197 protein-coding genes, 4 tRNA genes and 1 pseudogene are annotated in these 227,754 nt (G+C 65.6%); 65 read left to right on the forward strand and 137 right to left on the reverse strand.

Annotation, left to right across the window (positions count from 1 at the left end; genetic code table 11):
• Both ACQR1I_RS30430 and ACQR1I_RS30435 read left to right on the forward strand, forming a co-directional pair.
• Positions 1-838: pseudogene (locus tag ACQR1I_RS30430) on the forward strand (IS3 family transposase); the annotation flags it as partial.
• Between the two features lie 47 nt (positions 839-885).
• Positions 886-1,503 carry a hypothetical protein gene (locus ACQR1I_RS30435; protein ID WP_434870147.1) on the forward strand — a complete coding sequence of 206 codons (618 nt, stop codon included), beginning with the start codon at positions 886-888 and terminating at the stop codon, positions 1,501-1,503.
• A 79-nt stretch (positions 1,504-1,582) separates the two neighbouring features.
• On the opposite strand, the gene ACQR1I_RS30440 is transcribed toward ACQR1I_RS30435, so the two are convergent.
• The 7 genes from ACQR1I_RS30440 to secG form a co-directional block, all read right to left on the reverse strand.
• Positions 1,583-2,245 carry a hypothetical protein gene (locus ACQR1I_RS30440; protein ID WP_434870146.1) on the reverse strand — a complete coding sequence of 221 codons (663 nt, stop codon included), beginning with the start codon at positions 2,243-2,245 and terminating at the stop codon, positions 1,583-1,585.
• Between the two features lie 96 nt (positions 2,246-2,341).
• On the reverse strand, positions 2,342-2,980 hold the full coding sequence (locus ACQR1I_RS30445) for a T6SS immunity protein Tdi1 domain-containing protein (RefSeq protein WP_434888858.1): 639 nt from the start codon (positions 2,978-2,980) through the stop codon (positions 2,342-2,344).
• Positions 2,981-3,985: 1,005 nt separating this feature from the next.
• Positions 3,986-5,197, reverse strand: coding sequence for an MFS transporter (locus tag ACQR1I_RS30450; protein ID WP_434870144.1), 1,212 nt, complete (start codon positions 5,195-5,197; stop codon positions 3,986-3,988).
• Positions 5,197-6,063 carry a 3-deoxy-8-phosphooctulonate synthase gene (gene kdsA / locus ACQR1I_RS30455; RefSeq protein WP_434870143.1) on the reverse strand — a complete coding sequence of 289 codons (867 nt, stop codon included), beginning with the start codon at positions 6,061-6,063 and terminating at the stop codon, positions 5,197-5,199. The genes ACQR1I_RS30450 and kdsA overlap by 1 nt, the downstream gene beginning before the upstream one ends.
• A gap of 117 nt (positions 6,064-6,180) precedes the next feature.
• Positions 6,181-6,507, reverse strand: coding sequence for an NIPSNAP family protein (locus ACQR1I_RS30460; protein WP_315756696.1), 327 nt, complete (start codon positions 6,505-6,507; stop codon positions 6,181-6,183).
• 195 nt (positions 6,508-6,702) lie between these two features.
• Positions 6,703-8,334 (reverse strand): CTP synthase, encoded by a 1,632-nt coding sequence (locus ACQR1I_RS30465; RefSeq protein WP_434870142.1) that lies wholly within the window; start codon positions 8,332-8,334, stop codon positions 6,703-6,705.
• A gap of 167 nt (positions 8,335-8,501) precedes the next feature.
• Complete coding sequence (gene secG, locus ACQR1I_RS30470) at positions 8,502-8,885, reverse strand: preprotein translocase subunit SecG (protein WP_434870141.1); 384 nt, start codon at positions 8,883-8,885, stop codon at positions 8,502-8,504.
• Positions 8,886-9,096: 211 nt separating this feature from the next.
• On the opposite strand from secG, the gene ACQR1I_RS30475 reads away from it, so the two are divergent.
• Both ACQR1I_RS30475 and ACQR1I_RS30480 read left to right on the forward strand, forming a co-directional pair.
• Positions 9,097-9,663 carry a helix-turn-helix domain-containing protein gene (locus tag ACQR1I_RS30475; RefSeq protein ID WP_434870140.1) on the forward strand — a complete coding sequence of 189 codons (567 nt, stop codon included), beginning with the start codon at positions 9,097-9,099 and terminating at the stop codon, positions 9,661-9,663.
• Between the two features lie 2 nt (positions 9,664-9,665).
• Positions 9,666-10,193: a GNAT family N-acetyltransferase gene (locus ACQR1I_RS30480; RefSeq protein ID WP_434870139.1), complete on the forward strand. Its 528-nt coding sequence runs from the start codon at positions 9,666-9,668 to the stop codon at positions 10,191-10,193.
• A gap of 31 nt (positions 10,194-10,224) precedes the next feature.
• On the opposite strand, the gene tpiA is transcribed toward ACQR1I_RS30480, so the two are convergent.
• On the reverse strand, positions 10,225-10,980 hold the full coding sequence (gene tpiA / locus ACQR1I_RS30485) for a triose-phosphate isomerase (protein ID WP_434870138.1): 756 nt from the start codon (positions 10,978-10,980) through the stop codon (positions 10,225-10,227).
• A 223-nt stretch (positions 10,981-11,203) separates the two neighbouring features.
• Here tpiA and ACQR1I_RS30490 point away from each other — a divergent pair, with 223 nt between their 5' ends.
• The 5 genes from ACQR1I_RS30490 (at position 11,204) to ACQR1I_RS30510 (ending at position 18,340) form a co-directional block, all read left to right on the forward strand.
• Positions 11,204-13,114: a peptidyl-prolyl cis-trans isomerase gene (locus ACQR1I_RS30490; RefSeq protein ID WP_434870137.1), complete on the forward strand. Its 1,911-nt coding sequence runs from the start codon at positions 11,204-11,206 to the stop codon at positions 13,112-13,114.
• A gap of 19 nt (positions 13,115-13,133) precedes the next feature.
• On the forward strand, positions 13,134-14,147 hold the full coding sequence (gene trpD, locus ACQR1I_RS30495) for an anthranilate phosphoribosyltransferase (RefSeq protein WP_434870136.1): 1,014 nt from the start codon (positions 13,134-13,136) through the stop codon (positions 14,145-14,147).
• 15 nt (positions 14,148-14,162) lie between these two features.
• Positions 14,163-14,981, forward strand: coding sequence for an indole-3-glycerol phosphate synthase TrpC (gene trpC / locus ACQR1I_RS30500; RefSeq protein WP_434870135.1), 819 nt, complete (start codon positions 14,163-14,165; stop codon positions 14,979-14,981).
• 2 nt (positions 14,982-14,983) lie between these two features.
• On the forward strand, positions 14,984-15,478 hold the full coding sequence (moaC, locus tag ACQR1I_RS30505) for a cyclic pyranopterin monophosphate synthase MoaC (protein WP_434870134.1): 495 nt from the start codon (positions 14,984-14,986) through the stop codon (positions 15,476-15,478).
• 153 nt (positions 15,479-15,631) lie between these two features.
• Entirely contained in the window at positions 15,632-18,340 is a 2,709-nt protein-coding gene (locus ACQR1I_RS30510; RefSeq protein WP_434870150.1) for a bifunctional diguanylate cyclase/phosphodiesterase, read from the forward strand.
• A 234-nt stretch (positions 18,341-18,574) separates the two neighbouring features.
• On the opposite strand, the gene ACQR1I_RS30515 is transcribed toward ACQR1I_RS30510, so the two are convergent.
• Positions 18,575-19,909, reverse strand: a complete 1,335-nt coding sequence (locus ACQR1I_RS30515; RefSeq protein WP_434870133.1) for a S41 family peptidase — start codon at positions 19,907-19,909, stop codon at positions 18,575-18,577.
• 393 nt (positions 19,910-20,302) lie between these two features.
• Here ACQR1I_RS30515 and ACQR1I_RS30520 point away from each other — a divergent pair, with 393 nt between their 5' ends.
• The 4 genes from ACQR1I_RS30520 to ACQR1I_RS30535 all read left to right on the forward strand — a co-directional run bounded on the left by ACQR1I_RS30520 (position 20,303) and on the right by ACQR1I_RS30535 (position 24,384).
• Positions 20,303-21,439 (forward strand): alpha-hydroxy acid oxidase, encoded by a 1,137-nt coding sequence (locus tag ACQR1I_RS30520; protein WP_434870132.1) that lies wholly within the window; start codon positions 20,303-20,305, stop codon positions 21,437-21,439.
• A 45-nt stretch (positions 21,440-21,484) separates the two neighbouring features.
• Positions 21,485-22,114, forward strand: a complete 630-nt coding sequence (locus ACQR1I_RS30525) for an HAD-IA family hydrolase (RefSeq protein WP_434870131.1) — start codon at positions 21,485-21,487, stop codon at positions 22,112-22,114.
• A 742-nt stretch (positions 22,115-22,856) separates the two neighbouring features.
• A complete protein-coding gene (locus ACQR1I_RS30530; RefSeq protein ID WP_434870130.1) occupies positions 22,857-23,954 on the forward strand; it encodes a rhomboid family intramembrane serine protease in 1,098 nt (365 codons plus the stop codon).
• Between the two features lie 64 nt (positions 23,955-24,018).
• Positions 24,019-24,384, forward strand: coding sequence for a TfoX/Sxy family protein (locus ACQR1I_RS30535; protein ID WP_434870129.1), 366 nt, complete (start codon positions 24,019-24,021; stop codon positions 24,382-24,384).
• A 90-nt stretch (positions 24,385-24,474) separates the two neighbouring features.
• Here the strand turns inward: ACQR1I_RS30535 and ACQR1I_RS30540 are convergent, their stop codons facing one another.
• A complete protein-coding gene (locus ACQR1I_RS30540; protein ID WP_434870128.1) occupies positions 24,475-27,081 on the reverse strand; it encodes an ATP-binding protein in 2,607 nt (868 codons plus the stop codon).
• A 291-nt stretch (positions 27,082-27,372) separates the two neighbouring features.
• Between ACQR1I_RS30540 and ACQR1I_RS30545 the strand changes: the two genes are divergently transcribed.
• The 4 genes from ACQR1I_RS30545 to ACQR1I_RS30560 all read left to right on the forward strand — a co-directional run bounded on the left by ACQR1I_RS30545 (position 27,373) and on the right by ACQR1I_RS30560 (position 30,558).
• On the forward strand, positions 27,373-28,584 hold the full coding sequence (locus ACQR1I_RS30545; RefSeq protein WP_434870127.1) for a molybdopterin molybdotransferase MoeA: 1,212 nt from the start codon (positions 27,373-27,375) through the stop codon (positions 28,582-28,584).
• A gap of 189 nt (positions 28,585-28,773) precedes the next feature.
• Positions 28,774-29,472, forward strand: coding sequence for a transcriptional repressor LexA (lexA, locus tag ACQR1I_RS30550; RefSeq protein WP_012044524.1), 699 nt, complete (start codon positions 28,774-28,776; stop codon positions 29,470-29,472).
• 309 nt (positions 29,473-29,781) lie between these two features.
• Positions 29,782-30,222: a hypothetical protein gene (locus ACQR1I_RS30555; protein WP_434870126.1), complete on the forward strand. Its 441-nt coding sequence runs from the start codon at positions 29,782-29,784 to the stop codon at positions 30,220-30,222.
• A 78-nt stretch (positions 30,223-30,300) separates the two neighbouring features.
• On the forward strand, positions 30,301-30,558 hold the full coding sequence (locus ACQR1I_RS30560) for a hypothetical protein (RefSeq protein ID WP_434870125.1): 258 nt from the start codon (positions 30,301-30,303) through the stop codon (positions 30,556-30,558).
• On the opposite strand, the gene ACQR1I_RS30565 is transcribed toward ACQR1I_RS30560, so the two are convergent.
• Positions 30,513-32,801: a ComEC/Rec2 family competence protein gene (locus ACQR1I_RS30565; RefSeq protein WP_434870124.1), complete on the reverse strand. Its 2,289-nt coding sequence runs from the start codon at positions 32,799-32,801 to the stop codon at positions 30,513-30,515. The genes ACQR1I_RS30560 and ACQR1I_RS30565 overlap by 46 nt on opposite strands.
• Positions 32,802-32,940: 139 nt before the next feature.
• Between ACQR1I_RS30565 and ACQR1I_RS30570 the strand changes: the two genes are divergently transcribed.
• The 3 genes from ACQR1I_RS30570 to ACQR1I_RS30580 all read left to right on the forward strand — a co-directional run bounded on the left by ACQR1I_RS30570 (position 32,941) and on the right by ACQR1I_RS30580 (position 34,676).
• Positions 32,941-33,153 (forward strand): hypothetical protein, encoded by a 213-nt coding sequence (locus ACQR1I_RS30570; protein ID WP_434870123.1) that lies wholly within the window; start codon positions 32,941-32,943, stop codon positions 33,151-33,153.
• A gap of 70 nt (positions 33,154-33,223) precedes the next feature.
• Positions 33,224-33,883 (forward strand): hypothetical protein, encoded by a 660-nt coding sequence (locus ACQR1I_RS30575; RefSeq protein WP_434870122.1) that lies wholly within the window; start codon positions 33,224-33,226, stop codon positions 33,881-33,883.
• A 103-nt stretch (positions 33,884-33,986) separates the two neighbouring features.
• The gene (locus ACQR1I_RS30580) at positions 33,987-34,676 is read left to right on the forward strand and encodes a hypothetical protein (RefSeq protein ID WP_434870121.1); all 690 of its coding nucleotides are present in this window, start codon (positions 33,987-33,989) and stop codon (positions 34,674-34,676) included.
• A gap of 52 nt (positions 34,677-34,728) precedes the next feature.
• On the opposite strand, the gene ACQR1I_RS30585 is transcribed toward ACQR1I_RS30580, so the two are convergent.
• Entirely contained in the window at positions 34,729-36,417 is a 1,689-nt protein-coding gene (locus ACQR1I_RS30585) for a glutamine--tRNA ligase/YqeY domain fusion protein (RefSeq protein WP_434870120.1), read from the reverse strand.
• Positions 36,418-36,553: 136 nt separating this feature from the next.
• Here ACQR1I_RS30585 and gltX point away from each other — a divergent pair, with 136 nt between their 5' ends.
• The 3 genes from gltX (at position 36,554) to ACQR1I_RS30600 (ending at position 40,718) form a co-directional block, all read left to right on the forward strand.
• The gene (gene gltX / locus ACQR1I_RS30590; RefSeq protein WP_434870119.1) at positions 36,554-37,978 is read left to right on the forward strand and encodes a glutamate--tRNA ligase; all 1,425 of its coding nucleotides are present in this window, start codon (positions 36,554-36,556) and stop codon (positions 37,976-37,978) included.
• Between the two features lie 314 nt (positions 37,979-38,292).
• Positions 38,293-39,597 (forward strand): citrate synthase, encoded by a 1,305-nt coding sequence (gene gltA / locus ACQR1I_RS30595; protein ID WP_434870118.1) that lies wholly within the window; start codon positions 38,293-38,295, stop codon positions 39,595-39,597.
• Positions 39,598-40,040: 443 nt separating this feature from the next.
• Positions 40,041-40,718, forward strand: coding sequence for a phosphatase PAP2 family protein (locus tag ACQR1I_RS30600; RefSeq protein ID WP_434870117.1), 678 nt, complete (start codon positions 40,041-40,043; stop codon positions 40,716-40,718).
• 95 nt (positions 40,719-40,813) lie between these two features.
• Here the strand turns inward: ACQR1I_RS30600 and lpxB are convergent, their stop codons facing one another.
• The 21 genes from lpxB to ACQR1I_RS30705 all read right to left on the reverse strand — a co-directional run bounded on the left by lpxB (position 40,814) and on the right by ACQR1I_RS30705 (position 68,521).
• Positions 40,814-42,010 (reverse strand): lipid-A-disaccharide synthase, encoded by a 1,197-nt coding sequence (gene lpxB / locus ACQR1I_RS30605; protein ID WP_434870116.1) that lies wholly within the window; start codon positions 42,008-42,010, stop codon positions 40,814-40,816.
• Positions 42,007-42,864, reverse strand: a complete 858-nt coding sequence (locus ACQR1I_RS30610) for an LpxI family protein (protein WP_434870115.1) — start codon at positions 42,862-42,864, stop codon at positions 42,007-42,009. The genes lpxB and ACQR1I_RS30610 overlap by 4 nt, the downstream gene beginning before the upstream one ends.
• 5 nt (positions 42,865-42,869) lie before the next feature.
• A complete protein-coding gene (gene lpxA, locus ACQR1I_RS30615; RefSeq protein WP_434870114.1) occupies positions 42,870-43,685 on the reverse strand; it encodes an acyl-ACP--UDP-N-acetylglucosamine O-acyltransferase in 816 nt (271 codons plus the stop codon).
• A 30-nt stretch (positions 43,686-43,715) separates the two neighbouring features.
• Positions 43,716-44,174, reverse strand: coding sequence for a 3-hydroxyacyl-ACP dehydratase FabZ (gene fabZ / locus ACQR1I_RS30620; protein WP_434870113.1), 459 nt, complete (start codon positions 44,172-44,174; stop codon positions 43,716-43,718).
• On the reverse strand, positions 44,174-45,241 hold the full coding sequence (gene lpxD / locus ACQR1I_RS30625; RefSeq protein ID WP_434870112.1) for a UDP-3-O-(3-hydroxymyristoyl)glucosamine N-acyltransferase: 1,068 nt from the start codon (positions 45,239-45,241) through the stop codon (positions 44,174-44,176). Before lpxD ends, fabZ begins: the two co-directional genes overlap by 1 nt.
• Before the next feature lie 135 nt (positions 45,242-45,376).
• Positions 45,377-47,935, reverse strand: coding sequence for an outer membrane protein assembly factor BamA (bamA, locus tag ACQR1I_RS30630; RefSeq protein WP_434870111.1), 2,559 nt, complete (start codon positions 47,933-47,935; stop codon positions 45,377-45,379).
• A 172-nt stretch (positions 47,936-48,107) separates the two neighbouring features.
• On the reverse strand, positions 48,108-49,259 hold the full coding sequence (gene rseP, locus ACQR1I_RS30635) for an RIP metalloprotease RseP (RefSeq protein WP_434870110.1): 1,152 nt from the start codon (positions 49,257-49,259) through the stop codon (positions 48,108-48,110).
• 39 nt (positions 49,260-49,298) lie between these two features.
• Positions 49,299-50,522 carry a 1-deoxy-D-xylulose-5-phosphate reductoisomerase gene (gene dxr / locus ACQR1I_RS30640; protein ID WP_434870109.1) on the reverse strand — a complete coding sequence of 408 codons (1,224 nt, stop codon included), beginning with the start codon at positions 50,520-50,522 and terminating at the stop codon, positions 49,299-49,301.
• Positions 50,523-50,561: 39 nt separating this feature from the next.
• Entirely contained in the window at positions 50,562-51,419 is an 858-nt protein-coding gene (locus ACQR1I_RS30645; protein WP_434870108.1) for a phosphatidate cytidylyltransferase, read from the reverse strand.
• A complete protein-coding gene (locus ACQR1I_RS30650) occupies positions 51,416-52,174 on the reverse strand; it encodes an isoprenyl transferase (RefSeq protein WP_434870107.1) in 759 nt (252 codons plus the stop codon). Before ACQR1I_RS30650 ends, ACQR1I_RS30645 begins: the two co-directional genes overlap by 4 nt.
• Positions 52,175-52,186: 12 nt before the next feature.
• Complete coding sequence (gene frr / locus ACQR1I_RS30655) at positions 52,187-52,750, reverse strand: ribosome recycling factor (protein WP_315799731.1); 564 nt, start codon at positions 52,748-52,750, stop codon at positions 52,187-52,189.
• 158 nt (positions 52,751-52,908) lie between these two features.
• Positions 52,909-53,625: a UMP kinase gene (pyrH, locus tag ACQR1I_RS30660; protein WP_434870106.1), complete on the reverse strand. Its 717-nt coding sequence runs from the start codon at positions 53,623-53,625 to the stop codon at positions 52,909-52,911.
• A 74-nt stretch (positions 53,626-53,699) separates the two neighbouring features.
• A complete protein-coding gene (tsf, locus tag ACQR1I_RS30665) occupies positions 53,700-54,623 on the reverse strand; it encodes a translation elongation factor Ts (RefSeq protein ID WP_434870105.1) in 924 nt (307 codons plus the stop codon).
• Between the two features lie 129 nt (positions 54,624-54,752).
• Positions 54,753-55,736, reverse strand: coding sequence for a 30S ribosomal protein S2 (locus ACQR1I_RS30670; RefSeq protein ID WP_434870104.1), 984 nt, complete (start codon positions 55,734-55,736; stop codon positions 54,753-54,755).
• A gap of 423 nt (positions 55,737-56,159) precedes the next feature.
• On the reverse strand, positions 56,160-57,122 hold the full coding sequence (locus ACQR1I_RS30675; RefSeq protein ID WP_434870103.1) for an FHA domain-containing protein: 963 nt from the start codon (positions 57,120-57,122) through the stop codon (positions 56,160-56,162).
• Entirely contained in the window at positions 57,119-58,384 is a 1,266-nt protein-coding gene (locus tag ACQR1I_RS30680; protein ID WP_434888859.1) for a S1C family serine protease, read from the reverse strand. Before ACQR1I_RS30680 ends, ACQR1I_RS30675 begins: the two co-directional genes overlap by 4 nt.
• A 253-nt stretch (positions 58,385-58,637) precedes the next feature.
• Positions 58,638-60,998, reverse strand: a complete 2,361-nt coding sequence (locus tag ACQR1I_RS30685) for a caspase family protein (RefSeq protein ID WP_434870102.1) — start codon at positions 60,996-60,998, stop codon at positions 58,638-58,640.
• Between the two features lie 173 nt (positions 60,999-61,171).
• On the reverse strand, positions 61,172-64,702 hold the full coding sequence (gene dnaE / locus ACQR1I_RS30690) for a DNA polymerase III subunit alpha (RefSeq protein WP_434870101.1): 3,531 nt from the start codon (positions 64,700-64,702) through the stop codon (positions 61,172-61,174).
• Positions 64,703-65,196: 494 nt separating this feature from the next.
• The gene (locus ACQR1I_RS30695) at positions 65,197-65,910 is read right to left on the reverse strand and encodes an outer membrane protein (RefSeq protein ID WP_434870100.1); all 714 of its coding nucleotides are present in this window, start codon (positions 65,908-65,910) and stop codon (positions 65,197-65,199) included.
• 586 nt (positions 65,911-66,496) lie between these two features.
• Entirely contained in the window at positions 66,497-67,267 is a 771-nt protein-coding gene (locus ACQR1I_RS30700) for an outer membrane protein (RefSeq protein WP_434870099.1), read from the reverse strand.
• 453 nt (positions 67,268-67,720) lie between these two features.
• Positions 67,721-68,521 (reverse strand): helix-turn-helix transcriptional regulator, encoded by an 801-nt coding sequence (locus ACQR1I_RS30705; protein WP_434870098.1) that lies wholly within the window; start codon positions 68,519-68,521, stop codon positions 67,721-67,723.
• Positions 68,522-68,635: 114 nt separating this feature from the next.
• Here ACQR1I_RS30705 and ACQR1I_RS30710 point away from each other — a divergent pair, with 114 nt between their 5' ends.
• Positions 68,636-69,715, forward strand: coding sequence for an alcohol dehydrogenase catalytic domain-containing protein (locus ACQR1I_RS30710; RefSeq protein WP_434870097.1), 1,080 nt, complete (start codon positions 68,636-68,638; stop codon positions 69,713-69,715).
• A 12-nt stretch (positions 69,716-69,727) separates the two neighbouring features.
• On the opposite strand, the gene ACQR1I_RS30715 is transcribed toward ACQR1I_RS30710, so the two are convergent.
• The 10 genes from ACQR1I_RS30715 to ACQR1I_RS30760 all read right to left on the reverse strand — a co-directional run bounded on the left by ACQR1I_RS30715 (position 69,728) and on the right by ACQR1I_RS30760 (position 80,228).
• A complete protein-coding gene (locus ACQR1I_RS30715) occupies positions 69,728-70,429 on the reverse strand; it encodes an ABC transporter ATP-binding protein (RefSeq protein WP_434870096.1) in 702 nt (233 codons plus the stop codon).
• 7 nt (positions 70,430-70,436) lie between these two features.
• Positions 70,437-71,705, reverse strand: coding sequence for a lipoprotein-releasing ABC transporter permease subunit (locus ACQR1I_RS30720; protein WP_434870095.1), 1,269 nt, complete (start codon positions 71,703-71,705; stop codon positions 70,437-70,439).
• A 106-nt stretch (positions 71,706-71,811) separates the two neighbouring features.
• The gene (gene proS, locus ACQR1I_RS30725) at positions 71,812-73,143 is read right to left on the reverse strand and encodes a proline--tRNA ligase (protein ID WP_434870094.1); all 1,332 of its coding nucleotides are present in this window, start codon (positions 73,141-73,143) and stop codon (positions 71,812-71,814) included.
• A 168-nt stretch (positions 73,144-73,311) separates the two neighbouring features.
• A complete protein-coding gene (locus ACQR1I_RS30730; protein ID WP_434870093.1) occupies positions 73,312-74,838 on the reverse strand; it encodes a copper resistance CopC/CopD family protein in 1,527 nt (508 codons plus the stop codon).
• 41 nt (positions 74,839-74,879) lie between these two features.
• Positions 74,880-75,416, reverse strand: coding sequence for a YcnI family copper-binding membrane protein (locus tag ACQR1I_RS30735; RefSeq protein WP_434870092.1), 537 nt, complete (start codon positions 75,414-75,416; stop codon positions 74,880-74,882).
• 7 nt (positions 75,417-75,423) lie between these two features.
• Positions 75,424-77,889, reverse strand: a complete 2,466-nt coding sequence (locus ACQR1I_RS30740; RefSeq protein WP_434870091.1) for a TonB-dependent receptor — start codon at positions 77,887-77,889, stop codon at positions 75,424-75,426.
• A 90-nt stretch (positions 77,890-77,979) separates the two neighbouring features.
• Positions 77,980-78,423, reverse strand: a complete 444-nt coding sequence (locus tag ACQR1I_RS30745; protein WP_434870090.1) for a DUF2946 family protein — start codon at positions 78,421-78,423, stop codon at positions 77,980-77,982.
• On the reverse strand, positions 78,420-79,205 hold the full coding sequence (locus ACQR1I_RS30750; protein ID WP_434870089.1) for a DJ-1/PfpI family protein: 786 nt from the start codon (positions 79,203-79,205) through the stop codon (positions 78,420-78,422). Before ACQR1I_RS30750 ends, ACQR1I_RS30745 begins: the two co-directional genes overlap by 4 nt.
• Positions 79,206-79,228: 23 nt before the next feature.
• Positions 79,229-79,735 carry a copper chaperone PCu(A)C gene (locus ACQR1I_RS30755; RefSeq protein WP_434870088.1) on the reverse strand — a complete coding sequence of 169 codons (507 nt, stop codon included), beginning with the start codon at positions 79,733-79,735 and terminating at the stop codon, positions 79,229-79,231.
• 139 nt (positions 79,736-79,874) lie between these two features.
• Positions 79,875-80,228, reverse strand: coding sequence for a DUF2946 family protein (locus ACQR1I_RS30760; protein WP_434888860.1), 354 nt, complete (start codon positions 80,226-80,228; stop codon positions 79,875-79,877).
• Here ACQR1I_RS30760 and ACQR1I_RS30765 point away from each other — a divergent pair.
• Complete coding sequence (locus ACQR1I_RS30765; RefSeq protein ID WP_434870086.1) at positions 80,179-80,748, forward strand: hypothetical protein; 570 nt, start codon at positions 80,179-80,181, stop codon at positions 80,746-80,748. The genes ACQR1I_RS30760 and ACQR1I_RS30765 overlap by 50 nt on opposite strands.
• 15 nt (positions 80,749-80,763) lie before the next feature.
• On the opposite strand, the gene ACQR1I_RS30770 is transcribed toward ACQR1I_RS30765, so the two are convergent.
• Positions 80,764-81,606 carry a metallophosphoesterase family protein gene (locus tag ACQR1I_RS30770; protein WP_434888861.1) on the reverse strand — a complete coding sequence of 281 codons (843 nt, stop codon included), beginning with the start codon at positions 81,604-81,606 and terminating at the stop codon, positions 80,764-80,766.
• Between the two features lie 212 nt (positions 81,607-81,818).
• Here ACQR1I_RS30770 and ACQR1I_RS30775 point away from each other — a divergent pair, with 212 nt between their 5' ends.
• From ACQR1I_RS30775 to ACQR1I_RS30785, 3 genes are read left to right on the forward strand one after another with little or no spacing between them, the layout of a single operon-like run.
• Positions 81,819-82,853 carry a sugar ABC transporter substrate-binding protein gene (locus ACQR1I_RS30775; RefSeq protein WP_434870085.1) on the forward strand — a complete coding sequence of 345 codons (1,035 nt, stop codon included), beginning with the start codon at positions 81,819-81,821 and terminating at the stop codon, positions 82,851-82,853.
• Between the two features lie 11 nt (positions 82,854-82,864).
• On the forward strand, positions 82,865-84,370 hold the full coding sequence (locus tag ACQR1I_RS30780) for a sugar ABC transporter ATP-binding protein (protein ID WP_434870084.1): 1,506 nt from the start codon (positions 82,865-82,867) through the stop codon (positions 84,368-84,370).
• 10 nt (positions 84,371-84,380) lie between these two features.
• Positions 84,381-85,418, forward strand: a complete 1,038-nt coding sequence (locus tag ACQR1I_RS30785; RefSeq protein WP_434870083.1) for an ABC transporter permease — start codon at positions 84,381-84,383, stop codon at positions 85,416-85,418.
• Between the two features lie 253 nt (positions 85,419-85,671).
• On the opposite strand, the gene mtnK is transcribed toward ACQR1I_RS30785, so the two are convergent.
• The 21 genes from mtnK to ACQR1I_RS30890 all read right to left on the reverse strand — a co-directional run bounded on the left by mtnK (position 85,672) and on the right by ACQR1I_RS30890 (position 106,031).
• Positions 85,672-86,973 (reverse strand): S-methyl-5-thioribose kinase, encoded by a 1,302-nt coding sequence (mtnK, locus tag ACQR1I_RS30790; protein WP_434870082.1) that lies wholly within the window; start codon positions 86,971-86,973, stop codon positions 85,672-85,674.
• A 100-nt stretch (positions 86,974-87,073) separates the two neighbouring features.
• Complete coding sequence (locus tag ACQR1I_RS30795) at positions 87,074-87,349, reverse strand: DUF1467 family protein (protein WP_434870081.1); 276 nt, start codon at positions 87,347-87,349, stop codon at positions 87,074-87,076.
• A 15-nt stretch (positions 87,350-87,364) separates the two neighbouring features.
• Complete coding sequence (mce, locus tag ACQR1I_RS30800) at positions 87,365-87,769, reverse strand: methylmalonyl-CoA epimerase (protein WP_434870080.1); 405 nt, start codon at positions 87,767-87,769, stop codon at positions 87,365-87,367.
• Positions 87,770-87,818: 49 nt separating this feature from the next.
• Positions 87,819-89,489, reverse strand: coding sequence for a ribonuclease J (locus tag ACQR1I_RS30805; protein ID WP_434870079.1), 1,671 nt, complete (start codon positions 89,487-89,489; stop codon positions 87,819-87,821).
• Positions 89,490-90,299, reverse strand: coding sequence for a biotin--[acetyl-CoA-carboxylase] ligase (locus ACQR1I_RS30810; RefSeq protein WP_434870078.1), 810 nt, complete (start codon positions 90,297-90,299; stop codon positions 89,490-89,492).
• Positions 90,300-91,727, reverse strand: coding sequence for an NADH-quinone oxidoreductase subunit NuoN (nuoN, locus tag ACQR1I_RS30815; protein WP_434870077.1), 1,428 nt, complete (start codon positions 91,725-91,727; stop codon positions 90,300-90,302).
• 28 nt (positions 91,728-91,755) lie between these two features.
• On the reverse strand, positions 91,756-93,264 hold the full coding sequence (locus ACQR1I_RS30820; protein WP_434870076.1) for an NADH-quinone oxidoreductase subunit M: 1,509 nt from the start codon (positions 93,262-93,264) through the stop codon (positions 91,756-91,758).
• Positions 93,261-95,354 carry an NADH-quinone oxidoreductase subunit L gene (gene nuoL / locus ACQR1I_RS30825; RefSeq protein WP_434870075.1) on the reverse strand — a complete coding sequence of 698 codons (2,094 nt, stop codon included), beginning with the start codon at positions 95,352-95,354 and terminating at the stop codon, positions 93,261-93,263. Before nuoL ends, ACQR1I_RS30820 begins: the two co-directional genes overlap by 4 nt.
• Positions 95,355-95,419: 65 nt before the next feature.
• Entirely contained in the window at positions 95,420-95,728 is a 309-nt protein-coding gene (gene nuoK / locus ACQR1I_RS30830) for an NADH-quinone oxidoreductase subunit NuoK (protein WP_006611001.1), read from the reverse strand.
• The gene (locus tag ACQR1I_RS30835; protein ID WP_015666525.1) at positions 95,725-96,363 is read right to left on the reverse strand and encodes an NADH-quinone oxidoreductase subunit J; all 639 of its coding nucleotides are present in this window, start codon (positions 96,361-96,363) and stop codon (positions 95,725-95,727) included. Before ACQR1I_RS30835 ends, nuoK begins: the two co-directional genes overlap by 4 nt.
• Before the next feature lie 9 nt (positions 96,364-96,372).
• On the reverse strand, positions 96,373-96,861 hold the full coding sequence (gene nuoI, locus ACQR1I_RS30840) for an NADH-quinone oxidoreductase subunit NuoI (RefSeq protein ID WP_006611003.1): 489 nt from the start codon (positions 96,859-96,861) through the stop codon (positions 96,373-96,375).
• A 7-nt stretch (positions 96,862-96,868) separates the two neighbouring features.
• Complete coding sequence (gene nuoH / locus ACQR1I_RS30845) at positions 96,869-97,939, reverse strand: NADH-quinone oxidoreductase subunit NuoH (protein WP_434870074.1); 1,071 nt, start codon at positions 97,937-97,939, stop codon at positions 96,869-96,871.
• Positions 97,940-97,949: 10 nt separating this feature from the next.
• On the reverse strand, positions 97,950-100,019 hold the full coding sequence (gene nuoG, locus ACQR1I_RS30850) for an NADH-quinone oxidoreductase subunit NuoG (protein WP_434870073.1): 2,070 nt from the start codon (positions 100,017-100,019) through the stop codon (positions 97,950-97,952).
• A 97-nt stretch (positions 100,020-100,116) separates the two neighbouring features.
• Positions 100,117-101,442: an NADH-quinone oxidoreductase subunit NuoF gene (nuoF, locus tag ACQR1I_RS30855; RefSeq protein ID WP_434870072.1), complete on the reverse strand. Its 1,326-nt coding sequence runs from the start codon at positions 101,440-101,442 to the stop codon at positions 100,117-100,119.
• Positions 101,443-101,461: 19 nt separating this feature from the next.
• Positions 101,462-101,677: a hypothetical protein gene (locus ACQR1I_RS30860; RefSeq protein ID WP_434870071.1), complete on the reverse strand. Its 216-nt coding sequence runs from the start codon at positions 101,675-101,677 to the stop codon at positions 101,462-101,464.
• Positions 101,674-102,285, reverse strand: a complete 612-nt coding sequence (nuoE, locus tag ACQR1I_RS30865; RefSeq protein ID WP_434870070.1) for an NADH-quinone oxidoreductase subunit NuoE — start codon at positions 102,283-102,285, stop codon at positions 101,674-101,676. The genes ACQR1I_RS30860 and nuoE overlap by 4 nt, the downstream gene beginning before the upstream one ends.
• Before the next feature lie 14 nt (positions 102,286-102,299).
• Complete coding sequence (locus ACQR1I_RS30870; protein ID WP_434870069.1) at positions 102,300-103,259, reverse strand: FkbM family methyltransferase; 960 nt, start codon at positions 103,257-103,259, stop codon at positions 102,300-102,302.
• Positions 103,259-104,455 carry an NADH-quinone oxidoreductase subunit D gene (locus ACQR1I_RS30875; protein WP_434870068.1) on the reverse strand — a complete coding sequence of 399 codons (1,197 nt, stop codon included), beginning with the start codon at positions 104,453-104,455 and terminating at the stop codon, positions 103,259-103,261. Before ACQR1I_RS30875 ends, ACQR1I_RS30870 begins: the two co-directional genes overlap by 1 nt.
• Before the next feature lie 14 nt (positions 104,456-104,469).
• Positions 104,470-105,075, reverse strand: coding sequence for an NADH-quinone oxidoreductase subunit C (locus ACQR1I_RS30880; RefSeq protein WP_434870067.1), 606 nt, complete (start codon positions 105,073-105,075; stop codon positions 104,470-104,472).
• 12 nt (positions 105,076-105,087) lie between these two features.
• Positions 105,088-105,669 (reverse strand): NuoB/complex I 20 kDa subunit family protein, encoded by a 582-nt coding sequence (locus ACQR1I_RS30885; RefSeq protein WP_172132828.1) that lies wholly within the window; start codon positions 105,667-105,669, stop codon positions 105,088-105,090.
• On the reverse strand, positions 105,666-106,031 hold the full coding sequence (locus tag ACQR1I_RS30890; RefSeq protein ID WP_008964559.1) for an NADH-quinone oxidoreductase subunit A: 366 nt from the start codon (positions 106,029-106,031) through the stop codon (positions 105,666-105,668). Before ACQR1I_RS30890 ends, ACQR1I_RS30885 begins: the two co-directional genes overlap by 4 nt.
• A gap of 608 nt (positions 106,032-106,639) precedes the next feature.
• Between ACQR1I_RS30890 and ACQR1I_RS30895 the strand changes: the two genes are divergently transcribed.
• Positions 106,640-106,840 carry a hypothetical protein gene (locus tag ACQR1I_RS30895; protein ID WP_434870066.1) on the forward strand — a complete coding sequence of 67 codons (201 nt, stop codon included), beginning with the start codon at positions 106,640-106,642 and terminating at the stop codon, positions 106,838-106,840.
• A gap of 166 nt (positions 106,841-107,006) precedes the next feature.
• Here the strand turns inward: ACQR1I_RS30895 and ACQR1I_RS30900 are convergent.
• Positions 107,007-107,083, reverse strand: a tRNA-Asp gene (locus tag ACQR1I_RS30900).
• Between the two features lie 346 nt (positions 107,084-107,429).
• Here ACQR1I_RS30900 and pepT point away from each other — a divergent pair.
• Entirely contained in the window at positions 107,430-108,686 is a 1,257-nt protein-coding gene (gene pepT, locus ACQR1I_RS30905) for a peptidase T (RefSeq protein WP_434870065.1), read from the forward strand.
• Between the two features lie 18 nt (positions 108,687-108,704).
• Here pepT and ACQR1I_RS30910 read toward each other — a convergent pair whose 3' ends face one another.
• Positions 108,705-109,562 (reverse strand): class I SAM-dependent methyltransferase, encoded by an 858-nt coding sequence (locus ACQR1I_RS30910; protein ID WP_434870064.1) that lies wholly within the window; start codon positions 109,560-109,562, stop codon positions 108,705-108,707.
• Positions 109,563-109,763: 201 nt separating this feature from the next.
• Between ACQR1I_RS30910 and ACQR1I_RS30915 the strand changes: the two genes are divergently transcribed.
• Positions 109,764-110,018 (forward strand): hypothetical protein, encoded by a 255-nt coding sequence (locus ACQR1I_RS30915; protein ID WP_434870063.1) that lies wholly within the window; start codon positions 109,764-109,766, stop codon positions 110,016-110,018.
• Positions 110,019-110,146: 128 nt separating this feature from the next.
• Here the strand turns inward: ACQR1I_RS30915 and ACQR1I_RS30920 are convergent, their stop codons facing one another.
• A complete protein-coding gene (locus tag ACQR1I_RS30920; RefSeq protein ID WP_434870062.1) occupies positions 110,147-110,503 on the reverse strand; it encodes a hypothetical protein in 357 nt (118 codons plus the stop codon).
• 113 nt (positions 110,504-110,616) lie between these two features.
• Here ACQR1I_RS30920 and ACQR1I_RS30925 point away from each other — a divergent pair, with 113 nt between their 5' ends.
• The gene (locus tag ACQR1I_RS30925; protein WP_434888862.1) at positions 110,617-111,195 is read left to right on the forward strand and encodes a DUF2569 family protein; all 579 of its coding nucleotides are present in this window, start codon (positions 110,617-110,619) and stop codon (positions 111,193-111,195) included.
• 142 nt (positions 111,196-111,337) lie between these two features.
• Here ACQR1I_RS30925 and ACQR1I_RS30930 read toward each other — a convergent pair.
• The 6 genes from ACQR1I_RS30930 to ACQR1I_RS30955 form a co-directional block, all read right to left on the reverse strand.
• Positions 111,338-111,414, reverse strand: a tRNA-Val gene (locus ACQR1I_RS30930).
• Between the two features lie 178 nt (positions 111,415-111,592).
• Positions 111,593-114,016: an endopeptidase La gene (gene lon / locus ACQR1I_RS30935; protein WP_434870060.1), complete on the reverse strand. Its 2,424-nt coding sequence runs from the start codon at positions 114,014-114,016 to the stop codon at positions 111,593-111,595.
• A gap of 327 nt (positions 114,017-114,343) precedes the next feature.
• Entirely contained in the window at positions 114,344-115,618 is a 1,275-nt protein-coding gene (gene clpX, locus ACQR1I_RS30940; RefSeq protein ID WP_015666504.1) for an ATP-dependent Clp protease ATP-binding subunit ClpX, read from the reverse strand.
• 399 nt (positions 115,619-116,017) lie between these two features.
• Positions 116,018-116,656, reverse strand: a complete 639-nt coding sequence (locus ACQR1I_RS30945; protein ID WP_434870059.1) for an ATP-dependent Clp protease proteolytic subunit — start codon at positions 116,654-116,656, stop codon at positions 116,018-116,020.
• A gap of 298 nt (positions 116,657-116,954) precedes the next feature.
• A complete protein-coding gene (gene tig, locus ACQR1I_RS30950) occupies positions 116,955-118,313 on the reverse strand; it encodes a trigger factor (protein ID WP_434870058.1) in 1,359 nt (452 codons plus the stop codon).
• A gap of 171 nt (positions 118,314-118,484) precedes the next feature.
• A tRNA-Leu gene (locus ACQR1I_RS30955) sits at positions 118,485-118,569 on the reverse strand.
• A 174-nt stretch (positions 118,570-118,743) separates the two neighbouring features.
• Here ACQR1I_RS30955 and ACQR1I_RS30960 point away from each other — a divergent pair.
• Positions 118,744-120,051 (forward strand): multicopper oxidase domain-containing protein, encoded by a 1,308-nt coding sequence (locus ACQR1I_RS30960; RefSeq protein ID WP_434870057.1) that lies wholly within the window; start codon positions 118,744-118,746, stop codon positions 120,049-120,051.
• Positions 120,052-120,075: 24 nt separating this feature from the next.
• On the forward strand, positions 120,076-121,158 hold the full coding sequence (locus ACQR1I_RS30965) for an enolase C-terminal domain-like protein (protein ID WP_434870056.1): 1,083 nt from the start codon (positions 120,076-120,078) through the stop codon (positions 121,156-121,158).
• Positions 121,159-121,335: 177 nt separating this feature from the next.
• Here the strand turns inward: ACQR1I_RS30965 and ACQR1I_RS30970 are convergent, their stop codons facing one another.
• The gene (locus ACQR1I_RS30970; protein WP_434870055.1) at positions 121,336-122,835 is read right to left on the reverse strand and encodes an NAD(P)H-hydrate dehydratase; all 1,500 of its coding nucleotides are present in this window, start codon (positions 122,833-122,835) and stop codon (positions 121,336-121,338) included.
• 525 nt (positions 122,836-123,360) lie between these two features.
• Between ACQR1I_RS30970 and ACQR1I_RS30975 the strand changes: the two genes are divergently transcribed.
• The 4 genes from ACQR1I_RS30975 to ACQR1I_RS30990 all read left to right on the forward strand — a co-directional run bounded on the left by ACQR1I_RS30975 (position 123,361) and on the right by ACQR1I_RS30990 (position 127,516).
• Complete coding sequence (locus ACQR1I_RS30975) at positions 123,361-123,699, forward strand: P-II family nitrogen regulator (RefSeq protein ID WP_009027873.1); 339 nt, start codon at positions 123,361-123,363, stop codon at positions 123,697-123,699.
• A gap of 224 nt (positions 123,700-123,923) precedes the next feature.
• Positions 123,924-125,333 carry a type I glutamate--ammonia ligase gene (gene glnA / locus ACQR1I_RS30980; protein ID WP_434870054.1) on the forward strand — a complete coding sequence of 470 codons (1,410 nt, stop codon included), beginning with the start codon at positions 123,924-123,926 and terminating at the stop codon, positions 125,331-125,333.
• A gap of 135 nt (positions 125,334-125,468) precedes the next feature.
• Positions 125,469-127,331, forward strand: coding sequence for a DMP19 family protein (locus tag ACQR1I_RS30985; protein ID WP_434870053.1), 1,863 nt, complete (start codon positions 125,469-125,471; stop codon positions 127,329-127,331).
• 44 nt (positions 127,332-127,375) lie between these two features.
• Entirely contained in the window at positions 127,376-127,516 is a 141-nt protein-coding gene (locus ACQR1I_RS30990) for a hypothetical protein (protein ID WP_434870151.1), read from the forward strand.
• Positions 127,517-127,641: 125 nt separating this feature from the next.
• Here the strand turns inward: ACQR1I_RS30990 and ACQR1I_RS30995 are convergent, their stop codons facing one another.
• The 9 genes from ACQR1I_RS30995 to ACQR1I_RS31035 form a co-directional block, all read right to left on the reverse strand.
• The gene (locus ACQR1I_RS30995) at positions 127,642-128,409 is read right to left on the reverse strand and encodes an SDR family NAD(P)-dependent oxidoreductase (RefSeq protein ID WP_434870052.1); all 768 of its coding nucleotides are present in this window, start codon (positions 128,407-128,409) and stop codon (positions 127,642-127,644) included.
• Positions 128,406-129,515 (reverse strand): ABC transporter ATP-binding protein, encoded by a 1,110-nt coding sequence (locus ACQR1I_RS31000; protein ID WP_434870051.1) that lies wholly within the window; start codon positions 129,513-129,515, stop codon positions 128,406-128,408. Before ACQR1I_RS31000 ends, ACQR1I_RS30995 begins: the two co-directional genes overlap by 4 nt.
• Before the next feature lie 8 nt (positions 129,516-129,523).
• Positions 129,524-130,381 carry a carbohydrate ABC transporter permease gene (locus ACQR1I_RS31005; protein ID WP_434870050.1) on the reverse strand — a complete coding sequence of 286 codons (858 nt, stop codon included), beginning with the start codon at positions 130,379-130,381 and terminating at the stop codon, positions 129,524-129,526.
• Positions 130,374-131,285 (reverse strand): carbohydrate ABC transporter permease, encoded by a 912-nt coding sequence (locus ACQR1I_RS31010; RefSeq protein WP_434870049.1) that lies wholly within the window; start codon positions 131,283-131,285, stop codon positions 130,374-130,376. Before ACQR1I_RS31010 ends, ACQR1I_RS31005 begins: the two co-directional genes overlap by 8 nt.
• Positions 131,286-131,299: 14 nt before the next feature.
• Positions 131,300-132,586 carry an ABC transporter substrate-binding protein gene (locus ACQR1I_RS31015; RefSeq protein ID WP_434870048.1) on the reverse strand — a complete coding sequence of 429 codons (1,287 nt, stop codon included), beginning with the start codon at positions 132,584-132,586 and terminating at the stop codon, positions 131,300-131,302.
• Positions 132,587-132,646: 60 nt separating this feature from the next.
• Positions 132,647-133,819, reverse strand: a complete 1,173-nt coding sequence (locus tag ACQR1I_RS31020) for an ROK family protein (RefSeq protein ID WP_434870047.1) — start codon at positions 133,817-133,819, stop codon at positions 132,647-132,649.
• Positions 133,820-134,130: 311 nt separating this feature from the next.
• On the reverse strand, positions 134,131-134,733 hold the full coding sequence (locus ACQR1I_RS31025) for a hypothetical protein (RefSeq protein WP_434888863.1): 603 nt from the start codon (positions 134,731-134,733) through the stop codon (positions 134,131-134,133).
• A gap of 54 nt (positions 134,734-134,787) precedes the next feature.
• Positions 134,788-135,402, reverse strand: a complete 615-nt coding sequence (locus ACQR1I_RS31030) for a hypothetical protein (protein WP_434870045.1) — start codon at positions 135,400-135,402, stop codon at positions 134,788-134,790.
• A gap of 55 nt (positions 135,403-135,457) precedes the next feature.
• Positions 135,458-136,000, reverse strand: a complete 543-nt coding sequence (locus ACQR1I_RS31035; protein ID WP_434870044.1) for an AAA family ATPase — start codon at positions 135,998-136,000, stop codon at positions 135,458-135,460.
• 215 nt (positions 136,001-136,215) lie between these two features.
• Here ACQR1I_RS31035 and ACQR1I_RS31040 point away from each other — a divergent pair, with 215 nt between their 5' ends.
• The 3 genes from ACQR1I_RS31040 to ACQR1I_RS31050 all read left to right on the forward strand — a co-directional run bounded on the left by ACQR1I_RS31040 (position 136,216) and on the right by ACQR1I_RS31050 (position 139,417).
• Positions 136,216-137,118, forward strand: coding sequence for a helix-turn-helix domain-containing protein (locus tag ACQR1I_RS31040; protein WP_434870043.1), 903 nt, complete (start codon positions 136,216-136,218; stop codon positions 137,116-137,118).
• Between the two features lie 123 nt (positions 137,119-137,241).
• Positions 137,242-138,528 (forward strand): MFS transporter, encoded by a 1,287-nt coding sequence (locus tag ACQR1I_RS31045; protein WP_434870042.1) that lies wholly within the window; start codon positions 137,242-137,244, stop codon positions 138,526-138,528.
• Positions 138,521-139,417, forward strand: coding sequence for an amidohydrolase family protein (locus ACQR1I_RS31050; protein ID WP_434870041.1), 897 nt, complete (start codon positions 138,521-138,523; stop codon positions 139,415-139,417). Before ACQR1I_RS31045 ends, ACQR1I_RS31050 begins: the two co-directional genes overlap by 8 nt.
• Positions 139,418-141,034: 1,617 nt before the next feature.
• Here ACQR1I_RS31050 and ACQR1I_RS31055 read toward each other — a convergent pair.
• A complete protein-coding gene (locus tag ACQR1I_RS31055) occupies positions 141,035-142,171 on the reverse strand; it encodes a lipase-like domain-containing protein (protein WP_434870040.1) in 1,137 nt (378 codons plus the stop codon).
• A gap of 53 nt (positions 142,172-142,224) precedes the next feature.
• Positions 142,225-142,836: a hypothetical protein gene (locus ACQR1I_RS31060; RefSeq protein ID WP_434870039.1), complete on the reverse strand. Its 612-nt coding sequence runs from the start codon at positions 142,834-142,836 to the stop codon at positions 142,225-142,227.
• Positions 142,837-142,982: 146 nt separating this feature from the next.
• Between ACQR1I_RS31060 and ACQR1I_RS31065 the strand changes: the two genes are divergently transcribed.
• Together ACQR1I_RS31065 and ACQR1I_RS31070 are read left to right on the forward strand one after the other, a co-directional pair.
• Positions 142,983-143,849 carry a S1C family serine protease gene (locus ACQR1I_RS31065; protein ID WP_434870038.1) on the forward strand — a complete coding sequence of 289 codons (867 nt, stop codon included), beginning with the start codon at positions 142,983-142,985 and terminating at the stop codon, positions 143,847-143,849.
• Positions 143,846-144,232, forward strand: a complete 387-nt coding sequence (locus tag ACQR1I_RS31070; RefSeq protein WP_434870037.1) for a response regulator transcription factor — start codon at positions 143,846-143,848, stop codon at positions 144,230-144,232. Before ACQR1I_RS31065 ends, ACQR1I_RS31070 begins: the two co-directional genes overlap by 4 nt.
• A 27-nt stretch (positions 144,233-144,259) precedes the next feature.
• On the opposite strand, the gene ACQR1I_RS31075 is transcribed toward ACQR1I_RS31070, so the two are convergent.
• The 15 genes from ACQR1I_RS31075 to ACQR1I_RS31145 all read right to left on the reverse strand — a co-directional run bounded on the left by ACQR1I_RS31075 (position 144,260) and on the right by ACQR1I_RS31145 (position 161,729).
• Complete coding sequence (locus ACQR1I_RS31075; RefSeq protein WP_434870036.1) at positions 144,260-144,787, reverse strand: GDSL-type esterase/lipase family protein; 528 nt, start codon at positions 144,785-144,787, stop codon at positions 144,260-144,262.
• Positions 144,788-144,867: 80 nt separating this feature from the next.
• Positions 144,868-146,487, reverse strand: coding sequence for a peptide chain release factor 3 (locus ACQR1I_RS31080; RefSeq protein ID WP_434870035.1), 1,620 nt, complete (start codon positions 146,485-146,487; stop codon positions 144,868-144,870).
• A gap of 140 nt (positions 146,488-146,627) precedes the next feature.
• Positions 146,628-147,635 carry an anion permease gene (locus ACQR1I_RS31085; RefSeq protein ID WP_434870034.1) on the reverse strand — a complete coding sequence of 336 codons (1,008 nt, stop codon included), beginning with the start codon at positions 147,633-147,635 and terminating at the stop codon, positions 146,628-146,630.
• 14 nt (positions 147,636-147,649) lie between these two features.
• Positions 147,650-148,294, reverse strand: a complete 645-nt coding sequence (locus tag ACQR1I_RS31090) for a DUF47 domain-containing protein (RefSeq protein ID WP_434870033.1) — start codon at positions 148,292-148,294, stop codon at positions 147,650-147,652.
• 143 nt (positions 148,295-148,437) lie between these two features.
• Entirely contained in the window at positions 148,438-149,406 is a 969-nt protein-coding gene (locus ACQR1I_RS31095) for a branched-chain amino acid ABC transporter permease (protein WP_434870032.1), read from the reverse strand.
• A 1-nt stretch (position 149,407) separates the two neighbouring features.
• The gene (locus ACQR1I_RS31100; RefSeq protein WP_434870031.1) at positions 149,408-150,271 is read right to left on the reverse strand and encodes a branched-chain amino acid ABC transporter permease; all 864 of its coding nucleotides are present in this window, start codon (positions 150,269-150,271) and stop codon (positions 149,408-149,410) included.
• Positions 150,272-150,345: 74 nt separating this feature from the next.
• Positions 150,346-151,569 (reverse strand): ABC transporter substrate-binding protein, encoded by a 1,224-nt coding sequence (locus ACQR1I_RS31105; protein WP_434870030.1) that lies wholly within the window; start codon positions 151,567-151,569, stop codon positions 150,346-150,348.
• Between the two features lie 43 nt (positions 151,570-151,612).
• On the reverse strand, positions 151,613-152,359 hold the full coding sequence (locus tag ACQR1I_RS31110; RefSeq protein ID WP_434870029.1) for an ABC transporter ATP-binding protein: 747 nt from the start codon (positions 152,357-152,359) through the stop codon (positions 151,613-151,615).
• Entirely contained in the window at positions 152,352-153,107 is a 756-nt protein-coding gene (locus tag ACQR1I_RS31115; protein WP_434870028.1) for an ABC transporter ATP-binding protein, read from the reverse strand. Before ACQR1I_RS31115 ends, ACQR1I_RS31110 begins: the two co-directional genes overlap by 8 nt.
• A 280-nt stretch (positions 153,108-153,387) precedes the next feature.
• Entirely contained in the window at positions 153,388-155,346 is a 1,959-nt protein-coding gene (locus tag ACQR1I_RS31120) for a prolyl oligopeptidase family serine peptidase (protein WP_434870027.1), read from the reverse strand.
• Positions 155,347-155,427: 81 nt separating this feature from the next.
• Complete coding sequence (locus ACQR1I_RS31125) at positions 155,428-156,681, reverse strand: DUF1501 domain-containing protein (protein WP_434870026.1); 1,254 nt, start codon at positions 156,679-156,681, stop codon at positions 155,428-155,430.
• A complete protein-coding gene (locus tag ACQR1I_RS31130) occupies positions 156,678-158,120 on the reverse strand; it encodes a DUF1800 domain-containing protein (RefSeq protein WP_434870025.1) in 1,443 nt (480 codons plus the stop codon). Before ACQR1I_RS31130 ends, ACQR1I_RS31125 begins: the two co-directional genes overlap by 4 nt.
• A 149-nt stretch (positions 158,121-158,269) precedes the next feature.
• A complete protein-coding gene (locus ACQR1I_RS31135; RefSeq protein WP_434870024.1) occupies positions 158,270-160,789 on the reverse strand; it encodes a M56 family metallopeptidase in 2,520 nt (839 codons plus the stop codon).
• The gene (locus ACQR1I_RS31140) at positions 160,789-161,208 is read right to left on the reverse strand and encodes a BlaI/MecI/CopY family transcriptional regulator (RefSeq protein WP_434870023.1); all 420 of its coding nucleotides are present in this window, start codon (positions 161,206-161,208) and stop codon (positions 160,789-160,791) included. The genes ACQR1I_RS31135 and ACQR1I_RS31140 overlap by 1 nt, the downstream gene beginning before the upstream one ends.
• Before the next feature lie 164 nt (positions 161,209-161,372).
• A complete protein-coding gene (locus tag ACQR1I_RS31145; RefSeq protein ID WP_434870022.1) occupies positions 161,373-161,729 on the reverse strand; it encodes an ArsC family reductase in 357 nt (118 codons plus the stop codon).
• Positions 161,730-161,947: 218 nt separating this feature from the next.
• Here ACQR1I_RS31145 and ACQR1I_RS31150 point away from each other — a divergent pair, with 218 nt between their 5' ends.
• The gene (locus ACQR1I_RS31150) at positions 161,948-162,148 is read left to right on the forward strand and encodes a hypothetical protein (protein ID WP_434870021.1); all 201 of its coding nucleotides are present in this window, start codon (positions 161,948-161,950) and stop codon (positions 162,146-162,148) included.
• A gap of 71 nt (positions 162,149-162,219) precedes the next feature.
• On the opposite strand, the gene ACQR1I_RS31155 is transcribed toward ACQR1I_RS31150, so the two are convergent.
• From ACQR1I_RS31155 to ACQR1I_RS31165, 3 genes are all read right to left on the reverse strand, one after another.
• Positions 162,220-162,810, reverse strand: coding sequence for a histidine phosphatase family protein (locus ACQR1I_RS31155; RefSeq protein ID WP_434870020.1), 591 nt, complete (start codon positions 162,808-162,810; stop codon positions 162,220-162,222).
• 76 nt (positions 162,811-162,886) lie between these two features.
• Positions 162,887-163,879, reverse strand: coding sequence for an oxygenase MpaB family protein (locus ACQR1I_RS31160; protein ID WP_434870019.1), 993 nt, complete (start codon positions 163,877-163,879; stop codon positions 162,887-162,889).
• Entirely contained in the window at positions 163,876-164,580 is a 705-nt protein-coding gene (locus ACQR1I_RS31165; RefSeq protein WP_434870018.1) for a glutathione S-transferase family protein, read from the reverse strand. The genes ACQR1I_RS31160 and ACQR1I_RS31165 overlap by 4 nt, the downstream gene beginning before the upstream one ends.
• Positions 164,581-164,707: 127 nt before the next feature.
• Between ACQR1I_RS31165 and ACQR1I_RS31170 the strand changes: the two genes are divergently transcribed.
• Positions 164,708-165,070: a hypothetical protein gene (locus ACQR1I_RS31170; protein WP_434870017.1), complete on the forward strand. Its 363-nt coding sequence runs from the start codon at positions 164,708-164,710 to the stop codon at positions 165,068-165,070.
• A 2-nt stretch (positions 165,071-165,072) separates the two neighbouring features.
• Here ACQR1I_RS31170 and ACQR1I_RS31175 read toward each other — a convergent pair whose 3' ends face one another.
• Positions 165,073-165,300: a hypothetical protein gene (locus ACQR1I_RS31175; protein WP_434870016.1), complete on the reverse strand. Its 228-nt coding sequence runs from the start codon at positions 165,298-165,300 to the stop codon at positions 165,073-165,075.
• A gap of 79 nt (positions 165,301-165,379) precedes the next feature.
• Positions 165,380-166,459 carry an Acg family FMN-binding oxidoreductase gene (locus ACQR1I_RS31180; RefSeq protein WP_434870015.1) on the reverse strand — a complete coding sequence of 360 codons (1,080 nt, stop codon included), beginning with the start codon at positions 166,457-166,459 and terminating at the stop codon, positions 165,380-165,382.
• A gap of 1,170 nt (positions 166,460-167,629) precedes the next feature.
• Between ACQR1I_RS31180 and ACQR1I_RS31185 the strand changes: the two genes are divergently transcribed.
• The 4 genes from ACQR1I_RS31185 (at position 167,630) to ACQR1I_RS31200 (ending at position 173,278) form a co-directional block, all read left to right on the forward strand.
• Positions 167,630-167,704, forward strand: a tRNA-OTHER gene (locus tag ACQR1I_RS31185).
• 178 nt (positions 167,705-167,882) lie between these two features.
• Positions 167,883-169,223 (forward strand): TROVE domain-containing protein, encoded by a 1,341-nt coding sequence (locus ACQR1I_RS31190; RefSeq protein WP_434870014.1) that lies wholly within the window; start codon positions 167,883-167,885, stop codon positions 169,221-169,223.
• A gap of 104 nt (positions 169,224-169,327) precedes the next feature.
• Entirely contained in the window at positions 169,328-170,707 is a 1,380-nt protein-coding gene (locus ACQR1I_RS31195) for a 3' terminal RNA ribose 2'-O-methyltransferase Hen1 (RefSeq protein ID WP_434870013.1), read from the forward strand.
• Positions 170,708-170,716: 9 nt separating this feature from the next.
• Positions 170,717-173,278 (forward strand): polynucleotide kinase-phosphatase, encoded by a 2,562-nt coding sequence (locus ACQR1I_RS31200; RefSeq protein WP_434870012.1) that lies wholly within the window; start codon positions 170,717-170,719, stop codon positions 173,276-173,278.
• 10 nt (positions 173,279-173,288) lie between these two features.
• Here the strand turns inward: ACQR1I_RS31200 and ACQR1I_RS31205 are convergent, their stop codons facing one another.
• Complete coding sequence (locus ACQR1I_RS31205; RefSeq protein ID WP_434870011.1) at positions 173,289-173,834, reverse strand: NADAR family protein; 546 nt, start codon at positions 173,832-173,834, stop codon at positions 173,289-173,291.
• Between the two features lie 271 nt (positions 173,835-174,105).
• On the opposite strand from ACQR1I_RS31205, the gene ACQR1I_RS31210 reads away from it, so the two are divergent.
• Positions 174,106-174,882 (forward strand): hypothetical protein, encoded by a 777-nt coding sequence (locus ACQR1I_RS31210; protein ID WP_434870010.1) that lies wholly within the window; start codon positions 174,106-174,108, stop codon positions 174,880-174,882.
• A gap of 52 nt (positions 174,883-174,934) precedes the next feature.
• On the opposite strand, the gene ACQR1I_RS31215 is transcribed toward ACQR1I_RS31210, so the two are convergent.
• Positions 174,935-175,240 carry a hypothetical protein gene (locus tag ACQR1I_RS31215; RefSeq protein ID WP_434870009.1) on the reverse strand — a complete coding sequence of 102 codons (306 nt, stop codon included), beginning with the start codon at positions 175,238-175,240 and terminating at the stop codon, positions 174,935-174,937.
• On the opposite strand from ACQR1I_RS31215, the gene ACQR1I_RS31220 reads away from it, so the two are divergent.
• Positions 175,217-175,477 carry a hypothetical protein gene (locus ACQR1I_RS31220; protein WP_434870008.1) on the forward strand — a complete coding sequence of 87 codons (261 nt, stop codon included), beginning with the start codon at positions 175,217-175,219 and terminating at the stop codon, positions 175,475-175,477. The two genes, ACQR1I_RS31215 and ACQR1I_RS31220, sit on opposite strands and share 24 nt — an antisense overlap.
• Positions 175,478-176,011: 534 nt before the next feature.
• On the opposite strand, the gene ACQR1I_RS31225 is transcribed toward ACQR1I_RS31220, so the two are convergent.
• From ACQR1I_RS31225 to ACQR1I_RS31245, 5 genes are all read right to left on the reverse strand, one after another.
• Complete coding sequence (locus tag ACQR1I_RS31225; protein ID WP_434870007.1) at positions 176,012-176,356, reverse strand: Lin0512 family protein; 345 nt, start codon at positions 176,354-176,356, stop codon at positions 176,012-176,014.
• 95 nt (positions 176,357-176,451) lie between these two features.
• Positions 176,452-177,252 carry a DeoR/GlpR family DNA-binding transcription regulator gene (locus ACQR1I_RS31230; RefSeq protein WP_434870006.1) on the reverse strand — a complete coding sequence of 267 codons (801 nt, stop codon included), beginning with the start codon at positions 177,250-177,252 and terminating at the stop codon, positions 176,452-176,454.
• On the reverse strand, positions 177,222-178,910 hold the full coding sequence (locus ACQR1I_RS31235) for an ABC transporter permease subunit (protein ID WP_434870005.1): 1,689 nt from the start codon (positions 178,908-178,910) through the stop codon (positions 177,222-177,224). Before ACQR1I_RS31235 ends, ACQR1I_RS31230 begins: the two co-directional genes overlap by 31 nt.
• Positions 178,907-179,914, reverse strand: a complete 1,008-nt coding sequence (locus tag ACQR1I_RS31240; protein ID WP_434870004.1) for an ABC transporter ATP-binding protein — start codon at positions 179,912-179,914, stop codon at positions 178,907-178,909. Before ACQR1I_RS31240 ends, ACQR1I_RS31235 begins: the two co-directional genes overlap by 4 nt.
• A gap of 12 nt (positions 179,915-179,926) precedes the next feature.
• Positions 179,927-180,934: an ABC transporter substrate-binding protein gene (locus ACQR1I_RS31245; RefSeq protein ID WP_434870003.1), complete on the reverse strand. Its 1,008-nt coding sequence runs from the start codon at positions 180,932-180,934 to the stop codon at positions 179,927-179,929.
• Between the two features lie 269 nt (positions 180,935-181,203).
• Between ACQR1I_RS31245 and ACQR1I_RS31250 the strand changes: the two genes are divergently transcribed.
• Both ACQR1I_RS31250 and eutC read left to right on the forward strand, forming a co-directional pair.
• Entirely contained in the window at positions 181,204-182,592 is a 1,389-nt protein-coding gene (locus tag ACQR1I_RS31250) for an ethanolamine ammonia-lyase subunit EutB (RefSeq protein ID WP_434870002.1), read from the forward strand.
• On the forward strand, positions 182,589-183,374 hold the full coding sequence (gene eutC / locus ACQR1I_RS31255) for an ethanolamine ammonia-lyase subunit EutC (RefSeq protein WP_434870001.1): 786 nt from the start codon (positions 182,589-182,591) through the stop codon (positions 183,372-183,374). The genes ACQR1I_RS31250 and eutC overlap by 4 nt, the downstream gene beginning before the upstream one ends.
• Before the next feature lie 14 nt (positions 183,375-183,388).
• Here the strand turns inward: eutC and ACQR1I_RS31260 are convergent, their stop codons facing one another.
• The 8 genes from ACQR1I_RS31260 to ACQR1I_RS31295 are packed head-to-tail and all read right to left on the reverse strand — an operon-like array spanning position 183,389 to position 191,788.
• Positions 183,389-184,108, reverse strand: a complete 720-nt coding sequence (locus ACQR1I_RS31260) for an ABC transporter ATP-binding protein (RefSeq protein WP_434870000.1) — start codon at positions 184,106-184,108, stop codon at positions 183,389-183,391.
• Complete coding sequence (locus ACQR1I_RS31265) at positions 184,101-184,856, reverse strand: ABC transporter ATP-binding protein (RefSeq protein WP_434869999.1); 756 nt, start codon at positions 184,854-184,856, stop codon at positions 184,101-184,103. Before ACQR1I_RS31265 ends, ACQR1I_RS31260 begins: the two co-directional genes overlap by 8 nt.
• The gene (locus tag ACQR1I_RS31270; protein WP_434869998.1) at positions 184,853-185,854 is read right to left on the reverse strand and encodes a branched-chain amino acid ABC transporter permease; all 1,002 of its coding nucleotides are present in this window, start codon (positions 185,852-185,854) and stop codon (positions 184,853-184,855) included. The genes ACQR1I_RS31265 and ACQR1I_RS31270 overlap by 4 nt, the downstream gene beginning before the upstream one ends.
• Positions 185,854-186,726, reverse strand: a complete 873-nt coding sequence (locus ACQR1I_RS31275; protein ID WP_172132790.1) for a branched-chain amino acid ABC transporter permease — start codon at positions 186,724-186,726, stop codon at positions 185,854-185,856. The genes ACQR1I_RS31270 and ACQR1I_RS31275 overlap by 1 nt, the downstream gene beginning before the upstream one ends.
• A gap of 9 nt (positions 186,727-186,735) precedes the next feature.
• On the reverse strand, positions 186,736-187,986 hold the full coding sequence (locus ACQR1I_RS31280; RefSeq protein WP_434869997.1) for an ABC transporter substrate-binding protein: 1,251 nt from the start codon (positions 187,984-187,986) through the stop codon (positions 186,736-186,738).
• Between the two features lie 24 nt (positions 187,987-188,010).
• Positions 188,011-190,386, reverse strand: coding sequence for a xanthine dehydrogenase family protein molybdopterin-binding subunit (locus ACQR1I_RS31285; RefSeq protein ID WP_434869996.1), 2,376 nt, complete (start codon positions 190,384-190,386; stop codon positions 188,011-188,013).
• Positions 190,383-190,931: a (2Fe-2S)-binding protein gene (locus ACQR1I_RS31290; RefSeq protein WP_434869995.1), complete on the reverse strand. Its 549-nt coding sequence runs from the start codon at positions 190,929-190,931 to the stop codon at positions 190,383-190,385. Before ACQR1I_RS31290 ends, ACQR1I_RS31285 begins: the two co-directional genes overlap by 4 nt.
• Positions 190,928-191,788 (reverse strand): FAD binding domain-containing protein, encoded by an 861-nt coding sequence (locus tag ACQR1I_RS31295; RefSeq protein ID WP_434869994.1) that lies wholly within the window; start codon positions 191,786-191,788, stop codon positions 190,928-190,930. The genes ACQR1I_RS31290 and ACQR1I_RS31295 overlap by 4 nt, the downstream gene beginning before the upstream one ends.
• 170 nt (positions 191,789-191,958) lie before the next feature.
• Between ACQR1I_RS31295 and ACQR1I_RS31300 the strand changes: the two genes are divergently transcribed.
• The 3 genes from ACQR1I_RS31300 to ACQR1I_RS31310 all read left to right on the forward strand — a co-directional run bounded on the left by ACQR1I_RS31300 (position 191,959) and on the right by ACQR1I_RS31310 (position 196,790).
• Positions 191,959-192,696 carry a TetR/AcrR family transcriptional regulator gene (locus tag ACQR1I_RS31300; protein WP_434869993.1) on the forward strand — a complete coding sequence of 246 codons (738 nt, stop codon included), beginning with the start codon at positions 191,959-191,961 and terminating at the stop codon, positions 192,694-192,696.
• A 565-nt stretch (positions 192,697-193,261) separates the two neighbouring features.
• Positions 193,262-193,477, forward strand: a complete 216-nt coding sequence (locus tag ACQR1I_RS31305; protein ID WP_434869992.1) for a hypothetical protein — start codon at positions 193,262-193,264, stop codon at positions 193,475-193,477.
• Between the two features lie 469 nt (positions 193,478-193,946).
• Positions 193,947-196,790 carry an AAA family ATPase gene (locus tag ACQR1I_RS31310; RefSeq protein ID WP_434869991.1) on the forward strand — a complete coding sequence of 948 codons (2,844 nt, stop codon included), beginning with the start codon at positions 193,947-193,949 and terminating at the stop codon, positions 196,788-196,790.
• A 502-nt stretch (positions 196,791-197,292) separates the two neighbouring features.
• Here ACQR1I_RS31310 and ACQR1I_RS31315 read toward each other — a convergent pair.
• The 7 genes from ACQR1I_RS31315 to ACQR1I_RS31345 form a co-directional block, all read right to left on the reverse strand.
• Complete coding sequence (locus ACQR1I_RS31315) at positions 197,293-197,727, reverse strand: transposase (protein WP_434869990.1); 435 nt, start codon at positions 197,725-197,727, stop codon at positions 197,293-197,295.
• Positions 197,681-198,265: an IS110 family transposase gene (locus ACQR1I_RS31320; RefSeq protein WP_434869989.1), complete on the reverse strand. Its 585-nt coding sequence runs from the start codon at positions 198,263-198,265 to the stop codon at positions 197,681-197,683. The genes ACQR1I_RS31315 and ACQR1I_RS31320 overlap by 47 nt, the downstream gene beginning before the upstream one ends.
• Before the next feature lie 466 nt (positions 198,266-198,731).
• On the reverse strand, positions 198,732-198,932 hold the full coding sequence (locus ACQR1I_RS31325) for a hypothetical protein (RefSeq protein WP_434869988.1): 201 nt from the start codon (positions 198,930-198,932) through the stop codon (positions 198,732-198,734).
• 193 nt (positions 198,933-199,125) lie between these two features.
• The gene (gene ccoG / locus ACQR1I_RS31330) at positions 199,126-200,571 is read right to left on the reverse strand and encodes a cytochrome c oxidase accessory protein CcoG (RefSeq protein WP_434869987.1); all 1,446 of its coding nucleotides are present in this window, start codon (positions 200,569-200,571) and stop codon (positions 199,126-199,128) included.
• A gap of 45 nt (positions 200,572-200,616) precedes the next feature.
• A complete protein-coding gene (locus ACQR1I_RS31335) occupies positions 200,617-200,820 on the reverse strand; it encodes a YgaP family membrane protein (protein ID WP_009027996.1) in 204 nt (67 codons plus the stop codon).
• A 52-nt stretch (positions 200,821-200,872) separates the two neighbouring features.
• Positions 200,873-201,313: a thioredoxin TrxC gene (trxC, locus tag ACQR1I_RS31340; RefSeq protein WP_434869986.1), complete on the reverse strand. Its 441-nt coding sequence runs from the start codon at positions 201,311-201,313 to the stop codon at positions 200,873-200,875.
• The gene (locus tag ACQR1I_RS31345; protein WP_434869985.1) at positions 201,310-202,596 is read right to left on the reverse strand and encodes an NAD(P)/FAD-dependent oxidoreductase; all 1,287 of its coding nucleotides are present in this window, start codon (positions 202,594-202,596) and stop codon (positions 201,310-201,312) included. The genes trxC and ACQR1I_RS31345 overlap by 4 nt, the downstream gene beginning before the upstream one ends.
• A gap of 119 nt (positions 202,597-202,715) precedes the next feature.
• Here ACQR1I_RS31345 and ACQR1I_RS31350 point away from each other — a divergent pair, with 119 nt between their 5' ends.
• The 4 genes from ACQR1I_RS31350 (at position 202,716) to ACQR1I_RS31365 (ending at position 207,749) form a co-directional block, all read left to right on the forward strand.
• Positions 202,716-203,024, forward strand: a complete 309-nt coding sequence (locus ACQR1I_RS31350) for an ArsR/SmtB family transcription factor (RefSeq protein ID WP_434869984.1) — start codon at positions 202,716-202,718, stop codon at positions 203,022-203,024.
• A gap of 124 nt (positions 203,025-203,148) precedes the next feature.
• Positions 203,149-204,150: an efflux RND transporter periplasmic adaptor subunit gene (locus ACQR1I_RS31355; RefSeq protein WP_434869983.1), complete on the forward strand. Its 1,002-nt coding sequence runs from the start codon at positions 203,149-203,151 to the stop codon at positions 204,148-204,150.
• Positions 204,147-207,383, forward strand: a complete 3,237-nt coding sequence (locus ACQR1I_RS31360; RefSeq protein WP_434869982.1) for an efflux RND transporter permease subunit — start codon at positions 204,147-204,149, stop codon at positions 207,381-207,383. Before ACQR1I_RS31355 ends, ACQR1I_RS31360 begins: the two co-directional genes overlap by 4 nt.
• Positions 207,384-207,392: 9 nt before the next feature.
• The gene (locus ACQR1I_RS31365) at positions 207,393-207,749 is read left to right on the forward strand and encodes a carboxymuconolactone decarboxylase family protein (protein WP_434869981.1); all 357 of its coding nucleotides are present in this window, start codon (positions 207,393-207,395) and stop codon (positions 207,747-207,749) included.
• Between the two features lie 27 nt (positions 207,750-207,776).
• On the opposite strand, the gene ACQR1I_RS31370 is transcribed toward ACQR1I_RS31365, so the two are convergent.
• A complete protein-coding gene (locus tag ACQR1I_RS31370; protein WP_434869980.1) occupies positions 207,777-208,430 on the reverse strand; it encodes a 4'-phosphopantetheinyl transferase family protein in 654 nt (217 codons plus the stop codon).
• Between the two features lie 254 nt (positions 208,431-208,684).
• Between ACQR1I_RS31370 and ACQR1I_RS31375 the strand changes: the two genes are divergently transcribed.
• Positions 208,685-209,890 carry a M20/M25/M40 family metallo-hydrolase gene (locus ACQR1I_RS31375; RefSeq protein WP_434869979.1) on the forward strand — a complete coding sequence of 402 codons (1,206 nt, stop codon included), beginning with the start codon at positions 208,685-208,687 and terminating at the stop codon, positions 209,888-209,890.
• Between the two features lie 34 nt (positions 209,891-209,924).
• Here the strand turns inward: ACQR1I_RS31375 and ACQR1I_RS31380 are convergent, their stop codons facing one another.
• Positions 209,925-210,935, reverse strand: a complete 1,011-nt coding sequence (locus ACQR1I_RS31380; RefSeq protein WP_434888864.1) for a helix-turn-helix transcriptional regulator — start codon at positions 210,933-210,935, stop codon at positions 209,925-209,927.
• Between the two features lie 435 nt (positions 210,936-211,370).
• Here ACQR1I_RS31380 and ACQR1I_RS31385 point away from each other — a divergent pair, with 435 nt between their 5' ends.
• Entirely contained in the window at positions 211,371-213,029 is a 1,659-nt protein-coding gene (locus tag ACQR1I_RS31385; protein WP_434869977.1) for an OFA family MFS transporter, read from the forward strand.
• Positions 213,030-213,743: 714 nt separating this feature from the next.
• On the opposite strand, the gene ACQR1I_RS31390 is transcribed toward ACQR1I_RS31385, so the two are convergent.
• From ACQR1I_RS31390 to ACQR1I_RS31400, 3 genes are all read right to left on the reverse strand, one after another.
• Entirely contained in the window at positions 213,744-214,175 is a 432-nt protein-coding gene (locus ACQR1I_RS31390; protein ID WP_434869976.1) for a hypothetical protein, read from the reverse strand.
• Between the two features lie 349 nt (positions 214,176-214,524).
• On the reverse strand, positions 214,525-214,980 hold the full coding sequence (locus tag ACQR1I_RS31395; RefSeq protein ID WP_434869975.1) for an RbsD/FucU family protein: 456 nt from the start codon (positions 214,978-214,980) through the stop codon (positions 214,525-214,527).
• Between the two features lie 93 nt (positions 214,981-215,073).
• Positions 215,074-215,430, reverse strand: a complete 357-nt coding sequence (locus tag ACQR1I_RS31400; RefSeq protein WP_434869974.1) for a hypothetical protein — start codon at positions 215,428-215,430, stop codon at positions 215,074-215,076.
• A 181-nt stretch (positions 215,431-215,611) separates the two neighbouring features.
• On the opposite strand from ACQR1I_RS31400, the gene ACQR1I_RS31405 reads away from it, so the two are divergent.
• From ACQR1I_RS31405 to ACQR1I_RS31415, 3 genes are all read left to right on the forward strand, one after another.
• Positions 215,612-216,034 carry a ferritin-like domain-containing protein gene (locus tag ACQR1I_RS31405; RefSeq protein WP_434869973.1) on the forward strand — a complete coding sequence of 141 codons (423 nt, stop codon included), beginning with the start codon at positions 215,612-215,614 and terminating at the stop codon, positions 216,032-216,034.
• A gap of 10 nt (positions 216,035-216,044) precedes the next feature.
• Positions 216,045-216,542 carry a nucleoside deaminase gene (locus ACQR1I_RS31410; protein ID WP_434869972.1) on the forward strand — a complete coding sequence of 166 codons (498 nt, stop codon included), beginning with the start codon at positions 216,045-216,047 and terminating at the stop codon, positions 216,540-216,542.
• Positions 216,543-216,639: 97 nt separating this feature from the next.
• On the forward strand, positions 216,640-217,047 hold the full coding sequence (locus ACQR1I_RS31415) for a DUF4174 domain-containing protein (protein WP_434869971.1): 408 nt from the start codon (positions 216,640-216,642) through the stop codon (positions 217,045-217,047).
• A gap of 103 nt (positions 217,048-217,150) precedes the next feature.
• Here the strand turns inward: ACQR1I_RS31415 and ACQR1I_RS31420 are convergent, their stop codons facing one another.
• From ACQR1I_RS31420 to ACQR1I_RS31435, 4 genes are all read right to left on the reverse strand, one after another.
• Positions 217,151-218,089: a TauD/TfdA dioxygenase family protein gene (locus ACQR1I_RS31420; RefSeq protein WP_434869970.1), complete on the reverse strand. Its 939-nt coding sequence runs from the start codon at positions 218,087-218,089 to the stop codon at positions 217,151-217,153.
• 29 nt (positions 218,090-218,118) lie between these two features.
• Positions 218,119-218,319 carry a hypothetical protein gene (locus ACQR1I_RS31425; RefSeq protein ID WP_434869969.1) on the reverse strand — a complete coding sequence of 67 codons (201 nt, stop codon included), beginning with the start codon at positions 218,317-218,319 and terminating at the stop codon, positions 218,119-218,121.
• A gap of 394 nt (positions 218,320-218,713) precedes the next feature.
• Positions 218,714-221,926: a hypothetical protein gene (locus ACQR1I_RS31430; protein WP_434869968.1), complete on the reverse strand. Its 3,213-nt coding sequence runs from the start codon at positions 221,924-221,926 to the stop codon at positions 218,714-218,716.
• 47 nt (positions 221,927-221,973) lie between these two features.
• Positions 221,974-227,739 carry a hypothetical protein gene (locus ACQR1I_RS31435; protein ID WP_434869967.1) on the reverse strand — a complete coding sequence of 1,922 codons (5,766 nt, stop codon included), beginning with the start codon at positions 227,737-227,739 and terminating at the stop codon, positions 221,974-221,976.
• Positions 227,740-227,754 lie beyond the last annotated feature (15 nt).

The raw sequence follows: 227,754 nt of genomic DNA on the forward strand, positions 1-227,754 counted from the left end.
TGCCGCATGACGGTCAGATATCAGACGAGCCGGGCCGATGATGCCGGGCTGCGGCAGCGCATGAGGGCGATCGCCCATGAGCGCCGCCGCTTCGGCTATCGTCGCCTGCACGTCCTGCTCAAGCGGGAGGGCTACCTGGTCAATCACAAGAAGCTGTTCCGTCTGTACCGGGAGGAACGGCTCACGGTGCGCCGCAGAGGTGGCCGTAAGCGGGCCCTCGGCACACGGGCGCCAATGACGGTGCCGCTGCTCCCGAATGATCGCTGGTCGCTCGACTTCGTGTCGGATCAGATGACCGATGGCCGGCGCTTCCGCATCCTGACCGTGGTCGACGACTGCACCCGCGAGTGCCTGGCGCTGGTGGCCGACACCTCACTCTCGGGCGCCCGGGTCGCTCGGGAACTGGACCGGCTGGTCGCCGAGCGCGGCAAGCCCAGGATGGTGGGTGAGCGACAACGGCAGCGAGTTCACGAGCAATGCCATCCTGACCTGGACCGATCAGAGCCGTGTCGCCTGGCACTACATCGCGCCGGGCAAACCCATGCAGAACGCCTTCATCGAGAGCTTCAACGGCCGCCTGCGGGATGAACTGCTGAACGAGACGCTGTTCACCTCGCTCGCCCAGGCCCGCGTCGCGCTCCGATGCTGGCGGGCCGACTACAATGATGAACGACCACACTCGCAGCTCGGGTGGAAAACGCCGTCCGAGTTCGCCGCAACCTGCAATCCGCGTCGGGATCTGGCACTGCGCCATGTCGAGAGCTCCGCGCCAGCCCCCGCCGCTACCACCGCCCGGATGGGCACATCCAACCGCCCGAACGAACTGAGACCTGGATAAAACTTGGGGGCAAGGTCAAACGCTTTGCAATATGCAACGATTTGGGAGTGCGGGCGTCAGATATTGTCCAATCAAATTATGTCGCTTGGGTTGAAGGTCCTTCCGACCGAATTTATCTGAAGCGATGGATCAGCCTTTTCAGGCCAGATTTAGTAGAAGGCATTCACTACTCGATAATATTCTATGGCGGTCGCTTGCTAAGCCACCTCTCAGCGGATGATGAAGAGGTCACCGAGTTCATCCGCTTACGCTCACTGAACCAGAATCTGTGTGTTCTAATGGACAGCGACAAGTCCAGCGAGAACGATGAAATAAACGATACCAAAAAAAGAATAGTCGGAGAGTTGTCGCGGGGAGGTAGCAAGGCATGGGTAACCGCGGGGCGCGAGGTCGAGAACTACATTGACTTCGGACTTCTCCATGAAGCCATAAAAAAGATATACCCCCGAAAGTATCATTCCTCAGGATCTGGCGGAATGTATCAACACGCGCTTCACTTTTATCCTCTCACGGAGAGCGGCAATCGTTCGTCAAAACTCTTTACCGAGAGCGACAAAGTGAAAGTTGCACGAGAACTGGTCAAAGATGTACTGGATACAAGGATTTTGGACTTGAATGAACAATTGGCCGACTTGGTCGATCGAATCGGTCGAGCAAACGATTGAAATGGCGTTACGGTTACGCTGCACTCAATAACCGACAGCGCGTGCAGCGCAATCAACCTCCTTCAAACGATGACCCCGCCTACAAATGAGTCACTCGCGGATCATAGACGAGATCGACCATACGATATGGATCATCGAACGCACCGCGGGTTTTCACGACGATGTCTCCGAGCGGACAGAGCGAGGCCGCCAGCGCGCGCCAATTGATCCAATCGTAGCGCTGTCCGTCGTCGTCGAACGCAGCAGCCCGATAGGCCGACGCAAGCGTCTCGTTGCTCGGGAATTGCGCGCGAGCGGAGAGAACTCCGATGGAAAGGGCATTCCTCGTCATGAACAGACATGCTTCGAAGAGGCGATCTTCCACGATCGAAAACAGTCCAACGCGCCGCTCGGACCCCAAAGCCGACAAGACGCTCTCCAGAGCCTCTGGGCCGAGCACATGCGCGTCGCGCAGCTGGTTCGCGAGAGCATAGTCGGGCCGCTGCCTCTTCATCTCCGGCGTCCGCTCAATATCAACTCTCAGGAACCAAAACTTGAATTCGTCGGCAAACAACCTGAGCATCAACGGTCTCGCCACCTCGCAGACGTCGGCCATCATCTTTTCGACGTCAACAAAGCTCGGGACCGGACTCGTCGAAAATTCGAGCATGGCCAGAGGAGGACCATCACGTGAGATGAGGCCAGGACTGCTCTCCGGCGCGCTTGTCAAATCCGGAAGGCGGTTTACTTTCACAACCAGCATACCTCGTTCTCGCTGTCATAGCGGACCATGTACGCCCTCTTGACCACTGCCGCCCGGACGGATTGCGCTCGAATGTGCCTAACTCTGGACTAATCTTCACCGACCACTGGGATCACTGATACGGATCTGCGTTCCGACAAGAAGCCCCTTTGCCTTGAGTATAAGCTGGCCAAAGATGTGCCAATACACGTCGATATCGGAAAGCTCCAAATTTTCGACATCATCTACTCCGCCAAGGAATAGTGGCTTCCTATAACCGGCACACTGATCGTATTCTAATTTTGTAGGAACAAGTTTCTGCCAGCGCCGGCAAAAATCGACTGCAAGGGCAGACTCGCCAAAATTGACGAGCTCGTCATCGTGGAAGGTTTCGATGTTGGCAGGAATTTTCAGAGCCTGCCCAGTGCCTGGCTCAAACATGACCACACCGGGCATTCCGCCTTCGAGGCGCCTCTCATCGATCGCGAACGCCCGGCCGAGCCAATCATAACCGAAGCACGTGATGCGTCCCTTGAATTCGGGAAACGCACCACCGACGCGCCCGGCCCATGTATCGAGGCTGCTCACCCGCACCACGCGATACAGCCCGCCGTTGAAGGAGCTTCCACCAAATTCGGCGAACAGTTTCGCGGCCTCAGGTCGCAAGTTCGCGCCACTTGATGAGTCGGTCAGGGGGCCGCTCGATGTTGGGCCTGCGTCTCGAAGAAAATATCTCTTGAATGTCTCGAACATCATGCAGGACCAATGGCAACCATGTAGAGGACCGTTTCCAACCGCACGCTTGAACTAAGACGGGTCGAAAGCCCCCTCAGGTTACAGCACGATCGGCACTGGCGAGTCGCCCGTCGGTCGCGCTTCGTCCAAACAGATGGCTTCGCCGTCTCAATTCGACCGTCAGGCAGCCTGCATCCAGAAAAGGATTTGGCCAGCGTGATCAAGCCGATCACCCCTGTCCAGTCCTTCCGCGAAAATATTCTTATTTCTTTTTATCAGAATCCATGATTGTCTATCGCCGTCCCGTCTCGATCAGAGGGGCGCTTCGCGGTCGTCACGGACGTTGAGGCGGGATGCGGTGGGTGTGTCGGGTTCGCAGCGTGTTCAGTCATGCGGACGAACGGGCCTGATGCGCCGGCGAAATCGTATGGTCCTGGCCTCCCGACGCTGAGGCCAAGCGGATGGTGATGATGATCCAGCCGTGACGGGGGCAAGACAGCCCGGTCCCCGGGGAGAGTACGTATAAGCCGCTCAACCATCGCGCGGGGAATGCCGGGATGTCTCGGCTGAACCTGTGGTTCCTGCCGCCTGCATTCTTTTCTGCAGGCGGGCCATGGGGGCGGCCAGCTCCCGGCATTCCCCGTGCCCTCTTTTCAAGGAGGGCATGTCCAAACGGCAAAGCTCGGACGCAGATGCGCCGCGAGATGGCGGCGACACGTCTCGCGACAAATGACGCGCCGAGCACAGATGTCTCAGCCGGGCATGTTCAGCATCGAGAGGAAGAAGGCGTGTCCTCGCTCTCAGCCAGGGCTAGCGCAGCTGACGATGGGCATTTTGCACTCACCTGTCTCCGCGTCGTCATGGCCGGGCCTGTCCCGGCCATCCACGTCGTTCGGCGCCCTGAGATGGACGTGGATGCCCGGGACAAGCCCGGGCATGACGGAGCAACAAATTAGCAGGCGTTCGTGCAGCGACGGCTCCATAACTTCAAATGCGGAAGCCCTGCGCTCAAGCCAGAGACGGTCGTCAGGTAGCCGCCGCATCGGCCGGCGGGCGCTGCCGCAGCAGTGCGGCGCAGGCGAAGCCGAGCACGGCCATCAGCACGGCGGCGACGAGCAGGGTCGGCTGCTTGCCCCCATGGACGAGGCCGAAGCCGTAGGCGATCGGGCCGACGGTCTGGCCCAGGAAGAAGAAGAACGAGTGCAGCGACATCGCGGTCGCGCGCGCCTCGATCGACAGCTCGCTGGCGAACACCTGCAGGCAGCCATGGATCATGTAGAAGCCCCAGCCCATCAGGAGCATGGCGCCGAACTGCAGCTTCCAGCCCGGACCGAGCGCGAGCGCAGCGAGCTGCAGCCCGACGAGGGCGGCACCCGTGATCATCATGCCCTTGACGCCGAGCCGCGGCAGGAAGCTCGACACCGTGAAGGTATAGAACAGCCCGCCGACCGCAAAGCCCGCGATCACGATGCCGGCGATCGACAGCGAGGTCTCGCCGAGATCGAACAGGAACGCGGCGATGAACGGAAACAGCCCGAACACGCAGCAGCCTTCGACGAACACGGCCGAGAAGCAGAACCGCGCATTCGGGTTGGTGAAGATGGTGCGGTAGCCCTTCCTCAGCGCGGCAAGATCGGTGGTCGGCGCGTGCGTGACCTTGGCGCCGCGGAAGCCGGCGGCGACCGCGAAGGAGGCGATCAGTCCGAGCGCGCCGAGGATCGCGAGCACGCCGCGCCAGCCGATCAGGTCGCCGATGATGCCGGACGCGGTCGCGCCGAGCAGATTGCCGGCCATCGAGCCCGCCAAGGTGCGGCCGATCGCGACCTGGCGCTTGTCGGGCGCGACGAGATCGGCGGTCAGCCCGAGCGCGACCGGAAACACGCCGCCGGAGGCGATGCCGGCGAAAATGCGCGTCGCGAACAGCAGCGGAAACGAGGTCGCGAACGCGCCGAGCACGCTGGCGACGCCGAGCAGCGCGAGGCACAAGGTCATCAGCCGCGCCTTGCCGAACAGGTCGGCGGCGGCGCCGATCGCCGGCTGGATCAGCGCGTAGATCAGCGCATAGCCTGCGGCGATGCTTGCCGCGGTGGTGATGCTGATCGCAAAATCCTCGGCGACGTGCGGCAGCACCGGGTCGAGCGCCCGCGTCGACAGCGCCGCCGAGAAGCCCGCCAGCGCGATGATGTTCACGGCTGGCGGAAACTTCTGCTCGGCAGGCCTGGCGACGGGCTGGTGCATCAGCGCGCGGCGCCTTCGGACACCTGCCCCTTCGCGAGATGGTCGAATGCCATCAGCGTCCGCAACAGCCCTTCGAACTCGGCGAGCGGCACCATGTTCGGTCCGTCGGAGGGCGCATGATCGGGATCGGGATGCGTCTCGATGAACACGCCGGCGACGCCGACCGCCACCGCCGCGCGGGCCAGCACCGGCACGAATTCGCGCTCGCCGCCCGTGGAGGTCCCCTTGCCGCCCGGCTGCTGCACCGAATGCGTCGCATCGAAGATCACGGGCGCGCCGGTGGTGCGCGCCATGATCGGCAGCGCGCGCATGTCCGAGACCAGCGTGTTGTAGCCGAACGAGACGCCGCGCTCGGTCGCCAGCACATTCGGATTGCCGGCGCCGGTGATCTTGGCGACGACGTTGGCCATGTCCCACGGCGCCAGGAACTGGCCCTTCTTGACGTTGATGACCTTGCCGGTCGCAGCCGCCGCGAGCAGCAGGTCGGTCTGGCGGCACAGGAAGGCCGGGATCTGCAGGATGTCGACCGCCTGCGCCACCTCGGCGCACTGGCTCGCATCGTGCACGTCGGTCAGCACGGGAAGACCGAGCGACGAACGAATCTCGGCGAAGATCGGCAGCGATTGCGTCAGGCCAAGGCCGCGCGCCGCCGTGCCGCTGCTGCGGTTGGCCTTGTCGAACGAGGTCTTGTAGACGAGCCCGATGCCGAGGCGCGTCGCGATCTCCTTCAGCGCCGAGGCGACCTCGAGCGCATGCGCGCGGCTCTCGAGCTGACAGGGACCGGCGATGACCGCCAGCGGCAGCTGATTGCCGAACTTGACGGAGCCGGCGCTGACGACCGGCGCGGCGGAGATCGGAGCGTTCACGACATCATCCTCTTTGAGCGCGCGACCATGGCCCGGCGCAGGCCGCCGGATCAACCCGGCACGGGCCCGCGAATAGCAGGGTTGCGGGGATCGGTCATCCCCGCCCCTTGCCCGGGCCTATTTCAGCGCCGAGAACGCCGTCGGCACCAGGAACTGGCTGGTGATGTTGGCGACGATCTGGCCGTCCTCCTCGCTCTTGGCGCGCGCCGCGATCCAATCGGGATTGGTCATGAACGCCGTCCACTTGGTCTCGCGCTCGGCGAGCGATTCCCAGGCGAGGAAATAGGTCAGGTCCTGGTTGGATTCACCGATCAGGGTGGTGAAGAAACCGACCGGGCGGATGCCATGCTTCTCCCACAGCTTCAGCGTCGTCGTCTCGAAGCGCTTCAGCAGCGCCGGCAGCCGGCCCGGAATGCAGCGATAGATGCGGCTCTCGTAGATCATGTGATCCTCCCTGATCTGTTCTTGCGTCGCGTGAACAGGGAGCGTTGTCGCAACAATCACTGCGGCCGTCAAAGGCCGCATTGCGCGCCCCGACCGTCATTGCGAGCGAAGCGAAGCAATCCAGAGTCGCGAGCGGGACTCTGGATTGCTTCGTCGCTGGCGCTCCTCGCAATGACGCTCGAGGCAGGCAGCCCGCTACACCAGCCGCGACTGCACCATCGCGGCCTGGATGAAGGACGCGAACAGCGGATGCGGTTCGAACGGCCGCGACTTCAGCTCGGGGTGGAACTGGACGCCGATGAACCACGGATGGTCCTCGTATTCCACGATCTCCGGCAGCACGCCGTCGGGCGACAGGCCGGAGAACTTCAGGCCGTGCTGCTCGAGCCGGTCCTTGTAGGCGGTGTTGACCTCGTAGCGGTGGCGATGCCGCTCGGAAATCTCAGTCGCGCCGCCGTAAACGTCCGACACGCGGCTGCCGCGCTTGAGCGCGGCGGGATAGGCGCCGAGCCGCATCGTGCCGCCGAGATCGCCGCTCTTGGAGCGCTTCTCCAGCTCGTTGCCGCGCAGCCACTCGGTCATCAGGCCGACCAGCGGCTCCTTGGTCGGACCAAACTCGGTCGAATTCGCCTCGGTGATCCCGACCAGATTGCGAGCGGCCTCGATGACCGCCATCTGCATGCCGAAGCAGATGCCGAAATACGGCACGTCGCGCTCCCTGGCGAACTGCGCCGCGCGGATCTTGCCCTCGGCGCCGCGCTGGCCGAAGCCGCCGGGCACGAGGATGCCGTTGACGTGCTCGAGGAAGGGCGCCGGGTCCTCGTTCTCGAACACCTCGCTCTCGATCCAGTCGAGCTTGACGCGGACCTTGTTGGCGATGCCGCCATGCGACAGCGCCTCGATCAGCGACTTGTAGGCGTCCTTCATGCCCGTGTACTTGCCGACGATCGCGATCGTCACGTCGCCTTCCGGATTGCGGACGCGCTCGTTGATGGTGTGCCAGCTCGCCAGCGCCGGCGGCATCCGCGGCTCGATGCCGAACGCGGCCAGCACCTCGTCGTCGAGGCCGGCGGCGTGATAGGCCTCGGGCACCGCGTAGATGTTGTCGACGTCGCGCGCCTCGATCACGGCGCTTTCGCGCACGTTGCAGAACAGACCGAGCTTGCGCCGCTCCTCCTTCGGGATCTCGCGATCGGTGCGGCACAGCAGGATGTCCGGCTGGATGCCGATCGAGCGCAGCTCTTTCACCGAATGCTGCGTCGGCTTGGTCTTCAGCTCGCCCGCGCTCGGAATGTACGGCAGCAACGTGAGATGGATGTAGATGGCGTGATCGCGCGGCAACTCGTTGCCGAGCTGCCGGATCGCCTCGAAGAACGGCAGGCCCTCGATGTCGCCGACGGTGCCGCCGATCTCGACCAGCACGAAATCGTACTCGTCATTGCCCGACAGCACGAAATCCTTGATCGCGTTGGTGACGTGCGGGACCACCTGGATGGTCGCGCCGAGATAGTCGCCGCGGCGTTCCTTGGTCAGGATGTCCTGGTAGATGCGCCCCGTGGTGATGTTGTCGGCCTTGGTCGCGGGCCGCCCGGTGAAGCGCTCGTAATGGCCGAGATCGAGATCGGTCTCGGCGCCGTCGTCGGTCACGAACACTTCGCCGTGCTGATACGGCGACATCGTGCCTGGATCGAGGTTGAGATAGGGGTCGAGCTTGCGAAGCCGGACCTTGTAGCCGCGGGCCTGCAACAGCGCGCCTAACGCGGCTGAAGCCAGACCCTTTCCGAGCGAGGAGACCACGCCGCCGGTGATGAAGATGTACCGCGCCATGGGAGCCTACCTTTAATGCCGCGCGCTCGATTCGCCAAAACGAATCGTGACCGGCCCGCAACGCTGTCGCGGGCCTGTGGGTGACTTCGAAATATGAATGATCTCAGAGAGTTGAGACCGTCTCATGATGCAGGAAGCCAATTGCGTTCCTGCATGGCTTCCCCGCGTTATTGCGACTGCGGGGCCTGCGGAGCGGACGGCGCCGCGGGCGCCTGCTGCTCGTCGGCCTTCTTGAGCTGGTCGAGCACGCCGCCGCCGGTCGGCGCGACCGGGGTGGCCCCGCCCGACTGCGTCTGTCCGGGCATGTTGCCGAGAATCGACGCCGGCTTGCGATCGTATCCGGCCAGCCAGGTCAGCAGCAGGCTGGTGACGAAGAAGCCGACCGCGAGGATCGCCGTCGTCCGCGTCAACAGGTTCGCGGTGCCCCGGCTCGACATGAAGCCGGCGCCGCCGCCCATCCCGAGGCCTCCGCCTTCGGACTTCTGCAACAGCACGGCGCCGATCAGCACGGCAACGATCATGAGGTGGATGACGATCAAGACAGTCTGCATGGTGACCTTCCGTCACAAGCCCTCGCAGGCCCCGGGCCGGAGGCCGGGATCGCGAGAGCTTCGCGGGCTATTCGGAAATTTGCGCGGTGTTACACGATCATGTCGGGCAACGCCACCCCGCAGATAATCGCAGCCGCGCTTCGCACAAGCGCGGCTTTGCCGCGTGCTTGCACCGCTTGCCCGTTTTGCCAATTTCCACTATTAGAGACAAATGGATCAAATTGTAGACGATTTCAGCCAGCGCCTCGCCCGGCGCCTGCAGCTCGAGCGCGACAGCCGCGGCTGGTCGCTGGCCGACCTCGCCGAGCGCTCCGGCGTTTCAAAGGCGACCATCAGCAAGATCGAGCGCGCCGAGGTCAGCCCTACGGCCGTTGTGCTGGTGAAGCTCGCCAGCGCCTTCGATCTGACCCTGGCCGGCCTGATGCTGCGCGCCGAAGCGCAGTCGGAGCGGCTGTCGAAAGCCTCGGAGCAGTCGGTCTGGCGCGATCCCGACACGGGCTATGTCAGGCGGCAGGTCTTCCTCAGGCCGGATCACCCGATCGAGCTGGTGACGGTCGAGATGCCCGCCCGCCGCAGCGTGACGCTGCCAGCCTCCTCCTACATCCACATCCGCCAGCTGGTCTGGGTGCAGAGCGGACGCTTGACGATCACCGAGGGCGTGGAGCGCCACGAGCTCGGCCCCGGCGACTGCCTGGGCTTTGGTCCGCCGATCGACACCACCTTCGCCAACGAGACCGACGCCCCGTGCGTCTATGTCGTCGCTCTTGCAAGGAGCTGAGCATGTCGCCGCCCCGAATCGCAGCCCTCTCCGACTCGCCGGCCATTCGCGCCGCACTCAGCGCGATGCTGATCGAAACCGTCGCCCACGGCGGCTCCGTCAGCTTCATGCATCCGCTCACTCCTGACGATGCCGATGCGTTCTGGCAGGACTCGCTCGCGGCCGCGGAGCGCGGCGAGCGAATCGTGCTGGGGGCCTTCGCCGAGCAGGACCTGATCGGAACGGTGACGCTGCAGCTGAAGCTGCCGCCCAACCAGCCGCATCGCGCCGAGATCGCCAAGATGATGACCCGGGTCAGCCACCGCAACCGCGGCGTCGCCCGCGCCTTGCTCCTCGCTGCCGAATCCCGCGCGCGCGAGTTCGGCCGCACGATGCTGGTGCTCGACACCGCCGAGGATGGCGGCGCCTCATCACTCTATGAAGGTGCCGGCTTCCAGCTGAGCGGGATCATCCCGGACTATGCCCTGAAGCCGCATGGCGGCCTCACCGGCACGATGATCTATTGGAAGCGAATCGGGGGAACGGCCTAAGGCGCAGCGCTTGCCCAGCTCACCTCGTCTCTCAACAACCCTTCGCAATTGCGAGAAAATCGGCCGCTTTCAGGCTGGCACCGCCGACCAGCGCGCCGTTGACGTTCGCGACCGACATCAGCTCGGCGGCATTGGAGGGCTTGACCGAGCCGCCATACAGGATGCGCATCCGGGCGCCCTGCTCGTTGAAGCGTTCGCTCAGCAACTGCCTGATAAAGGCATGAATCTGCTCGACATCCCCGGCGGTCGGCGTCAATCCGGTGCCGATCGCCCAGACCGGCTCATAGGCGACGATCAGATTGTCGGCCCGCGATCCCTCCGGCAGGCTGAGGGCGAGCTGGCCGCGCAAAATCTCCAAGGTCAGCCCGGCGTCGCGCTGCTGCTGGGTCTCACCGACGCAAACGATCGCGACCAGCCCGGCGCGCCAGACCGCTTCGGTCTTCTGGTGCACCACGACATCGCTCTCGCCGTGATCGGCACGGCGCTCGGAGTGGCCAACGATGATGGCGCTGGCGCCGGCATCCGCCAGCATCTCCGCGGAAATGTCGCCGGTATGGGCTCCCGACGCTTTGGCGTGGCAATCCTGAGCGCCGACCGCAATCGACGTGGCGCCGCGTGCCTTCTCGGCAAAAGCCGCCAGCAGCGTCGCCGGCGGACACACCAGCAGATCCGCCTTGGCGGTAACCTCCGCCGCCCCCGCCAGCATGGCCTCGAACTCGGCGGCCGACGCCTTCAAGCCGTTCATTTTCCAATTGCCGGCGATCAGGGGGCGGATGCGGTCGGTCATGGCAGGATTCCAGCAGGGGTTGAGACAGGGGATCGGCTAGCAGAGCCCCTGCAGGAGTACCAGAGCGCGCACCGTCTTCCCACCGCTTCAATCCGCCTCAGAGCCGAGGTTGCGACCGGGCTGCTGCCTCTTTATAAGCCGTTTCACCTCGGTGACGCCCTCTCGCGGAATCCGCTCCAAGGCGCTGCCCTTTCATCCTTTTTCCTGCAGACAGACTGGACCCATGCTTCGAGGATTACGCAAGGCCTCATCAAACTGGCTCGGCAAGACCATCATGGCCGTGGTCATGGGCGTTTTGATCGTCAGTTTCGGCATCTGGGGCATCGCCGACATCTTCCGCGGCTTCGGGCAGTCGACGGCTGCGACCGTCGGACGGACCGAGATCTCGATCAACGAGTTCCGCCAGATCTATACCGACCGCCTGCAGCAGATCGGCCGCCAGATCGGCCGCCCGCTGACCCAGGAGCAGGCCCGGCTGTTCGGGCTCGACCGCAGCGTGCTGCAGCAGACGATCGCGGAAGCGGCGCTCGACGAAGAGGCCCGCCGTCTTGGCCTCAATCAATCCGATGCCGAGACTTTGCGCGTGATCCTGAGCGATCCCAATTTCAAGGGTCCCAACGGCGCATTCGATCAGCAGCGCTTCCTGGCGATCATCCGCAATTTCGGCTTCACCGAGCAGCGCTATCTGATCGACCAGCGCCGGCAGTCGCTGCGGCGCCAGATCACCGGCACGATCGCGGCCGGGCTCGAGCCGTCGAATACGCTGCTGGAGGCGCTGAGCCGCTTTCAGAACGAGCAGCGCTCGATCGAGTACGTCAGGCTCGACGCCGCGCAGGCCGGCACGATCGACGCGCCCTCGCCGGAAGTGCTGGCGTCCTACTTCGATCAGCACAAGGCGCAGTTCAAGGCGCCGGAATATCGCAAGATCTCCTTCGTCACGGTGACGCCGGAGGACGTCGGCAAATCGTCCGACGTCTCGGATGAGGATGCCCGCAAGCTGTTCGACCAGCGCAAGGCGCTGATGGGCACGCCGGAGAAGCGCCAGGTCCAGCAGATGACCTTCCCGACCATGGAGGAAGCCCAGGCGGCGCGCGCTCGCATTGCTGCCGGCGAGATCACGTTCGACGAGCTGGCCAAGGAGCGCAATCTCAATCAGGCTGATCTCGATCTCGGACTGGTGACCAAGTCCGCCATTCTGGATCCCGCCGTGGCCGACACCGCCTTTTCGCTGCCGACCGGCGAGGTCAGCCAGCCGGTCAAGGGCGCCTTCAACGTGGTGCTGGTGAAGGTCAGCGCCATCCAGCCCGGCCAGGAGCCGGCTTACGAGAGCGTCGCTACCGACATCAAGAAAGAGATCGCTGCCGATCGCGCGAAGTCGCAGGTCGCGACGCTGCGCGACAAGATGGAAGACGAGCGCGGCGGCGGCGCCAGCGTCGCCGAGGCTGCCAAGAAGCTCGGCCTCAATGCCGTGACGATCGAGTCGGTCGACCGCGCCGGCAAGCAGCCGAACGGCCAGCCCGCGCAAGGCGTTCCGCTCGGTCTCGATGTCGTGGCGCAGGCGTTCAACAGCGACGTCGGCGTCGACAACGAGCCGATCTCGTTCCGCGGCGGCTATGTCTGGTTCGAGGTGCTCGGCATCACCCCGCCGCGCGATCGCACGCTCGACGAGGTCAAGGATCAGGTCGCGGCCAAATGGCGCGATGACGAGATCGCGGCGAAGCTGCGCGCCAAGGCGACTGAACTGGTCAAGAAGCTCAACGAGGGCGGCAAGCTCGCCGACGAGGCGGCTTCGCTCGGCACCAAGGTCGAGACCGCCGCCGCCTTCAAACGCGACGCCACGCCGCCCGGTGTTCCCGCCGGCGCGATCACAGCCGCCTTCCGTACCGCCAAGGATGGCGTCGGCCAGACCGAGGCCGATGGCGGCCGGCAGTGGATCGTGTTCCGCGTGACCGACATCATCGAGCCGAAGGTCGACCTTGCGTCCGAGGACATCAAGAAGCTGAAGGACCAGCTGCAGCGGGCCCTGGCCGACGAGCAGGGCACCGCCTTCGTGATGAAGCTCGAGAAGGATATCGGCACCAAGATCAACGAGGCCGCCGTGGCGCAAGTGGTCGGCGGCGGCAACAACCAGTAACGGACGGCTGAGTGGGGCGATGAACGATCTCAAGTCGATCATTGGCAAGGTCGCGACCGGCGCGGTCCTGTCGCGTGAGGAGGCTGCAGCTGCCTTCGACAGCATGATGTCGGGCGAAGCGACGCCATCGCAGATGGGCGCGCTGCTCATGGCGCTGCGTGTCCGCGGCGAGACGGTGGACGAGATCACCGGGGCGGTCAGCGTGATGCGCGCGAAGATGCTGCGCGTCGATGCGCCTCCGACCGCGGTCGACATCGTCGGCACCGGCGGTGACGGATCGGGTTCGGTGAACGTCTCGACCTGCGCGTCCTTCATCGTTGCGGGCGCCGGCGTGCCCGTCGCCAAGCACGGCAACCGCGCGCTGTCGTCGCGGTCGGGCGCGGCCGACGTGCTCGCCGCGCTCGGCGTCAAGATCGATCTGAAGCCCGACCAGGTCGGGCGTTGCGTCCACGAGGCCGGCATCGGCTTCATGTTCGCGCCAGCCCACCATCCGGCGATGAAGAACGTCGGTCCGACCCGGGTCGAGCTCGCCACCCGGACGATCTTCAATCTGCTCGGACCCCTGTCCAACCCGGCCAGCGTCAAGCGCCAGATGGTCGGGGTGTTCTCGCGGCAGTGGGTTGAGCCGTTGGCGCAGGTGCTGAAGAACCTCGGCTCTGAAGCCGCCTGGGTCGTGCACGGCTCGGATGGTCTCGACGAGATCACGGTGACCGGACCGACCTTCGTCGCCGCGCTCGAGAACGGCCAGATCAGGACCTTCGAGATCACGCCCGAGGACGCCGGCCTCGGCCGGAGCAGCGGCGATGGCCTGAAGGGCGGCGATGCCGCCGCCAACGCCGTCGCGCTGCAGAGCGTGCTGGACGGCATGCCAAGCCCCTATCGTGACGTGGCGCTGTTGAACGCGGCCGCGGCGCTCGTGGTCGCCGGCCGCGCCAAGACGCTCAAGGAGGGCGTTGCGATCGGCCGCGACGCGCTCGACAGCGGCGCCGCTGCAGCCCGTCTGAAGCAGTTGATCGCGGTCTCCAACAGCTGATCCCCGGAGCGCGCCATGTCGGACATCCTGGCCAAGATCGAAGCCTATAAGCGCGAGGAGATCGCCGCCGCCAAGCAGGCGCATCCGCTCTCGCAGCTCGAGGCGCAGGCCCGCGACGCCTCGCCGCCGCGCGGCTTCGTCGCCGCGATCCGGAGCAAGCACGCCAAGGGCGACTACGCGCTGATCGCCGAGGTGAAGAAGGCCTCGCCGTCGAAGGGGCTGATCCGCGCCGATTTCGATCCGCCGGTTCTCGCCAAGGCCTATGAGGACGGCGGAGCGGCCTGTCTCTCGGTGCTGACCGACACACCATCGTTCCAGGGCCATCTCGACTTCATGGTGGCGGCGCGCGCCGCGACCGCCCTGCCCGTGCTGCGCAAGGATTTCATGTTCGACACCTATCAGGTGATCGAGGCGCGCGCTCATGGCGCCGACTGCATCCTCATCATCATGGCGGCCCTCGATGATGCGGCTGCGCAGGACATCGAGGCCACGGCGCTCGCCCACGGCATGGACGTGCTGATCGAGATCCACGACCGCGCCGAGCTCGATCGCGCGCTGAAGCTGCGCTCGCCGATGATCGGCATCAACAACCGCAACCTGCGGACCTTCGAAACCACGCTCGCCACATCCGAAGCACTGGCGCCGCTGGTTCCGAAGGACCGGCTGCTGGTTGGCGAGAGCGGCATCTTTACCCCGGCGGATCTCACACGGCTGGCGCAGGCCGAGATCCGGACATTCCTGGTCGGCGAAAGCCTGATGCGGCAGACCGACGTGACGGCGGCGACGCGCGCCCTGCTCGCCAGGAACGCTGCGCCCGCAGCCGCAGCCAGCTGACCATGACCGGCAAACCGTCCGATCCCCCGTCTCTCACTCATATCGACGCCCGTGGCGAAGCCCGCATGGTCGACGTGTCGGACAAGGCCGCCACCGAGCGAACCGCCACCGCCGAAGGCCGCGTCGTGATGAGTCCGGCGACGCTCGAACTGATCGTGTCCGGCAATGCCAAGAAGGGCGACGTGCTCGGCACTGCCCGCATTGCCGGCATCATGGCCGCGAAACGGACGTCCGAACTCATCCCGCTGTGCCACCCGCTGGCGCTCTCCAAGGTCACGGTCGACATCACCCCGGATTCCGCCCTGCCCGGCTGCGTCGTGAGCGCCACCGTGAAGGTCACCGGCCCCACCGGCGTGGAGATGGAAGCGCTCACCGCAGTGTCCGTCGCCTGCCTGACCATCTACGACATGATCAAGGCGGCGGAGCGCGGGGTGCGCATCGAAGGCATCCATCTCACCGAGAAAATCGGCGGAAAATCCGGGCACTATCGCGCATAACGGTATCCAGAAGCCTGATACAACTTCGAATTAATTGTTCGCTAACTCAACTTGCTAACCTCACTTCCATAGCAGGCCTGTAGCCATTGCTATGGGAGGGACGTCATGACCGTCCGTCCCAGAACGCTTCAATCGCACGCGTATTCGGGACCGATGACGAACACCAGTCCAGGAAGTGCCTTCAGAACGTCGACCGACCGCGGTGGACCCATCCGCTGGCTCGTCGCCGGAGGCCTCGTGCTGATTGCCGCGATCGCGATCGGCGCGACCATCATGGCCGACAGCTTTCGGGAGCGCGCGCTCAACAGTGCGACGCGCGAGCTGGAAAACACCGTCCTGCTGCTTTCGCGCCATTTCGATCAGCAGATGGAGGACCTCGGCGCCATCCAGCGCGATCTCGCCAACTACGTCCGGCAGAACCGCATCGACACCAGCGCCCGCTTTCGCGAACAGATGGGAAGCGCCAGCGTCAACGCCATGCTCAAGGGCAAGCTGAGCGCCATATCCTATGTCGGCGGCGTCAGCATCTTCGATTCCGACGGCAACCTGATCAACTCCGGGACCGATTGGCCGGTACCGGCGGTGAACGTGGCAGATCGCACCTATTTCAAGCGGCTGAAGTCCGATCCGACATCGCCGCAATTGCTCATCGAACCGGTCGTGGGCCGGGTGACAGGCACGCATATCGCCGTCATCGCGCTGAAGCTCACGAGCCCCACCGGCGAATTCCTCGGCGTCATCAGCCGCAGTCTCGAACCCATCAATGTCGAGCGTTTCTTTGCGTCGGTCGCGCTCGGCCCGGATGCTGCGATCTCGATGATGCATCGCGACGGGGCCTTGCTGGCCCGCTATCCTCGCCACGAGGGCATGCTGAGCCAGAACTACAAGGATGCGCCGATCTTCCGCCGCATCCTGGCCGGCGACGGCAACACCACCGGGATTTTCAGCAGTCCCGTCGATGGCGAGCACCGCATCGGCGCGTCGCATCGGCTGACGAGCTACCCGCTGATCGTGACGGCGACCACCACCGTTGCAGCTGCCTTGGCCGACTGGCGCGAGCAGATGCGCTTCCTGATCGGCATCGGCATCACTTCGGCGCTGCTGATCGCCGGATTGCTCTACATCGTGGTGCGCCGGCTGATCAGCGACCACGAGAACTCCAGCCGCCGTCTGACCTTGGAGAAGGAACGGCTCGACAAGGCGGTCAACAACATGACCCAGGGCCTTCTTCTGTTCGATGCAGCGGAACGCCTCGTCATCTGCAATCAGCGCTACATCGACATGTACGGCCTCTCCGCCGACGTGGTGAAGCCGGGTTGCAGCTTTCGCGAGCTGATCGCTCACCGCAAGGCGTCGGGCTCGCTCGCCGGTGACGACGCCGAATACGCCGCGGCGGTGCTGCGCGACGTCGGCCGCAAGAAGTCGCAGATCTTCGAGACGCCGGACGGCCGATCGATCCAGATCGTGAACGAGCCGATCGTCGGCGGCGGCTGGCTCGCCACCCACGAGGACATCACCGAGCGCAGGCAGGCCGAGCAGCAGATCACTCACTTGGCGCATTACGACGCGCTGACGGAGCTGCCGAACCGCACCCTGTTCCATGAGCGCCTGAAGGAGGAGATTGCGAACCTCTCGGGCGGCCGGCTTCTGGCGCTCCACTATATCGACATCGACGAATTCAAGGGGGTCAACGACTCGCTCGGCCATCTGATCGGCGACGAGTTGCTGAAGTCCGTTGCCGCCAACCTCAGAGCATGCGTGGGAAGCGCCGGCTTCGTCGCGCGCCTGGGCGGCGACGAGTTCGCGGTCGTGCAGAGCGCGGTCAAGAGCCGGGAAGACATCAGCAGCCTGATCGACGACATCTTCGCCGCCATCCGTGCTCCACGCGACTGCCTGGGCCATCAGCTGACGGCCGACGCCTCGATCGGGGTCGCGCTCATTCCCCAGCACGGCACCGAACTCGACCAGATCATGAAAAATGCCGATCTGGCGATGTACGCCGCCAAGGCCGCCGGCCGCCGCACCTGGCGGTTCTTCGAGCCGGAGATGGATGCCCAGGTCAAGGCCCGCCATCAGCTCGAGGTCGACCTGCGCCAGGCGATCGCCGACGATCGGCTCGAGGTCTACTACCAGCCCTGCGTCAGCCTCCAGGACGACAGCATCGTCGGCTGCGAAGCGCTGGTGCGCTGGAAGCATCCGACCCGCGGCAACGTCTCGCCGGCCGAGTTCATTCCGATCGCCGAGGACACCGGCCTGATCAATCAGCTCGGCGAGCGCGTCCTCAACGTCGCCTGCGCGGAAGCTGCGACCTGGCCGGACGACATCCGGCTGGCCGTCAACGTCTCGCCGGTACAGTTCAAGAGCGGCACTCTCGCCCTCAAGGTCGCCAAGGCGCTGGCAGCTTCGGGCCTGTCGCCACGACGGCTCGAACTCGAGATCACCGAGGCCGTGCTGATGCGCGATGACGATGCGCTCGATACCCTGTACGAGCTGCGCGCGCTCGGCGTGCGCATCGCGCTCGACGATTTCGGCACCGGGTATTCCAGCTTGAGCTATCTGCAGCGGATCCCATTCGACAAGATCAAGATCGACCGCTGCTTCGTCAAGGACATCACCGACTCAGAAGGATCTGCGAGCATCGTGCAGGCGGTGGTCAACATCGCAGCGATCCGCAAGATGTCGACCACGGCGGAAGGCGTCGAGACCGAGGCGCAGCGCCAGGTCCTGAAGCGGCTCGGCTGCTCGGAGATGCAGGGCTATCTGTTCAGTCCTCCGAAGCCGGCCGCCGATGTGAGGCAGTTGTTCGCCAGCCATCGCGTCGACGGCTCCGCCGGCAAGCGGCCACGCTCCGACGCGGCGTGACGGCCGAACGATAAAGACCGTCGCAATTTGCGGCTTTCCCGCAAGCCGCATTCAAACCATGTTTCCCGAAGCCGCCACCGGCCCGTTGAACGCGGCCGCCGCCGGCCTGACATATTTGATGCAGTCGGACACGCTCCATGTCCGCCTGCACTGGTCGAAAACCACGACGGGACGGCTTCACAAAGCCGCCCCGTCGGAGAACCGCGCTCACGCGGCGCGGGATCCTGACAGCGATCAGTTCGGCACCGCCGCCTTGGCGCGGACGTCGGCATTCACGGTGACGCCGCGCAGCACGTTGAACGCCGCGTGCAGCGCCTTGTCGTCCTTCTCCTCCGGCGGAACGTAGGACTGCGAGCCGGTCTGCTCGGTCCCGTCGGCGGCCGAGAGATGACCGCGCATCGAGGCTTCGCCCTTGATGTCGGTACGATCCTTCATGTCGTCCGGCACGTCCTGCTTGACCTCGATGTCCGGGGCGATGCCCTGGGCCTGGATCGAGCGGCCCGACGGCGTGTAGTAGCGCGCCGTGGTCAGGGCCAGCGCGCCGTTGCCAGTACCGAGCGGAATGATGGTCTGCACCGAGCCCTTGCCGAACGAGCGCGTGCCGACCAGCGTCGCACGCTTGTGGTCGTGCAGCGCGCCCGCCACGATCTCCGAGGCGGAAGCCGATCCGCCATTGATCAGTACCACGAGCGGCTTGCCCTTGATGAGGTCGCCGCCCCGCGCGGTGAACCGCTGCGTCTCGTCGGGATTGCGGCCGCGCGTGGAGACCACCTCGCCGCGCGACAGGAACGTGCTCGACACCGAGACCGCCTGATCGAGCAGACCGCCCGGATTGTTGCGCAGATCGACGACATAGCCGGCGAGCTTCTCCTGCGGGATCTCCCGTGAGATGCTGCTGATCGCCTTGCGCAGGCTCTCGGTGGTCTGCTCGTTGAACGACGTGATTCTGATATAGCCGATGTCGCCGCCTTCGGTGTGATAGCGCACCGGACGCACGCGGATGATCTCGCGCATCAGCACCAGGTCGAGCGGCGCATCCTTGCCCTTGCGGATGATGGTGAGCTTGGTCTTGGTGTTGACCCCGCCCTTCATCTTGGCGACCGCCTGCTCGAGCGTGAGACCCTGCACCGACTCGCCATCGATCTTGGCGATGAGATCGCCCGAGAGAATGCCGGCCTTCGAGGCTGGCGTCTCGTCGATCGGCGCGACCACCTTGACGAGGCCATCCTCCATAGTCACTTCGATGCCGAGCCCGCCGAACTCGCCGGAGGTGGTCTCCTGCATGTCGCGCCAGGATTTGTCGTTCATGTAGCGCGAATGTGGATCGAGCGACGACACCATGCCGTTGATGGCGCCCTCGATCAGCGCGGGATCGCTCGGCTTCTCGACGTAGTCGGCGCGGACACGCTCGAACACGGCGCCGAAAAGGTTGAGCTGCGTGTAGGTGTCGGCCATGCCGGCCGCGGCCTTGGCCCGGGCGACGAGTTGCGCGCCATCGGGCCCGTTGACCATCATAGTCAGACCGACGCCGGTCACGGTGCCCGCCAGGAACAGCCAGTTTTTCCGCATTGTTTGTGCTTCCCGCGCTCGTTTGTCAGCCGACCGATCACATGGGTTACAAACGACCAGCCGGTGCGATCAGACCACGAACTCACACCACATTTCCGGTTTCTTCAAGGCCGATATTGCGGCGCCATGTCGGTCATGCCTACCGCCCAAATGGACGCTCCCGGCCCAATGTTCAAGGTGGCGCCGGCACGTTCCGTCCGAGCAGACGCGGCCGACCCGGACTTTCACGGAGACCTCATCATCAAAACTCACAAAGCCGTGCATGACGTCCGAATCGCGCGATGGACCAGGCGCGATCCTCCTCGGCGGGTCGCAGTTCGGAATGGCTTGCGCATCGCCCGCCGGATGAGCGATGCTTGCCGCCAAATCAGAACAGGTGCTGGGAGGCAGGCCGTGAATCAGCAAACCCCGATCGAGCCGAAGTGGCGGAACGTCGAGCTCGGCGCCAGTGACGAGAAGTTCCAGAACCTGCATGAGCTGATCCGCAAGGCGCGGACGCAGCTCAACCAGAACGCGTGGGACTACATCATCGGCGGAGCCGAAACCGAGACCACGCTGCGCCGGAACCGGATGTCGCTCGATGAGATCGCCTTCCGCCCGCGCGTGCTGCGCGACGTCTCCCGGGTCGATGCCGCGGTCGAGACGTTGGGGCGCAAATTGCGCCTGCCGGTGGTGCTCGCCCCCGTCGGCGCGCTCGAGATCTTCGATCCCGATGGGGCGGCCGCGGTGGCGCGCGGCGCCGGCCGATTCGGGGCGGCGCACATGCTGAGCTCGGTCTCGGAGCCGGGCCTGGAAAAGACCGCAGCCGCCGCGCCCGACGCGCTGCGCATCTTCCAGCTCTATGTGCGCGGCGACGATGCGTTCGTCGAGGACTATGTGAGCCGCGCCGTCGCAAACAGCTACGCCGCGTTTTGCCTGACCGTCGACACCGCCCATTACAGCCGGCGTGAGCGCGACATCGCCAAGCGCTACGTGCGCGAGAGCCGGCTGCGTGCCACCGGCGGCGATCATCAGAAGGCGCTCAGCTGGCACACCGTCAAGCTGATCAAGGACAAGTTCAAGCTGCCGCTGATCATCAAGGGCATCGCCACTGCTGAAGACGCCGAGATCGCGCTCGACCACGGCGTCGACTGGATCTACGTCTCCAACCATGGCGGCCGGCAGCTCGATCACGGCCGTGGCGCCATGCACGTGCTGCCGGAGATCGTGGCGGCGGTGAAGGGCCGTGCCAAGATCATGGTCGACGGCGGCTTCTGCCGCGGCACCGACATCGTCAAGGCGATCGCATCCGGCGCCGACCTGGTCGGCATCGGCCGGTTGCAATGCTGGGCGCTGGCGGCCGCCGGCGAGGACGGCATCCTGCGCATGCTGGAGCTCTTGGAAGACGAGGTGATCCGCGCGCTCGGCCTGCTCGGTGTCGCCTCCTTCGCCGAGCTGAACGCCTCCTATCTTCACCCGGCGACCGCAACCCATGCGCCGAGCGTGTTCAGCGCGTTTCCGCTGGCCGACATCGAGCCCTACCGTTATTGAAGAGGCCCTGCTTCGGCATCCTCTTCGGCAAAGACGCGCGTCGCAATGCTCGCTTCCGATCTCCGCCCCGGCGCGGCCGATGCGCTGCTGTTCGATCTCGGCCGCGTCGTCATCGACGTCGATTTCGTCCAGGTCGTCTCGCGCTGGGCCGCGCATGCCGGCTGCGCGGCGGACGACCTGGCGCCGCGCTTCGTGCGCGACGAGGTCTATCACGGACACGAGCGCGGCATGGTCTCGGACGCGGCGTTCTTCGCCCATTTGCGCGGACGGCTCGGCATCGACATCAGCGACGCGCAGTTTCTCGACGGCTGGAACGCGATCTTCGTCGGCCCGATGCCCGGCATCGCGCCGCTGCTCGCACGCGCAGCGGAGAGACTGCCGCTGTACGCCTTCTCCAACACCAACCAGCCGCACATCGCGCATTTCACGCCGCGCTACGCCGACCTGCTCGGTCATTTCCGCGAGATCTTCCTGTCGTCGTCGATCGGCCTGCGCAAGCCGGACGCCGAGGCCTATGATCACGTCGTGCAGGCCATCGGCGTGCCCGCCGAGCGCATCGTGTTCTTCGACGATCTCGCGGAAAACGTCGAGGGCGCGCGGACCAGCGGGCTGCAAGCGGTGCTGGTGCGATCGACGGACGACATCGCCGCGGCGCTCGAGGCGCTGGGAGTCTGATCGCGCGTCAGTAAGACGTCCAATCATGCAAAATCATTCTCGCGGCACGCTCTGCCCGAGTTTTGCTTTGTCTCACCACCCTCCTCCAGACGGAGGGCGCAGGGAATGCCGGGCTGCAGGCCGCAACCCATGGCCCGCCTGCAGAAAAAAAGCAGGCGGCAGTCACCACAGGTCCAGCCGACATCCGGCATTCCCTGCGCGATGGTCTTCACGCTTATACGCGATCTCCTCGGTGCCCGGCTTGTTGGCCACCGTCGCCGTCGGGATCATCATCACCCGCCGGCTTGGCATCGGCTTCGGGATGCCAGGACCACGCGACTTCGCGTCCGCAAGCTGCCGTTCGTCCGCGCGCTCTCCCGAGCACGCTGCGACATCCTGCGGCCACCGCATCCCGCACCCCACGTTCCATGACGATCGCGAAGCGCCCCTCCTGTCGAGCACGGGACCAAATCAACATAGCAGAGTATTCGGAAATACAGAAGCATTATTTTTGCCAGGCCGAAGATTGACCCTCGTCGGCTCGGTCGCCGAGTGGTCGCAATGGACGTGCGTGACGTTCGATTGTTCGGGCGAGATCGAGATTCCCGGCGCTGGTGCCTGTGCTCGTATCGCACGACGACAACCATGCCGTGTATGGCGAACTCGTTTGTGGATGCGACACGAGGCGTGGATCCGTTGGCGCTGGTGTCGCTCGCGGCGAGCCGGTACAACGAACGCGCCGGGACTCTAGAGCATCAGACGCATGCCAGCCTCACGCCAAGCCAGCTCGTTCTTCGTCGCTCCGCAGGCTGCGACCTTCCTGCTGCTCACGCTGAACATCGCGATCTTCGCGGCCACGCTGATCCAGAGCGGAGCGCCGACACCGTCCGGCGCCGTGTTGTTCGGCGACGGCGCGATGTATCATCTGGCGCTGCAGCGGCATGAGTATTGGCGGCTGTTCGCCTACGGCTTCCTGCATGCCACCCCGGTCCATCTGCTCGGCAACATGCTGTGCCTGATGGTCTGGGGCGCGCATCTCGAACGCAGGCTTGGCGCGACCTATTTCGTCGTGATCTATGTCGCGACCCTGGTTCTGGCCGGCGTGGTCGGCGACTTCATTCACGGCAAGCCGTACATGACGGTCGGCGCCTCCGGCGCCACCTCTGGGCTGCTCGGCGCCCTGCTCTGCCTGTGGATCCTGGCCAAGATCGAACTGTCGGCCAGCTTCTTCATCAGCAACATCGCGCTCAACGTTGCGCTCACTTTCGCGGACTCCAGGATCAACTGGGGCGCTCATCTGGTCGGCTTCACCGCCGGATTGCTGAGCTGCGCGGTGCTCGATCTCGTCGAGCGGGCGCTTCGCCATCTGCTGGCCTGCAAGTTTCCCGAATTTCTGAAGCTCAATCTCTGGCTGCTCGCCGCCATCTTCGTATGGCTGGCTTCGAGCGCCACCTTGCGGCTCGATTCGCCGTCGCTGATGCCGGCGATGGTCGTGGCATTGGCTCTGATCCCGGTCATGATCAAGCTGATCGATGTGGTCCTGCAGCTTCGCTACGGTCTCGCCATGGTCGTTGCCGCGCTCGCGCTGGCAAATGGTGCAGCGATCGCCGTCGCCGTCATGGCAAGCACCGATACACTCCCGGCAGTATGCCGGTTGCCGCTGCCGACGCCGCTCGCGGGTCTCGCGCCATGGATCGCCGCCGGCTGCGGTCACCTCGATATCGTCGGATTGGTCGCGGGCGCCCTCGCCGCCGGCCTGACCTTGCTGGTGCTCAACGAACCGCTCCGGCGAGGCCTCAGTGACGTCGGCTTCGTCGGCGCCGCGCTGCGGGCGGCGCGGGCGCGCAGCGCGGGACTTTAGGATGGGGCGGGTTCACACCGCAATTCATGATGCAAGGCCGGCCCGTCAGCCTGCAGGCTCTCGTATGGTAGCAACTCCGGACTATGTCGAATATCTGCGCGACCAGTTCATCCCGCTCGGCGCGATCGCGACACGACGGATGTTCGGCAAGACCGGCGTCTTCATCGATGGCGCAATGCTTGGCGTGGTCGCCGACAACACGCTGTATTTCCGCGTCGACGACGACAATCGGTCGATGTTTGCGGAAGCCCAGCAGCATCCGCCGCTGAGCTACATCAAGAACGGCATCAAGATCGATCTTGCGTTCTGGCGCGCGCCGGATCGGCTGTTCGATGATCCCGAGGAATTCATCCGCTGGGCGCGTGCCGCGCTGGCGGCGGCGCTTCGGGTCGCGGCAAGACGGAGCAAGACTGCTGGACGCACAGCGTAAAAGCCGCGGCGGCGCTGAACGCAGGCTCGATCCACCTCGCGCCCGACACAGCCCGCAACCGGGGTTGCACGCCGGTCAACGCTGCTCGTGTCAGACGCCGTCTTGCGCGAGCAGATCCACCGGCTCACGACGGCGGCTGGCATGACGGCCGTGTCTGCTCCAGTGCAGGATCGCTTCGTAGAGACGATTGGGCTGGATCGGCTTGGTAAGGAAGTCGTCCATGCCGGCGGCGACGCACAGCGCGCGCTGGTTGGCCAAGGCGTTTGCGGTCAGTGCGATCACCGGCACGTCGGCCGCATCGCTGCCGAGATCGCGGATCATGCGGGTCGCGGTGACGCCGTCCATCTTCGGCATCTGCATGTCCATCAGCACCAGATCGTAGCGCTTGCGCTGAACGGCTTCGACCGCGTCCCAGCCGTTGACGACCATGTCGGCCCGATAGCCCCGCTTGGCAAGCAGCCTTGCGATCAGGTTGCGGTTGATGTCGTTATCCTCGGCGACGAGGATTTCGAGCGCCTCGTTGTCGTCGGGCAGCTCGGGGGCGAGCGGCGCAACCTCCATCGTCTCCAGCGAAGCCAGCCCACAGCGGACGGTGAAGCAGAACCGGCTGCCCTGTCCTTCGACGCTGTCGAAGCCGATCGTGCCCCCCATGATCTCGGACAAGCGCTTGCAGATCGCAAGTCCGAGACCGGTACCGCCATAGCGGCGTGACACCGAGGTATCGGCTTGGCTGAACGGCTGGAACAGCCGCTCCTTCGACTCGCTGGAGATGCCGATCCCCGTGTCGGCGACCACAATGCTGAGCTGGACCTGATCGTCTGGAAGCCATTCATGCGAGGCCGTGATCGTGACCGATCCGCGCTCGGTGAATTTGAGCGCGTTGCCGACCAGGTTGAGCAGGATCTGGGAAATCCGGTGGGGGTCGCCACGGAGCCGGCGCGGCATCTCCTCGGCGAGCGAGGCCTGCAGCGCAAGCCCGCGTTCTCTCGCTTTCGGCCCCATCAGGGCCATGACGCTGCCGACGACGTTGTCGATGTCGAAATCGATCGCTTCCGAGGCCACCTGACCGGCTTCGAGCTTCGAGAAATCGAGAATGTCGTTGACCACGGTCAGCAGATTGCGCGCCGAGAGCTTGGCGATATCAGCGAGTTCCTTCTGCTCGTGATCGAGCTTGGTGTCGGCCAACAGCCCGATCATGCCGATCATGCCGGTCATCGGCGTGCGGATCTCATGGCTCATGATGGCAAGGAAATCCGACTTGGCGCGGCTGGCCGCCTCCGCCGCATCCTTGGCCGCGGAGAGCGCTTCGCTCGCAGCGATCAGCTCGTTGCGCTGCTCTTCCAGGCGGTTTCGCGTCTGCGTCAGCTCGGTGAGCCGCTCGTCGAGCATCTCCGCCGCGCGGACGCGCTCGGTGATGTCCTCATGGACCGAAACCCAGCCGCCGTCGGGCGTCGTGGCGCGCCTCACGGCCATGGTACGCCCCCCTTCGAGCCGAACGGTTTCGTTGTTGGCGACGAGTTCGAACTTGATGCCGCGTTCCCTGGAAAGCTGCGCAAAACGGCTGAAGGGGGCGCCGGGGCAAAACTCCTGGGGGTCGATATCGTAGAGCTCGGCGACCCGCCGGTTCGACACGATGAGCGTGTTGTCGGCGCCGAAGACACTCAGCCCGTCCGGCAGCGCATCGATGGCGACAGCGAAGCGCTCGTTGGCCTCACGAAGCTCGGTCGCCCGGTCGGCGAGCTTCCGGGTCGTGCGCCAGATCAGCATCCCAAGCAGGATCATCATGGCGACGATCGCCCCGGCCTCGACCATGCGCCGGATGGTCGACTGCCACCACGGCGCCAGCATCTCTTCGACGTCGTGCGCGACAGCAACCAAGATCGGTAAACTGCTGCTCTGCTCGTAGCTGTTGAAGCGTCGGACGCCATCGGTCGATGACGTGATCTCGAGACTGCCGACCGGAGTGCGCTTGAGCTCCTGGAAGAGGCCGCTCTGCGTCATGTCGCGGCCGACATTTGACTCGGCGTAGGGCCGCCGTACCAGCAGCGGCCCGTCCAGCGACGCCAACAGGATCGCGCCATTCCGGCCGACGTCGAGCCGCTGATAGAAATCCTGGAAATATTGCGTGCCGAGCGCCGCCACCACGACACCGCCGAAGCTGCCGTCGGGACGGTTGAAGCGCCGCGTGAGCGGAATGATCCATTGATTGCTGGCGCGTCCACGAATCGGCACGTGCAGGCGCACGCCACGGTCCGGGTCATCGCGATGATAGGCGAAGAAGTCGCGATCCGCGTAGTTCACGGTGCCCTCTTCGGCGATCGTGCTGACCAGCAGCGTGCCCTCCTGGTCGACCACCAACAGGTTGACGAGCTGCGGCATGCGCTTCAGCTCGTCGATGAACCAGGCCTTGAGACGCCTGCGGTCGTCCCGATCCGGAGGACGATGCTCGAGCGAGGACACGGTCCCCGTGAGCAGCGCGTCGGCCGTGCGAAACGTCAGCTCGGCGTGCTGCAGCAGAGAGCTCGTGAGATTGACGGTGTCCTTCTTTCCATCGGTGAAGATCGCCTCGCGCAGCCTCAGCGCGCGCGAGACCTCCACGGCCACGAAGGCGGCACAGGCGAGCGCGATCAGCGCGGCGATCAAGAGAGGGGTGGTTGACCAGCTGCGTCTTGCAGCGTGATATTCCGCGCGAGGCATTCCGTTTGAGTTCCACCATCGGAGTTGGGCTCGGGCAGAGATTCGCGGAGAATCGTTCTCAAACACTGAACTACAACCCGAGGCAGCAGGCCGGCCCGCTTGCGACGGGCAGCAAATTCGGCTTCTTGCGCGCCGAAATCGGCTGAAACCGGCTGGTGCCGGACCCTACCGTAGCACTACGGTCGCGATGCACCGGGCGCGCGGGCAATTGGAACCGACGCTGGCGCCGCGCTTGGCCACGACAGCGCCATTGGCTAGAACGCCCCCACGATCGCTTTCAAAGGAACTCCAATGGCCTTGATGCCGGTATCCGATGCGTTGTCCGCGGTGCTCGCAGGCGCCGAGCCGCTGGCCGAGGAGCAGGTCGCGCTGGACGATGCCTTTCACCGCATCCTGGCGCGCGATCTGGCAGCGCTGCGGACTCAGCCGCCCGAGGCGATGTCGGCGATGGACGGTTACGCGGTGCGCGCTGTCGATGCGGACAAGCCGCAGGCACGGCTGAAGGTCATCGGCGAGGTCGCGGCGGGTCGGCCGTTCGACCGCGTGGTGGGACCCGGCGAGGCCGCTCGCATCTTCACCGGCGGCGTCGTGCCTGATGGCGCCGACGCCGTCGTCATCCAGGAGGACACGATTGCGGGCGACGGCCACGTCGTGATCACCGAGGCCGCGATCAAGGGCCGGCACATCCGGCCCGCCGGCGTCGACTTTCATCAGGGCATGGTGCTGCTGAACGCCGGACGCCGGCTCAGCGATCGCGACCTGTCGCTCGCCGCCAGCATGAACCATCCTACGCTGCCGGTGCGGCGGCGGCCGACGGTGGCGCTGCTCGCCACCGGTGACGAGCTGGTGATGCCGGGCTCCGAGCCCGGCCCGGGCCAGATCGTCTACTCCAACGGCTACGCGCTGCGCGCGATGGTGCGCGCCGAAGGCGCTGCAGCGGTCGATCTCGGCATCGCGGCGGATACGCTCGAAGCCACCGTGGCCGGCATTCGCCGGGCGCGCGAATCGGGCGCGGACATCCTGATCACGACAGGTGGCGCCTCGGTAGGTGATCACGACCTGGTCAAGCAGGCGCTGGAGGCCGAGGGCGTCGAGATGGCGTTCTGGAAGATCGCGATGCGGCCGGGCAAGCCGATGATGCATGGCCGGCTCGGCGGCGTCAGGGTGATCGGCCTGCCCGGCAATCCGGTGTCGTCCTATGTCTGCGCCATCCTGTTCCTGGTGCCGCTGATTCGGCGCCTGCTCGGCCGCGACGAGGCGCAGCTGCCGCGCGAGACCGCCCTGCTCGGCCGCGAGCTCGGCGCCAATGATTCGCGCGAGGACTATCTGCGGGCCCGGCTGGACGAGCGTGCCGACGGCACGCTGGTGGCGACCCCGGTGACGCAGCAGGATTCGTCGCTGCTCGGGAATCTCGCGCTGTCGCAGGCGCTGGTGATCCGCCCGGCCTTCGCGCAGAAGGCGCCTGCCGGCAGCCCCTGCGAGATCCTGCGCCTGCCGAATTGAGCTTTTCTCACCGGCAAGCCCGCGCCGTTCATCATATTTTTAGGATTGCGGAACACACATCGAACATATAGTGTCCGTTCATGATTTGTTTTTAGTATGTTGCGGGCGACGCGAATACGAACGTTCACTTCCGGCTCAGGGACGCAGGGCACGGGACTTGGACGACAACAAACTGGGGACCAGGCCGAGATGCTGACGCGCAAACAGTACGAACTCCTGCGGTTCATCAACGAACGGCTCAAGGAAGCGGGCGTGCCGCCCTCGTTCGACGAGATGAAGGACGCGCTCGATCTGCGCTCGAAGTCGGGCATTCACCGCCTGATCACGGCGCTGGAGGAGCGCGGCTTCATCCGCCGGCTGCCCAACCGTGCCCGCGCCATCGAGGTGATCAAGCTGCCCGAGCTGTCGCAGGCGGCCAGCAACCGCCGTGGCTTCACGCCCTCGGTCATCGAGGGCAATCTCGGCAAGGTTCGCACCTCGACGCCGGCGCTCGATGACGGCGAGCGCCCGGTCGCCGTGCCGGTGATGGGCCGCATCGCCGCCGGTACGCCGATCGAGGCGCTGCAGACCCGCAGCCATACCATCAGCGTGCCCGCCGACATGCTCGGCAATGGCGACCATTATGCGCTGGAGGTGCGCGGCGACTCGATGGTCGATGCCGGCATCCTCGACGGGGACATGGCGCTGATCCAGCGCAACGAGACCGCCGACACCGGCGACATCGTGGTGGCGCTGATCGACGACGAGGAAGCGACGTTGAAGCGCTTCCGCCGCCGCGGCGCATCGATCGCGCTGGAGCCGGCCAACACCGCCTACGAGGTCCGCATCCTGCCGCCGAACCGCGTCAAGATCCAGGGCAAGCTGGTCGGCCTGTATCGCAAGTACTGAGCACGCGACGTCGCTTGCTGGATATGCACGATCGATCGGTGGCGGGGTGCTGTGATCTTCGCCACCGAACGACGTGAGACGCAAAGAAAAGAAGCAAGACGCGAAATCGAGTCGCGCGCGAATGCATGTCATGATGTGCAGCGCGGTATCCTCAAACGCTTGTGATCGCGGCCACCCGCATGCCGTGCAGATCAGCGCAGAATTGCCGCGAAGCGCGCGCTAACATCTCCTCGATGTCCACTCTGATAGAGGCCTGCGCCTGTCCGGGGGGAAGCGTGGGTCGGCTATCTCTCAGCGAGGAGCGATCCGATGTGTGACTACAGCCTCCATGCCGTTGCGTCCCGTCCCGCCAAGGTCGGCGAGACGCTGATCTCGACGACGTTCCGCGGCACCGCGACCCGCGGCTTCGCCAGCGAAAGCGAGCCGACCGTCGCGGTCTGCATGCTGCCCGGCACCGAGCTCGCCTTCGCCGAGGACGTCCGCTACGACAGCCGCTGGCTCTGGACCCGGACAATCCGCGAGCGCGTCGCCAAGTTCAACAGCATCGAAAAGCACATTCCCGATCGCCACCACGACGCCGTCGAGTTCGCCGATGGCCGCCACGTGCTCGTGACGCAGCTCTGCGAAGGCCAGCGCGTCACGGTGCTGCAGCTGCCCGTCACCAAGCAGCCGACCGAGCGCGGCCCCGGCATGGCGAACGATACGCCGACACCGCAGACGACCCCGATCCGCCGCATCAGCATCACCTGAGCTGAACGCGCGGAGCTTACACTCTGGCGACAGGAACGGTGTCCCTCGACCGGCGTTGTGGCCGCCGGGGGTATCACCGTGGTCAACAAGATCGATTGGAACCAGGCTGGCCGGATCATCGAACCCGGCCGCTATATGCTGGCGTTCGGGTGGTTGACGGTCACGGCTGACGACGTTGCGATCTGGCGGCGCGATCCCGGGGCGTCGTTCACGCTCGTCGAGGTCTCCTCGCTGTTCGACGGGCTTGACGGCGCCGAGTATCATCTCGGCACGTTCGAACTATCGGGGCCTCAATCTTCGACGCCCTGCTCGGTCTCCGGCGGCGTCGCGTCCTGACTGCGCGGCGGCGCGCGCGGCGTCAGCGTCGGCTCGAAATCACCGGCGTCGGCTGGCGCCGGCCACCAGGGGCGGTCGGTGCCATCGGCGCGCGCCGGCGTGACGTCGAAGCGCGTGCCCCGGCGCACCAGCATCAGCGCGCCCTGCTGGCGCCGGCGATGGCGATCGATGACAGCCGCGGCACAGTTCGACGGCGCGGCGCGCGCCGCCACCACCAGCGCCGCACGCGCGCAATCATCAGACAGCGCATCGGCGCGCAGCGCCATGGCGACGAAGCGGCCGTCGGCCATCGCCACCACGCAGCCTGCCTCGTCGCAGGACACGCCGTCGCCGAGCGCAGCATCGGCCGGCAGGCGCGCATCGGCATCGGCGGCCAGCCACTCCCGCGTGACGAACACGTCCTTGCCGGTGCGCATCACGTGCAGCCGCCCGTCGCCGCCGCGCACGGCGACCGCGCGGCCATCCCCGGAGACGAGAATGTCGGGCTGCGGCGTCGCGACGGCCCACGCAGTGGCCGCAGCGAGCGCGACGGCGCCGGACCAGCGCAGCGGCGTCCGCAGCAGGCCGATCAGGACCAGCCCGAGGCTGGCCACGATCAGCGGGCCGATGCCGAACGCGGTGATGCGTCCGACCGCGCCGGGCAGCGCCGCCACCCAGCGCGTCACCGCGATCATCCAGTCGATGCCCCAACCCATCAGCGACCACAACGGACCATCCAGGCCGAACGGCGCCGCCAGCAGCCCGAGCAGGCCCGCAGGCATCACCAGCGCGGAGACCACCGGCATCGCCGCGAGATTGGCCAAGACGCCATAGGGCGTGACGCGATGGAAATGGAACGCGGCATAGGGCGTGGTGGCGAGGCCCGCGATCAGCGACGCCAGGAGCAGCATGACGAGCTCGCGCCCGCCCCACAGCGCGATGCGCTGGGTGGCCGACGAGTCCGGCGTCGCGAACAGCCGGGGCATGCCGAACTGCACCAGCGCGACGAGGCCGAGCGTCGCCGCGAACGACATCTGGAAGCTCGGATGCACCAGCGCCTCGGGAGCTGCGATCAGCACGATCATCGCAGCCACCGCGAGCGTGCGGAAGGTGACGGCGCGGCGGTCGACCATGACGGCGATCAGCACGACGGCCGTCATGAAAAACGACCTCTGCGTCGCGACCTCCGCGCCGGACAGCAACAGATAGAACGCGGCCGCCACCAGCGCTGCGCCGGCCGCCCATTTCTTGATCGGATGGCTGACGGTCAGGCCGGGAAACAGCGCGAGCAGCGCGCGGATGGCGAAGAACACCACACCGGCCACGACCGCCATGTGATAGCCGGAGATCGACAGCACATGCCCAAGGCCCGAGATGAACATCGCATCGTTGACGTCGGGCGTGATGGCATCGCGCCGCCCGGTCAGCAGCGCGGTGGCGATGGCGCGCTCGTCGCCGTTGAGCCGGGCGCGGATGCGGGCGTCGATCGCGTCGCGCAGGCCCTGCATCGCGGCCGCATAGCGCAGGCCGAAGCCGCCCTCTTGCGGCGGCGTCAGCGTCGTGATCGCGCCCATCACGAAGCCGGAGGCGCCGATGCCCTGGAAGAACATGTCGCGGGCGAAATCATAGGAGCCGGGACGCACCGGCGCGAGCGGCGGCAGCAGCCGCGCCTTCAGCTGCACGAAGCTGCCGACCTCGGGCGCCGTGCCCTTGCGTACCGCGAGCCGCACGCGCGCCAGCGTGACGGCGCTGCGCTGGCTTTCCATCGACGTGACACGCAGCACGATGCGATCGCTGCGCTCGCGGATGTCGCGCGACTCGACGAAGCCGGTCAGCGCGACCGAATACAGCGGCCGCGCCAGCACCGGATGCGCGACGCGCGCCGTCTTCGTGGTGGCCACGGCAAAACCTGACGCTGCCGCCGCGATCATCACGACCGCCGGAAACAGCCGATGCCGCCGCATCAGCACCGCGACGAGGCACAGCGCGAGCGCAGCGGCCGCGCTTACCCACAGCACCGGCTCGTGATCGGCCGAGAAGTACACCGCGATGCCGGCGCCGAAGGCAATGGGCACCCAGGGCAGCAGCCGCCCCGCGCCGGCCTCCTCCCGCGCCCATTGCTTCAGCCGGGCAGCGAAGGACGACCAGGCAGGCAAGCCGATCGTGGGCAAACCGCCGGCGAGCGCGCCGCGCGGCGGCCAGACATCGGCCATCACGCCCGCGATCCCGCGACGCCATCCCGGCGGCCGCTCCGGCCCCGCCATCGCCCACACCACCCGCTACCCGCACTGGAACGAGGCTACCCAAAGCTGCGCAAACGCGCCTAGCAGAACGGAACGGGAATCCTGGAATTCTGCACGGCCGAGCGGTGGAACTTTTTGCACCGCACGCGCTTATCTGGGTATGGACGCTCACGACATTGACGACCCCTTCGCCGACCTCGATCTCGAGAAGGCCATCCACCTGCGCTGGACGCTGCGCGACATCAAGGCGAACCGGCTCACTCTCTCCCCCGTGTCCGACGAGGATCTCTCGCTGCTCAGCGAGCGCGGCCTCGTTGCGCTCAGCGACGGCCTGCCGACACTGACAGACGCCGGGCAGGACGCGATCGGCTAGCGCGCGTCAGGCCGTCAGCCGAACGTGACGCACGCGAGAATTGCAGCTGCGCCACAGATGGCCACCGCTGATGTCTGGCGCAGCAGCGCGGAATCTGACGGAACTCGTCCTGGGGAAGCTGGACTGGGCGCGATCGGCGCGCCGGGTTTTCCCGGCTCGCTCTGGTGTCATGAGAATTCCAGTCTTCGCACTTTTGGTGCTCGGTCTCTTTCTCCCCAACGCACCCGCCTTCGCCCAGGCCGAGGGCGATGTCCAAGTGGCTCAGGAGCGGAAAGAGCATCCCGATTACGGCGTGCTCATCTTCAACATCGCCGTCAACAAGAATGGGAAGCGGCAATGCACGGTCCAGACGGCCCTACTCAGATCCGAGCAAAAGGAAGAAAAGGTGGCTAAGGTGAACACCGATCCCCTGCTCGACCTGGAGCAGGTGTTCGGCCGTGATCGCGGCGCGGTGCTGGTGCTCCCACCGGGAACATGGACCATCAGTTTTCTCCGCTGCGACTACGACGACTTCAAAGGACCGATTGTGCAGATCAAGATCGCGCCAGGGGAAATCGTCAATGCGGGCCACGTCGTGATCGATCGCAACACCAATGCACCGAAAACCGAGACACACATCAAGATCGAGGAGTTGCCGGCGGACAGCGTTGCCTCGCTGAAGAAGCGCGCGCCACAGACCTTCGCCCGATCCAAGCGGCGCAGCTTCGCGGTCAATGCTGCCTTGCTTTAGCCGATGGTACGGGAACACGGCCTCTAGACAGGACGCGATCGGCTAGTGCTCATCCGGACGTTAGTCGAACGCGATGCACGCGGCGATTGCAGCCGCGCTTACAATGGCGACCGCCGGTGTCTGGCGTCCGCATATGGAATCGACGGAACTTAGGTGGGGAGCTGCACTGGGCGCGATCGGCGCGCCGGGTTCCCCGGCCCGTGTGCCCATGAGATTGCTCGGATTCGCGCTGCTCGCCCTCACCCTGGGTCTTTTCAGTCCCACCTCTCCGGCTTCCGCGCAAGCCCGAGGCGATATCCTGGTCGCCAAGGAGCGTCAGGAGCACCCCGACTCCGCTGTGCTGATATTCAACGTTTCGATGATGCAGGAGGGCAAACCCGGTTGCGTGCCTCTGTCTGTCGAACTGAAGCCCGAGCAAGGACGCTCAGAGCGGGTCGAGGTCAACCTTTTCACCATGCAAAGATTCAACGTCGATCACTTCCGCGGTGCGCTGGCGCCACTGCGGCCGGGCACGTGGACCATCGTTCGGGTGGGCTGCTACAACCACGACTTCAACGGCCCAATCGTGCAGATCAAGCTCGCTCCTGGAGAGATCGTGAACGCAGGCCATGTCGTGGTCAACCGCGTCATGGTCGATCCGGGTGACTGGTGGACCCATGGGCCCAAATACGCAGCGCACATCAAGATCGAAGAGTTGCCGGCCAACAACGTCGAGTCACTTAAGGAGCGCGCGCCGGAGACGTTTGCCCGGGCCAAGCGGCGCAACTTCGCGATCAACACCGCCCTACGCTAGCACACACAGGCCATGCCGCCCACGAGGCGGCACGGGCCCTTCTTCATTTTGTTCACCCCTTCGCGACTTCCTTCGCGAAGGTGTCGCGCAGGCCGATGGTGCGGTTGAATACGAGCCTGTCCGGCGTCGAGTCCGCATCGCGCACGAAGTAGCCCTGGCGCTCGAACTGCATCGGTTCGGTCGAATTGCTCTCGGCGATCGAAGGCTCGATGCGCGCGTCGGTCAGCACCTCCAACGAGTTCGGGTTGAGGTCGGCGGTGAAGTCGGCCGCGTTCGGACTCGGATTGGCGAACAGCTGATTGTAGATGCGGATTTCGGCTGTGCGTGACTGTGCCGCCGGCAGCCAATGCATCGTCGCCTTGACCTTGCGTCCGTCAGGCGCGTTGCCGCCCTTGGTCGCGGGGTCATAGGTGCAGCGCAGCTCGACGATCTCGCCGGCATCGTTCTTGATCACCTCGCGGCACTTGATGAAGTAGGCGTAGCGAAGCCGCACCTCGTTGCCGGGCGACAGGCGGAAGAACTTCTTCGGCGGGTTCTCCATGAAGTCGTCCTGCTCGATGTAGAGCTCGCGGCCAAAGGCGATCTTGCGCGTGCCGGCGGAGGGATCGTCGGGATGGTTGATCGCCTCGAGCTCCTCGACCTGGCCTTCCGGATAATTCTCGATCACCACCTTCAGCGGCCGCAGCACCGCCATGCGGCGCTGGGCCGTACGGTTCAGTTCCTCGCGGATGCAGAATTCGAGCATGCCGACATCGACGATGCTGTTGGCTTTCGCGATGCCGATGCGCTTGATGAATTCGCGTACCGCCGCCGGCGGCACTCCGCGGCGCTTCAAGCCCGCCACCGTCGGCATGCGCGGATCGTTCCAGCCGGAGACGTGGCCGTCCTGCACGAGCCGCGTCAGCACGCGCTTCGACAGCAGCGTGTAGGTCAGGTTGAGGCGAGCGAACTCGTACTGGTGCGGATGCGACGGCACCGGCAGCTTGTCGAGGAACCAGTCGTAGAGCGGCCGGTGATCCTCGAACTCCAGCGTACAGATCGAGTGCGTGATGCCTTCGATCGCGTCCGACTGGCCGTGGGCGTAGTCATAGCTCGGATAGATCTTCCAGGTGTCGCCGGTGCGCGGGTGATGGGCGTGCAGGATCCGGTACAGCACGGGGTCGCGCAAATTGATGTTGCCGGCGGCCATGTCGATCTTGGCGCGCAGCACGCGCGCGCCGTTGGGGAATTCACCGGCCTTCATGCGTCGGAACAGGTCGAGATTTTCCTCCACCGAACGGTCGCGGAACGGGCTGTTCTTGCCGGGCTCGGTGAGCGTGCCGCGCGACAGCCGGATCTCCTCCTGCGTCTGGTCATCGACATAGGCGAGCCCGGCCTTGATCAGGCCTTCTGCCCAGTCGTAGAGCCGCTGGAAATAATCCGAGGCATAGAACAGGTTGTCGCCCCAGTCGTAGCCGAGCCAGCGCACGTCGGCCTGGATGGAATCGATGTATTCCTGCTCTTCCCTGGTCGGGTTGGTGTCGTCGAAGCGCAGATGGCAGCGGCCGCCGAACTCCTGGGCAATGCCGAAGTTGAGGCCGATCGACTTGGCATGGCCGATATGCAGGTAGCCGTTCGGCTCCGGCGGGAACCGGGTCACGATCGTCTTGTGCTTGCCGCTGTCGAGATCGGCCTGGACGATGTCGCGGATGAAGTCGCGCCCTGCCTCTGCCGTCGCCGCCGTATCTGTCGTCGTGGTCATCAAGAATATCCTGCTCCGGAATTTGCCAGCCTATCTGCCAAATCCGCCTCCCCCAAGGAAGGCTTTAGTTATGCGATAGGCCTGCTATACACCCCCCGCCCTTCATAGCCCTTGCCTGGATTTCGTGCTGCCGCCCATGACCTCCCCGATCGTCACGCGCTTTGCCCCCTCCCCGACCGGCTTTCTCCACATCGGAGGCGCCCGGACGGCCCTGTTCAACTGGCTGTATGCGCGCGGCCGCGGCGGCAAGATGCTGCTCCGGATCGAGGACACCGACCGCGAGCGCTCGACCGATGCGGCCATCACAGCCATCCTCGACGGGCTGAAATGGCTCGAGCTCGATTGGGACGGCGACGTCATCTACCAATATAGCCGCGCCGCGCGGCATCGCGAGGTCGCCGAGCAGTTGCTCGCCAGCGGCATGGCGTATCGCTGCTATGCCACGGCCGAGGAGCTGGCCGCGATGCGCGAGAAGGCGCGCGCGGAGGGCCGCACCCGGCTGTACGACGGCCTATGGCGCGACCGCGATCCGAAGGAGGCGCCCGAGGGCGTCAAGCCGACCATCCGGCTGCGCGCCCCTCTGACCGGCGAGACCGTGATCGAGGACCAGGTGCAGGGCCGCGTGGTCTGGCAGAACGAGAACCTCGACGATCTCGTTCTGCTGCGAGGCGATGGCAATCCGACCTACATGCTGGCCGTGGTCGTCGACGACCACGACATGGGCGTCACCCACGTCATCCGCGGCGACGACCATCTGATCAACGCCGCGCGCCAGAAGCAGATCTACGATGCGCTGGGATGGTCGGTGCCGTCGATGTCGCACATCCCGTTGATTCACGGACCCGACGGATCGAAGCTGTCCAAGCGCCACGGCGCGCTCGGCGTCGATGCCTACCGCGCCATGGGCTATCTACCGTCGGCGCTGCGCAATTACCTGGTGCGGCTCGGCTGGAGCCATGGTGACCAGGAGATCTTCTCGACCGAGGAGATGATCAAGGCGTTCGACCTGCCCGCGATCGGCCGCTCGGCGGCGCGGTTCGACTTCGCCAAGCTGGAAAACCTCAACGGCCACACCATCCGTCACAGCGACGATGCCACCTTGGCGCGCCAGTTCGAGGATGTGCTGAACTACGTGCCGAACGGCGCAGCGTTGAAGGCCAAGCTCAACGACGCCACCCGCGCCCAGCTCACCCAGGCGATGCCGAGCCTGAAGGAGCGCGCCAAGACGCTGCTAGAGCTGATCGACGGCGCCGCCTTCATCTTCGCCGACCGGCCGCTGCCGATCGACGCCAAGGCGGCCGCCCTGCTGACGCCGGACAGCCGTGCCCTGATCGGCCGGCTGCACGACGCTCTTGCCGCGGTCGAGCCGTGGAGCGGCCCGGCCACGGAAGCCGCGCTGCGTGCGTTTGCCGACGCCAACAATCTCAAGCTGGGTGCCGTCGCCCAGCCGCTGCGCGCGGCGCTCACCGGACGGACCACCTCGCCCGGCATTTTCGACGTCCTGGCGATCCTCGGTCGTGACGAATCCCTCGGCCGGCTCAAGGACCAGGCCACCTCATAAGGTCTGATACCGCCCATCTTGCAGCGCACAGGGCAATACGATACGCATTTTGTGCGCCACAGCTGGTGCCCCCGGCTTTGACATTCACGACACGTTGCGGCGGGCTCGTTTACGGATGTCAGGGGCTGAAGGACACTAGTAAGTATAAGATTCCAGTACGGTTTCGGATTTGACGGTCGCTTAAGGTGTTCGCAGCAAGGTTCGATGCGAAGTGACGCGAATGTCAAAGCCGCCGCACTAGATAAAGTCCACCCGCCCTGCCATCTCTCGCAAAGAACAAGGGCCAAGCCTAACGATCGCATCGGGGACAAACGATGGACGCCAAATCCGCAAGCAAGACCGCGACCCTCACCGTCGGCAACAAGAATTTCGATCTTCCGATCCTGAGCGGCACGGTGGGCCCCGACGTCATCGACATCGGCAAGCTCTACGCCCAGGCCGGGATGTTCACCTATGACCCCGGCTTTACCTCCACCGGCAGCTGCCAGTCCAAGATCACCTATATCGACGGCGACGCCGGCGTCCTGGAATACCGCGGCTACCCGATCGAGCAGCTTGCCGAGAAGGGCGACTTCCTGGAGACCTGCTACCTCCTGCTGTACGGGGAGCTCCCGACCAAGGCGCAGAAGCAGGATTTCGACCATCGCGTGACCCATCACACGATGGTGCACGAGCAGATGGCCCGGTTCTTCCAGGGCTTCCGCCGCGATGCCCATCCGATGGCGGTCATGGTGGCCTCGGTCGGCGCGCTGGCTGCGTTCTACCACGACTCCACCGACATCAACGATCCGAAGCAGCGGATGATTGCTTCGATGCGGATGATCGCGAAGATCCCGACGCTCGCGGCGATGGCCTATAAATATTCGGTCGGCCAGCCCTTCGTGTACCCGAAGAACTCGCTGTCGTTCGCCGGCAACTTCCTCAACATGTGCTTCGCGGTGCCGTGCGAGGACTACAAGATCAACCCGGTGCTCGCCGACGCGCTCGACAAGATCTTCATCCTGCACGCCGACCACGAGCAGAACGCCTCGACCTCGACGGTGCGCATCGCCGGCTCCTCGGGCGCCAACCCGTTCGCCTGCATCGCCGCCGGCATCGCCTGCCTGTGGGGTCCGGCGCATGGCGGCGCCAACGAAGCGGCGCTGAACATGCTGGCCGAGATCGGCACGGTCGACAAGATTCCCGAGTTCATCGCCAAGGTGAAGGACAAGAACAGCGAAGTCCGCCTGATGGGCTTCGGCCATCGCGTCTACAAGAACTACGATCCGCGCGCCAAGATCATGCAGAAGATGTGTCACGCGGTGCTGAAGGAGACCGGCCACGGCGACGACCAGATGCTGAAGGTCGCGATGGAGCTGGAGAAGATCGCGCTCAGCGACCAGTACTTCATCGATCGCAAGCTGTATCCGAACGTGGACTTCTATTCGGGCATCACGCTGAAGGCGATGGGCTTCCCGGTCTCGATGTTCACCGTGCTGTTCGCGGTCGCCCGCACCGTCGGCTGGATCAGCCAGTGGAGCGAGATGATCGAGGATCCGCAGCAGAAGATCGGCCGTCCGCGCCAGCTCTACACCGGCGTGACCACGCGCCAGTACGTCGACCTCGACAAGCGCGGCTGATCGCAGCAGCACGAAATCAATCACGAAAGGCCCGTCCGCGCTGGACGGGCCTTTTGCTTTGCGCTTGGATATTCTTGCGCCGAATCTTGAGGAACGCTCGGCTTCGTAGGGTGGGCAAAGCGGCCGCCGAAAGGCGGCAGCGTGCCCACCGTCGATCAGCGAACCAATCAGCAAGACGGTCGGCACGACGCCATTGCGATCTCGCTGATGGATGCAGCATGCCCGCGTCTTTGCCCACCCTACGGCACCATCGTCTGGAAAGAGCGCCTTCGATGTCGACGCTACCCGAACGAGGCTGCAGACCCATTCACACGCGCGATGCCGCTCCGACCGGGCCACGCGCCCCGCTGGGTTAACCACGATCGGATGTTGTGCTTGCTGCCCATTGCCGCAGTTTGCGAGGGATGGCTGTCCAGCGTTTACATTTTGGCTTGGCTAAGGAGATGACCGGCAGTTTGGATCAGGACCTGTTACTTGGGCTGAACGCGCTCGCTGGAACGCATGCCGGCTTCTATGAGCTTGCGACCAATTCCCTGTTCAGAGGCGTCCCGATATTCGGCTCGCTCGTCGCGCTGTGGTTCGTCGACGATTGTGCGAGGCGCCGGAGTCGAATGCTGGCAGGACTGTTCGGAGTCTGCCTGGCGACGGTGCTGTCCGTCTGGGTCCAATTCCACGTCTTCATCCACACGCGTCCTCTTCTGGATCCAGCACTGCATTTGAACACCGTCGCCGTCCCCTGGAGCTGGGACCGCCAGAGCTCGTTTCCAAGCGATACCGCGACGCTGTTCTTCGGCCTTGCGACGGTGGTGTTCATCGAGAATAGATTCGCTGGATGGCTCTGCTTCCTTTGGGCGACCGTCGTCGTTGCGCTATCCAGGGTGGCCTTTGCGTTTCACTATCCAAGCGATGTCGCCGGCTCGCTGGTTCTGGGCGTGGCATTCGTCGTGCTTTTCACCAAGCCTCCGTATCCGCGCGTCGTGATCGAACGGATCCTCGTTGCGCTCGGCAACCGCATGTACCTCGTGCACGCATTCCTTTTCGTCTTTTTGGCCGAAGCCTCGAATCTGTTCTTGAGCTTGGAACAGCTCGGAAAAGATCTCGTGCGAATGGTGCACTCTTAGAGCTTCGAGCCGTGAAGCGCCGGCCGGCTGCGACTTGAGTAGCGACACACGATACAAGTCCCGATTTCGCCCACCTTGCAGCTGAGGCCAACTCATCAGGACACGTCCCGATGTCCCCCGCGCATCGTCACCAGCACGATGTCGGCGGCGCGCACGCTGGGCGGGACGCCGCCGGTCGACATGATGTCATCGAGCCGGTTGAACGCCGCGACCTGGCGGGTGCGGATCGGCCCGTCGCCGAGAACATCGAGCAGCGCCGGCGCGAGATTGTCGGCGGTGCAGGCCTCCTGCAGGAATTCCGGAATCACGTTCTCGCCGATCACGAGATTGGCAAGGATCACGGAGGACACCTTGACGACGCGCCGCAGGATGAAGGCCTCGACCTCGCCGACGCGATAGGCGGTGACCATCGGCACGCCGGAGATCGCGAGCTCGAGCGTCACGGTACCGGACTTGGCGAACGCGGCATGGGCGCTCCGGAAGGCGGCGCGCTTCTCGGCCTCTCCGGTGACGATGACGGGCACCACCGGCCAGTTCGCCACCCCTGCCCTGACGGCGGGTTCGAGATGCGGCGTGGTCGGCAGCACGGCCTCGAAGGCGATGCCCTGCGCCTGCAGGCGGCCCAGCGTCTCACCGAACACCGCCATGTGGCGTGCGATCTCGCTGCGGCGGCTGCCCGGCAGCACCAGCAGCACCGGCGGCTTGGCGTCGCGACGCGCCTGCTCGGCCGGGTTCGGCCGCAGGCTCGCAAGCTGCTCGATCAGAGGATGGCCGACATAGGTGCAGGGCGGCCCGCCCAGCCGGCGAAATGCGTCAGGCTCGAATGGCAGCAGGCCGAGGACGTGATCGATGTAGCCGCGCATCGTCCTGGCGCGGCCCGGCCGCCACGCCCACACGGTCGGCGCGACGTAGTTCACGATCGGGATGGCGGGATCGCGGGCGCGAACCCGCTTGGCGACGCGCTGGGTGAAGTCGGGGCTGTCGATGATGACGAGCACGTCGGGCTGGCTGGCGATGACGGCGTCCACTGTGCCGCGGAGCAGGCGCAGGATCTTCGGCAGCTGCTTCAACACCGCGGTGAAGCCCATGATCGAGAGCTCCTCGATCGGAAACAGCGAGGCGAGGCCCTCGCCGATCATGCCGCGTCCGCCGACGCCGGAGAATTCGACGCCATCACCGAGCCGCTGGCGCAGCACCTTCATCAGGCTGGCGCCGATGCGATCGCCGGACTCCTCGGTCGCGACCAGGCAGATCCTGCGGATGGCTGGGCCGGCCGGTGGTCGCGCCGTCACGCAGCAACGCCCGTGATGAACACCCCGGCGCGATCGGCTGCCGAGACCGTCTCCTGCGGGTCGGCCAGCAACGTATGCGCCGCAGCGACGGCGACGCCGGCGAGACCCGCGGCCGCAACCCCTTCGATGGTGCGCGGGCCGATGGTGGGCAGGTCGTAGCGGAGGTCCTGGCCGGCCTTGGGCGCCTTCACCAGCACGCCTCGTCCGGCCGCGGCCCGGATGCGGCGATCGGCACGCAGCCGCGCCACGCGGGCGAGGAGCCCATCGGTGCCTTCGATATCCTCGAGCGCCACGACATGACCGTCGATCACGACGACCGCCTGCCCGACATCGAACGGGGCCATCGCGCGCAGCACGGCCATCCCCTTGGCGATGTCGCCGGTCAGCAGATCGTTGGGCCAGCTGCGCGTCAGCCGCCCTTCGGGAACGAGCAGGTTGGGCGCGACGTCCTTGACCCCGAGCATGCGGAAGCCGTGGCGTTCGAAGATGCGCCCGATGCCCGACAGCAGATGATCGTCACCGCCGCGGAACGCCGACCAGATGTAGGGCAGCTCGCGCAGCGTCCCCCAGTCGAACCGGATCTCCGACACGGCGGGACGAACCAGGTTGCCGATGAACAGCAGATCACGGCAGCCCTCGGTCTTGAGCAGCTTGAGCGCATTGCCGAGCTGCCCGAGGCCGATCCAGTGATGGCGGAACCGTTCTACCTGCCTGGGATCGCAGATGCCCTTCAGCGCGAACAGCAGCGGGGTCTGGCCGCGCGCGACGATCTCAGCGGCCACCGCAAAGGGCAACACGCCACCGGCGGCGATGATGCCGACAGGCGGGGGCGTCTCGGTAGCGGGTCCGCCCATGACCGTCAGAACTCGGCAGCAGGCGCGGATCGGCCGATCTCCGGCAGACACAGCGCGCGATGACGGCCACCGTCGATGAAGGCCAGGATCTCGGCGATCGCCGGATCCTCGCCCGCGAGCGGCCGCACGGCTGCCAGGCGATCGGCAAACACGCCGGGGCCATGGAACAGCTTCTGATAGAACGCCCGCACGGCGGCGAGCCGCTCGCGGGTGAACTTGCGGCGCTTCATGCCGATGACATTGAGGCCTTCCAGCGCGGCATACTGGCCGTTGACGAGACCATACGGGATGATATCGCCGCGCACGCCGCAGACGCCTCCGACCATGACGCCATGGCCGATGCGCGTGAACTGATGCACCGCAGACAGGCCGCCGATGTAGACGGCATCGCCGACCTCGACATGACCGCCCAGCGTCGCCGACGTCGCGAAGATCACGTTGTTGCCGACCACGCAGTCATGGGCGACATGGGCGTTGTTCATGAAGAACCCGCCGTCGCCGACCCTGGTGAGGCCGCCGCCCTTGGTGGTGCCGATGTTCATCGTCACGCCTTCGCGGAAGGTGCAGCCAGAGCCGATCTCGAGCCGATGCGGCTCGCCGCGATAACTGAGATCCTGTGGCGCGCCGCCGAGCACGACGAAGGGCGAGATCACGTTGTTGTCGCCGATCGTTGTGTGGCCCATGATCTGGACGTGACTGATCAGTGTGCAATTGGCCCCGATCACGACGTTGGGGCCGATCATGCAGAACGGCCCGATGACGGTGCCGTCGCCGATAATGGCGCCATCCTCGACGCGGGCGGTGGGATCGATCTTACTCATCTCGACGCAATCAACTCTCTGCCAGCAACGTCAGTCGGTCAGCATCGCGCCGACATCGGCCTCGGCGACAACCACGCCGTCGACCTTGGCGTCCCCATGGAACCACCACATCGCCTTGCGCCGGCCGATCGAGCGCATGTGGTACTCGATGGTCTGGCCAGGCAGCACCGGCTTGCGGAACTTGCACTTGTCGATGGTTAGGAAATACACCGCGCGCGGCTTTTCGGTGCCCTCGACCGACTTGATGCCGATCACGCCGGCGGTCTGCGCCATGCCTTCGATCATCAGCACGCCCGGATAGACCGGCCGCTCCGGGAAGTGGCCCTGGAAGCACGGCTCCCCGATCGAGACGTTCTTGACGCCGATGCCGCTGTAATCAGCGCGAATGTTCTTCACCCGGTCGATCAGGAGAAACGGGTAACGGTGCGGAAGCGTCTTGAGAATCTCGTTGACGTCGATGTCCGCAAACCTGATGGGTGACTCCTCCATCACTCCTGTCCTTCGTTCTTGTTCGCTGCCGCTTGATCACGCGCCAGCCGTTCCACCGCAAAGATCTCGCGAAACCACTGCTTGGTCGGCTTGGCGAACAACCCGCCCCACCGTCCATTCGGCGGGATGTCGTCCTTGACGCCGCTCATCGCGGTCACCTGCGCGCCGTCGCCGATGGTGACGTGGTTGTTGATGCCGACCTTGGCCCCGAGCGCGACGTTGTCGCCGATCGTGAGGCTTCCTGCCAGTCCGATCTGCGCCGCCAGCAGGCAATGCCGTCCGATCGTGACATTGTGGCCGATCTGGACCTGATTGTCGATTTTGGTGCCCTCGCCGATGACAGTGTCGCGCAGGCTGCCACGGTCGATCGTGGTGCCGGCGCCGACCTCGACGTGGTTCTGGATCAGCACCCGCCCGGTCTGCGGCACCTTGGTGTGCCCGTTCGCTCCGAAGAAGATGAAGCCATAGCCGTCCTGGCCGATGCTGCAGGCCGGATGGATCAGCACGTCGTTGCCGATCAGGGCGCATTGAATGACGGTACGGGCGCCGACGTTGCAGTCGCGCCCGATCTTGACGTGCGGACCGATCACGGCGCCGGCGCCGACGATGGTCCCTGCCCCGATCTCGACATGGGCGCCGATCACCGCCAGAGGCTCGACGATGACGCCATCCTCGAGCCGCGCGGTGGGATCGATGATCGCCTGCGGCGAGATCCCGTCACAGCCGAACCAGGATAACGGGCGCAGCGAGTCGGCGTGCATCTCGCGCGCCAGCTGCACGAAGGCACGAAACGGCTGGTTGGCCCTGACGATTGCGACGTGGGCCGGCACCCGGGCCTCGAAGCGCGGGCTGACCAGACAAGCGCCGGCCTTGGTGCGCGTCAGCTGGTCGGCGTATTTGAGGTTGTCGAAGAAGGCCAGGTGCATCGGGCCGGCCTCATCGAGCGCAGCCAATCCCTTGATCACCTGCTCGCCGCGCGAGGGATCGACCAGCGTGGCCTTCACGGCCGCCGCGATCGCAGCCAGCGTCGTCGTCGGAGGGGACTGGAAGAAGGTCGGCTGAGCCATTCCGCTGTACTCTCAGGACAAAAGTACTCTCAGGACAAAAAGTCAGAGCCCGGCTCCGGTCTCCCGGAACCGAGCTCCCATCTCTTACACCGGTGCGGCGGCTCTACGCCAATCCGGTTTTGGACGATCCAAGGCTTAGAACGAGGTGCCGCCGCCGAACCGGAATTCCTGCGTCCGGTCGAACTGGCCCTTGGTGAGCGGGATCGCGTAGTCGAAGCGCAGCGGACCGAACGGCGACGCCCACACCAGACCCACGCCCACCGAACTGCGAACCGTGTTCTGGTCATTGAACTGCAGGCCGAGACAGGTGCCGGCACTGGCAGGCGTCGTACCGGTTGCGCGCTTCGGCGGGGTACAGCCAGGGGCATTCGTCTCACCCGTCAGCGCCCAACCCGTCGTTCCCTGGTAACCCCACAGGCCGCCGGCGTCGGCGTAAACGGCACCCTTCAGGCCCACTTCCTTGGGCAGGAACCAGAACGGCATCTGCAGTTCGAGAGAGGCGCCCCAGTACTTGGTGCCGCCCAGAGCGTCCTGCGTGCCGAACGGATTGATGTCACGCGGACCAATGCCGTTCGGTGCGAAGCCGCGAACCAGGTTCGGACCCATCTGGAAGTGATCGAGCATGCGCAGTTGCGTATTGCCGATCTTGTTCAGGATGCCGCCCTGAAGGTGGACGATGCTGACGATGTCCGACACCAGCGGGGTGAAGTACTTCGCGTCGAACGCCGACTTCAGATACGACACGTCGCCGCCAACACCCGCGAAGTCCTGCTTGAAGTCGACGAGCAGACCGTCGGTCGGGTTCTTGTTGTTGTCGAGCGTGTTGTAGTTCAGCGTGTAGCCGAGCGACGAGGTCAGCGTGGCGCCCTTCGCCAGCTCCTGGCGAACCGGCAGCGAAGCCTCGCCGTCGGAGAAGCACCCGAGGCCGCCGGTCGCCGCAGAGATCGCCTGAGCGGCGGCATTGCCCGGGTTGGCATTGATGAAAGCGGGCGTCGGGTTGAAGGGCAACGTGCTGCCGCCACCGCCATTGTTACAGTTCGACAGCGTCGTCGGCAGCTGGATCTCCTGGCGGTAGAGCGAGTAGCGCACCTGCAGGGACAGATCCTCGCGCAGCTGGAAGCCGAGCCGCGGGCTGAAGCCGATCGTCTTGGTGCCGTAGGAGATGAAGTTGTTGGCGAGCTGCTGGCGCTGATAGAGATCGAGACCGAGCGCGACGCGGTAGTCGAGCAGATAGGGCTCGACGAAGGACAACGAATAGCCGCGCGCGAACTGGCCGTAGGTCACCGACGCCTTGGCAAACAAGCCGCGACCGAGGAAGTTGCGCTCGGAGATCGAAACCTCGGCCAGCGCACCGTCGGTGGTCGAATAGCCGCCCGAGACCGAGAAGTCGCCGGTCGACTTCTCTTCCAGGGAGACGACCAGGATGACGCGGTCGCTCGACGAGCCCGGCTCGGTCGTGATCTTAACGTCCTTGAAGAAGTCGAGGTTCTTCAGGCGGCGCTCGGCACGATCGACCAGGGCGCGATTGTAGGCGTCGCCCTCGGAGATGTCGAACTCGCGGCGGATGACGTAATCGCGGGTCCGGGTGTTGCCGCGAATGTTGATGCGCTCGATGTAGGTGCGCGGACCCTCGTCGACGGCGAACACGACGGACACCGTGTGCGCGTCGAAATTGCGGTCACCGCGCGGACGGACCACCGCGAACGCGTAGCCGCGCCGCGAAGCCTCGATCTGCATCTCCTCGACCGACTTCTCGAGGCTCTCGACGTTGTACAGCGAGCCGACGTTCACGCGGGAGAACGAGCGCAGCGAATTGGCGTCGAGCGTCGCAATCGAGGACTGGAAGTCGACGGAACCGACCCGGTATTGCTGGCCTTCCTCGATCTTGAAGGTGACCAGGAAGCCCTTGCGCTCGGGATCATATTCGGTGAGCGCCGCGACGACCTGGACGTCGGCATAGCCGTTCTTCAGGTAGAACCGGCGGATGAGGTCGCGATCGGCCTCGACCCGGTCCGGATCGTAGACGTCGCCGGAGCCGAGGAAGCTCAGCAGATTGGTCTCGTGGGTCTTGATCACGTCCTTCAGACGATAGGACGAGTATGCGTTGTTGCCGACGAAATCGATCGACTTCACGCCGGTCTTGACGCCTTCCTCGATCGTGAAGATCAGGTCGACGCGGTTGTTCGGCTGTTCGATGAATTCCGGCGTGACGCGAACGTCATAGCGACCCGAACGGCGATAGATCTCGGCGATGCGCTGCGCGTCGGACTGCACCATCGGCTTCGACAGCGTGCCGCGCGGCTTGGACTGCACCTCGGTGGAAAGCTGCTCGTCCTTGACCTTCTTGTTGCCCTCGAACGCGACGCGGCCGATGACCGGGTTCTCGACGACGGTCACGACCAGACGCGCGCCCTGGCGGTTGATCTTCACGTCGGAGAACAGGCCGGTCTCGATCAGCGCCTTGAGGCCGTCATCGATACGGCCGGCATCCAGCGTGCCGCCCGGGCCGGGCTTGAAATAGGAGCGGATGGTTTCCACTTCGACGCGGCGGTTGCCCACCACTTCGATCGCGTTGACCGACTGCGCAGCAGCTGGCGACGACAGAACCACATTCGCCAGCGGCAGAGCCACCGGAACGGCGAACATGATAGAGGCGGCCAGCAAGCCCCCCCGCACCCGCAATCCGAACTTCATGCGCTATGCGCCCTTATTCCGATGCCGGTTTGGTACCCCTACCGAACCGACAGATTCCCATTTGTCGTTCGCTTGTAGCCAATTTGAACCCTATGGCAAACGCCGGATGTCTCCGAATTTCCAAATTCGTTTCAAAACGTTGCCTATCGGCCACGTCGTAAAAATGCCTCGTTCAAGAGCCGGCGAGATGAAGGATGTCGTTATAGGTGGCGAACACCATCAGCATCAGGACCAGCCCGAGCCCAATTCGGAACCCCATCTCCTGCGCGCGCTCCGACAATGGGCGGCCGCGGACCGCCTCAACCCCGTAAAACAACAGGTGTCCGCCGTCGAGCAGCGGAACCGGGAACAGGTTCAGGAGCCCGATCGACACCGACAGCGTCGCACAGAGCTGCACAACGAATTGGAAACCCAGGCTCGCAGCCTGTCCCGAAAGTTGTGCGATTCGGATCGGTCCGCCGACGTCACCGGCGCTCCCGGCACCCGCGAACAGCGATGCAATGAACTTGAAAGTTGTGGCGATGATGAACCAGACCTGCTCGAAGCCGATCTTGATCGATTCGAAGAAACCCACCGGGATCGAGCGCGATTCGTCCGGCTTGGCGTTGTACTGGATGCCCAACACACCGATTCGGTGGCTGTTGCCGAACAGGTCCTTGACCTCCTTCAGCGCCGGCGTCGCCTTCAGCGTGAGTTCCGTGCCCTCACGCTTGATCAGAAACGACAATTCGGTGCCGGCGCTGACCGAGACGATGCGCTGCATATCGGCGAAGGTCTCGATCGCCCGGCCGTCGATGGCCGAGATCACGTCACCACTCTTGAAGCCCGCCGCGGCTGCGACGCTGTCCGGCTGAACCGCATCGACCCGGGGGGTCGTGTTCGGCTTGCCGAAATACAGCGCCATACCCGCAAAGATGATGACGGCGAGGATGAAATTGGCGATCGGGCCGGCGGCCACGATGGCGGCGCGCTGGCTGACCGTCTTGTGATGGAAGCTGTCGGCCCGCTCCTCGGCGGTCATCTTGGCGAGCGCCTCGGCCGACGGGGTCGACGCCTCGGACTCGTCACCGAAGAATTTCACATAGCCGCCGAGCGGGATCGCCGAGATCTTCCAGCGGGTGTTGTGGCGGTCGTTGAAACCGATCAATTCCGGACCAAATCCGAGCGAAAACGTTAGGACCTTCACGCCGGCCCAGCGCGCGACCAGGAAGTGGCCGAGCTCGTGGAAGAAGACGACGATCGTCAGCACGAACAGGAACGGGACGATGGTGCCGAGCAGGCCGCTGCTCAACGTATTGAAAATGTGGTGGAAAAATTCGGACATCCCATAACCTTCCCGCGAGCCGGCGGCTCGCTCAACCCTCTAAGATGCTTTTGCGGCGATTTGAGGCAAGAGGCTAGCCGCCCTTTTTCGCGCATCATGGTCAATGGCGATGGCATCGTCCGCCGAGCCAAGAGGTGCTTGACTACCTGATCTGGCCCAATGCTCGAGCGTCGCCTCGACGAGGCGGGCAATGGCGCCGAAGCGGATCTGGCCGCCGATGAACGCCGCCACCGCGACCTCGTTGGCCGCGTTGAACACCGTCGTGGCGCCATGGCCGGCCCGAAGCGAATCGTAGGCCAGCCTCAACCCCGGGAACCGCTCAAAGTCGGGCGCCTCAAACGTCAAGGTGCCGATCTTGGCGAGGTCGAGCCGCGCCGACGGTCCCTTGATGCGCTCCGGCCAGCCGAGGCAGTGGGCGATCGGGATGCGCATGTCGGGCGCGCCGAGCTGGGCCACGACGGAGCGGTCCGAGAACTCGACCATGCCGTGGACGATCGACTGCGGGTGCACCAGCACGTCGATCTCGTCCGGGCTGAGCGCGAACAAATACGACGCCTCGATCACCTCGAGGCCCTTGTTCATCATCGAGGCCGAATCGATCGTGATCTTTTGCCCCATGCTCCAGTTCGGATGCTTGAGCGCCTGCGCGAGCGTCGCCTGCTCGATGTCCTTCGCCGCCCATGTGCGGAACGGACCGCCTGACGCGGTGATGATGACCCGCACCAGTTCCTCGCGATTGCCCGAAGACAGCGCCTGGAACAGCGCGTTGTGCTCGGAATCGGCCGGCAGGATGCAGGCGTTGGCCTGGGCGGCCCGCTGCATGAAGAAATCGCCGGCACAGACCAGGCATTCCTTGTTGGCGAGCGCCACCGTCGCGCCGCGGTCGACCGCCGCCAGCGCCGGCTTCAGGCCGGCAGCACCGGATACGGCGGCCATGACCCAGTCGGCGGGACGTGCGCCCGCCTCGATGATGGCGCTCTCCCCGGCCCCGCATTCGATTCCGGTGCCGGCGAGTGCCTCGCGCAACTCGCCAAGGCGAGCCGGATCGGCCACCGCCACGAACCTGGGATTGAACTCGCGCGCGAGCTTGGCGAGCCCCTCGATGTTGCTGTTGCCGGTCAGCGCCTCGACCCGGTAGCGCTCAGGCGCGCCGCGCAACAGGTCCATGGTCGAATCGCCAATCGAGCCGGTGGCGCCGAGCACGGTGATGCTGCGCACCTCCCCCGCCCCGGCCTTGTTGTTCCGCAATGGCACTGCGCTCATGTTTTCACCAAACAATCTCGACCGGTCGGCAAGTGCCGGTCACCAAACCAGAAGACCGCGGCCGACCCCGTCGAGGCCGCCGCGCAGCAAACCCACGATGGCCGCAAGCGCGATCGCCGCGACATAGCCGTCCAGGCGGTCCAGTAGGCCGCCATGACCGGGAATGATGTGACCTGAGTCCTTGACGCCGAACCGCCGCTTGACGGCGGATTCGGCGAGGTCACCCAGCTGCGACACCACAGAGAGCACCGCCGCCACCGCCAGCATGACGACGAGACCACCGGCACCGGCGAGCGACCATCCCGCTGAGACCGCGAGGCTGGCGGCGAAGCCGCCGATCGCGCCGGCCCAGGTCTTGTTCGGGCTGATCCGCGGCGCGAGCTTGGGCCCGCCGATGCCACGACCCGCGACATAGCCGCCGATGTCGCTCGCCCACACCACCAGAAACACCAGCACGAGCGCGCGCCATCCCTCGGACGCATCGAAGCGCACCAGCACGGAGGCGAGCTCGGCGGCCGCCGCATAGACGAATCCGGTCGCGCTCCACAGGCGGCGGCCGGCCGCAAGGATCGTGACCAGCACGAGCCCGAGAGCGAGCACGACAAAAGCGACGTTGATCAGGCCGAACGCACAGCAGATGCCGGCGAGCGTAATCGCCAACGCGCCAACCGTGCCCACGCTCGTGGTGCGGACCTCGCCCACCACCATCAGCCATTCGAGATAGAGGCCAACCGCGACCAGCGTCACCAGCGCGGTCCAGAATGCGCCGCCGGCATAGGCAGCGCCCAGCGCCAGTGGCACCAGCACGAGCGCGGCGGCAATCCGCAACAGCAGATTGCTTGGCCCGGCCTTCCTCGGCGGCGCGGATGCGACGGCTGCGGTCTCGCGCTTGCTCACGATGCGGTTTTCGCCACGAGGCCGCCGAAGCGCCGCTCGCGCCGGCTGAACTCGGCAATCGCGCCTTCGAGCGCGGCCTTGTCGAAGTCGGGCCAATGCTGGGGCACGAACACCAGCTCGCTATAGGCCGCCTGCCACATCAGGAAGTTCGACAGCCGCTGCTCACCACTGGTGCGGATGATGAGATCGGGATCGGGAATGTCGGGCGCATCGAGATAGCTCCCGATGGCGTCGGCATCGATCGAGGCCGGATCGCGCCGTCCCTCGGCCACCTCGCGCGCCAGACGCTGTGCCGCACGTGCGATCTCCTGGCGCGAGCCGTAATTGAAGGCGACCACCAGCGTGAGCCTGGTGTTGCCGCGGGTCAGTTCTTCGGCCTCGCTCAGCAGCGCGCAGATGTCGGGCTCGAGCCCCTCGCGCTCGCCGATCACCCGCACGCGCACACCGTCACGATGCAGGGTCGCGAGATCGTTGCGGATGAAGCGGCGCAACAGGCCGAACAGATCACCGATCTCGCTCGCCGGTCGCGACCAGTTTTCCGACGAGAACGAGAAGATGGTGAGATAGCGGATGCCCAGCTCATGCGACGCTCGCACGACGCGGCGCAACGCCTCGACGCCGCGGCGATGACCTTCCGCGCGCGGCAGCCCGCGCGCCGCAGCCCAGCGGCCGTTGCCATCCATGATGATGGCAACATGGGCCGGCGCGTCGGACCGGTCCGGCGCCTCCGTCACGGGGGCCGCGGCATTGGACATGAAAAGCATCCTTCAGACGGTGAGGATTTCCTTTTCCTTCGCCGCCAGCAGCTGGTCGATCTCCGAGATCACGCTGTCCGTCGCCTTCTGCACGTCGCCGGCGAAGCGCTCCTGATCGTCCTCGGACATCTCGTGATTCTTCTCGAGCTTCTTGAGCGTGTCGAGCCCGTCGCGGCGGACGTGACGCACCGCGACGCGGGCAGCTTCCGCGTATTTGTGCGCGACCTTGACCAGCTCCTTGCGGCGCTCCTGGTTGAGCTCGGGGATGCGCAAGCGGATCACCTGGCCTTCGGTCGCCGGCGACAGGCCGAGATTGGAATCGACGATCGCCTTCTCGACGGCCTTGACCATCGAGCGGTCCCACACCTGCACCGAGAGCAGCCGCGGCTCCGGCACAGAGACCGTGGCGAGCTGGTTGAGCGGCATGTGCGAGCCATAGGCCTCGACCTGGACCGGCTCGACCATCGAGGCCGAGGCGCGGCCGGTGCGCAGGCCGCCGAGCTCGTGCTTCAGCGCCTGCGTCGCGCCCTGCATGCGGCGCTTCAGCTCGTTGAGGTCGAAATTGCCCGTGCTCATCACGCTTTCCTTTCCTGCAACCCGGGGCTCTGCGGCCGGTTCTGCCGGACCCTGACGGGCTGGCGGCCGGACTCACGCGACTCCCCGATGAATTCCTGTCTCGCTTACGCTTCTACCGTAGGCTGGAGACCCGTCCAACACCGGCCAGCCGCGGGGACCTACCCCGCGACGATCGTACCGCGCCCGGCGCCCTGCAGCATCGCAACGATCGATCCGGGTTCGGCAATTGAGAAGACAATGATAGGCAGCGACGCTTCCCGGGCAAGGGCGAAAGCGGTCGCGTCCATGACCTTGTAGCCGCCCTCGATCGCCTGCGAATGGGTCAGCCGGTCGAAGCGCTTGGCGGCCGGATCCTTCTTCGGATCGGCACTGTACACGCCGTCGACATTGGTGGCCTTCAGCACCGCCTGGGCGCCAATTTCAGCGGCCCGCAACACCGCCGTCGTATCGGTCGTGAAATACGGATTGCCGGTGCCGCCGCCGAGCACCACGATACGGCCTTCGGCGAGCGACTTGTGCGCCGCAGCGCGCGTGAACAGCTCGCAGACCTGCGGCATCACGAAGGCCGACAGAGCCACCGCCGGCGCTGCCTTGCGCTGCAAGGCCGCCTCCAGGGCCAGGCTGTTCATGACCGTGGCCAGCATGCCCATGGTGTCGCCGGTCGCGCGCGAGACACCTTGCGACGACACCTCGACGCCGCGCACCATGTTGCCACCGCCGACGACGACGGCGATCTCGATGCCAAGCTTCTGGGCCGCGATGAGGTCGTCGGCGATGCGATCGACGGTCGGCTGGTCGATGCCGAAGGAATGCGGGCCCGCGAGATACTCGCCGGACAACTTGACCACGACGCGACGATAGACCGGCTCAGCCATGTGCCAATGCTCTCCTATCCCGCGCGTTGAGATCCGGCGCGAAGACCGCGCCGGATCGTGACCGTTCCCAGTCGTTACTTCTTGCCGCTGGCGGCGGCGACTTCGGCGGCGAAGTCGGTCTCTTCCTTCTCGATGCCCTCACCGAGCGCGTAGCGCACGAAACCGGCCACCTTGATCGGACCGCCGACCTTGCCCTCGGCTTCCTTCAGCGCCTGCGCGACCGACTTGCCGCTGTCGTGGATGAAGGCCTGCTCGAGCAGGGTGACTTCCTTGTAGTAGGTCTTCAGGCCGGACTCGACGATCTTCTCGATCACGTTCTCCGGCTTGCCCTGCTGACGATACTTGTCGGCGAGCACGTCCTTCTCGCGCTTGACGATCTCCGGATCGAGACCGGCGGCATCGATCGCCTGCGGATTGGCGGCTGCGACATGCATCGCGAGCTGACGGCCGAGCACCGCGAGCTCGTCGGTCTTGCCCGGCGACTCCAGCGCCACGATGACGCCAAGCTTGCCGGCACCCTCGATGACCGCGCCATGGACGTAGCTCGCCACCACGCCCTCGCTCACTTCGAGCGCGGCCGCGCGGCGCAGCGACTGATTCTCACCGATGGTCGCGATCGAATCGGCAATCGCGGCCTCGACCGTGATGCTGCCGACCTTGGCGGCCTTGATCTTCTCGACATCGGCGCCGACGTCGAGCGCGACCTGGGCGATCATCTTGACCAGCCCCTGGAAGTGCTCGTTGCGCGCAACGAAGTCGGTTTCCGAGTTGACCTCGACGACAACGCCCTTCTTGCCCGCGGTCAGCGCGCCGATCAGGCCCTCGGCCGCGACGCGGCCGGCCTTCTTGGCAGCCTTCGACAGGCCCTTCTTGCGCAGCCAATCCTGCGCCGCCTGCATGTCGCCACCGGTCTCGGTGAGCGCGGCCTTGCAATCCATCATGCCCGCGCCGGTCGACTCGCGCAGGTCCTTCACCATCGCTGCGGTGATATTCGCCATTGTTGAACGTCCTTTTGCCTGTCCAAAGCGCGACGCAGCGGATGGCTCATCGCCGTCCGCTGCCAGGAAACACCCATCTCAGTCGCGATGGCCGGCGTGCGACGCCGGCCAGATTCGTGTCGTGTCGTCTTAGGCGTCGGCGAGCGACTTGGCCTGAGCTACCCAGGCATCCGCACGGCTCGGCAGACCGACTTCTTCGCCGATCTTGTGCGCCGTGTCGTGATTGAGCTCGGCGAGCTGCCAGTAGTGGAAGATGCCGAGGTCGTTGAGCTTCTTCTCGATCGCACCGGACACGCCGGTGAGCTTCTTGAGATCGTCGGCGGTGCCGCGCGGACCAGGCAACCCCTGGAAGGCGGACGCGGCCGGAAGATCTTCCTCGAGCGGAGCCGCCGAGGCGCCGATGTCGACGCCGAGATCACCCTGCGCACGCGAGATGCCATCGATGGCGGCACGCGCGATCAGGTCGCAATAAATCGAGATGGCGCGGCCGGCGTCATCGTTGCCGGGGACCACGTAGGTGATGCCCTTCGGATCGCAGTTGGTGTCGACGATCGCGGCGACCGGAATGTTGAGGCGCTGAGCCTCCTGGATCGCGATGTCTTCCTTGTTCGTGTCGATCACGAAGATCAAGTCGGGCAGACCGCCCATGTCCTTGATGCCGCCGAGCGAGCGATCGAGCTTGTCGCGCTCGCGCTGCAGGGTCAGGCGCTCCTTCTTGGTGTAGGAGTTCGCCTCGCCGGAGGACAGCACCTCATCGAGGTGACGCAGGCGCTTGATCGACGCCGAGATCGTCTTCCAGTTGGTCAGCGTGCCGCCGAGCCAACGCGAATTGACGAAGTACTGCGCGCAGCGCTTGGCGGCGTCGGCGACGTTGTCCTGAGCCTGGCGCTTGGTGCCGACGAACAGGATGCGGCCGCCCTTGGCGACAGTATCGCTGACGGCCTGCAGCGCCGTGTGCAGCAGCGGCACGGTCTGGGCGAGGTCGATGATGTGGATGTTATTACGGGTCCCGAAAATGAAATCGGCCATTTTCGGATTCCAGCGGTGAGACTGGTGACCAAAGTGAACGCCAGCTTCGAGCAGCTGGCGCATAGTGAAGTCGGGCAGCGCCATTCTAATATTCTCCGGTTGATTCCTCCGGAAACGCGTGAGCAAAAACAGGCCGTTCGGCCCGGTTTGCCACCGGACGCCCTCTAGGAGAGCCAAGTTTCCGTGTGAGATGGCGCGCTATATAGCCGGATTTTGGCGCAACGCAAGGAAAATGGGCCCTATTCCGTCTCGAGCAGCTCCGCGAACGCAATTCCGGCGCTGGGCTCGTCCAGCGGCCAGATGTCGACCGGCCCCTGGTTGGGGTTGCTGGGACTCGCAACCGCCATCACCAAGGTCCGGTCAGGCCGCCGACGGGCGGACCGATCTTGCGCGAGACAGCCGCGTATTCCGTCCCTTCCTTACCCGTGGCGCATCTGGATACCATGAACGAGGCTACGACGGGAACTCGGGACCTTCGAACCTCAGGCCAAGAGACTCACGCTCTGCTCAGCGGTCCGCACCCGCTCCCCGCGCCTCGGCGCGATCGGCGTCGAGCTTGGCCTTCAGCCGGCTGACATCGTCGAACAGGGCCTCCTGGTTCCGCAGCGGGACAAGGCGCAGCGAGGGCGGCATGAGCAGGTGGCTGAGATTGGGCCGTCCGGAATTTGCGTAGGCTTCCGACCGCTGCAGCGTCTGCACCGCGATCGCTACGACCAGCAGGAGGCCGACAACGACGACCTTGGCGAGCAGATGCGTCCGCCCCACCTCGCGCAAATGCAGCAGGCACGCTGCCGCCAGGATGATCCAGGAAACGACGTAGCCGTAGGTGAAGACGGCCGTCCAGTTGAGCGCGAACGAGGCGATCTGCGCGAGCTCGCTATACAGCCAGAACACGACGAGCCCGGCCTCGGCGATCAGGAGATGCCGGAGGAAATGCGAGCGCCCTGAGAACAGCCGCGCGAGCAGCGCCCAGACACCCACCCAAGCCACGACGACCCCGATCATGGTCAGCGTCGGCACGAGATAGTCCGACAGATGCGGCTCTGAGACCTGTGCGAACCAGACCAGGATCGCATTCATCGCAAGCAGCACGGCGCCGAGCAGGACGGCGGCGACGACCGGGAGCGTGCTGCGCTCGGATCCCGCCAGCCGCTCCGGCTCGACGGCATGGGCGGCGTCGCGCACCCGCAGCAGCGTCTGGCCGATCCGGATCGGCTTGATGCCGTCGAGCACGAGTTGCGGCTTGCGGCTCTTGCTCCGGTCGAGAAACAGGCCGTTGGCGCTGCCGAGGTCCTCGGCAACGAGACGGCCTTCGCCGTCGCGGAAGATGCGGAGGTGTCGCGCGGCGACATAGGGATCATCGAGGATGACGTGGTTGTCGTAGCCGCGGCCGATGCTGATCTCGGTGGCGTCGACGCGGAAGCGGCCGGCGACGTCGCGATGCTTGGAGAGGATCTCGATCCAGATCATCGCGCGACCTGCAGCCGTTCGAGGAAGCTCTTGCCGATCCGCAATGCGTCGTCATAGGCGATCGCCTGCAGGCTGAGCCGCGACACCAGGGCTTCGTCGGGGTGATCCTGCGTCACCGCGACCAGCACCACGTCATAGAGCCCCTCGAACTCGCGATAGCCTTGCGCACACCACATGACGCGCAACGGCGGATGATCGGCTGCAGGCGTGACGCCGACGAAATCCTCGTGGCAATGCTGCGGCGTGTACCATTTGCGGAACGAGCCGCCCGTCGTGAGCCGCGGCTGCGCCAGCTGCGTCAGCGCGTTCGCGAACTGGAATTGATTGAGGTCGATGGACTTGGCGTAGGAGTGATTGACCTCAACGGTGCCGGTGTTGAGGTCGGAGGCGACATAGACGCTCGCATCGGCCTTGCAGCTGGTCGAATTGATGCTGGCGCGCGGCTTCGGCGAGGCGCTGGCGTTGGTGCTGGCCCAGCATTCGAACCACGCCGCACGGGTCTCCGGTGCCTGATAGGACCCGAACACGCGATCGCGAAAACCCTCGTCGCCGAGGGATTTGTACAGCGCGACGCGCCAGCTCGCGAGCTGCGCGATCACGTCCTTGCGCAGATCGCCGGCGGCCGGCCTGGCATCCTTGCCGCGTTCGAGAAGCGCCGCGGCGAAACGGGCCGGCACCAGGAAGCTGATCAGTTGTCCGCCACGGCGCGTGGCCACGTTGACGCCGACCACCTGCCCCTGCGCATTGACCGCAGGACCGCCGCTCATGCCGGGATTGAGCGCGCCGGTGAAGTGGATGTGATCGTTGTAGCTGTGCTCGACGAGGCCGTTATACGTGCCTTCGATGATGGTGAAGCCGAGATCGAGCGGATTGCCCAGCGAATAGAGCCGTTCGCCCTTGGGCAGGGCGCCGTCCAGCGCGGCCTTGTCGAACGCGAAGAACGGCGCATCCTGTTTGTCGACGCGAACCAGCGCGAGATCGTTGGGAAGATCGACCGCCAACAGCGTGACCGCGCCTTGGCTGCCGTCGGCCCCGGTATATTCGAGCCGATAGGTCTTCGGCTCCAGCGCGGCATCGGAGACCACGTGGTAGTTGGTGATCGCAAGTCCGTCGGCGGAGACCAGGAAGCCGGACCCGGTCGAGGTCTGGCGGCCGGCATCGGCAAGCAGCGTGCGGATTTGCAGCAGGCGCGGCGGTGCCGACGCGTAGACGGTGTCCGCGCCGGGCAGCGCCTGGGCTGCGGCCGGCGAGGTGAGACCCATCACGGCGGCGCAACAGACGGCAGTGATGGCGGCGCATCGCCACACCAGCGCGCGCAAGGATCCAACGCGCAACAGTCCAAGACGCAACAGTCCAAGACGCAAGGATCCGATCAACGCAACCACTGATGCCCCCGCAAAACGTCGTCGGCTGCCGACGTCCTGCGCCCCACGATGGATCAGTCCGGCGGTCCGGCCAATATCGAAAACGAGCCGGCGTTGCAACCGCTGCGCCGCCAACGCGGCGCGCGCGGCATCAACAACGCGGAACGTTCGGCGGACACTTCTTGCCGGCCGCAGGTGGGGGCGCCGGCCGCGGCGGAGGCGGCGGCGCAGGCCTCGCCATTGGCGGCGGGGGCGGTGGCGGCCGCGCCACGGCGGCCATCGGCGGCGGGGCCGGTCGTGCCATCGGCGGCGGCGGACTGGGACGCGCCATCTGCGGCGGAGGGCTCGGGCGCGCCATTTGCGGCGGCGGCGCCGGCCGTGCCATCGGCGGCGGGCCAGGCGGACGCATCATCGGCGGCGGAGGCGCTGGCCGGGGCGGAGCGGCACGGGCCACGGGCGCAGACGGCGCTCGCGGCGGCGGCGCACTGAACCGCGGTGGCGGCGGTTCACGACGCTGGATCGGCGGCGGGGCGGCCTGCTGCATACGCCTCGCGTCAGGACCGCGCGGTCCAGCCGATGGCGGCTCCGTGCGTCGCGTTGCCGATGGAGGCAGCGCGGCCGCGCCAGGCGGGGTGCGGTTCGCCTGCGGGCCCGACAACGGCCGTCGCGACGGCGGGCCCACCGCCTGGTTGGCCGGCGCCGGGCCCGGCGCGGGTGATGGCGAGGCCGTCAGCGGCGCGCGCGGGTTCGGCGAGTTGGCCGATGGTGGAACCGGTGGCGCACCGCGGCCCGGCACCGGCAGCGCGTTCGCAGCCGGCGGCCCACCCGCGCCTGAGCCCGGCCGGCCCACCTGCGGCGGGGGACCGCCGACCGCGGGATTTCCGAGCGGACCACGTCCTCCCGGCGGAACGCCTGCGCCGGGCAGCGGCGCCTTGCCCTGCTGGATCAAAGTGGCGCGCTGCATGGCGGCGGGCGGCAACGCCGGAGTCGCTACGACGGCCGGCGATGTCGCAGGAGCCGGTCCGGTTGGCAGCGGACCCCCTCCTCCCGGCCCGGCGGGCGCAGGACGGTTGATCACGGTGTTGATGACCGTCGTATTGTGGATGTTCTGATAGATGATGTTGTTCGGCGGCGGCACCACGATCGCCGGCGGCCGGACATAGACCGGGATCGGCACGAACACCGGCCGCGGCAGGATAAAGACGCCGACCGGCGCGTAGGGCGGCGCCAGGTCGATGAACTCGGGCGGCGGCGGCGGCAGCACGTAGACCGGCGGCGGCGGGGGCGGCACGAAGTCGAATTCGGGATCCGAGAACATCAGCACCGGACGCTCGACATAGGTGATCTCGTCGAGCGGCGGTGGCGGCACGTCATACTCGATCATCGCAAAGCTCGGCGGCGGCGCCAGCTGCGCCGACAACATCGACAGCCGGCGCCGGGCGTCCTCGGCATGCGCGCCGTACGGATAGCGTTTCAGATAGGACCAATAGGCTTCCGGGCTGTCGTTGCGATAGGTCCGGCGCCAAGTCAGCGCCTCACGACGTGCGGCTACGATGGCACGGACACGCCGCGCCAGCGGATCGCCCGGATAGGCGGCCATGAAGTCCTCGTAGCCTTGCAGGGTGTCGCGCTCGAGCGCGGCGGCATAGGCCTCCTGCACCGGCAGCTCGCGAATCGGCCGTGCGCGCAGCGCCGCGGTCTGCTCGGGCGAGGCCTGCGGCGCGGGCGCGTCCGGCGCACGCTCGAAGAAGGTGAAGGCGGCCTGGACCTTCTGCGCATCCCACGGCACCTGCGCGCCCTTGGTCTCCTCGTTGACGCGCAGCCGCAGCCGGTCGAACACCTCCGGCAGCGACAGACCGCCGGTGCGGATCATCTCCGCGAGCGAACGCGCATAGACGCCGTAGGCGCCGGTCTCGTTCGGCGCGATCGTGCCCGGCGCCGCATTGAAGGCGATCAGCATGTTGTTGTCGGGCTCGACCAGTGCCAGTCCGCCCGCGATCGTCGCGGCGTTGGCGATGAAGGGCTGCTGGCGCGCCGCGTCGACAACGACGACGCCCGCCTTCAGCGGGACCGCAGAGAGCTGGCGGACATAGTCGCTGAGACGCAATCCCTCGGTCGGGATGTCGACGTCGCCGGTGATGTTGGCGTCGACCGGGATGAAATAGTTCTCGCCGGCAAGCTGCATGCCATAGCCGGCGAGATAGACCATCGCGACGGTATCGCCATTCGACGACTGGGCCTTGTGAATGAAATCGCGAAAGCTCTTGCGCAGTGTGTCGGCATCGAGGTCGCGGGCACCCACCACGTCGAAGCCCGCAGCCTGCAGCGTCTGCGCGATCAGGCCGGCGTCGTTGGCGGCGGTGGCCAGCGGTCCCTTGGCATAGGCGCTGTTGCCGATCACGAGCGCGATGCGCTTTTCGGTTCCCGGCTGCTGCGCTGCGGCAGGATTGGCCAGAGCGGCCAGCGCCAGCAGGCAGAACGAGACACTCAAGATGATCTTGGCCGTGCGCATCACTTAGCCCTTTCAAGGCACCATCAACCGGATTCAGCGCGAGCATGGCTGAACCGCGGTTGAACGGAGGCGTGTCAGGACAGGCCGCGCAAAGCTTTTTCGTTCCGCATCATCGGTTCGGACCGTCAGAGAAGCGCGATCGAGGCTGCACCGACGGGCACGACCGCTGACGGTCAGAGTTGCTGCACGTCGACCACGCCGGTCACCGCCTTGATGGCGCCTGCAATTTGTGGCGAAACCTTGAAGCGGCCCGGCAGCTTCATCTCCACCTCGGTCTCCAGGTCGAGCATCATCACCAGCGAGACCTCGCCCTCGCCCGCCGTAGCGCGGGGCGCCAGCGGCGGTGCAGCAGCGCCCTTGGCAAGACCTCCATTGCCGTTCGCCCCGGAAGCTTCCGGCCCCTGCAGGCGCTTGACGATGGAATCGAGCGGCTTGGTGTCACGCAGGAAGATGCGCAGGCCGCGCTGCGTTTTGGCGGCGGCATCGTCGAGCGGCTCGGCATGCAGCACGCGCGCCCGCACGTCCTCGCCCTGCAGCTCGGCACCGAGCTGCAACAGCACGGCCGCGCCCGGCTCGAGCACGTCGCGATATTGCGCGAGCCCTTCCGAGAACAGCACGGCTTCGAAATGACCGGTCGGGTCCGACAGGCCCATGATGCCCATCTTGTTGCCGGTCTTGGTGCGGCGCTCCATGCGCGACACCACGGTCGCGGCGACCTTGCCGGCGGTGGCGCCGGTCTTCACCGCGCGCGAGAACTCGGCCCAGCTCTGCACCCGCAACCGCTTCAACGCGGCGGCGTAGTCGTCGAGCGGATGGCCCGACAGGAAGAAGCCGATCGCGTCGTATTCGCGCCTGAGACGCTCGGCCGGCAGCCAGTTCTCGATGTTCGGCAGGATGATCGCTGGTGCATCGGCGGCGTTACCGAACATGTCGTTCTGTCCGGAGGTCGCAGCCTCGTTGGCGCGCTGGCAGGCGGCGACGATCGCGTCGGCTCCGGCGAACACGCGGGCGCGGTTCTTGTCGAGACAGTCGAAGGCGCCAGCCGCGGCCAGCGTCTCGATGATGCGCTTGTTGATCGCGCGTGGACTGACGCGGCTGGCAAAGTCGGCGAGCGAGGTGAACGGGCCACCCTTGCTGCGAGCCTCGACGATCATCTCGATCGCCTGCGGGCCGACCCCCTTCAGCGCCGCCAGCGCATAGAAGATGGTGTTGCCGCTGACCTCGAAGGTCGGGCCTGACCGGTTGATCGACGGCGGCTCGACCTTGATGCCCAAGCGCTGCGCCTCGGCGCGGAATTCCGAGAGCTTGTCGGTGTTGTTGAGGTCGAGCGTCATCGACGCCGCGATGAACTCCACCGGGTAGTGCGCCTTCATGTAGGCGGTGTGGTAGGATACCAGCGCATAGGCGGCGGCGTGCGACTTGTTGAAGCCGTAGTCGGCAAACTTCGCGAGCAGATCGAAGATGGTGTCGGCCTGGTCCTTCGGCACGCCGTTCTTGACCGCGCCCTCGACGAAGCGGACGCGCTGCTTGTCCATCTCGGCGCGGATCTTCTTGCCCATGGCGCGGCGCAGCAGGTCGGCTTCGCCGAGCGAGTAGCCCGACATCTGCTGCGCGACCTGCATCACCTGCTCCTGGTAGATGATGACGCCGAACGTTTCCTTGAGGATCGGTTCCAGAATCGGGTGCAGATATTCCGGCTCCTCCTCGCCATGCTTGCGCGCGCAGTAGGTCGGGATGTTGGCCATCGGACCCGGGCGATACAGCGCGACCAGCGCGATGATGTCCTCGAACCGGTCGGGGCGCATGTCGATCAGCGCCCGCCGCATGCCCTGGCTTTCAACCTGGAACACGCCAACCACATCACCCCGCGCCAGCATCTGGTAGCTCGGCGCGTCGTCGATCGGCAAGGTCGCGAGATCGACATGGATGTCGCGCTGCTTCAACAGCTTCACCGCGACGTCGAGCACGGTCAGCGTCTTGAGGCCGAGGAAGTCGAACTTGACGAGTCCGGCCGGCTCGACCCACTTCATGTTGAACTGGGTGACCGGCATGTCCGATTTCGGATCGCGATACATCGGCACCAGCTCGCTGAGCGGCCGGTCGCCGATGACGATGCCCGCGGCGTGGGTCGAGGCGTGCCGCGTCAGGCCCTCGAGGCGCATCGCGATGTCGAAGGCGCGCGCCACCACCGGGTCCTCGTCGCGGAACGCCTGCAACTTCGGCTCGCCCTCGATCGCCGCGGCCAGCGTCACCGGCGCGGCCGGATTCTGCGGCACCAGCTTGGTGAGCTTGTCGACCTGGCCGTAGGGCATCTGCAGCACGCGGCCGACGTCGCGCAGCACGCCGCGCGCCTGCAAGGTGCCGAAGGTGATGATCTGCGCCACCTGGTCACGGCCGTAGCGCTGCTGCACATAGGAGATCACCTCGCCGCGGCGATCCTGGCAGAAGTCGATGTCGAAGTCCGGCATCGACACACGCTCGGGATTGAGGAAGCGCTCGAACAGCAGCGCGAACCGCATCGGGTCGAGGTCGGTGATGGTCAAGACCCAGGCGACAAGCGAGCCGGCGCCGGAGCCTCGGCCCGGTCCGACCGGGATGCCGTGCGCCTTGGCCCATTTGATGAAGTCCGACACGATCAGGAAGTAGCCCGCGTACTTCATGCGCATGATGACGTCGAGCTCGAAGGCGAGCCGCTTCTGATAGTCCTCTTCCGTCATGCCGGGCGCCATGCCGTGGACCTTGAGGCGCCGTGCGAGTCCCTCCTCCGCCTGCCGCTTCAGCTCGGCGGCCTCGGCGCTCGCCGCGTCCACGGTATCGCCGCTGCCCGCGCCGACTGTGAAGAACGGCAGGATCGGCTTGCGCGTGCGCGGCCGGTACGAGCAGCGCTCGGCGATCTCCACCGTCGACGCCAGCGCCTCCGGAATGTCGGCGAACAGCACCGCCATCTCCGCCCGCGTCTTGAAGCGATGCTCGGGCGTCAGCTGCACGCGCTCGGTGTCGGCGATCAGATGGCCGCCTGCGATGCACAGCAGCGCGTCATGCGCCTCGTAGTCGTCGGCGGTTGCGAAATAAGGCTCGTTGGTCGCGACCAGCGGCAGCCCCTTCTCGTAGGCGATGTCGATCAGCCCGCCCTCGACGCGGCGCTCGCGATCGATGCCGTGGCGCTGCAGCTCGATATAGAGACGGTCGCCGAACAGGCTCGCCAGCCGCTCGCAGCGCTGCGTTGCCAGCGCGGCCATGTCGTGTTGGAGCGCGAGCGAGATCGGCCCATCGGGGCCGCCCGTCAGCGCGATCACGCCGTCGACGCCTTCGGTGAGCCAGTCGAACTTGATGTGCGGCGCCTGATGCGTCGGCGTGTCCAGGAACGCGCGCGAGTTCAGCCGCATGAGGTGGCGGTAGCCCTCCTCGCGCGCAGCCAGCAGAACGATTCGCGACGGCTGCGCCACCGCTCCGGCGTTGCGGGCGTTGGGGTCCATATCGCCGAAATCGATCGCGAGCTCGCAGCCGACGATCGGCTGGATGCCGTAGCCGGCCATCTTGTCGGAGAATTCCAGCCCGCCGAACATGTTGTCGGTGTCGGTCAAGGCGAGCGCCGGCTGGCGGTCGGCCTTGGCGAGTTCGCCGAGCTTGCCGATCTTGATCGAGCCCTTCAGCAGCGAATAGGCGGAATGGACGTGGAGATGGACGAATCCGGCGCTGGACATGCTCGACTTGCGACTTCCCTGGGGGCGTTCCGAGATCACGGTGCGGTCCGGGAGCGCGCTTCGGTGTCATGAACCGCCGCCGTCAGGCGAGGTCATGAACCGATGCCAACCGATGTCACCGACCGACTCGCTACGCATGATATCGGACGCCCGCGAGCGAGTCCGGCGGTCCTGCGCGCTGTCCGGCTTTTCCCCAGCAGCGACGGCCGCAAAAACTACAGCTGCGGAATGATCTGGGCCCAGAGCGCAATCATCCCAACGAACAGCGTGATCGACGCCAGTGCGGCGGCTTCTTCGACGAAAACCTTCAGCATGGAGACCTCCCCGAGTCAGAACATATGAAGAACAATGTTCCTTTTCTGTTCTCAGGTCAAGCACTGAAGGGCATAGCGACCAACCCGTGCAGCACGTGGTTAATCGGCACGGGTCCACTCACGAAAAAGCCCCGGCGCGAACGCCGGGGCTGGTCGATTCCGCCGATCTCAAATGGCCAATCAGTACTTGGAGATGGTCGGGCCGCCGAAGCGATAGTTCAGGCGGGCCGTGAACAGGTCGACGTCCTGCTTGATGCTGTCGGGTCCGAACGCCCCGAAGCTCACGGTATGGCGATCCATGAATAGATGGTCGTACTCGACGCCGAGCGACCAGTTCGGAGCAAAGCCGTATTCGAGGCCGGCCCCAACCACGCCGCCCCAGCGCGTGTCTGTGTTCGAGGCGAGGAATGCCCCGCTCACCGCGTTGGTTATGGTGTACGTGTTGCTGGTCAAGGCCGCACCGCCCTTGGCGTAGAGCAGCACGTTATTCCAGGCGTAGCCGATCTGCCCGGTGAACAGACCGAACGCATCGGTCTTGGTGCGGTTGCGGGTTGCGAACACCGCGCTCAGATTGTCACCGGAGAAATCCGCCCAGTTGCCCTGCGCCTCGACGCCGAACACCACCGGACCGGTCTGCCAGCGATAGCCGACCTGGCCACCGACAGTGCCACCCGTCGAATCGTGCGAGCCCTCGCGGCCACCGCCGACCAGATCCCACGTGTTGTGGCTCCAACCGCCGCCACCGTTCACACCGATGTAGAAACCGCTCCAGTCATAGATCGCCGCCATCATCGCCGGCGGCGCCTTCGTGTAGGGACGCGCGGCGAGATCCGCAGCAAGCGCCGGCGAGGCCAGCACCACGAGCGCCGTCGTCGTCAACAGAAGTTTGTTCATCACAGGTCCAGTCTCGTCTCATTTGGCCCCCAGGCCAGCCGCACGTCTTACCGATCCGCGCCACAATTGCTGTAGCCGCGATGTCACAGCCGACGTTTGAAACGGCCCGGACATGACCCGAAATACTGTGCAATCACAGTGAGTTGATGGAACTTTTATATCTGCACAGGTAACGCGTCGGCGAACGGCTTCTACGCCATCGCCGTGACACGCCGCGGGTTCTAGCCATCGACAAATGTGGGAGGGAGAGCGGCGACGCTGCGACGAGTTCCCCCGGCTTGGCTACTAGACCTGCGACACTTGTGCGCCGTCCCCGGTCACGACCTCGCGATGCCGGTTTATGGCTTGGCAGAATTCATGCTTCGCCGGCGTGAGCGACGATTCGCACGCCACACCCTGTCCTGCTCCGAACGGCAATGCATCAAGCCGCGGTGAGCGCGGCTGCCCTCCGCCCGCGACCAATCCGCGCGTGTTCGAAGAGAGCTGAGAAGTGGTGACGGCGCGCGGCGCGTTGCCGACTTTCCAAACGACAACGGGCGTCCGCCGCTCGACGCGACGAACGCCCGTTCTCGGTAAGAACGAAGCCTTAGTGCATCATTCCGAAACCTGGGCCGAACTTGTAGTTCAGCTTCACGAGCCCGATATCGACATCCTGCTTGATGCGATGGGTCATCGCGGGCTGCCCCGCGGCTGCCACGAAGTTCAGATTTTTGGTGCCCAGGAAGATGTGGTCATATTCGACGCCCACCGACCAGTTCGGGGCGAAGCCATATTCGAGGCCGGCACCGACCGTTGCTCCCCATCGCGTCGTGTTGGCGCGGTCGAGCATGACGTTGGTTCCGGTCATGAACGTGTCGTAGCGGTCACTCACGACGGCCGCACCACCCTTGAAGTAGCCCAGGATGTTGTCGACGGAGTAACCGATCTGGCCCGTGAACAGGCCGAACGCGTTGGTTCGCGAGCGGTCGCTGACGTTGGGAAGAATCAGGTTGCGGTTGGTGCCCTGGAAATTGGCCCAGTCGCCCTGCGCTTCGGCACCGAACACCCAGTTCGCCATCTGGTAGCGATAGCCGACCTGGCCACCGACGGCCGCCCCGCCGCCGCCCGAACAGCCTTCGCGATTCGCGGCTGGATTGACCGCCACCCCGGCGTTCGCGACCAGATTCCAGCAGTCACGGCTGGAGCCGCCGCCGGCGTTGAAACCGACATAGAAGCCGCTCCAGTCATACACCGTCGCCATCACGGCGGGCGGCGCCTTGGTGTAGGCCCTCTTCATCGGAAGATCCGCTGCGAAAGCAGACGTCGCCACGGCCATCGCGCCGAGCCCCACCGTTGCGCCGAAAAGCGTTTTCATCATCGAACTCCGTAGCTTCTGTCCCAAGGTCCCCACACTCTCTGTTCCGTGCACAAGCATGCAACGCGACGAAGCGTTCATGCCTTTCGCAGCCGCTTCGCCGACATCAACCGATGTGCCAGATTAGAACCGCCGTTTCCGGCTTTTTGGGGGAGGTCAGCAAATACCTGTTTTGAAAGGCTTTGGTGGCAAACCGAACAAACAACTAACAAGATGTGTGGAGGAGTCGTGACCAGAATCCACGCTCCGCCACAATGCGACCGGCACAAAAGCCCGACGGAGAAACTCCCCGCAACGGAACCCGCCTCATCGCGTCTGAATCGTGAATTCTTCGGGGCTTCACGACAGAATTGCGAATGCTTGGCATCATCATACGCAAACCTGACGAATGTGTGATCGCGATTCGTGTACGCACGTCGAATACACGCAACCACACGCCGGCAGCGGCGCCAGCATTCACGTGTAGTAGATCGCAAGCTTCAGCGCAGGATCGTCGTTGGACTGGAACGTCGCGTAGCGGAGCCTCACGCGCCCCTTCTTCGGATGCTCGAGCAGCTTCTCTCCGGCCGCAAGCGGCGTGACGTCGTGAGCCGCCCACAGTTCGTCGAACTCGCGACTCCCGTGTCGCAGCCGCTCGATCAGATCCACGAAGGCAGGGTCGCCCGCGAACAGATCGTAGGTCGCCCGAAACTGCGCGACCATCCGCTGCGCCAGGTCTTTCCATTGCCCGCCAAACAGCCGGCGAACGCGCGGAATGCACAGCATGAGCAGCAGCGTATTGCGCTCCTCGTCGGCGAGTTGTGAGAACCCGAAGATCTCATCCGCCGCAGCGTTCCAGGCCAGGACGTCCCATCGTCGTCCGGAGATGTAAGCAGGCTGATTCAAGCTCTGCACCATCTCGCACAATCGGGCCGGGACCTGTTCGCGTACGAACGGCTTTCGCGCCGGCTCACGCGCCAGCGCCTTGAGGTGAGCATGCTCGGTCCGGTTCAGGCGCAGCGCGCGCGCCAGCGCATCGATCGTCGAGGATGACGGCTTCACGGCGCGGCCCTGCTCGAGCCGGATGTACCAATCGACGCCGATGCCGGCGAGCTCAGCGACTTCCTCCCGCCGCAGCCCCGCGGTGCGCCGCCGCCGCCCGGGCGCGAGCCCGACCGCCTGCGGCGTCAGCTTCGCACGCCGTGAGCGCAGGAAGTTGCCGAGCTCGGCATGTCTTCTATCACGATGTCTTGGATCACTATGTCTTGGATCACTCACGGCTCGCTCCAGACGCCAGGCTGGGCTCATCCAATCCCAGGATAATACCAGGCCTTCCTGCGCGCAGCATAGACCGGCAGATTTGGTCATGACACCAGCGAATGGAGAAGGACCATGAAGGCAGCCGTGCTGAAGCGCTTTGGATCGCCGCTTGCGATCGAGCCTGTCGACGAGCCCGTGCTCGGCACCGGGGAGGTCATCGTCGACATCGCCGCGGCCGGCGTGCTGAGCTACGCGAACGAGGTGTTCAGCGGCGAGCGCAAATATCTGCTCGAATTGCCGGTCATCCCCGGGACGGGCGGCATCGGGCGGGTCAGCGCGCTCGGCCCCGATGCGACGCATCTGGCGATCGGCGACTGGGTGTATTGCGATCCGACGGTGCGCTCACGTGACGATGCGCTCGCACCCGACATCACGCTGCAGGGGCTGAGCGCACGCGGCCCCGGCGGCTTGAAGCTGCAGCAGCATTTCCGGCACGGCGCGTTCGCGCAGCGCATGCGCATCCCGACGGAGAATGCCAAGCCGATCGGCGCCATTGCCCCTGATGATGCCGCGCAATGGTGCGCGCTCGGCACGCTGCTCGTGCCCTATGGCGGCCTTCTCGCCGCCAATCTGCAGGCCGGCGAGACGGTGCTGATCAGCGGCGCCACCGGCCGGTTCGGCAGCGCCGCCGTCGCGGTGGCCCTGGCGATGGGCGCAGCCGCCGTCGTGGCGCCCGGCCGCAACCAGGCCATGCTGGCTGAGCTCCAGCGCAGGTTCGGCCCTCGTGTCCACCCGGTCAGACTGTCGGGCAACGAGAGCGAGGACACCCTGCGCATGATGCGCGCTGCGCCCGGCCCGATCGACTGCGTGCTCGACATCATGCCGCCGTCGGTCGGCACCAGCGTGGTGCGCGCGGCCGTGATGACCGTGCGGCCCTATGGGCGCGTGGTGCTGATGGGCGGTGTCGGCATGCTCGGCGGCACCGGGCTCGACCTGCCCTATCCCTGGATCATGCGCAACTGCGTCACCATCCACGGCGTCTGGATGTATCCGCCGAGCGCGGCGGTCCGGATGGTCGGGCTGATCAGGGCCGGACTGCTCGATCTCACGCAGTTCAAGCCGACCTGCTTCGAGCTCGATCGCGCCAACGACGCCGTCGCCCATGCGGCCGCGCATCGCCAGCCGTTCGAGATGACCGTGATCACGCCCTGACCTTGCGGCGACTCAATCCAGCTCGACGACCTTGCCGCCGACGATGGAGACGCGCCGGTCCATGCGGCCGGCCAGCTCCATGTTGTGGGTCGCGATCAGCATCGCGACCCGCGTGGCCTTCACGAGCTGCATCAGGGCGTGAAAGACGTGATCGGCGGTGGCGGGATCGAGATTGCCGGTCGGCTCGTCCGCCAGCAGCGCCCGCGGCGCGTTGGCCACTGCGCGCGCGATCGCGACCCGCTGCTGCTCGCCGCCGGAAAGCTCGGCCGGCCGGTGCTTGATGCGTTCGCTCAGGCCGAGATAGGCGAGGATCTCGGTCGCCCGCTTTACCGTCTCGGACCGCTTCAGGCCACGAATCATCTGCGGCAGCATCACGTTCTCGAGCGCCGTGAATTCCGGCAGCAGCCGATGCGACTGGTAGACGAAGCCGATGTCGGTGCGGCGCATCTGGGTGCGCTCGATGTCGGTCAGCTGCGACGTCGGCACGCCGCCGACATAGACCTCGCCCTCATCGGGACTCTCCAACAGGCCCGCGATGTGCAGCAGCGTCGACTTGCCCGAGCCCGACGGCGCCACCAGCGCCACCGACTGCCCGGCCCACAGCGCCAGCTTGGCGCCGTCCAGGATCGTCAGCGGCTTTTCGCCCTGCATGTACTGGCGCTTCACCTCGTGAAGATAAACGACCGGTACATCCTCCGCCCCCTGCTCGTCCATCAGCGCCTCACTCGTAGCGTAACGCTTCGACCGGATCTAACCGGGCGGCGCGCCACGATGGGTAGAGGGTAGCCAGAAACGACAGCGTCAGCGCCATGATCACGACGGCGCTGGTCTCACCGGGATCGATCTCGGCCGGCAGCTTCGACAGGAAATACAGCGTCGGATCGAACAGGTCCGTATTGGTCAGCCACGAGAGAAACAGCCGGATGGTCTCGATGTTCAGGCAGATCAGCAATCCCACGATGAATCCGGTGAGCGTGCCGACCACGCCGATCGAGGCGCCGGTGATCAGGAAGATCCGCATGACGGCGCCCTGCGAGGCGCCCATCGTCCGGAGCACGGCGATGTCCTGGCCCTTGTCCTTCACCAGCATGATCAGGCCCGAGACGATGTTCAGGGCAGCGACGAGCACGATCAGGGTCAGAATCAGGAACATCACGTTGCGCTCGACCTGCAGCGCGTTGAAGAAGGTCGAATTGCGCTGGCGCCAGTCGACCAGAAAGATGGGCCGGCCGGCCGCCTCCGTCACCAACTTGCGGAATTGCTCGACCTTGTCGGGATTGCTGGTGAAGATCTCGATCGCGGTGACGTCGTTGTTGCGGTTGAAGTAGGCCTGGGCCTCCGCGAGCGGCATGAAGACGAAACTGGAATCGTATTCCGACATGCCGATCTCGAACACCGCCGCGACCTTGTAGGGCTTGATCCGCGGCGTGGTGCCCATCGGCGTCACAGCGCCCTTCGGGGCGACCAGCGTGATGCTGTCGCCGGCGTGCAGCGACAGCTGGTCCGCGAGGCGGCGGCCGATCGCGACGCCCTGGCCGTCATCGAAGCCTTCGAGCGTGCCCTGCTTGATATTCTTGGCGATCGACGTCAGGTTGACGAGATCCTGCGAGCGGATGCCGCGGATGAAGACGCCAGAGGCGTTGAACGGCGACGAGCCCAGTCCCTGGCCGTCGACCACGGGCGCGGCGAGCCGGATGCCCTGCACCTGCGCGATCCGATCCGAGACGTCCTTCCAGTCCGTCAGCGGCGATTCCAGCGGCTGCACCAGGAGATGGCCGTTGAGACCCAGGATCTTGTCGAGCAGCTCCTTGCGGAAGCCGTTCATGACGGCCATCACGATGATCAGGGTCGCGACACCCAGCATGATGCCGAGGAACGAGAACCCCGCGATGACCGAGATGAACCCTTCGCGGCGCCTCGCGCGCAGATAACGCCCCGAGAGCATCCACTCGAACGGGGCGAAAGGCGCAGTCTGCACGGGGTCGGTCATGGCGTCATCCATCGCGCGATCATCCCATGATTCGGGCCGAATGTGGCCGGATTGGCCTTGAGCGGGCTGGCTGCCACGGTGGATAATCCGCTGATCGAACGTCCGCTCAGCCCGAAACAGTTCCGCCGAGCCGCGCCACGACGTCGGCGGGCGACATCATCTGCCGCGCGCCGTCGCTGCGTGTCTTCACCTCGACCTTGCCTTCGGCAAGGCTCTTGGGGCCGACCATGATCTGCCAGGGAATGCCGATCAGGTCGGCGGTGGCAAATTTGCCGCCGGCACGCTGCTCGGTGTCGTCGTAGAGCACGTCGACGCCCTTGGCGAGGAGATCGCGATAGAGCTGCTCACAGGCGGCGTCGGTGTCCGCCCCGCCCTGCTTCAGGTTGAGGATGACGGCGCGGAACGGCGCGACCTCCTCCGGCCATTTGATGCCGGCGTCGTCGTGGCAGGCCTCGATGATGGCGCCCGCGAGGCGCGAGACGCCGACGCCGTAGGAGCCGCCATGGACGGTGACTTCGGCGCCGTCGGGCCCGGCGACCAGCGCCTTCATCGGCTCGGAATATTTGGTGCCGAAGTAGAAGATCTGGCCGACCTCGATGCCGCGGGTGTGGACGCGCCGCTCCGCCGGCACCTCGGCCTCGAAGCGGGCGCCGTCATGGACGTCCTCGGTCGCGGCGTAGAGCGAGGTCCATTCCTTGATGATCGGCGTCAGGTCGCCGTCATAGTCGACCGAAGCCGGCGGGATCGGCAGGTCGAGCACGTTGCGGTCGCAATACACGCCGGACTCGCCGGTTTCGGCGAGCACGATGAACTCGTGGCTGAGATCGCCGCCGATCGGGCCGGTCTCAGCGCGCATCGGGATGCCCTTCAGGCCCATCCGCGCAAAGGTCCGCAAATAGGCGACGAACATCTTGTTGTAGGCGCGCCGCGCGCCGGCCTCGTCGAGATCAAACGAATAGGCGTCCTTCATCAGGAATTCGCGGCCGCGCATCACGCCGAAACGCGGACGCTGCTCGTCGCGGAATTTCCATTGGATATGATAGAGATTGAGCGGCAGGTTACGGTAGGACTTCACATAGGCGCGGAAGATCTCCGTGATCATTTCCTCGTTGGTCGGTCCATACAGCAACTCGCGCTTGTGGCGATCGGCGATGCGCAGCATCTCCGGACCATAGGCGTCGTAGCGGCCGCTCTCGCGCCAGAGGTCGGCGAGCTGCAGGGTCGGCATCAACAGCTCAAGCGCGCCGGCCCGGTTCTGCTCCTCGCGGACGATCTGCTCGATCTTCTTCAGCACCTTGAAGCCCAGCGGCAGCCAGGCATAGATCCCGGCGGCCTCCTGCCGCAGCATGCCGGCGCGCAGCATCAGGCGGTGCGAGACGATCTCGGCTTCCTTCGGGTTTTCTTTCAGGATCGGCAGGAAAAACCGCGACAGACGCATGGGGCGAGGCCTTCGGGATTCGGTTTGGGCTGGCGCAGTCAAACCGGATCGAGCGGCAAAACACAAGACTGGGATTGAGAAAAAGCGGCTAAGCCGCCGGATTCCCAATCATTTTACTGGCTGCGCTGAAGCGGAGGATGAACGGCGGCTGGCGGCCTTCGGATGGCCTCAACGTGGCCTGAGCTCGAACTCGTCTTCCAGGCTGATCTGGTCGAAATCGTCGATCAGCGCGTCGATCCGGACATGCCAGCGGCCGGCCAGCGGCAGCGGCACGTCGCGGACGTGCCAGTCCTGATCTTGTCCCAGAACCGCCTTGCGCTCGAACGGCCCGACGCCGCCCGCCGGCATCTGGAGCGTCAGCGTCACCTCCTTGAGCTGGAGCCGGCTGCCATCGGCGTTCATCAACTGAAGCAGGAAACGGTCGAGCCCCACCCGGCCTGGAAATACGACGACCTGAAACATGGCGCGCTCGCCGTGGATATGGAGCCCGAGCGGCGCCTCGGGCACGAAGCTGCGCGGCGGCGGCGTGAAGCGCCAGCCGGCAACCACGCCGAGGATGGCCACGCCGAGGACGCATTCGAGCAGGATCGAGCGGCCGAGCGCTGGGGATGCAGGGTCGGCCGTAAAGGCGGGAACGAGGCGGTAGCGGTTCAGAGCGGCGAGGATGAGCAGCAGCACGACGAGTGCCAATTTGATCGCCAGCAGCTGCCCGTAGGTCGTCTCCACGAGAGCGTTGAGGGATTTGACTTCGGCCGTAGCGAGCCAGACGCCGCTCAACAGAAGCACGCCCACAATGGGGACTGCAGTGACGGAAAACCGGTGCAGCGCAGTTCGTGCATCGGCATCCGCCGTCACCACGAGCATGGCCAGCGGCACGAGCGCGCCGAGCCAGAACGCCACGGCCATGCCGTGGATGACGACCGCCGTCCGGTTCAGCCATTGCGGCTCCGCCGTCGATGCATGGCCGCTCAGCATGAGGGCCGCACCGACGCCTGCCAGTGCGATGGCTGCGAGCGGTCGGCTCCAACGGTCGCCCGCCATGCACATGGCAGCGAGCGCGACAGCCATCGCTGCAGCGGCGACGAGCACGCTCGACATGAGGCTCGTGTCGGCGGCAGCGATCCACGGGCCAGGTGTGAACAGGCTGCCGAGCGGGAGGTCCAGGAGGTCGAGCCCCTGCCCCGCGACCGACAGCAGCGCGGCCGCAAGCCCCACGGCGAGCAGGACGATCACGAGAGGGCGCGCGGCCGTGGCTCGCCCCAGCCACCTGAGAAAGAATACGCCACCGACGCCAAAGAACAGGCCAGCATACAGGCCGAGGCGGGCTGACCAGATCAGCCCGTCGCGCCAACGATCGCGTTCGATCGCCGCATCCATGCTGCTCCGTGAACCCACCGCGAAGCTCACGGTGCCCGCAACGGGATGGCCGTCCCCCGAGATCACACGATAGCTGAGCAGTTGGCTGCCGCGCGGCAGATCGGACGGCAATCTGACGACCACGACCGAGCCTGCAGCCTCCGGCTGAAGACGGTCGCGCTTGCGGCCACGCGCGTCGATCAGAACCAGCGCGCCGACCGCTACCGCTTCATCGAAGTGGAGGGTGAGCGCTGGCGGCGCCGCTTCGACAATGCTGCCGTCGGCCGGCTCGGCCGAGACCAGCACGGCATGCGCGCCGGCGCTGGTCGTGAGGGCCACGGCCAGCGCCAGGATGAGGAGGATGGCAGAGAGGCCGCGCCTCACGGCTTCGGCAGCAATCTGATGCCCGGCGCCGGCTGCTTGTAGCTGTGCGGATCCGTCCCTTCGGCCGGAATCTCGATCCAGCGCCTGACGTCGGCCTCGCACTCCTGCACCACGGGGAAATACAAGGTGGAGTCCGGCTTGAGCGCGGTGGTCAGCGTCATCCCCACCAGAAAAGGCTCGCGGGTCTTGGCGGGCACGCGGCCGCCGGACCAGACAATCTCCTGGACGCCTTCTGACACCTTCCGCCCTTCGTCCTCATACGCGGCCGCATAGACTCCCGTCTTGGTCTCGATCGTCCAGCCGGCCTTGGTCTCCGGCACAGCCGCGATCACGCCTTCCGGGATGCGGACGCGCAGCTTGATCGTATCGGACTCGCCGCAGCCATGCGGGACGACGAAGACCGCCTGGACACGGGAGCCGATCGCGGCCTCCTTGGTCTCCAGGATCACATGCGCGTTTGCCGGCCCGGCGACCGCGGCCAGCACGAGACCGGCGAGCGCCGGCAACGAGACCTTGCTGCTTCGAATGCTCATGATCACCTCAGAACGTGTATTTGGCGGCGAGCACGAAGGTGCGCCCGGGGAAGGGATGGAACAACGTGTACTGCTTATCGAACAGATTATCGACGCCGAAATCGAAGGCGAAATTCTTCGTCGCATTGTAGTGGATCTTCATGTCGACGACGAAGAAGCTGTCGAAAGCGCCATAGACGTGCGGCACGAGATCGGTGTTGTCCAGCGTCGAGTACTGCTTGCCGCTGTAACGCGCCGCGACCGTGTAGGCCCAGCTCTCGTTCGGCCGATAGGTCGCACCGAACTTGGCGCGCCAGTCCGGGACATAGGGAACGCGCTTACCGACGACGGGTATGGCCCCCTTCCAGTTTGCATCGGCCAGGATCTTTGAGTCGACATAGGTCACGCTGCCGAACAGCTGCAGACCATCGACGAGGACGTTGTCCTTATCGGCAGACAGCTCGACGCCGCGCATGCGGACCGCGTCGACGTTGCTGACCGCAGTCTGGACCGCCTGCCCGCCACCGGCGATGGGGACGGTGCTCGACTGCGAGATCAACGCGTCGAAGGTCTTCTCTTCGAACAGCGTCAGCCGCACGCGGCCGTCGATCCAGTGACGTTCGAGATTCAGCTCGCCGGTGTAATCATGTTCGGGCTTGAGCAACGGATTGGGCGTGTAGATTATGCCCCCTGACGAGACGTTCTGGTAGAGTTCGCCGACCGTCGGATAGCGATACGCCTCTCCGAAATTGGCCGTGACGTTCCAGTCCCGATTGATGTCGTAGGACAGCGAGGCCTTGGGTGAAAAGTTGGTCGCGCTGAGCTGAGGCTGCGAGGTCGTGACGGACTGAGTGATCACGCCGGCTCCATTGGTCAACGTGTTCACATTGACGCCATCCAGAGCACGCCAGGTTTCCATGCGCCCGCCCAGGGTCAGCTTCAGATTGGGGAGGATCTTCCAGGCATCCTGGAGCCAGAGCGCGCCGGTCCGGGTCTCGCCGACGCCGCTCGAATACAGCTGACCGGTGCCGGTGGACGTGGTCTGATCCCAGACGGTTGAAGCATAGGTCGGGTTCTCCAAACGATATCGGTCGCCGTGAAGACCGAAGGAGATCTCGTGCGGCCCGTCATAACCATACGGCCGCCAGATTCCCTTTGCGTCGGCATTCTGCCAGTTCGTGCCGTCTTGTCGCGCGATCTTGCCATTCTGCGAATAGCCAACGCCCGCTGCGGTGACGGTGAACGGATTGAGCTGTGTGTCTTGCAGGTAGTTGTAGCTCGACGCCGACAGATCGAAGTCGAAGGTCCCTTTGGTATCGCTCTTGATCGCAACGGCATTGGACAGCTGGGTCTGATCCCAGATGTAGCGCCCGCTCGCAAACCCCGAATTTCCGGCGAATGTCGGCTGGGCGTTCGTGTTGAGCCTCAGATAAGTCTGCGGGTTCGAGACCTGGTGATTGTTCCAGATCCCGAGCGAATAGGTAGCTTGGACCAAGGGCGTGATGTCGTAGGCCAGCCGCAGATTGCCCGAGGTCTGCTGCGAATGCGCGAGGATGCCTGCGCCAATCACGTTGGCCGGCGCGCCGGTCTTGTTCTGCGCAATATACGTCCCGTTCGTTCCGCCCGGAACGCCGGAGCTTGTGACATACGTCAGCGGCTGCTGATAGCTGTCGAGATAGTTGGCACTCACCAGCCACGACAGCTTGCCGTCGCGATTGCCGGCCGAGGCGCTGGTCTGGCTGGTGACGTAGGTGTCCTTGGTGCCGTACTGGCTCCACGGCATCACCGAGACCGTCTCCTTGGCGGTCGCGAACGGCTTGTCCGGCATCTTCGAAGTGATTAGCAGCACGCCGCCGATCGAGTTGCCGGGATAGGCGGCCGCAAACGGGCCGTTGAGATAGTCGATCCGCGCGATTGCCTCGGGCGAGATCAGGTTCCATTTCGGTGTGGCGTTGGTGTTGTTGTTGCCGAGCAGCGCCGACACCAGGAGGTCGTCGTAGTAGATCAGCGTGCGCGCGCTTGAATTGACGCCCCAGGTCCGCGTCGCCAGCACCGACATGTTGTCGCCGTCGTTGCGTTTGCGCACGAACAGGCTCGGCATGTATTTGACCGCGTCCTGGGGATCCTTGAGATTGATGGTCTCGTCGATCTGCTTGGACGTGATGCTGAAGCTCTCCTGCGGCAACGCGAAGCGCTGCTTGGCCGCAGGCGTCTCGAACGAACCCTTGACGCCGCCGCCGTCGATGTTGGCGGTCGAGACCGGCGCCGGCTGCGGCTGCGACGTGGTGGTGGGCTTCGGACCCCGAGCCGCCCCGGCCTGGCGCACCTGCGCGGCCGGATTTCGAACCGTCCGCTGTGGCGCCGCACGCGGCGCGTCGACGGTGACGGATGGCAATTCCCGCTCGGGCTGGGCGTGGGCGATCGTGGCCGGCTGCAACAACACGAGCTGCAAGGCGACGACGCTCACGCCACCGAGGGCATGACGACGAAACATGTTTTGACTTCCCCAATGCCGGCGACAGGCCGGTCTTCCTGATCTGATGCAGCGAGGTGCAAGCGCCTGCTGCGGATGCGACGGTCGTAATCAGGACAGGGAGGGAGGTGCTCGAGGCTGCGTTTGCGTGCGGGCGAGGAGATGGATCAGGCCGAGTTCGCGCCCGCTCCATGCTATCCGCGCCCATCCGCGCGGCGGGGCTGCGTGGGTCGGAACGGGCGGCGCATCGAGGGCTGTCGCGGCATGGACCACGCAGCACATGACGCAATCCAGGCCGCAGGCCGCGCGGTCGCCGTCGGAATCCGTGGGCGCGCCGTCGGCTTCGGCATGGCAGATCACTGCGCCGGCGAGCGGAGCGGCGGCTGCGAGCGTTCCCGCCGTCATCGCCGACGCCGCCACAGGCACCAGAACCTGAATGATAAGTGCGAACAGAGCCAGCGGCAGACTGCGCGCGATCCATCGGCGCCGCCCATTGCCGCGGGCACGGCCAACCGGCTTGCGCAAACCATCAATGATCGCGCGGCCTGACCTCATGGAATGCCGAGCCTCGCACCGGCGGAACGTGATGCCTGCTCGGCCTGCCGGATCAGCGGGGCGCGCTGGGTCAGCACCGCGTTGGTGGCGTCCGCGCCGGCGCGCTCCGGCGAACCGGATGCGAGGGGCGGCTGTGGATCGTATTCGATCAGGAGCTGGATGCGCCTGGCGGTGTCTTCGCTGGTGAGCTTTGCAGCCAGAGCGAGGCCAAAGTCGATGCCGGCCGTGACGCCTCCCGCCGTGATGCGGTTGCGGTCAGCCACCACGCGATCGGCCACCATCGTCGCGCCCATCAGCGGCAGCAGATCGCGCACGTACCAATGCGAGGTGGCGTTGTAGCCCTTCAACAGGCCCGCAGCGCCCAGCAACAGCGCGCCGGTGCAAACGCTGGTGACGAAGCGCGCTCGCTCGCCCCGCGCGGCAAGGAAATCGATCGTGCGCGGATCGTTCATGCCGTCGACGGTGCCCTTCAGCCCGCCCGGCACGAACAGCACGTCGAGCTCCGCCGGCGCCGTCTCGAAGCTGTGGGTCGGAGCCACGGGAATGCCGACATCGGTCATGACCGGCGCCATCGAGGCCGCCATCAAGCGGATATCGGCTTGCATGATGTTGAAGACGGTCAGCGGCCCGGTGAGATCGAGCAGGATCATGCCCTGATAGACCAGCAATCCGATGACGGGCTTGCCGGCAGAGTGCGTCGTCTGCTGGGCGCGAGCGCCCGGCAGCAGCAGGCCCGCGAGCGAGCCTGCCAGAAGGGACGAGTTAAAGGCGCGTCGGTCCATTGAAGGCACCCTAGGACAGCGCGTTACATCTTGTGCTCGTGCTTCATCATGCTGCCGCCCTCGCCGCCCGGCCCCTTGGCACCGACCGCCTGCACGTCGAGCGTCACGGCCACCTTGCCGGCCTTCTCGAACTCGAGCGTGACCGGCAGCTTGTCGCCCTGCTTCAGCGGACCCTTCAGCTCCATCATCATCAGGTGATAGCCGCCGGGTGCCAGCGCCACGATCTTGCCGGGCTCGATGACGAGGCCCTTCTCGAGCGGACGCATCGTCATGACGCCATTGGTGACGGCCATCTCATGGACCTCGATTCGGCCAGCCACGTCGCCCGACGCGGCAACCAGACGATCGGGTGCCGTGCCCTTGTTTTCGATGGTCAGATAGCCGGCGCCGGTCTTGGCTCCGCCCGGTGTCGCCCGGCTCCACGGCTGGCCGATGACGAGGTCACCCGCCTTCACGTCAGCAGCAAAGGCCGCGGGAGCGCCAGCCGATAGCAGAACGAGCGCGAGCAGAGAGCGTCTGAAGAACGTCATGTCGATAAATCCTCTCAATGGTCATTGGATGCGCCAGATCGACTCGTCGGCGCATCTCCCCCGCCGGACAAGGCAAGGCCGATGATGCAGATGGCTACTTCACATTCACGGAAACAGCGGCCGCATGGCGGCCAACGCGTCACAGCGGTGGTGGCGCTCTCGCCCGGGCGTGGGAAAATGCCCGCCCGACATGGACATCCGGCGCAGGCGCGCGCCAGACGATGTCCGAGACTGCGCGTTGCGAAAGGCCGATGGCGACCCTTGCCGGCGCATCCAGCGCGGTCGGCTGAGCCGCGCAGCACAGCGCACAGTCGCCCCGGACTTGCTTGGCCCGCGACTCATCATCAGCCGGGGAACCAGCCTGCCCGTGGCAGATCTCGATTCCACGCAGAGGATCGGCGCGGGCAGCCCATGCAGCACCGATCGGTGCCAGGATTTGCACCATGAGTGCAACCAGCACGATCGGAAGAAAAGCTTGCAGCCGCTGCCGCATCGATGCTCGCCAAATGAACGGAACTGTTGTGCCCGAGCGCGCGCCGGGAGTCGAGGTCACAGAGAGCACAGTCAGGACATTTGGCCGGGCCGTCGTTGACCAAGAACAAGCACGGCGAGGTTCCAGAGCCGTCCGCGATTGCGGTATTTCAGCACCTTGGTCGAAAAAGCGCGAAAGCAAAAGCGGCCAATTGCAAGCACTTATCGATCATTTCAGGAAGTGCGCGAAATTTGAACAATCGTTGCCGAAAAGGATGACAAACGCAAAAAGATCGTCTACGAATTCGGGCCTCAGGCTAACGCTTGCGGAAGTCTGGTGGTCCAAGTCTCGGGAGGAGCCCTGGCGCGCAACAAGCAGCGTCACCCCGCTTAACAAGATCAAATCTGAACTTGCGGGATATTTAAAGGGTCGACACAATTTCCGAGCAGGGCCCGCTGCCCTGCTCTATTTTTTTGAGCAATTTTTGGGCAGCCAACGTGTCAGAGCAGACGGTACCGGTCTGCGCATGAATGCCACCTGAACACGCTTCCGATCTTCATCCGCCGACAGCTGACGTGAACGACGACAATGGCGCCCGCCAGCGCGGTTTCACGCACGGCCACGGCAGCGTGACCGAAAGCGGCTCGCGCCCGGAAATGGTCCAACGCACCACGCCGCCGTCGATCTCCAACAGACCCGCAGCTTCGGCCGGCTCACCGGAGATGAACGTTTCGGTCAGCGATTGCAGGGTGAGGTGCGGCGTGCCGTCCACTGTGGTCAAAGTGCTCCAATGCACGTGCCCGGCAAGAGCGATGATGGGACACGGCGCCTGCGCGATCACACCCCGGATGGAATCGATTTCGGCGTAGGTCGCGTGGCCGGGATTGCGCTCGAAGTAGAAATTGCCGGTCTGCGCATGGCCCGACAAGGGAACATGGCTGATCAGCAAGGTCGGACGCTCGTCCGCCAGCAGTCGCTGGAGATCTGCGATGTCATCCGCGGCGAGATGAAGACCGCGCTCTCGCGTGAGTCTCACATCGGGCTGCCAGAATGCGCACCTGACGTTGCCGATCACCAGCGCACGCGATCCCGTCGGCCGGCCCAGAATAGCTTCGTTGTCGGCAAGGCTCAGCATGGCGACGTCATGGTTGCCGCTGACATGATGACGCGGCGCCGACAGCCTCGTGAATTGATCGGCGACCTCCTCCGCCAGCTTGCGATCGCGCTCGGGACTTTCATCCGATATGCGGTCGCCGAGTTCGATCACCGCATCGATCCGAACGGCATTGACCTCTGCGACAAAACGGCTCAGCAGCGGCATCGCCGCTGATCCCCGTTTGGTGGGCGTGTCCCGGCCGTGATGGATGTCGCCGATCACGGCGATGCGGGTCGAACTCAACTTGATCTCCTAGTGCGCAAGGCACATGCGCGTGACGCGCCGCGTAGCATCACAACATCACAGCTTCCTGACATCGCGCGTGCAGCGCCACACATTTGGGATGCAGCGCACAACATGTCGCTGTAGCGAGATGCAAAGCGATGTGAAACAGTGTCGATCTTGGTAGCGCAATCAATGACGCCGCCAGACAACGATGGGACAGGGAGCACGGAATGTCCGGCACTGACAAAACGTCCAAGAAAATCATCAGCACAAGGCGCGATCTTCTCCAGGCGGCGACGGCCGCCGGCTCCGCGGCGGCGCTGCTCGCCGGTTTCGGCATCAATCCGGCCATGGCCGCTGAAATGGGCCGCTCCGAAAAGCCGCTCAAGGCTGCATTCTCCAACGCCGGCCTGCAGGCGACCTGGTGCGCCCAGGGCAAGCAGGCGGCGGAATGGTGGGGCAAGCTGCTCAACGTCGAAGTGACCTGGTTCGACGGCCAGCTCGACGCGGTGAAGCAGCGCGCGGCGATCGACAACATGGCGTCGCAGAAATGGGACTTCGTCGCGATCCAGGCGTTCGGCATCGGCACCCTGACGCAGCCCGTGCAGAAGATGATCGACGCGGGCATTCCCGTGATCGACATGGACACGCTGATCGCGCCGCTGGATCAGATCAACGTCCACTCGTTCCTCGCCCCCGACAACGAGTTCATGGGCGCCTCGGTGACCCAGGCGCTCGCGACCGCGATGGGCGGCAAGGGCAAGATCATCATGACCCAGGGCGCGCTCGGCCACACCGGCGCCCAGGGCCGCGCCAAGGGCTTCAACTCGGTCATCAAGCAGTTCCCGAACATCGAGGTACTCGATACGCAGCCGGCCGATTGGGATGTCTCGAAGGCGGCACGCCTGTGGGAGACCTACCTCACGAAGTATCCGCAGATCGACGCGGCGTTCTTCCATAACGACGACATGGCGCTGGCCGCCTACAACATCATGAAGGCGCGCAACCGCACCAACATCCTGATCGGCGGCGTCGACGCCATGCCGCCGGCGATCCAGGCGGTCAGCGACGGCCGCATGTTCGCAACCGTCCGCAATCCGTCCTGCCGCATCCACGGCGGCGCGATCGTCGCGGGTGTCGCCGCCGTCACGGCCGGCGAAAAGAGCGGCCAGGGCATTCCGAAGAGTGTCGTGACCGACGGCCCCGTCGTGACCAAGGCCAACGCCGCGGGCATGCAATGGATGGAGGATCACTTCCTGATCTGAAGTCTCTCCCCATGTCGGACAGCCGCCCGCCTCTTCTGGAATTGCAGGACATCACCAAGTCGTTCGGCGGCGTCACCGCCTTGCGCGGCGTCGACTTCACGCTTCGCCCCGGCGAGATCCATGGTCTCGTCGGGGAGAACGGCGCCGGCAAGAGCACGCTGATGAAGATCATCGCCGGCGTGCACACCGGATTCTCCGGCCGTTTCCTGCTTGACGGCCGCGAGGTTCATTTCAACTCCGCGCGGGATGCCCGCGCGGCCGGCATCGCCATGGTGCATCAGGAGCTCAGCGTCGCCCCTGATCTCACCGTGGCGGAGAACGTGTTTCTCGGCAATCAGCCGACCAACGCGCTCGGCATCGTGCAATGGCGACGCATGGCGCGAGAGGCCGCCGAGCAGCTCAAGCGACTCGGCATCGAGGCCGATCCGATGAGCCGCCTCGGCGACCTGCCGATCGGCGTGCAGCAGCTGATCGAGATTGCGCGCGTGCTGTTCTCCGGCGCCCGCATCATCATCCTGGACGAACCGACCTCGGCATTGTCGCCGCCCGAGGTCGAGCGGCTGTTTGCGGCTTTGCGCAAGCTGCGCGAAGAGGGCACCGGGATTATCTTCATCTCGCATTTCATCGAGGACATTCTGCTGATCTCCGACGAGGTCACGGTGTTCCGCAATGGCTGCAAGATCATGGAGACGCGTGCGGCCGACACCAGCAAGGCGGCCCTGATCGAGGCCATGATCGGCAAGGGCCGCGACGCGCTGGAGGACAGCTACACCCACGACATCACCCTGCCCGCGCCGCCGGCCGGCAAGCCGGTGGTGGTCGAAGCCGACAGCCTGTCGCTGGCGCGCAACCTCAAGCGCGTCTCGTTCTCGGTTCATGCCGGCGAGGTGCTCGGGATCTATGGCTTCATGGGCTGCGGCCAGCTCGAGCTGGCGCGGATCCTGTTCGGCAAGCTCGCCCCCGATGCGGGCGAGCTGCGCGTCGCCGGCGAGCGCAACCGCTTCAAGAGCACGGCGGATGCGCGCCGCGCCGGCATCGCCTTCGTGCCGGAAAGCCGGCGCGACATGCTGTTCCTGCAGGAGCCGGTCTACAAGAATGTCTCGATCAGCATTCTCGACCGCATCAATGCAGTGCTGCTGAAGCCCTCGCGCGAGCGCGAACTCGCGCGGCGCCAGGTCGAGCAGCTGCAGATCCGCCCCGCTGACGTCGAGATCGACCTCGGCCTGCTCTCCGGCGGCAACCAGCAGAAGGTGGCGCTCGCCAAATGGCTCAGCCATCCGCCGCGGCTCCTGGTGTTGTGCGAGCCGACCCGCGGCATGGATGTCGGCGCCAAGAGCGACGTGATCGGAATCGTCCGGCAGCTGCGCGACCAGGGCATCGCCGTGATCGTCCTATCAACCGAGCCGGAGACGGTGCTGTCGCTGGCCGACCGCGTCATCGTGCTCAAGCGCGGCGAGGTCGTGCGCGAATTCGCCGGCGAGACCATCAGCAAAGACCGTCTGCTCGAGGCGGCGTAAGGAGAATCTCATGGCGCATGGCGACACCGTTCCGATTCCGGAGGCGCAGCAGCAACGCGCGGGCGGCATCGGCTCGATGCTGCGCTCGCAGATGCGCAACATCGCCCCATTCCTGACGCTGATCTTTCTGAGCGCGTTTTTCGCGATCGCCTCGCCCTCGTTCGCGACCGTCGACAATGTCGGCAACATCCTGACCCAGGTCTCGGTGACCGGCATCATCGCGGTCGGCCTCACCTTCGTGATCCTGTGCGCCGAGATCGACCTGTCGATCGCGGCCATCGCCAACGTCACCGGCATCGCGGTGGCCTACTTCACCTTGCAGGAATCCTACGTCAACATCGCCAACGTGCCGATGCCCGGCTTTGCCGCGATCCTGCTCGCGCTGGCCTTGTGCGCCCTGCTCGGCGTGGTCAATGCCTTCGGCCTGACGGTGATCGGCATCCCCTCCTTCATCATGACGCTCGCGATGATGCAGATCGCCGCCGGCGTATCGGCGATGCTGGTGCGCGGCCAGATCGCCTACAAGGTCCCGCCCATCATCACCACGCTCGGCTCCGGCTCCGTCGCGGGCATCCCGTGGATCGTGATCGTCGCCGCCCTGATGCTGCTGCTCGGGCACCTCGTGCTGACCTACACTCGGTTCGGCCGCTACGTCTACATGGTCGGCGGCAACCGCGAAGCGGCTGAATATTCCGGCCTGAACGTCAAGCTCATCCTCGGCAGCGTCATGGTGATCTCGGCGGTCTGCTCCGGCATCGGCGGCATGCTCGGCGTGGCGCATTTCGGCAGCGCGCAGCAGAACGAGTTCGACACCTACCTGCTCGACTCGATCGCCGCCGTCGTGGTCGGCGGCACCAGCCTGTTCGGCGGCCGTGGCGGCATCGGCAACACCATCGTCGGCCTGTTCGTGCTCGGCGTCCTCAACAACGGCCTCGACCACGTCAACATCGACAGCTTCCTGAAGATCCTGATCCGCGGCCTGATCCTGCTGGCAGCGCTGGTGATCAACGTCTACGCGCAGCGCCTGCGCGCAAAGGCGGCGGATTGAGCGGGATCCTGTTGGGTGGGCAAAGCCGCCGCCCGCAGGGCGGCAGCGTGCCCACCGTCCATCAACGAGTTCGTGCGCGAATGGTGGGCACGGCGCGCGAAAGAACCAAGCCTGGCTGACACATCGTGCCACGCCTTTGCCCACCCTACGAGGCGTCTTCCGTCATTGCGAGCGCAGCGAAGCAATCCTGGGCTGCGCTCGACTCTGGATTGCGTCGTCGCTTCGCTCCTCGCAATGACGAGAGCTTCGACGTCTAGAACTCCGGCTGCCATTCTCGCAGTTTGCGTGCAGCCTTCGTCACCGCATCGATGGACGTGAACGATGCCGTCTCGGTCATCAGCGTTCGCGCCAGCCGCAGCGCCCTTGCCTCGGACATCGCGCGCTGCTTCGCATCTTCGATCAGCTCGAAGTCGATGTTGTGCGCGAGACCAAGGATGCGGCGGATGATCTTGGCGGCCGTGAAGCCGACGGCATCCTGGAAAAGCCTCGCCATGTATGCCTGGCGCTCCGTCTCCAGCCGCGCGGCGCCCGCCTCACCGGGGAACAGCGACAGCGGATAGGCATCTCCGGTCGCCTCGCTGCGCCAGAGCGCCAGAAATTTGCCTGCGAACCCGGTCCAGACCTGATCGACCGTGCTCAGCACCCAGTCCTCGAAAGCCTGCCTGTCACCGTGCGACCGCTCGTGACCGGCTGACGCAAAATACGCCATCAGCAGGTTGGCCAGCACGGCGCCGACGTCAAAACCCATCGGACCGTAGAAGGCGAATTCCGGATCGATCACCTTGGTCTCGGTGTCCGTCACCATGATCGAGCCGGTGTGAAGATCGCCATGGATCATCGCCTCGGCGCTCGACATGAACTTCAGCTTCAGCCGGGAGATCGCGACATGCAGATCCATGTCGGCGCGGATGTCGGCCGCGGTGGCGTCCAGCCATGGTGATGTCCAGCGGTTCTGCTCGGCGATCCGATAGGGATCGGTGAAGATCAGGTCCTCCGTGATCTTGCACAGCGCATGGTTGCCGGCGAAGCTCGCAATGGCCTCCTTCTTCTCCGCAGCCGACAGCGCAAGATCGGATGAGAGGAACAAGGTCCGCGCCATGAACGTCGTGATGTGATCGACGAAGGCCGGATAGATCGTGCCTGCCACCATGCCTTTGCGCATGATGATGTGAGGCTCCAGCAACTCCATCGCGGTCAGCGCCAAAGCGGCATCGTGATGCACGATCGCAGGCACCGACGCCGGCGCCAGCCGGCCCTGATGGGAGAGCGCGAGGTGCTCATAATGGGCGCGCGACAACGGCAGCGGCCAGCTCTCGCCGACGAGACGCACGTAGGGCAATGCCTGTTTGACGGCGAGGCCGCCGGTCGTCCCCTTGACGATGAAGACGAGGTTGAGATTGCCGTCGCCCACCTCGGCGATGGTCCAGCGCTCGGCCGGTCCACCGAGTTGCGCAGCCACCGCCGGTATCGCGGCGAGATAGAGGCGAAGATCCGCCTCGTTCAGAATGCGATAGTCCGATGGCGTCTGCTGCCGAGCGGCGGCCGATGTCGTCACGCGCAACCTCCCTGTCGATCTCGTTTCGCTCCCTATAGCAAAAAAGCCGACGCGCGTCCGCGCATCGGCTTCGGGAGGGCTGTTGTGCGATGCAAGCGGACTAGAACGGCATCCCCATCAGCCTGGACAGCCGCTCGATGTTGAGATAGCCGGCCTGATAGGCCATCAGGCCCAGGCCGAAGATGACGGCCGACACCAGCGTCGTCCAGATCAGGCGGCGGCCCATCAGACTGATGGTCGGCGCGCCCGGATCGGTGCCGGGCGCCGCGCCGCCGGTCTCATGCTGACTGCGGACGCCGAACGGCAGGATCACGAACAGGGTCACCCACCACAGGACGAAGTAGATCGCGAGCCAGGTTGAGATCGTATAGGCCATGATCGTGCCGATGCCTCAGGACTGCTCGATCTCGACGAGCGCGCCGGAAAAATCCTTCGGATGCAGGAACAGCACGGGCTTGCCGTGCGCACCGATTTTCGGCTGGCCATCCCCGAGCACCCGGGCGCCCTCCTTGATCAGCGTGTCGCGCGAGGCGATGATGTCGGCCACCTCGTAGCAGACGTGATGGATGCCGCCATCGGCATTGCGCTCGAGAAACTTGGCGATCGGCGAGGCGTCGCCGAGCGGCTGGATGAACTCGATCTTGGTGTTGGGCAGCGTGACGAACACGGTGATGACGCCGTGCTCCGGCAGCGGCACCGCGGCAGAGATCTCCGCGCCGAACGCCGCGCCATAGATCTTGGCGGCCTTCTCGGCGTCCTTGACGGCGATGGCGACGTGGTTGAGCCGGCCCAGCATTGCGTCCTCCATTGTCGATTGTTCGGCCGTTCAATGCGGCCTTGTGCGCTCAGACTTCCAGCACGTGGACGATACAGATCGGCTTTTTGCCCCACTGCTCGTTCACGGTCGAGCGAACCGCCCGCCGCACCGATTCCGCGGCAGCATCGGGATCGCGCTTCCGCGCCCGCGGCAGACCTTCGAAGGTCGAGACCACGGCATCGAAAACGATGTCGTCCATCTCCTCTCCGGCAGCATTCTTCTCGGGAATGCCGACCATGTCGACCTCGGGATCGTCGGCCAGCTCGCCCTTTTCGGTGATGGCCAGCGCCACGAAGATGCAGCCGGCAAAGCTGATCTTGCGGCGCTCGACGACGGCGCGCGACTTCGAATCCTCAAGGATGTTGCCGTCCTTGTAGAGGCGTCCTGACGGCAGCTGGTCGATGATCCCGGGATCTCCAGGGCCGAGCTTGACGAGGTCGCCGTTGCGGCAGGTGATCACCTTGGGCACGCCACAGGCGCGCGCCAGCTGCGCGTGCTCGTGCAGGTGCAGCGCTTCGCCGTGCACGGGAATCAAGAGCTGCGGCCGCGTCCACGCGATCATGTCGCGCAGCTCGTCGCGACGCGGATGGCCCGACACGTGGACCAGATGATTGCGATCGGTGATGATTTCGATTCCCTGCTGCACCAGCCCGTTGATGACGGCGCCGACCGCCTTCTCGTTGCCGGGGATGGTGCGCGAGGAGAAGATGACGGTGTCGCCCTTGTTCAGCGTCACCAGCGGATGATCGTCATTGGCGATTCGCGCCAGCGCCGCACGCGGCTCGCCCTGGCTGCCGGTGCACAGGGCCAGCACCTTGTCCGCCGGAAAATGGCCGTAGAGATCCATGCCGCGGAAGTTCTGTACGCCGTCGAGATAGCCGGTCTCGCGCGCGACCTGCACCACGCGCTCCATGGCGCGGCCGACGATCACGACCTCGCGCTCGGCTTCGCGCGCGGCTTCCGCGACAGCGCGGATGCGGGCGACGTTCGAGGCGAAGGTGGTGACGGCGACGCGGCCCTTGGCTTCCTTGACGAGGGCTGCGATCGTCTTGGCGACCTCCGCCTCGGACGGCGAGCGCCCCTCGCGCACGGCATTGGTGGAATCGCCGATCAACGCCAGCAGTCCGGCATCGCCGAGCTCGCGCAGCCGCTTCTCGTCGGTCGGCGCGCCCAGCACCGGCGTCGGATCGATCTTCCAGTCGCCGGTGTGCAGGACGGTGCCGACCTCGGTGTGGATGGCGAGCGCATGCGATTCCGGAATCGAATGCGCGACCGGAATGAACTCGACATTGAACGGCCCGATGTCGACGCGGCCGCCCGACGGGATCACCTTGACCGGGATCTTCGCCGGCAGCCGTTCGGCTTCGCACTTGGCCTCGAACAAGGCGGCGCTGAACTTGGTCGCGTAGATCGGGCATTTCAGCCGCGGCCAGAGATCGATGATGGCGCCGAAATGGTCCTCATGCGCGTGCGTCAGCACCAGGCCGACGAGGTTCTTGCCCTCCTTCTCCAGGAAAGCAACGTCGGGCATGATCAGGTCGATGCCCGGCAAGTGCTCCTCGTCGCCGAAGGAGACGCCGAGATCGATCGCAAGCCAGGAGCGCTGGTGGCGATTGCCGAGGCCGTAGATCGACAGGTTCATGCCGATCTCGCCGACGCCGCCGAGCGGCGCAAATGTCAATTCGTCCGGACGCGCCATCTAGACCGCTCCCTTGGATGCAACCGAGCCGAAATGAACATCACCGGCCGTGATCGGCTCCAATCGTCCCTCCGCGGTCCGCACCAGCATACAACCCTGTTCGTCGATCGTGTCGAAAATCCCCTCGATGATAGCATGTCCGGACCTGATGGCGACCGGCTGGCCGAGGCCCGCCGCGCGCTCAAGCCACAACCTGCGGATATCACCGAAGCCGCGCCCCTCGTCCCAGATGCCGACATACTCGACCCAGTTGTCGGACAGCGCGGTGAACAGATCCTCGGCGCTGACCTCGACCCCGAGATCCCGCAGCGAGACCGCAGGTGTCGGGGTATCGGTCGGCGCCGCCACCACATTGGTACCGATGCCGGCCACCACCGCCAGCCCGCCGGCCACCTGCTCCGCCTCGAGCAGCATGCCGACGATCTTGCGACCGCCGGCGAGCACGTCATTCGGCCACTTCACCTCGAAATCGAGCGCTGAACTGCCGCCGCTCCGCAACACCGCCTCCCGGCTCACCTGCCGCAGCGCGCTCGAGATCGCGAGACCGGCAGCGAAGCCGAGCGTGGCGGCAACGGCCGGTCCGACGTTCAGCACTTCGAGCACCGACGAGGCCAGATTGCCGCGCGGCGCAATCCATGGCCGCTGGCGACGGCCGCGCCCGGCGGTCTGCTCGGTCGTGACGAACCAGCACGGCGCTTTCGCGCCTTGCCGTGCCGCGGTCAGGGCCTCGACATTGGTGGAGCCGGCTTGATCGAAGGCCACGAGCCCGTAACCGTCAGCGGCGGCACGGGCTCCAAGAGTAAACGACATCTAGAACAGCGACTTCGCCGCGGCCGCGGCAGCGCTGACCAGCGGGCCGGGATAGGCGAAGAACAGGATGTTGAAGATGCCGGAGACGGCGAGCACGGTGCGCAGCTCGATCCGGACCGGATCGAGCGTGGCGAGAGGCTCGTCGAAATACATCGTCTTGACGATCAGCAGGTAGTAGTAGGCGCCAACGACGCTGGTGAGCACGCCGATCACCGACAGCGTGAACAGCCCGCCCTTGATCGCGGCGACGAACACGTACCATTTGGCGAAGAAGCCCGCGAGCGGCGGAACGCCGGCCAGCGAGAACAGCAGCATCGCGAAGAAGAAGGCGAGCAGCGGGTTGGTGCGCGAGAGACCTGAGAAATCACTGATCTTCTCGAACGACTGGCCGTTGCGCTTGATCGCCATGATCACGGCGAACGAGCCCAGCGTCATCGCGACATAGATCGCGATGTAGGTCAGCACGCCCTGCGCGCCCTCCACCGTGCCGGCGGCGAGGCCGACGAGCGCGAAGCCCATGTGGCCGATCGACGAATAGGCCATCAGGCGCTTGATGTTGGTCTGGCCGATCGCGGCGAACGAGCCGAGCGCCATCGAGGCGATCGAGACGAACACGATGATCTGCTGCCACTGGAAGGTGATGCCGGGGAACGCGGTCAGCGCGACGCGGGCGAACACGGCGATCGCCGCGACCTTCGGCGCGGAGGCGAAGAACGCCGTGACAGGGGTCGGCGCGCCCTCATACACGTCCGGCGTCCACATGTGGAACGGCACCGCCGAGACCTTGAAGCACATGCCGGCGAACAGGAAGACGAGGCCGAAGATGATGCCGACGCTGCCGGTCTTGGTCGCCGCGGCGATCCCGGCAAAGCTCACCGTGCCGGTGAAGCCGTAGATCAGCGAGGCGCCGTACAGCAGCATGCCGGACGACAACGCGCCAAGCACGAAGTACTTCAGGCCGGCTTCGGTCGACTTGACGTTGTCGCGATGGCTGGCGGCGACGACGTAGAGCGCCAGCGACATCAGCTCGAGGCCGAGATAGAGCGTGATCAAGTCGCCGGCCGAGATCAGGACCAGCATGCCCAAGGTCGAGAGCAGCACCAGGATCGCATATTCGAAGATGCGGCGGTCCGGCTTCGACAGGAACTCCGCCGACATGATCAAGGTTGCGGCCGAGCCGATGATCGCCAGGATCTTCAGGAAGCGCGCGTAGCTGTCGGCGATGAAGCTGCCGCCGAAAGCCTGGCCGCCCTGCTGCCTGAGCACCACGATGCCCACCACGATCAGCAGCGCGACCGCGAGGCCGGTGACGATCCCCGTCGTCCCCTGCCCGCGAAACGCGCCCAGCATCAACAGCGCCATGGCCCCCAAGGCCAGCAGCAGCTCCGGCAGCACCACCCAAAGCTGAGGCCCAAGATTCTCGATCATCGTCTCTGTCCCGACCCCAAGGGTCTCATCATTGGAGCAGCGCGGCGGCCTTCACGGCCGTCACGGCGGTATTGTAGTTGGTCACGAGCTGCTGCACCGAGGCGGCCGACATGTCCAGGATCGGCTTCGGATAGACGCCGAACAGGATGGTCAGCGCCACCAGCGGAAACAGGATCACACCTTCACGGAAGGTGAGGTCCTTGATGCTCGCGAGCGACGGCTTGGTCAGCGCGCCGAACACCACCTTGCGGTACAGCCACAGCGCATAGCCGGCCGAGAGGATGACACCGAACGTCGCGAAGAACGCCGTCGGGATCGACACCTTGAAGGTGCCGAGCAAGGTCATGAACTCGCCAACGAAGCCGGAGGTGCCGGGCAGGCCGACATTGGCCATGGTGAAGACCATGAACACCAGCGCGTAGACCGGCATCCGGTTGACGAGGCCGCCATAGGCCGCGATCTCGCGAGTGTGCATGCGGTCGTAGACGATGCCGACGCAGAGGAACAGCGCGCCCGAGACGATTCCGTGGGAGATCATCTGGAACACGCCGCCGGCGACGCCCTGCATGGTGCCGGCGAAGATGCCCATCGTCACGAAGCCCATATGCGCCACCGACGAGTAGGCAATCAGCTTCTTGATGTCCTCCTGCATCAGCGCGACCAGCGAGGTGTAGATGATCGCGACGGCAGAGAGCGTCCACACCAGCGGCGCGAAGTCGTGCGAGGCCAGCGGGAACATCGGCAGCGAGAAGCGCAGGAAGCCGTAGCCGCCCATCTTCAAGAGGATCGCCGCCAGGATCACCGAACCCGCCGTGGGCGCCTCGACGTGCGCATCCGGCAGCCAGGTGTGAACCGGCCACATCGGCATCTTCACCGCGAAGGAGGCGAAGAAGGCCAGCCATGCCCAGGTCTGCAGGTTACGCGGCACCGCCGTGTGCATCAGCGTCGGGATGTCAGTCGTCCCTGCGTTCCAGTACAGCGCCATGATGGCGAGCAGCATCAGCACCGAGCCGAGCAAGGTATAGAGGAAGAACTTGAACGAGGCATACACCCGGCGCGGGCCGCCCCAGACGCCGATGATCAGGAACATCGGGATCAGGCCACCCTCGAAGAACAGGTAGAACAGCACGAGGTCGAGCGCCGAGAAGGTGCCGACCATCAGCGTTTCCAGGATCAGGAACGCCATCATGTATTCGCGCAGGCGGTTGGTGACCGACTTCCAGCTCGCGATGATGCAGAACGGCATCAAGGCGGTGGTCAGGATCACGAACGGCAGCGAGATGCCATCGACGCCCATGTGGTAGCTGATGCCGGCCGCCAGCCAGTTCTTCTTCTCGACGAACTGGAAGTCGGTCAGGTTGGGGTCGAAGCGCAGCACCAGGATCACCGACACCGCGAAGGTGATCAGCGTGGTCCACAGCGCGATCCAGCGCGCGTTGCGCCGGGCGGCTTCGTCGTCGCCGCGGACCAGATAGATCAGCAGCGCACCGACGACGGGCAGGAAGGTGACGACGGAGAGAATTGGCCAGGTGGTCATTGCTGGCCCCCCATGAACATGAACCAGGTGATCAGGCCGGCGACGCCGATCAGCATGGCAAAGGCATAGTGATAGAGATAACCGGTCTGGATCTTGACGACGTTGCGCGTGACGTCGAGCACGCGCGCCGAAACGCCATCCGGACCGAACCCGTCGATGACGAAACCGTCGCCCTTCTTCCAGAGGAAGCGGCCGAGCCACTTCGCCGGACGGACGAAGATGAAGTCATACAGCTCGTCGAAGTACCACTTGTTGAGCAGGAACTTGTAGAGCAGCGGTTGCTGCGCGGCGAGTTCCTCCGGCAGGTATGGACGGCTGACGTAGAACAGCCAGGACATGAAGAAGCCGAGTACCATCATGACGAACGGCAGCTGGCCCAGCCAGAACGGCATGTGCTCCATGTCTTCGAGGATGTGAGGGTTCATCTTCAGCGACTCGCTGAAGAACTCCTCGACTCCGTGCGGGTGAACGAAATAGTCCTTGAACACCCAGCCGGCAAAGGCTGAGCCGATCGCCAGCACGAACAGCGGAATCCGCATCCAGATCGGGCTCTCATGCGCGGCATCGTAATGATGCTGGTCGTGCGGCGCGCCAAAGAAGGTCTTCCAGACCAGGCGCCAGGAGTAGAACGACGTCAGGCCGGCCGCAACGATCGTCAGGAAGTAGGCATAGGTCGCGAACGGATTGTGCGCGGCATACGCGGACTCGATGATCGCGTCCTTGGAGAAGAAGCCGGCAAAACCCGGGAAGCCGGTCAGCGCCAGAGTGCCCACCGTCATCACCGCGAAGGTGAACGGGATCTTCTTCCACAGGCCACCCATGTTGCGGATGTCCTGCTCGTGGTGCATCGCATAGATCACCGAGCCGGAGCCCAAGAACAGCAGCGCCTTGAAGAAGGCATGCGTGAACAGATGGAACATGCCGACCGAGTAGGCCCCTGCTCCCATCGCCACGAACATGTAGCCGAGCTGCGAGCAGGTCGAATAGGCGACGATGCGCTTGATGTCGTTCTGCACGAGGCCGATGGTGGCCGCGAAGAATGCGGTGGTGGCACCGAAGAACATCACGACGGCCTGCGCGTTCGGCGCAAGCTCGAACAGCGGCGACAGGCGCGCCACCATGAACACGCCGGCGGTGACCATGGTCGCGGCGTGGATCAGCGCCGACACCGGGGTCGGACCTTCCATCGCGTCCGGCAGCCAGGTGTGCAGCAGGAACTGCGCCGACTTGCCCATCGCGCCCATGAACAGCAGCAGGCAGGTGAGCGTCAGCGCATCGGCATGCCAGCCGAGGAAGTTGATGGTCGTCTTGCCGGCAATGCTCGGCGCGGCGGCGAAGATGGTCTCGAAGTCGGTCGACTTCGTCAGCAGGAAGACTGCGAAGATTCCCAGCGCGAAGCCGAAGTCACCGACGCGGTTGACGACGAAGGCCTTGATCGCCGCAGCGTTCGCCGACGGCTTCTGGAACCAGAAGCCGATCAGCAGGTAGCTGGCGAGACCGACGCCTTCCCAGCCGAAGAACAGCTGCACCAGATTGTTCGCAGTCACCAGCATCAGCATGGCGAAGGTGAACAGCGAGAGATAGGCGAAGAAGCGCGGACGGTTCGGATCCTCGTCCATGTAGCCGATCGAGTAGAGATGCACGAGCGACGACACGCTGGTCACCACGACCAGCATCACCGCCGTCAGCGTGTCGACGCGCAGCGACCAGGCGACCTGCAGCTCGCCGGAGTTGATCCAGGGCAGCAGCTCCTTCACCCCGGCTTCGTGGTGCATGAAGCCGACGCTGACGAGGGTCGCCCAGGACAGCGCAGCCGAGACGAACAGCAGCGCCGTGGTGATCGCCTGTGCGGCCCAGGTGCCGGACGCCGGCGGCTCGGCGACGTGATGGTCGTCGTGCCCATGACCGTGATCATCATGGCCGTGATCGTCATGCGCATGGGCGTGCGCGTCGGCGGCGCCGTGGCCATGGCCGTCGTGATGATGCTCAACCTCGTCGCCGCTCGGATGGCGCCCATGCGCCCCGAGCAGCGCGATCAGGCCGGCCAGGATCGCGCCCAGCAGCGGCAGAAAGACAATGGCCTGGATCATTCGCCCGTTCCCTTACGCATGACCTTGCCGGCGAGCCGGCCCCCACAGATGCGGTTCATGCGCCCTTAGCCCTTCATCAGATTGACGTCTTCGACCGCGATCGAGCCGCGGTTGCGGAAGTAGACCACCAGCACGGCGAGACCGATCGCAGCCTCGGCCGCCGCCACCGTCAGCACCAAGAGCGCGAACACCTGTCCGACGATGTCGCCGAGGAAGGTCGAGAACGCGACCAGGTTGATGTTGACCGCGAGCAGGATGAGCTCGACCGACATCAGGATGACGATGATGTTCTTGCGGTTCAGGAAGATGCCGAGGATGCCGAGCGTGAACAGCATCGCGGCCACCGCGAGGTAATGTCCCAGTCCGATGGTCATTTCACCCACTCCGCGGCATCCGTATCCTGCAGCCCCTGCCCGACCGCGACCTTGCGCACCGCCATCGCCATCTCAGGCGTACGCGCGTTCTGGACGTTGATGTCCTGGCGCTTGACGCTGGCCTTGTGGCGGAGCGTCAGCACGATCGCGCCGATCATCGCCACCAGCAGGATCATGCCCGACAGCTGGAAGTAATGAATGTACTTCGTATAGAGCACGAGACCGAGCGCCTCGGTGTTGGTGACGTTGGTCGGGATCGCCGCCGTGATCGCCTTCGGCGTCGTCGGGTTGATGACCCAGTAGGACACGGTCAGCAGCAGTTCGAACAGGAAGATGCCGCCGATGACGAGACCGATCGGCATGTACTGCAGGAAGCCCTCGCGCAGCTCGGTGAAGTCCACGTCGAGCATCATGATCACGAACAGGAACAGCACCGCGACCGCGCCGACATAGACGACGACCAGGATCATCGCCAGGAACTCGGCGCCCATCAGCACGAACAAGCCGGAGGCGTTGACGAAGGCGAGGATCAGATAGAGCACCGAGTGAACGGGGTTCTTCGAGACGATCACCATCACGGCCGAGGCCACGCAGACCGCCGCGAAGAGATAGAAGAAAAGCGCAGGAAGGATCATCGGACGGCCTCAGCGGTACGGCGCGTCGAGCGCGATGGCTTTGGAGATCTCGCGCTCCCAGCGGTCGCCGTTCGCGAGCAGCTTGGCCTTGTCATAGTACAGCTCCTCGCGGGTCTCGGTCGCGAACTCGAAGTTCGGTCCCTCGACGATGGCGTCCACCGGGCAGGCTTCCTGGCAAAGGCCGCAATAGATGCACTTCACCATGTCGATGTCGTAGCGCACCGTGCGGCGGGTGCCGTCATTGCGGCGCGGGCCGGCCTCGATGGTGATCGCCTGCGCCGGGCAGACGGCCTCGCACAGCTTGCAGGCGATGCAGCGCTCTTCGCCGTTGGGATAGCGGCGCAGCGCATGCTCGCCGCGGAAGCGCGGCGAGATCGGGCCCTTCTCGAACGGGTAGTTCAGGGTCGGCTTGGGCTGGAAGAAGTAGCGCATCGCGAGGAAGAACGCGGAGACGAACTCCTGCAGCAGCAGCGACCGTGCAGTGGCGGAGATGTTCATGACAGCCTCATTTCGGCGCGATGCCGGCGAATTGCAGCACGCCCGCGACGATCACCACCATGGCCAGCGACAGCGGCAGGAACACTTTCCAGCCGAGTCGCATCAACTGGTCGTAGCGGTAGCGCGGCACGATCGCTTTCGCCATCGCGATCAGGAAGAACATGAAGAACAGCTTGAGCGCGAACCAGATCACGCCCGGCACCCAGTTGAACGGCGGCAGGTCGATCGGCGGCAGCCAGCCCCCTAAGAACAGGATCGTCGCCAGCGCGCACATCGTGGTGATCGCGACGTACTCGCCGAGCATGAACAAGAGATATGGCGTCGAGCCGTATTCGACCATGAAGCCGGCGACGAGCTCGGATTCCGCCTCGACGAGGTCGAACGGCGGGCGGTTGGTCTCGGCGAGCGCCGAGACGTAGAACACCACGAACATCGGGAACAGCGGCCAGACGTACCAGTTCAGGATCGTCAGCTGCGGCAGGCCGATCAGGCTGGCGAGCCCGCGGGCGTGCTGCGCCTCGACCACCCCCGACAGGTTCAAGGTGCCGGCGCAGAGCAGCACGGTGATGATGACGAAGCCGATCGAGACCTCGTAGGACACCATCTGTGCCGCGGAGCGCAGCGCCGCCAGGAACGGGTATTTCGAGTTCGACGACCAGCCGGCCATGATGATGCCGTAGATCGACAGCGACGAGATCGCGAAGATGAAGAGGATGCCGACATTGATGTCGGCGATCGCCCAGCCGAGGTTGGTCGGGATCACCGCCCAGGCCGCGAGCGCGAGCACGCAGGACACCAGCGGCGCCAGCAGGAACACGCCCTTGTTGGCGCCGGCCGGAATGATCGGCTCCTTGAGCACGAATTTCAGCAGGTCGGCGAACGACTGGAACAGGCCCCAGGGCCCGACCACGTTCGGACCCCTGCGGATCTGCACCGCTGCCCAGATCTTGCGGTCGGCGAGCAGAATGTAGGCGATCGCGACCAGGAGGACGACGAGGAGCAGCACGCTCTGCGCGATCATGACGATCAGCGGCCAGAGGAAGCCGGTCCAGAATGAGCTTGCGAAGAAATCAGCCATCAGGTCACGCTCACTCCGCTGCCGTCAGCATCTGCCCGGAGGCCAGGCGGGAGCATTCCGCCATGACCGCCGATGCGCGCGCGATCGGGTTGGTGAGATAGAAATCATTGATGACAGGCTTGAACGGCGCCTTCTCGAGGCTGCCGCCCTTGCCTGCCAGGCTCTTGATGTCGGCGATCTTGCCGGCCTCGATCTGGTCGATGCGGGCAAGATGCGGCACCGCCTTGACGATCTCGGCACGCAGCGCGGCCAGCGAGTCATAACCGAGCTTACGGCCGAGCACGTCGGACAATGCGCGAATGATCGCCCAGTCCTCGCGCGCCTCGCCCGGCGGGAACGACGCCCGCCCCGTCACCTGCACCCGGCCCTCGGTGTTGACGTAGAGGCCGGACTTTTCGGTGTAGGCGGCGCCCGGCAGGATGACGTCGGCGCGGTGCGCGCCGCGATCGCCATGGGTGCCGATATAGACGGTGAACACGCCCTCGGGCACCTCGACCTCGTCGGCGCCGAGCAGGAACATCGCGTCCATGGTGCCGAAGGTCGTCATCTGGGCGCCGGTCAGGCCAGTGCCGTTGAAGCCGATGTCGAGCGCGCCGACGCGAGAGGCGGTGTCGTGCAGCACGGCAAAGCCGTTCCAGTCGTCACGCACGGCGTTGACGTCCATCGCGATCTTGGCGGCGAGCGCCAGAATCGCGCCGCCGTCGTGACGCGCGGCAGCGCCGGCGCCGACCAGCACGATGGGGTTCTTGGCGTTGCGGAACGTCGTCGCGAAGGAGTGCTTGCCGGCAGCGACGTCGCTCAGCGAGTCCGTGCCGGCGCCGATGTGCTCATAGGCATAGGTGAGATCGACCTTCGGGCCGACCACGCCGACCTTGAGCTGGCCCGAGCGCCAGCGCTTGCGGATGCGGGCGTTGAGAACAGCCGCTTCCTTGCGCGGATTGGCGCCGATGACCAGGATCGCATCGGCCTGCTCGATGCCAGCGATGGTCGGGTTGAACAAATAGGACGCGCGGCCGAGCTTGGCATCGAAGCTGTCACCGCCCTGCACGGCGACATTGGTCGAGCCGAGCTTGGCGAGCAGATCCTTCAGCGCGTACATCTCTTCGACCGCCGCGAGATCGCCGGCGATCGCGCCGATGCGCTTGCCGTCGATGCGCGCCAGCTTGGTGGCGATCGCCTTGAACGCCTCCTGCCACGACGCCGGGCGCAGCTTGCCGTCTTCGCGCACGTAGGGACGATCGAGCCGCTGCGTGCGCAGGCCGTCGACAACGTGGCGGGTCTTGTCGGAGATCCACTCCTCGTTCACGGAGTCGTTGATGCGCGGCAGGATGCGCATCACCTCGCGGCCGCGGGTGTCGACTCGGATCGCCGAGCCCACGCCGTCCATGACGTCGATCGACTGCGTCTTGCCGAGCTCCCAGGGACGCGCGGCGAAGGCATAGGGCTTGGAGGTCAGCGCGCCCACCGGGCAGATGTCCACCAGATTGCCCTGCAGCTCCGAGCTCAGCGCCTGCTCGAGATAGGTCGTGATCTCCATGTCCTCGCCACGGCCGATCGCGCCCATCTCCGGCACGCCGCACACTTCCGCCGAGAAGCGGACGCAGCGCGTGCACTGGATGCAGCGGGTCATCGAGGTCTTGACCAGCGCGCCGAGATACTTGTCCTCGACGGCGCGCTTGTTCTCGGCGTAGCGGCTGGTGTCGACACCATAGCCCATCGCCTGGTCCTGCAGGTCGCACTCGCCGCCCTGGTCGCAGATCGGGCAGTCCAGCGGATGGTTGATCAGAAGGAATTCCATCACGCCTTCGCGTGCCTTCTTGACCATCGGCGACCGCGTCGAGATCTCCGGCGGCTCGCCCTTCGGACCCGGCCGGCAGTCGCGCACGCCCCAGGCGCAGCTCGCCACCGGCTTCGGTCCGCCCTTCACTTCGACGAGGCACATCCGGCAGTTGCCGGCAATAGACAGCCGCTCATGATAGCAGAAGCGCGGAATCTCGGCGCCCGCCGCCTCGCACGCCTGCAGCAGCGTGTACTCCGCCGGCACATCGATCTCTTTGCCATCGATGATGATCTTGGTCATTGCCTCACATCTCTCTCAAACCACGGACCGCCGCGCTGCGCGCCGTGAGGGCGCAAGCGCGGGGGAAAACCTTGCTGGCGGACCGGACCGCCACCGCCTACTCCGCCGCCACCATGTGCGCGGGATCGCGCAGACCGACATCGTCGGCATCGGCCTTGTGCGAATACTGGTCGATGCGCGCTTCGATCTCGTGACGGAAATGCGTGATCAGGCCCTGGATCGGCCAGGCCGCAGCGTCACCCAGCGCACAGATCGTGTGACCCTCGATCTGCTTGGTGACTTCCAGCAGCATGTCGATCTCGCGCTTGTGCGCGCGGCCCTCGGCCATGCGCGTCAGCACGCGCCACATCCAGCCGGTGCCCTCGCGGCACGGCGTGCACTGGCCGCAGCTCTCATGCTTGTAGAAATACGAGATGCGCGCGATCGCCCGGATCAGGTCGGTCGACTTGTCCATCACGATCACGGCGGCGGTGCCGAGGCCGGAGCGCAGCTTCGACAGGCTGTCGAAATCCATCGGCGTGTCGATGATCTGCTCGGCCGGCACCATGCGCACCGACGAACCGCCGGGGATCACGGCCTTCAGATTGTCCCAGCCGCCGCGAATGCCGCCGCAGTGCTTCTCGATCAGCTCGCGGAACGGAATGCCCATCGCCTCTTCGACGTTGCAGGGCCGCTCGACGTGACCGGAAATGCAGAACAGCTTGGTGCCAACGTTGTTCGGGCGGCCGATGCCGGCGAACCACGAGGCGCCGCGGCGCAGGATGGTCGGCGCGACCGCGATCGACTCGACGTTGTTCACCGTCGTCGGGCAGCCATAGAGGCCGACATTGGCCGGGAATGGCGGCTTCAGCCGCGGCTGGCCCTTCTTGCCCTCGAGGCTCTCCAGCAGCGCGGTTTCCTCGCCGCAGATATAGGCCCCGGCGCCATGCGCGACATAAATGTCGAACGGCCAGCCATGGATGTTGTCCTTGCCGACCAGCTTCGCCTCATAGGCCTGGTCGATCGCCGCCTGCAGCCGCTCGCGCTCGCGGATGAACTCGCCGCGCACATAGATATAGCAGGTGTGCGCATTCATCGCGAAGCTGGCGAGCAGGCAGCCTTCGACGAGATGATGCGGATCGTGCCGCATGATCTCGCGATCCTTGCAGGTGCCGGGCTCGGACTCGTCGGCGTTGACCACGAGATAGCTCGGCCGGCCGTCGGTCGATTCCTTCGGCATGAACGACCATTTAAGGCCGGTCGGGAAGCCAGCGCCTCCGCGGCCGCGCAGGCCGGAGGCCTTCATCTCGTTGATGATCCAGTCGCGGCCCTTCTCGATCAGCCCCTTGGTGCCGTCCCAGCTGCCGCGCCGGCGCGCGCCTTCGAGGCCCCAATCATGCAGGCCGTAGAGGTTGGTGAAGATGCGGTCCTTGTCGTCGAGCATCAGACGGCTTCCTCTGACATCAGCGGTTCGACTGCATGTTGGCGACGAAGGCGGCGCAGCCGCCAAACACCAAGGCCCACAGCAGACTGGACTCCAGCGTCGCGTTCAGCGCGAACCGCTGCAGTACGAAAATGAAAGCGGCGGCAACAACGGTGTGCAACGCCACATAGCGCCAGTTCTTCATCGCGGCGCCCTCTTCCGTCAGGGCCGCAACGCGGATGCGATTGCGGCTCATGTCTTCTCCTTCAGCGTCGTCGGTCCGCCCGCCGGCGCCGAGAACTGGCGGCCATTCTGCGGGCCCGGCGTCGGCAAATTGCCGGTCGCGAAGCCGTCGAGCAACTTGCCGAAGCTTTCCGGCGTCAGGTCCTCATAGGTATCCTTCCAGACCTGCACCATCGGCGCATTCACGCAGGCACCCAGGCACTCGACTTCTTCCCAGCTGAAGTCGCCGTCCTTGGACAGATGGAAGGGATCGTGATGGATGCGGTGCTTGCAGACCTCGATCAGCTCCTCGGCGCCGCGCAGCCGGCACGGCGTGGTGCCGCAGACCTGCACGTGCGCCTTCTTGCCGACCGGCTGCAACTGGAACATCGTGTAGAAGGTCGCGACCTCGAGCACGCGGATGTAGGGCATGCTCAGCATGTCGGCGACGACGCGGATCGCGGCTTCCGACACCCAGCCCTCGTTCTGCTCCTGGGCACGCCAAAGGATCGCGATCACGGCCGAAGCCTGGCGGCCTTCGGGATATTTCGCGATCTGCGCTTTGGCGAAGGCAAGGTTCTCGTCCGTGAACACAAAGCTCGCGGGCTGGACTTCCTTCGGGGCAAGACGGCGGACGGACATGGCTCTCTAGTCTTTCATTGCATGCGGCGCGCGGCACTTGCATTGAGCGCTGCGACGCGATTCTGCCAGAAGGCACTTGCAGTTCCGAACACGTTATAGCCGACGTGCGCGGACACCTTGATGCGGTCGAGGATCGACAATTCGGTCACGGTCTCGAAGCGGCGGCTCGCGGGGTCGTAGACCATCAGTTGCATCGGCGTCTGCTCGAGGATGTAGCGCGACACCGTATGATTGCGGTCCTGGCCGTGCTCCTCGCACAGGATCATGCTGTCGGTCGCCAGCAGCCGCGCTCCGCCCTTGATCGCCTCGATCTCGACGCCCTCGACGTCGAGCTTGATCAGGTATTTTCCGGACGCTGCGACCTTGCCGTCGTCGATGAGGTCATCGAGCGCCATTACCGGCACCTGCTCGCCACCGGCGCTGCCGCCAGCGATGCTGAAAGCCTCGTGCTTGGTGCCGGTCAGATAGGCCGTGCCGCGGCTGGCGCCGATGGCGCACTTCATCACCTCGAAGCGGCCGGCGTTGATGCGGGCGTTGTTGGCGAGCTTGGCGAAGTTTGCCGAGGACGGCTCGATCGCGATCGCCTTGTGCGATCCATACGGTGCGCTGGAGACCAGCACCGACCAGTAGCCGTAATTGGCGCCGCCATCGATGAAGGTATAGTCGACGTCGACGGCCCCGAGGAACAAGAGCTCGAGCTCGTCCTCATAGTGGTAATCGCGATTGAGCAGCTTGCTCCAATAGCCGTCGCCATACGGGAACTCGAACACGGCGTCGGGGTTGAGCTTCACCGCGAGGTTGCGCTCCGGCAGAGCCATGCGCAGCAGATTGGCGCAACGATTGTAGCCGCGGTGCGAGAAGTGCGACGAGATCTTCGAGCCGGTTGACAGCGCCAATGCAGCCGTGCGCTCCCAGAGGTTCGCTCCTTCGAGCGCTCCGGACGCACGATCGAACTGGATCGGCGCATGGCCCATCAGCGATCCACCTCTCCGAACACGATGTCGAGCGAGCCGAGGATGGCCGAGACGTCGGCCAGCAGATGGCCGCGGCAGAGGAAGTCCATCGCCTGCAGATGGGCGAAGCCCGGCGCGCGGATCTTGCACTTGTACGGCTTGTTGGTGCCGTCGGAGACCAGGTAGACGCCGAACTCGCCTTTCGGCGCCTCGACGGCGGCATAGATCTCGCCGGCCGGCACGTGCACGCCCTCGGTGTAGAGCTTGAAGTGGTGGATCAGCGCTTCCATCGAGCGCTTCATCTCGCCCCGGCGCGGCGGCGAGATCTTGTTGTCGGCGACGACAACTGGGCCCTGCCCGTCCGGCGCGCGCAGCTTCTGGATGCACTGCTTCATGATGCGCACGGACTGGCGCATCTCTTCCATGCGGATCAGGTAGCGGTCGTAACAGTCACCGTTCTTGCCGATCGGGATGTCGAACTCCATCTCGGCGTAGCAATCGTAAGGCTGCGACTTGCGCAGGTCCCAGGCCGCGCCCGAGCCGCGCACCATCACGCCGGAGAAGCCCCATTCCCAGGCCTGCTTCAGGGTGACGACGCCGATATCGACGTTGCGCTGCTTGAAGATGCGGTTGGCGGTCAGGAGCTGGTCGAGGTCGGCGACCACCTTCAGGAAAGGATCGCAGAACGCATCGATATCGTCGATCAGCTTCGTCGGCAGGTCCTGGTGGACGCCGCCGATGCGGAAGTAGTTGGCGTGCATGCGCGAGCCGGAGGCGCGCTCATAGAACACCATCAGCTTCTCGCGCTCCTCGAACCCCCACAGCGGCGGGGTCAGCGCGCCGACGTCCATGGCCTGCGTGGTGACGTTGAGGAGATGCGACAGCAGGCGGCCGATCTCGCAATACAGCACGCGGATCAGCTGGCCTCGGCGCGGCACCTCGATCCCGAGCAGGCGCTCGGCCGCAAGACAGAACGCATGCTCCTGGTTCATCGGCGCGACATAGTCGAGCCGGTCGAAATAGGGCATCGCCTGCATATAGGTCTTGGTCTCGATCAGCTTCTCGGTGCCGCGATGAAGCAGGCCGATATGCGGATCGACACGCTCGACGACCTCGCCATCGAGCTCCAGAACGAGGCGCAAAACGCCATGCGCGGCCGGATGCTGCGGACCAAAATTGATCGTGAAGTTGCGAAGTGCGGGGCTCTGCTCGTTCATGCTCGCGCTCCCACTCACTTGTTCGCTTTTTCATCGCCCGGCAGCGGATAGTCCGCGCCTTCCCAGGGCGAGAGGAAATCGAACTTGCGGAATTCCTGGTTGAGCCTGACCGGCTCGTAGATCACCCGCTTCTCCTGGTCGTCGTAGCGCACCTCGACGAAGCCGGTGGTCGGGAAGTCCTTGCGCAGCGGGTGGCCGTCGAAGCCGTAGTCGGTCAGGATGCGGCGCATGTCCGGATGGCCGACGAAGATCACGCCATACAGGTCGTAGGTCTCGCGCTCGAACCAGTCCGCGCCGGGAAACACCTCGATGAGCGAGGGCACCTGGGTGGTCTCGTCAGCCTCCGCCTTGAGGCGGATGCGCGTATTCAGCGTCGGTGACATGAAGTGATAGACCACGTCGAAACGCTTCGTTCGCTCCGGGTAGTCGACCGCCGTAATGTCGGTGAAGTTGATGAAACGGCAGGCCGGGTCGTCGCGCAGATACTTCACGACCTCGACGATCCGGGCGGGCTCCACGGTCACCGTGAGCTGGTTGAAAGCAACCGAATGCCCGATCGCCGCGCCCGGGAGCGCGCTCACGATCGTCTGCCCAAGGGCGTCGAGCCTGCCGTCGTCCATAACGAAAAACCTTCAGCGTTCGATGGTGCCGGTGCGCCGGATCTTCTTCTGCAACAGCAGAACACCGTACAGCAGCGCTTCCGCGGTCGGCGGACAGCCGGGCACATAGATGTCGATGGGGACGATGCGATCGCAGCCGCGGACCACCGAGTAGGAATAGTGGTAGTAGCCGCCGCCGTTGGCGCAGCTGCCCATCGAGATGACGTAGCGCGGCTCCGGCATCTGGTCGTAGACCTTGCGCAGCGCCGGCGCCATCTTGTTGGTCAGGGTGCCGGCGACGATCATCACGTCCGACTGGCGCGGCGAGGCGCGCGGCGCGAAGCCGAAGCGCTCGACGTCGTAGCGCGGCATCGAGACCTGCATCATCTCGACGGCGCAGCAGGCCAAGCCGAACGTCATCCACATCAACGAGCCGGTACGGGCCCAGGTGATGAGGTCGTCAGCAGTGGCAACGAAGAATCCCTTGTCCGACAGCTCGTGCCTGACCTCGAGGAAATACGGGTCGTTGGCACCGATCGGCCTGCCGGTCGCGGGATCGAGAATGCCCTTCGGGGCCGGTGCGATCACCGGACCAGAGGACGGGGTCGGGCTCAATCCCATTCAAGCGCGCCTTTCTTCCACTCGTAGGCAAACCCGACCGTCAGCACGGCCAGGAACACCAGCATCGACCAGAAGCCGGCGGCACCGAGCTTGCCGAATGCGACTGCCCAGGGGAACAGGAAGGCGACTTCGAGGTCGAAGATGATGAAAAGGATGGCAACCAGGTAGAAGCGGACGTCGAACTTCATGCGGGCGTCGTCGAACGCATTGAAGCCGCACTCGTACGCGGAAAGCTTCTCCGGATCGGGCTGCTGGTAGGCGACCAGGAAAGGCGCGATCAGCAGAACCACCCCGATGATGGCTGCGACACCTATGAAAACGACGAGGGGGAGATAGTTCTGAAGGATGCCGGTCATCGGCGCCACTTTCCTCTGCGGTTTCGGTGCAAACCGCAGACTCGCTGCATTGGAATTGGTCGAAGCCTTAGCGCAGCGCACCAAGCCGCGCAAGACAAGCCGTCTCAACGCTGTCATCCCTCCCCACATTGCGGAAACCCGGACACACAGGGACGTCAGGCAGCCGCAACACGGGTATGGCCGTCACGTCGCAGACCCGGAGCATTACGGTGTCATGCATGCTGCAGCTGATGCTGACGTGGTCAGAATCGCGAACACGCACGACGTTGTGCGCAGGCCCAAGATGGCTGAAGACAGCTGGAAACGGAGGGCGAAGCGCGATCGATCTGTCAGGAGCAGCTCATGGCTCCGTACGCGTCTGCCAATGCCGACGAAATGGTCATGAGAAGCAGGCGAATCAAGATCGCCGGGCTGGGATAGCGACGTCGAGCGGCAGACCTGTGCCGGCACCTGCCGAGCCGGACGATGCCCGCCGCATACTCCCGATTGCTGCGGCAAGTGCTGCAACCCATGAAACCATTTTGACGGAACGAGGAAACCGGATCGAAACAAAGCGGCTGTACAACTCCAGGCAACAAAGTGGCGCTCTGAGACGCCGGGAGGCTGACATGAACCACTCTCTCCATTCCGCTGATCGTTCGACCCACCTGAAGATCGTCGTGGTCGCTCTGGTCGCAGGCATCGCCGTGACCGCTTTTGGCATCGCGGCCCGAACCACTGGCGACGAAGGTCAGACCGCCACGGCCCAGGTCGTGAAGGCCGGCAAGCCGGTGGTCGTGACCAGTTCCAACGGCTCGATGGTGCGCTGACCGAAACGCTTCCATTCCAGAGATGCCCCGGAGGCCGCCGCGATGGCGGCCTTTTGCTTTTGCTCGCTTGCAGCCCGGCAAACGCACCTGCGATGTCGCAGCAAAGCGCTTCGGAAGGACAGCTCGGGTGATGTCGGAGGGGACGGGGGTATTAAGCCATTGAAAATGGCGCGAGAGACGGGGCTCGAACCCGCGACCTCCGGCGTGACAGGCCGGCGCTCTAACCAACTGAGCTACTCCCGCGTGATCGCGAAATCCGCGGAGGAGTGCGACTTAAAGGGGCGATGTTTCGAAGTCAAGGACAATGAAACCAGAATGTCGAGAAGTCCTTGATGAGCCCCCAACGGGCTTCCGACGGCCGAACTCGTCCAACCTGCCCTACGCCCCAGACGGCGCCACGGATCTCTTGGAGTCCGAGCCTCGGCTCTGCAACGACGGCCTGCGGAGCGCTCGTTCTCTCGGAGGACGCGCCAAGCAGGCCATTGGTTGCGCCTGACGGACTGCCCAGCCGCACCAGCAGGTGCTACGCTAATATACCAGTACCCGACTCTCTGACGGTAATATAATCCTCCCGCTTGCCCTGGTGCCCATGTCCGCCTCCCCGCTTCGCTTCACCCACGCGGTCGTCGATCGCTTCCTCCGCTATGTCGTCATCGACACGCAGTCGGACCCGTCATCGCCGACCTGCCCTTCGACCCTGAAGCAGAAGAACCTCGGCCGCCTGCTGGCCGCCGAACTGCAGGCGATGGGCCTGTCCGATGCTCATCTCGACGAACACGGCTATGTCTACGCAACGATCCCGGCCACCACCGACAAGAAGGTTCCGGTGATCTGTTTCTGCTCGCACATGGATACGTCGCCCGACTGCTCGGGGACCGACGTGAAGCCGCAGATCGTCCGCAACTACCAGGGCGGCGACATCGTCCTGCCGGGCGATTCGAGCCAGGTGATCCACCCGGAAGAGCACCCGGCGCTGAAGGACCAGATCGGCAGCGACATCGTCACATCCGACGGCACGACGCTGCTCGGCGCCGACAACAAGGCCGGCATCGCCGAGATCATGGATGCCGCGCAGTTCCTGATCAGCAATCCGCAGATCAAGCACGGTGCGATCAAGATCCTGTTCACGCCGGACGAGGAGATCGGCCGCGGCGTCGACCGCGTCGACCTCAAGAAGCTCGGCGCCGATTTCGGCTACACGATGGATGGCGAGACCGCCGGCAACATCGAGGACGAAACCTTTTCAGCCGACGGCGCGACGATCATCATCAACGGCGTCAGCGCCCATCCCGGCTTTGCCAAGGGCAAGATCGAGCACGCCATCAAGATCGCCTCCGCCATCGTCGATCGCCTGCCCAAGGACACCTGCTCGCCGGAAACGACTGAGGGCAAGGAGGGCTTCCTGCATCCGGTCGGGATCTCCGGAACGCTCGAGCAGGCCCGGATCGACTTCATCGTGCGCGACTTCAACGAGCAGGGACTGCGGCAGAAGGAGGCCCTGCTCGAGGACATCGTCCGCGACGTCATCAAGAATTATCCACGTTCGAGCTACCGGATGGAGGTTCGGCAACAGTATCGCAACATGAAGGAGGTCATCGATCGCCACCCGCAGATCGTGACCTATGCCGAGGAGGCGATCCGCCGCGCCGGGCTGACGCCGGTACGCGCGTCGATTCGTGGCGGCACCGACGGGTCGCGCCTCTCCTTCATGGGACTGCCCTGCCCCAACATCTTCGCCGGCGAGCACGCCTTCCACTCGCGGCTCGAATGGGTCAGCGTGCGCGACATGGAAAGGGCGGTGCAGACCATCGTGCATCTCGCGATGATCTGGGAGGAGCGCTCCTGAAGCAGCGCGGCGCGGGCCTCAGGCGCGCGCCGTCACCAGCCAGATCGAACCGGACAGCGTGACGCTGTCGCCGGCTTGATACTGTGCCAGCAACTCGCGGACCGACTGCCGCGCGGCCTCGCGGGTGTCGGCCGGATGCCCCTCCAGCGCACGGCTGGCCGGGCCGATCTCGAACGCCGATTGCACGGCCACGTCCAAGCCCTGCCCGCGCGCGATGTCGAGCGACAGCGCATGGGCCTCGAGCGCCACGTCGCTGAAGCCGGCCTCGCTCAGGATGCGCCTCACCCGCGCCTCGGATGCGAAGGCGAATGGTCCCGGATCCTCGGGCGCCATCTCCGGCAGCTTCGGCACGTGGCGATACACCGCCTGCAGCGGTGCGATCATCCAGGGGTTGGCCTTGGGCTCACGCCAGCACCCGAAAACGACGCGCCCGCCCGGCTTCAGCGCCCGGCGGATGTTGGCGAACGACGTGACGGGATCGGCGAAGAACATGACGCCGAAGCGCGAGACCATGACTTCGAAGCTCGCGGGCACGAACGGGTGCACGGTGGCATCCGCCAGCACGAACTCCGCCGCGAGCCCCGCAGGCGTCACCGCGCGCGCCCGGTCCAGCATCGGCGCGGAGATGTCAGCCCCGAGCACCGATCCATTCGGCGCGACCTGTTGCGCCAGCGCGATCGCAAGGCCGCCACAGCCACAGCCGATGTCGAGCACGCGCTCTCCCGGCTTCGCCGCGATGCGCTCAAGCAGGATCCGCGAGACCGGCGCCAGCAGAACGTCCTGCGCCTCCTGGCGCTCCGCCCAGCGCTGGCCGCCGGGTCCGTTCCAATACGCGATCTGGTCGGCGTTGGCGTCGTTCTCTGCAGGCAAGGGCATGATGCGTGTCGTCCGAATGTCTCGTGAGACCTGCATCGCCGCATGCGGCAGCCTCGCCTGTCAAGGCACGAACCCGCGACGGCCTGGATCCGGCTGCGTCCGTTGTGAGCTGCGACAACGTCCCCATATCCCGAAGGGAACGGGACGCCGGATCGGGCATTCCTCGTCCTGGCCCAACCGACCCCGACGAGGGAGAGGACGATGATGGCGCGACATGGTCCCTTGCTGGTGTTGATGACAGCGCTGTCCTGCGCAGCGGCCGATAGCGCAACCGCGGCCGGCGGGCGCAGCGGCGCGCCGGTGCCGACCGGGCAGAACCCGGTGTTCTCGGATCCGCTCAACCAGCCGATCACGCCATCGCGCCCGCTGATCCAGCCCTACACGCCGAGCTACCCATCCTATCAGATCCGGCCGACGCAGCAGCCGCGTTATCCGTCACGGCAGCAGCGGCGCTAGCGCTGCCCCCCGATCATCGGCTCCCACTAACGGCCTGCGAGCCCAACCGACGAAAGGCCGGTCGCCACGCGAAATCAACCTGATACTGTGGAGGGACCGCCGAAAAGAAACGCCGCGTTTGCTCGGGCTCATTCAGCCAGCGTGAAGGTGACCTCAAACTTCCGTGTGATTCCGGAAACTGGATCCATCACCCCACGACGCGCGGTGTTGATGATGAATTCAAGCTTACGCACCCGCGATCCATTAAGCGCGTCTGCGCCGCATGTGCGCAACCCATGGGGGCCATCAAACGCTATTTCACGCACGTTGGAGATCGAAGAAACCACGCCGCGATTATAGATGGCGGTAGCGACCTCGGGATTGTCACACATGACGTCGCCCCAAAACTTCGCTTTGAATGCGAGAAAAGACAGGACCGGTATCCCGACCGCCAAGGCCACCCTCATGATCAAGTAGCCAGTGATGCGAGCGGCAGGTCCCGGCACTCGATAGCTCCTCCAAAGTCTGTGCAAACAGCACAGCTGAAAGCTAGCCCAAAATGGAGAACCTATCGAGTGATCTGGGAGAAAATGGTAGGCGAAGAAAGCTTCGAACTCAGGTGCAGGAGATTGCAAGTCGGCTCATGCCTTCACAGCCGCGGCAATCAGAACCAGCGCTATCAACGCGCCTGCCGATCGAAACCAATTCGACCATCTTCGGGAAAACAAGGACCGATCTGAGCAAGAGCGCGCGTGAGCCGCGAGGCATAGAAGGTTGGCTGGGGCTGCTTGCCTACGGCCAGCTCGCCAGTAGCGCGCGCTACGTGATGAGCTTCGCTCAATTTGGCTTGTCTTTGCGAGACGGCCTTTCGGAGCCTTCCGCGATCCCAATCTGGGTGCAAGTCGCGCTCAACGTCGCATTGATCGCCTTCTGCATCTTCACGACGGTGCTGCTCTTCACTCACTCACGGCATTTTCCGCGCATGTTCGTGGCCCAGATGATCTGCCTCATTCTGCTGCCCATTGGCTTGTTGCTGACAGAAGCGACGGCAGCGTCCAACACATTCAACCATCCGGTGGTTGACTTCATCTCTATCGGATTACGCGACGCGAGGCTGTTCATAGCCAGCACGATCACCGCCGTTTCAATTCCTTACGTCATGCGCTCCCGCCGGGTCGCAAACACCTTCATCGAATGACCGGAGGCAGCAGGAGGCGGCGCGACGCAGACTCATCTGCGGCCGGACGACAGGCAGGCAGCAGTCGCGGCACCCCGGTGATCTTCACGAAATTGATGACGGCAGCACGGACGCTGCAAACTGTCGCCGGCCTCCGCGGCGATGGTAGGCGGCGAGAGATTCGAACTCCCGACCCTCTCGGTGTAAACGAGATGCTCTAACCAGCTGAGCTAGCCGCCCTCACGTCGCGCTTCTTTACCCCCTGCCCGACCCGCAATCAACGCCGGAACCGCACCACGAGGCGGAAAGCCGCGTTGGCCCCGGCGGTGGGCTGCCGACCAAAGCGGTCAGAGACTTCCGAGCATTGAAACGAAAACGGCGCCCCTTCGGGCGCCGTTTCCTTGGATGGGTTCTGGCCTCAGTGGGCGGTCAGGCCGCCGGCGGCTTCGTCGCCATCGGCCTTCACGGGCACCTTGGTGTCCTCTTCCCAGACGATCGGCACCGGCTTGCGGACCAGGGCCCGGGCGACGACGTCGTCGAGACGGGCGACCGGGATGATATCCATGCCGCCCTTGATCGCATCGGAAATCTCCGTGAGATCCTTGGCGTTGTCCTCCGGGATCAGCACCGTCTTGATGCCGCCGCGGGACGCAGCCAACAGCTTCTCCTTCAGACCGCCGATCGGCAAGACGCGACCACGCAAGGTGATCTCGCCGGTCATCGCAACGTCGTGACGGACCGGGATGCCGGTCATCACCGAGATGATCGTCGTCGCCATGGCTACGCCGGCCGAGGGGCCGTCCTTCGGGGTCGCCCCCTCCGGCACGTGGACGTGTATGTCACGCCGGTCGAACAACGGCGGCTCGATGCCGTAGTTGATCGCACGCGAGCGGACGAACGAGGCCGCCGCCGAGATCGACTCCTTCATGACGTCGCGCAGATTGCCCGTCACCGTCATCTTGCCCTTGCCGGGCATCATGACGCCTTCGATCGTCAGCAGCTCGCCACCGACATCGGTCCAGGCCAAGCCCGTCACGATGCCGATCTGATCGTCGCTCTCGATCTCGCCAAAGCGATACTTCGGAACACCGAGGAATTCCTCAACGGTCTTCTCGGTGATCTTGACCGACTTCTTCTTGGACATCATGAGCTCCTTCACGGCCTTGCGGGCCAGTGTGGAAATCTCACGCTCCAGGTTACGCACGCCCGCCTCGCGGGTGTAGCGCCGGATCACGAGCAGCAACGCGTCGTCGTCGATCGACCACTCCTTCGAGTCCAGGCCGTGCTTGGAGATCGCGCTGGGGATCAGGTGCTTGCGGGCGATCTCGAGCTTTTCGGTCTCGGTGTAGCCCGCGATGCGGATGATCTCCATGCGGTCCATCAGCGGACCGGGAATATTGAGCGTATTCGCGGTCGTGATGAACATCACGTTCGACAGGTCGTAGTCGACCTCCAGATAGTGATCGTTGAACGTCGTGTTCTGCTCGGGGTCGAGGACCTCCAGCAGCGCCGACGACGGGTCACCCCGGAAGTCCGAGCCCATCTTGTCGATCTCGTCCAGCAGGAAGAGCGGATTCGAGGTCTTGGCCTTGCGCATCGACTGGATGATCTTGCCGGGCATCGAGCCGATATAGGTCCGGCGATGGCCGCGGATCTCCGCCTCGTCGCGCACGCCGCCCAGCGACACGCGAACGAACTCGCGGCCGGTGGCCTTCGCGATCGACTTGCCGAGCGAAGTCTTGCCGACGCCGGGAGGTCCGACCAGGCACAGGATCGGGCCGGTCAGCTTGTTGGCGCGCGACTGCACGGCGAGATACTCGACGATGCGGTCCTTGACCTTCTCCAGACCATAGTGATCCGCATCCAGAACCGCTTGCGCAGCCTCCAGATCCTTCTTCACCTTGGACTTCTTGTTCCACGGTATAGACAGCAGCCAATCCAGGTAGTTGCGCACGACGGTCGCTTCCGCGGACATCGGCGACATCTGGCGCAGCTTCTTCAGCTCATGCTGGGCCTTCTCGCGTGCTTCCTTGGAGAGCTTGGTCTTGTTGATGCGCTCTTCCAGATCGGCCAGCTCGTCACGGCCGTCCTCGTCGCCCAGCTCCTTCTGAATGGCCTTCATCTGCTCATTCAGGTAGTACTCGCGCTGGGTCTTCTCCATCTGGCGCTTCACGCGCGAGCGGATGCGCTTCTCGACCTGCAGCACCGAGATCTCGCTCTCCATCAGGCCTAGCACCTTCTCCAGGCGCGTGGTGACGGACAGCGTCTCCAGGATGCCCTGGCGATCGGCGATCTTGACGGCGAGATGCGAGGCAACGGTGTCGGCCAGCTTGCCGAAATCCGTGATCGACTGAACGACGCCGACGACCTCGGCGGAGATCTTCTTGTTCAGCTTCACATAGCTCTCGAAGTCCGACACGACGGAGCGGCCCAGCGCCTCGGCTTCGACCGACTTGGCATCGGTGTCCTCGAGCGCAACGGCGGTGGCCTCGTAGTAGTCGGCGCGATCGGTGTACTTCTCGACGCGCGCGCGCTCCAGGCCTTCGACCAGCACCTTCACGGTGCCGTCGGGCAGCTTCAGGAGTTGCAGCACGCTGGCGAGCGTCCCGGTCTCGTAGATCGCCTCTGGAGCTGGATCATCGTCGGACGCGTTCTTCTGCGTCGCCAGCATCACCAGCGCGTCGTTCTTCATCACCTCTTCGAGGGCGCGGATCGATTTCTCGCGGCCGACGAACAGCGGAACGATGTTGTGCGGAAAGACGACGATGTCGCGCAGCGGCAGAACCGGATAGGCGTGGCTCTCGCCGTAAACGATGGTCGGCCGGGGTTTGGGGGTCGTCATGGCCTGTTCCTTTTGTTTAGCCCCCTTGCACGCAGTCCGCCATCGTGCGCAACCGCCACAAGGTGCGATCTGATCCGGACTTCACCGACGCATCGAATCGTCGGATTGTTTCGGATCGTATGGTGAGGCGAATCCCGGGATTGAGATGTGTATCGCCACGCGACATTAGGTGGCTATCGACCCGGGGGGTGTCAAGTATCGGTAAACACCCGCCAAAAATGGCTTTACGCGGCGGGATACTGAAACGCTGCGACGCCGCGGACATGTCGTCCGCAGCGATCGCTGAACTGATAAATCGAGGTCTTCTGTCTATCGTACCAGCGCGCGTCACGCGCTGGCGCTGCTTTCCACCGCACGATCGGACCGATCGGCGTAGATGTAGAGCGGACGGGCCGTGCCTTCGACCACCTCGCGCGAGATGACCACTTCCTCGACGCCTTCCAGACCCGGCAGATCGAACATCGTCTCGAGCAGGATGCTCTCGAGGATCGACCGCAGGCCGCGCGCGCCGGTCTTGCGCTCGATGGCCTTGCGAGCCACCGCGCCCAGCGCCTCGTCGGCGAAGGTCAGCTCGATGTTCTCCATCTCGAACAGCCGCTGATACTGCTTCACCAGCGCGTTCTTCGGCTCGGTCAGGATCTTCTTCAGCGAGGTCTCGTCCAGATCCTCGAGCGTCGCCACGACCGGCAGACGGCCGACGAATTCCGGAATGAGGCCGTACTTCAAGAGATCCTCAGGCTCGACGTGACGGAAGATCTCGCCGGTGCGGCGGTCTTCCGGCGCCAGCACCTGGGCGGCGAAGCCGATCGAGGTCGAGCGGCCGCGTGCCGAGATGATCTTCTCGAGGCCGGAGAACGCACCACCGCAGATGAACAGGATGTTGGTGGTGTCGACCTGCAGGAACTCCTGCTGCGGATGCTTGCGGCCCCCCTGCGGCGGCACCGACGCGACGGTGCCTTCCATGATCTTGAGCAGCGCCTGCTGGACACCCTCGCCCGACACGTCGCGGGTGATCGAGGGATTGTCAGACTTGCGACTGATCTTGTCGATTTCGTCGATGTAGACAATGCCACGCTGCGCACGCTCGACGTTATAGTCGGCGGCCTGCAGCAGCTTCAGGATGATGTTCTCGACGTCCTCACCGACATAGCCGGCCTCGGTCAAGGTCGTCGCATCCGCCATCGTGAACGGCACGTCGAGGATGCGGGCGAGCGTCTGCGCGAGCAGCGTCTTGCCCGAACCGGTCGGACCGATCAGCAGGATGTTCGACTTCGCGAGCTCGACGTCCGAGTGCTTGGTCTGGTGGTTGAGCCGCTTGTAGTGGTTGTGAACGGCGACCGACAGCACCTTCTTCGCATGGTTCTGGCCGATGACGTAATCGTCGAGAACCTTGCAGATTTCCTTCGGGGTCGGGATGCCGTCGCGCGACTTGACCAGCGAGGACTTGTTCTCCTCGCGGATGATGTCCATGCAGAGTTCGACGCATTCGTCGCAGATGAAGACGGTGGGACCTGCGATCAGTTTGCGGACTTCGTGCTGGCTCTTGCCGCAGAACGAGCAATACAGCGTGTTCTTCGAGTCGCTCGTGCCGACCTTACTCATTCCTGTCTCCGTCCGCGGTTCGCTCTTGTCCGCTCGTTCGTTCCAGTCCGGCACGGGCCGGACCAGCCTGGTGAAAGAGCAAATTTCGTACCAAAATTAAGACCTTGTTCTTCACCCGCCGTGCACCACGGCCTACGCGAATCCCCCACGATCCATAACTGGGCACTCTAGCCAATCATGCTGTCATCCGACTATCAAGAATTCGCTAATCGGACCACAGACCCTAGACCGTGACATTACCGTGATTTTAGGGCTTGACACGGTGAGCGCCAGCGAAATCGAAGGAACGTTGCGCGTTTGCCACGCCTGTTCGACAGGCGCACGGCGAGGTTGCGGCCAAATCGGGCCGCACCTCAGTACCTGTCCGGGGCGAACCGGGCCCCATCAGACCGTAACGTCTCAAGACGCCTTGGTCATCTGGCCCGTATCCTCCGGCCGCTTGTCGATCACCTTGTCGATCAAGCCGAATTCCGCCGCGGCCTCCGCCGTGAGGAACTTGTCGCGCTCCAGCGCGTCCTCGATCGCCTTGTAGGACTGGCCGGTGTGCTTGACGTAGATCTCGTTGAGCCGCTTCTTCAGGCTGAGGATCTCCTGGGCGTGCAGCATGATGTCGGTCGCCTGGCCCTGGAAGCCGCCGGACGGCTGATGCACCATGATGCGGGAGTTCGGCAGCGAGAAGCGCATGTCCTTGTGGCCGGCGCAGAGCAGCAGCGAGCCCATCGAGGCCGCCTGGCCGGTGCACAGCGTCGACACCGCCGGCCGGATGAACTGCATGGTGTCGTAGATCGCCAGACCCGACGTCACCACCCCGCCCGGCGAGTTGATGTACATCGCGATTTCCTTCTTCGGGTTCTCGGCCTCGAGGAAGAGCAGCTGCGCGACGATCAGGGTCGCCATGCCGTCCTCGACCGGACCGGTCACGAAGATGATGCGCTCCTTCAGGAGCCGCGAGAAGATGTCGTACGCGCGCTCACCGCGGTTGGTCTGTTCGACCACCATGGGCACAAGGTTCATATAGGTTTCGACGGGATCGCGCATGAATCACCCAAGGTTTGGACCAGCAGTTGAAGACGACCGGCCGCCGCAGGTGAGGCTCGTTCAGCGAGCAGCGACGGACAGTGGCCCCGTGATGCAGAACTTCAAGACCGAGCCCACAGATATGGACCAATTCCCCGGTGACAAGACCGGTGACCGTGGCGAGCCGCGAGCGAGGTCGTTGTCCTGTTCAAGCTGATTCCCGCGGCGACGGCCAGCGCCGGAACCGGGCCGACCGGCGCTTTCGCCGGTCAACCTTAATCCTGCGCTTATGTCGCGAACCCGACCAGAGGTGGCCGGATCAGGCCGCCTTGTCGTTCTCGTCGTCCTTGAACAGCTCGTCCTTGGAGACCTTCTTCTCGGTCACGTTGGCGAGCTCGAGGATGAAGTCGACGACCTTGTCCTCGTAGATCGGCGCGCGCAGCTGCGCGAGCGCCTGCGGGTTGCTGCGGTAGAAGTCCCAGACCTCCTTCTCGCGGCCCGGCATCGAGCGCGCACGCTCGATCACGGCACGGCTGACCTCGTCGTCGGTCACGGTGATCTTGTTCTTCTCGCCGATCTCCGACAGCACGAGGCCGAGGCGCACGCGGCGGTCGGCGATGGTGCGATACTCTTCCTTCGCCTTGTCCTCGGTGGTGTTCTCGTCGGCGAAGGTCTTGCCGCTGGACTTCATCTCGGCCTGAACCGAGTTCCACATCAGGTTGAACTCCTCGTCGATCAGCGACGGGGGTGCATCGAACTTGTGGGTCTCGTCGAGGCGGTCGAGCAGCGCGCGCTTCACGCGCTGGCGGGTCGCCTGGCTGAACTCGCCGGCGAGACGGTCGCGCATCAGCTGCTTCAGCTTGTCGAGCGATTCCAGGCCGAGCGTCTTCGCGAACTCGTCGTCGACGACCTTGTCCTCCGGCGCCTCGATCGCGGTCGCGGTGGTCTCGAACTCCGCGGCCTTTCCGGCGAGCTCGTTGTTCAGATAGTTGGCCGGGAACGAGACCTTGAGCGTGCGGGTCTCGCCGACGCCGATGCCAACCAGCTGATCCTCGAAGCCGGGGATGAAGGTGTTCGAGCCGATCACGACATCGATGCCCTCGCCGGTGCCGCCCTCGAAGGCGACGCCGTCGATCGTGCCCTTGAAGTTGATCTTCACGCGATCACCGCTCGCGGCCTTCGCGCCGTCGGCCTTCGCGGCGAAGCTGCGATTGGCGTCGGCCAGGCGCTTGATCGCCTCGTCGACATCTGCGTCGGTGATGTCGGCGACCGGCTTCTCGACCGCGAACGTCTTGAAGTCGGCCAGCGCGATCGCGGGGACGACCTCGATGGCCACGGTGTAGGTCAGGTCGGACTGGCCGGAGAGGATCTTCTCGACCTCGGCCTCCTCGGTCGGCATCGTGACCTTCGGCTCGGTGGCGAGACGGAAGCCGCGCTCGGTGAAGATCTGGGTGTTGGTGTCGCGGATGGTCTGGTCGATGGTCTCGGCCATGACCGACTTGCCGTAGATCTTCTTCAGGTGCGCCACCGGCACCTTGCCGGGACGGAAGCCGTTGATGCGGACCTTGTCCTTCAGATCGACCAGCTTGGCATCCGCCTTGGCGTCGAGATCCGCCGAGGGAACGCTGATCTGGAACTCGTGCTTCAAGCCTTCCGACAAGGTTTCTGTGACCTGCATGGCGTCAATCTTCTTCCGCTTCGGTCCGGACCCTTGCGATCCGAACACACCTGATTCAATTGTGGACGACGCGCGGCAACGAGCCTTGCGCCGGTGGGATCGGTGCCCCCGCTCCCCATGTCCGGGGAACGAGTGCGCCGTGAAACTTTGGGCAAACGCTGAGGTAGCGCTTGGTGCGGGCGGAGGGACTCGAACCCCCACAACTTTCGTCACTGGAACCTAAATCCAGCGCGTCTACCAGTTCCGCCACGCCCGCGTGAACTGCATCGATAGCCCGGCCGCGATGCCGCGGGCGGCGCGGCTTATACCATGCGCGAAACCGTCCGCAGCAAAAAAATGGGGCCTCGACGGCGCCCGCGGCCGGCCTATCGGCCAAGCTCGCGGCACACATAAGGGAAAACGAGATGATCCGCATCCCCCTCAACGCACAATGTTTTGTCGCATGACGCAGGCCTCGCAAGGGCTCAGCCGCCGTGCCGTGCTCGGCGGCTTTGCCGCAGCCTGCGCCGCCTCCTGGCCGCAGGCAGCGCCGGCCGCCGAACGGATGTCCGTGGCGCTGGAGGCGCGGCCCGAATCTGTCGCACTCCGCTCCGGCCGGCCGCCCTCTCCGGTCTGGGGGCTGGCGGGAGGCAGCCGGGTGCTGCGCCTGGCGCGTGGCGCCGTGCTCGATCTCACCCTGGCGAACGGCCTGTCGATTCCGGCCGCGCTGGCCGGCCGCGGCCTCGCCATGGCCGCACCGCTGCTGGTGCAGCCTGCGGCCGGCCCCGGCGGCCGTTTCACCATTGCAGCGGCGGCGGCGCGGGCCGGGACCGGACTGCTCGACCTTCGGCTGCTCGGCGACGGCGCCGCCGCGCCGATCCGGCCGCTCGCTATCGTCGTCGATGAAAGTCCCGCGGTAACCGCCGACCGTGACGAGGTTTTCCTGATCGAAGACTTCCGGCTCAAGAGCGATGGCACCGCCGTCGCGCCGGGCGCAGACGCCAGGGACGCCGAGATCATCTATACCGTCAACGGCGAAGTTCAGCCGGACCTCGCGCTGCGGGCCGGTGCGCGGGTGAGGCTCAGGTTCATCAACGGCTGCCAGCGCGCTGTGATCGCGGTCAAAATCGCCGAACTGGAGGCCGCCCGGGTGATGGCGATCGACGGCCAGCCGGCGGAGCCGTTCCTGGCCCGCAACGGCGCCGTGGTCCTGCCGCCGGGCGGCCGCACCGACGTCTTCATCGACATGCCCGCGAAGGCTCCGCTGCCGGTGCTGCTGCATGACGGCCGCGATGCGCGGCCGATCGCGCGCCTGACGCTGTCCGGCGAGCCGCCGCTCCGCGCCACACCGCTGCCGCCCGCCGCCGCCCTGCCCGCGAACGGATTGCCGGACAAGCTCGACCTGCGCAACGCGGTTCGCGCCGACATTGCGCTCGACGGCGCCGACTGGCGCATCCCGGTGAAATTCGACGCTCGTGCTGCCCCGGCGTTCCGGGCCAAGGCCGGCCGCACCGTCGTGCTGGCGCTCGCCAACAAGACGGCCGGCACCACCGTGGCGCATCTGCACGGCCAGCCGTTCCGGTTGCTCGACCGGCTCGACGATGGCTGGAAGCCATATTGGCTGGACACGCTGGCGCTGGAGGCCGGCCAGACCCAGCGCATCGCGTTTCAGGCCGAGGCCGCCGGACGGTTTCTGATCGAGAGCATGGCCACGGAGTGGGCGGCGCCGCGGCTTTTGCGGTGGTATGAGATTGGTTGAGGAAACGAACCAGGGAGAAGTCCCATGACCCAGACTGCCATCACCGGCGTCACCGCGCGCGCCGTCGTCACCCCGATGAAGCGCCCGCTTCGCAACGCCTTCGGGGTCATCGACACCGGGCCGCTGGTCCTGATCGACGTCGCGACCGATCAGGGCGTGACCGGCCATTCCTACCTGTTCGCCTACAGCAGGCTCGCCCTGAAACCGCTGGTGCTGCTGGTCGAGGAGATCGGCCGCGAGCTCGCCGGCAAGGCCCTGGTGCCGTTCGACCTGATGAAGCTGATGGACGCCAAATTCCGCCTGCTCGGCTGGCAGGGCCTGATCGGCATGGCCGTCTCCGGCCTCGACATGGCGTTCTGGGATGCGCTGGGACAGCTCGCGGGCAAGCCGGTGGTCGAGCTGCTCGGCGGCACCGCGCGCCCGATCCCGGCCTATGACAGCTACGGCGTGCTCGACGCCAGGGATGACCAGCGCACCTTGCGCATCGCCTGCGACGAGCACGGCTTCCGCGCCATCAAGACCAAGGGCGGCCATGGCGATCTCGCCACCGACGTCGCGATGATCAAGGGCCTGCGCGCGCTGCTCGGCCCTGATGTGAGGCTGATGCTCGACTTCAACCAGTCGCTCGATCCCGCTGAGGCGACACGCCGAATTACCGCCCTTGCGGAGTTCGATCTGACCTGGATCGAGGAGCCGGTGCCGCAGGAAAATCTCTCCGGCCATGCGCGGGTGCGCGAGCGCTCGGAGATCCCGATCCAGGCCGGCGAGAACTGGTGGTTTCCGCGCGGCTTCGCGGAAGCGATCGCCGCCGGCGCCTCCGACTTCATCATGCCCGACCTGATGAAGGTCGGCGGCATTACCGGCTGGCTCAACGTCGCAGGACAAGCCGACGGCGCCTCGATCCCGATGTCGAGCCACATCCTGCCCGAAGCCAGCGCGCACGTGCTGCCGGTGACGCCGTCAGCGCATTGGCTGGAAGTGCTCGATTTCGCCGGCGCCATCCTGGCCGACCCGCTCGCGGTGGTCGACGGCAAGGTCACGGCGAAAGGCCCCGGTCTCGGCCTTGCGTGGAACGAGAGCGCGGTGGCGAAGTATCAGGTGACGTGAATCGAATCGGCGCGAGCGAGACGCGAAGACGTCTCCGCACCCTCAACTGTCATCGCCCGGCTTGACCGGGCGATTCAGTACGCCGAGACGTCTGTGATCATACTGAGAAGCCGCGGCGTATTGGATGCCCGCCTTCGCGGGCATGACAATGTTTGCTGGGCAACGGCTCGGCCCTGATCAATACTCGATCCCCAACCGGTCATACAGCCGCCGGAACACCGCCGGCAGCGTCTCGGTCAGATCCTCCGCAATCAGCCCCGGCCCCGCCTCCGATCCGGCCTCACCGTGCATCCAGACGCCGATGCAGGCAGCCTCGAAGGCCGGCACGCCCTGCGCCAGCATTCCCGCGATGATGCCGGCGAGCACGTCGCCGGCGCCGGCGGTGGCGAGCCAAGGCGGCGCGTTGGCGGCGATGGCGGCGCGGCCGTCAGGCGCGGCCACCGTGGTGTCGGCGCCCTTCAGCAGCACCACGGCGCCGCAGCGTGCCGCGGCCGCACGCACGCGCTCGAGCTTGGATCGGCCCGGATATTTGTTGCTGAGGTCGGAGAACAGCCGCGGGAATTCGCCCTCGTGCGGCGTCAGCACGATCTGCGCGTCCGGTGTCGCCCTGATCTGCTCGAACAGCCGCTCGGGCGCATCGGCAAAGCTCGTCAGCGCATCGGCATCCAGCACCAGATGACGCTTCGCGGTCAGCGCGGTGAAGACCAGGTCGCGCGTGCGTTCGCTGACGCCGGTGCCGGGGCCGATGATGCAGGTATTGTAGCGCTTGTCGCCGAGCAGCTCGCCGAAGTCGATCGCGGTCTCGGCCGCGCGCACCATCACCGCCGTCAGCGCCGCCGCATTCACTGCCAGCGCGTCGCGCGGCGAGGCCAGCGTGACGAGGCCTGCGCCTGCCCGCAGAGCTGCGCGCGCGGCCATCCGCGAGGCGCCGGTGGCGGTCACGTCGCCGGACATCGCCAGCACGTGGCCCCGCGCATATTTGTGACCGTCGATGCGCGGCACGGGAAAACCACCGTGCCACAGCTCGGGGTCGTTCTCGAACGCCTGCGGGCCGATCTCGCCGAGCACCTGCGGGGCGATGCCGATGTCAGCGAGCCGGACCCTGCCGCAATGGGTCCGCCCCGGCAGCAGCAGATGCGCCGGCTTCTTGCGGAAGAAGGTCACGGTCTCGGTCGCCCTGACCGCGATGCCCATGACCGCGGCCGTGGTGCCGTTGATGCCGCTCGGCAGGTCGACCGCCAGCACCGGCGCGCCATTGGCGTTGATCGCGGCAATGACGTCATGCGGCTCGCCGGTCACCGGACGGCTGAGGCCGGCGCCGAACAGCGCATCGATGATCAGGGCCGGCCTGCCGATCGCCTGCGGCGTGAACGGCAGCACCGGAAACTTCCAGCCCTTGGCGGCGGACGCCGCGTCGCCCTGCAGCGCATCGCGCTCGCACATCAGGATCACCGAGACGTCGCGCCCCTGCGCGGCGAGCTCGGCCGCCGCGACAAAACCGTCGCCGCCATTGTTGCCGGGGCCACAGACGACCAGGATCGGCCCAGTTTCCGCCAGGTCCATCGCCGCCTCGGCCACCGCTTGGCCGGCGCTCAGCATCAGCGAGAAGCCCGGCGTGCCGGCTGCGATCGTCAGCCGGTCGGCCCGCTCCATTTCGCTCGTGGTCAAGACTTCCATGGCAACTCATGTCCCCAGCAGCCGATGTCCGCCGGCTGCGCGATGCTCCGTGGGACGTCGGCGCGTGGCTCCCAAGCCGGAACGCGCCGCTGATCCCTCATCTCCTATTGCCGCGCCCGAAGGCAACTTCCAAGAGCGTGCCGGCCCCACAGAGGGGTGCAGAATTCGGCAGTCCCGCCTTTTCACTGGGCATTTCCGCCAAGGCGCGATCGCCCCGTCCACACCTGCCCAACGTTTCATCTGTTTGCCTAATCTCAAGGCTCCGGTATTCTGGGCACTCCCTGAGGGAATCGTCGGGCAATCGCGAAATGCCGGATTATCGGCTCGATTCAGGCTCGGTAAGGACTTGGCATAGACCCTGCTTTTGTGGAGCCACTTCGGCACGGGGCAACACAGGCTGTCAATCACCGGCCTCCACCGGAGAGTGTCAGGTCCGGTAACGAAACGATCGAGAGACCTGCGTATTGGGCGCAGCCTGACGATGACCCACCTGTTTTTTATAGCGGAATGCCCGGGAGGCGCTCAGTGAAGAAAATTGAAGCCATCATCAAGCCGTTCAAGCTCGACGAGGTGAAGGAGGCGCTTCAGGAGGTGGGACTTCAGGGCATTACCGTCACCGAGGCCAAGGGCTTCGGCCGGCAGAAGGGCCATGCCGAACTGTATCGCGGCGCCGAATACATCGTCGACTTCCTGCCCAAGGTGAAGATCGAGATCGTGATCGGCGACGACCTCGTCGAGCGCGCGATCGAGGCGATCCGCCGCGCGGCCCAGACCGGCCGCATCGGCGACGGCAAGATCTTCGTCTCCAACATCGAGGAAGCCATTCGCATCCGAACCGGGGAATCCGGACTGGACGCGATCTAAACGCTCTGCGGGAGGCTTGGAACGGCGCCGCCGCCCCCAAGCCTCCGGGAGAACATCTGCTGCGCCAGCAGCCAGACGGCAGCGCGAGTGTCCTCTGCGAGGCGCTTGCACGCGGCCCTTTTGGCGTTTCCGATATTGTCTTGGCCCCCGCGCGAGGCTATGGAGCATGACCCGCGGACGCCGTCCCGCGCCGGGCCGTGACGTTTCAGACAAGAGGGGTATTCATGAAGACCGCCAAGGACGTCTTGAAGGCAATCAAAGACAACGACGTCAAATACGTCGACCTCCGCTTCACCGATCCGCGGGGCAAGTGGCAGCACGTCACCTTCGACGTCAGCATGATCGACGAAGACATTTTTGCCGAAGGCACGATGTTCGACGGCTCCTCGATCGCCGGCTGGAAGGCGATCAACGAATCCGACATGTGCCTGATGCCCGACCCGGTGACCGCGACGATCGATCCGTTCTTCGCCGAGACCACCATGATCATCACCTGCGACGTGCTCGAGCCGACCACCGGCGAGCCGTACAATCGCGACCCGCGCGGCATCGCCAAGAAGGCCGAGGCGATGGTGAAGTCGATGGGCGTGGGCGACGCCGTGTTCGTCGGCCCCGAGGCCGAGTTCTTCGTGTTCGACGACGTGCGCTACAGCTCCTCGCCGTACAACACCGGCTTCCGCCTCGACTCATCGGAGCTGCCGACCAACTCCGACACCGAATATGAGGGCGGCAATCTCGGCCACCGCATCCGCACCAAGGCCGGCTACTTCCCGGTCCCGCCGCAGGACTCGGTGCAGGACATGCGCTCGGAGATGCTCGGCGCGATGGCCCGCATGGGCGTCAAGGTCGAGAAGCACCATCACGAGGTGGCGTCGGCCCAGCACGAGCTCGGCATGAAGTTCGACACGTTGACGCTGATGGCCGACCAGATGCAGATCTACAAGTACTGCATCCACCAGGTCGCGCACATCTACGGCAAGACCGCCACCTTCATGCCGAAGCCGGTCTATGGCGACAACGGCTCCGGCATGCACGTCCACCAGTCGATCTGGAAGGACGGCAAGCCGGTGTTCGCGGGCAACAAGTATTCCGACCTGTCGGAGACCTGCCTGTCCTACATCGCCGGCATCATCAAGCACGCCAAGGCGATCAACGCCTTCACCAACCCGTCGACCAACTCCTACAAGCGTCTGGTCCCGGGCTATGAGGCGCCGGTGCTGCTCGCCTACTCCGCGCGCAACCGCTCGGCCTCGTGCCGCATCCCCTACACCTCCTCGCCAAAGGCCAAGCGCGTCGAGGTCCGCTTCCCCGATCCGCTCGCCAACCCCTATCTAGGCTTCGCCGCGATGCTGATGGCCGGCCTCGACGGCGTGAAGAACAAGCTCGATCCAGGCCCGGCGATGGACAAGGACCTCTACGATCTGCCGAAGGAAGAGCTGAAGCAGATCCCGACCGTCTGCGGTTCGCTCCGCGAGGCGCTCGAGAACCTCGACAAGGACCGCGCCTTCCTGAAGGCCGGCGGCGTGTTCGACGACGACTTCATCGACAGCTACATCGAGCTGAAGATGACCGAGGTCGCGCGCTTCGAAATGACCCCGCATCCGGTCGAATTCGACATGTACTACTCGGGCTAAGGCCCGGCAAAGATCGGCGGATCACGAAGGCGCCCCTCGCGGGGCGCCTTTTTTGTTTTCATGCGCATTGTGACATGATTGAAGAAGGGCACCCATACCTCCGGACCAAGAAACACAACCATGAGCACTGAAGGCTTGCTGAACGACGAGGTTGGTCGTGAGTTCGATCCGCAAGGCCTGATCGCCCCGGAGATCCTGGTGGACGCCGATCGCGCCGCCAATGATGCAGACCTCGTCGAGGACGTCGTCGATTTCGTGAACTGGGCGCTCGAATCCGCCTATCTCGTCCCTGGAGAGATCGCGCCCGAGGCATTTTGGAGCTATTACGCGGACTATTATCGCGCCGAGGTCAACAATGGCGGACACAGCCAGTTCGCCTTCAACAGCGACATGAACGAGACCGCGCTCGACAACTGCCGGCGCGGGCTCGAGGCAATGGGCGCCTCCGACTATCTGGTGATCTTCAACGAGTTTCTCGCCATCATGCAAGGTGAGCCCGAGCGTGCCGAGGCGATCCGCGACCGCATCCGCTTCCAGACCATCGATCCGGATATCCGCGCGCTCGACGACCGCTTTTTCAAGCTGCGCAACATGACCGCGCTCAACGCAGCATGGCTGCGGACGCTCCCCAGCCTTCGGCCGCTTCCAATCGAACCGGAAAATGATCTCGAGGCCGCCCGTGACAGGCTCGTCGCGGCCAACAAGATGCTGGATGCGCGGATCGCTTACCTGGAGGGTACCCAGGACCGCTTCAAGGCGACCGATCCGGTCCAAGTGGCGGCCCGCGCCACCTGCGCACAAGAGGGCATCACGTTCGAGAGACTGAACGCCGGGATTCCCGAGAGCGACGGGATCCGCTGGGACCTGAGCACTTCCAGCGGACACCGCACGATGCTTGTGGCGCCCGAACTCGCGGTTATGCGCGCTGGCACGGCCCTGCGGGGGCTCTATTTCTTCGGGACGAAGAGCGCTTACGCGACGCCAGCGGGTAACGGTGCGGTGCGCGCATCGCTCGCGGCAGCCGCGCCTCGCGAGGTCCAACGCCGCGCCGCAGCACCGCTCACAGGCGACGCGCTCGCGGCGTCCACCGAGCAGATCTGCGCGGAGTGCCTGATGGCTCCGTTCTTTTCACTTTGCGCCCATCTCACCGACGGCGCGAAGCAGTTGCAAGCCGCCCTGGTCCTCAACTATTTCGGTAGCGCCGCGGGCGGAGCGAGCTACGTGCCACGAAGCGCCGCGCCGAAATTCGCAAAAGATCAGGATCACGCCCTGGTGCGGCTGGTGATTGCCAACCTGCTCTTCGACATGGCGATCGTGAACGAGGGGCTGACCGACGCGATGCTCGAGGATCACGAGCGTGCGTCCGCGCTCCTGATCAACCTCGGCGCGGGTGCGGCGGCGGCCGCCTGCAGCTTCCGATTGCTCGAATGCGGCCGCCTGACCACGCTCGCGCAACTTGACCGTGATGACCTCGTGCGAGAGCGGGAGAACATCAGGCTTCAACTCATCGAGATCGGCATCTGGTGGTTGCGTTTCGTCGGCAAAGCGATTGCTGCAGCGAAGGCGCAGGACGCCAAGCCCGGTGGCCTGATATTTACCAATCCGCGGCTCCGGCGCGCCAGAGCTGCCGCGATCCAGCTTGCGCCGGACACCCTCGGCGACCTCGCCGCAACGCTCGCCTATTTCGATTCGGAGTACCCGACCGATCCTGTCAGCAGCATGCAGCCGATCTACGATCATGCGCTAGGGGCGTTCGCCAAGCGCTTCGCGAGCTCCGCCCGGCAGGCCGCCGCCTGGACCGCATCTGTCGCTGCAGCGCGTGAAGCGGCTGTAACGACGGCGCCTCCTGAGGACGCGATCATCCTGATCAATGCGATCAAGCTCCCGGGGACGAAAACCGAGACTTTGGTCGGGACCGCTGGAGTTCTCAGGAACGGCGACTGGACCCGCGCACATTTTCACTATCTCGACTCCGGCGAACGCCAAATCCTGCGCTGACGATCGGTCCGCATTCAGCCAACGAACCGCACATGCGCTAGCAGATGCTCGGTAGCGAAGCGGGAGCGCAAGCGGATCCCGACCGTCTACGCCGCGGCAGCTACATCGCGCTGAAGATGACCGAAGTCGAGCGCTTCGAAATGAGCCCGCATCCGGTCGAGTTCGACATGTACTACTCGGGCTGACAAGCTCGACCGATCGGCGGACACGACATCAGGGCGCCCCTCGCGGGGCGCCCTTACTTTTTCATGACTTGAGGAAACGGCGAGCTGGCCAGATCTTGCGCGTTCACCCTGAATCTGAGCCCGCCCTAGGCGAGACCTGCGTCGACCTGGAAGCATTGGCGCGTGATGCGCTGGCTGTCGTCGGAGGCGAGAAACAGGGCCATACGCGCGATGTCCTCAGGCGTCACGGCATCGGGGATGATCTGGCGCGACCGCATATCCGCGATGGTCTTCTCGTCCGGATACCACAGCCGGCGCTGCCGCTCGGTGATCACCATGCCCGGGGCAATGGCATTGACGCGGATGCGGTCGGGGCCGACCAGCCGCGCGAGCGAGTTGGTGAAACCGACGACCGCCGCCTTGGCCGCGGCATAGACCTGCAGCCCCGGCGCGCCGCGCATCCATGCGATCGACGACATGTTGATGATCGAGCCGCCGCCCCGGGCCTGCATCTGCGGTACGATCGCCTGCGCGGCAAAGAAGACGTGCTTCAGATTGACGCCGATCATCCAGTCGAACTCGGCGGGCGTCACCTCCGCGAGGACCTGGCGCTGGTCGTTGGCGGCGTTGTTGACGAGCACCGCGGCATCGCCAAGCCGGCCGCGCACCTCGGCGATGGCCTCGCGCAGCGCCTCGATGTCGAGCAGGTCGCAGGGCAGGAACAGCGGCGCGTGGCCGGACGCGACGGCGGCTTCCTCGACCAGCGCCTTGCCGGCCTCGGCATCGACGTCGAGGAACGCGACACGGGCCTGCTGCGCCGCGAATGCGCGCACGATCGCGGCGCCGATGCCGCTTGCGCCTCCCGTCACCAGGACGACGCGTCCCGCCAGCCCTGAATAACTCGTTTGTGTCATGCGATCAGTCGCTCCGTCTCGGGGTCGAACAGGCACACGCGGCGGGTGTCGAGCGCAAAAGCCGCGGAGGCTCCCGGCGTGGGACGAACGTCCGGCGCGATCCGCGCCATGGCCGCCTCGCCTCCAAGGCGCAGCAGCACGATGGTCTCGGCACCGGTCGGCTCGACCATCTCCACCGGCGCATTGACCAGGATCGGCGGGTCTGCCGAAAATGCGCGGCTGCCCTCGGCGATGCATTCCGGCCTGATGCCAAGCACCACGTCGCGGCCGATGAAGGGCGCCGCGGCATCGTAACCCTGCAGCCTCAGGCGAACCTCGTCCGGCCGGCCCTCGCCGATCACGACGACCGGCGCGCCGTTCTCGGCCTCGAGCCGCGCGGGCATGGTGTTCATCGGCGGCGAGCCCATGAAGCGCGCCACGAACAGATTGGCCGGATAGCGGTACACCGTGTCGGGATCGGCAAACTGCTGCACTGAACCCTGATGCATCACCGCGATCCGTGTTGCCATCGTCATCGCCTCGATCTGGTCGTGCGTGACGTAGACGATCGTGGCGCCGATGCGCTGGTGCAGGCGCTTGATCTCCATCCGCATCTCGACGCGCAGCTTGGCGTCGAGATTGGACAGCGGCTCGTCGAACAGGAACAGCAGGGGATCGCGGACCAGCGCCCGCCCGATCGCCACGCGCTGCCGCTGTCCGCCGGACAGCTGCGACGGCTTGCGGCCGAGCAGCGGCTCGATCTGCAGCAGCCGCGCGACATGGGCGACGGCGTCGTCCTGCTTGGCCTTCGGCACGTGCCGGCATTCCATGCCGAAGGTGATGTTCTGACGCACCGTCATCGACGGATATAGCGCGTAGGACTGGAACACCATCGCGATGTCGCGATCCTTCGGGGCGACGTCGTCGACGAGTCGGCCGCCGATCTCGATGCTGCCCGAACTCTGGCGCTCGAGGCCGGCGATGATGTTGAGCAGGGTCGACTTCCCACAGCCGGACGGTCCCACGAGCACGATGAACTCGCCCTTGCCGATCTCGAGGCCGATGCCCTTCAGCACCTCGATCGGGCCGAACGTCTTGTGCAGATCGCGGACGGTGAGCGCTGACATGTGGATCCCTATTTGACGGCGCCCGCGGTAAGGCCGCGGACGAAGTATCGGCCACCGAAGAAATAGACCAGAAGCGTCGGCAGCGCCGCGATCAGCACCGCGGCGCTCTGCACCCCGTGCTGCGGGATGTCGGCGATCGCCGCGGAAAGCGCGATCAGCGCGGCGGTGACCGGCTGCTGCTGGCCGGTCGTGAACGTCACACCGTAGAGGAACTCGTTCCAGATATGGGTGAACTGCCAGATGACCGTGACGATCAGGATCGGCGACGACAGCGGCAGGATGATGCGCCAGAAGATGCGGAAGAACCCGGCGCCATCGATGCGCGCAGCGCTGATCAGCTCACGCGGTACGGCGACGTAGTAGTTGCGGCAGAACAGCGTCGTGAAGGACAGGCCCTGGATCGTGTGCACCAGCACCAGGCCCGAAAGCGTGTTGATCAGCCCGATGTCCCGCAGCACGATGGTCCAGGGCAAGAGCCGCATCTGCTGCGGAAGGAACAGGCCGAGGGTGACGATGCCGTAGATCCAGCTGTCGCCGCGGAAGCGCCATAGCGACACGGCGTAGCCGGCGACCGCCCCGAGCAGGGTGGAGATGATCGTCGCCGGGATGGTGACCAGCGCCGAGTTCAGCATGTAGGGACGGATGCCGGCACAGGTCTCGGCGACGCAGAAGCCGCTCCAGGCGGCGGCGTAGTTGCTCCAGGCCCAATGTTTCGGCCAGCCGATCATCGAGGCCTGCGCGATCTCCTCGTTGCTGCGCAACGAGTTCAGCACGACCACCACCAGCGGCGCCAGATAGGCGGCAGCGATCAGAATGACCACGAGATAGATAAGGATCCGGCCTGGCCCGGCGCTGCGCTCACGCATGACCGCCCCGTCGGCGCTGGATGGACTGCCACACCGCATAGGGCAGCAGCACCGCGAGCAGGATGAGCAGCATCAACACCGCCGCTGCCGCACCCCGGCCGAGCTGGCTACGCTGGAACATGAGATCGTAAACGACGAGCGCCGGCAGCTGGGTGGCGATTCCCGGGCCGCCATTGGTGAGCGCGCGGACGAGGTCAAAGGTCGAGATCGCGAACTGCAGCTGGATGACGGCGACAGTGACGGTGATCGGCCAGAGCGTCGGCAGAATGACGCGGGCGTACAGGCGGAACGGCCCGGCGCCATCGATCTGCGCCGCCTTGACGAGCTCGTTGTCGACCGACCGCAGGCCGGCGAGAAACAGCGCCATGGCGAAACCGGAGGACTGCCAGACCGCGGCGATGACGATGGTCCAGATCGCCATGTCGCGGTCGATCAGCCAGTCGAACCGGAACGACGCCCAGCCGAGATCGTGCACGAGCTTCTCGATGCCGAGGCCAGGATTGAGCAGCCAGCTCCAAACCGTGCCGGTGACGACGAACGAGACCGCCAGCGGGTAGAGGAAGATCGATCGCAGCACGTTCTCGCCGCGAATGCGCTGGTCGAGCAGAATCGCGAGCAGCAGGCCGATCAGCAGGCTCAGCAGCACGAAGACGCTGCCGAACAGCAAGAGATTGTTGAAGGCGATCTGCCAGTTCCGCGACGCCAGCACGGCCGTGTAGTTGCGCAGACCGACCCAGCCCGACATCGGAACCAGCGTGGATGGCGTGAACGAGATCCAGAGCGTCCACAGCGCGAACGAGACCAGGTGCCCCGCGGCAAGCAGCAGCGGCACCCAGATCATCAGTTGCTCGGCCAGCCGGCCCAGCAGGCCGGACAGCGCGGTCCGGCCTGGCCGTGTCGACATGGAGAGCTCGCCGTTCAACGTGCGCCCTCGACCGCGTCGCCGAGTCGGGCCGCGCCCTGCTCCGGCGTCATCGCCTTGTTCTTCACATATTCCGTGATGACGTCGATCATCGCGGCGGTCATGCCGTTTTCCTGCGCCATGTTGTGGGCGAGGCTGAGCACGGCCTGGTTGCTGGCGACGGCGTCCTTCAGCGCCGCGGCGGTCAGCCGCTGGCCATCCGACCAGCCGGCCCCGGACAGGTCGACATCGGTCCGCACCGGGATGGATCCCGTGATCTGCGAGTACATGGTCTGGATCGCGGGATCCATGACGAGCTGCGCCATCAGCGTCTGCCCGGCCTGCAGATCGGCGTCTTTGCGCTGCCAGAAGATGAAGGCATCGGCATTCAGCAGGAACACTGGTTTGCCATTGTCGCTGGGACCCGGCGCGATGATGAAGTCCTCGAACTTGAAGCCGGCGTTGCGCAGCACGCCCTGCGCCCACCCGCCCTGGATCATCATGCCCATGTCGGCCTCAATGAAGCGTTTGAGGTTGGTGGAGAAGTGCTGGGCACCGACGTTCGGATCCATCCAGTCGGCGATCTTGCGCAGCTGGGCGAAGGCCGCCTTGATCTCGGGGCCCTTCAGCGCCTTCTCGTCGAGATTCATGATCGCCGCGCGATAGGCCGCAGGACTGATGCCAGCGAGAGCGGCCTCGAACTTCTGTCCGTCATCGGGGCGGGTGCCGCCGTTGCCGACGGGATATGGCACGCCTGCCGCCTTCATCTTTTCCGCCAGCGCATTGAAGTCGGCCCATGTGACCGGGATCTTGTCGGCATTGGCCTTGTCCATCGCGCGCTTGGAAAGGAACAGCATGTTGGTGCTGTAGATCTGCAGCGGCAGCGCAATCCATTTGCCGTCCGGCTTGTGCAATTTGGCGAGGTCGGGAGCGATGACCTTCTCGTAGCCGGCCGCCGCGACCAGCGCATCGAGATTGACGGTCGGAGCAATCTTCGACCAGGCCGCGATCTCGGGACCCTTGAGCTGCGAACAGGCCGGCGGATCGCCCGCCATGATCTGCGCGCGCAGCTTGTTCATCATCTCCGTGGTAAAGCCCGGGACCGGCGAGTGCTGCCAGACGCCGCCCTTCTCCTCGAACTTCTTGCCGAGCGCCGTGATCGCCGCGCCGTCACTGCCGGCGGACCATTGCGAGATCAGGGTCAGGCGCGGCTTGGGTCCGCTTTGCGCGCGCGCGAAGGCGGGCAGCGCGAGCGCGGCTGCAGATCCAGCGAGCAGACGACGCCTCGTGGTGATAGTCGGCATGGCATGTTCCTCCCGGGCTTGTAGTTGATCCGCTTTTGGGGCCGCGCGGTTGACGGCATCTCAGGCAGCCTCCGTCGCTTCGGCCGGCATCCCGCCACGGCTGGCGAGGCAGCAAGCGGCGAAGGCCAATGCGGCACGCGGGTCGTGGCCGGTCGAGGGCGGCACGAACGCGACCGCCAACGCGGCAGCGTCGAGCCCGCCGAGCAGGCTGGAATCGATTCCCTGAAGCAGCGCCGTCCGATCGTCCGGCGGAAGAAGTGACGGCCAGCCGCTGATGGCGATGGCGCGCGAAGGCTTCACGTTGAGCGTATTGCCGATCGCGAGCCCAAGTCGAAACAGCCGGAGTCGCAGTTCCTGGCGCACCTGCGACGAGAACGCGACCGTCGTCACCCAGTCGTTGTGGAGTTCGTGCAAGTCCGGCTCGGGAAACCCGAGCAGCGCGGCCAAGGCGGGCAGCGAGGCGTAGGCTTCGACGCAGCCGTGATGACCACAGCGACAAAGCGGTCCGCCATCGCCGAACACCATGTGGCCGAGTTCGACGACCTGCGCGCCATCCGTCGCGATCGTATCATCCATCCAGGCGCCCGCGACGCCCTGTCCGACGAAGACGAACAGATGCGCGCCGCTGAACGGATAGCCCTCCATGCGGCAGCGATGAAAGGTGGCGTGTGCCACCACCGAATTGGTGAACTCGGCCGGCACATCTCTGAACATCTCACTCAGCATGGCACGGATGCTGGCGATGTCGCAGGGAATGATGGCGTTGCCCGAGACGCCCAGGCGGCCAAGGCCGGGAACGCTGATCCCGATCTGCGCGAGCTTGACATGGCGCCGTCGCGTCCAGTCGCGCAGCACGGTCAGCCCTTCGTGGAAGACGCGCCCGACGGACTGAACCGTCGGATGTTCCGGCAGGGCCAGTCGTTTCGTCTCCTGCAACTCGCCGGACAGCGCGCCGATGCCGACGCTGAGCCACTGCCCCGCGATCTCGATGGCACCGAGCGCGACGGAACGATCCAGCGACACGAGCGCGCTGGGACCGCCGAAATACGGCACCGGCCGCCTGATCTCCTCGACCAGACCTTCCGCCTTCAGGTCAAACAGGATGCGCGACAGGCTCGCCTCGGAGAGACGCACAGCCTTCGCCAAGGGCGGACGAAACATGCCGCCGGACTGCAGCAGCTGCCCCAGGATGGCCGCGCGCGTCTGCCGCCGGCTTCGCGGCTGCTCCGACATGTCCCTCCCTCGCATCATTCTTACTTAGTGCAAGAATGTGCGTGAGAAGCGATTCACATGTCAAGCGCGTTGCCGATTCCTGCCGTGACTTGTTGTTGTGCGCGGCAGCATCGGCAATTCAGAACGACGGACTGACACGAGACGCTCGCGCCTTCATGCGAGTCCGCAACTAACAAGACCGAGTCCCCCGTGCGCGGGACTTGCCCTGCGCGACGCCGCCTCGAATCAAAGCGAGATCGCCGTATGCGGCGCGTTCAGGCGATGCTCTCGCATCGCCTTGAGAACCATGAGGCCCGGCCGCCAGACCAGCGCTATTTCTCGGGGAATCGAACCTCGATCTGTTCGACCACCGGGCCCCATTTGCGCATCGTGGCGTTGTCGGACGCAACTGGATCGCCACTGGGCGCGCTTCTGATGTCCTTGCCCCGCCCGAAGCGCACCACGATCTCGCATCCACCCGGCAGCGGACGGCCCAACACGCCGCCCTTCCAGTTGATGACGAAACCGGTGAAATCCGAGTCGATCCCGGTGACGAGAAAGGGCTTGCCGTTGATTTTCTGAACCTGTGCCAAAGTCGAACCGATCGTCACCCCAGCCACGTTCCAGTGACTGCTCTCGGCATCTCGCACCGTCAATCGTGCAACGCGGGTCATCGCATCATCCGCGAACAACACGTCGATGCGCCAGTCCGGAGACTGCGGCAGCAGGGCCACGCCTCGATACGTGATGTCCTCCACGCCAGTGTAGAGATCATCCGCGACCACCGCCTCCTCGCCATAGCGCTGCATCAGACTCTTGGCGGAATCGCCCACCGACACCGGAGAGGTGCAGGTGATCGGCCCGTCGGCCGGAGGCAGCGTCTGCGCGGAGACTGGAGCAGCAAGAAGCATCGCAACGATCATCACCCAGCCCATAAGTCGATCCATTCCCCCTCGTCCCCTTCCGTGCGCGGTGTCACGACCATGACTTCACTTCGTGGCGAAACGCACTTTGATCTGCTCCACGACCGGCGCCCATCGGCGCAGCATGGCGTCATCCGACGAGATCCTTCCCCTGCCCTCGCGGGCCAAGGCCGCCGGCACCCGGGAATCAGCGCCGAAGCGAAGCTTGAGCGTGCAGCCGCCGGGCAGGCCGCGCCCGACCATGCCGCCTCCCCAATCGGCGACGAAGCCGTTGAGCTCCGAGTCGAAGCTGATGATCCGGAACGGCCGACCGTTGATCCGCTGCACCTCGGCCAGGGTGGCACCCAGAGTCACGCCGGCGACGCTCCAGCGGCTCGTGCGTGCATCATGCAGCGTGAGCCGCGATACACCGCGCAACGCGTCCTCGTCGACAAAAGCCACGTCGATGCGACGATCCGGCTGTCCGGTAAACAGCGCAACACCGCGATAGGTGATCTCCTCGACCCCCGCGCGGATGTCGTCCTGAACCACCGCCTCCCCGCCATAGCGCTGCATCAGACTCTTGGCGGAATCGCCCACCGACACCGGAGAGGTGCAGGTGATCGGCCCGCCGGCCGGAGGCATCGGCTGCGCCGACACCGGCGTGGCGAGCAACATCAAGAGAACGATTGAACGACGCACGGCGGCTCCTCACTCGCGCGAGGTTAAAATCGCTGCGCAGCCCCCGTCACGCCGTCTACGCCGCACCCCATCCGTCGACGCGCGAACCTTTGGGCGCTGCCCGAGCGTGAACGCCCTGGTGAGCGCTCATCTCGGCCGCTGTCGGCGGCTCCCAGATGCTTTCGATGAAGTCGAACATCGGCCGCGTGACGGTCAGCGAGAAGGTCTCGCCGCGCGTTGCGTTACGGGAGTTGACGCGCCGCCATCGTTCGTCGGCGGGCACGTCGAGAAAATGCAGCGTGACGTCGAAGCCGGATTGCCGGGCCAGCGCGGCGAAGCTCGCCCTGCTGCTGGCGCGCAGGAACGACAAATCGAGCACCGGCGCGATGCCGGCCTGGGCGCAGCCGATGGCCATGCGCCCGATCTGACGTTCACAGCGCCCGACCCGCTCAGTGATCCAGTCGACGCGCAGCGGCTCGGGCTGGTCGCTGGCGAACAGCTCCACCATCCATTCGTCGATCGAGAAATGCACCCCGTTGCAGCGGCTGACGAGGTCGCGTGCGTAGGTGGTCTTGCCGGCGCCGGTCGCGCCGCAGACGAGGTGGAATGTGCTGGTCATGGCTTTCGATCCTCTGGTGCTTCAGAGGATATATATCCGGGTAAAATATGCCTTGTAAATATCACCCGGATAATATTTGCCGAAATCCAGGCGCCCATGGAGGGCGGCTTCGACTCGCGAGGCTGGAGAACGCCCCGTCCTCGCCCGCCCTGAGGTCGCCAGCCCGGCAAGACAATGCTAAATTCGCGTTCGCCTTCAGCCAGACGACCCTTTCCATGCAGCTCCATCCCCTTCGCCATGCCGAGCGCGTCACAGGACGCCGGCAGTCGGCGCTGATCGACCTGTGGTCGACGGCGGGATTTGCCGCGGCGGTCAGCGAGGTCACCGGGCCTCATCTCTACGAGTACGGCGAGCTGCCCGTTCCGACGGTGGCGATCACGCTGTACGACGTCCGGCGCCACGTCCTGATCGAGGACGGCATGGTCCGGCGCGATGCACCTGTGAGTGCGGGGCGTTTCCGCATCGGCCAGCCCGGCTGCAGCGTGGTGGTCGATGCCGTGCCCGAGGTCCGCTCGGGCCCGTTGCTCATTCTGTATCTCGGCGATGCTCTGCTGAAGGAGGTCGCGGCGTCCCGCGGCTCCGCAGGACCCGTCACGCTCACGCACCAGGCCTGGGACACCGAGGATCCGATGCTGGAAGCCGCGGCGAAGCGGCTGGTCGAGAGCTGCGGCGATGGCGGCAGTCCGAGCCGGCTGCTCGCCGAGCAGTTCGCCTACACGCTGGCGCTGCACGTCTCGGACCGCTACGCGACGCAGCGCCCGACGGAATCGGAGCGGACGCAGCCGCTGGACGAGCAGATGCGGGCGCGCGTCACGGAGTTCGTGCGCGCCGATCCCGGCGCCCCGATGACCCTCGCTGCGATGGCGGAGGTGGCCGGGATGAGCCCCTCCTCCTTCATCCGCAGCTTCAAGCAAGCGACCGGAACGACGCCGCACCGGTTCGTCGTCGAGCAGCGCGTGCTGGCCGCGCGCCGGCTGCTTTCGACCTCCGACCTGCCGATCGTGGAGATCGCGCTGTCGCTCGGCTTCTCCTCGCAGTCGCATTTCGGCGCCGCGTTCCGGACGGTGACGGGCGAGAGCCCCGCACGCTATCGCCGCCTGCAGCGCGGCGGCCGCTGATTTTCTGACAAGTCAGCAGCAACCGACTCCGTCCCGGCGATTTTCTGACAGACGCCGCGAGGTCTTTCGGAGCAATCTCTCCGGGATCGACCGCCCGACAAGAGCGGCGCATGGGAGGGAAGCATGTCGACAGCTACGGATACGGTGGTGCCGATCGAGGACACGAGCCTCACCGGCTTCTACAACGGCATGACCACGGCCGAGCGGCGCACCTTCTGGGCCTGCGCCACGGGCTGGGCGCTCGACGGCATGGACTTCATGATCTACCCGCTGGTGATCGGCACGATCATCGCGCTGTGGAAGGTCGATGCCGGCACCGCGGGCCTCGCCGGAACGGTGACGCTGCTCGCCTCGGCGTTCGGCGGCTGGGCGGCGGGCTATCTCGCCGACCGGATCGGCCGTGTCAGAACCTTGCAGTTCACCATCATCTGGTTCTCGCTGTTCTCCCTGCTGTGCGCGTTCGCGCAGAATTTCGAGCAATTGCTGGTGCTCCGCGCCCTGCTCGGCCTCGGCTTTGGCGGGGAATGGGCCGCCGGCGCGGTGCTGATGGGCGAGACCATTCGCGCCGAGTATCGCGGCCGCGCCGTCGGCAGCGTGCAGTCCGGCTGGGCCGTCGGCTGGGGCCTCGCGGTGCTGGCGCAGGCCGCTCTGTTCTCGCTGATGCCGGCCGATCAGGCGTGGCGGTGGATGTTCGCGATCGGCGCCCTGCCGGCGCTGCTGGTGCTGTATCTGCGCGCCTTTGTGAAGGAGCCGGAGGTCGCTGCCGCCGCGCGCGCCAAGATCGCCGCCGCGGGCCAGAGCCCGTCGATCCTTGAGATCTTCCAGGGGCCGATCCTGAAAACCACCATTCTCGCCTCGCTGGTCGCCACCGGCTGCCAGGGCGGCTACTACGCGATCACCTTCTGGGTGCCCCGCTTCCTCACCACCGAGCGCAAGCTCTCGATCGTGGGCTCGACCGGCTATCTCGCCGCGCTCATCATCGGCTCGTTCGTCGGCTATCTCGTCGGCGCCTGGTACGCGGACCGCTTCGGCCGGCGCAATCTGTTCCTGGTGTTCTCGCTCGGCGCCATGGTCGTCGTCGCCGCCTACACCCAGCTGCCGCTGTCGAACGAGGTGCTGTGGCTGCTCGGCTTTCCGCTCGGCTTCTTCGCCTCGGGCTATTTCTCCGGCATGGGCGCGTTCCTGACCGAGCTCTATCCGACGCGGCTGCGCGGCTCCGGCCAGGGCTTCTGCTACAATTTCGGCCGCGGCATCGGCGCACTGTTTCCGTTCCTGGTCGGCTATCTCTCGCAGATGACGTCGCTCGCCACCGCGATCTGCCTGTTCGCCGTGTTCGCCTATGCGCTGTTCTTCGTCGCCGCCTACGCGCTGCCGGAGACGCGCGGCAAGGTGCTGCACGCCGATGCGTGAGATCGCGTCCGCAACGGATCGGGCTCCCGCCTGCGCGGGGCCCGATCCGCATCCGCGCAGGCCCACCCGCTTCGTCGTGCCACCGGGCGCGGTCGACACCCACGCCCATGTCATCGGGCTGCCGCCGCGCCATCCGTTCGTGGCCTCGCGCAGCTACACGCCGCCGGAGGCCACCGCGGCCTCCTATCTGGCGATGCTTGATGCCACCGGCATGACCTATGGCGTGCTGGTCCAGGTCAGTGTCCACGGCACCGACAACAGCCTCATGGTCGAGACGCTGCGCGCCAACCGCGAGCGACTGCGCGGCATCGCGGTGATCCCGCTCGGCCTGCCGGACCGCGAACTGGCGGCGCTGCAGCAGGCTGGCTTCGTCGGTCTGCGCCTCAACGTCCTCTATGGCGGTGGCATCGGCTTCGATCAGCTGCACGACTACGCCGCACTGGCCCGCGAGCTCGGCTGGCACCTGCAGTTCCTGATCGACGCCGCCGACCTGCCGGCGCTGGCACCGCGACTGGAGGGGCTGGCGGTGCCGATCGTGATCGACCACTGGGGCCACTTCCCCGTGTCGCGCGGGACCGACGATCCCGGCTTCCAGACGCTGGTCTCACTGGTGCGCGACGGCGCCTGGGTCAAGCTGTCCGGAGCCTACCGCAACACGGTCGCAGGCCCGCCCTATGCCGACACCGTGCCCTTCGTCCGCCGCCTCCACGAGGCCGCCCCCGACCGCTGCGTCTGGGGCTCCGACTGGCCGCACGTCGCACACCGCGGCCACATGATGAACGTCGGCGAGTTGCTCGATTTGCTGGCTGATTGGGTCCCCGATCCCGTCGCGCGCGACCGCGTGCTCGCGGATAACGCGCAGCGGCTGTACGGGTTTGCGGCGGGGTGAGTGGTGAGTGCCGTAACAGGCGTTGGCGATCGTGTACCAAACGTCAGGGATGAGTTTTGTGCAGCGTCACCGTTGCTTTCCACCGCTGCAAGTGACGCGATAGGCGAAGGCCAATTGCGGACCTTAGGCTAACGCATCCGAAGGTCGAGCACCTGCTCTTCACCCCGCATGGGTGATTTTGGGTCCTGCGCCAGAATGCTCGCAATCCATTTCATGAGCACAGGAAGTGTCGTCGCCTCAAACTCGCGGCGCATAGCACCGACCTGTTCTACCGGGACCGAGCCCACACGAACGTAAAGGCGTTCATAGGGAGCATTGGGATTGGGCGGCCAAAAGTGTGCGTCAAATAGTGCGCCAGGCTGTCGAATGAGGTGGACGTCGATTGAAACACCGGCGCGCTTAAGCGCATCCTCCAGCGTTGATGGGCGAAGCGGATAGCCTTGTCCCTTGGGGAGCCTTGCAGTCTCGGACCTCATCTTTCCAGTGTGCCAGCGGACGGCTCGATCAATCAATAGGTGCGGTCCAATTGGCATCCGACAATGGTTTGTTTGCTGATAGCTTGTTCGACGACAGTGGATGAAACTTCGCGAAGAGCTTTATGCAGAGTCACTGTACTCAGAGCGTCACGTGCGGAGAGAGACCCCTCACCCGATCGAGCCCGAGGACGGGCCGGTGCTGCCCTCTCCCACAAGGGGCGAGGGCACTCTATCGCGCAGCGTCGCGGAGGCTAGAGCCGTTGGCGCTCGATCAAAATCGACCACGATCGCAGAGAGAGACTAACAAAGTTACTGCGAGCGCGGTGGCCGTGACTGCGCCCTCTCCCCTTGTGGGAGAGGGCATGTAGGACAGCGCAACGGGCTCGGTTGGGTGAGGGGTCTCTCTCCCCGTGCGTTGCTCGCGGAGAGAGCCCCTCACCTCTCGGCTTTTTCTTCGCACCCGACGGGCATTCCCGCATCCCTCTCATGCGCAAATTGCTCGTCGAGCCAGTTTGTCGCATGATGTCCGGCTTGTGCCGTCGGGCAAATCAGGACGATGTTTCCGGCCATCCCGTTCGCGATGAAGAGGGGCGTTTCGGCCGATCGTCACGGAGCGTAGCAGCGGGGAGCGGTGGACGTGTCGGGCTGGGGCTTGCTTATGCAGGCCGACGTACGAGCCCGGGACGTACGGTCAAGTCGCGTGGTCCTGGCCTCCCGACGCTGAGGTCAAGCCGGTCGATGATGCCTAATGGCGTCTCGGCGGTGACGGGGGCAAGAAAGCCCGGTCCCCGGGGAGATCGCGAAGCAGCCGTTAAAACCAGCGCGCGGGGAAGGCCGGGTCGTCCGGCTGGACTCGTGGTACCTGCCGCCTGCATTTTTTTCTGCAGGCGGGCCACGGGCCTCAGTCGAGGTCCGGTCTTCCCCGCGCCCTCTCATGATCGAGGGCGATGACGGCAGCATCACCCGGGCGCGGAAGCGCCGCGGGGCTGCGGCGGGCTGTTTGCAAACATCGTGTAGTGGATGCGGTGGAGCGCGGTCGCTGCTGCGTGTCGCGCGTCAATTCTCGTCCATGAGGATCAACGCACAACGGCAAGTTCGCCGTTGTCCTGATCTCGTTTGTCTCTCGTGCAATCGGCGCAGGTCAGATCGTCTCCAGGCGCTTCACGAGCTTCTGATAGAGCTGCTGCTGCGCCGCGCGGGCGCCCGGCAATTTGGCGCCGAACGCCGGGTCGAGGTGATCGAAGTCTTTCTTCAGAACCTTGCCGACGTATTCGAAGTACCACTTGCCCTTTTCGATCGTAGCACGGGACAGAAATCCCTCGCCGCCAAGCGGCTCCTGATGATCGGTGAAGGGAAACTCCTGCGAGATCGCGCTGACGGCGCCGTCGTTCTCGTGCCAGGCATCGATCCGAAGCCGCGACGTCGTACCCCAATGGTCGAACGGCCGCTCGCCGGGTGCAAAGTCCTCCCTGTCCGCCTGATAGATCGCCGACGCGTGCAGCAGCGGGTTGATCCTGACGTAACGGACAGGCAGTTCGATGCCGAACACCGGCCGGTTCTCCGGCATGCTGGTGACGAGCGAGAGGTAGTAGGTGTTGGGGTTGCTGGAAAATTTGGCGTTCGCGGCATGGCAGCCGGACAGCGTCAGATCGCAGGCGAGATTGTCCCGGCCGTTCACGAAGACTGTGTCGTCCGGCCATTGTTCCAGCCACAAGTCCGGTATCGGCCCTCCCGACACCGCCCTGACCAGCGCGAGCGCGCCGTCGATCAGCCGTCCGGCATTGGGCCCGAGCTGACCCGTGACCGGGTCGCAGCCGAACATGTAGGTCAGCGTTGATCCGTTCAGCACACCGGAGATCGAGATCACCGCCTCGACCCAGTCGGCATTCGACCCGACGCCGAAAAAGTCCTGCGCAAGCAGCCGCTGCAAGGCGAGGCAGGTATGAGCGCCGGCGCTGTGGCCGACCAGGATCACAGGATCGTCCGCCGACCACTCCGGCAACAACGGTGGAGGAACCTGTCTCTCGCTCCGCAGCACCTCGGGGCGCTTGCCTTCCGCGGCGTTGCCATAGCGAAAGTTTCCCCCCTTGATCTGAGCGAAGACTTCGCAGGCCCGGTCATGGAAAGAGCTGATCGGTCCACATTTGACCTCGTGTGCCTGGAAGTGCGAGCCAGCGAACTGCGCGAGCGCGTCGCCCCAGTATGAGAACGGCAACTCGCCCTCGCCCCAGCCGAAGATGCCGTGAACAAAGATCACCTTGCGCGATTTCAGGGCCATTGCGGATCCTCCCGACGGCCGGTGCCGCTCGCCCGCGGCGGGGACGGCTGCGATTACTTCGCAGCGAAATTCACTCCGATCTCGGTAACGACGGGTGCGAATTTCACCAGCGCCGGATTGTCGGATGACGCCTTCACCCCGTCGCCGGACAGCGCGCGCGGCACATTTCCGTCCTTGCCGAAGCGCAGCGTGATCGAGCAGCCGCCCGGCAGCATGCGTCCGAGCGCGCCGTTCTTGAAGTCGGTGACGAAGCCGCCATAGTCCCAGCCGAAGCCGGCGACGACGAACGGCTTGCCATTGGCCTGCTGGACCGCAGCGAGGCTCGAACCGATAGTGATCCCGGCGACGCTCCAGCGGCTGGTCTTGGCGCTGTCGCGCAACGTCAGTCCGGAGACCGGACTCATCTTCTTGTCGTCGATGAAGGCGACCTCGATGCGGCGATCCATGGCGCGCGGAAACAGCACCAGGCCCTTATACGTCTCGCCCTCGGCGCCCGGAAGGTCCTGCACGACAGCCTCGGCGCCATAGCGCTGCTTCAGGATTTGGGCTGAATCGGTCGCTGCGACGGGCAGCGTGCAGCTGATCGGCCCTTCCATCGGCGCCGCCGTCTGGGCCAGCGCGGGAGCAGCCAGCAGCAGGGCTGCGGCAGTCAGGCAGTATCGCATCGGGGCCCTCGGCTCGGCATGTCGTGAGACGTCTCAGCAGCTAGGTCTATAGCGATGGCCGTCCGGTTCAGAGCATATCCTGCCCAACCGGGGAGTTTTGAAAAACCCGCCGGCGCTCCACATTGAGGGCAACCCAGGAGCCGTCGATGTCCGACCTGTCACCTCTCAATTCGCTTTCCTCCGCGCTGGCCGCCACCGTCGCCGCCGCCGCGCCCTCCCTCGTCTCGGTCCATTCGCACCGCTCGCGTGCGTCGGGCTTTCTCTGGAAGCCGGGGCTCGTCGTCACCGCCGACGAGGCGCTCGCCGACGAGGGTGACGTCATCCTGGCGCTGGCCGACGGCACCACGCGTCCCGCAAGCATCGTCGGGCGCGATCACACCACCGACATCGCGCTGCTGCGTGTCGAAGGCGCAGACGCCCCGGTCATGCCGATGGCCGCGCAGGTGCCGCCGCTCGGCGCCCTCGCCGTCATCGTCGCCGCCGACCAGGGCACGCCGGTCGCGGCACTGGCTATGGTGGCGAAATCGGCCGGGCACTGGCGCAGCCTGCGCGGCGGCGACATCGATGCGCGGATCGAGCTCGACACGCGGCTGCGCCACAGCTCCGAAGGCGGTCTCGTTCTGGATGCCGAAGGACGTGCGGTCGGCATGGCCGTGCGAGGTCCGCGCCGCACCCTGGTCATTCCCGGCGCGACCATCGCCCGCGTCGCGGCGCGGCTGGAGAGCCATGGCCGGATCGCGCGCGGCTATCTCGGCGCGGCGCTGCAGCCGGTGAAGCTCGACGACGGCATCGGCGCGATGATCATGAGCGTCGACAAGGCCGGTCCCGCCGCCGCCGCGGGCCTGCGCCAGGGCGACGTCATCACCGCCCTCAACAACGCGCCCTTCAGCGGCATGCGCGCCCTGATGCGCGAGCTCGGCCCCGACAGCGTCGGTGCTGTCGTCGAGGTGTCAGCGCTGCGTGCCGGCGAGCCGGTGCGGATGGCCTTGACCATCGGTGAGCGGCCGGCGTGAGCGCGCAAGACGACGCGCCGATCACGATCGCGATCGCGGTCGACGATGCCGAACTCGCGGATCGCCTGGCCGTGCTGCTCGGCGGCGTCCCGGGCCTGCGGCTCGTCGCCACCGGCGCTGATGCCGACGTCGCGGTGGTGACGCCGCGTAGTAATGATGCCGGCAAGAGCGAGGGCGTCGACGCGTTTCAGCTGACCGCGCGCGAGCGCGACGTGCTGGCGCTGATGGCCGAAGGCTGCTCCAACAAGGAGATCGCGCGCAGCCTCGGCATTTCAGTCCACACCGCGAAGTTCCATGTCGGCTCGCTGCTCGACAAGCTCGACGCGACGGGACGCACCGATGCGGTGGCGCATGCGGCGCGGCGGGGGATCATCGAGCTGTGAGCAGTTCACTCAGCGCAGCGAGGCAGATTACTTGCGCAAGCCTGACATCACCCGGGGCAGCAGCGCTGCCGCCAGCATGCGGTAGCCGTCGGGCGTGAGGTGCTGACCGTCGACCTGATGCGGCAGGCCGCGAAGCATGCCGTTCTCGACCATCACGACCTTGATGCGGCGCTGCGCGGCCTTGGCCATGATGGCGCTGACGTTGCCGGCACGCTGATCGCCGACGCCCCTGCGGGCATCGTTGCCGCCCGGTTGCAGCACCAGGACGCGGGTCGAGCCATCGACCGCGCCGTCGAAGCGGGACAACATCCCGCCGGTGGTGTCGCCATTGATGCCGGCGTTGGCGACGCTGACCTGCACGCCCTTGCCGCGCAGCATCGCCTCGAGCTGCGCCGGAAAATCCTCACCGCGGTTGACGCCCTTGCCATAGGTGTTGCTGGCACCGAGCGCGACAACCTCGGCGGCGTCGGCAGCGGTCGCGGCCATCAGCCCGCACGCAGCGAACAGTACGATCGTGAGACGCAGGGCCTGCTGGCCGAAAGATACCGCGGGCATTTCGTTCTCCCCACCGTTTGAGCCAGGAGGGTAGCGCAGCTTCATCGGCAGGAAAAGACGGGGTGCGGCGAGAGGCGGCACTACGCCTTCTTCTTCACGTCCTTGACGTTGGAGAACACGATGCCTTCGGCGCGCTCCTTGGTGTAGCCGAGATAGAACTCGTTCTTGGCCAGGAACACCGGATCGCCGTCGACGTCGTCGGCGACGCCGGAGTTATTGGAGGCGATGAACGCCTCCAGCTTCTTCTTGTCGTCGCAGGAGATCCAGCGCGCCAGCGAGAACTCGGAGATCTCAAACTCGACCGGCAGCGAATACTCGGCGTCGAGCCGCGCCTTGAGCACGTCGAGCTGCAGCGGGCCGACGACGCCGACCAGCGCCGGCGCACCGTCGCGCGGACGGAACACCTGCACGACGCCCTCCTCCGACATCTGCTGCAGGGCTTCCTTCAGCTTCTTCGCCTTCATCGCGTCGGTGAGACGAACGCGGCGGACGATTTCCGGCGCAAAGCTGGGCACGCCGACGAATGTGAGATCCTCGCCCTCGGTCAACGTATCGCCGATACGCAAGGAGCCGTGGTTGGGGATGCCGACGACGTCGCCAGCGAAGGCTTCGTCAGCCACCGAGCGGTCCTGGGCGAAGAAGAATTGCGGGCTCGACAGCGGCATGGTCTTGCCGGTGCGCACCAGCTTGGCCTTCATGCCGCGGTTGAGCTTGCCCGAGCACAACCGCGCAAACGCGATGCGGTCGCGGTGGTTCGGATCCATGTTCGCCTGGATCTTGAACACGAAGGCGCTCATGCGCGGCTCGGCGGCATCGACCTTGCGCAAATTGGAATCCTGCGCGCGCGGCGACGGCGCGTAGCGGCCGAGGCCTTCGAGCAGATCGCCGACGCCGAAATTGCGCAGCGCGCTGCCGAAATAGACCGGCGTCAGGTGGCCCTCGCGGAACGCGTCGAGCTCGAACGGCTTGCAGGCTTCCTTGACCAGCTCGAGCTCGTCGGTGATCTGGCCCATGTCGAGATTGGCGTTGATCTTGCCGAGCTCGGCGATGTCGATCTGCTGCGCCGCGCCGGTCTTGGCACCGCCGCCTTCGAGCAGGCGCACGCCGCCGTCTCTGACGTCATAGGTGCCGATGAAGTCGCGGCCGCGGCCGACCGGCCAGGTCATCGGCGTGGTGTCGAGCGCCAGCGTCTTCTCGATCTCGTCGAGCAGATCGAAGGTGTCGCGGCTCTCGCGGTCCATCTTGTTGATGAAGGTGATGATCGGGATGTCGCGCAGGCGGCAGACCTCGAACAGCTTTCGCGTGCGCGCCTCGATGCCTTTGGCGGCGTCGATCACCATGACGGCGGAATCGACCGCGGTCAGCGTGCGGTACGTGTCCTCGCTGAAGTCCTCGTGGCCCGGCGTGTCCAAGAGGTTGAAGACGAGGCCTTCGAACTCGAAGGTCATGACCGAGGTCACAACCGAGATGCCGCGCTCGCGCTCGATCTTCATCCAGTCCGAGCGAGTGTTGCGGCGCTCGCCCTTGGCCTTGACCTGGCCGGCCAGGTTGATGGCGCCGCCGAACAGCAGCAGCTTCTCGGTCAGCGTGGTCTTGCCGGCGTCCGGATGCGAGATGATGGCAAAGGTGCGCCGGCGCGCGACCTCGTCGGACAGAGGCGAGCGGGACGGCTGGTCGGTGGTGACGGCGATATCGGACATGGGGCGGCGGACGTCGTTTCGGGCCGGAGAGCGGCGATGTACGGGAAAGGCGCGGGCTCACGGCCGCCGCGCGCCCCCCATATAGGCGTTTTGCACCGCAACTCCAACCGGGGAGTTAACCGGCCTCCACCCAGCCCGGATCAGTGCCGGAGCACCGAGACGAGCCAGAAGGTCGCGGCCGAGACGATGGCCGAAGCCGGAATCGTGAAGATCCAGGCGTAGACGATCGATCCGGCCACGTTCCAGCGCACCGCCGAGGCACGGCGGGCGGCGCCGACGCCGACGATGGCGCCGGTGATGGTGTGGGTGGTCGAGACGGGAACACCGAGGAAGGTCGCCAGGAACAGCGTAATGGCGCCGCCGGTCTCGGCGCAGAAGCCCTGCATCGGGTTCAGCTTGGTGATGCGCAGGCCCATGGTGCGGACAATCCGCCAGCCGCCCATCAGGGTGCCCAAGGCCATCGCCGTCTGGCACGACAGCACCACCCAGAACGGCACCGTGAAATGCTCGCCGAGATGGCCCTGCGAGTACAGCAGCACGGCGATGATGCCCATCGTCTTCTGGGCATCGTTGCCGCCATGGCCGAGCGAGTAAAGCGAGGCCGAGGCGAACTGCAGGATGCGGAAGGCGCGATCGACCGCGAACGGCGTCGAGCGCACCGAGGCCCAGGACACGATCGCGACCAGGATCATCGCCAGCACGAGGCCGACCAGCGGCGACAGCACGATCGCCAGCACCGTCTTCGACAGCCCGCTCCACACCGTGGCCGAGATGCCGGCCTTCGCGAAACCTGCCCCGACCAGGCCGCCGATCAGCGCGTGCGAGCTCGAGGAGGGAATGCCGGCCGCCCAGGTCACGAGGTTCCAGACGATGGCGCCGACCAGGGCTGCAAAGATCACCTGCGCATCGACGATGGCGGGATCGATGATGCCGGTGCCGATGGTCTGGGCGACGTGCAGGCCGAACACGCCGAAGGCGACGAAGTTGAAGAACGCGGCCCAGAACACCGCATATTGCGGCCGCAGCACGCGGGTCGAGACGATGGTCGCGATCGAGTTGGCGGCGTCATGCAGGCCGTTCAGGAAGTCGAACGCAAGCGCGACGGCGATGAGGCCGACCAGGATGGGAAGGCCGAGTTGAGCGTCCACGGCGCGGCCCTACCCTAGACCTGTTCGATCATGATCGAATTGATCTCGTTGGCGACGTCGTCGAAACGGTCGGCGACCTTCTCCAGATGGTCGTAGATCTCGGCGCCGACGATGAAATCCATCGTGTTGGCGTTGCGGTGCTTGAGGAACAGCTCCTTGAGGCCGATGTCGTGGAGGTCGTCGACCCGGCCCTCGAGCTTGGTCATCTCCTCGGTGATCGCGGTGATCATCGGCACGTTCTGGCCGATCGCCTGCAGCAGCGGCAGCGCCTTGCCGATCAAATTGGCGCACTCGACCAGCAAGGTGCCCATCTCGCGCATAGTCGGCTCGAACTCCTTCACCTCGAACAGCACCACGGCCTTGGCGGTCTGCTGCATCTGGTCGATGGCGTCGTCCATCGAGGTGATCAGGTTCTTGATGTCGCCGCGGTCGAACGGGGTGATGAAGGTGCGGCGGACGGCGGTCAGCACCTCCCTGGTGATGTTGTCGGCCTCGTTCTCGAACTGGCTGACGCGCTGGCAATGGACCAGAATGTCGTCGCCGCCCTTGAGCATGTCCTGCAGCGCATGCGCGCCCTGGATCACCACCTTGTTGTGGCGGGCGAACAAATCGAAAAACCGCTCCTCCTTAGGGAGGACGGCGCGAAACCAGTTCAGCATGGGACGAGATCCATCCATTCCGAAACGGGCCAGGGCTGGCCCGTCACGGAAGTGTCATACTCCGGATCACGCCGCAGCAGAAGCGGCGGGCGGATCATCCACCGCTTTCTGCCTTTTCGACGATCTCTCGTTAAATCAATGACTTAGAGAGAACGCTTGAACAGATGGGCGATTTCTCCAACCACACCGCGGCGGAAGGTGAGCACGCAGGAGACGAAGATGACGCCCTGGATGACCGTCACCCACTGGCCGAAGCCGGCCAGATATTGCTGCATGGCGATGATGACGAAGGCGCCGACGACCGGCCCGAACACCGTTCCGAGGCCGCCGACCAGCGTCATCAGCACGATCTCGCCGGACATCGACCAGTGCACGTCGGTCAGCGAGGCGTTCTGGGCCACGAACACCTTCAGCGATCCGGCGAAGCCGGCGATGGTGCCGGACAGGATGAACGCCAGCAGCTTGTACTGGTCGGTCTTGTAGCCCAGCGAGATCGCGCGCTGCTCGTTTTCCCGGATCGATTTCAAGACCTCGCCGAACGGCGAGTTGATGGTGCGGAAGATCAAGAGGAAGCCGGCGAGGAAGCCGACCAGCACCACATAGTACAGCGTGGTCGGCTTCGACAGGTCGATGAAGCCGAACAGCTTGCCCTGCGGGATGCCCTGGATGCCGTCCTCGCCGTGGGTGAACGGCGTCTGCAGATAGACGAAGTAGAGCAGCTGCGACAGCGCCAGGGTGATCATCGAGAAGTAGATCCCCTGACGCCGGATCGAGATGTAGCCGGTGATGATCGACAGCACGAAGGCGCCGGCGATGCCGGTGAGGACGCCGAGCTCCGGCGGCAGACCCCAGACCTTCAGCGCGTGCGCGCTGCAATAGCCCGCGGTGCCCAGGAACATCGCGTGGCCGAACGACAGCAGGCCGCCATAGCCGATCAGGAGGTTGAAGGCGCAAGCCAGGAGCGCGAAGCACAGCGCCTGCATGACGAAGAACGGGTACAGGTCGGTGAACGGCACGATGGCGAGCAGCGCCGCCATGATGACGAACACGATCATCTCGTCGCGAATGGCGCGCGGCGTGGTCGGCAGGGTCTCGTCGGTGATCGATGTCATGTCAGGCCGCCCGTCCGGTCAGACCCGTCGGCTTCACCAGGAGCACCAGGACCATCAGAACGAAGACCACGGTGTTGGAAGCCTCGGGATAGAAATATTTGGTCAGTCCTTCGATCACCCCGAGCGCGAAGCCGGTGATGATCGAGCCCATGATCGAGCCCATGCCGCCGATCACGACCACCGCGAACACGACGATGATCAGGTCGGCGCCCATCAGCGGCCGGACCTGGTTGATCGGCGCCGACAGCACGCCGGCGAGCGCGGCAAGCCCGACGCCGAGGCCGTAGGTGAGCGTGATCATGCGCGGCACGTTGATGCCGAAGGCGCGCACCAGCGTGGGATTTTCGGTGGCCGCGCGCAGATAGGCGCCGAGGCGCGTGCGCTCGATCAGGAACCAGGTCGCCAGACACACCACCAGCGAGAAGATGACCACCCAGCCGCGGTAGACCGGCAGGAACATGAAGCCGAGATTCATGCCGCCGCGCAGCTGATCGGGGATGGCGTAAGGCAAGCCCGACGAGCCGAAATAGTTCTGGAATACGCCCTGCACGATCAGCGCGATGCCGAAGGTGAGCAGCAGCCCGTAGAGATGGTCGAGCCCGGTCAGCCACTGCAGCAGGGTCCGCTCCAGGATCATGCCGAAGATGCCGACGATGATCGGCGCCAGCAGCAGCGCCCACCAGTAATTGATGCCACCGAGATTCAGCAGGAAGTACGCACAGAACGCGCCCATCATGTAGAGCGCGCCATGGGCGAAGTTGATGATGTTGAGCATGCCGAAGATGACGGCAAGCCCGAGACTGAGCAGCGCGTAAAACGAGCCGTTGATCAGTCCGACCAGGAGCTGTGCGTAGAGGGCCTGCATCGTCTTGTTCTGTTTCTCTCGGCGTTTCCCAAAAACACATCAGCTCCGACAGCGAGCGCCGGAGCTGCAGCGGCTCACTTCTTCAACAGGGCGCACGCGCTCTTGTCGAGCGGCGTGAAGGCCTGGTCGCCCGGCACCGAGCCGACCAGCTTGTAGAGATCCCACGGCCCCTTCGACTCGGACGGCTTTTTGACCTCGAACAGATAGGCAGTGTGGATGGTGCGGCCGTTGGGCTGGATCTCGCCCTTGCCAAACAGTGCATCCTCGGTCGGGACAGACTTCATCCTGTCGACGACCTTGACGCCGTCATGCGGGTTCTCGCCGAGCGCGTCCAGCGCCTTGAAGTAATGCGCCAGGCCCGCATAGACGCCGGCCTGCACCATCGTCGGCGGCGCGCCGTTCTTCATCCGCTTGGCGAAGCGATCGGAGAACGCTCGGGTCTGGTCATTCATGTCCCAGTAGAACGTCTCGGTGAAGTTCAGCCCTTGCGCGATGTCGAGCCCGATCGACTTGACGTCGGTGAGGAACAACAGCAGCGCGGCGAGCTTCTGGCCGCCCTTGGTGATGCCGAACTCGGCCGCCTGCTTGATGGTGTTGGTGGTGTCGCCGCCAGCGTTGGCGAGGCCGATGATCTTGGCATTCGACGACTGCGCCTGCAGCAGGAACGACGAGAAGTCGGAGGTGTTGAGCGGATGCTTGACGCCGCCGATCACCTTGCCGCCGTTGGCGGTCACGACCGCCGTGGTGTCGCGCTCCAGCGCGGCGCCAAAGGCGTAGTCAGCGGTGAGGAAGAACCAGGTCGAGCCGCCCGCCTTCACCAGTGCCTGGCCGGTGGTGTGCGCGAGCATGTAGGTGTCGTAGGTCCAGTGCACCGTGTTCGGCGAGCACTGCGCGTTGGTGAGATCGGAGGTCGCCGCGCCCGAATTGATGTAGACGCCGTTCTTCTCCTTGACGACGTTGTTCACCGCCAGCGCCACGCCGGAATTCGGCACGTCGACGATGACGTCGACCTTGTCGACGTCGAACCACTGCCGCGCGATCGAGGTGCCGATATCAGGCTTGTTCTGGTGATCGCCGGAGATCACATCGATCTTCCAGCCTTTCGCCGTGAGGCCGGAATCCTCGATGGCCATCTGCGCCGCGAGCGTCGAGCCGGGACCACCAAGGTCCGAATACAGACCGGACTGATCGGACAGCGCGCCGATCTTGACCGTCTTGTCCCCGGCAAAAGCCACGCTGCCGGCGGCAACCGTGAGCGCCGTTCCCAGCAGCAATGACGCGATGAACCTGTTCTTCATTTCCAACTTTCCAGAACTTTCCAAGTAAAATCCGCGGTGCCGGTCAGACGCCGAGATAGGTATGCAGCTTGTCCATGTTGGCGGACAGATCGGCATTGGCAAAACCGTCGATGACCTTGCCGTGCTCGACGACGTAGTAGCGGTCGGCGACGGTCGAGGCGAAGCGGAAGTTCTGCTCGACGAGGAGGATCGTGAAGCCCTCCTTCTTCAGCCGCGCGATGGTATGGCCGATCTGCTGGATGATGACCGGCGCGAGACCCTCGGTCGGCTCGTCCAGCATCAGGAAGCTCGCGCCGGTGCGCAGGATGCGCGCGATCGCCAGCATCTGCTGCTCGCCGCCGGAGAGCTTGGTGCCCTGGCTCTTCAGCCGCTCCTTCAGGTTGGGGAAGAGCTCGAAGATCTGCTCGAGCGTCAGCCCGCCCGGCCGCACCACCGGCGGCAGCAGCAGGTTCTCGCGGACGTCGAGGCTGGCGAAGATGCCGCGCTCCTCCGGGCACAGCGCGATGCCGAGTCGCGCGATCCTGTCGGACGTCATGCGGATCAGCTGCTGGCCGTTGAAGGCAACCGAGCCGGTGCGCTTGCCGATGATCCCCATGATCGACTTCAAGGTCGTGGTCTTGCCGGCGCCGTTGCGCCCGAGCAGGGTCACCACCTCACCGGCATTCACCGTGAAGTTCATGCCGTGGAGAATGTGCGATTCGCCGTACCAGCTCTCGAGATTCTTGACGTCGAGAATGGTGCTGGTGGCCGCCGCCGACGCGGGCTTGTTGGCCGTGATCACCTCAGGCATGTCCGGCTCCCAGATAGGCTTCCTTGACGCGCTCGTCCTTGGAGAGCTCGGAATAGGGTCCCTCGGTCAGCACCTGCCCGCGCGTCAGCACGGTGATGGTGTCGGAGAGGTTGGCGACGACGCTGAGATTATGCTCGACCATCAGGATCGTGTACTTGGCGGAGATGCGCTTGATGAGCGCTGCGATCTTGTCGATGTCCTCATGGCCCATGCCGGCCATCGGCTCGTCCAGCAGCATCATCTCGGGATCGAGCGCCAGCGTAGTCGCGATCTCCAGCGCGCGCTTGCGTCCATAGGGCATTTCGACAGCCGGAATATTCGCGAACTCGCTGAGGCCCACGTCGTTGAGCAGTTCCAGCGCGCGGCCGTTGAAGCGGTTCAGCACGCTCTTGGAGCGCCAGAAGTCGAACGAGGACCCATGCTGCCGCTGCAGCGCGACGCGGACGTTCTCCAGCGCCGTCAGATGCGGAAACACCGCCGAGATCTGGAACGAGCGGACCAGCCCGAGGCGGGCGACGTCAGCCGGCGCGGTCGCCGTAATGTCCTGACCCTTATACAGAATCGTGCCGGCCGACGGCCGCAGGAACTTGGTCAGGAGGTTGAAGCACGTGGTCTTGCCGGCCCCGTTCGGGCCGATCAGCGCGTGAATCGTGCCCCGGCGGATCTTGAGCGAAACATCGCGAACGGCAAAAAATCCCGCGAATTCCTTCGTCAATCCGTGGGTCTCGAGAATGAACTCGTCGGCCAATCAGAATCCCCCCGAGCCGGCGGCGCGCCCCGCGCCCGGCCCTCGCTTCTTATGACAACGCGGCTCTGCGACGACTGGACCATGCCAACCGGCGCGCGCGACCGCTTCGCGCCGGAATATGCCGTCAATCGAGGGAGTTAGGCAAGGCGGAAAGCTGGGCAGCGGAATCGCTGTCCGGCTGGCGGACCTGACGTTGAAGTCGTTCCAGCTTTCCCGCCCGCAGAGAAAGCCATTCTTTGCACCACCCGCCCTCGAACCAGCAGCCGGCCCCGATAGCCGCTCAGGCGCAGCGTGGCTGATCCGAACCAAGCTGGGACGAGAGGTAATGCGACAACAATTGAGCGCCGGCCCGGACCTCGTGGCTCGATCCGTCGAAATCGCGCCCCACCGGCTCGCAGGCGCCGCCGAGATGATGCGCGAAGAAGGCTTCGGCGATGGCGATGTAGGACAGCCGGTTCTCCGGCTTCTGGAAGCCGTGTCCCTCGTCAGGATAGACGATGTAGGTCACCGGAATCCGGCGCTGCCGCATGGCACACACGATCGTGTCGCTTTCGGCCATCAGGCAGCGGACATCGTTGGCGCCGTGGAAGATCAGCATCGGCTTTTCGATGTCGTCGACCTTGTGGATCGGCGAGCGCTCCGCCAGCAGCACCCTGCCCTCGGCCGTGCGCGGATCGCCATAGCTACGGTACATGAACTCGGCGAAGCCGGACCAGTAAGGCGGCATCGACTCAAGGAGCGTCTGCAGGTTGGTGATGCCGACGACCGGCACCGCGCAGCAGAATACGTCCGGCGTGAAGGTGGCGGCGACGAAGCTCGCATAGCCGCCGTAGGACACGCCGGTAATCGCGATCCTGTCGCGCTGCGCGATGCCCTGCGCGACGGCCCATTCGACCATGTCGATGAGATCGTCATGCATGCGGCGCGCATGCTCCTTCTCGCTCGCGGCAACGAAGGCGCGGCCGAAGCCGGTCGAGCCGCGGTAGTTCACCGACAGAACCGCATAGGCGCGATCAGCGAGCCATTGATGATCGCCGCGATAGCCGTAGCTGTCGCGCCCCCAGGGCCCACCATGCACGACCATCACCATCGGCAGCGGCGCCAGCGGACGATCGCCGGCGATGTCCGCCGGAAGGGTGAGATAGGAGACCAGATCGAGGCCGTCGCGCGCCTTGGTCTTCACGGCCTGCATCGGCGCCAGCCGATAGCGCTTCAGATCCGGCCGCGCCGTGAACAGCTCCGTCACCGTGCCGCGATCGCGATCATAGAGATGGAACGTCCCCGGCTGTTGCGGCGTGGAGCTCATCAGCATCCAGCGACGATCGTCGTCGGATTGGCTGGTGACGTGGAACGCGTGGCCAGGCAGCGCCGCGCCGATCACGGCGAGATCCTGCGCGAGGTCCGGCGTCAGCGCGTGCCAAGACTGTCGTCCCGGATCGATCGCCACGGCCACCGGCCGCAAGGTCTGTGCATCCCAGATCCATGCGGTCACGTCGGCCGCCTCGCTCTCGAACAACACCCGCTGCTCACCGGTGAGCCAGTCCATCTGCACCAGCGCCGCGGTCTCGCGCTCCAGGCACGAGAACAGATGCAGGTGATGTCCGGCGGCGTCGAACGTCCAGGCGCGCGTGCTCCAGCTCGCCTCATAAGGCACGTCGCACCATGGCACGAGCATCCCGTCCTCGATGCGCCACAGCCGCGCGCCGCCATCGGGTGCGTTGCTGCGGGCATGGCGCGGGCGGAGCTGCCAGTCGAGCCCGACGAAATCCAGCTGCTGGATGTTCTGCCAGAGCAGCGTGCGCTCGCCGCTGGCGAGATCGAGCGCGTAGACATCCGGACTGCCGCGATCCCTGTCGTTGAGCGTCAGCGCGATTTTGTTTGGCGTGACGTGCGACCAGAATGTCGGAATTGCACGGACGCCCGGATAGGGCGTGAGGTCGCGAACCTCGCGCGTGGCGACGTCGACGACGAACAGATGAAAGTTCTCGTCGCCGTTGTCGTCCTTCAGGAACATCACATAGCGGCCATCCGGGCTCCACTCCTGCCACGCGATCGGCCGCCCCTGGGTGCGCGTCAACGGCTCTGCGTCACCGACGCGATCGAACGGCGCGAGCCACAAATTGAGCACGCCATCGACCGGCGCGAGCCACGACAGCAGCCGCCCATCCGGCGACAGCCGGGCATCGAGAAACGTCGGGTTGCCGAACAGAACGCGGCGCGGAATGAGAGCTTTGGTCATCGTCAAACCCATGAGTGCGCGGCACCTCGCGGGGCCGCTCGGAGACGGATGTCGGCGAATGCGCGAGCGGCGCGCATGGCATCAGATCAGCAGTCCCGGCATCGCCGGCACGTCGGCGCTGCCGGGAAAGACACGGCTGTCGAGTGCTGCGCCATCGACGCGCAGATGGTCTTTCAACAAGCCCTTGAGCACGGCGCGCAGATCGGTGGTCGGCCTGAGATCGCGCTGCTCATGGAGCTGGGCGAGCTTGAGACCCGGCCAGTCGGCGATGACCCGCCCGCCCTTCACGGCGCCGCCGGCGAGCAAAGCCACCGTGCCGGTGCCGTGATCGGTGCCGTTGGTGCCGTTGATCTGCGCGGTGCGGCCGAACTCGGTGACGACGGCCACGACGGTCTCGCGCCAGGCGCTCCCCATCGCTGTCTCGATCGCCGCGACCGCGCCATCCAGCGCGCCCAGCAGATTTGCCAGCTGTCCGGCGCCGGCGCCCTCGTTGATATGCGTGTCCCAGCCGGCGAAGCCGAGCGCGCCGACCCGCGGTCCGTCCGCCCGCGCCAGAAAGCGACCGGCCGCGCCCGCCGTTTCGGCGAAGTACGCGCGCACACGGGCGAAGCCGAGCAGCTCGGCAGGCGGCTCGTCGGTCATCGCCGCATTGCCTCCCGCCGTGCCGCCGATCGCCGCGAGCTCGATGCGCGACTGCATCGCCGCGGCGAGCCGCGCATCGGTGTGGCGATAGAGATCGAGCAGCCGCATCTGGGTGTCGTCGCTCGCCGGCAGCACACGCTGCGGCGCCCAGGACAGCACCGGCGCGCGACCGCGCACCACCAGCGGCGTGACGGCGCCGATGCCGAGCACGCGGCCGCCATTGGTGTTGACGCGGCCGTCGGAGTCCATCTCGACCAGCGCGCGGTTCAGCCAGCCGCTATCCGTCATTCCAGGACGGATCATGCCGCTCTCCAGCACGTCCTGGCCGTCGAAATGCGAGCGGTCGCGATACGGCGTGCAGGTCGCATGCACGATCGCCGCATGCCCTGCCCCATACAGCCGGTGCAGGTTGGGCATCGCCGGGTTGAGTGCGAAGAAGCCGTCGAGCGGCAGCGCCGCCGGCTTGCCGTCGAGCAGCAGCGCGCGATCGCCGCGCAGTCTCACCCAGTCGGGATCGCCGACTGGCGCCACCGCCCCAAGTCCATCCAGCGCACCGCGCAGCACGATCACGAGCAGCCGCGGATCGCGGCCCTCCGCGCGTGCCAGGCGCGGCATCTGGGTCCAGGCGAACAATGCGCCGGAGCCGCGCAGCACGTCGCGCCGGCTCGGCAGATGAAGGTGCGTCATGCTCATCTCCTCTGAAAGTCCGCCGACATGAACAGCAGCGCGAGCGCCTGCTGACGGCTCTCGGCCTGCGCGACCGCATGTGTCACCTCCGCGGTCACGCAGGATTGCAGCACGGTCTCGGTGACGAATTGCGCGTCGACCTGGCCGCCGATGCGCTCGGCGAACACGTTGGCGATGTCGATGCGCCGGCCGAGGCCGTCGATCCAGCTCGGCTCGTCATCAGCGTAGCCCTTCGGCGACAATGGCCGCCACAGCGGCTCGCCGAGCAGCCGCTGCGCCTGCGTGAAGCGCAGCGCATCGACGTCGGTGAGACCGGTCGCGCGCACCATGGCGACGCCCCATTCGGACGGCCGCCTCAGCTTGGACGGCGGCACAGTCCAGGCCGCGGCCGACGTGACCATCGCCTTGGCCGTTTCCTTGAGATCACCAGCGGTGTCTCGGAAAACCCGGGCCAGCTCATCCACCAGGTCCTGAGGCGGCTGATCGGCGATGAAATGACGCGCCAGCCTGCCAGCCACATGATCAGCCGTGGCGGGATGGACAGCGAGATCCCGCAGCACGGCGCGCCCCTGCTCCACGCCTTCATCCGCATAGCTCTTCCCCAGCACGGTCTGTGCGCCCGGCTCGTGCAGGCGCGGGTTGAAGATGAATTCGCCGCCGCGTTCGGGATCGGCGCCCGGCGCGAGCAGGCTCCAGCCGGTCAGGATGTTGGCGAAGGCGATGACGTCGGCTTGGCCGTAGCCGCTGCGGACGCCGAGCGTGTGCAGCTCGAGGATCTCGCGCGCGAGATTCTCGTTGAGGCCGCGATTGTTGTTCAAGCCGGCGATCGAGCCCGCCCCCATCGACACCGTGTTGTCGAGGTAGAACAGCATCGCCGGATGGCTCTCGGCGGCGAGCAGCAGATCGGCGAAGCGGCCGAGCACGTGCGGGCGGATCGCCTCGCGCTCATAGGCGCCGGCCATGCTCTGGATCTTGTCGGCCGAGATGCAGAAATGGTTGGACCAGAACCACACCAGCCGTTCAGCGAAACCGATCTCAGCGATCAGCGCCGCCTCGGTCCGCACCTTGGTCTCGTCGAGATAGAACTGACGACCGGGATCGGGCACCGCTTCGGCCGCAGCCTTGGCATCGGCGTCGGTTTCGGCCGCGGCAACCGCCGGCACCGTCAAGGCTGACGCCGTCTCCCGCTTCTTCGCCTCCTCGCGTGCTTTCCTGGCCGCCACCGTCTTGGCCTGCCGCCGGGCGTTGGCATCGTTGACCGCGCGAAACGCCTTGGCCGCACTCGGCAGCGTTGCCGCCGTCGCGAGGCTCACGGCGTGGCGATCGAGATCCTCGAGCAGCGCGCCCCGGGGGTCCGAGGCCATGGCGGCGATCGAGCCCGGCCGCGGTCCCATGCCGAAGCGGTTCAGCGCCATCAGCGCGGCAGCCTTGCCTGAGCTCATCACGGCCGCATCCTTTCATGACGAAACGTAGCGCTACACACCGTAGCATTACGGATCGCCATGTTCAAGCCGTGATTGTGGTCGCGGCCGTCATCAGCTCGCGGCGGTTCCGCGGCTGCAAACGTCGTGACGTCGCAGCCGCTGTGTTGCGATCAGAAAGAAGGGCCGAGCGCGATGCGGCCGATGCTGCCGTTGCGGGCCAGGCCGATGCGCCACTCGGCCGTGCCGTTGACGAAATGAACCATGTAGATGTCGTTATCGAGCCCCGACACGCCGCGGAAGCTGACGGCCCTGATCTCGCCGAGCCGGGCAAGGATGGCCTGGTTCATCGACAATTGCTGCCGCGTCCAGGTCGCGACCTCCGGCGCCATCTGCGCGTAGTCCGGCTCACCGCGCACCACGGCCGCGATGTAGTCGCGCAGCTTCGCCTCGGTGTCCGGTAGCGGGGCCGAGCGCTGCGCGCCGGCCGCGCCCGACCGAGCGACCTCCACCGTGTGAAAGCGCGTGCGACGTCCAGGCAGGATGACCTCGAGGCAGCGGCCCGACGCATCGGCCATCACCCAGGGGGTGCCGATCTCGGTGGTGAAGAACGCCGACTGATCGTCGCCGACCACCGCATGCGCGACCCGCCGGCCCCGGTCGTCCAGCCGGAACAGCTGAACGTCCTGACGGCTCGCATTGTAGACGGAGAGGCGGATGGGCGTCGCATCCGGCCCTGCGCGCAACGAGGCTTCGCTGCCGCAGTCGAGCACCTCGCCCGGGGCCTGGTTGCCGTCGGGGCGAAAGACGACGTCGTCGGCCTTGCCATCGGGCATCATGAGCAGCCGGAACTCCGCGGTGCCGTTGACGAACTTCACGCCGTAGATGTCGTAACCGCCGGGGCTGACACCGCGGAAGAAGATCGTCTCGACCTCGCCCAGCGTGTTGAACGTGCTCTGCAGCCACGTCGCATGCTGACGGATGTTGGCGGCCAGCGACGGGCTCATGAGCGCGTAGTTCGGCGCGCCGCGCCGCAGGTCGGCAATGCCCCGCAGCACCATCTCACGGCTGCCAGCGGTCGGAGCCTGCTCGCGGAAGCGCTCCGGCACCTCGGCGATGCGGCGCGCGAAGGTCTCCTCGACCGCCTTGGCCCTCTTTTCGTCGACACGGCGCGCCACCCGCGCGCCGAGCAGCGGATCCTGCAGCAGAACCCGGCTCACCCGCCCCTTGCCGTCGCGCAGGAACAACACGAGATCGCCGCTCTGGCCGGTGAAGGAATCCGTGCAGTCGGCCGACGCCACGAAGCTGCCGCGTCCGGTCTCCGACATCTGCAAGCCTGCAGCAGCGGCGCCGACCGTCAGCACGCGGCTGCCGCCGAGCTCGTACCAGCCGGCATAATCGTCGGCGGCCGCGGCTGCGACCGGGCTTTCGCACGGGGAGAACTCGGTGATGCGCGCCGCCTTCAGATCGCGCTCCAGCTGATTCAGCACCAGTTCGCGCGGTGCAGGCTCGCCCAGCACGAAGCTGAGCAGCCCCGCACTGTCGGCATACGCATAGTGGCCGGGCTCGGCGGAGGCGAGCCGCAGGCGGCGCTGGCCGGTCAATTGGCCGTACAGCCCATCGCCCTGCCGGGAGATCGCAAATACGCCGCGTGCGCCGGCAGCGTAGAAGGCGACGTGCTCGGCGCGCCCGGCCGGGGCGGCGAGATCATTCGGGCCGGGCACGGCCTTGGCCGCGGCGATGTCGGTGCGGGTGGCGACCGCCAGTCCGGACAGCACCGCGAGCGGCACCATCAGCACGGCAAAGGCCACGCGGCGGCTCGGTGCGAGCTTCGGCCAGGCATTCGCGTCCGACAGGATGCGCTCGATCCGCGCCAGCACCGTCGACGGCCGGGCCATCTCCAGCGCAACCATGCGGCGGCGCGGCGCCTGCACGATGTCGAGCAAAATCTCGGCATACGACACGCGATCGTCCAGCACCGCGATGGCGCTGGCGTCGCTGATCATCTCGGCGAGATCGGCCAGCCGGCGATGCTGCCACCAGGCGAACGGACTGAACCAGAACAGCGCGCGATTGACGGCGGCCAGAATCAGCACGTGAAAATCGCGGTTCGCGATGTGCGAGGCCTCATGGGCGAGGACGGCCTCCTGCTTCCGCGCATCCCACGACCGCCATTGCGGCGGCACCAGCACGGTCGATCCGATCGTGACCGGGCTTGCGATGGCTTCGCTCAGGCGCAGCCGCATCGTCCCGTCGAGCGGCTGCGCATTGCGCGCCAGCCGCCAGGTCAGGACCAGACCGATCGCGAGGCGCAGCAACATGAATCCGGCGACGGCCAGATAGATCAGGGTTGCGACTATGCCGAGGCTGATGGCGTTATCGGCCGCGAGCGGCGCCGGACGCGTACTCGGCGCCGCATCAGGCGCGGGCTCCGCCGCAGGTGCTGCGGACATTGGAATGGCGTCGTCAGGCAGCCAGCCGGCTTGAGCGAGCGGGGCCACCGCCGGCTTGACGGTGATCGTGACGGTGGACCAATGCATCGCCAGCGGCATCGCCAGCGACGCCACGAGAACGACCAGCCAGGCTGTCATCTGCAGTTGCGGGTGGCGCACGCGGCAAAGCCAAAGGCCGAGCCCGACGACACCTCCCAGCAGAATGGTGCGCAGCGCCGCTTCCGCCAGAACAGCGAGCATCATTTCCTCCCGCTCGTTGACCTTCCCGTTGGCTTGCCCGACGACTTGTCCTTCTTTGCCTTGGCGATCTGGTCGGCCAGCGCCTGCAATTGGCGCTGATCGAGCATCGCGTTGTCGACCATGCCGACCAGCACCTCCTCGACCGAGCCGTCGCAGAACCAGTCGACGATCCGTTGCACCGCCTTGGCGGCGACCCGCGCGCGCGGCTCCGCGGCGGTGTAGACATAGGTGCGGCCGTCGACCGTATGGGTCACATAGGTCTTCTCCTCCAGCCGGCGCAGCACCGTGCGCACGGTGGATTCCTTGAGCTTGCGCGACAGCTTCTCGCGAACGGTCTCGGCCGTGACCGGACCATGCTCCCAGACCAGTTGCATGACCTCGCGCTCGAGGTCGCCGAGTTCGGGGAGGCTGGCGTCCATGATCCGTCCTTGCAATCGAGCTATGTAGCGTTACATATTGTCGCTCAATCACAAGTTTCCGGCAACAGCTTTCCCGTCGAGCACCGCCATTGGGCCGTGTAAAACGACGGCCAGCGGCGGCTTCATCTGCTGACGCCGCCCCATCCGGGCGGTTGCAGATCAGCCTATTTCGCGCCCTTGACCGCTTTGGCATAGACATCCGGCTTGAAGCCCACCACGCGCTTGCCGCCGAGATCGAGCACCGGGCGTTTGATCATCGAGGGCTGCGCCAGCATCAGCGTGATCGCCTTGCTCTCGGTCAGATCTTCCTTGTCGGCGTCGGGCAGCTTCTTGAACGTGGTGCCGGCGCGGTTGAGCAGAACTTCCCAGCCGACCTCGTCGCTCCACGTCTTCAATGTCGTCTTGTCAATCCCGGCCGTCTTGTAGTCGTGAAAGGCGTAGGCCACGCCGTGCTCGTCGAGCCAGGCGCGCGCCTTCTTCATCGTGTCGCAGTTCTTGATTCCGTAGATCGTGATGCTCATGGCCATCGTCCTCAAACCATCGTGTCCGGCTGCGCGCGATGTCCCATGTTGCGACAATCGGCCCCGCATTTTGCAGTGCGATTCACCTGCTTTTGATGCGCAAGCGCGCTCCGTTCCACAATCGGAATTCACTCCGACCTTTGCCATGAAACTGTCGGCTGGGCATTACATTTTCTTCGCATCCCCGGCGTATCTGGCGCGCGAACAGGAGACCGCGAATGGGCATGATCATGGTACGTTGTCCGCAGACCGGCCGCAGCATCGAGACAGGGATGGAAATGGACGCCGAGCGCTTTCAGCGCATGCCCGTGTTCTTCTCCCGCACCTACTGCCCGCACTGCTGCATCTACCATGAATGGTTCGCCGCCCATGCCTGGGTCGAGGACGTCAGCGATCGCGAACGCATTGCGGTGGCATGACGAGCACGTGGGCGTGAAGATGCATCGCATAATGTATGCCACGCGCACGCGGTGCGCGGCAGCCGAACGGCTCAATTGTCGTTCGGATCGCTCTTCAGCGGCTTGGTGGAATCGCCCGGCATCAGGCACGGATACAGCTCGGTGAACGCGAATTCGTCTTCGCCCCCTGCGCGGTCGAAGCGCAGCACGACGTCGAAGCGCTTGCCCGACCAGTGGGTCGGCAATCGATCGGCGTTGCTCACCGGCAGACGCGGCAGAATGTCGGCGATGATCGCCTTGTGCTCCCAGGCGACCAGCACCGCGCCGGAGAGCGGCAACAGCGCTGCGACGAGCGCCGCTTCCTGTCCCTTCGCAAAGGACACATCCGGCTTGGCGAGGCCGACGCGCGCGGCCAGTTCCAGCACCGTCTCATAGGGTCGCCGGCTCGGTTCAGTGGCATCCTTGGTGCTGTCGGGATCGGCGGCGTAGATCGCCTGCGGCGTCGGATAGGTCGTGCCGCCCAGTCCGCTGCCGAACAGCGCCGTCCACGCCCCTGCCCGCTCCCAGCCTGAGATCACCAGCGATTTCGAATCCGTCTTGCCCTTGTGTGTCAGGCCGGGGCCCGTGGCATCGCCGTCGGGCTTCTCGGCGTGCCGGATGATCAAAAGCGTCAGCGCATCCATTGCAGTCTCCCGCATGCGGTCGCGATCTCAGTATGACGATCGTAGCTCGCACGAGAGTCGGCTGCTATGAACTCGATCACACCTTGCGGTGACCGCCTCCGGGCGTCGGCGACGGCCGTGAAACGCCGCTCGCAGCCGGCATCAGCGGCTGTCCGATCCAGGCGCGGTTGAGCAGCTGCGTGAATGGCGGACAGGCGTGCCCTTCGATACGCGCTATCGCTTCCTGATAGGGGCCGACCGTTCGCAGCCTGTCCGGCAACGCTGCGTAGACGCGCGGCAGCCAGATGCGGGCCCGCGCGGCGCTCCGTCGTTCACGCTCGCCATATGGCAGGTCGAACGCCAGGCGCAGCCGCTCCGGCAGCATCTCTGCGGTGAGGGCGTTGAACCAGCGCGGCGGCCCGATCCACGTCGCTTCGCCCGCGAAGATCCGCCGCGCGATGTCGCGTGCGGCCGTGCTGACGGTCAGCGTCTCGGATTCCATCATCGCGGCGGTGTAGGCCTTGAACGAGGTCCAGTCCGGCGGCAGCGCGTCGCGCGGAATGCCGAACAGGCCGGCGAAGCGCATCGCCTCGCGCCAATATTGCTCGCGCTCGGCCTCGCTGAGCGGCGGACACAGCAGGCCGTACGACATCATCGCGGTCTCGACCAGCGTCGCATGCACCCAACGCAGCGCCTCGACATCGTTGGCGAGAAAGCGCGAGCCGGCCGCGAAGGGTCCGACGGTCTCCGTCATGACGCCGTCGACCGCAGCGTGACGCCGATACAGCCGCCGCGCCACGGCGACGGCCTGGTCGCGCGTGCCGAACACCATCGTGTAGACGATGCCGAAGGTGCGGTGGAAGCGGCCGAGCGGATCGGCGAACACTTTCGACTGGCCGGCGATTCCGGCGGCGACCCAGGGATGGGCGAGTTGCAGCAGCAGCGCGCGGCCGGCGCCGAGAAACAGCGCCGCCTCGCGATGCACGCGCCACATCACGCTATCAGGCCCGAGCACGCCGTCGCCCGCTGTCGCAGGCGCGGACAACGCGGCCTCCATACAGCGTTCGAACTCGGCCTCGCCGACGATCACGGCCGCTTCGGGATCTCGAGCCCGCGCTGCACCGCCGGCCGCGCCAGCCCACGCTCCAGCCAGGCCGGCACGTGCTTGAGCTCATCGAACGCGACGAGCTCACGCGCGCCGTAGAAGCCGATCAGGTTGCGCACCCAGCCGAGCGAGGCGATATCGGCGATGGTGTAGTCGCCGTCCATGATCCACTGCCGACCATCGAGCCTCGTCTCGAGCACGCCGAGCAGCCGCCTGCTCTCGGCGACGTAGCGCTGCAGCGGCCGCTTGTCCTCGTACTCGCGGCCGGCGAACTTGTGGAAGAAGCCGAGCTGCCCGAACATCGGCCCGATGCCGCCCATCTGGAAGTGCACCCACTCAATTGTCTGCCAGCGCCGCGCCGGATCGGCGGGGAGAAATTTTCCGGTCTTCTCGGCGAGATACTGCAGGATCGCGCCGGATTCGAACAGCCCGAGCGGCTGGCCGCCAGGACCGTCGGGATCGATGATCGCCGGAATCTTGCCGTTCGGATTGAGCGACAGGAATTCCGGCGTCTTCTGATCCTCCTTGCCGAAATCGATCGTGTGCGGCTCGTAAGACAGGCCCGTCTCCTCCAGCATGATCGAGACCTTCACGCCGTTCGGCGTCGGCAGCGAATAGAGCTGGATGCGGTCGGGATTCTGCGCCGGCCAGCGCTTGGTGATCGGGAAGCTGGAGAGGTCGGACATGATGGCTATCGCTCGCCTGTTGTGTTGAGGCCTCAATCTAAGCCCGCGTGCCCGCGCCGCAAGCCAGGAGCCGGGAACAAGTCCTGCGGGACGATCTTATGCTGCAGCAGATGTGCGGATATCCAGCATGCCGAGTGCAACCTATGACCTGATCGTGCAGGCGATGATCACGCGCCAGCAGCTTCTCTGCATGTACCGTGGCTTCGCCCGCGCGGCCTGCCCGATAATTCTCGGCCACACCGCGGGCCGCGAGCGCGTGCTGGCGTTCCAGTTCGCCGGTGGCGCGAGCCGCGGCCTGCCGCCGGGCGGCCAGTGGAAGTGCTTCGATGTCGCCGAGATGAGCGAGGTCGAGCTGCGCGAGGGCCGCTGGCACGCAGGGCGCAGCCACAGCCAACCGCAATATTGCGTCGCCGAGGTCGACCTCGACGTCAATCCGGACAGCCCCTACGATCCGAAGCGGACTGCGACGCTGGCTAAGCGCAAGCGGTGAGGTTACTGCGGCTCGCGCAGGCGCACGCGCAGCAGCGCCGGCAGCTTCGAGGTCGCCTCGTGCTGCGCAAGCTTGGTGGCGACGCGGCGCATCAGCGACGACGCTCCCTGCTTTGCCAGAGCCTTCATCCCGCGCGCGCTGAAGTCCACCACCACCTCGTGATAGCGCATGCCCTTGCCGCCCTTGACCAGGCCAAGGTCGCGCACCAGGCAATAATGCCCATCGCTCATGCGTGCCAATCGGGTGTTCTCGAACATGTTTCGAAGCAATGCACCGAGTCGGGATTCCGTCAAGATTGACAAGAACGACTCATGAACCCAGCACCTCGCTGACACGTCGCCGCGGCGAGAATGGCAGTGCGGGACCGTAGCCGAACCGCAGCACCAGATCCGGCCGCCTTGTGGTCCCGATCAGACGCGCCAGCTCGGGGCGCAGCGCGGCCACTTCGACCGGCTGATTGACGAACGCGAGCTTGAGCCCGAGCCGCGTCGCTTCGAGCGCAAAGCGCTGGCACGCCTGCCCCGCCTTGATCCAGTGCGCGGGGTCGGCCTGTTCCGCCACGAACACGGCAAGGCCTGCCGAAGATGCGATCTGCCGCGCGTAGCGGTCATTCTCGGTGGACGCCTCGAACAGGCGATCGAACGCGACGCCGCCGAGCGCCGTCGGCAATGATGGATTGCCGCTCGCAGCCGCAAACAGGCCGTCGCTGCTCGCCATCGCGCTGCGCGGGTTGAACCTGATCCAGCTCTTCAGCTCGCGCATGAACGCGGCATCGCGCATCTGCGCGTCGTTGCCGGCGATGACGAGATCGCGGATCGCCGCAACCCGCGCCGGGTCCGTGACGATCACGAGATCGACCCCGGGCACCGCTGCCGCGGCCTGCAGCGTGGCGAGGTCGGCCGTCGGCACGGCACGTCCGTCATACACTGATCGCGTCGACTGCCGGCGGACGATCGCGGCGAGCAGCGGGTCGTCATGCGGGCTCGTCGTCGTGAAGCCGTAGCGCACCATCTCGTTGTCGATCGTCACCTCGCCCGGACGGCCGCTCGCGCCGGCCGCGATCGCAAGATTGGTCGCTGCGCAGCCGAGGCTGACGAACAGATGATGATCGTCCGGATCGACCGCGGGAGTCCGCCGCGACGGATCGGGCCGCAGCTCGATCGCATCCGGCGTGACGCGGAAGCGCCAGGGCTGGGTGTTGTGACTGTTGGCCGCGAGCGTCGCATGGCGGATGACGTCGGCGATGTCGGGCGACAACGGCGCGCGCAGTCGCGCCGTGTAGTCCTCGTACTCCGCCATCGTGCCCGTGGACGCGCGCCAGGCGACTGCGCCGAGCGCGGCGGTCACGAACGCTCCGCCCGTTCCTAATAAAATCTGCCGTCTGTTCATGACAACGCGCTCGCAAGATCAGCCGGAATGATGATGAGATCACAATAGTTTCGCATCACGCGATCACGTTGTTTCAGATCAACTGCGAAACAAGGCCACGAAAAAAAGTCAGGACACGACGTTGACAGCAACAGCAAACGCGCGTATGTCCCCCGGCCTCGCGAGCAACATCGCGAGCGAAATGACCGACAAGAGCCCGATGATGTCCTTCAACTACGAACATCCGATTTGCAAATCCCGCGGCAGTTCGCCGATGGATGCTGCACGCCTTGCTCGGGGGAGCGGTCTTGCTTGAGGCAGGATCCACCAAGTCCGCATCACACGGACCCTCCCGAGCCAGCCGCTCCGGAGGGTTTTTTGTTGCCCTCGCGCGATGCGGCTGCACGGCGAACGACCAATGTCCCGGCCATCGGCCGGAACGGGAGACCCGGATCCCGGGGCTCGCGCTGGTGATGCGCGTGGCCCAAGCGCGCGGGGCCTGTCGGAGGGAACGAGGCGGTCACGCCGGACACCGATGACAGAGCGAGCTTCCCCGGAGCTCGCAAACAGCGGCGCCGTCGAGCGCCGCAGACAAGTTGTTTCAATTCCCGGCCGCTCGCGGCCGGGAGCTGCTGGTGGTGAAGGTATCGGCTCCTTCGTACCATGGTGTTGCGGGTTCGAATCCCGCCCTTGGCGTCACGTACCGTGGAGGCGGCGAAGCGAAAGCCGTCGAGTCGCGGGTTCGGTTGTTCGTCTCTCGAATGACCTGCGTTGGCGTCACTGATCGCTGATATCGCCCGTTCCCCAGCAAACCATCAACGTCGTCCGGCGACCGCCGGACGGCAAGGCGGTGGGTGAGGATGTCTGTTACTTCGTTGAAACCGAGCGCCCCCAGGAAGCAGCGACAGCTGCCCCCGAGGGCAGCAACAGCATCACCCGTTCCCCGCCGCACGCATCCACGAGCCGTGGTGAAGACGACTGTTACTTCGCCTGCCACGCCAGAGGTCACGGGTTCGAATCCCGTCCGGCGGCTTGCCGGTAGCTCAGAGGTCAGAGCGCTGTCCGGTCCGCGAAAGTGGGACCGGGTCTCAGTCATCGCCTGTTCCTGGCTCGTGGTCCATCTCAACCGGTGATCGTCTCGACAGCCGGTCACCGCAACGGCGCAGATACGCTCTGCGCTCCTTCTTCCACGCGCCGTGGTGAAGAGTGCTGATACTTCGACTTCGAATCGAGAGGTCGTGGGTTCGAGTCCCACCCGGCGTTCCATGCGCCGGTAGCTCAGCGGTAGAGCACTATCCGCTCCACGCGAGTGGCGCGGAGCTCAGCATTCGCCCGTTCCCGGCGTGTGGTCCCCATCACGCGTGATCTCAGACGATATCACGCGTGCCGGCCGGTGCTCCCGGCCATTCCATCCATCGACCATCAACCCAACAGGAGGCCTGGCATGGTCAAGCTCAACACGTTCCTGCGCGCCTTCACCCACGAGGGTGCGCCGTCCCGACAGCTCGCGCCGGCACAGGCGCTGCAGCGTACGCTGATGAGCTGCCTGCTCTGGGAGGACCAGTTCTACGAGGACGGGGTCGCGATCGCCGATCGCATCAAGGCGCTTGTGCCGCAGGTCGAGCCGCGCGAGGTGGCTCAGCTCGCGATCCGCGCGCGCGAGGAGATGAAGCTGCGGCACGCGCCGCTGCTCGTCGCCCGCGAGATGGCGCGGCTGCCGTCACATCGTGCGCTGGTTGCCGAGACGCTGTCGCGCATCATCCAGCGGCCGGACGAGATGACCGAGCTGCTCGCGATCTACTGGGCGGACGCTCTCGGTCCGCAGCAGCAGCGCAAGCGGCAGGCAGTCTCGGCGCAGGTCAAGAAGGGGCTGGCCAAGGCGTTCGGTAAGTTCGACGCCTATCAGCTCGCGAAGTATGACCGCGAGGGGCCGGTGCGGCTGCGCGACGTCCTGTTCCTGGTTCACGCCAGGCCCAAGGACGCCGCCCAGGAGGCGGTGTGGAAGCAGCTCGTCGATGGCGAGCTGGCCTCGCCCGACACCTGGGAGGTCGCGCTGTCGGCCGGTGCGGACAAGCGTGCGAGCTTCGAGCGGCTGCTCGGTGAGAACAGGCTCGGAGCGCTGGCGCTGTTGCGCAACCTGCGCCTGATGCGGCAGGCCGGAGTGCCGCGCGCAACGATCGCGGAGGCGATCGCGGCGATGCGGACGGACCGGGTGCTGCCGTATCGGTTCATCACGGCGGCACGGCACGCGCCGGACTTCGAGCCCGAACTCGAGGCCGCGATGCTCCGGTCGATCAAGGGCTATCGGCGGCTTCCGGGCCGTACGCGACTCCTGATCGACGTCTCCGGCTCGATGTTCGCGGCGCTGTCCGCGAAGTCGGAGATGACGCGCGCGGACGCGGCGTGCGGGCTGGCGGTTCTGGCCCGCGAGGTCTGCGACGCGGTGGAGATCTTCACGTTCAGCGACAAGGTCGTGAAGGTGCCGCCGCGGCGGGGCTTCGCGCTGCGCGATGCGATCCTCGCCTCGCAGCCGCATTCCGGGACCTATCTCGGGCGTGCGGTCAGCGAGGTCGACCGCAACGGCGACCGCCTGATCGTCTTCACTGACGAGCAGAGCCACGATCCGGTGCAGTCGCCTCGGGCGCGCGGGACCATGGTCAACGTGGCGTCGTACCAGCACGGGGTCGGATACGGGCCCTGGACGCGGGTCGACGGCTTCTCCGAGGCCGTGATCGCCTGGATCGCGGCGCAGGAGGAAACGCTGCGCGGCGCCACCCTGCACTGACGACGAATGACTGAACGACAAATGACCCGGACGCGTCACAGACGCGCCCGGGTCTCATTCCACAAGCTGTGGATCAAACCACGCCGATCGGTTTAAGTGACACCATGTACCTCTCCATCGCGACCACCCATCAGCCCGCCACCGATCTCGGCTATCTGCTCAACAAGCATCCGGAGCGGCTGCACGAGCTCGAACTCACCTATGGTAAGGCGCTGATCTTCTATCCCGAGGCCAGCGCGACCCGCTGCGAGGCAGCGCTGGTGCTCGACGTCGATCCGATTGGGCTCGTCCGCGGCAAGGGCCAGAGCGACGGGCTGCTCGATCAATATGTCAACGACCGGCCCTACGCCGCATCGTCCTTCCTGTCGGTCGCGCTCAACAAGGCGTTCCGGACCGCGATGAACGGCGTCAGCAGCGCGCGCCAGGAGCTCGCTGACAGCGCCATTCCGCTCGAAGCGGTCGTGACGCCGCTGCCCTTGCGCGGCGGCGAAACCGTGCTGCGCCAGCTGTTCGAGCCGCTGGGCTGGGACGTCATCGTTGCGCCGATCGCGGGGCCCCAAGGTGACCCGACCAGCCGCTACGTGCGCCTCACTCTGCGCGGCACTGCAATGCTCAGCGCGCTGCTGAACCATCTCTACGTGCTGGTCCCCGTCATGGACGACGCCAAGCACTACTGGGTCGGTGACGAGGAGATCGACAAGCTGCTCAAGCGCGGCGAGGGCTGGCTCGACACCCACCCCGCCAAGGAGCTGATCGTGCGCCGCTACCTGCGCCACCGCGGCGTGCTGGCGCGCGCGGCGCTGGCGCGGCTCGCGCCGGAGACGCAGGACGAGGCGCTGGAGACCGAGACGCGAGGCCCATCGGAGGACACGCTGGAGGCGCCGACCCGGCTCAACGACCTGCGCATGAGCGCCGTCGTCGAGGCGCTGCGCGCGGCCGGCGCCAAGACCATCGCCGATCTCGGCTGCGGTGAAGGCAAGCTGCTGCAGCTGCTGGTGCGCGAGCGCTGGGTTGTCAGCCTGATCGGTCTCGATCCCGCCGCGCGCGAACTGGAGCGGGCGGCCAAGCGGCTGAAGCTGGGCGCGCCGGGCGGCCCGCCGGAGGGCCGCGTCACGCTGCTGCATGGGTCGCTGACCTATCGCGATGCGCGCTGGGCCGACGTCGATGCAGCGGCCCTGGTCGAAGTGATCGAGCATCTCGATCCCGACCGGCTGCCGATGCTGGAGCGCGTCCTGTTCGGCGCGGCACGCCCCCGCACCGTCATCGTGACCACGCCGAATGCCGACTACAACGCGCTATTTCCGAGCCTGCCCGCCGGCCAGTTCAGGCATCGCGATCACCGCTTCGAATGGTCGCGCACCGATTTCGCCAATTGGACGCAGAACATCTGCGAGACCTACACCTATCAAGTCGCCCTTTCCGGCATCGGCCACCACGACGAGACTCGGGGTGCGCCGACCCAGATGGCCGTCTTCACCCGCTGAGCAATTTTCATGAACATCGACATTCCCGACTTCGCACTGGTCGTGCTGATCGGCTCGACCGGCTCCGGCAAGTCGACCTTTGCCGCCAAACACTTCCTGCCGACCGAGGTGATCTCCTCGGATCATTGCCGCGCGCTGGTGGCTGACGACGAGACCGATCAGAGCGTGTCCGCCGACGCCTTCGACATCGTGCGCGAGATCGCCGGCCGGCGGCTGAAGCACCGCCGGCTCGCGGTCATCGACGCCACCAACGTGCGGCCCGCAGACCGCAAGGGCTGGGTCGAGCTCGCGCGCAAATGGCATGCGCTGCCGGTCGCGATCGTGTTCGATCCCGGCATCGACGTCTGCATCGAGCGTAATAAGACCCGCCCCGAGCGCAGCTTCGGCGGCCCGGTCGTGCAGCGCATGGTGCAGGAGATCCGGCGCGGCCTCGGCGGTCTTCAACGCGAAGGTTTTCGCCAGGTCTGGAGGCTCGACAGCGTCGAGCGCATCGAAGCCGCGACGCTCGCGCGCCAGCCGCTGTGGACCGACAAGCGCCACGACAGCGGCCCGTTCGACATCATCGGCGACGTCCATGGCTGCGCTAGCGAATTGCAGGCGCTGCTGGCCAAGCTCGGCTATCAGGTCACGTGGCACGACGAGGATGGCGAGCGCAGCGTCGCGGTGACGCCGCCCGCCGGACGCAAGGTCGTGTTCGTCGGCGATCTCGTCGACCGCGGTCCGCAATCCCCCGACGTGCTGCGTATCGTCATGAGCATGGTCGCGGCCGGCACCGCCTATGCCGTGCAAGGCAACCACGACCGCAAGTTCCAGCGCTGGCTGGCGGGCCGCAAGGTCACGATCGCGCACGGCCTGCAGGCCACGATCGATCAGCTCGCCCTGGAAGGTGAGCGCTTTCGCGACAGCCTGCCCGGCTTTCTCGACGGCTTGCGCAGTCATGTCTGGCTCGATCGCGGCCGCCTCGCGGTGGCGCATGCCGGGCTGAAGGAGGAGATGATCGGCCGCGGCTCCGGCGCGGTGCGCGAGTTCGCGCTGTATGGCGAGACCACCGGCGAGATCGACGAGTTCGGTCTTCCCGTCCGCGCCGACTGGGCCGCGAATTATCGCGGGGCGACCGCCGTGGTCTACGGCCACACGCCGATGCTCCATGCCGAATGGGTCAACAACACGATGTGCATCGACACCGGCTGCGTGTTCGGTGGGCGGCTGACGGCGCTGCGCTGGCCGGAGCGCGACCTCGTCGAGGTCGAGGCCGAGCGCGTCTGGTGCGAGCCGGTGCGGCCGCTCGCGGTGCGCGCCGGCACCAACTCGGCGCAGGCCGAGGCGGATCAGCTGCTCGACATCGACGACGTCAGCGGCCGGCGCTGGATCGACACCGCGCTCAGGGGTCGCATGGTCGTCGCCGAGGAGAACGCCGCCGCCGCGCTGGAGGTGATGAGCCGCTTTGCGCTCGCTCCGCAATGGCTGATGTATCTGCCGCCGACCATGTCGCCATCGGAGACGAGCGCGCGTGATGGCTGGCTGGAGCGGCCCGAGGAGGCGTTCGCGCATTTTCGCGCGCGCAACGTGGACGAGGTGGTGTGCGAGGAGAAGCACATGGGCTCGCGCGCGGTCATCGCGCTGTGCCAGAGCGCCGCTGTTGCGAAGGCGCGGTTCGGAATCGCAGGCGACGAGAGCGGCGCGATCTGGACGCGCACCGGCCGCGCCTTCTTCAACGACGCGGCGATGACCGAGGCGCTGCTGGCACGGCTGCGCGATGCGGTCGAACGCGCCGGCCTGTGGCAGGAGCTGCAAACCGACTGGCTGCTGCTCGACACCGAGATCATGCCGTGGTCGGCGAAGGCCGGCAGCCTGATCGAGAGCCAGTACGCGCCGGTGGCGGCTTCATCGGTCGCGGGCCTGGAAGCGGCGGCGGATGCGCTGGCGCGCGCGGCGGCGCGTGGCCTCGATGTCGCGGCACTCGGCGACCATATCCGCGGCCGTGTCGCGCGCGCAAAGCGCTATGGCGCGGCCTGGGCGCCCTATGTCTGGCCGGTCGGCGGCATCGATGATCTCAAGGTCGCGCCGTTCCATCTGCTCGCCAGCGAGGGCCGCGTCTGGTTCGATCAGGACCATGTCTGGCACATGACGCTCGCCGATCGGATGGCCGCCGCATCAGCCTCCGTCGTCACCCGCACGCAATGGCGCACGGTGGCGCTGGCCGACGAGCAGGCCGTCGCCGACGCCACCGCGTGGTGGGAGCAACTCACGGCCGGCGGCGGCGAAGGCATGGTGGTGAAGCCGAGGGCCTTCGTCGCGCGCGGACCAAAAGGCCTGATCCAGCCGGCGTTGAAGGTGCGCGGCAGTGAGTATCTGCGCATCATCTATGGTCCCGAATATGATGCGCCGGAGCACATCGCCCGTCTGCGTCAGCGCAAGCTCGACGGCAAGCGCAATTTGGCGCTGCGCGAATTCGCGCTCGGCCACGAAGCGCTGACCCGCTTCATCGCCCGCGAGCCGCTGCGCCGCGTGCATAAATGCGTCTTCGCGGTGCTGGCGCTGGAGAGCGAGCCGATCGATCCGCGGCTGTAGCTGCGTGACCTCAACCGAGCTGGGCGCGCGCCACCATCAGCGCGAAGCCCAGCAGGTTGAGGCCGAGCCAGGCGGCGGGATCGCGCGCCCGCGGATCGTCGGCGGCGAGGCCAATGCCCCAGATGCGGTCGACCGGGCTGGCTTCGACCAGCACGGCCTCACCGGTCGAGCGCAGCCAGTCCGCAAGCTCAGGGTTCTGACCGAACTTCGCCACATTGCCGCGCACCGCGATGTCGAAGCGGTTTGCAATCCAGCGCGCGTCGTCGAACCCGCGCACCTCGCGCCCGAGCTTCTTCGCCTGCGACGGACCGGGCGCAGCGAGAATTGCCTCGCGCGTCGCCTGATCGCCGAACAACGCGGCCTTCTGTGCCATCATGTAGTGCTCGGCGGTCGGATACGATATGCCATCAAGCGAGAACGGCGCGGGCCACCATTGGCTGAGCACGTGCTTGCCGACCTCGTTGCCCTTGGCCGTGTGTCCCCAGAACAGCAGCAACTCCCTCGTGCGGCCGGCTGCAAACTCTCGTTTCAGGGTCTCAATATTGTCGATCGGCATGTCGCAAGTCCTCACGGATGCGCGGATATGCCAGACTTTGGCCGACTGACCAACCCCGCGCCGCGACTGCAAGTCCGCGGGCTGAGCGCCCGCCGCGATGCGGTGCCGTCGCCGAAGGCGCGCGATCGCACGCTGCTTGACCGTCTGAGCGGATCATCTCATTGCAGCCGAGGTTCGCGTGTGTCAGGTTTGTTCCGACGGACAATCGTGTCCCCAGCCATGGAGAGAGCGACGCTCCGCCGCGGGCGGGCACTGCCAATGAGACGGGATCATGGGATCGTTCATCACCAACCTGCATGTTCGCGATGCTGAGCCTGCGGCCGTCATCGACGCGCTCAGATCGCTTGCAGTCGTTCCTGCCTATGTGCGCCGGGCGCCTGGGGATGGATGGACCAGCATCTACCCCGAAGCCGCCTTCCAGGATGAAGTCGGCCTTTCGGATCTCGGCCACGCGCTCTCGGCTGCGCTCCAGCGGCCGGTGATCGCGTTCATCGTTCATGACAGCGACATCCTGCTGTACTTCCTGATCGATCGTGGGAAGCTGCTCGACAGCTACAATTCGGCACCGGGCTATTTCACCGAACAGATTTTGCCTCCGACCGGCGGACAGCCGGATGTCCTCGCGGCCTACTGCGAGGCGGATGATGCTCATGATCGGTTGTCACGCCTGCTGCATCCCCCGACTCATTCTCGGAACGATGCGGACGCGCAACAACCGCAGAACGATATTCTCGAAGGCGTGCGCACGAAAATCATCCAGTCCTATCCGAAAATGGCTGCCGAGCATCCTGATACGCCGCCCCTGGAGCAGCTTCTGGCAGAGGTCGAAAGGCGCTTTGCCTTGCGGCCGGTCGCCGAGGCCACCGGGCCAGCCTCAGCAACACCCTTCCTGCTTGAAGACGACAGATTGACTGCTTTGGCCGAGTTACTCGGCATTCCAAGCGGATCCGTATTGGACAGCTTTCGATATCTCGCCAACGGTGAAGGCGAGCCGGGGCTTCTCACGCTGATCGACTCCGACGGCGAGAAGGACGTCGTCCTGCCCTGACGGCGCAGCGCCGACCAATTCGTCGAACCGGCGGAGAAAGGCGCGCGGCGCATTACTGCGTCCTCACCTGCCGCGCCCCCGCTTCCTTCAATATTCCCGCCACATCTGCCGAGCCGGCAGCACCGCCGCCGACCGACACCTCGATATCACCTTCGAGCTCGGGCGCACCCCGCTTATCGACCCCGGGATGGCCACTCTCGACGTCAGCGCCGGCGGCTTGCGAACCGGCACTGTTGGCCGCACCTGCGGCGCGGACGACCACGTCGGTGCGGGCGATGCCGTGATCCTGCACCAGATGCTCGACGGCGAGTTCGGCCTCCCGGCGCGTCGCGAAATGACCGATGATCGTGCGTTCCATCAGATGTCTCCTGGCATCGTCTCCGGCCCCAGCCGGTCACTCCAGGCTCAAACGCTTCGCGTGCACGGGCCGTTCCATGCGACGGACCGCGGTCTCTTGCCGCTCTGCCCGACGGGCGACTCAAACATCGATTTCTTCGTGTCGGCAGGCTTCGGCTGCGCGTCGCGTGCCTCTTCTCCGAAGCGCAGAAAGCATTTCTCCAGCCGCATCATCAAGGCGTTGGCCGTCACCAGTTGACGCCGACGAAATTCCTGCTTCCATTTTTCAGAATTTCATGAAACACTGCCCCCGTCCCGCCTCGCCATGAGGGGCGCTTCGCGGTCGTCACGAACGTGGAGGCGGTGATGCGACGGGCGCGTTCTGCCGCAGCGTGGCTTGGCATGCGGACGAACGGCAGAATGCGCCGGCGAAATCGTGTGGTCCTGACCTCCCGACGCTGAGGTCAAGCCGGCCGAGATGATGATCGGCTGGCGACGGGGGCAAACAAGCCGGTCCCCGGGGAGAGCACGTATAAGCCGGAAAACCGTTGCGCAGGGAAGGCCGGAATGTCCGGCTGAGCCTGTGGTTCCTGCCCCGTGCACTTCTTCACGCACGGGGGCCGCGGGTATCAGCGGATACCCGGTCTTCCCTGCGCCCTCTGTTCAAAAGAGGGACATCGTTCGGACATCACCCGGGCGCGCAACGCGCCGCGGGATCGCGATTGCACATCCCGCTGTTTGACATCTGCAGCAGACACGCCCGCGCCGATGCAGGCACCGGCGTTTCCGAAACCTATTTGCCGTCGTCGAGATGCACCAGCACCGCGGCATTGGCGATGATGATGGCGTCGCTGCCGGCCTCGGCAGGAATCTCGAGGCCACCTTTCACCGCGGTCACCGTGACCGTGCCATAGGGCAGTTCCTTGGCCACCGCGGCCGTATCGACGGCCTCCGGATTCGGCACGCCGATCGTGACGTCGACCAGCATGTCCTGCGGCGTCTTGCCGACCATGCGGAAGAAGCCGAGGCTGGAATGACGGATCGCATCGGAGACCGCGCGCTTCGCCGCCTTGGTGGCGTCGCGGCCATGGACGTCGACACCCATGCCCATCTCGGTGATACAGCGGACGCGTGCCATGTGTGTTCCCTCTCGGCTGGCATGGATCGTTTGGCGCGCGACCATAGCGCGCCGCTCGCGAAGCGCAACCAAGGCGACGCTCAGACCATCGCGGCTCAGGCGATGACGACCTCGCCGACGACGCCGCGCAGCGCGCCGAGCGCGGGTTCGTCGGTGGCGCGCGCATCGGTGATCAGGCTGTCGATGCGATCGGGCGCGCAATAGGCGACACGGCTGGTCTGGCCGATCTTGCTGTGATCGGCGAGGATCAGCACGCGCCTGGCCGCCGCCGCCATCGCGCGGGCGACGTTGGCCTCCTCGATGTCGAAGCTGGTGGCGCCATAGCGATGATCGACGCCGACCGGCGACAGCAGCGCGACATCGGCCTGGAAGCGCTGGATCTCGGCGACGGTGGTCGAACCGAACGTCGCCGGCAAGGTGTGGCCCAGCTCGCCGCCGAGCACGATGACGCGGTTGCTGCGCTCAGCCTGCGCGCCGCCGATGATGGTCGCGACCTCGAACGAGTTGGTAACGATGGTCAGGCCCGACAGGGTCGCGAGCTCGCGGGCGAGGATCGAGACCGTCGAGCCGACGTCGAGAAACAGCGTCTGGCCGGGACTGACCATGCGCGCTGCGGCCTGCGCGATCCGCGTCTTCTCGGCCAGCCGCACGCGGGCACGCACGGTGATCGGCGGCTCGGCCTCCGGCGCGATCGCGGCGACGCCGCCATGGACGCGGCGCAACTCGCCGCGCGCTTCGAGCGCGAGCACGTCGCGGCGCACGGTCTCGCGGGAGACGCCGAGATCGGTGGCGATGCGATCGGTGGTGGCGCGCCCGACGGTAGCGAGCAGCGCGCGGATGCGCTGGTGGCGATCCTCCTGCAGCATCACCGCGGCCCGCTCCGCGCTGCGAGCCATTTCAGCGACAGCTGCATGACCAGCGCGGCGGCGCAGACCACCGCCATGATGCAGGTCGAGAACGCAGCCGCCTGCGACACGAAGCCGGCCTCGTCGAGCCGCATCACCGAGACGGCGGCAATGCCGAGCGACGGAGTCACCAGGAAGATGACGGCCGACAAGGTCACCATCGAGCGCATGAACAGGAAGAAGAACACGGAGACCAGCGTCGGCGACATCACGGGAATGATGACGTTGGCGAGCACTTGCGCCGCGCCGCTGCCGAGGCAGGTCGCCGCCTCCTCCAGCGCCGGTGGCACCGCGCGCATGCCGGTGACCATCGTGAGGAAGCCCTGGGTATGGTAGTGATAGAAGTTGCACAGCGCGAGCAGCAAGGTCGAGCCGTACAGCACCGACAGCGGCGATCCCGCGATGTTGAAGGCGAAGATGTAGGACAGGCCGAGCACCAGGCCGGGAACGCCGACCGGCATGACCGCCACGAGATAGACGATCTTGGCCGGCCACGACGGCAGCCGGCGCAGGCCATAGACCAGCGCGAACAGCAGCAGGGTGCCGAGGCCTGCGGCGAACAGCGACACCAGGAGCGAGGTCCACAGCGGCGCATAGCCGCCGCTCAGCGTGATGTCGTAATGCTTGAGCGTGAAGCTCAGCCGGTAGGGCCACAGACGCATGAAGCTCGCATAGATCACGACGCCGATCACGGCGAGCACGGACAAAGTCGCAAGGCCTGTCACGATCGAAAGCGGGATGTCGCGCGCCGGGACGAAGCTCAGCTGCGGCGGCACCGCACCCTCGGCGCCACCACCGAACTGGCGCTGCGCGGCGACGCGCTCGATGTAGACGGCAAGGCCAGTCGGCGCGAGCAGCAGCAGGCCGACGACGGCGCCGATGCCAAACTTCATCTGCCCGGTGACCTGGTTGTAGATCTCGGTCGCCAGCACGGCATAGTCGCCGCCGATGACGGCGGCATTGCCAAAATCGGTGATGGTGACCGTGAACACGACGAAGCCGGCGCTCAGCAGGCCGAACTTCACGTTCGGCAGGGTGATGTCGAAGAACTGCCGCCAGCGCCCGGCCCCCATCACCTCGGCGGCGTCGTAATAGCGTGCGTCGGCATGGGCGAGCGCGGCCTTGAGGATCAGCACCGCCTGCGGCAGCGCGTAGAGCACGTCGGCGATGAGCAGGCCCGGAAAGCCGTAGATGTCGATGCGCTTGCCGAGCATGCCGCTGATCAGCCCGTTGCGTCCCAGCAGGAAGATCAGCCCGAGGCCGAGCACCAGCGACGGCGCCAGCATCGGCAGCGCCAGCACCGCAGAGACGACGCGACCGCCGGGCACGCGGGTGCGGGTCATCGTGTAGGCGAGCACGAAGCCGAGGATCAGGCAGACAGCGGTCGTGGCGATGCCGAGCGTCAGGCTGTTGAGCGTGGCCTTGAGGATGCCGGGCGTGCGCAGCAGCGCGAGATAGTTGGCAAAGCCGATGCTGCCGTCGTCGGCGACGAGGCTGCGCCACAGCATCATCGCCAAGGGGAAGACGAAAAAGATCAGCAGCGCGAGGCACGGCAGCGCGATGGCGGCCGCGATCAGCAACCGGTCGTTGCCGGCGCGCCGCAGGCGGAAACCGCTGCGCTCGGCGATCTCGACGGCGGCGAGGCTCACGCGCGCACCCAGCCGCAGCCGGCGGCATCGGCTGAGACGGCAACCGCGGCGCCCGGCGTGACGCCGTCGACAGGACCGGTCTGCACCATCAGCTCACGGCCCTTCCAGGCGACGCGGGTGCGGCTGATGTTGCCGAGGAAGGTGACGTCGACCACCCTCGCCTCGCCCGACGCGAGCGGTTGAAGCCGCACATGCTCGGGACGCAGGCAGGCGAGAAACTCCGCATCGGCGCCATCGGGCCGCGAGGTCAGCAGCGCCGGCATCGCGTCGCGCACCCAGTCCGTCGGCAGCAGGTTGCTGCTGCCCATGAAGTCGGCGACGAACTTCGTTGCGGGACGCAGATAAAGCTCGTGCGGGGCGCCGACCTGCTCGATGCGGCCGGCATTCATACAGACGATCCGGTCGGACAGCATCATCGCCTCCTCCTGGTCGTGGGTGACCATGATGGTGGGGATGCCGAGCCGGCGCTGCAACTCGCGAATCTCGACCCGCAGGTCGGCGCGCACCTTGGCGTCGAGCGCCGACAGCGGCTCGTCGAGCAGGATCAGCCGCGGATCGACCGCGACGGCCCGCGCCAAAGCGACGCGCTGCTGCTGGCCGCCGGAGAGCTGATACGGCAGACGATCGGCAAGATGCGGCAGCTTGATCAGCTCCAGCAGCTCGGCGACGCGCGCCGCGATCTTGCCTCGCTCGACCTTGCGGATGCGCATGCCGTAGCCGATGTTCTCGGCCACCGTCATGTTGGGAAACAGCGAGTAGGACTGGAAAACGATGCCAAAACCGCGCTCGCGCGCCGGCACCGCGCTGAGGTCCTGCCCGTCGAGCAGCAGCCGACCAGAGTCCTGGGTCAGCAGGCCGGCGATGATGCGCAGCAGCGTGGTCTTGCCGCAGCCGCTCGGCCCGAGCAGGCAGACGAACTCGCTGCCCTCGACCTTGAGCGAGATGCGGTCGAGAGCTGTGAAATCGTCGAACGTCTTGTGCAGGCGGTCGAGCTCCAGCGTCATGGCGCGACCTGCTCAGCGGCCGATGCTGGTCTGCCAGTTTTTCAGGATGCCGTCGCGTTCCTTGGCGGAGCGAGCGAAGTCGATCGGATACACCGCCTTGGCGACATCGGCGGGGAAGCCCGCGGTCTGCGCGGCCTTCGACGGCGCGCTGCCGGCGATGGTCACGAGCTCCTTGTAGCTGGTGTAGAGGCCGGCCGCCTCCGGCGACAAGGTCCAGTCGAGGAAGCGCTTGGCGTCGACCTTGTTCTTGGCCGCCTTCATCAGCCCGGACGCCTCCAGCTCATAGCCCGCGCCATCGGTCGGGATCACCATCTTGATCGGAAACCCCTCCTCGATCGACTTGATCGCGGCAAAGGCGAGCGAGCCGCCGATGGCGAACTCACCGCCGCGCGCCGCCTTGCAGGGACGCGAGCCGGACTTGATGTATTGGGCGACATTGCCGTCGAGCGCTTTCAGGAACTGCCAGCCCTTCTCCTCGCCCTGCGACTGCAGGATGCCGGCGATCTGCATGTAGCCGGTGCCGGACGAGACCGGATTCGGCAGCACCACCTCGCCCTTGTAGACGGGGTTGGTGAGATCCTTCCACGAGGTCGGCATCGGCAGGTTCTTGGCTTTCAGCACCTCGGTGTTGACGCAGAACGCAGTGACGTAGCCGGTCGCTGCGAACCAGCTGGAATCGGCGCCCTTGGCGGAGGCCGGCAGCTTGTCGGCGCCCTTCACTTCATAGGGTTCGAGCAGCGCGGTGATGCGCGGATCGAGCATATTGGTGACGGCCCAGCCCCAGATGACGTCGTGCTGCGGATTGCCGGCCTCGGCGATGATGCGGGCACCGAGATCGCCGGTCGACAGCCGGAGCACCTTGAGGTCGACATCGGGCAGCGCCGTCTTGGCCGCCTTCACGTAGTCGGCGATCTCATCCTCCTCGAGCGCGGTGTAGACCGTCACCGTCCCCGCCTGCGCGACGGCGCCGAACAGAAGCAGAGCGAGACTCGCGGAGAGGCCTTTCAACAGCTGCGACATGAGGGTGTCCTTCGACGGCTGCGGCGCGGGACTGTTCATGCCCTGCCGGGTGTGGATTTGAGTGATTATTTGCAAATTTGTGGAACCGCGTCTACGCTGATTGCGCACATGTCGTGCAAATCAGCAACTGCTTACGTTTTGAGCAGGCATGGCGAGCGCCTATTCGTGCACGCGGTTTGCAGGTCGGGGATCGCGGAGGCGTTGGTTGTGATGACGACACGTGCCGCTGATAGTCACCAGACGGCGTGAGGACGCAGGACAGAAGGCCAATGGTTTTTTCACACACGCTGGGCGGCACGACCTATCGCTTCGACGACCTTCGCACGCTGCTCGCGAAGGCAACGCCGCTGCGCTCGGGCGACGTGCTCGCCGGCCTCGCTGCGCAGGACGCAGCCGAGCGCGTCGCCGCGCGCATGGCGCTCGCCGACCTGCCGCTCCGCCAATTCCTCAACGAGGCCGTCATTCCCTATGAGAGCGACGAAGTCACACGGCTGATCGTCGACCAGCATGACGGCAACGCGTTCGCTCCCATCGCAAGCCTGACGGTCGGTGCCTTCCGTGAATGGCTGCTGTCGGATGCGACCGACGCCGCAAGGCTCGCTGCGGTGTCACCTGGCCTCATGCCCGAGATGGTCGCGGCCGTCTGCAAGATCATGCGGCTGCAGGATCTCGTCACGGTCGCCGCCAAATGCGAGGTGGTCACGCGCTTCCGCTGCACCATCGGCCTGCCCGGGCGGATGTCGACGCGGCTGCAGCCGAACCATCCGCTCGACGATCCCAAGGGCGTCGCGGCCTCGATCCTCGACGGGCTGATGTATGGCGTCGGCGACGCCACGATCGGCATCAACCCGGCGAGCGACGACGTCGACACCATGGTGCGGCTGCTCGACATGATCGAGGCCCTGCGGCTCGCGTCGAATGCCCCCATCCAGTCCTGCGTGCTCGCGCATGTCACGACCGCGCTGAAGGCGATCGAGCGCCGCGCGCCGGTCGATCTCGTGTTCCAGTCGCTCGCCGGCACCGAAGAGGCCAATCGCGGCTTCGGCATCACGCTGTCGCTGCTGGATGAGGCGTATGCTGCTGCGCAGAGCCTGCAGCGATGCCCCGACGGCGGCAACGTCATGTATTTCGAAACCGGGCAAGGCAGCGAGCTGTCATCAGCGGGGCATTGCGGCGTCGATCAGCAGACGCTAGAGGCGCGCTGCTACGCGGTGGCGCGGCGCTACCGGCCATTGCTGGTCAACACCGTCGTCGGCTTCATCGGCCCTGAATATCTCTACGACGGCAAGCAGATCCTGCGCGCGGGCCTCGAGGACCATTTCTGCGGCAAGCTGCTGGGGCTGCCGATGGGCTGCGACGTCTGCTACACCAATCACGCCGAGGCCGACCAGGACGACATGGACGCGCTGCTGACGCTGCTCGGCGTCGCCGGCTGCACCTACATCATGGGCGTGCCCGGCGCCGACGACATCATGCTGAACTATCAGAGCACCTCGTTCCACGATGCGCTCTATGTCCGCAAGGTGCTCGGCAAGCGCGCGGCACCGGAGTTCGAGGCCTGGCTCGCAGCGACCGGCATCAGCGACGCCAAAGGCGAGCTGCGCTTCGATCCCGCGCGGCTGATGCCGGCGCTGCCGCTGCTGGGAGCCGAGGGATGAGCGGCGCAGATGACAGGACACTTGCAACCTCGTCAGCGGACGACTGGACTTGGCTGTCGCGCTACACCGAAGCGCGCATTGCCCTCGGCCGTTGCGGACCCGGCTTGCCGACATCCGCGCACCTCGCTTTCCAGGCTGCGCATGCAGAGGCCCGCGACGCGGTGCTGAAGCCGTTCGACGCCCAGAGCTTTGCCGCCGACATCACCGCCCGCGGCTGGCCGGCGCTCACGGTGCACAGCCAGGCTGCTGATCGCAGCGCGTATCTGCAGCGCCCCGACGCAGGCCGCCTGCTCTCGCCGGCGTCTGAATCACTGTTGTCACAGCCGCGCGCGCCGGCCGACATCGTGCTGGTGGTGGCCGATGGGCTGAGTAGCCGCGCAGTGCAGGTCAACGCCCTCCCCGTGCTCGAGGCGCTGCTGCCGCTGATCACAGCGACCGGCCGGCGGCTGTCGCCGATCGTGGTCGCATCACAGGGCCGCGTCGCGCTTGCCGATCACGTCGGCGAGTTGCTCGGCGCGTCCGCCTCGATCGTCCTGATCGGCGAGCGGCCGGGCCTGAGCGCGGCCGACTCGCTCGGCCTCTATCTCACCTGGATGCCGCGCCGAGGCCGCGTCGATTCCGAACGCAACTGCATCTCCAATGTCCGCCAGGGCGGGCTGGCTCCGGTGGATGCCGCCAGGCAGGCGGCCGAGCTGATCGCCCGCATGTTCCAGCATCAGGCCGCCGGCATCGCGCTCGCGCGCCTCCCGCAATTGCCAGCACCGGAGGATGGCAGCGCCTGACCACGCCGAGACCATCAAACCGCGCAGTAGCGGTCCTGGATGTCCTTGTCGGCCAGCAGCGCCGCAGCGCTGCTCTCGTGCACGACCTCGCCCTGGTCGATGATGACGGCGCGGTCGGCCAGCCGCAGTGCCCATTCGACGTTCTGCTCGACCAGCAGCAGCGTCTTGCCCTGGTCGCGCAGCCGGCGGAACAGCACGCCCATCTCCTCGACGAGAACCGGCATGATGCCTTCCGACGGCTCGTCAAGCAGCACCATGCGCGGCTGCGCGATCAAAGCGCGCGCGATCGCCAGCATCTGTTGCTCGCCGCCGGACAGCGTGACGCCCTCCTGGTCGAGCCGTTCGCGCAGGCGCGGAAAGGTCCCTGCGATCTCGGCAATCGCTACGCGCTCGTCGATCTCGGCCTTGGCGGCAACGAGGCCGAGGCGGAGATTTTCGCGGACCGAGAGGCCGGGCACGATCCGTCGCTCTTCCGGCACATAAGCAAGGCCGAGGTGGAAGCGACGATGCGCTGGCAACGGCAGCAGGTCATGGCCGGCGAAGCGCACGCGCCCCTCGGCCTTCGGCATCAGCCCCATCACGGTACGCAAGGTCGTGGTCTTGCCGGCGCCGTTGCGGCCGACCAGCGCGACCACTTCGCCCTCGTTCACGCGCAGCGAGATGCCGTGCAAGACATGGCTGGCGCCATACCAGGCCTGGACGTGATCAAGCTCCAGCAACGCGGTTTCAGCCATAGCCTTCACTCTGTCCCAGATACACGCGGCGCACGTCGGCGTTCGACCGGATGTCCTCCGGCCGGCCATCGGCGAGCAGCCGGCCGTGATGCAGCACCAGCACCCGCTGGCTCAAACCCAGCACCATCTTCATCTTGTGCTCGACCAGCAGCACCGTGCGCTTCTCGGCCAGCCGCTCAAGCAGCGCGACCATCTCCTTGGTCTCTTCCGGCCCCATCCCGGCGGTCGGCTCGTCGAGCAACAGCAGCTCCGGCTCAGACACCAGCGCGATCGCAATCTCCAGCGCGCGCTGCTGGCCATGGGCCAGGAATTTTGCCAGCTCGCTGCGCTTGCCGATCAGGCCCACGGCCGCCAGCGCCGCATCGGCGCGCTGGCTCAGCTCGACGAGATCGGCACGCTTGCGCCAGATGTCGTAGCTGACGCGCATCGCCTGCGCCGCGACCCGGACGTTCTCGTGCACCGACAGGTCCGGGAAGATGTTGGTGATCTGATATGAGCGCGAGATGCCCTGGTGCACGAAGCGGTGCTGCGGCAGGCCGTTCAGCGTCCGCCCCTTGAACGTCAACGTCCCCATGCTTGGCGACAACGTGCCGGACAGGATGTTGAAGAACGTGCTCTTGCCGGCGCCGTTCGGCCCGATGATCGAGGTCAGCTCGCCCCGCGCGAACGACACCGAGATGTCTTCGAGCGCGGTGAAGCCGCCGAAGCGGCGGCCGATGCCATCCGCGCGCAACAGTTCGGTGCTCATCGGCGCTCCCTCGCGAAGGGCAGCGCGTCGAGAAACGTGCCCCAGATGCCCTTCGGCAGGAACAGCACGAACACGACGAAGATCGCGCCGACCACGATCTGCCAATGTGGCGTCCACAGCGAGACCATGTCCTCCAGGATCAGGAAGGTCGCCGCGCCGATGAACGGACCGAAGAAGCTGCGGGCGCCCCCGAGCAGCACCATCATCACGATCGTGCCCGAGGTCTGGTACTGCAGGATGTCGAGCGGGACGATCGACAGATGCAGCGCGGACATGCAGCCGCCCACCGCCGAGATCGCCCCCGACAGCATGAACACGATCAATTTGCAGCGCTCGACGTCGTAGCCGCAGGCCCGCGCTCGCTGCTCATTCTCGCGAATCGCCTCGATGACGGCGCCGAACGGCGAATTGAGGATCCGCGACTGCACCCAGAGCGCCAGCGCCGCAAGCACCATCAGGATGTAATACTTGTTGACCGGATCGAGAAAGTTCACCTGCCAGCCGAGCAGGCTGATGCGGTCGACGGTGAAGCCGCGCAGCCCGTTCTCCCCGCCGGTGAAGGACGAGGCCTGCAACGCGACGTAATAGACGAGCTGCGCCAGCGCGAGCGTCACCATCGAGAAATAGATGCCGCGCGTGCGCGTCGAGATCGTGCCGATCAGCGCGGCGAGCACGGTACTCGCGGCGATCGCCAGCGGCACGGCGGCGAACCAGGGCAGGCCCCAGCGGCCGATGGCGATGCCGGTGAGATACGCGCCGGTGCCGAAGAACGCGGCGTGGCCGAACGACAGCAGCCCGGTGTAGCCGAACAGCAGATTGTAGCCCATCACCACGACGCCGTAGATCAGGACGTTGACGGCGAGCGCCTTCGAGGGCAGCAGCCACGGCAGCAGCGCGAGCGCTGCGAGCGAGACCAGCACGCGATGATCCGACAGGATCGCGAACAGGCGCCGGCCCTGCGGAATCGGCGATGCTTCGCCGGTGGACTGCACCGTCATCACGCCCTCCCCTTGAGGCCGAACAGGCCCTGCGGCCGGACCAGCAGCACGGCGGCCATCAGCGCGAACATAACGATAGTCGCCATTTCTGGCGCGAACAGCGCCACCATGCTGATGCAGATGCCGACCATCAGCCCGGCAACGACGGCGCCGACGATCGAGCCGAGGCCGCCGATCACGGTGACGACGAAGGCTTCCGCCAGCACCAGCGTTCCCATCTCCGGATTGACGCTGCGCATCGGCCCCGCCAGCACGCCGCCGAGCGCAGCCAGGCCAACGCCGAGGCCGAAGATCGCCAGCCACACCTTGCCGATATCGACGCCGAGCACGCGCATGATCTGCGGATCGCGCGCGCCGGCGCGGACGATCAGGCCGACGCGGGTCTTCTCCAGCATCAGCCAAAGCAAAAGCAGCACGACCGCCACCAGCGCGATCACGAACAGGCGATATTTGGGAAAGAAGCCGACGCCGAGATCGACGACGCCGATCAGCTGCGATGGCGTCGGGAACGGGATGCCGTCGCTGCCGAACACGATGCGCACGCCCTCGACCAGGATGTAGCTGAGGCCGAAGGTGAGCAGCAGCGGATCGTCGATCGACCGGCCATACAGGCGGCGGACCAGGACAAACTCGATCAGCATGCCGAACGCGCCGACCAGAACGGGCGCAAGCAACAGCCCCCACCAGAAACTGCCTGTCAGCGACGCCAGGTACAGCCCCGCATAGGCGCCGATCATGAACAGCGCGCCATGGGCAAAATTGACCACGCCCAGCATGCCGAACACGATGGTCAGGCCGAGCGCCGTGATCACCAGCACCGCCCCGAGGGCGATGCCGGAAAACAGCTGCATGATGATCAGCGAGAGGTCCATGCCGGCGGATCAGGTCGGGTGGCCGAGCTCGCCGCAGCTGCGCAGCATCTCCTCCGCACCGGGATCGCTGGCCACGATCGCGAACAGATCGTTGTCGTTGGCCATCGCCGATTTCTTCTTCGACTCCAGCACCAGCACCGACTGCACCGACTGGTGGTCGCACTTGCGATAGTGCTGCGGGCCCTTGGTCAGATCATATTGCAGGCCTTCCAGCGCCGCGACGACCTTGTCGGTGTCCGTGCCGCCGGCGAGTTGCATCGCCTGCAGCAGCGAGCCGACGCCGGAATAGCCATAGGCGCCATAGTCGGTCGGGATCGCGCCGCCATTGGCCGCCTTGAACGCCGCGTTGAACTCGGCCGCCGTCTTGTTCTGCGTCTCCAGCCCCCAATAGTAGTTGGCGCCGCCGACGACGCCCTCGAACACGTCGGGGCCGACCGCGAGCCGCTGGTTGTGCAGGATCACGGGGACCACGATCTTCATCTGTTGCTTGATGCCGAAATCGACCGCCTGCTTGATCGCATTGGCCTGGTCACGGCCGAAATTGCTGATGCACAGCACGTCCGGCCGCATCGACATCAAGCGCGGCATGAAGGTGGAATAGTCGGCGGCGCCGAAGGGATGCAGGATCTCGCCGACGCTCTCGGCGCCGATCGCGGCCTGCGCCCGCTTGAAGCCGCGCAGCATCTCATGGCCGTAGGCATAGTCGGCGACGAGGTGCGCCACCTTCATGCCCTTCTTGATCGTCTGCCGCGCCACCGCCGCCGTCGTCATGTGCGGGTTCAGCGCCTCGTGGAAAGTGTATTTGCTGAAATCCTTCGCCTCGTTGATGGTGTCGGACTGGCTGATCGAGACGTAGATCACGCCGCGGGCGCGCGTCACCTCGTTGACGGCGAGCTGGACGGCGCTGGAGAGCGCGCCGACGATGGCGTGCACCTTGTCCTTCTCGATCAGCTCGAGCGTGCGCGTCGCGGCCTCGCCGGCGTTGAGCTTGTCGTCACGCACCAGCAGCTCGACCTTGCGGCCGGCGACGCCGCCCTTGTCGTTGACGAGCTTGACCGCCAGCTCGGCGCATTTGACCTGATCGCGCGCCTCGGCCGCGAACGGACCGGTCAGCGGCGTCGGAAAGCCGATACGAATGGTGTCATCGGCGGCGCGGCCGAGGCGTGGCATGGCCAGCGCTGCGGCTCCAGCCGACATGGCCATCAGTGCCTTGCGGCGGGATAGTCCTGCGCGTCGCGACCTGGTCTCGTAGACTGGCATGATGTCCTCCCTCATCCTGTTTTGTTAGTAGCGGTTGAGCGCCTTCAGCACACGCGTGGGCGTGATCGGAATGGCATTGATCGACGTGCCGAACGGCGCCAGCGCGTCGTTGACGGCATTGAGCACGCAGGCCGAGGCCGCCGCCGTGCCGGCCTCGCCGCAACCCTTCGCGCCGAGGATGGTGTCCGCCGTCGGCGTCTCGACATGATCGATGACGATGTCAGGCATCTCCATCGCCATCGGCACGAGATAGTCGGCGAGCGATCCATTCAACAGCTGCCCGGTCTCGCCGTAGCGGCATTCCTCGAACAGCGCCGCGCCAAGGCCCTGCACGACGCCGCCGCGCAGTTGCTCGTCGACCAGCATCGGATTGATGATGCGGCCGCAATCCTCGACCACATAGTGCTTCAGCAGCTTGACGAATCCGGTGTCGACATCGATCTCCAGATAGCAGCCCTGGATGCCGTTGGTGAAGGCGAATGGGTAGCCCTGCGGCGCGAAATGGTGGCTGACGGTGAGCTGCGCCTGCGTGCCAGGCGGCAGCGTATCGGAGCGGAAATAGGCGATGCGGGCGATCTCAGCGACCGGCAGGCGCGGCTGCTGCCCCGCCCGGCTCACGACCTGACCGTCGACGATGTCGAGCGCGGACGGCTGCTCCTGCAGGATCAGGCCCGCGATCTCGAGAATGTTGGCCTTCAGCTGCCGCGCCGCCTGCAGCGCGGTCTCGCCGCCGATGCCCGCACCGCGGCAGGCCCAGGTCGCGCCGCCATGCGGCGTGACCTCGGTGTCGCCGGTGAGGACCTTGACGTGCTGCTGGGCGAGGCCGAGCTGATCGGCAACGATCTGGCTGATGATCGCCTCGGTGCCCTGCCCCTGCTCGGTCACGGAGATCGCGCAGCGCACCTCGCCTGATGGTGTGAGGCTGATGGTTGCGCCATCCTGCGAGGAGATGCGCGCGCCGCCGACGCCGTAGAAGGCCGGACTCGGATTGGTGATCTCGACAAAGGTGGCGATGCCGATGCCGCGATGGATGCCGCGCGGGCGCAGCTCCGCCTGCTCCGCGCGCAACGCGTCGTAGCCCATGATGTCGCGCAGCCGCTGCAGGCAGGCCTGATGCGACAGCGCCTCGAACTTGTAGCCGGTCGGCGACGCCGTCGGATAGGCGTCATCCGGGATGACGTTGCGGGCGCGGATCGCCAGCGGATCGAGGCCGACGCGGTGAGCTGCGAGGTCGACCATGCGCTCGGTGACGGCACAGGCGATGGGATGCCCGACCGCGCGATACTGGCTGGTCTGCACCTTGTTCTGGAACACGACCTCCAGCGCCGCGCGATAGGACTTGAAGCCATAGGGCGCGCCGATCAGGCGGATGACCTGATTGCCCTCGACCACGCTGGTGCGCGGATAGGTCGAGAACGCACCGATCGCGGTGGCGTCATGGACGTCCATGGCGAGGATGTGTCCCTCGGCATCCACGGCCATGCGCGCCCGCACGTCGTGATCGCGGGCATGGATGTCCGAGACGAACGACTCGATGCGGTCGGCGACATACTTCACCGGGCGTCCCAGCAGGACCGACAGCCCGACCACAGCCATGTCCTCGTGATAGACATGCAGCTTCATGCCGAACGAGCCGCCGATGTCCGGCGCGATGACCCGCACCCGCGCCTCGGGAATGCCGTAGTGGCGGGAATACAGGTCCTGGAATTGATACGGCGTCTGCGTCGCGTGATGCACCGTCAGCAGGCCGCTGTCAGGCTCGTAATCGGCAACGATGGCGCGTGGCTCCAGCGTGACCGGCGTATGCCGTCCGAAGCTGAATGTCTGCTCGATCGTATGTGCAGCGGCGGCAAACGCCGCATCGACGTCGCCGCTGTCGAGTTGGGCGCGGAAGCAGATATTGGATGAAGCGGAGCGATTCACGCGCGGTGCATCGGGCGCACGCGCCGCGTCGAGATCGACGACCGCGGGGAGCTCCTCATAATCGACCGCGATCAGCTCCAGCGCATCCTCGGCGACCGCTCTGCTCTCAGCCACCACGGCGACGACGGCCTGCCCGGCCCAGACCACGCGATCGAGCGGCAGCGGCAGCTGCGGCTCGGACACCATGCCCTTGAAATGATCGAGCGTGCCGGTCCAGGGCGTACAGATTTTCGCGAGATCAGCGCCGGTCGCCACCAGATGCACACCTTGCAGGGCCCGCGCCGCATCGAGGTCGATGCCGATGATCCTGGCATGCGCGTGCGGGCTGCGCAGAAAGGCCGCGTGCAGCATGCGCGGCAGGCGGATGTCGGTGACGTAGCGTCCGCGTCCGGCGAGCAGTCGCTTGGCGTTGGGCCGCGGCACGGATCGGCCGATGTAGGAGTTCGGGCGGTCGAGGGACGTCAGCGGCGCCGTCATCGCGAAGCCTCCTCTGTCCGCCGCGACGCCTGTGTGGCGCGCGCGTCGCCGACGGCGGCGATCGCATCGACGATCGCTTCATATCCGGTGCAGCGGCAGAAATTGCCGGATAGCGCATCGCGAATGGCGTCGCGGCTCGGCTGCGCCACGTTGGACAGCAGCTCCTGCGCATTGATCAGCATGCCCGGCGTGCAGAACCCGCATTGCAGGGCATTGCGCCGATGAAACTCAGCCTGCAGATCGGCGATCGCCCCACTCTCGGAGAGTCCCTCGATGGTGTCGATGCGCGCACCATCGGCCTGAACCGCGAACATCAGGCAGGCATGCACGGCATGGCCGTCGAGCTGAACCAGGCAGGCGCCGCAGGCACCCATCTCGCAGCCGGCGTGGGTGCCGGTCAGCTCGAGCTGGTTGCGCAGGCAGTCGACCAGCGTCTCGCGCGGCGCGACATCGCAGGCGACCTTGCGGCCGTTGACGACGAACCGCACGCGCATCGTCGCGTCGGCCTCGTCATCTTCGATCGTATCAGCCGGACCGCCGCTCATGCCGGCTCTCCAAGTCGTCCGAGCAGCCGACCGAGCAGCACGCGCGCGAGATGCAGCCGCATCGCCGGCGGCACGTCGTCACTGTCAGGAGGCGTGAGATCATCGACGAGCGCGGCCTGCGCCGCCGCAATCCGTCCCGCATCGAGGCGCGAGCCGGCGATCGCCTGCTCGGCCCGTCGCGCGCGGGTCGGCACATCGCCGACCGAGAAGAACGCGATGCGGATGCTCTCGATCAGATCGTCCGTGCAGGTCGCGATCATGCCGCAGCCGACCAGCGCGTAGTCGCCGCGCCGTCGCGCCAGTTCGTCGAACGCGATCCGCTGCCCTGGCTTGAACAGCGGCACATGGACCGCGACGAGCAACTCGCCCGGCGCGAGCGCCGTCTCGAACAGGCCGGTGAAGAAGTCCTCGGCCCGGACGCGGCGCCGTCCAGCCGGACCGGCGATCTCGATGTCGGCATCGAGCGCCAGCACCATCGCCGGAAATTCGGACGCCGGATCGGCCAGCGCGACGCTGCCGCCGAGGGTGCCGCGATTGCGGATCGCGGGGTGCGCGACATGGGGCGCTGCGGCGCGCAGCAGCGGCGCAAACTGCGCGATCAGCGGCTCGGACAGCATCTCGCGATGCCGCGTCAGTGCGCCGATGCGCAGCCATTCGCCCTCGCGCCTGACGCCGCGGAGCTCCGCGATGTGATTGATGTCGATCAGAATTTTCGGAGCCTGCAGCCGCAATGCGAGCGCGGGAACGAGGCTCTGGCCGCCGGCAATGAATCGCGCGTCGTCGCCGGCGCCGGCGTGCGCGGTGAGCGCCTCGTCGACCGTGCGTACACGGACGTAGCTGAAAGCCCTCGCTTTCATCCGCTTCCTCGCTGCGGGTGCCCATCGGCAGCCCGGGGATTCCAGATTTGTGACCATCTGGTCTCAAAACAGTTGCACGTCGCAGCCGCGGCGGTCAACCGGAAACGAACGATTGGTCGCAAATCTGGTTTCGGCTATCAAGCAGTCCGGTGCGGCAATCGGTTCAGACAATGACCAGGAATTCGAAGACAACGAGCGCAACGACCGCCACAAGCGACGCCGGACGGAGCAGCAAGACCGGCGGCGCACCGCAGGCGAAGCGGCGCAACCTACGCGCGCCCGAGCGCGAGCGGCTGATCGTCGACGAGGCCATCCGATTTTTCGCCGAACACGGTTTCGAAGGCCAGACCCGCGAGCTCGCCAAGCGCATGGGCATCGCGCATTCGGTGATCTACCGCCACTTCCCGAGCAAGGAGGCGCTGATCGAGCGCGTCTACCAGGAGGTCTATCTCAGCCGCTGGTCGCAGGACTGGTCCCCCCTGATTCGGGATCGCGGCCTGCCGCTGCAGGTGCGGCTCACCCGCTTCTATCTCGACTACGTGGCGCGCGTGTTCGAGTACAATTGGGTCCGGATCTTCGTGTTCTCCGGGATGAAGTCGTTCGGCATTGCCGGACGCTATCTCGATCTCGTCCGCCGGGAAATCATCGAGCCCGCCGCCATCGAGCTGCGCCACGAGCTCAAGCTGCCGGGCATCGAGATCAGCCCGCTGAGCGGCCGCGAGACCGAAATGTTCTGGGGCCTGCATGGCCGCATCTTCTATCTGGCGATCCGGAAGTTCATCTACGCGACGCCGGTTCCATCCGATATCGAACAGACCGTGCGCGACGCGATTGAGCTCTTCCTCGATGGCGCACGACTGACGCTTCCGCGGCTTCTCGAACACCGCGAGACCGACGTCAAATTATGATTGCGCAACCATGCCGAAGCGCCGATCATAGCAGCACGGTCACGGCTCTCCGCGAGCACGCCAGACCGAATGCGCATCATACACGTTGTCCATGGCGTGTGCCACGATGCAGCTGATCACGCAGAGGCGACGGACCGTGCAGCCTGATGGTCTCACCCACGTGCATGAGGCCCAATCATCGCAGCCAGTGTCGATTTGAAATTTCCTTGAAGTTTCTTTGAAGCGGATTTGAGGACGCGGTACGATTTTCCTGATCTATTTCGATTGAGTTTTATTCAATCTGGCGGTGTGAGCCGCCGACATTAAGACATTAAGAACGGCACGACGGGCGGCATCGACCGCTTTCGTCAGACGCGGGAAAATTAACCTGAGTTGCTGCACGCAGCGGATCGCCCATTCGGTAAGTCCGCAGTGTCAATTTTGAAAGCGATGTTTCGCGGCGGAGCGCAGAGTTTCCTCCGCGGGTGCAGAGACTACGATTTGGGAGAAGCCCTCCATGCAGTCATTTGAAGAACCGTCATGTTCGAAGTACTCCCCGATTTTCGACATTCATCCGACGACAGGCATGCACTTCGAAGTGTTCTATTTCGCCAACGCGCTGCGAGAAACGAACAAGGGAGGCGGTGGCTGGTTCTGGTGGCCCAGGCAACAAGGCCTGCCACCCGAGGGGCCGGCCACGGGCGCGTTCGCGACGAGCTACGCAGCCTATCGCGATGCGATGATCGGCACCGGCGTGCACTGGCGACGAGACGCGCGCGATCGGATTGCCGTCGGCGCATGATGTCTCCTCGGTTGCTGCGCGATGCGTATGGTCACAGGGTATGATCAAATGCTTGCGCTGTTTGGGCCGCACGCCTGATCGTCCCCCATACTGATCGCGCCTGTACCGAGGCTACAACGACGAACTTGCAACAACGACGCCGTTCTGAACCGAGCGCAGCTCGCACCGGTCGGACGACGTCATGCTTGAAAGATCGAGCAGAGCGACAGCGTCCATCTGCCTATCCGCAGGCCACCGCAGGATTGTCGCTTTGAAACTAGGGACATTTCATCACGCACGTTCGTCCGCTATCAGCACGGACTCCTAGCCAGCCGTCACTATACAACCAATGCACGCTTTTTCGAAATACACATATTGGCCGTACGAATTGTCAGCCCCTTCACGTTACCCTACTTCTCTTCATGCAGGTGCTCGGCGGATGCGCCGCGCAGAGACACAACCTGCGCACTGCGATGAGGCAGGTTCTGCAATGACGTGGCGTGTGCCACAAGACGGTGAAAGCAGACTGTCGTTCGGGACGTTCGTCCTCGACCTTGAAGGTGGTTGCGTCCGCGACCAGCACGGCGAAATCCCGCTACGTCGAAAGAGCTTTGGCGTCCTGCGTCATCTCGTTCTCAATGCCGGCCGGCTCGTCAGCAAGGACGAGATCATCACGGCCGTTTGGCCGACGACCGACGTGTCCGATGCGTCGCTCGCGCAATGCATCAGCGAGGTCCGTCTCGCGCTTCGAGACGAGCAGCAGCAGTTGATTCGGACCATCGTCGGCCGCGGCTATCGCTTCAGCGCGCCCGTGTTGCCCGGCGGAGGGGCGGCGCCGATCACTTCTCCGAGATCACAGGGACATTCGGAGCCCGGTGATCTTCCTAAGCCCGACACCGCCGGGGAAGAAGAGGACCTCCCTCGCACGCGCGGACAATGGTCGGAATCGACGACCATCGTCGGCCGGGACGACGAACTCGATTGGATCCTCCGACGCTGGCGCGAAGCGTGCAGTGGTTATGGGCAAGTCATCTTGCTGAGCGGCGAGGCCGGCATCGGCAAATCGCGCCTGGTCGCCGAATTCCTGGCACGGACCTCGACCGCCCCCCGGCAACGCCTTCGCTACACCTGTGCCGCCGAACGATCCACCAGCGCTTATTATCCTGCGATTGGCGAGATTGAGACTGCTGCGCAGGTGACGGCCAACGACCCCGCCCCGGTTCGGCATCTCAAGCTCGCGCATTTTCTGGAGAGCCTGCCGCTCGCATCATCCGATCGCACCACGATCGCCTCGTTGTTGTCGCTTGCCGATCACGGCGCGGAGACTTTGGATCCCAACCTTCCGGAGCGTCGTCAGCGCACGCTCGATGCCCTTCTCCACCGGGTCGAAGCGCAGGCGAGCATCGCTCCGGCCATCGCGATCGTTGAGGATTTCCACTGGGTGGATCCGACCAGCCTAGAGCTGTTCGACCGCCTGGTCGAGCGCACCAAGGAGCTTCGCCTCCTTGTCGTGCTGACGTTCAGGCCGGAGATCGCACCGCCCTGGGTCGGTCAGCACCACGTCAGCGTGCTGACGCTCAACCGGCTGTGCCCTCAGGATAGCCGGACATTGATCGCGCGTCTGTCGGGCACCGGGCGCATCGCGCCGGATCTCGTCGATGTCATCGTTGAACGCAGCGACGGCGTTCCGCTGTTCGTCGAGGAACTGACCCGCGCAGCTCTCGACGGCGACATCACGCTGGCGCAGGACGTTCCAGCGTCGCTGCAGGCGTCCCTGATCACGAGGCTGGAGCGACTCGGGTCGGCCCGTGGAGTCGCGCAGCTGTCTGCCGCGATCGGGCGCACGTTCCCTGCAGCGCTGCTGGCCGCGATATCGGATCTCTCTGCTGCCGAGCTCATGCCGCCGCTGGAGCAGCTGCTGCAGAGCGGCCTGATCCTGGCGCAACCGCCGCGCACGGACAGCGCTTTCACCTTCCGCCACACGCTGTTTCGCGACGCCGCGCTCGCGTCCATCCCCGAGCGCGAGCGACGCAGCCTGCACATTCGGATCGCCGAGGCCATGCAGCAACAATATCCCCACGCGACGAGCGCCGCGCCGGAGGTCATTGCATCGCATTTTGCGTCCGGCGGCGCGCTGCTGCAGGCGTTCCACTGGTGGCGCCGCGCCGGTGAAGAGTCGATGCATCACGCGGCGTTCGAGGAAGCCCTCGCCCATTTCAGCAAAGCGATCGAAATCGCCGATCACGTCTCGTCCGACGACACGGGCGCGCCGGTCACCGCAACCGAGCGGCTGGCGTTGCAAGTCGCCTACGGTCAGACCCTGCTCTGGGTGCGCAGCATGGAATCAGCGATCGCGGCTTTCGCCCGCGCCCGTGAATTCGCCGGCCTCATTGACGACAGCTCGATCCGCTTCGCGGCCTATTACGGACTCTGGGCCGGCAACATGATGAACGCGCGGATGCGCGAGGCCTATGCCGTCGCAGAGGACTTCGTTCGGGACACCGGTCTGGCCGATGTTTCGACCGAGACCGGGATCGCGCACCGCGCGCTCGGCTCGGCGCTCTGGTTCATGGGGCAGTTCGCGCCGGCACGTGACCACCTGCGACGTGCGCTCGACATCTACGATCCGGAGCGCGATCGCGGCGCCGCGACCCGGTTCAGTCTCGTTCCCGGTCCTCCGGCGCGGATCTGCCTCGCCCTCGCCTGCTTCGCCCTCGGCGAGTCCGGCGAAGCGCAGCGCCTCGCCGAGACGGCGCTGACTGAGGCCGAGCGCATCGCCCATGTCCCGACCCAGACTTACGTGCTGACGCATGCGCTGATGCTGCATCTGTTCGGCAGACAGGCCAGCCGCGCCGTCGAACTCTCCGCGCAGCTTCTCAGGCTCAGCACCGATCACGCGTTGCCGCACATCAGCTACGCCCGTGTTCTCGACCTGGCCACGCGGTTTCAGATCGGCCATCTCCCGGATGCCGCGCATCGGATGCGGCTCGCGGTCCAGGAGCTCTGCAGCGAAGGCCGGCGCCTTGGCCTGCCCTGGTTCCTGTCGATCCTCGCCGAGATGGAGACGGCAGCCGGCGAGCCGGCGATCGCTCTGGCCACCATCGATAAGGCCATCGCCGAAGCCGTGCGGTCGGGAGAACGCTGGTACGAGTCGCAGATCCATCATCTCCGTGCACGATTGCTGCTCGCGCAGGGCCGGCTTGAGGACGCCCGCGCCGCTCTTGCGACGGCGCTGACGGTCGCCCGCGATCAACAGGCGCTGGGCTTCGCAAGCCTCATCTCTCCGACGGCGGCGGGCGCGTCCGACCTGCTGCCCGGCGGGCGCCCCGGCTGAGCACGTCGCAAAGTGTTGCCGAGCAGGGCTGAGACAAGTCCGCTTCGGAAACGGCAGCACGGGACCGAACAATGATCCGCCCGAATTTTCGTGCGGGCCGAAATAACACTTTCGCTTTTGCCGAATTCGTGCTTGAATGCTCCCCGTCCCGCCTCGGCAAGAGGGGCGCATCGCGATCGTCACGACACGCGAGGTGGGAAGCGGTGGCCGCAATCATGCCGCAGCGGGTCTTGGGCTCGCGGACGAACGGCTGGTTGCGGACGTGAAGACGCGTGGTCCTGGCGCCCCGAGGCTGGCGCCAAGCTTTCTGGTGATGATGATCCGGAAAGCGACGGTGGCTAACAAGCCGGACACCGGGGAGCAACTGTGTTTTTATGAACCGGTGATCGGCCGGGTTCAAGGCTGGCGCGAACGCGCGCCACCGCCTCCGGCGGCTTCGGCCTTGAGCCCCTCCGCTCGCCGGTTCGTGTGTCTGGCATGCGCTCGGTCGGAGCCCGAGCGGCTATGAGGCGCTCGATCCGTTCACAAGGTGGAGCGCCGGATTCCATTTCTGGCGGCGTTTGACCATGACGTTGAGAATGCAGATCAGCTTGCGCATGCAGGCGGTCAGCGCGACCTTCTTCAATTTGCCGTTGGCGAGCAGACGCTCGTAGAAGGCCTTCAAGACTGGATTATACCGCGTGGCTGCTCCCACGCAGGCCATGTACAACGTGTTGCGAGTTCTGCGGCGTCCGCCTTTGACGTGCCGGTCCCCACGACGCCTGCCACTGTCATCATCGTACGGCGCAACACCCAGCAGCGCCGCGACGGCTTTGTCGCTGGCTTGACCGAGCTCTGGCATGGTGGCGATCAGCGTGGCGCACGTCGTACGGCCGATACCTGGAACGCTTTCAATGATATCGGCGAGCTCGGCAAAATGCGGCGTGCTGTCGATCAAGGCGGATGTCGGCCTCGAGCTTGACCAGCTCCGTGCTGATCGTCTTGGCGATGCGCGTGTGCAAACGCTGCACTGCCACAGGCAATTCATGCTCGCCCTGGTTCGTCAACCTCACCAGCATGTCCTTCGTTGCCTGGCGCGCATTGACCATCTGCTGAAGCGTCTCCCGGGCCGCATCGTAGGCTTGCTCGGCGGCTTCATTGAAGGTCTCAGCGAACCAGGCGATCGTGTCCGCATCGATGCTATCGTTCTTGGCCAGGCGTCCGGCCGATTGAGCAAAGCTCCGCACCCGCTTTGGATCGACGATTCGAACGTCGATCTTGGCGGTCCGCGCCAGCTTGGCCCACTCCCGCTCATAGCCGCCGCTGGCCTCCATCACGACTTTGGCGACTTTGTTCCGGCGCAGCCACGCCACGAAGTCGCGCTGGCCTCCCTCCGTCCTATCAAACATCTGCTTGGACCCAAGCGCTCGGGTACAAGCATCGACCTTATCCTTGGCGACATCGACACCCGCGACAACGAGATCATTCTGTGCCATCATCCGGCTCCCTTCCTTGCAAGGTGCGGGCTCGAAGCCCGTGCAACTGTTCGGGTTGAAGGAAGACACCGGACCTGTCCCACGCTCCCCGACAGGCTCCAAAGGCCTTTGAACGCGATCGGGCTCAGATCCAGCGACGGGCGGTTGGTCAGAACCGCCCGTTCGCACATCCTGGTCGATTTCGAAGACACAAGAGCGCGAGATAAGCGTGAAAACCATCGCGCGGGGAATGCCGGGATGTCTCGGCTGAACCTGTGGTTCCTGCCGCCTGCATTTTTTTCGCAGGCGGGCCATGGGTGCGGCCAGCGCCCGGCATTCCCCGCGCCCTCTTCTTCCAGAGGGCGGAACGGACTGAAGCAACCCGGACGCATCTGCGCCGCGGGAATGCTTCACGCCGTCGCGATCCCGCGGCTCTCATCCGATGTGCTGTTTGACTTCGTAAAACTCTCCAGTTGCCTCGCGCCGGTCAGGCGGTCCGGCTTCGGCTGATCTTCGCTGCGACGACATAGGACAGCGGCATCGCGACGACGAAGCCGACCAGCGCGGCCAGCGGCAGGTCCTTCATCGGGCTCGCGACCAGCCCCTGCACCGTCAACAATGCCGTGACCGCGCTGCCCGCCAGCACCGTACCCAGCATGACCCAGATGAGAATTGCGACCTTGAACATCTCTTCTTCTCCGTCGTTAGGACATATCGATCCCTTGACGTGCCGATGCTCTGCCTGCCGTTGTCGCGCATCATTGATCTGGAACAAGCACAACAGACAAAAGAGGGAGGAGCGGCGGCTCCTCCCTCTTGCTCTCATCAGCTACAAACTACACGGCAGATGCCGTTGCCTCGCAACTGCTCGATCGTCAGCGTCATCGCGTCGGCGGCACGAAGTGATCGTGCTTGCTCACCGACGTGCCGGTGGCCGGGTCGGTGATCTTGATCTCGATGTCGACGGGGGTCGAAGGAAGATCGGCCCCCTTGGCCTCGATCGACATGCGAATCTCCCGCGTCTGGTCCTGGCCGACATCGATGACCATGCGGCCATCCTGCTCGCGCGCCTCGCCGGCCACGGTTACCTTGGCATTCGGCAGGCCGACGACGTCGAGCACGAAGTCGCGGGCGCCGCGCTTGTTGAGCAGGCGGACCGTATAGTCGTTGCGCACGCCGCCGTCGGACAGCTGCACGAACAGCGGATTGCGCTCATGCAGCACGTTGATGCCCATCGTGCCCCGTGTTGCCAAGGAGTACAGCATGATGCCGCCGACGATGGCGATGAAGCTCGCATAGATGATGGTGCGCGGCCGGATGATTCGGTAGATCTCGGGCTTGCCCTCCTTGCGCCTGCCCACGTTGATGTCGGTGTCGTAGCCGATCAGGCCGGTCGGCCGGCCGATCTGGGTCATCACGCTGTCGCAGGCGTCGATGCACAGGCTGCACTGGATGCAGCCGAGCTGGATGCCGTGGCGGATGTCGACGCCGGTCGGGCAGACATTGACGCATTGATGGCAATCGACGCAATCCCCGGCCGGCTCGCCCTGCAGCCGCGCCGCCTCGGCCTTCTTGACCGACATGCGCGGCTCGCCGCGGTCGCCCTTGTAGGTGACGTTGAGCGCCCATTCGTCGGTCAGCGCCGCCTGGATGCGGGGCCAGGGGCACATGTAGATGCAGACCTGCTCGCGGGCGTGACCCGCGAACACGTAGGTCGTCGCGGTCAGGATGCCGATCCAGAGATAGGCGGTGAACGGCGCCTGGAAGGTGGCGAGATCCTTCACCAGCGTCGGAGCGTCGTCGAAATACAGCACCCAGGCGCCACCGGTCCACCAGCCGATCATGATCCAGAGGAAGTGCTTGAGCGCGACCTGGCGGATGTGGGTGAAGGTCCAGCCGCGCTTGTCGCTCAGCATGCGCTCGCGCCGGTCGCCCTCGACCCAGCGCTCGACCGCGTAGAACAGGTCGGTCCACACCGTCTGCGGGCAGAGGTAGCCGCACCACAGCCGGCCCGCGACCGCATTCATCAGAAACAGCGCGACGGCCGCGATGATCAGCAGGCCGGTGAAGTAATAGACCTCCTGCGGCCACAGCTCGATGAAGAAGAAGTAGAAGCGGCGGTGCGGGAAATCGACCAGCACCGCCTGGTTGGGCATTCCGGGCCCGCGGTCCCAGCGCACGAAGGGCAGCAGGTAATAGATGCCCAGCGTGATGCAGAGGATCGTCCACTTGATGCGGCGGAAGCGGCCATGCACGGCCGCCGGATAGACCTTGTCGCGCGCCTTGTAGAGCGGACCGACGATATAGGTTTCGTCCGAGTCAGCCATGATACCCCCGCTTCATCTTCATCTCGCTCTGCTGTTTCGGCGCGCTCAGGAGAACGCGTTGCCGCTTCGAAGTCCCAGCTTCTTGAACACGATCGCCGCCGGACAGAAGCCGGTGAACGAGGCCTGGATCATGTTCACGCCGGCAAAGGCCGCGAGCAGGAACCAATATGGATTGACGTACCAGCCGAGCGCGAGGCTGAGCAGGACGACGAACCCTGCGAAGGTGAGAACTGCTTTATCGACGTTCATGGCATGGTCCTCCATGGTTGCATTTGAGCGTAATCAAGCCGGTGCTGCAGCGTCACTGCCGCAGGCCGGACATCGTCCAGGCGACGATTCGTTGCGAGTCCATCGCACCCGAGATCCGCTGGAGCTCCCGCCCCTTCTGCAGCAGCAGCAGGGTCGGAATTCCGGAGATGCCGAACTTCGCCGAGACCTCCGGCGCCTCGTCGGAGTTCAGCTTCAGAAGCTGCACGCGCGGCTCGAGCTCTTGCGCGGCGCGCGCGAACATCGGCGCCATCGCCCGGCACGGCCCGCACCACGGCGCCCAGACATCGACCAGCAAAGGCAGGTCGCTGTTGGCGATGTGGCGCGTGAACCCGGCTTGGTCGACCTCGATCGGATGACCGGAGAACAGCGGCGCGTGGCACTTGCCGCATTTGCCCTGGGTGGGCGCCCGGCCCGCCGGCAGACGGTTGATCTGCCCGCAATGGCCGCACACCAGTTGAAAGGTCTCGCTCATGTGCCCGTCCTGACTTCCTTGATCTTGGCGATGTTGAGCCGGTCGAGCAGGAACTTCTCGTAGAACGGCTCAGGCGTGCCGCGCCTCATCTTGCGCAGGAAATACTTCTCGAAGGCGACCTTGGCATAATGCACCCATTCCCCCTTCGACGACCAGTTGACGTTGCGCGGCGGGATCTGCGGCTGCGCCAGGAAGGCGACGCCGGAATCGCCGAAGTCTGCAAGGCAGATCGCATTCCAGGTCGGCTGCGACTTCGGCGCCTCGCCGCGCAGCAGCGCGCCGATGTTCAGCGCGGTCGCGGTGACCATCGACTCGATCATGAAGCCGGTCTTGGGCACGCCGACCGGCACCGGCGTCGGCCCGATCGGCGGAATGGCGACGCAGACGCCGATGGCGAAGACGTTGGGATAGGCTGGATTGCGCTGATGCTTGTCGACGACGACGAAGCCGCGCGGATTGGTCAGCTTGTCGATGCCACGGACGGCTCCGACGCCACGGAACGCCGGCAGCATCATCGAATAGGCGAACGGCAGCTCATGGGTCTTGCGCACCGAGCCGTCGTCGGCCACCTCCTCCACGAACATGCGGCCGTCCTCGACCTTGGTGACGCGGGCGCTGGTGATCCACTTGACGTGCTTCTCGCGCATCTCGCTTTCGAGCAGCCCCTTTGTATCCCCGACGCCGTCGAGGCCGAGATGGCCGATATAGGGCTCCGAGGTCACGAAGGTCATCGGCACCTGGTCGCGCATCTTGCGCCGGCGCAGCTCAGTCTCGAGGATGAAGAGGAATTCGTAGGCCGGCCCGAAGCAGGACGCGCCCTGCACCGCCCCGACGATGACGGGCCCGGGCTTCTCGGCAAGCTTGTCAAATGCGGCCTTGGCATGGGCGGCGTGATCGACATGGCAGACCGACTGGGTATGGCCGTCCGGCCCGAGGCCGGGGATCTCGTCGAAGGCAAGCTCGGGCCCGGTGGCGACGACGAGATAGTCGTAGGCGACCATGGTGCCGTCCGTCAGCTCGACTTGGTTGTCGTCCGGGTGCACGCGCTTGGCGCCCTGGGTCAGCAGGCGGATGCCCTTGCGCTGCATGACGTCGACGAGATCGATCTCGATGTCGTCGCGCTTGCGCCACCCCACGGCGACCCACGGGTTGGACGGCACGAAATGATACGAGGACCCCTGCGAGATGACGGTCACGCGATCCTCCTTTCGCATCTGGGGCAGCAATTCATAAGCCATCAGGGAGCCGCTCAGCCCCGCTCCGATCACGACTACGTCAGCCATTTGGGTCCTCCATCGCCTTGCTTTGTTCTTGTCCCGCTCAGCCGCGACCTCCCGGGCCGGCCTTGACTATATATTCGAATATCTGTATATACGCAACTATGAAATTTGATGCTGACATCATGGAAGTGGCGGCGGACCAGGCCAGCGACCTGTTGAAGGCGCTGTCGAACCGGCACCGGCTCCTGATCATCTGCCAGCTGGTCGACGATGAACGGTCGGTCGGCGAGTTGGCGGCATTCCTCGGCCTGCGCGACTCGACCGTCTCGCAGCACCTCGCTTTGCTGCGCAAGGACGGTCTGGTCACCGCCCGGCGCGACGGGCAGACCATCTACTACTCGATCGCCAGCGAGCCGGCCCGCGAGGTCCTGAAGACGCTCTATCAGGTCTATTGCGCGGCGCGGCCGACGAAACCGGGATCGAGACTATGACGACGCCCTGCTGCCGACTTGACCGACATCAAGCGGGAACCCGCATCCCGGTGGGATGTCAGAGACCGCTTACGGATGCTCGCCTGACCACCCGATTTGATTCAAAAGAAACAGGACTACGCCGATGCGCAGATTATCGCTCCTGACCTTGATCGCCGCGATGGCCTGCCAGCTGAGCTCGCAGACCGCGCCGGCCCTTGCCGAAACGATGACGGTCACCCCGCGCCAGGTCGCTGACGAGAAGGCGGTGTTCGCGACCGTGGAAAGCGTCAGCGTCGTTCCGGCGCGCGGCCGCATCGGCGGCACGGTCGCACAGCTCTCCGTTCGCGAGGGCGACCCGGTCAAGCGCGGCCAGCCGATCGCCCTGATCGGCGACGAGAAGCTCGCGCTGCAGCTGAAGTCGCTCGACGCCCAGATCGAGGCGCTGCAGGCGCAGGCCAACCAGGCGCAGATCGACTTCACCCGCACCGAGGGGCTCGTCGAGCGCGGCACCCTTCCCCGCGTGAAGCTCGACGAAACGCGCACGGCCCTCAACGTGGCCGAGAACGGGTTGCGGGCCAAGACCGCCGAGCGCGCCGTGGTCAACCAGCAGATGAGCGAAGGCCAGGTGTTGGCGCCCGACGACGGCCGCGTGCTGAAGAAGCTCGTGGTCGTCGGATCCGTGGTGCTTCCCGGCGACCCCGTGGTGACCGTGGCGCAGCAGAATTTCAAGCTGCGGCTGCGCGTGCCCGAGCGCCATGCGCTGTTCCTGAAAGCCGGTGACAAGATCCGCATCGATGGCGCCGAGTTCGGCGACAGCGGCGACAAATGGGGCGTGATCGACCTCGTCTACCCGCAGATCGAGGAAGGCCGCGTGGTCGCCGACGCGATCGTCCAGGGTCTCGGCCAGTACTTCGTCGGCGACCGGCTGCGGGTGTGGATCTCCGGCGGCCAGCGCGACGCCTATGTGATCCCCGCCCGCTACGTCATCACCCGCTTCGGCATCGACTACGTCCAGCTGCAGCAGGGTGCGCAACAGGTGAGCGTGCCGGTGCAGCGCGGCCGCGCGCTGCCGAGCGCCGATCTTCCCGATGGACTTGAAATCCTGTCCGGCCTGCGCGCCGGCGACCAATTGGTGCAGCCGTGAAACTTGGACTCTCAGGCAAGCTGACTCAGGCGACCATCGCCTCGCCGCTGACGCCGCTGTTCCTGCTCGCCTCGCTCGTGGTCGGCCTGATCGCCGTAGTCGTGATCCCGCGCGAGGAAGAGCCGCAGATCAGCGTGCCCATGGTCGACATCCGCGTCAACGCCGACGGCCTGCGTGCGCCGGATGGCGTCGAGCTGGTGACCAAGCCGCTGGAGACGATCGTCAAGGCTATCGACGGCGTCGAGCACGTCTACAGCCAGACCGAGGATGACCGCGTCATGGTCACCGCGCGGTTCCTGGTCGGCACCAAGTTCGAGGATGCGATCCTGCGCGTCCACGAGAAGATCCGCGCCAACCTCGACCGCATCCCCGTTGGCATCCCCGAGCCACTGATCGTCGGGCGTGGGATCAACGACGTCGCGGTCACCGTGCTGACCCTGTCGCCGAAGCCGGAAGCCGCCGAGCGCTGGTCCGACAAGGACCTCTATGAGCTCGCTGACAAGCTGCGGGCAGAGCTGACCAAGGTCGACAATATCGGTCTGACCTACATCTCCGGCGGTGGCGCTCAGCAGATTCGCGTCGAGCCCAGCCCCGAAAAACTGTCGCTGTTTGGCGTGACGTTGCAGCAGCTCGTTGCCAAGGTGAAGGATGCCAACCGCTCCTTCCTCGCCGGGGACGTCCGCGACGGCGGCATCGTCCGCAACGTCACCGCCGGGCAGACGCTGACAGGCATTCCGGATATCGGCCTCTTGCTGATCTCGACCCGCGACGGCCGCCCCGTCTATGTGCGCGACGTCGCGACCGTCATCATCGGTCCCAATCTCGCCGAGCACCGCGTCTGGGACGACGCGCGCAACGACAAGGGCGACTGGCACCGCGTGCCTGCGGTGAGCCTTGCGCTCGCCAAGCGCGCCGGTGCCAACGCGGTCGTGGTGTCGCACGACATCGCGCAACGTCTCGAAGGGCTCAAGACCAGCCTCATTCCGAGCGATGTCGCGGTCACGGTGACGCGCGACTATGGCGAGACGGCCAATGAAAAGGCCAACGAGCTGTTGTTCCATCTCGGTCTCGCGACGATCTCGATCGTCGTACTGATCGCGATCGCGATCGGCTGGCGCGAGGCGCTCGTCACGTTCGTCGTCATCCCGACCACGATCCTGCTGACGATGTTCGCCGCCAACCTGATGGGCTACACCATCAACCGCGTCAGCCTGTTCGCGCTGATCTTCTCGATCGGCATCCTGGTCGACGACGCCATCGTCGTGGTCGAGAACATCGCCCGCCACTGGGGCATGCGCGACGGCCGTCCGCGCCTGCAGGCGACCATCGAGGCAGTGGCCGAGGTCGGCAATCCCACTGTCGTCGCGACCCTGACCGTGGTGGCCGCTCTGCTGCCGATGCTGTTCGTGTCGGGCCTGATGGGCCCCTATATGGCACCGATCCCGGCGAACGCCTCGGCCGCGATGCTGTTCTCGTTCTTCGTCGCGATGGTCGTGGCGCCCTGGCTGATGCTGCGCCTCGCCCCCAAGCAGACCGCCGCCGCGGCCGGCGCTCATCACGATGCAAGCCATGACGCGCATGGCGAGGGCCGGCTCGGCCGGATCTACCGCAGCGTCGCGCGCCCGATCGTCGCCAGCAAGCGCTCGGCCTGGATCTTCCTGCTCGGCGTCGGCATCGCCACCTTGCTGTCAATGACGCTGTTCGCGACCAAGTCCGTCACCGTCAAGCTGCTGCCGTTCGACAACAAGTCGGAGATCGCCGTGATGGTCGATCTGCCCGAAGGCGCCAGCCTGGAGGATACCGAGCGAACGCTGTTCGCGGCGGCCGACATCGCGCATCAGCTGCCCGAGATCACGAATGTGCAGAGCTATGCCGGCACAGCGGCGCCGTTCAACTTCAACGGTCTCGTCCGGCACTATTACCTGCGCGAGCGCCCGGAGCTCGGCGAACTCCAGGTCAATCTCGCCCCGCGCGGCGACCGCAAGCGTTCCAGCCACGACATCGCGCTCGACCTGCGCCAGCGGCTGAAGGCGGTCTCGGTGCCCTCGGGCACCAGCATCAAGGTCGTCGAGGTGCCGCCTGGGCCGCCGGTGCTGGCGACCTTGCTCGCTGAGATCTACGGCCCGGATGCCGCGACGAGGCGCGCCGTCACCACCGAGATGAAGAAGGTGTTCGCCGACGTCCCGTTCATCGTCGACATCGACGACTCGATCGGTCAGCGCCGGCCGCGGCTGCGGCTGTCGATCGACCAGGACAGTCTAGAATTCTTCGGCGTCGAGCAACGCGACGTCTACGATACTATCCAGACGTTGTTCGGCGGCGTCTCGGTTGGCTACTCGCATCGTGGCGAGGACCGCAATCCGATCGAGATCGCGGTGAAGCTGCCGAAGCGCACCAAGAGCTGGAGCCAGGCGCTCGCGTCGACGCCGGTCCCGGCCAATACCCTGCCCGGCAGCAAGACCGTGGTCGAACTCGGCCAGGTCGTGAAGGCGACGATGGAAGAAGGATCGCCGATGATCTTCCGCCGCGACGGCCGCTTCGCCGACATGGTGATGGCCGAGCTCGCCGGCCGCTTCGAGGCGCCGCTCTACGGCATGCTCGCGGTCGCCGACCGCATCGATGCGCATGACTGGGGCAAGCTGCCGAAGCCGGTGATCAGCCTCCATGGCCAGCCGAAGGACGAACAGCATCCGACGCTGTTGTGGGATGGCGAGTGGGAGATCACCTATGTGACCTTCCGCGACATGGGCGCGGCGTTCGGCGCGGCCATCCTCGGCATCTACGTGCTGGTGGTGGCGCAGTTCAAGAGCTTCCGCCTGCCGCTGGTGATCCTGACGCCGATCCCGCTGACCCTGATCGGCATCCTGCTCGGTCATTGGCTGCTCGGCGCGCCGTTCACCGCGACGTCGATGATCGGCTTCATCGCGCTCGCCGGCATCATCGTCCGCAACTCGATCCTGCTGGTCGATTTCATCCGGCACAGCGGCGGCGAGGGCAAGACCTTGCGCGACGTTGTGCTCGAGGCCGGCGCGGTGCGCTTCAAGCCGATCCTGCTGACGGCGCTCGCCGCCATGATCGGCGCGGCGACGATCCTGCTCGATCCGATCTTCCAGGGCCTGGCGATCTCGCTGCTGTTTGGCTTGGCCTCCTCCACCCTGCTCACCGTGCTCGTGATTCCCGCGATCTACATCGCGCTGCGCGAGCCCGGCAAACCCACCACGAAGATGTCCTAGGAGAGATTGATGACCAAGCTGTACAGCGAGATCTGCAAGGATCTGTCCGGCAATCTGAAGACCTTGCGCAAGGATATCCCCGACGTGATGCAGGGCTTTTCCGCGCTGGCGCGGGCCGCAGGCGCCGACGGCGCGCTGGACAAGAAGACGAAGGAGCTGATCGCGCTCGCGATCGGCATTGCCGTTCGCTGTGACGGCTGCATCGGCTTTCATGCCGAGGCGCTCGTCCGTCTCGGGGCCACGCGCCAAGAGGTCGAGGAAACGCTCGGCATGGCGATCTACATGGGTGGAGGACCCTCCCTGATGTACGCCGCCGATGCGATCGCGGCGTTCGAGCAGTTCGAGCAGCAGGCAGCGGCTGCCTGAGAGGCGCTGTCGCGGTAGCAAAGCCGTTCAGCCGGCTTTCAATTCGACCCCGCAGGCGACCCGGTCCTCGGCGATGAGGAAGCGCCCGGTCAGCCGGGCGACGGCGGCGCGCCAGCCGGCCTTGACGACGCGAGCCTCGAACGTCCCGGCCCCCCATGTGATTGCGAGCTCGACATCGTGGAAGTCGAGAAAGCCGCGCGTGATCGGATACTGGCACTTGTAGTAGGCTTCCTTGGCGCTGAACATCACGATCGGCAGCATCGGCCGCAGCGCTGCCGGCTGCGCGTCGAGCCACTGCCGCTCGCCGGGCGTGAGCACGAGGTCCAGCATCGAAGGCTCGAGCACGCGCAGGTCCTCCACGTCCAGACCGAGCGATTGAACCTCACGACACCGGGCCACGACGACGGCGCAGTAATCGGCACAGTGCGAGATGCTCCCGGTATAGCCGGACGGCCACACCGGAGCCCGATCCGGCGACGGAACGAGCGGCACCGGCGGCGCGCCGAGGGACGCGAGCGCCTGGCGCGCCAGCACGCGCGCGGCTGCGAATTCGTTGCGACGCTTGGCGACCGCGTTCTGCACGTGGGCGCGCTCCTCCGGATAAAGCTCGCCGTCGCCAACAGAGAGCGCGGACGCCGCGATCGCGACCTGACCGCGGAACAGCTCTGCCAGCGCCTTCATCACCCTCTCCAAGCCGACCGCTGTCGGCGGCAACAGGTCACGTCGTACGGTCCCCACGCAGACACCGGCTTCGCCCCAGTGCAGCAAGCGCGTTTCAAGCACGTGACATCAGGATGTTTCAAGCCGGCGGCCGGGCGTGGCCTCACAGTGTCATACGCCAGAGCTCTCGACAAAATGCCGCTCTGCGCTGGCAGCCTTGCGCACCGACGCGCGAGGGGCAATGCTGGTTGACCACGCTCCCACAAGGATTCGTCATGTCCGTCGACACCGCCGCCGCCACCGATCGTCTGATGCGTTTTCTCGCCGTGCAGGGTGTGACCGGTCGGGAGAAGGCGATCGGGCGGGAGATCATGGCGGCGTTGAAGCAGGCCGGCGTACCGGCCAAGGCGATGCGGCTCGACGATGCCAACACGCGCATCCCATTGCCGACCGAGACCGGCAATCTCATTGTCGAGCTGCCGGGACGCGGCAGTCAGCACAACCAGCCGCGGATCATGTTCATGACCCACATGGACACGGTGCCGCTGTGTGCCGGCGCGCAGCCGAAGATCGCCGGCCGCAAGATCGTCAACCAGGCCAAGACGGCGCTCGGCGGCGACAATCGCTGCGGCTGCGGCATCCTCGTCACCCTGGTGGCCGAACTGATCCGGCAAAAGCTCGATCATCCGCCGATCACGCTGCTGTTCTGCGTGCGCGAGGAGAGCGGGCTGCACGGCGCGCGCCATGTTGCGGTCGACGAGCTCGGCGCGCCCGTGATGGCCTTCAATTTCGACGGTAGCTCCGCCTCCAGCGTCACCATCGGGGCCGTCGGCGCCGACCATTGGCAGGTCGAGATCTTCGGCCGTGCCTCGCATGCTGGTGTCGCTCCCGAGCGCGGCATCAGCGCCACCATGATCCTGGCGCTGGCGCTCGCGGAGGTCAGAGCCGGCGGCTGGTTCGGCAAAGTGGTGAAAGGCAAGGGCAAGGAGGCCAAGCTTGGCACCAGCAATGTCGGCCCGGTCACCGGCGGCGAAGGCCGTTCCGCGGGTGACGCCACCAACGTTGTCACCGACTACATCCATGTCAGCGGCGAGAGCCGCAGCCATGATGCCAAGTTCGTCCGCCAGATCACCAACGCCTACAAGGCCGCGTTCGAGAACGCCGCCAAGCGCGTCACCAACAGCGACGGCAAGTCCGGCCGCGTCAAGTTCAAGGCCGAGACCGAATTTCATCCGTTCCGGATCAAGGACACCCTCCCCGTCGTCAAGCGCGCCGCCGCGGCCGTCACCGAAATCGGCGGCACGCCGACCTTGCGCGCCGGCAATGGCGGCCTCGACGCCAACTGGATGGTCCGCCACGGCATTCCCACCGTCACCTTCGGCACCGGCCAGAACGAGCCGCACACGATCGACGAGTGGATCAACCTCGACGAATACGATCGCGCCTGCGCGCTGGCGCTGCGGCTGGCCACGATGGGCTGAGGCCGCCGACCGGTCCATGCCCGCCATCGGATGCTCAGCGGCGCGGCCCGACCCGCTTCAGGGCATCGGACGGCAGATGGCCGAACTCCGCCTGATACTGCGCGGCGAACCGGCCCAGATTGGTAAAGCCCCATTTCAGCGCCACTTCGCTGACCGGCAGCGTGTTGCGCGCGGAGAACAGCTCGGCATGCGCGGCCTCGAGCCTGATCCGGCGCAGAAACTGCGTCGGCGACATCTCGTAGTACCTGCGGAAGCCGAGCTGCAGCGACCGGCTGCTGATCCCCGCAGCGTCAGCGATGTCGCTGACCGTGATCGGCAGGTGCAGATTGGCGCGCATGTAGCTCATCGCGCGCCGGATCTGACCGGGTGCCGGATCGCCGTTGCGCGTGACGGACGGTTCCGATAGCCGGTGCGGCACCTCGGTCAGGATCAGCCGCAGCGCGCTCTCGGCGAGCAGCGCCATCGCCAACGGAGAACGCCGCTGCAACGCCGCGTCGCGCAGACCACTGTCCAGCGCACGCGCCATCGAGCGCAGGGTTTGTCCGAAGGTCGTCGACAGATCGATGACAGGCGCAAGATCGAGGCTGGTCAGCCTGGCGCCGTCATACATATCGGTCAGCAACCGGCTCACCAGGTCGGCATCGAACCGCAACATCACGCCTGCGACCTCGCCATCAGTCGCGTGCATGGTCTGTCGTGCCAGCGTCGGCTGCGCATGAACCATCGCGCGCGACGGCATCTGTTCGATCAAGCGGTGGCCGATCGTCGACACCGTGGCGCCGGTGCAGAGAAAGGTCAGATTGAGGTTCTCGACGTCGCTGTCGGAGCCATAGGTCAGGCTGCTGTTGTAGCGGGCACGGAGGATGCTGATCCCGGGTCCAGGCGCAAAATCCGACTGCCACTCGAAGCTGCGGCGCGGATCCGGCGGCGTGATCTTGATCGGCAGCACATGCTTGCGAAGATGAGCCCGCAGCGACTCGAAGTCCGTCCCGCTCAACCGCAGTGCGGTGCTCGCCACCTGATGCTGCAACGGCGTATATCTCATCAGTCCGACACGATCTCTGAGGTACGGTACCGGCATCCGCGATGGCTCGCCGCAGCCGGCCTCGCGAACCTAAGTCCTCCAGAAATCAGCGGCAATACGCATGCTCCTTTATAGCTAAGGCGCTCGCCCGTCTCATCGCTTGAGGCGTTTTGAGGTGTCTTGAAGCCGCCAGGAAGCGTCATATTACCGCCGCCGCGAGGCCACCGGCGTCGCGTAGGGAGAACTGCAAGCACCAGCGGCATTGCTGCCCGTGCCGTGGGCAGATCGACTGATGAGTTGCTCGGTCCTGACGTTAACGCTGACCCCCAACCCAAATGCGCAATCGGGACAAGCGCTTGCGCGAAACGGCCAACAAGATGGTTTCGCGTCGCGGTTCCGTATGCCAAATGAGCGACATTGCAGCACCCGTCGACGAGGGTGGTGCGGGGGTTGAGCATGACTGTCGTTTCGACCACGGAGCGGATCACGAGAAAGGGCCGGCGCGGCGGTTGCGTGCTCGCGCGCAGGCGTACCATTGCGGCGGCCGGGTTCAACCGCTGGCTGGTGCCGCCGGCCGCGCTCTGCATCCAGCTCTGCATCGGCATGTCCTACGGACTGAGCGTGTTCTGGCTGCCGCTGTCGCGCGCCATCGGCATCGACAAGCCCGTGGCCTGCGCCAGCCATTCGCTGCTCAGCGACCTCTTCACCACCAGCTGTGATTGGCAGGTGACCAATCTCCTCACCATCTTCACCACCGGTCTCGTGATGCTCGGCTTCTCCGCCGCACTGTTCGGCGGCTGGCTGGAGCGCGCGGGCCCGCGCAAGGCGGGCGCCGCGACCGCCTGCTGCTGGGGCGGCGGATTCATCATCGCGGCCCTCGGCGTCCATGTGCATCAGTTCTGGATCATGTGGATCGGTCTCGGCCTCATCGGCGGCACCGGTCTCGGCCTCGGCTACATCGCCCCGCTGTCGATCCTGGTGAAGTGGTTTCCGGACCGGCGCGGCCTGACGACCGGCCTGGCCATCATGGGCTTCGGCGGCGGCGCGGCGATCGGAGCGCCGCTGGCGACCCGGCTGATCGACGCCTTCAAGACGCCGACCTCGATCGGCGTCGCCGAGACCTTCCTGGTTCTCGGCGTGGTCTACTTCGTCGTAATGCTGATCGGCGCTTTCGCCTTGCGGATCCCGCCGACTCGCTGGCAGCCGCCGGGCGCGAGCGCTCCGTCCGACGCGATGATCTCGACAGGCAACGTCCATTTCGAGAGCGCGCACGAGACGCCGCAGTTCTGGCTGCTCTGGATCGTGCTCTGCATGAACGTCCTGGCCGGCATCGGCGTGCTGGCCCTGACGTTGCCGATGCTGCTGGACCTCCTCGGCGGTGCCCTGATCGGACGTCCCGAAATCGCGTTCTCCGCGCTCGACGACGCCCAGCGAACCAGGGTCGCCGCGATCGCCACCGGTTATGCCGGCCTGCTGTCGCTGTTCAACATCGCCGGCCGGCTGTTCTGGGCCGCATTGTCCGACCGCATCGGCCGCAAGCCGATCTTCTCCATCATGCTCATCCTCGGCGTGCTGCTCTGCGCGGCAGCGCCGAGCCTCGCGCATATGGGCTCCCCCCTGCCGTTCGCCGGCGCGCTCGGCCTCATCCTGGCGCTGTATGGCGGCAGCTTCGCAACGATGCCGGCCTATGTCGCCGACCTGTTCGGTCCGAAATTCGTCGGAGCCATTCACGGCCGCCTGCTGACGGCATGGTCGACCGCCGGTCTCGCCGGCCCGCTGCTGGTCGGCTATCTGCGCAACGCGCAACTGCAAGCCGGCGTCGAGCGCGCGATGGTCTATGACCGCACCATGTACGTCCTGGCCAGCTTCCTCGTCGTCGGACTGATCGCCAACCTCCTGGTCAAGCCGCTCGCCGACAAAGGGCACCTGGCCGGGAACGACGCGGCCCAGCAGCGGGCCCGCGCCGAGAGCAGCGCGGGCAAACTCCATCAGGCCACGTTCGGCATCGGCCGCGGCGGCCTTGCGCCGAAGGTAGCTGCGTTCTGGGTGCTGGTCGGCATTCCCCTGGTGTGGGGCCTCGCGATGACGCTGCAGACTGCGGTCAGAATGTTCTGATCGCGGCCTGCGCCGTCCGGTCGCGGCCTGCATTGGCCGCCTGCGACGACAACATCCCGTCACCACGACGACGCCCTCCTCACGGAACGACAGCAGACGCAGCGAGGCGTTCCCGCGACGGCCTGCGCCCGAGTTTTGCGTTGGCTTGACCTCTCCTCTTGAAGAAGAGGCGCAGGGAAGACCGGGTATCGGCTGATACCCGCGGTCCGCGTGCAACAAAGAGCACGCGGCAGAACCACAGGTTCAGCCCAATATCCGGCCTTCCCTGCGCGACGGTTTGACGGCTTATACGCGCTCTCCCCGGGGATCGGCTGTTTTGCCCCCGTCGTCAGCGGATCATCATCACCGCCGGCTTGGCATCAGCACCGGGATGCCAGGACCACACGATTTCGCCGTCGCCTCGCTCCGTTCGTCGGCCCGGCTGTGACACCCGGCAGCAGAGCAACGCGCCCATCGCATCTCCGGCTCGACGCTCGTGACGATCGCGAAACGTCCCTCTTCAGCGAGCCGGGATGCGCTGATTAGTGCAGCTGATTTGCCCGACGGCGCAAGGGATGAGTTTGCGACAAAGCGGCACGACGGGCAGTTGGCGCATGCGGGGATTGCGCGGATTGCCCGTCGTGCAGAGCATCATCATTGTCGCGCCCCTCGGCGGACACGGACGATGAACCGTAGCGTGAAAGCAAAGCGTGCCCAACACCCCGCGTAACCATCTCACCGATTGCAGCGGCGGATGAAGGTGACGTCCTTCGGATACAGGTAAGTATAGGGATCGACCTGGTCGAGTGCATGGTGCCTCGTCACCCAGTCGCGCACCTCGGGCGCGTAGGCCTGCATCATCTGGTCGGTCATCGCGAAATAGTAGCTGCGGTCGGCGTGGTGGGCGGCGTGAAACATGAAATAGCCGCCGGGCGCGATGCAGATCTTGTGCAACGGCACGACGCCCAGCACCGTCGTGCAGGCCGACTTGCACTGGCCGTCGATCACCACCCTGTCGTACTGCTCGTTGATCCGCTGAAACCGATAGATGTGCGCGCCGACATGGCCGCCCGGACCGTGCAGATAATACACCTTTTCCGCATGCGCTGCGCTCGGCATCGCGAGCATCACGGCCGCCACGCCAGCCGCCATCCTTAACCGACCCATCACTTTCCCCATTCGCCGCGCCCGTCGTACCGACTTGATCGACGACCCCGCTGCAGGATAGACGCGGAACGCCTGTCAGCGCCACGATCAAGTCTCGCGCGGCGACGCACCGCTTCAACCACGAGCGCAGAGCGTGTCTATCCCCCAACCTTCACAAAGCCGTCGTGGCCGGGCTTGTCCCGGCCATCGACGTCGTTCGGCATCCTGGGAAGGGACGTGGATGCCCGGACGGCGCCCGGGCATGACGACGTGGAGGCAGTGTAACGAAACACTCAGATTTTCATATGCGACAGCCCTGCGCGCGGACCCGCGCGGACCGTGCCCCAAGGTCACGCCGGCATCGACGACGTCACCCCTGCTCCGGCGGGATCACGCCCTTGCTGAAGATGAAGCAGCCGTAGAAGCGGCGCTCGCCGGTGGCGATCACGCAATAGGCTGACTTGGCCATCTCGTAGAACGCGTAGCGCTCGACGCCGACCAGCGGCCAGGATTTGTTCTCCGCGCGATCGATCGCCGCCTGCACCTCCTGCTGCACCGGCGTCACCTCCTCCGGATGGCCGACGACCTCCATCCGCACGGCGGCATCGTCGATGAAGGTGTCGAGCGGCAGCACCGAGAGCACCGCCTGAACGGCCCTGGCCGCAGTGACATTGTCGATGCGCAGCAGCTCGCCGAACACGGTCTGCCGCGCGATCGAATCGGCCGGAAAGTTGGTGTCGCAGATCACCAGGCGGTCGCCATGCCCCATCGCGCGGAGCGCATAGAGCACGTCGGAATTGAGCAGCGGATCGATGTTCTTGAGCATGGTTTCTCCCTGTCATCTTTCATTGAACGACCATCGAGGCAGGCCATCGTCTCTGGGCGACGGCAGCCAGAATCTGGTCTTGTCGCCACGCCATCACCCATTCCGAGCGAGACGCCCTCCCTGATCACCGACCAGGCGGAGATCGATCCTGCCAATCAGATCCGAGCGCAGCGCCTCAGCGTCGGCGATCGCGACCACGGTCTGTCGCAACGTGCTGACGTTCGATCCCAGCGACACGATGCCGCCGAGCACCGCGGCAATGCCGCCGAGCGGCAGGGCCGCGTTCGACCCGAGCAGACCCAGCACCGCGCCGAGCAGCAGCGCGGCGCCGCACGATATCGCGACCTTCGAAGCCAGGATGATCTTCCGGCAGCGCTCGGCGACGTCGGCAAGCTGCTCGATCCGCGCCTCGATCAGCGCGATCTGTCCGCTCGGCTCGTCCTCATCCATCACACGAATTGTCCTCTGCGATATCGCGGCGAGAGCCTACGATGCCGCCCTCGGCCCGGCAACCATCCGTGTCGCGGTTGGGGACGGCTGCTCATGGACAGTCGGCTGCAGTCCCGGAACAAAGCCGGCCAATCCGGATTGTCGTGGTCGAAATTCCACACAGCAAACCGGTGAGGCGACAATGGCTGCAGACAGCCTGAAGACACTGCACACGGCCCTGGTCGATGCGCGCAACGGCTATCAGGAAGCCCAGGCGGACGCCGAGACGCCGGCGCTCAAGGCGCTGTTCGCCGAGATGATCGCGCTCAAGGAGCGTGATCACGCGGAGCTGCATGACGCGCTCCGGCGGATGGGCGAGACGCCGGACGAGTCCGGCTCCTTCATGTCCACGGTGCATCAGACCGTCATCCGTGTCCGCGCCGCGGTGACGGGGCTCGGCACCAATGCGCTGTCGTCGTTCGCCAGCGGCGAGGAGCAGATCCTCAGCCAATACGACGAGGCCTTGAAGGACTGCGCCGGCGACGCCGCCACCACGGCGACGCTGACCCGGCAGCGCGGGGCCCTGCAGGCGAAGATCGCGCAGATGAAGCAGCTCGCGGACTGAGCGCCTGATCGTGCCGAACCTGAAGACCGACGAGCATTTCATGCAGGAGGCGATCAAGGTCGCCACGCAGGACGGCGCCGATCCCGCGCTGTCGCCGATCGGCTGCGTGATCGTGCTCGGCTCCGAGATCATCGCGGCCGAGCGCAACCACGTCGCCGACAAGCGCGACGCGACAGCGCACGCCGAGATCGAGGCCATCCGCGCCGCCGGCCGCGGCTTCGATGACGGCGAGCTGCGCGGCGCCACGCTCTACACCACCTTGCAGCCCTGCGGCATGTGCACGATGGCCTCGATCTGGAGCAAGGTCGGCCGCATCGTGTTCGGCGCCGGCCGCGACGACGTGCACCAGATGTATTTCGAGGCCCGCCACGTCGACACGCTCCAATTCGTCGAGAAGGCCTATCGCGACGACCTCACGATCGAGGGCGGCGTTCTGCGCGAGGCCTGCAGCAAGCTGTACTATCGCCCGTGGGACGATGTTCCAATCGAGGACCAGGGCAACCGCTAGAAACACGGACGTTCTCTCCCGTGCGCGCAGGCGGCACGAGCAGAGATCCAGCCCGACGCCGTCGACGTTCAGGCGAGTGCCCCAGGAGGCCCTGACCATGCGACGACGCCTGCTCACGACCGCGATCCTCTTAGGGCTCATCGCCATGCCGCACCCGAGTGATGCCTCGCCACTTGGCCACTACAAATGGAAGAATCGCCTCCTGGTGGTCACCGGCCCCGACGACGCAACCGCGCAGCGGCAACGCCGGATCTATGATGCCGCCAAGGGCGGCATGGCCGAGCGCCAGATCCTCCTGCTCCAGGCCGTCGACGACACCAACTCCTCCCGCCAGCTCCGCGCCGCCGTCGGCACCGACGGCCGCCGCTTCAAGGTGTTTCTGATCGGAAAGGACGGCCACACCGCCCTCGCGTCGGAGACCCCGATCTCGGCCGAGGATCTGTTCAACCGCGTCGACGCGATGCCGATGCGGCAGGATGAGATGCGGCGAGCAAGGTCGCGGTGACTGGTCCGGCGCTGCGGGGGCTTGGGTCGAGCCGATGGACTGGGTACGAAGCGAACGTGAGAAGTTTTTCGCACTGTCACCGAAATCGTATCGCCGGATGCCCCTACTCCGCGGCCTCGCTGACCGGCAGCCGCGCTCGCGGCACTTCGCCCGAGACCACGGACCCGCGTTCGCCCCAGCGCTCTTCGGGATAGTAGTCCCAGACAGCGTGGTGCTGGCTCGCCCAATTGTCCCAGACCAGCAACGAGTTCGGCTTCCACTGCACGCGGGCCTGCAGCGCGAGCTGGCCCTCGATGTGGCGGAACAGCAGCTGCAGCAGCGCATCGCTCTCGCGCCGCGTCAGCTGCACGATGTGCGAGGTGAAGGACGCATTGACGTAGAGGAATTTGCGGCCGGTGCGCGGATGGGTCACGATCACTGGATGCTCGGACTGAGGATAGGTCTTGCCTGGATCGGGCTTGGCGCCGTAGCCGGCAGTCCAGGCGAGCGATCCGTCATGGATCGCGGTTAAGCCCTCGAGCAGCTGCTTGATCGGATCCGACAGGCATTCATAGGCGAGATACATGTTGGCGAACGCCGTATCACCGCCGAGCGGCGGCGTCTTGGTCACGCGCAGCAGCGAGACCGCGATCGGGCTCGGATCACAGGAGACGTCCGGATGCCAGCCGTCGCCCGCGGTGAAGCGCGAATTGGCGTCGGTCTTCCACGACAGGAATTCCGGATCGAACGGGCCGTCGTGGCGGAAGCGCGTCGCCGCCAACTCGTGCCGGTGCAGCGACTTGCCGAAGCGGCGCGCGAAGCGCTTGTGGTCCTCCTTCGAGATCTCCTGATCGCGGAATACGATGGCGAGATTTTCGTCGAGCGCGCGGCGGATCTCCGCGAACTGCTGATCCGGCACGTCGTTGGAGAGATCGACGCCGCCGATTTCCGCACCGACCGTCGGGCTGAGCTGCCGCACCTCGATCGTGCCGTAGGGCTCGCGCCTGGTCGCGTTCCACGCCTGGATGGCGAGCTTGTCGTTGAAGTCCCGGTAGAAGCTCATGATCTGTTTCCTGATCGAACGCGGTGAAGTCAAACGGAGCGGCGGCGGATGCGTCCGCCGGCGGTGACGAGGGCGCGCGCGGCCCGTTCGGCCTCGCGCGCGGAGGCGAAGGACTGGCCTTCAAGACTGTCGAAAGCGCGCTCCGACGAAAAGAAGCTGAAGCCGCGCTCGTCGGCCGTGACGATGCCGGCGGTGCGGTTGTAGACCTCGATGACATAGGCTGTGGGCATGGTTGATCGTTCGCCGCCTCAGGCTGCGGCGCTCCTGTCTGATCTGCAGTGATGATGTGATGGCGTCGCGTTCGACTGCGGCGATCAGCAACAGGCTCCGGTCGCCGCGGAGAAGCAGCGTCCGGCGAGGCGCTTGCGCACCAGGCGGCGGGCTGCGGTTCTCGTTCTCATCTGGGCGATCCCATGGGTTGAGCGGCAATGGCCGTGAATATCCGTTCAGGAGCTCACGGCGTCAATGAAATGGAAATTCAAAGATTGCGAGGACGCGCAGCGTTTGTTTCAGAAGCGGACACGCCCGGGCAAATAGTCGTTCGTCGATACGCCAGCTCGGATTGCGACGAAGTCGCAGAGGCCGCAGCCTCTGATAGCAATACATGGCTGCAGCTGCGGCAGGCTATTTGGCTCGATTGAACTGATAAGAGCCCTGCAGGAACACGCCATAACGTTCCGTCGTATATCTCAGGACTTGATTGAACGAATCGACCGCATTGGTGCTGAGATGCCACCAGCGTCCACCGATGCCGACGCGGAAATTATCGGTCAGCTGGTAGTTCAGCACGGTCTCGGCCTGGAATCCCGATCCTTGTCCCGAGGCGGGATCACGTCCGAACGTGAAATAGTGCGTGTCGACCGCCTTCTGCGAAGTCCACACGTAAGCGGCCTCCGCCTGCCAGCTCAGGCGGTCCGACAGCCGCGTATTGAGTGCGACACCGGCCCGTCCGCTGTGCCAGTGGTCCTGCTCGGTCACCACCTTGACGCCCGGCCCCAGCGCCGGGTTGCAGATCACCGGATTGCCGCCCACCTGGGTGCAGCCTCGCGCGTCCGCCGTCTCGGTCCAGTATTGATAGCCGACGAAGGCGCCCAACCGGAAACGGTCGGTCTCCAGCAGGTTGAAACCGACATCGAGATTGGCATATTGCAGCCGTCCGCCGACATTGCTGACGGTCTTCGATGACGGATTGACGAACGGAGCGAAATCCTCGTCGACCAGGCTGCCCGAGCTGATCTTGCCCGCCCCGACATAGCCCTTCAGAAACATGTTGGTGAACGGGCCGTCGAGCGCATCGATCCTGAAGAACATCTCGCCGCTGTGCCCGGTCATTCCGCCATAAGCGAGCCGGGAGACCTGAAGCGTCGCGGCCTGATCGGCAAAATAGCGGTAGCGGTTCTGCCCCGAGCTGAACCAGTAGCGCACACCTGTTTCCAGCATATAAGACGGAAGGATCGACGCGCGCGACCGCAGCGGCATGTCGCCCGCGCCCTGGCCGCCCTGCAACGCCGCGGGCCTGGCCCAGGCGCAACTGACGATCGAGGCATTACACTTCGTGACACCGTCGGCGTTGAAATCGCGCCGCAACGTGACCGTCGCGAACAGGTCCTTTGTCGTCGTCTTGACGTTGGCCAGCGTGCTGTCGACGTACCGGTAGCCTAGTTCTGTCTCCAGGCTGATCTCCTTCGACCAGAGATAGCTGACCAGCAGCGACGGCAGGATCGTGTACTCCTTCAAGTCGGTCCGGGTCCCGGATCTATAGCCCATCCGCAGTCGTGGGCTGATGGCGAGATCGGGCGTGATCGGATAGCGCGAGGCAAGATCCAGCACGTAGAACTTCGAGTCGGCCAGACTGGCGTAGCGGAGCGCACCCATGAACAGGTCGCCCGGCTTGATGATGCTGTTCCCGGTCAACTGAGTCGACAGATAATATTCGAGACCGCTCGCCGGCGTGCCGTCGACGCCTCCGGACGGCAACGTGCCGGTCAGATTGGTCACGGTGGCATCGGCCGCGACCTGCCAGGTCTCGTTCAGGGGCCGCGAATAGCTCACCATCGCCGACTGGAATGTTGGCGTGCGGTCGATCGCGAGCTGCTTGATCTCCGCTGCGGTATTAAACTTCATCATGTCATAGAGCGTGAGGAACGGCTGGCCCTGCAACGCATTCCAGGTCGAGAGAAATGGAACTCGTCGATAGTCGACCGAGGCGTTGATGACCGACTTGTCCTCGAACGTATACGTGCCCGAGAACACGGCAGCATTGAGCGCGCGGAAATGCGTGTCGTAGTCGATCATTCCGAGCAGCGACTTGTTGGTGTCGAAATAGCGGAACTCCGCGCCGACAGCCTGGCGGTCGACGATGTTGCGGTCATATTGCGTGATCAGGTAGACGGTGGTCTCGAGCCCGCCGAGGATCTTGCCGAAATCGATGCTCGCGCCATAGAGCGTCTTGCCATCCTTGAACGGCGCGTCGAAGCGGCTCCAGTTCGGTGCGCCCGCGAGCACGTTCAGGCGCAGCCCGGGGCTCTTCTGCCAGCTCAGCACCGCGCCGTCGAAACGGCCGATCACGCCGCCGGTGTTGCGCGATTGCCGTCCGATGCGCAACGTCACGTCGGCTTCCTTCAGAGTATAGTCGACTTGCGCAGTCGAGACTCCATACTTGTCGGTGCCGGTATCGAACTGGCGCTCGTGGGTGAACGCCAGCTTGAACTTGGTCCTGATGCGATCGTTGTCCGCCGTGCCGAGAAAATCGAAATTGGTGAGCAGCGTATTCTGGTGCACCCGGTGCGCATCCGGATCGGCATTCGGGTTGGGTGCAATCGCCCGGTCCTTGACGGCGCTGGTGGTGTCGTTGGTGATGAAGGTCGTCGAAAGGCTGCCCGACATCGTCCAGCGCGTATCGCCGTTCGGCCCGGCCGCCTGCGTCGGCGTGCCGGCCCCCATGTCGCCACCGTCGGGCGGAACCGGAGACATATCGCGCGGCCGCGCCGGTGCAGTGCTGGTCGCGGTGAGAAGCGCGGCGAGCCGCTGCCTCACCCGCTCTGCTCCCTCGCCGCTCGGATAGCGGCGCAGATAGTCCTCATATTCGGCCTGGGCTGCAGCGGTCTGGCCGGACTTCTGGCGCACCACGCCGAGCAGCTCCTGCGCCTCGGCGCTCGAGCCGTTCTCCGGGAGTTTCAGCACCTTCCTCAACAGATCGATCGCGGCACTGAAATTGCCTTTCTTGATCGCTGCGCGCGCCTCGTCCATCGAGGCCTCCGCAAAACGGATGTCCGCGGCCGACGCCTGCTGCATCGTGCGATTGTCGTTGCGGACCGACGCAGCCGCACCTGGGGTGGCGACCGGCTTCGGCGCACCCGGGTCGGCCACGCTCGGCAGCAGGGCCTTCACCTTGCACGCCGACACCGGGCCTTTGCGGGCAATGACGATCGCCACCTGCTCGAAGCTGCCGGATTGCACGATCTGGTAGGCGAACTCGCCTGCGAACTGGACGACGAGGTTCGGTCCCCTGTTCTGGTCGAGCGTCAGATAAACGTCCTGGATGCCGGAGCCCTGGGCATTTTCGACCCTCACCCCCTCGCGTCTGACCAGGCGTCGCGTGATGACGGCGTCGCGGTCGACCAGTTGCAGCGCGACGCTGAGCTGGCTGCCGTGATCGAGCGGGAAATGCCCGGTGTAGCGGACGCGAACATGGAAATTGACTTGCAGCAGGCTGCAATTGCCCACCGTCGTGGCATTTGAATTGGCAACGAACTGATCGATGACCGGTTGCGCCGGTGCCACTCCAGAGGCTGCATCGAGCAGCATTGCGAGCAGGCCGGACAGCAGAGGGATCACCCATCTGGCCGACCTCGCTGGCTCTGATTGTCTGAAGCGGCCCCCCCTCACCAGCCGCCTCCATTGACGCGGTGCTGCCGCTGGCGACGGGTAATGATCGCGGTCTGCGACTTGTCAGCATAGATATGGCACGCGCCGGTGCAGTCCTTGAGCTCGGCGACGGTGTAGTTCATCGGCGCCGGCTTCATGAGCTTGGCATGCTGCTGCGGCCGGAAATCACCCGCGTGACAGGCGGCGCAGTCGGGCTTGTAGGCCGCGAATTTGTACACGACGGCTTGCGCATTGCCGCTGTGGCAGCCGGTGCAGCCGATGGCGGCGCCATGGTTGGGATAGCTTGCCGACATATGCCGGTAGTTGACCGAGCTCCAACTGACCGTCCGGTGGCAGCTCTCGCAGGGTACGTTGGTCACGAAGTGCCTCGGCGACTTGCCGGAGGCATTGGAGCCGTTGTGACAACTGGCGCACGGCGCAGTCAGGCTGGTGTGATCCATCCGCGCGCCCGAGAACGACACGGTGTTCTTGTGGCAGCTTTCGCATGGCGCGCTGGTGACCACGTGGCGCGGCGGCTTGCCGTCGGCGGATGAGCCGTTGTGGCACGTCGCGCAGGCCGCCGTCGTCGCGGTGTGGCTGAAGCGGGCCCCACTGAACGTCGTCGTGCTCTTGTGGCAGGTCTCGCACGGCGCAGTCGTCGCGACGTGCTTCTGCGGCTTGCCGGTTGCGGCCATGCCGTTGTGGCAGCTCGCGCAGGCCGCCATCGTTCCGGTGTGGCTGAAACGGGCGCCACCGAACGTCGTCGTGCTCTTGTGGCAGGTCTCGCACGGCGCGTTGGTCGCGACGTGCTTTGGCGGCTTGCCGGTGGCCGCCATGCCGTTGTGGCAGCTCGCGCAGGCCGCCGGCGTTCCGGTGTGGCTGAAGCGGGCGCCGCTGAACGTCGTCGTGCTCTTGTGGCAGGTCTCGCACGGCGCCGCAGTCGCAATGTGCTTCGACGGCTTGCCCGGTGCGCTCGCGCCGTTGTGGCAGGATACGCACGGTCCTTGCGCCATCATGTGATTGAATCGCGCGCCGGCCTCCGTGCCGTTCGACCCGGCGAGGCCCGCCCTCGGATTCAGCGTCGGCAGCAGCGATGGCATCCGACCCGCGTTCTGGGACGCCGCTGCATCGGAACTGGCGGCACCGATCGACGGCAGGAGCTTGCCGCCCTGCTCGTTCGGCACGGGCGCCGAAGGAGCGGATGTCGTCCTTGGAGTGCTCAGCGGCTGCGACGCCGACGCCACGTCGCCAGCTGTTGCCGCGGCAGGCGCACCGGCCGGGACCCCTGCCCTGGGATCGGTCGTGGCGGCCGTCGACGTCGCAGCTGTATTCGCCAGAGGCTTGCTGCTGAACAACAGCGTCGAACTGGATGGAGCAGCAGGCTTCGCAGCACCGCCGGCGGCAGCCGCGGCCGGCGCTGAGCTCGTACCCGGCTCGGGCGTCGTGGCAGCCGTCATCGTACGGTTCGCGGTCGATGCTGGCGTCACCGCCTTGACGACGGGCGCCTGAGCGGGGACCACCGACCTGGCCGTCGTCGCGCAGCCCGCCGCCGGCTTCTGAGGGTCGTCGTCCCAGGTCGAAAAATTGGCGGCGGCGCGCACGTGGCAGCAGCCGCAATCCTGCGCCTTGGCGCCGTGATCCGGCCCCTGCGCGCCTCTGCGGCCCTGGCCGCGATACGCGCCGTTGTGACAGCTGTCGCAGCGCGTTGCATGCACGGCGGAATGACTCATGGTGTAGGTCGCGAAGCTCGCCGCGGTATTGCTGTGGCAGTTCGAGCACTGGACGCCGGTCACCGGAATGTGCGGCGGCGTGGTCAAACCCTTCGCGCTCGAGCCGTTATGGCAGGTCGAGCAATTGGTATTGGCCGCGGAATGGGTGAACGCCGCGCCGCCCCAGCTGGTGAAGCCACCGCTTGCAGCTTTGCTGTGGCAGCTGACGCAGTCGGCTCCGCCGGTGGCGACATGGTTCGGAAATGACGCGGTGCCCAGCGCACCCCTGGTGCCCTGGCCGGTGAAGCTGCCGTTGTGGCAGCTGTCGCAGCGCGCCGTCGAAACGGCAGCGTGGTTCATGTTGTAGGTGGTGAAGCTCGCCGCGGTGTTGCTGTGGCAGTTCGAGCACTGGACGCCGGTCGCCGGAACGTGTGGCGGCGTGGTCATGCCCATCGCCGTCTTGCCGTTGTGGCAGGTTGCGCAATTGGTGTCGGTGGCGGCATGCTTGAACGCCGCCCCACCCCAGCTGGTGAAACCGCCGCTTGCAGCTTTGCTGTGACAGCTGACGCAGTCGGCCCCGCCGGTGGCGACGTGGTTCGGATACGACGCGGTGCCCAGCGCGCCCTTGGTGCCCTGGCCGGTGAAGGAGCCGTTGTGGCAGCTTTCGCAGCGCGCCGTCGTCACCGCGGCGTGGTTCATCGTGTAGGTCGTGAAGCTCGCCGCGGTGTTGCTGTGGCAGTTCGAGCACTGCAGCGTCCCGGTCGGGATATGCGGCGGCGTCGTCATGCCCATGGCCGTCTTGCCGTTGTGGCAGGTCGCGCAATTGGTGTCGGTGGCCGCATGCTTAAACGCCGCGCCGCCCCAGCTGGTGAAGCCGCCGCTGGCAGCTTTGCTGTGACAGCTGACGCAGTCCGCGCCGCCGGTGGCGACATGGTTCGGGAATGACGCGGTGCCCAGCGCGCCCTTGGTGCCCTGGCCGGTGAAGGAGCCGTTGTGGCAGCTGTCGCAGCGCGCCGTCGCCACGGCGGCGTGGTTCATGGTGTAGGTGGTGAAGCTCGCCGCGGTGTTGCTATGGCAGTTCGAGCACTGCAGCGTCCCGGTCGGGATATGCGGCGGCGTGGCCATGCCCAGCGCCGTCTTGCCGTTGTGGCAAGTCGCGCAGTTGGTGTCGGTAGCGGCATGCTTAAAAGCCGCGCCGCCCCAGCTGGTGAAGCCGCCCGAGGCCGCCTTGGCGTGACAGTTGACGCAATCGGCCCCGCCGGTGGCGACGTGGTTCGGATACGACGCGGTGCCCAGCGCTCCCTTGGTGCCCTGGCCGGTGAACGAGCCGTTGTGGCAGCTGTCGCAACGCGCCGTCGCCACCGCAGTGTGGTTCATCGTGTAGGTGGTGAAGCTGGCCGCGGTGTTGCTGTGGCAGTTCGAACATTGCAGCGTCCCGGTCGGGATGTGTGGCGGCGTGGTCATGCCCATGGCCGTCTTGCCGTTGTGGCAAGTCGCGCAGTTGGTGTCGGTAGCGGCATGCTTGAACGCCGCGCCACCCCAGCTGGTGAAGCCACCGCTGGCAGCTTTGCTGTGACAGCTGACACAGTCGGCGCCGCCGGTCGCGACATGGTTCGGATACGATGCCGTGCCCAGCGCGCCCTTGGTGCCCTGGCCGGTGAAGGTTCCGTTGTGACAGCTGTCGCAGCGGGCCGTCGCCACCGCGGCGTGGTTCATCGTGTAGGTGGTGAAGCTGGCCGCAGTGTTGCTGTGGCAGTTCGAGCACTGCAGCGTCCCGGTCGGGATATGCGGCGGCGTGGTCATGCCCAGCGCCGTCTTGCCGTTGTGACAGGTCGCGCAGTTCGTATCGGTAGCGGCGTGCTTAAAAGCCGCCCCACCCCAGCTGGTGAAGCCACCGCTGGCAGCTTTGCTGTGACAGCTGACACAGTCGGCGCCGCCGGTCGCGACATGGTTCGGATACGATGCCGTGCCCAGCGCGCCCTTGGTGCCCTGGCCGGTGAAGGTTCCGTTGTGACAGCTGTCGCAGCGCGCCGTCGCCACCGCGGCGTGGTTCATGGTGTAGGTGGTGAAGCTGGCCGCGGTGTTGCTGTGGCAGTTCGAGCATTGGACGCCGGTCACCGGAACATGCGGCGGTGTCGTCAAACCCAGCGCCGTCTTGCCGTTGTGGCAGGTGGCGCAATTGGTGTCGGTGGCGGCATGCTTGAACGCCGCGCCGCCCCAGCTGGTGAAACCGCCCGAAGCCGCCTTGGCGTGACAGCTGACGCAGTCGGCGCCACCGGTCGCGACGTGGTTCGGATACGACGCGGTGCCCAGCGCTCCCTTGGTGCCCTGGCCAGTGAAGCTGCCGTTGTGGCAGCTGTCGCAACGCGCCGTCGCCACCGCGGCGTGGTTCATCGTGTAGGTGGTGAAGCTGGCCGCGGTATTGCTGTGGCAGTTCGAGCACTGGACGCCGGTCACCGGAATGTGCGGCGGCGTGGTCATCCCCATCGCCGTCTTGCCGTTGTGGCAAGTCGCGCAGTTGGTGTCGGTAGCGGCATGCTTGAACGCTGCGCCGCCCCAGATGGTGAAGCCGCCCGAGGCCGCCTTGGCGTGACAGTTGACGCAATCGGCCCCGCCGGTCGCGACGTGGTTCGGGTACGAGGCGGTACCCAGCGCCCCCTTGGTGCCTTGGCCGGTGAAGGAGCCGTTGTGACAACTGTCGCAGCGCGCCGTCGCCACCGCGGCGTGGTTCATGGTGTAAGTGGTGAAGCTCACCGCCGTGTTGCTGTGGCAGTTCGAGCACTGCAGCGTCCCAGTCGGGATGTGCGGCGGCGTGATCATGCCCAACGCCGTCTTGCCGTTGTGGCAGGTCGCGCAATTGGTGTCGGTGGCGGCATGCTTGAAAGCCGCCCCACCCCAGCTGGTGAAGCCGCCGCTTGCAGCTTTGCTGTGACAGCTGACGCAGTCGGCGCCGCTGGTGGCAACGTGGTTCGGATATGACGCCGTGCCCAGCGCCCCCTTGGTGCCCTGGCCGGTGAAGGAGCCGTTGTGGCAGCTGTCGCAGCGCGCCGTCGTCACCGCGGCGTGGTTCATGGTGTAGGCCGTGAAGCTCGCCGCGGTGTTGCTGTGGCAGTTCGAGCATTGCAGCGTCGCAGTCGGAATGTGCGGCGGCGTCGTCATGCCCAGAGCGGTCTTGCCGTTGTGGCAGGTCGCGCAGTTGGTATCGGTGGCCTTGTGAGCGAAGGCGCCGCCGCCCCAGCTGGTGAAGCCGCCCGAGGCCGCCTTGGCGTGGCAACTGACGCAGTCAGCGCCGCCGGTGGCGACATGGTTCGGGAATGACGCGGTGCCCAGCGCGCCCTTGGTGCCCTGGCCGGTGAAGCTGCCGTTGTGACAGCTATCGCAGCGCGCCGTCGCCACCGCGGCGTGGTTCATCGTGTAGGTGGTGAAGCTGGCCGCGGTGTTGCTGTGGCAGTTCGAACATTGCAGCGTCCCGGTCGGGATGTGTGGCGGCGTGGTCATGCCCATGGCCGTCTTGCCGTTGTGGCAAGTCGCGCAATTGGTGTCGGTGGCGGCATGCTTGAAGGCTGCGCCGCCCCAGCTGGTGAAGCCGCCCGAGGCGGCCTTGGCATGACAGCTGACGCAGTCAGCGCCGCCGGTCGCGACGTGGTTCGGGTACGACGCCGTGCCCAGCGCGCCCTTGGTGCCCTGGCCGGTGTAGCTGCCGTTGTGGCAGCTGTCGCAGCGCGCCGTCGCCACCGCGGCGTGGTTCATCGTGTAGGTGGTGAAGCTGGCCGCGGTGTTGCTGTGGCAGTTCGAGCACTGCAGCGTCCCGGTCGGGATATGCGGCGGCGTGGTCATGCCCAGCGCCGTCTTGCCGTTGTGGCAGGTCGCGCAATTGGTGTCGGTCGCGGCATGCTTGAACGCTGCGCCGCCCCAGCTGGTGAAGCCACCCGAGGCGGCCTTGGCATGACAGCTGACGCAATCCGCGCCACCGGTGGCGACGTGGTTCGGGTACGACGCGGTACCCAGCGCCCCCTTGGTGCCCTGGCCGGTGAAGGAGCCGTTGTGACAACTGTCGCAGCGCGCCGTCGCCACCGCGGCGTGGTTCAT

The sequence above is a fragment of the Bradyrhizobium sp. HKCCYLS2038 genome (assembly GCF_051167655.1).
GTDB lineage: Bacteria > Pseudomonadota > Alphaproteobacteria > Rhizobiales > Xanthobacteraceae > Bradyrhizobium.

Bases quoted from the DNA above. Each gene is read 5' to 3' on its own strand.
- trxC (WP_434869986.1), bottom strand. From the start codon at position 201,313: ATGAGCGAGACCTTTCAACTGGTGTGCGGCCATTGCGGGCAGATCAAC.
- ACQR1I_RS30835 (WP_015666525.1), bottom strand. From the start codon at position 96,363: ATGATCCTTCCTGCGCTTTTCTTCTATCTCTTCGCGGCGGTCTGCGTG.
- nuoI (WP_006611003.1), bottom strand. From the start codon at position 96,861: ATGAACATCTCCGCCACTGCACGGTCGCTGCTGCTGCAGGAGTTCGTC.
- ACQR1I_RS30465 (WP_434870142.1), bottom strand. From the start codon at position 8,334: ATGGCGCGGTACATCTTCATCACCGGCGGCGTGGTCTCCTCGCTCGGA.
- ACQR1I_RS31035 (WP_434870044.1), bottom strand. From the start codon at position 136,000: ATGACCAGCACATTCCACCTCGTCTGCGGCGCGACCGGCGCCGGCAAG.
- ACQR1I_RS31295 (WP_434869994.1), bottom strand. From the start codon at position 191,788: ATGAAAGCGAGGGCTTTCAGCTACGTCCGTGTACGCACGGTCGACGAG.
- ACQR1I_RS31250 (WP_434870002.1), top strand. From the start codon at position 181,204: ATGGTTTTTTCACACACGCTGGGCGGCACGACCTATCGCTTCGACGAC.
- ACQR1I_RS30530 (WP_434870130.1), top strand. From the start codon at position 22,857: ATGCCAGCCTCACGCCAAGCCAGCTCGTTCTTCGTCGCTCCGCAGGCT.
- ACQR1I_RS30650 (WP_434870107.1), bottom strand. From the start codon at position 52,174: ATGTCCAATGCCGCGGCCCCCGTGACGGAGGCGCCGGACCGGTCCGAC.
- ACQR1I_RS30600 (WP_434870117.1), top strand. From the start codon at position 40,041: ATGACCGGCAGTTTGGATCAGGACCTGTTACTTGGGCTGAACGCGCTC.
- ACQR1I_RS31025 (WP_434888863.1), bottom strand. From the start codon at position 134,733: ATGGGCTGGGTGATGATCGTTGCGATGCTTCTTGCTGCTCCAGTCTCC.
- dnaE (WP_434870101.1), bottom strand. From the start codon at position 64,702: ATGTCCAGCGCCGGATTCGTCCATCTCCACGTCCATTCCGCCTATTCG.
- ACQR1I_RS30775 (WP_434870085.1), top strand. From the start codon at position 81,819: ATGTCCGGCACTGACAAAACGTCCAAGAAAATCATCAGCACAAGGCGC.
- ACQR1I_RS31325 (WP_434869988.1), bottom strand. From the start codon at position 198,932: ATGTTCAAGGTCGCAATTCTCATCTGGGTCATGCTGGGTACGGTGCTG.
- ACQR1I_RS31220 (WP_434870008.1), top strand. From the start codon at position 175,217: ATGACCGATGATCGTGCGTTCCATCAGATGTCTCCTGGCATCGTCTCC.
- ACQR1I_RS30740 (WP_434870091.1), bottom strand. From the start codon at position 77,889: ATGTTTCGTCGTCATGCCCTCGGTGGCGTGAGCGTCGTCGCCTTGCAG.
- ACQR1I_RS31060 (WP_434870039.1), bottom strand. From the start codon at position 142,836: ATGCGATACTGCCTGACTGCCGCAGCCCTGCTGCTGGCTGCTCCCGCG.
- ACQR1I_RS31240 (WP_434870004.1), bottom strand. From the start codon at position 179,914: ATGACGCTGGAGCTCGACCGCCTGCACAAGACGTTCGACGATTTCACA.
- trpC (WP_434870135.1), top strand. From the start codon at position 14,163: ATGTCGGACATCCTGGCCAAGATCGAAGCCTATAAGCGCGAGGAGATC.
- ACQR1I_RS31010 (WP_434870049.1), bottom strand. From the start codon at position 131,285: ATGTCGACACGGCCAGGCCGGACCGCGCTGTCCGGCCTGCTGGGCCGG.
- ACQR1I_RS31260 (WP_434870000.1), bottom strand. From the start codon at position 184,108: ATGGCTGAAACCGCGTTGCTGGAGCTTGATCACGTCCAGGCCTGGTAT.
- ACQR1I_RS31145 (WP_434870022.1), bottom strand. From the start codon at position 161,729: ATGAGCATCACGATCTACGGAATCAAGAACTGCGACACGATGAAGAAG.
- ACQR1I_RS30970 (WP_434870055.1), bottom strand. From the start codon at position 122,835: ATGGAAGTCTTGACCACGAGCGAAATGGAGCGGGCCGACCGGCTGACG.
- ACQR1I_RS31305 (WP_434869992.1), top strand. From the start codon at position 193,262: ATGCACTTCGAAGTGTTCTATTTCGCCAACGCGCTGCGAGAAACGAAC.
- ACQR1I_RS30720 (WP_434870095.1), bottom strand. From the start codon at position 71,705: ATGACCGACCCCGTGCAGACTGCGCCTTTCGCCCCGTTCGAGTGGATG.
- ACQR1I_RS31415 (WP_434869971.1), top strand. From the start codon at position 216,640: ATGCGACGACGCCTGCTCACGACCGCGATCCTCTTAGGGCTCATCGCC.
- ACQR1I_RS31390 (WP_434869976.1), bottom strand. From the start codon at position 214,175: ATGGGTCGGTTAAGGATGGCGGCTGGCGTGGCGGCCGTGATGCTCGCG.
- ACQR1I_RS30780 (WP_434870084.1), top strand. From the start codon at position 82,865: ATGTCGGACAGCCGCCCGCCTCTTCTGGAATTGCAGGACATCACCAAG.
- ACQR1I_RS30715 (WP_434870096.1), bottom strand. From the start codon at position 70,429: ATGGACGAGCAGGGGGCGGAGGATGTACCGGTCGTTTATCTTCACGAG.
- tsf (WP_434870105.1), bottom strand. From the start codon at position 54,623: ATGGCGAATATCACCGCAGCGATGGTGAAGGACCTGCGCGAGTCGACC.
- ACQR1I_RS31270 (WP_434869998.1), bottom strand. From the start codon at position 185,854: ATGACGGTGCAGTCCACCGGCGAAGCATCGCCGATTCCGCAGGGCCGG.
- ACQR1I_RS31365 (WP_434869981.1), top strand. From the start codon at position 207,393: ATGACCAAGCTGTACAGCGAGATCTGCAAGGATCTGTCCGGCAATCTG.
- ACQR1I_RS30945 (WP_434870059.1), bottom strand. From the start codon at position 116,656: ATGCGCGATCCCGTCGAAACCTATATGAACCTTGTGCCCATGGTGGTC.
- ACQR1I_RS30445 (WP_434888858.1), bottom strand. From the start codon at position 2,980: ATGATGTTCGAGACATTCAAGAGATATTTTCTTCGAGACGCAGGCCCA.
- ACQR1I_RS31100 (WP_434870031.1), bottom strand. From the start codon at position 150,271: ATGCAGGCCCTCTACGCACAGCTCCTGGTCGGACTGATCAACGGCTCG.
- ACQR1I_RS31000 (WP_434870051.1), bottom strand. From the start codon at position 129,515: ATGTCAGCGCTCACCGTCCGCGATCTGCACAAGACGTTCGGCCCGATC.
- clpX (WP_015666504.1), bottom strand. From the start codon at position 115,618: ATGAGTAAGGTCGGCACGAGCGACTCGAAGAACACGCTGTATTGCTCG.
- ACQR1I_RS31380 (WP_434888864.1), bottom strand. From the start codon at position 210,935: ATGAGATATACGCCGTTGCAGCATCAGGTGGCGAGCACCGCACTGCGG.
- ACQR1I_RS31165 (WP_434870018.1), bottom strand. From the start codon at position 164,580: ATGTCCGACCTCTCCAGCTTCCCGATCACCAAGCGCTGGCCGGCGCAG.
- ACQR1I_RS30915 (WP_434870063.1), top strand. From the start codon at position 109,764: ATGATGGCGCGACATGGTCCCTTGCTGGTGTTGATGACAGCGCTGTCC.
- ACQR1I_RS31150 (WP_434870021.1), top strand. From the start codon at position 161,948: ATGGGCATGATCATGGTACGTTGTCCGCAGACCGGCCGCAGCATCGAG.
- ACQR1I_RS31350 (WP_434869984.1), top strand. From the start codon at position 202,716: ATGGAAGTGGCGGCGGACCAGGCCAGCGACCTGTTGAAGGCGCTGTCG.
- tpiA (WP_434870138.1), bottom strand. From the start codon at position 10,980: ATGACCGACCGCATCCGCCCCCTGATCGCCGGCAATTGGAAAATGAAC.
- ACQR1I_RS31265 (WP_434869999.1), bottom strand. From the start codon at position 184,856: ATGAGCACCGAACTGTTGCGCGCGGATGGCATCGGCCGCCGCTTCGGC.
- glnA (WP_434870054.1), top strand. From the start codon at position 123,924: ATGAAGACCGCCAAGGACGTCTTGAAGGCAATCAAAGACAACGACGTC.
- ACQR1I_RS31320 (WP_434869989.1), bottom strand. From the start codon at position 198,265: ATGGCACAGAATGATCTCGTTGTCGCGGGTGTCGATGTCGCCAAGGAT.
- mce (WP_434870080.1), bottom strand. From the start codon at position 87,769: ATGCTGGGCCGGCTCAACCACGTCGCCATCGCCGTCAAGGACGCCGAG.
- ACQR1I_RS30875 (WP_434870068.1), bottom strand. From the start codon at position 104,455: ATGAACGAGCAGAGCCCCGCACTTCGCAACTTCACGATCAATTTTGGT.
- ACQR1I_RS30765 (WP_434870086.1), top strand. From the start codon at position 80,179: ATGAGTGCAACCAGCACGATCGGAAGAAAAGCTTGCAGCCGCTGCCGC.
- ACQR1I_RS30525 (WP_434870131.1), top strand. From the start codon at position 21,485: ATGCTCGCTTCCGATCTCCGCCCCGGCGCGGCCGATGCGCTGCTGTTC.
- lpxA (WP_434870114.1), bottom strand. From the start codon at position 43,685: ATGAGTAAGATCGATCCCACCGCCCGCGTCGAGGATGGCGCCATTATC.
- pepT (WP_434870065.1), top strand. From the start codon at position 107,430: ATGTCCGCCTCCCCGCTTCGCTTCACCCACGCGGTCGTCGATCGCTTC.
- ACQR1I_RS30960 (WP_434870057.1), top strand. From the start codon at position 118,744: ATGTTTTGTCGCATGACGCAGGCCTCGCAAGGGCTCAGCCGCCGTGCC.
- ACQR1I_RS31355 (WP_434869983.1), top strand. From the start codon at position 203,149: ATGCGCAGATTATCGCTCCTGACCTTGATCGCCGCGATGGCCTGCCAG.
- ACQR1I_RS30755 (WP_434870088.1), bottom strand. From the start codon at position 79,735: ATGACGTTCTTCAGACGCTCTCTGCTCGCGCTCGTTCTGCTATCGGCT.
- ACQR1I_RS30450 (WP_434870144.1), bottom strand. From the start codon at position 5,197: ATGCACCAGCCCGTCGCCAGGCCTGCCGAGCAGAAGTTTCCGCCAGCC.
- ACQR1I_RS30480 (WP_434870139.1), top strand. From the start codon at position 9,666: ATGTCGCCGCCCCGAATCGCAGCCCTCTCCGACTCGCCGGCCATTCGC.
- ACQR1I_RS30760 (WP_434888860.1), bottom strand. From the start codon at position 80,228: ATGCGGCAGCGGCTGCAAGCTTTTCTTCCGATCGTGCTGGTTGCACTC.
- ACQR1I_RS30745 (WP_434870090.1), bottom strand. From the start codon at position 78,423: ATGAGGTCAGGCCGCGCGATCATTGATGGTTTGCGCAAGCCGGTTGGC.
- rseP (WP_434870110.1), bottom strand. From the start codon at position 49,259: ATGTCCGAATTTTTCCACCACATTTTCAATACGTTGAGCAGCGGCCTG.
- ACQR1I_RS31420 (WP_434869970.1), bottom strand. From the start codon at position 218,089: ATGAGCTTCTACCGGGACTTCAACGACAAGCTCGCCATCCAGGCGTGG.
- ACQR1I_RS30675 (WP_434870103.1), bottom strand. From the start codon at position 57,122: ATGATCTGGATCGAGATCCTCTCCAAGCATCGCGACGTCGCCGGCCGC.
- ACQR1I_RS31050 (WP_434870041.1), top strand. From the start codon at position 138,521: ATGCGTGAGATCGCGTCCGCAACGGATCGGGCTCCCGCCTGCGCGGGG.
- ACQR1I_RS30695 (WP_434870100.1), bottom strand. From the start codon at position 65,910: ATGAACAAACTTCTGTTGACGACGACGGCGCTCGTGGTGCTGGCCTCG.
- nuoN (WP_434870077.1), bottom strand. From the start codon at position 91,727: ATGATCGAGAATCTTGGGCCTCAGCTTTGGGTGGTGCTGCCGGAGCTG.
- ACQR1I_RS30880 (WP_434870067.1), bottom strand. From the start codon at position 105,075: ATGGACGACGGCAGGCTCGACGCCCTTGGGCAGACGATCGTGAGCGCG.
- ACQR1I_RS31175 (WP_434870016.1), bottom strand. From the start codon at position 165,300: ATGAGCGATGGGCATTATTGCCTGGTGCGCGACCTTGGCCTGGTCAAG.
- ACQR1I_RS30750 (WP_434870089.1), bottom strand. From the start codon at position 79,205: ATGGACCGACGCGCCTTTAACTCGTCCCTTCTGGCAGGCTCGCTCGCG.
- ACQR1I_RS30575 (WP_434870122.1), top strand. From the start codon at position 33,224: ATGTCTGGCGCAGCAGCGCGGAATCTGACGGAACTCGTCCTGGGGAAG.
- ACQR1I_RS31310 (WP_434869991.1), top strand. From the start codon at position 193,947: ATGACGTGGCGTGTGCCACAAGACGGTGAAAGCAGACTGTCGTTCGGG.
- ACQR1I_RS30895 (WP_434870066.1), top strand. From the start codon at position 106,640: ATGAACCACTCTCTCCATTCCGCTGATCGTTCGACCCACCTGAAGATC.
- ACQR1I_RS31230 (WP_434870006.1), bottom strand. From the start codon at position 177,252: ATGGCTCGCAGCGCGGAGCGGGCCGCGGTGATGCTGCAGGAGGATCGC.
- eutC (WP_434870001.1), top strand. From the start codon at position 182,589: ATGAGCGGCGCAGATGACAGGACACTTGCAACCTCGTCAGCGGACGAC.
- ACQR1I_RS30510 (WP_434870150.1), top strand. From the start codon at position 15,632: ATGACGAACACCAGTCCAGGAAGTGCCTTCAGAACGTCGACCGACCGC.
- bamA (WP_434870111.1), bottom strand. From the start codon at position 47,935: ATGAAGTTCGGATTGCGGGTGCGGGGGGGCTTGCTGGCCGCCTCTATC.
- ACQR1I_RS31205 (WP_434870011.1), bottom strand. From the start codon at position 173,834: ATGCCGATCGACAATATTGAGACCCTGAAACGAGAGTTTGCAGCCGGC.
- ACQR1I_RS30805 (WP_434870079.1), bottom strand. From the start codon at position 89,489: ATGGCGCGTCCGGACGAATTGACATTTGCGCCGCTCGGCGGCGTCGGC.
- ACQR1I_RS30710 (WP_434870097.1), top strand. From the start codon at position 68,636: ATGAAGGCAGCCGTGCTGAAGCGCTTTGGATCGCCGCTTGCGATCGAG.
- ACQR1I_RS31015 (WP_434870048.1), bottom strand. From the start codon at position 132,586: ATGCCGACTATCACCACGAGGCGTCGTCTGCTCGCTGGATCTGCAGCC.
- ACQR1I_RS31275 (WP_172132790.1), bottom strand. From the start codon at position 186,726: ATGGACCTCTCGCTGATCATCATGCAGCTGTTTTCCGGCATCGCCCTC.
- ACQR1I_RS30440 (WP_434870146.1), bottom strand. From the start codon at position 2,245: ATGCTGGTTGTGAAAGTAAACCGCCTTCCGGATTTGACAAGCGCGCCG.
- ACQR1I_RS30555 (WP_434870126.1), top strand. From the start codon at position 29,782: ATGTGTGACTACAGCCTCCATGCCGTTGCGTCCCGTCCCGCCAAGGTC.
- ACQR1I_RS30810 (WP_434870078.1), bottom strand. From the start codon at position 90,299: ATGTCGTTTACTCTTGGAGCCCGTGCCGCCGCTGACGGTTACGGGCTC.
- ACQR1I_RS30670 (WP_434870104.1), bottom strand. From the start codon at position 55,736: ATGGCGCTGCCCGACTTCACTATGCGCCAGCTGCTCGAAGCTGGCGTT.
- ACQR1I_RS31020 (WP_434870047.1), bottom strand. From the start codon at position 133,819: ATGTCGGAGCAGCCGCGAAGCCGGCGGCAGACGCGCGCGGCCATCCTG.
- ACQR1I_RS30680 (WP_434888859.1), bottom strand. From the start codon at position 58,384: ATGGGTCTCACCTCGCCGGCCGCAGCCCAGGCGCTGCCCGGCGCGGAC.
- ACQR1I_RS31110 (WP_434870029.1), bottom strand. From the start codon at position 152,359: ATGCCTGAGGTGATCACGGCCAACAAGCCCGCGTCGGCGGCGGCCACC.
- ACQR1I_RS31395 (WP_434869975.1), bottom strand. From the start codon at position 214,980: ATGCTCAAGAACATCGATCCGCTGCTCAATTCCGACGTGCTCTATGCG.
- ACQR1I_RS30785 (WP_434870083.1), top strand. From the start codon at position 84,381: ATGGCGCATGGCGACACCGTTCCGATTCCGGAGGCGCAGCAGCAACGC.
- gltA (WP_434870118.1), top strand. From the start codon at position 38,293: ATGGACGCCAAATCCGCAAGCAAGACCGCGACCCTCACCGTCGGCAAC.
- ACQR1I_RS31225 (WP_434870007.1), bottom strand. From the start codon at position 176,356: ATGGCACGCGTCCGCTGTATCACCGAGATGGGCATGGGTGTCGACGTC.
- ACQR1I_RS31135 (WP_434870024.1), bottom strand. From the start codon at position 160,789: ATGCTCGCTGTTCTGGCGGAAGCGGCGCTGCGCACCATTCTGCTGGGA.
- ACQR1I_RS31065 (WP_434870038.1), top strand. From the start codon at position 142,983: ATGTCCGACCTGTCACCTCTCAATTCGCTTTCCTCCGCGCTGGCCGCC.
- nuoH (WP_434870074.1), bottom strand. From the start codon at position 97,939: ATGGCTGATTTCTTCGCAAGCTCATTCTGGACCGGCTTCCTCTGGCCG.
- lexA (WP_012044524.1), top strand. From the start codon at position 28,774: ATGCTGACGCGCAAACAGTACGAACTCCTGCGGTTCATCAACGAACGG.
- nuoL (WP_434870075.1), bottom strand. From the start codon at position 95,354: ATGATCCAGGCCATTGTCTTTCTGCCGCTGCTGGGCGCGATCCTGGCC.
- ACQR1I_RS30995 (WP_434870052.1), bottom strand. From the start codon at position 128,409: ATGACACAAACGAGTTATTCAGGGCTGGCGGGACGCGTCGTCCTGGTG.
- ACQR1I_RS31375 (WP_434869979.1), top strand. From the start codon at position 208,685: ATGTCCGTCGACACCGCCGCCGCCACCGATCGTCTGATGCGTTTTCTC.
- ACQR1I_RS30540 (WP_434870128.1), bottom strand. From the start codon at position 27,081: ATGCCTCGCGCGGAATATCACGCTGCAAGACGCAGCTGGTCAACCACC.
- ACQR1I_RS30860 (WP_434870071.1), bottom strand. From the start codon at position 101,677: ATGAGCCGCAATCGCATCCGCGTTGCGGCCCTGACGGAAGAGGGCGCC.
- ACQR1I_RS30545 (WP_434870127.1), top strand. From the start codon at position 27,373: ATGGCCTTGATGCCGGTATCCGATGCGTTGTCCGCGGTGCTCGCAGGC.
- ACQR1I_RS31290 (WP_434869995.1), bottom strand. From the start codon at position 190,931: ATGAGCGGCGGTCCGGCTGATACGATCGAAGATGACGAGGCCGACGCG.
- moaC (WP_434870134.1), top strand. From the start codon at position 14,984: ATGACCGGCAAACCGTCCGATCCCCCGTCTCTCACTCATATCGACGCC.
- ACQR1I_RS30910 (WP_434870064.1), bottom strand. From the start codon at position 109,562: ATGCCCTTGCCTGCAGAGAACGACGCCAACGCCGACCAGATCGCGTAT.
- ACQR1I_RS31040 (WP_434870043.1), top strand. From the start codon at position 136,216: ATGCAGCTCCATCCCCTTCGCCATGCCGAGCGCGTCACAGGACGCCGG.
- fabZ (WP_434870113.1), bottom strand. From the start codon at position 44,174: ATGGAGGAGTCACCCATCAGGTTTGCGGACATCGACGTCAACGAGATT.
- ACQR1I_RS31045 (WP_434870042.1), top strand. From the start codon at position 137,242: ATGTCGACAGCTACGGATACGGTGGTGCCGATCGAGGACACGAGCCTC.
- ACQR1I_RS31210 (WP_434870010.1), top strand. From the start codon at position 174,106: ATGGGATCGTTCATCACCAACCTGCATGTTCGCGATGCTGAGCCTGCG.
- ACQR1I_RS30565 (WP_434870124.1), bottom strand. From the start codon at position 32,801: ATGGCGGGGCCGGAGCGGCCGCCGGGATGGCGTCGCGGGATCGCGGGC.
- ACQR1I_RS30515 (WP_434870133.1), bottom strand. From the start codon at position 19,909: ATGCGGAAAAACTGGCTGTTCCTGGCGGGCACCGTGACCGGCGTCGGT.
- frr (WP_315799731.1), bottom strand. From the start codon at position 52,750: ATGAGCACGGGCAATTTCGACCTCAACGAGCTGAAGCGCCGCATGCAG.
- ACQR1I_RS30890 (WP_008964559.1), bottom strand. From the start codon at position 106,031: ATGACCGGCATCCTTCAGAACTATCTCCCCCTCGTCGTTTTCATAGGT.
- ACQR1I_RS31120 (WP_434870027.1), bottom strand. From the start codon at position 155,346: ATGACCAAAGCTCTCATTCCGCGCCGCGTTCTGTTCGGCAACCCGACG.
- ACQR1I_RS30570 (WP_434870123.1), top strand. From the start codon at position 32,941: ATGGACGCTCACGACATTGACGACCCCTTCGCCGACCTCGATCTCGAG.
- ACQR1I_RS31095 (WP_434870032.1), bottom strand. From the start codon at position 149,406: ATGACATCGATCACCGACGAGACCCTGCCGACCACGCCGCGCGCCATT.
- ACQR1I_RS30490 (WP_434870137.1), top strand. From the start codon at position 11,204: ATGCTTCGAGGATTACGCAAGGCCTCATCAAACTGGCTCGGCAAGACC.
- ACQR1I_RS31405 (WP_434869973.1), top strand. From the start codon at position 215,612: ATGGCTGCAGACAGCCTGAAGACACTGCACACGGCCCTGGTCGATGCG.
- ACQR1I_RS31170 (WP_434870017.1), top strand. From the start codon at position 164,708: ATGCCGAGTGCAACCTATGACCTGATCGTGCAGGCGATGATCACGCGC.
- ACQR1I_RS30795 (WP_434870081.1), bottom strand. From the start codon at position 87,349: ATGGCCTATACGATCTCAACCTGGCTCGCGATCTACTTCGTCCTGTGG.
- ACQR1I_RS30735 (WP_434870092.1), bottom strand. From the start codon at position 75,416: ATGAGCATTCGAAGCAGCAAGGTCTCGTTGCCGGCGCTCGCCGGTCTC.
- ACQR1I_RS30820 (WP_434870076.1), bottom strand. From the start codon at position 93,264: ATGACCACCTGGCCAATTCTCTCCGTCGTCACCTTCCTGCCCGTCGTC.
- pyrH (WP_434870106.1), bottom strand. From the start codon at position 53,625: ATGGCTGAGCCGGTCTATCGTCGCGTCGTGGTCAAGTTGTCCGGCGAG.
- ACQR1I_RS31005 (WP_434870050.1), bottom strand. From the start codon at position 130,381: ATGCGTGAGCGCAGCGCCGGGCCAGGCCGGATCCTTATCTATCTCGTG.
- ACQR1I_RS31215 (WP_434870009.1), bottom strand. From the start codon at position 175,240: ATGGAACGCACGATCATCGGTCATTTCGCGACGCGCCGGGAGGCCGAA.
- tig (WP_434870058.1), bottom strand. From the start codon at position 118,313: ATGCAGGTCACAGAAACCTTGTCGGAAGGCTTGAAGCACGAGTTCCAG.
- gltX (WP_434870119.1), top strand. From the start codon at position 36,554: ATGACCTCCCCGATCGTCACGCGCTTTGCCCCCTCCCCGACCGGCTTT.
- ACQR1I_RS31195 (WP_434870013.1), top strand. From the start codon at position 169,328: ATGTACCTCTCCATCGCGACCACCCATCAGCCCGCCACCGATCTCGGC.
- dxr (WP_434870109.1), bottom strand. From the start codon at position 50,522: ATGAGCGCAGTGCCATTGCGGAACAACAAGGCCGGGGCGGGGGAGGTG.
- ACQR1I_RS31425 (WP_434869969.1), bottom strand. From the start codon at position 218,319: ATGCCCACAGCCTATGTCATCGAGGTCTACAACCGCACCGCCGGCATC.
- nuoE (WP_434870070.1), bottom strand. From the start codon at position 102,285: ATGTCCGTCCGCCGTCTTGCCCCGAAGGAAGTCCAGCCCGCGAGCTTT.
- ACQR1I_RS31105 (WP_434870030.1), bottom strand. From the start codon at position 151,569: ATGAAGAACAGGTTCATCGCGTCATTGCTGCTGGGAACGGCGCTCACG.
- lpxD (WP_434870112.1), bottom strand. From the start codon at position 45,241: ATGGCTCAGCCGACCTTCTTCCAGTCCCCTCCGACGACGACGCTGGCT.
- proS (WP_434870094.1), bottom strand. From the start codon at position 73,143: ATGCGTCTGTCGCGGTTTTTCCTGCCGATCCTGAAAGAAAACCCGAAG.
- ACQR1I_RS31345 (WP_434869985.1), bottom strand. From the start codon at position 202,596: ATGGCTGACGTAGTCGTGATCGGAGCGGGGCTGAGCGGCTCCCTGATG.
- ACQR1I_RS30700 (WP_434870099.1), bottom strand. From the start codon at position 67,267: ATGATGAAAACGCTTTTCGGCGCAACGGTGGGGCTCGGCGCGATGGCC.
- ACQR1I_RS30685 (WP_434870102.1), bottom strand. From the start codon at position 60,998: ATGCGCACGGCCAAGATCATCTTGAGTGTCTCGTTCTGCCTGCTGGCG.
- ACQR1I_RS31285 (WP_434869996.1), bottom strand. From the start codon at position 190,386: ATGACGGCGCCGCTGACGTCCCTCGACCGCCCGAACTCCTACATCGGC.
- ACQR1I_RS31245 (WP_434870003.1), bottom strand. From the start codon at position 180,934: ATGTCGCAGCTGTTGAAAGGCCTCTCCGCGAGTCTCGCTCTGCTTCTG.
- ACQR1I_RS31155 (WP_434870020.1), bottom strand. From the start codon at position 162,810: ATGGATGCGCTGACGCTTTTGATCATCCGGCACGCCGAGAAGCCCGAC.
- ACQR1I_RS31370 (WP_434869980.1), bottom strand. From the start codon at position 208,430: ATGAAGGCGCTGGCAGAGCTGTTCCGCGGTCAGGTCGCGATCGCGGCG.
- ACQR1I_RS30610 (WP_434870115.1), bottom strand. From the start codon at position 42,864: ATGGGCGGACCCGCTACCGAGACGCCCCCGCCTGTCGGCATCATCGCC.
- ACQR1I_RS31090 (WP_434870033.1), bottom strand. From the start codon at position 148,294: ATGCTGAACTGGTTTCGCGCCGTCCTCCCTAAGGAGGAGCGGTTTTTC.
- ACQR1I_RS30475 (WP_434870140.1), top strand. From the start codon at position 9,097: ATGGATCAAATTGTAGACGATTTCAGCCAGCGCCTCGCCCGGCGCCTG.
- nuoF (WP_434870072.1), bottom strand. From the start codon at position 101,442: ATGCTCGACGACAAGGACCGCATCTTCACCAACCTCTACGGCCTGCAT.
- ACQR1I_RS30965 (WP_434870056.1), top strand. From the start codon at position 120,076: ATGACCCAGACTGCCATCACCGGCGTCACCGCGCGCGCCGTCGTCACC.
- ACQR1I_RS31335 (WP_009027996.1), bottom strand. From the start codon at position 200,820: ATGAACGTCGATAAAGCAGTTCTCACCTTCGCAGGGTTCGTCGTCCTG.
- ACQR1I_RS30585 (WP_434870120.1), bottom strand. From the start codon at position 36,417: ATGACCACGACGACAGATACGGCGGCGACGGCAGAGGCAGGGCGCGAC.
- nuoG (WP_434870073.1), bottom strand. From the start codon at position 100,019: ATGACCAAGATCATCATCGATGGCAAAGAGATCGATGTGCCGGCGGAG.
- ACQR1I_RS31140 (WP_434870023.1), bottom strand. From the start codon at position 161,208: ATGGACGCCAGCCTCCCCGAACTCGGCGACCTCGAGCGCGAGGTCATG.
- ACQR1I_RS31385 (WP_434869977.1), top strand. From the start codon at position 211,371: ATGACTGTCGTTTCGACCACGGAGCGGATCACGAGAAAGGGCCGGCGC.
- lon (WP_434870060.1), bottom strand. From the start codon at position 114,016: ATGACGACCCCCAAACCCCGGCCGACCATCGTTTACGGCGAGAGCCAC.
- ACQR1I_RS31075 (WP_434870036.1), bottom strand. From the start codon at position 144,787: ATGCCCGCGGTATCTTTCGGCCAGCAGGCCCTGCGTCTCACGATCGTA.
- nuoK (WP_006611001.1), bottom strand. From the start codon at position 95,728: ATGACCATCGGACTGGGACATTACCTCGCGGTGGCCGCGATGCTGTTC.
- ACQR1I_RS31200 (WP_434870012.1), top strand. From the start codon at position 170,717: ATGAACATCGACATTCCCGACTTCGCACTGGTCGTGCTGATCGGCTCG.
- ACQR1I_RS31180 (WP_434870015.1), bottom strand. From the start codon at position 166,459: ATGAACAGACGGCAGATTTTATTAGGAACGGGCGGAGCGTTCGTGACC.
- ACQR1I_RS31400 (WP_434869974.1), bottom strand. From the start codon at position 215,430: ATGGATGAGGACGAGCCGAGCGGACAGATCGCGCTGATCGAGGCGCGG.
- ACQR1I_RS30580 (WP_434870121.1), top strand. From the start codon at position 33,987: ATGGCGACCGCCGGTGTCTGGCGTCCGCATATGGAATCGACGGAACTT.
- ACQR1I_RS30535 (WP_434870129.1), top strand. From the start codon at position 24,019: ATGGTAGCAACTCCGGACTATGTCGAATATCTGCGCGACCAGTTCATC.
- ACQR1I_RS30460 (WP_315756696.1), bottom strand. From the start codon at position 6,507: ATGATCTACGAGAGCCGCATCTATCGCTGCATTCCGGGCCGGCTGCCG.
- ACQR1I_RS31080 (WP_434870035.1), bottom strand. From the start codon at position 146,487: ATGTCCGATATCGCCGTCACCACCGACCAGCCGTCCCGCTCGCCTCTG.
- secG (WP_434870141.1), bottom strand. From the start codon at position 8,885: ATGCAGACTGTCTTGATCGTCATCCACCTCATGATCGTTGCCGTGCTG.
- ACQR1I_RS30870 (WP_434870069.1), bottom strand. From the start codon at position 103,259: ATGGGCCATGCGCCGATCCAGTTCGATCGTGCGTCCGGAGCGCTCGAA.
- trpD (WP_434870136.1), top strand. From the start codon at position 13,134: ATGAACGATCTCAAGTCGATCATTGGCAAGGTCGCGACCGGCGCGGTC.
- ACQR1I_RS31190 (WP_434870014.1), top strand. From the start codon at position 167,883: ATGGTCAAGCTCAACACGTTCCTGCGCGCCTTCACCCACGAGGGTGCG.
- ACQR1I_RS30990 (WP_434870151.1), top strand. From the start codon at position 127,376: ATGCTCGGTAGCGAAGCGGGAGCGCAAGCGGATCCCGACCGTCTACGC.
- ACQR1I_RS31055 (WP_434870040.1), bottom strand. From the start codon at position 142,171: ATGGCCCTGAAATCGCGCAAGGTGATCTTTGTTCACGGCATCTTCGGC.
- ACQR1I_RS31125 (WP_434870026.1), bottom strand. From the start codon at position 156,681: ATGAGCATGACGCACCTTCATCTGCCGAGCCGGCGCGACGTGCTGCGC.
- ACQR1I_RS31280 (WP_434869997.1), bottom strand. From the start codon at position 187,986: ATGCCAGTCTACGAGACCAGGTCGCGACGCGCAGGACTATCCCGCCGC.
- ACQR1I_RS31300 (WP_434869993.1), top strand. From the start codon at position 191,959: ATGACCAGGAATTCGAAGACAACGAGCGCAACGACCGCCACAAGCGAC.
- ccoG (WP_434869987.1), bottom strand. From the start codon at position 200,571: ATGGCTGACTCGGACGAAACCTATATCGTCGGTCCGCTCTACAAGGCG.